This is a genomic window from Pseudomonas sp. B34(2017) (genome assembly GCF_002112915.1).
Lineage (GTDB): Bacteria > Pseudomonadota > Gammaproteobacteria > Pseudomonadales > Pseudomonadaceae > Aquipseudomonas > Aquipseudomonas pharyngis.
Genome location: NZ_NEJA01000004.1, coordinates 1 through 227,625 on the forward strand (window position 1 = coordinate 1; position 227,625 = coordinate 227,625).

210 protein-coding genes and 4 pseudogenes (1 of these 214 only partly in view) are annotated in these 227,625 nt (G+C 60.2%); 108 read left to right on the forward strand and 106 right to left on the reverse strand.

Annotated elements, in window-relative coordinates; genetic code table 11:
• The coding region (locus CAF80_RS13315) for a type II secretion system protein N (RefSeq protein WP_085695704.1) at positions 1-366 on the reverse strand (366 nt) is incomplete at its 3' end.
• 133 nt (positions 367-499) lie between these two features.
• On the opposite strand from CAF80_RS13315, the gene gspH reads away from it, so the two are divergent.
• Both gspH and CAF80_RS13325 read left to right on the forward strand, forming a co-directional pair.
• Positions 500-952: a type II secretion system minor pseudopilin GspH gene (gene gspH, locus CAF80_RS13320; RefSeq protein WP_007959352.1), complete on the forward strand. Its 453-nt coding sequence runs from the start codon at positions 500-502 to the stop codon at positions 950-952.
• Positions 949-1,557 (forward strand): prepilin-type N-terminal cleavage/methylation domain-containing protein, encoded by a 609-nt coding sequence (locus tag CAF80_RS13325; RefSeq protein ID WP_085667613.1) that lies wholly within the window; start codon positions 949-951, stop codon positions 1,555-1,557. Before gspH ends, CAF80_RS13325 begins: the two co-directional genes overlap by 4 nt.
• Here CAF80_RS13325 and CAF80_RS13330 read toward each other — a convergent pair whose 3' ends face one another.
• From CAF80_RS13330 to CAF80_RS13340, 3 genes are read right to left on the reverse strand one after another with little or no spacing between them, the layout of a single operon-like run.
• Complete coding sequence (locus CAF80_RS13330) at positions 1,558-2,496, reverse strand: FecR family protein (RefSeq protein WP_074690230.1); 939 nt, start codon at positions 2,494-2,496, stop codon at positions 1,558-1,560.
• Positions 2,497-2,529: 33 nt separating this feature from the next.
• Positions 2,530-3,081, reverse strand: coding sequence for an RNA polymerase sigma factor (locus CAF80_RS13335; RefSeq protein ID WP_064597192.1), 552 nt, complete (start codon positions 3,079-3,081; stop codon positions 2,530-2,532).
• A complete protein-coding gene (locus CAF80_RS13340) occupies positions 3,078-3,752 on the reverse strand; it encodes an STN domain-containing protein (RefSeq protein WP_085667612.1) in 675 nt (224 codons plus the stop codon). The genes CAF80_RS13335 and CAF80_RS13340 overlap by 4 nt, the downstream gene beginning before the upstream one ends.
• A gap of 195 nt (positions 3,753-3,947) precedes the next feature.
• On the opposite strand from CAF80_RS13340, the gene CAF80_RS13345 reads away from it, so the two are divergent.
• Complete coding sequence (locus CAF80_RS13345) at positions 3,948-4,262, forward strand: hypothetical protein (RefSeq protein WP_039773268.1); 315 nt, start codon at positions 3,948-3,950, stop codon at positions 4,260-4,262.
• A 1,150-nt stretch (positions 4,263-5,412) separates the two neighbouring features.
• Here the strand turns inward: CAF80_RS13345 and CAF80_RS13350 are convergent.
• Positions 5,413-5,853, reverse strand: a complete 441-nt coding sequence (locus CAF80_RS13350; RefSeq protein WP_039773270.1) for a carboxymuconolactone decarboxylase family protein — start codon at positions 5,851-5,853, stop codon at positions 5,413-5,415.
• A gap of 310 nt (positions 5,854-6,163) precedes the next feature.
• On the opposite strand from CAF80_RS13350, the gene CAF80_RS13355 reads away from it, so the two are divergent.
• The 5 genes from CAF80_RS13355 to CAF80_RS13375 all read left to right on the forward strand — a co-directional run bounded on the left by CAF80_RS13355 (position 6,164) and on the right by CAF80_RS13375 (position 11,070).
• Entirely contained in the window at positions 6,164-7,600 is a 1,437-nt protein-coding gene (locus CAF80_RS13355; protein WP_074688545.1) for a PLP-dependent aminotransferase family protein, read from the forward strand.
• 120 nt (positions 7,601-7,720) lie between these two features.
• Positions 7,721-8,014, forward strand: coding sequence for a putative quinol monooxygenase (locus CAF80_RS13360; protein ID WP_039773274.1), 294 nt, complete (start codon positions 7,721-7,723; stop codon positions 8,012-8,014).
• Positions 8,015-8,217: 203 nt separating this feature from the next.
• On the forward strand, positions 8,218-8,640 hold the full coding sequence (locus tag CAF80_RS13365) for a cupin domain-containing protein (protein WP_039773276.1): 423 nt from the start codon (positions 8,218-8,220) through the stop codon (positions 8,638-8,640).
• Positions 8,641-8,850: 210 nt separating this feature from the next.
• Positions 8,851-10,083, forward strand: coding sequence for a hypothetical protein (locus CAF80_RS13370; protein WP_134333943.1), 1,233 nt, complete (start codon positions 8,851-8,853; stop codon positions 10,081-10,083).
• Between the two features lie 273 nt (positions 10,084-10,356).
• Positions 10,357-11,070 carry a hypothetical protein gene (locus CAF80_RS13375; protein ID WP_039773280.1) on the forward strand — a complete coding sequence of 238 codons (714 nt, stop codon included), beginning with the start codon at positions 10,357-10,359 and terminating at the stop codon, positions 11,068-11,070.
• Positions 11,071-11,248: 178 nt separating this feature from the next.
• On the opposite strand, the gene CAF80_RS13380 is transcribed toward CAF80_RS13375, so the two are convergent.
• Positions 11,249-16,135 (reverse strand): NAD-glutamate dehydrogenase, encoded by a 4,887-nt coding sequence (locus CAF80_RS13380; RefSeq protein WP_085667611.1) that lies wholly within the window; start codon positions 16,133-16,135, stop codon positions 11,249-11,251.
• A 516-nt stretch (positions 16,136-16,651) separates the two neighbouring features.
• Between CAF80_RS13380 and CAF80_RS13385 the strand changes: the two genes are divergently transcribed.
• The 7 genes from CAF80_RS13385 (at position 16,652) to CAF80_RS13415 (ending at position 24,062) form a co-directional block, all read left to right on the forward strand.
• Complete coding sequence (locus CAF80_RS13385; protein ID WP_085667610.1) at positions 16,652-17,005, forward strand: hypothetical protein; 354 nt, start codon at positions 16,652-16,654, stop codon at positions 17,003-17,005.
• A gap of 211 nt (positions 17,006-17,216) precedes the next feature.
• Complete coding sequence (locus CAF80_RS13390; RefSeq protein WP_011334589.1) at positions 17,217-18,176, forward strand: MoxR family ATPase; 960 nt, start codon at positions 17,217-17,219, stop codon at positions 18,174-18,176.
• A 5-nt stretch (positions 18,177-18,181) separates the two neighbouring features.
• A complete protein-coding gene (locus CAF80_RS13395) occupies positions 18,182-19,126 on the forward strand; it encodes a DUF58 domain-containing protein (RefSeq protein WP_007959332.1) in 945 nt (314 codons plus the stop codon).
• Positions 19,123-19,620 carry a DUF4381 domain-containing protein gene (locus tag CAF80_RS13400; RefSeq protein WP_085667609.1) on the forward strand — a complete coding sequence of 166 codons (498 nt, stop codon included), beginning with the start codon at positions 19,123-19,125 and terminating at the stop codon, positions 19,618-19,620. Before CAF80_RS13395 ends, CAF80_RS13400 begins: the two co-directional genes overlap by 4 nt.
• A complete protein-coding gene (locus CAF80_RS13405) occupies positions 19,613-20,692 on the forward strand; it encodes a VWA domain-containing protein (RefSeq protein WP_085667608.1) in 1,080 nt (359 codons plus the stop codon). Before CAF80_RS13400 ends, CAF80_RS13405 begins: the two co-directional genes overlap by 8 nt.
• Positions 20,689-22,425 carry a tetratricopeptide repeat protein gene (locus CAF80_RS13410; RefSeq protein ID WP_085667607.1) on the forward strand — a complete coding sequence of 579 codons (1,737 nt, stop codon included), beginning with the start codon at positions 20,689-20,691 and terminating at the stop codon, positions 22,423-22,425. Before CAF80_RS13405 ends, CAF80_RS13410 begins: the two co-directional genes overlap by 4 nt.
• Positions 22,422-24,062 (forward strand): BatD family protein, encoded by a 1,641-nt coding sequence (locus tag CAF80_RS13415; RefSeq protein WP_085667606.1) that lies wholly within the window; start codon positions 22,422-22,424, stop codon positions 24,060-24,062. Before CAF80_RS13410 ends, CAF80_RS13415 begins: the two co-directional genes overlap by 4 nt.
• A 114-nt stretch (positions 24,063-24,176) precedes the next feature.
• On the opposite strand, the gene CAF80_RS13420 is transcribed toward CAF80_RS13415, so the two are convergent.
• From CAF80_RS13420 to CAF80_RS13460, 6 genes are all read right to left on the reverse strand, one after another.
• Entirely contained in the window at positions 24,177-24,725 is a 549-nt protein-coding gene (locus tag CAF80_RS13420) for a DUF2625 family protein (RefSeq protein WP_219737006.1), read from the reverse strand.
• Positions 24,726-24,856: 131 nt separating this feature from the next.
• Positions 24,857-25,219 (reverse strand): ribonuclease toxin immunity protein CdiI, encoded by a 363-nt coding sequence (gene cdiI / locus CAF80_RS13425; RefSeq protein ID WP_074688559.1) that lies wholly within the window; start codon positions 25,217-25,219, stop codon positions 24,857-24,859.
• 527 nt (positions 25,220-25,746) lie between these two features.
• Positions 25,747-26,211 carry a hypothetical protein gene (locus CAF80_RS13435; protein ID WP_254778405.1) on the reverse strand — a complete coding sequence of 155 codons (465 nt, stop codon included), beginning with the start codon at positions 26,209-26,211 and terminating at the stop codon, positions 25,747-25,749.
• A 436-nt stretch (positions 26,212-26,647) separates the two neighbouring features.
• Positions 26,648-26,830, reverse strand: coding sequence for a hypothetical protein (locus CAF80_RS13445; protein ID WP_074688563.1), 183 nt, complete (start codon positions 26,828-26,830; stop codon positions 26,648-26,650).
• A 69-nt stretch (positions 26,831-26,899) separates the two neighbouring features.
• A complete protein-coding gene (locus tag CAF80_RS13450) occupies positions 26,900-27,430 on the reverse strand; it encodes a hypothetical protein (RefSeq protein WP_246883804.1) in 531 nt (176 codons plus the stop codon).
• Positions 27,431-27,869: 439 nt separating this feature from the next.
• Entirely contained in the window at positions 27,870-40,796 is a 12,927-nt protein-coding gene (locus tag CAF80_RS13460) for a hemagglutinin repeat-containing protein (protein ID WP_256578152.1), read from the reverse strand.
• Positions 40,797-41,210: 414 nt separating this feature from the next.
• Between CAF80_RS13460 and CAF80_RS13465 the strand changes: the two genes are divergently transcribed.
• Genes CAF80_RS13465 through CAF80_RS13475 form a run of 3 tightly spaced genes read left to right on the forward strand, consistent with a single transcriptional unit; the run spans position 41,211 to position 46,674 of the window.
• The gene (locus CAF80_RS13465; RefSeq protein ID WP_085667605.1) at positions 41,211-42,455 is read left to right on the forward strand and encodes an exonuclease SbcCD subunit D C-terminal domain-containing protein; all 1,245 of its coding nucleotides are present in this window, start codon (positions 41,211-41,213) and stop codon (positions 42,453-42,455) included.
• A complete protein-coding gene (locus tag CAF80_RS13470; protein WP_085667604.1) occupies positions 42,452-46,093 on the forward strand; it encodes an AAA family ATPase in 3,642 nt (1,213 codons plus the stop codon). The genes CAF80_RS13465 and CAF80_RS13470 overlap by 4 nt, the downstream gene beginning before the upstream one ends.
• Positions 46,090-46,674 carry a glutathione S-transferase gene (locus CAF80_RS13475; protein ID WP_074688573.1) on the forward strand — a complete coding sequence of 195 codons (585 nt, stop codon included), beginning with the start codon at positions 46,090-46,092 and terminating at the stop codon, positions 46,672-46,674. Before CAF80_RS13470 ends, CAF80_RS13475 begins: the two co-directional genes overlap by 4 nt.
• 5 nt (positions 46,675-46,679) lie before the next feature.
• Here the strand turns inward: CAF80_RS13475 and CAF80_RS13480 are convergent, their stop codons facing one another.
• From CAF80_RS13480 to CAF80_RS13520, 8 genes are all read right to left on the reverse strand, one after another.
• On the reverse strand, positions 46,680-46,937 hold the full coding sequence (locus CAF80_RS13480) for a hypothetical protein (protein ID WP_074688575.1): 258 nt from the start codon (positions 46,935-46,937) through the stop codon (positions 46,680-46,682).
• A complete protein-coding gene (locus CAF80_RS13485) occupies positions 46,934-47,146 on the reverse strand; it encodes a hypothetical protein (protein WP_039766857.1) in 213 nt (70 codons plus the stop codon). Before CAF80_RS13485 ends, CAF80_RS13480 begins: the two co-directional genes overlap by 4 nt.
• 256 nt (positions 47,147-47,402) lie before the next feature.
• Positions 47,403-47,582, reverse strand: a complete 180-nt coding sequence (locus tag CAF80_RS13490) for a hypothetical protein (protein WP_007941320.1) — start codon at positions 47,580-47,582, stop codon at positions 47,403-47,405.
• Between the two features lie 156 nt (positions 47,583-47,738).
• Positions 47,739-48,914, reverse strand: coding sequence for a lactonase family protein (locus tag CAF80_RS13495; RefSeq protein WP_074688577.1), 1,176 nt, complete (start codon positions 48,912-48,914; stop codon positions 47,739-47,741).
• Positions 48,911-49,219, reverse strand: a complete 309-nt coding sequence (locus CAF80_RS13500) for a DUF5629 family protein (protein ID WP_074688579.1) — start codon at positions 49,217-49,219, stop codon at positions 48,911-48,913. The genes CAF80_RS13495 and CAF80_RS13500 overlap by 4 nt, the downstream gene beginning before the upstream one ends.
• A gap of 196 nt (positions 49,220-49,415) precedes the next feature.
• Positions 49,416-50,996, reverse strand: coding sequence for an aldehyde dehydrogenase (NADP(+)) (locus CAF80_RS13510; protein WP_074688583.1), 1,581 nt, complete (start codon positions 50,994-50,996; stop codon positions 49,416-49,418).
• Positions 50,997-51,005: 9 nt separating this feature from the next.
• A complete protein-coding gene (gene araD1, locus CAF80_RS13515; RefSeq protein WP_039766864.1) occupies positions 51,006-51,998 on the reverse strand; it encodes an AraD1 family protein in 993 nt (330 codons plus the stop codon).
• A gap of 35 nt (positions 51,999-52,033) precedes the next feature.
• Positions 52,034-53,356, reverse strand: a complete 1,323-nt coding sequence (locus CAF80_RS13520; RefSeq protein ID WP_074688585.1) for an MFS transporter — start codon at positions 53,354-53,356, stop codon at positions 52,034-52,036.
• A 193-nt stretch (positions 53,357-53,549) separates the two neighbouring features.
• On the opposite strand from CAF80_RS13520, the gene CAF80_RS13525 reads away from it, so the two are divergent.
• Positions 53,550-55,286, forward strand: coding sequence for an IlvD/Edd family dehydratase (locus CAF80_RS13525; RefSeq protein WP_039766867.1), 1,737 nt, complete (start codon positions 53,550-53,552; stop codon positions 55,284-55,286).
• A 214-nt stretch (positions 55,287-55,500) separates the two neighbouring features.
• Positions 55,501-56,220, forward strand: coding sequence for a FadR/GntR family transcriptional regulator (locus CAF80_RS13530; protein ID WP_011334609.1), 720 nt, complete (start codon positions 55,501-55,503; stop codon positions 56,218-56,220).
• 264 nt (positions 56,221-56,484) lie between these two features.
• Here CAF80_RS13530 and CAF80_RS13535 read toward each other — a convergent pair whose 3' ends face one another.
• Entirely contained in the window at positions 56,485-58,869 is a 2,385-nt protein-coding gene (locus CAF80_RS13535; RefSeq protein ID WP_007957414.1) for an RND family transporter, read from the reverse strand.
• A gap of 28 nt (positions 58,870-58,897) precedes the next feature.
• Positions 58,898-59,926 carry a YCF48-related protein gene (locus tag CAF80_RS13540; RefSeq protein ID WP_039766872.1) on the reverse strand — a complete coding sequence of 343 codons (1,029 nt, stop codon included), beginning with the start codon at positions 59,924-59,926 and terminating at the stop codon, positions 58,898-58,900.
• Positions 59,927-60,250: 324 nt separating this feature from the next.
• On the opposite strand from CAF80_RS13540, the gene CAF80_RS13545 reads away from it, so the two are divergent.
• From CAF80_RS13545 to CAF80_RS13575, 7 genes are read left to right on the forward strand one after another with little or no spacing between them, the layout of a single operon-like run.
• Positions 60,251-60,841 carry an amino acid synthesis family protein gene (locus CAF80_RS13545; protein WP_007957412.1) on the forward strand — a complete coding sequence of 197 codons (591 nt, stop codon included), beginning with the start codon at positions 60,251-60,253 and terminating at the stop codon, positions 60,839-60,841.
• Between the two features lie 32 nt (positions 60,842-60,873).
• Positions 60,874-61,707 carry an alpha/beta fold hydrolase gene (locus CAF80_RS13550; RefSeq protein ID WP_039766874.1) on the forward strand — a complete coding sequence of 278 codons (834 nt, stop codon included), beginning with the start codon at positions 60,874-60,876 and terminating at the stop codon, positions 61,705-61,707.
• Positions 61,704-63,185, forward strand: coding sequence for an aldehyde dehydrogenase (locus CAF80_RS13555; protein ID WP_085603065.1), 1,482 nt, complete (start codon positions 61,704-61,706; stop codon positions 63,183-63,185). The genes CAF80_RS13550 and CAF80_RS13555 overlap by 4 nt, the downstream gene beginning before the upstream one ends.
• Positions 63,186-63,197: 12 nt before the next feature.
• Complete coding sequence (locus tag CAF80_RS13560; protein ID WP_007957406.1) at positions 63,198-63,683, forward strand: flavin reductase family protein; 486 nt, start codon at positions 63,198-63,200, stop codon at positions 63,681-63,683.
• Positions 63,684-63,695: 12 nt separating this feature from the next.
• On the forward strand, positions 63,696-64,085 hold the full coding sequence (locus tag CAF80_RS13565) for a carboxymuconolactone decarboxylase family protein (protein WP_007957404.1): 390 nt from the start codon (positions 63,696-63,698) through the stop codon (positions 64,083-64,085).
• Positions 64,086-64,143: 58 nt separating this feature from the next.
• On the forward strand, positions 64,144-64,896 hold the full coding sequence (locus CAF80_RS13570) for a GntR family transcriptional regulator (RefSeq protein WP_039766879.1): 753 nt from the start codon (positions 64,144-64,146) through the stop codon (positions 64,894-64,896).
• 1 nt (position 64,897) lies between these two features.
• The gene (locus tag CAF80_RS13575; RefSeq protein ID WP_007957402.1) at positions 64,898-65,461 is read left to right on the forward strand and encodes an NUDIX hydrolase; all 564 of its coding nucleotides are present in this window, start codon (positions 64,898-64,900) and stop codon (positions 65,459-65,461) included.
• Positions 65,462-65,518: 57 nt separating this feature from the next.
• On the opposite strand, the gene CAF80_RS13580 is transcribed toward CAF80_RS13575, so the two are convergent.
• The 3 genes from CAF80_RS13580 to CAF80_RS13590 all read right to left on the reverse strand — a co-directional run bounded on the left by CAF80_RS13580 (position 65,519) and on the right by CAF80_RS13590 (position 67,174).
• Positions 65,519-65,878 carry a hypothetical protein gene (locus CAF80_RS13580; RefSeq protein WP_236676608.1) on the reverse strand — a complete coding sequence of 120 codons (360 nt, stop codon included), beginning with the start codon at positions 65,876-65,878 and terminating at the stop codon, positions 65,519-65,521.
• A 91-nt stretch (positions 65,879-65,969) separates the two neighbouring features.
• Positions 65,970-66,668 carry a hypothetical protein gene (locus CAF80_RS13585; protein ID WP_052912742.1) on the reverse strand — a complete coding sequence of 233 codons (699 nt, stop codon included), beginning with the start codon at positions 66,666-66,668 and terminating at the stop codon, positions 65,970-65,972.
• Positions 66,668-67,174 (reverse strand): PAAR domain-containing protein, encoded by a 507-nt coding sequence (locus tag CAF80_RS13590; protein WP_074688595.1) that lies wholly within the window; start codon positions 67,172-67,174, stop codon positions 66,668-66,670. Before CAF80_RS13590 ends, CAF80_RS13585 begins: the two co-directional genes overlap by 1 nt.
• 523 nt (positions 67,175-67,697) lie before the next feature.
• Between CAF80_RS13590 and CAF80_RS13595 the strand changes: the two genes are divergently transcribed.
• Positions 67,698-67,964, forward strand: coding sequence for a short-chain dehydrogenase (locus CAF80_RS13595; protein ID WP_074688597.1), 267 nt, complete (start codon positions 67,698-67,700; stop codon positions 67,962-67,964).
• Positions 67,965-68,081: 117 nt separating this feature from the next.
• On the opposite strand, the gene CAF80_RS13600 is transcribed toward CAF80_RS13595, so the two are convergent.
• Entirely contained in the window at positions 68,082-68,375 is a 294-nt protein-coding gene (locus tag CAF80_RS13600; protein ID WP_074688599.1) for a DUF1330 domain-containing protein, read from the reverse strand.
• 65 nt (positions 68,376-68,440) lie between these two features.
• Between CAF80_RS13600 and ribBA the strand changes: the two genes are divergently transcribed.
• The 5 genes from ribBA (at position 68,441) to CAF80_RS13625 (ending at position 73,899) form a co-directional block, all read left to right on the forward strand.
• Positions 68,441-69,550, forward strand: a complete 1,110-nt coding sequence (gene ribBA, locus CAF80_RS13605) for a bifunctional 3,4-dihydroxy-2-butanone-4-phosphate synthase/GTP cyclohydrolase II (protein WP_074688601.1) — start codon at positions 68,441-68,443, stop codon at positions 69,548-69,550.
• A gap of 394 nt (positions 69,551-69,944) precedes the next feature.
• On the forward strand, positions 69,945-70,970 hold the full coding sequence (locus tag CAF80_RS13610; RefSeq protein ID WP_074688603.1) for an ABC transporter substrate-binding protein: 1,026 nt from the start codon (positions 69,945-69,947) through the stop codon (positions 70,968-70,970).
• Positions 70,967-71,911 (forward strand): ABC transporter permease, encoded by a 945-nt coding sequence (locus CAF80_RS13615; protein ID WP_074688605.1) that lies wholly within the window; start codon positions 70,967-70,969, stop codon positions 71,909-71,911. Before CAF80_RS13610 ends, CAF80_RS13615 begins: the two co-directional genes overlap by 4 nt.
• A gap of 6 nt (positions 71,912-71,917) precedes the next feature.
• A complete protein-coding gene (locus CAF80_RS13620) occupies positions 71,918-72,727 on the forward strand; it encodes an ABC transporter permease (RefSeq protein ID WP_007957396.1) in 810 nt (269 codons plus the stop codon).
• A gap of 17 nt (positions 72,728-72,744) precedes the next feature.
• Positions 72,745-73,899: an ABC transporter ATP-binding protein gene (locus CAF80_RS13625; RefSeq protein ID WP_074688607.1), complete on the forward strand. Its 1,155-nt coding sequence runs from the start codon at positions 72,745-72,747 to the stop codon at positions 73,897-73,899.
• A 247-nt stretch (positions 73,900-74,146) separates the two neighbouring features.
• On the opposite strand, the gene map is transcribed toward CAF80_RS13625, so the two are convergent.
• Together map and CAF80_RS13635 are read right to left on the reverse strand one after the other, a co-directional pair.
• A complete protein-coding gene (gene map, locus CAF80_RS13630; protein WP_039766894.1) occupies positions 74,147-74,938 on the reverse strand; it encodes a type I methionyl aminopeptidase in 792 nt (263 codons plus the stop codon).
• On the reverse strand, positions 74,935-75,195 hold the full coding sequence (locus CAF80_RS13635; protein WP_039766896.1) for a ParD-like family protein: 261 nt from the start codon (positions 75,193-75,195) through the stop codon (positions 74,935-74,937). Before CAF80_RS13635 ends, map begins: the two co-directional genes overlap by 4 nt.
• Before the next feature lie 396 nt (positions 75,196-75,591).
• Between CAF80_RS13635 and CAF80_RS13640 the strand changes: the two genes are divergently transcribed.
• The 5 genes from CAF80_RS13640 to yecR all read left to right on the forward strand — a co-directional run bounded on the left by CAF80_RS13640 (position 75,592) and on the right by yecR (position 80,294).
• Positions 75,592-76,968 (forward strand): pyridoxal-phosphate dependent enzyme, encoded by a 1,377-nt coding sequence (locus CAF80_RS13640; protein WP_074688611.1) that lies wholly within the window; start codon positions 75,592-75,594, stop codon positions 76,966-76,968.
• Complete coding sequence (locus CAF80_RS13645; protein ID WP_085667603.1) at positions 76,965-78,143, forward strand: cystathionine gamma-synthase; 1,179 nt, start codon at positions 76,965-76,967, stop codon at positions 78,141-78,143. The genes CAF80_RS13640 and CAF80_RS13645 overlap by 4 nt, the downstream gene beginning before the upstream one ends.
• 710 nt (positions 78,144-78,853) lie before the next feature.
• Positions 78,854-79,393 (forward strand): hypothetical protein, encoded by a 540-nt coding sequence (locus CAF80_RS28875; protein ID WP_166742326.1) that lies wholly within the window; start codon positions 78,854-78,856, stop codon positions 79,391-79,393.
• A 218-nt stretch (positions 79,394-79,611) separates the two neighbouring features.
• A complete protein-coding gene (locus CAF80_RS13655; protein ID WP_039766904.1) occupies positions 79,612-79,926 on the forward strand; it encodes a hypothetical protein in 315 nt (104 codons plus the stop codon).
• 59 nt (positions 79,927-79,985) lie between these two features.
• A complete protein-coding gene (yecR, locus tag CAF80_RS13660; RefSeq protein ID WP_007950440.1) occupies positions 79,986-80,294 on the forward strand; it encodes a YecR family lipoprotein in 309 nt (102 codons plus the stop codon).
• On the opposite strand, the gene CAF80_RS13665 is transcribed toward yecR, so the two are convergent.
• The gene (locus CAF80_RS13665; protein ID WP_085667602.1) at positions 80,266-81,903 is read right to left on the reverse strand and encodes a hybrid sensor histidine kinase/response regulator; all 1,638 of its coding nucleotides are present in this window, start codon (positions 81,901-81,903) and stop codon (positions 80,266-80,268) included. The genes yecR and CAF80_RS13665 overlap by 29 nt on opposite strands.
• Positions 81,904-82,016: 113 nt before the next feature.
• On the opposite strand from CAF80_RS13665, the gene CAF80_RS13670 reads away from it, so the two are divergent.
• Positions 82,017-82,622 (forward strand): response regulator transcription factor, encoded by a 606-nt coding sequence (locus tag CAF80_RS13670; protein ID WP_085667601.1) that lies wholly within the window; start codon positions 82,017-82,019, stop codon positions 82,620-82,622.
• Positions 82,623-82,634: 12 nt separating this feature from the next.
• Here CAF80_RS13670 and CAF80_RS13675 read toward each other — a convergent pair whose 3' ends face one another.
• A complete protein-coding gene (locus CAF80_RS13675; RefSeq protein WP_039766910.1) occupies positions 82,635-82,910 on the reverse strand; it encodes a DUF2798 domain-containing protein in 276 nt (91 codons plus the stop codon).
• A 130-nt stretch (positions 82,911-83,040) separates the two neighbouring features.
• On the opposite strand from CAF80_RS13675, the gene CAF80_RS13680 reads away from it, so the two are divergent.
• On the forward strand, positions 83,041-83,964 hold the full coding sequence (locus CAF80_RS13680; RefSeq protein ID WP_039766912.1) for a LysR family transcriptional regulator: 924 nt from the start codon (positions 83,041-83,043) through the stop codon (positions 83,962-83,964).
• 3 nt (positions 83,965-83,967) lie between these two features.
• Here the strand turns inward: CAF80_RS13680 and CAF80_RS13685 are convergent, their stop codons facing one another.
• A complete protein-coding gene (locus tag CAF80_RS13685; RefSeq protein ID WP_085667600.1) occupies positions 83,968-84,966 on the reverse strand; it encodes a bile acid:sodium symporter family protein in 999 nt (332 codons plus the stop codon).
• A gap of 85 nt (positions 84,967-85,051) precedes the next feature.
• Here CAF80_RS13685 and CAF80_RS13690 point away from each other — a divergent pair, with 85 nt between their 5' ends.
• Positions 85,052-85,840: a helix-turn-helix domain-containing protein gene (locus CAF80_RS13690; RefSeq protein ID WP_085667599.1), complete on the forward strand. Its 789-nt coding sequence runs from the start codon at positions 85,052-85,054 to the stop codon at positions 85,838-85,840.
• A gap of 138 nt (positions 85,841-85,978) precedes the next feature.
• A complete protein-coding gene (locus tag CAF80_RS13695; RefSeq protein ID WP_085667598.1) occupies positions 85,979-87,691 on the forward strand; it encodes an amidase in 1,713 nt (570 codons plus the stop codon).
• A gap of 37 nt (positions 87,692-87,728) precedes the next feature.
• Here the strand turns inward: CAF80_RS13695 and CAF80_RS13700 are convergent, their stop codons facing one another.
• Entirely contained in the window at positions 87,729-88,679 is a 951-nt protein-coding gene (locus CAF80_RS13700; RefSeq protein ID WP_039766920.1) for a Dyp-type peroxidase, read from the reverse strand.
• 193 nt (positions 88,680-88,872) lie between these two features.
• Here CAF80_RS13700 and CAF80_RS13705 point away from each other — a divergent pair, with 193 nt between their 5' ends.
• Positions 88,873-89,850, forward strand: coding sequence for a TerC family protein (locus CAF80_RS13705; protein WP_085667597.1), 978 nt, complete (start codon positions 88,873-88,875; stop codon positions 89,848-89,850).
• A 42-nt stretch (positions 89,851-89,892) separates the two neighbouring features.
• Here CAF80_RS13705 and CAF80_RS13710 read toward each other — a convergent pair whose 3' ends face one another.
• Both CAF80_RS13710 and CAF80_RS13715 read right to left on the reverse strand, forming a co-directional pair.
• Complete coding sequence (locus tag CAF80_RS13710; protein ID WP_074688632.1) at positions 89,893-90,993, reverse strand: polyamine ABC transporter substrate-binding protein; 1,101 nt, start codon at positions 90,991-90,993, stop codon at positions 89,893-89,895.
• A 252-nt stretch (positions 90,994-91,245) separates the two neighbouring features.
• On the reverse strand, positions 91,246-92,652 hold the full coding sequence (locus CAF80_RS13715; RefSeq protein ID WP_074688634.1) for a cytosine permease: 1,407 nt from the start codon (positions 92,650-92,652) through the stop codon (positions 91,246-91,248).
• A gap of 325 nt (positions 92,653-92,977) precedes the next feature.
• Here CAF80_RS13715 and CAF80_RS13720 point away from each other — a divergent pair, with 325 nt between their 5' ends.
• On the forward strand, positions 92,978-93,463 hold the full coding sequence (locus tag CAF80_RS13720; RefSeq protein ID WP_039766925.1) for a flavin reductase family protein: 486 nt from the start codon (positions 92,978-92,980) through the stop codon (positions 93,461-93,463).
• A 67-nt stretch (positions 93,464-93,530) separates the two neighbouring features.
• The gene (locus CAF80_RS13725; protein WP_074688636.1) at positions 93,531-94,574 is read left to right on the forward strand and encodes an LLM class flavin-dependent oxidoreductase; all 1,044 of its coding nucleotides are present in this window, start codon (positions 93,531-93,533) and stop codon (positions 94,572-94,574) included.
• A 59-nt stretch (positions 94,575-94,633) separates the two neighbouring features.
• Here CAF80_RS13725 and CAF80_RS13730 read toward each other — a convergent pair whose 3' ends face one another.
• From CAF80_RS13730 to CAF80_RS13770, 12 genes and pseudogenes are all read right to left on the reverse strand, one after another.
• The gene (locus CAF80_RS13730) at positions 94,634-95,110 is read right to left on the reverse strand and encodes a hypothetical protein (protein ID WP_239065517.1); all 477 of its coding nucleotides are present in this window, start codon (positions 95,108-95,110) and stop codon (positions 94,634-94,636) included.
• An 84-nt stretch (positions 95,111-95,194) separates the two neighbouring features.
• Positions 95,195-95,473, reverse strand: a complete 279-nt coding sequence (locus CAF80_RS13735; RefSeq protein WP_074688638.1) for a hypothetical protein — start codon at positions 95,471-95,473, stop codon at positions 95,195-95,197.
• Positions 95,474-96,343, reverse strand: a complete 870-nt coding sequence (locus CAF80_RS13740) for a hypothetical protein (protein WP_074688640.1) — start codon at positions 96,341-96,343, stop codon at positions 95,474-95,476.
• Between the two features lie 61 nt (positions 96,344-96,404).
• Entirely contained in the window at positions 96,405-96,866 is a 462-nt protein-coding gene (locus CAF80_RS13745) for an SMI1/KNR4 family protein (protein WP_081353100.1), read from the reverse strand.
• Positions 96,867-96,983: 117 nt separating this feature from the next.
• Complete coding sequence (locus CAF80_RS28610) at positions 96,984-97,517, reverse strand: hypothetical protein (RefSeq protein ID WP_134333932.1); 534 nt, start codon at positions 97,515-97,517, stop codon at positions 96,984-96,986.
• A 372-nt stretch (positions 97,518-97,889) separates the two neighbouring features.
• Complete coding sequence (locus tag CAF80_RS28615; protein WP_134333931.1) at positions 97,890-98,156, reverse strand: hypothetical protein; 267 nt, start codon at positions 98,154-98,156, stop codon at positions 97,890-97,892.
• A 221-nt stretch (positions 98,157-98,377) separates the two neighbouring features.
• Positions 98,378-98,617: a hypothetical protein gene (locus tag CAF80_RS13750; RefSeq protein ID WP_207273881.1), complete on the reverse strand. Its 240-nt coding sequence runs from the start codon at positions 98,615-98,617 to the stop codon at positions 98,378-98,380.
• A 208-nt stretch (positions 98,618-98,825) separates the two neighbouring features.
• Entirely contained in the window at positions 98,826-99,176 is a 351-nt protein-coding gene (locus tag CAF80_RS28620; RefSeq protein WP_134333930.1) for a hypothetical protein, read from the reverse strand.
• Positions 99,177-99,358: 182 nt separating this feature from the next.
• On the reverse strand, positions 99,359-100,504 hold the full coding sequence (locus CAF80_RS28965; protein WP_074688644.1) for a hypothetical protein: 1,146 nt from the start codon (positions 100,502-100,504) through the stop codon (positions 99,359-99,361).
• 16 nt (positions 100,505-100,520) lie between these two features.
• Positions 100,521-107,833: pseudogene (locus CAF80_RS13760) on the reverse strand (DUF637 domain-containing protein).
• A 25-nt stretch (positions 107,834-107,858) separates the two neighbouring features.
• Complete coding sequence (locus CAF80_RS13765) at positions 107,859-109,565, reverse strand: ShlB/FhaC/HecB family hemolysin secretion/activation protein (protein WP_074688646.1); 1,707 nt, start codon at positions 109,563-109,565, stop codon at positions 107,859-107,861.
• 237 nt (positions 109,566-109,802) lie between these two features.
• Positions 109,803-110,252: a helix-turn-helix domain-containing protein gene (locus tag CAF80_RS13770; RefSeq protein ID WP_039766933.1), complete on the reverse strand. Its 450-nt coding sequence runs from the start codon at positions 110,250-110,252 to the stop codon at positions 109,803-109,805.
• 184 nt (positions 110,253-110,436) lie between these two features.
• Here CAF80_RS13770 and CAF80_RS13775 point away from each other — a divergent pair, with 184 nt between their 5' ends.
• The 6 genes from CAF80_RS13775 (at position 110,437) to CAF80_RS13800 (ending at position 116,852) form a co-directional block, all read left to right on the forward strand.
• Entirely contained in the window at positions 110,437-111,255 is an 819-nt protein-coding gene (locus CAF80_RS13775) for an alpha/beta fold hydrolase (protein WP_064597308.1), read from the forward strand.
• A gap of 260 nt (positions 111,256-111,515) precedes the next feature.
• Positions 111,516-112,823 (forward strand): NAD(P)/FAD-dependent oxidoreductase, encoded by a 1,308-nt coding sequence (locus CAF80_RS13780; RefSeq protein ID WP_085667596.1) that lies wholly within the window; start codon positions 111,516-111,518, stop codon positions 112,821-112,823.
• Between the two features lie 58 nt (positions 112,824-112,881).
• A complete protein-coding gene (locus CAF80_RS13785) occupies positions 112,882-113,298 on the forward strand; it encodes a RidA family protein (RefSeq protein ID WP_007950460.1) in 417 nt (138 codons plus the stop codon).
• 27 nt (positions 113,299-113,325) lie between these two features.
• Positions 113,326-114,003 (forward strand): DUF1028 domain-containing protein, encoded by a 678-nt coding sequence (locus CAF80_RS13790; RefSeq protein ID WP_074688650.1) that lies wholly within the window; start codon positions 113,326-113,328, stop codon positions 114,001-114,003.
• Complete coding sequence (gene argE / locus CAF80_RS13795) at positions 114,000-115,148, forward strand: acetylornithine deacetylase (protein WP_074688652.1); 1,149 nt, start codon at positions 114,000-114,002, stop codon at positions 115,146-115,148. The genes CAF80_RS13790 and argE overlap by 4 nt, the downstream gene beginning before the upstream one ends.
• A gap of 288 nt (positions 115,149-115,436) precedes the next feature.
• Positions 115,437-116,852, forward strand: coding sequence for a cytosine permease (locus CAF80_RS13800; RefSeq protein ID WP_074688654.1), 1,416 nt, complete (start codon positions 115,437-115,439; stop codon positions 116,850-116,852).
• 70 nt (positions 116,853-116,922) lie between these two features.
• Here the strand turns inward: CAF80_RS13800 and CAF80_RS13805 are convergent, their stop codons facing one another.
• Positions 116,923-117,420, reverse strand: a complete 498-nt coding sequence (locus CAF80_RS13805) for a helix-turn-helix domain-containing protein (protein WP_039766945.1) — start codon at positions 117,418-117,420, stop codon at positions 116,923-116,925.
• Between the two features lie 99 nt (positions 117,421-117,519).
• On the opposite strand from CAF80_RS13805, the gene CAF80_RS13810 reads away from it, so the two are divergent.
• Both CAF80_RS13810 and CAF80_RS13815 read left to right on the forward strand, forming a co-directional pair.
• On the forward strand, positions 117,520-118,158 hold the full coding sequence (locus CAF80_RS13810) for an isochorismatase family cysteine hydrolase (RefSeq protein WP_074688656.1): 639 nt from the start codon (positions 117,520-117,522) through the stop codon (positions 118,156-118,158).
• Positions 118,155-119,720 carry an aldehyde dehydrogenase (NADP(+)) gene (locus tag CAF80_RS13815; protein ID WP_074688658.1) on the forward strand — a complete coding sequence of 522 codons (1,566 nt, stop codon included), beginning with the start codon at positions 118,155-118,157 and terminating at the stop codon, positions 119,718-119,720. The genes CAF80_RS13810 and CAF80_RS13815 overlap by 4 nt, the downstream gene beginning before the upstream one ends.
• Before the next feature lie 88 nt (positions 119,721-119,808).
• Here the strand turns inward: CAF80_RS13815 and CAF80_RS13820 are convergent, their stop codons facing one another.
• Entirely contained in the window at positions 119,809-120,690 is an 882-nt protein-coding gene (locus CAF80_RS13820) for a LysR family transcriptional regulator (RefSeq protein WP_074689290.1), read from the reverse strand.
• 103 nt (positions 120,691-120,793) lie between these two features.
• On the opposite strand from CAF80_RS13820, the gene CAF80_RS13825 reads away from it, so the two are divergent.
• Complete coding sequence (locus tag CAF80_RS13825) at positions 120,794-122,185, forward strand: aldehyde dehydrogenase family protein (RefSeq protein WP_074688660.1); 1,392 nt, start codon at positions 120,794-120,796, stop codon at positions 122,183-122,185.
• Between the two features lie 48 nt (positions 122,186-122,233).
• Here the strand turns inward: CAF80_RS13825 and CAF80_RS13830 are convergent, their stop codons facing one another.
• Positions 122,234-123,766, reverse strand: coding sequence for an MFS transporter (locus CAF80_RS13830; protein WP_085667595.1), 1,533 nt, complete (start codon positions 123,764-123,766; stop codon positions 122,234-122,236).
• Between the two features lie 76 nt (positions 123,767-123,842).
• Positions 123,843-124,673 (reverse strand): oxidoreductase, encoded by an 831-nt coding sequence (locus tag CAF80_RS13835; protein WP_085667594.1) that lies wholly within the window; start codon positions 124,671-124,673, stop codon positions 123,843-123,845.
• Between the two features lie 130 nt (positions 124,674-124,803).
• On the opposite strand from CAF80_RS13835, the gene CAF80_RS13840 reads away from it, so the two are divergent.
• Positions 124,804-125,709 carry a LysR family transcriptional regulator gene (locus CAF80_RS13840; RefSeq protein WP_085667593.1) on the forward strand — a complete coding sequence of 302 codons (906 nt, stop codon included), beginning with the start codon at positions 124,804-124,806 and terminating at the stop codon, positions 125,707-125,709.
• 6 nt (positions 125,710-125,715) lie between these two features.
• On the opposite strand, the gene CAF80_RS13845 is transcribed toward CAF80_RS13840, so the two are convergent.
• Positions 125,716-126,885, reverse strand: a complete 1,170-nt coding sequence (locus tag CAF80_RS13845; protein WP_085667592.1) for a DUF1624 domain-containing protein — start codon at positions 126,883-126,885, stop codon at positions 125,716-125,718.
• 115 nt (positions 126,886-127,000) lie between these two features.
• Entirely contained in the window at positions 127,001-130,030 is a 3,030-nt protein-coding gene (locus CAF80_RS13850; RefSeq protein ID WP_085667591.1) for an FAD-binding and (Fe-S)-binding domain-containing protein, read from the reverse strand.
• Between the two features lie 159 nt (positions 130,031-130,189).
• Here CAF80_RS13850 and CAF80_RS13855 point away from each other — a divergent pair, with 159 nt between their 5' ends.
• A complete protein-coding gene (locus tag CAF80_RS13855) occupies positions 130,190-131,074 on the forward strand; it encodes a LysR substrate-binding domain-containing protein (protein WP_011334658.1) in 885 nt (294 codons plus the stop codon).
• A 42-nt stretch (positions 131,075-131,116) separates the two neighbouring features.
• Here CAF80_RS13855 and CAF80_RS13860 read toward each other — a convergent pair whose 3' ends face one another.
• Both CAF80_RS13860 and CAF80_RS13865 read right to left on the reverse strand, forming a co-directional pair.
• Positions 131,117-132,391 (reverse strand): glucarate dehydratase family protein, encoded by a 1,275-nt coding sequence (locus CAF80_RS13860; protein WP_085667590.1) that lies wholly within the window; start codon positions 132,389-132,391, stop codon positions 131,117-131,119.
• Between the two features lie 24 nt (positions 132,392-132,415).
• Positions 132,416-133,783 carry an MFS transporter gene (locus CAF80_RS13865; RefSeq protein WP_085667589.1) on the reverse strand — a complete coding sequence of 456 codons (1,368 nt, stop codon included), beginning with the start codon at positions 133,781-133,783 and terminating at the stop codon, positions 132,416-132,418.
• Positions 133,784-133,904: 121 nt separating this feature from the next.
• On the opposite strand from CAF80_RS13865, the gene CAF80_RS13870 reads away from it, so the two are divergent.
• On the forward strand, positions 133,905-134,804 hold the full coding sequence (locus tag CAF80_RS13870; protein ID WP_007950480.1) for a LysR substrate-binding domain-containing protein: 900 nt from the start codon (positions 133,905-133,907) through the stop codon (positions 134,802-134,804).
• A gap of 142 nt (positions 134,805-134,946) precedes the next feature.
• Here CAF80_RS13870 and CAF80_RS13875 read toward each other — a convergent pair whose 3' ends face one another.
• Positions 134,947-135,552, reverse strand: a complete 606-nt coding sequence (locus CAF80_RS13875) for a DUF6338 family protein (RefSeq protein ID WP_039766964.1) — start codon at positions 135,550-135,552, stop codon at positions 134,947-134,949.
• Between the two features lie 241 nt (positions 135,553-135,793).
• Between CAF80_RS13875 and CAF80_RS13880 the strand changes: the two genes are divergently transcribed.
• A complete protein-coding gene (locus CAF80_RS13880; protein ID WP_039766966.1) occupies positions 135,794-136,072 on the forward strand; it encodes a Rho-binding antiterminator in 279 nt (92 codons plus the stop codon).
• A gap of 51 nt (positions 136,073-136,123) precedes the next feature.
• Here CAF80_RS13880 and CAF80_RS13885 read toward each other — a convergent pair whose 3' ends face one another.
• The gene (locus CAF80_RS13885; protein ID WP_085667588.1) at positions 136,124-137,329 is read right to left on the reverse strand and encodes an NAD(P)/FAD-dependent oxidoreductase; all 1,206 of its coding nucleotides are present in this window, start codon (positions 137,327-137,329) and stop codon (positions 136,124-136,126) included.
• 336 nt (positions 137,330-137,665) lie between these two features.
• Here CAF80_RS13885 and CAF80_RS13890 point away from each other — a divergent pair, with 336 nt between their 5' ends.
• The gene (locus tag CAF80_RS13890; protein ID WP_074688679.1) at positions 137,666-138,214 is read left to right on the forward strand and encodes an Rrf2 family transcriptional regulator; all 549 of its coding nucleotides are present in this window, start codon (positions 137,666-137,668) and stop codon (positions 138,212-138,214) included.
• Positions 138,215-138,278: 64 nt separating this feature from the next.
• On the opposite strand, the gene CAF80_RS13895 is transcribed toward CAF80_RS13890, so the two are convergent.
• Positions 138,279-138,614: a hypothetical protein gene (locus CAF80_RS13895; protein WP_064597355.1), complete on the reverse strand. Its 336-nt coding sequence runs from the start codon at positions 138,612-138,614 to the stop codon at positions 138,279-138,281.
• A 177-nt stretch (positions 138,615-138,791) separates the two neighbouring features.
• Here CAF80_RS13895 and CAF80_RS13900 point away from each other — a divergent pair, with 177 nt between their 5' ends.
• Positions 138,792-139,031: a hypothetical protein gene (locus CAF80_RS13900; protein ID WP_007950501.1), complete on the forward strand. Its 240-nt coding sequence runs from the start codon at positions 138,792-138,794 to the stop codon at positions 139,029-139,031.
• Between the two features lie 59 nt (positions 139,032-139,090).
• On the opposite strand, the gene CAF80_RS13905 is transcribed toward CAF80_RS13900, so the two are convergent.
• Positions 139,091-139,279: a hypothetical protein gene (locus CAF80_RS13905; RefSeq protein WP_039766970.1), complete on the reverse strand. Its 189-nt coding sequence runs from the start codon at positions 139,277-139,279 to the stop codon at positions 139,091-139,093.
• Positions 139,280-139,476: 197 nt separating this feature from the next.
• On the opposite strand from CAF80_RS13905, the gene CAF80_RS13910 reads away from it, so the two are divergent.
• Positions 139,477-139,839, forward strand: coding sequence for an NUDIX hydrolase (locus CAF80_RS13910; protein ID WP_039766972.1), 363 nt, complete (start codon positions 139,477-139,479; stop codon positions 139,837-139,839).
• A gap of 3 nt (positions 139,840-139,842) precedes the next feature.
• Here CAF80_RS13910 and CAF80_RS13915 read toward each other — a convergent pair whose 3' ends face one another.
• The 3 genes from CAF80_RS13915 to CAF80_RS13925 form a co-directional block, all read right to left on the reverse strand.
• The gene (locus CAF80_RS13915; RefSeq protein WP_011334667.1) at positions 139,843-140,085 is read right to left on the reverse strand and encodes a DUF1652 domain-containing protein; all 243 of its coding nucleotides are present in this window, start codon (positions 140,083-140,085) and stop codon (positions 139,843-139,845) included.
• Between the two features lie 122 nt (positions 140,086-140,207).
• The gene (locus CAF80_RS13920; RefSeq protein ID WP_085667587.1) at positions 140,208-141,107 is read right to left on the reverse strand and encodes a polysaccharide deacetylase family protein; all 900 of its coding nucleotides are present in this window, start codon (positions 141,105-141,107) and stop codon (positions 140,208-140,210) included.
• A gap of 134 nt (positions 141,108-141,241) precedes the next feature.
• Complete coding sequence (locus tag CAF80_RS13925; protein WP_039766976.1) at positions 141,242-142,189, reverse strand: ABC transporter substrate-binding protein; 948 nt, start codon at positions 142,187-142,189, stop codon at positions 141,242-141,244.
• Positions 142,190-142,482: 293 nt separating this feature from the next.
• On the opposite strand from CAF80_RS13925, the gene CAF80_RS13930 reads away from it, so the two are divergent.
• From CAF80_RS13930 to CAF80_RS13945, 4 genes are all read left to right on the forward strand, one after another.
• Entirely contained in the window at positions 142,483-143,469 is a 987-nt protein-coding gene (locus CAF80_RS13930; RefSeq protein WP_039766977.1) for an aliphatic sulfonate ABC transporter substrate-binding protein, read from the forward strand.
• Positions 143,470-143,530: 61 nt separating this feature from the next.
• The gene (locus CAF80_RS13935; protein ID WP_074688683.1) at positions 143,531-144,370 is read left to right on the forward strand and encodes an ABC transporter permease; all 840 of its coding nucleotides are present in this window, start codon (positions 143,531-143,533) and stop codon (positions 144,368-144,370) included.
• Between the two features lie 53 nt (positions 144,371-144,423).
• Positions 144,424-145,104, forward strand: coding sequence for an SOS response-associated peptidase (locus CAF80_RS13940; protein ID WP_074688684.1), 681 nt, complete (start codon positions 144,424-144,426; stop codon positions 145,102-145,104).
• A 267-nt stretch (positions 145,105-145,371) separates the two neighbouring features.
• Positions 145,372-145,644 (forward strand): hypothetical protein, encoded by a 273-nt coding sequence (locus CAF80_RS13945; RefSeq protein ID WP_074689294.1) that lies wholly within the window; start codon positions 145,372-145,374, stop codon positions 145,642-145,644.
• A 45-nt stretch (positions 145,645-145,689) separates the two neighbouring features.
• On the opposite strand, the gene CAF80_RS28880 is transcribed toward CAF80_RS13945, so the two are convergent.
• The 3 genes from CAF80_RS28880 to CAF80_RS13955 are packed head-to-tail and all read right to left on the reverse strand — an operon-like array spanning position 145,690 to position 146,886.
• The gene (locus CAF80_RS28880) at positions 145,690-145,836 is read right to left on the reverse strand and encodes a hypothetical protein (protein ID WP_166742325.1); all 147 of its coding nucleotides are present in this window, start codon (positions 145,834-145,836) and stop codon (positions 145,690-145,692) included.
• Between the two features lie 40 nt (positions 145,837-145,876).
• A complete protein-coding gene (locus CAF80_RS13950; protein ID WP_074688686.1) occupies positions 145,877-146,191 on the reverse strand; it encodes an AzlD domain-containing protein in 315 nt (104 codons plus the stop codon).
• Entirely contained in the window at positions 146,188-146,886 is a 699-nt protein-coding gene (locus tag CAF80_RS13955) for an AzlC family ABC transporter permease (protein WP_074688688.1), read from the reverse strand. The genes CAF80_RS13950 and CAF80_RS13955 overlap by 4 nt, the downstream gene beginning before the upstream one ends.
• Positions 146,887-147,041: 155 nt before the next feature.
• Between CAF80_RS13955 and CAF80_RS13960 the strand changes: the two genes are divergently transcribed.
• Positions 147,042-147,428 carry a DUF2784 domain-containing protein gene (locus CAF80_RS13960; RefSeq protein ID WP_039766992.1) on the forward strand — a complete coding sequence of 129 codons (387 nt, stop codon included), beginning with the start codon at positions 147,042-147,044 and terminating at the stop codon, positions 147,426-147,428.
• Here the strand turns inward: CAF80_RS13960 and CAF80_RS13965 are convergent.
• On the reverse strand, positions 147,425-147,946 hold the full coding sequence (locus CAF80_RS13965; RefSeq protein ID WP_074688690.1) for a DUF3087 domain-containing protein: 522 nt from the start codon (positions 147,944-147,946) through the stop codon (positions 147,425-147,427). The genes CAF80_RS13960 and CAF80_RS13965 overlap by 4 nt on opposite strands.
• A gap of 211 nt (positions 147,947-148,157) precedes the next feature.
• Here CAF80_RS13965 and ppnN point away from each other — a divergent pair, with 211 nt between their 5' ends.
• The 5 genes from ppnN to CAF80_RS13990 all read left to right on the forward strand — a co-directional run bounded on the left by ppnN (position 148,158) and on the right by CAF80_RS13990 (position 152,069).
• A complete protein-coding gene (ppnN, locus tag CAF80_RS13970; protein ID WP_039766997.1) occupies positions 148,158-149,531 on the forward strand; it encodes a nucleotide 5'-monophosphate nucleosidase PpnN in 1,374 nt (457 codons plus the stop codon).
• A 61-nt stretch (positions 149,532-149,592) separates the two neighbouring features.
• Entirely contained in the window at positions 149,593-150,330 is a 738-nt protein-coding gene (locus CAF80_RS13975) for a response regulator (RefSeq protein WP_085667586.1), read from the forward strand.
• Positions 150,331-150,482: 152 nt separating this feature from the next.
• Positions 150,483-150,815, forward strand: coding sequence for a hypothetical protein (locus CAF80_RS13980; protein WP_074688692.1), 333 nt, complete (start codon positions 150,483-150,485; stop codon positions 150,813-150,815).
• A gap of 162 nt (positions 150,816-150,977) precedes the next feature.
• Positions 150,978-151,712: an ABC transporter substrate-binding protein gene (locus CAF80_RS13985; RefSeq protein WP_074688694.1), complete on the forward strand. Its 735-nt coding sequence runs from the start codon at positions 150,978-150,980 to the stop codon at positions 151,710-151,712.
• A 108-nt stretch (positions 151,713-151,820) separates the two neighbouring features.
• Positions 151,821-152,069, forward strand: a complete 249-nt coding sequence (locus CAF80_RS13990) for a hypothetical protein (RefSeq protein ID WP_039767006.1) — start codon at positions 151,821-151,823, stop codon at positions 152,067-152,069.
• Between the two features lie 64 nt (positions 152,070-152,133).
• Here the strand turns inward: CAF80_RS13990 and CAF80_RS13995 are convergent, their stop codons facing one another.
• From CAF80_RS13995 to CAF80_RS14005, 3 genes are all read right to left on the reverse strand, one after another.
• The gene (locus CAF80_RS13995; RefSeq protein WP_085667585.1) at positions 152,134-153,549 is read right to left on the reverse strand and encodes an FAD/NAD(P)-binding protein; all 1,416 of its coding nucleotides are present in this window, start codon (positions 153,547-153,549) and stop codon (positions 152,134-152,136) included.
• A gap of 59 nt (positions 153,550-153,608) precedes the next feature.
• Positions 153,609-155,012: an LLM class flavin-dependent oxidoreductase gene (locus tag CAF80_RS14000; RefSeq protein WP_085667584.1), complete on the reverse strand. Its 1,404-nt coding sequence runs from the start codon at positions 155,010-155,012 to the stop codon at positions 153,609-153,611.
• A gap of 216 nt (positions 155,013-155,228) precedes the next feature.
• Positions 155,229-155,792, reverse strand: a complete 564-nt coding sequence (locus tag CAF80_RS14005) for a helix-turn-helix domain-containing protein (RefSeq protein ID WP_039767012.1) — start codon at positions 155,790-155,792, stop codon at positions 155,229-155,231.
• An 85-nt stretch (positions 155,793-155,877) separates the two neighbouring features.
• Here CAF80_RS14005 and CAF80_RS14010 point away from each other — a divergent pair, with 85 nt between their 5' ends.
• The 7 genes from CAF80_RS14010 to CAF80_RS14040 all read left to right on the forward strand — a co-directional run bounded on the left by CAF80_RS14010 (position 155,878) and on the right by CAF80_RS14040 (position 162,962).
• Positions 155,878-156,816, forward strand: a complete 939-nt coding sequence (locus CAF80_RS14010) for a DMT family transporter (RefSeq protein WP_085667583.1) — start codon at positions 155,878-155,880, stop codon at positions 156,814-156,816.
• A gap of 106 nt (positions 156,817-156,922) precedes the next feature.
• Positions 156,923-159,823: a monovalent cation/H+ antiporter subunit A gene (locus tag CAF80_RS14015; protein ID WP_085667582.1), complete on the forward strand. Its 2,901-nt coding sequence runs from the start codon at positions 156,923-156,925 to the stop codon at positions 159,821-159,823.
• The gene (locus CAF80_RS14020; RefSeq protein ID WP_003192163.1) at positions 159,823-160,167 is read left to right on the forward strand and encodes a Na+/H+ antiporter subunit C; all 345 of its coding nucleotides are present in this window, start codon (positions 159,823-159,825) and stop codon (positions 160,165-160,167) included. Before CAF80_RS14015 ends, CAF80_RS14020 begins: the two co-directional genes overlap by 1 nt.
• Positions 160,164-161,843, forward strand: a complete 1,680-nt coding sequence (locus CAF80_RS14025) for a monovalent cation/H+ antiporter subunit D (RefSeq protein WP_039767023.1) — start codon at positions 160,164-160,166, stop codon at positions 161,841-161,843. The genes CAF80_RS14020 and CAF80_RS14025 overlap by 4 nt, the downstream gene beginning before the upstream one ends.
• Positions 161,840-162,328 (forward strand): Na+/H+ antiporter subunit E, encoded by a 489-nt coding sequence (locus CAF80_RS14030; protein WP_039767025.1) that lies wholly within the window; start codon positions 161,840-161,842, stop codon positions 162,326-162,328. Before CAF80_RS14025 ends, CAF80_RS14030 begins: the two co-directional genes overlap by 4 nt.
• Entirely contained in the window at positions 162,325-162,603 is a 279-nt protein-coding gene (locus CAF80_RS14035; protein ID WP_011334688.1) for a K+/H+ antiporter subunit F, read from the forward strand. The genes CAF80_RS14030 and CAF80_RS14035 overlap by 4 nt, the downstream gene beginning before the upstream one ends.
• Positions 162,600-162,962, forward strand: a complete 363-nt coding sequence (locus CAF80_RS14040) for a Na+/H+ antiporter subunit G (RefSeq protein WP_064379433.1) — start codon at positions 162,600-162,602, stop codon at positions 162,960-162,962. The genes CAF80_RS14035 and CAF80_RS14040 overlap by 4 nt, the downstream gene beginning before the upstream one ends.
• Here the strand turns inward: CAF80_RS14040 and CAF80_RS14045 are convergent.
• Positions 162,959-163,399: a DUF3995 domain-containing protein gene (locus CAF80_RS14045; RefSeq protein WP_074688700.1), complete on the reverse strand. Its 441-nt coding sequence runs from the start codon at positions 163,397-163,399 to the stop codon at positions 162,959-162,961. The genes CAF80_RS14040 and CAF80_RS14045 overlap by 4 nt on opposite strands.
• Positions 163,400-163,493: 94 nt before the next feature.
• Here CAF80_RS14045 and CAF80_RS14050 point away from each other — a divergent pair, with 94 nt between their 5' ends.
• A complete protein-coding gene (locus tag CAF80_RS14050) occupies positions 163,494-163,880 on the forward strand; it encodes a DUF2946 domain-containing protein (protein WP_011334690.1) in 387 nt (128 codons plus the stop codon).
• A gap of 106 nt (positions 163,881-163,986) precedes the next feature.
• Here CAF80_RS14050 and CAF80_RS14055 read toward each other — a convergent pair.
• Positions 163,987-164,286: pseudogene (locus CAF80_RS14055) on the reverse strand (TonB-dependent receptor plug domain-containing protein); the annotation flags it as partial.
• On the opposite strand from CAF80_RS14055, the pseudogene CAF80_RS14060 reads away from it, so the two are divergent.
• Positions 164,251-166,107, forward strand: a pseudogene (locus tag CAF80_RS14060) (TonB-dependent receptor); the annotation flags it as partial. The pseudogenes CAF80_RS14055 and CAF80_RS14060 overlap by 36 nt on opposite strands.
• Before the next feature lie 114 nt (positions 166,108-166,221).
• Here CAF80_RS14060 and CAF80_RS14065 read toward each other — a convergent pair.
• The 3 genes from CAF80_RS14065 to CAF80_RS14075 form a co-directional block, all read right to left on the reverse strand.
• Positions 166,222-167,238 carry an ABC transporter substrate-binding protein gene (locus tag CAF80_RS14065; protein WP_039767033.1) on the reverse strand — a complete coding sequence of 339 codons (1,017 nt, stop codon included), beginning with the start codon at positions 167,236-167,238 and terminating at the stop codon, positions 166,222-166,224.
• Positions 167,239-167,366: 128 nt separating this feature from the next.
• On the reverse strand, positions 167,367-167,564 hold the full coding sequence (locus CAF80_RS14070) for a hypothetical protein (protein WP_039767035.1): 198 nt from the start codon (positions 167,562-167,564) through the stop codon (positions 167,367-167,369).
• A complete protein-coding gene (locus tag CAF80_RS14075; protein ID WP_007950541.1) occupies positions 167,561-168,031 on the reverse strand; it encodes a hypothetical protein in 471 nt (156 codons plus the stop codon). Before CAF80_RS14075 ends, CAF80_RS14070 begins: the two co-directional genes overlap by 4 nt.
• A 408-nt stretch (positions 168,032-168,439) precedes the next feature.
• On the opposite strand from CAF80_RS14075, the gene CAF80_RS29075 reads away from it, so the two are divergent.
• A complete protein-coding gene (locus CAF80_RS29075; RefSeq protein WP_074688706.1) occupies positions 168,440-168,703 on the forward strand; it encodes a hypothetical protein in 264 nt (87 codons plus the stop codon).
• Positions 168,704-168,740: 37 nt separating this feature from the next.
• Positions 168,741-168,977, forward strand: a complete 237-nt coding sequence (locus CAF80_RS14085) for a DUF2789 family protein (RefSeq protein WP_039767041.1) — start codon at positions 168,741-168,743, stop codon at positions 168,975-168,977.
• A gap of 6 nt (positions 168,978-168,983) precedes the next feature.
• Here CAF80_RS14085 and CAF80_RS14090 read toward each other — a convergent pair whose 3' ends face one another.
• The 3 genes from CAF80_RS14090 to CAF80_RS14100 all read right to left on the reverse strand — a co-directional run bounded on the left by CAF80_RS14090 (position 168,984) and on the right by CAF80_RS14100 (position 171,538).
• On the reverse strand, positions 168,984-169,187 hold the full coding sequence (locus tag CAF80_RS14090; RefSeq protein ID WP_074688708.1) for a hypothetical protein: 204 nt from the start codon (positions 169,185-169,187) through the stop codon (positions 168,984-168,986).
• Positions 169,188-169,300: 113 nt separating this feature from the next.
• The gene (locus tag CAF80_RS14095; RefSeq protein ID WP_085667581.1) at positions 169,301-170,905 is read right to left on the reverse strand and encodes a methyl-accepting chemotaxis protein; all 1,605 of its coding nucleotides are present in this window, start codon (positions 170,903-170,905) and stop codon (positions 169,301-169,303) included.
• 228 nt (positions 170,906-171,133) lie between these two features.
• Complete coding sequence (locus CAF80_RS14100; protein WP_039767046.1) at positions 171,134-171,538, reverse strand: TraR/DksA C4-type zinc finger protein; 405 nt, start codon at positions 171,536-171,538, stop codon at positions 171,134-171,136.
• A gap of 409 nt (positions 171,539-171,947) precedes the next feature.
• Between CAF80_RS14100 and CAF80_RS14105 the strand changes: the two genes are divergently transcribed.
• From CAF80_RS14105 to CAF80_RS14115, 3 genes are all read left to right on the forward strand, one after another.
• Positions 171,948-172,553, forward strand: coding sequence for a glutathione S-transferase (locus CAF80_RS14105; protein WP_039767049.1), 606 nt, complete (start codon positions 171,948-171,950; stop codon positions 172,551-172,553).
• Between the two features lie 2 nt (positions 172,554-172,555).
• A complete protein-coding gene (locus CAF80_RS14110) occupies positions 172,556-173,662 on the forward strand; it encodes a DNA alkylation repair protein (protein WP_085667580.1) in 1,107 nt (368 codons plus the stop codon).
• Positions 173,663-173,831: 169 nt separating this feature from the next.
• Positions 173,832-174,110 carry a hypothetical protein gene (locus CAF80_RS14115; RefSeq protein WP_074688714.1) on the forward strand — a complete coding sequence of 93 codons (279 nt, stop codon included), beginning with the start codon at positions 173,832-173,834 and terminating at the stop codon, positions 174,108-174,110.
• A 98-nt stretch (positions 174,111-174,208) separates the two neighbouring features.
• Here CAF80_RS14115 and CAF80_RS14120 read toward each other — a convergent pair whose 3' ends face one another.
• The 3 genes and pseudogenes from CAF80_RS14120 to CAF80_RS14130 all read right to left on the reverse strand — a co-directional run bounded on the left by CAF80_RS14120 (position 174,209) and on the right by CAF80_RS14130 (position 176,795).
• Positions 174,209-174,499 (reverse strand): hypothetical protein, encoded by a 291-nt coding sequence (locus CAF80_RS14120; protein WP_254778412.1) that lies wholly within the window; start codon positions 174,497-174,499, stop codon positions 174,209-174,211.
• 98 nt (positions 174,500-174,597) lie between these two features.
• Positions 174,598-175,254, reverse strand: a complete 657-nt coding sequence (locus CAF80_RS14125) for a DUF2931 family protein (RefSeq protein WP_074688718.1) — start codon at positions 175,252-175,254, stop codon at positions 174,598-174,600.
• Positions 175,254-176,795: pseudogene (locus tag CAF80_RS14130) on the reverse strand (phospholipase effector Tle1 domain-containing protein). Before CAF80_RS14130 ends, CAF80_RS14125 begins: the two are co-directional and overlap by 1 nt.
• A 172-nt stretch (positions 176,796-176,967) precedes the next feature.
• Here CAF80_RS14130 and CAF80_RS14135 point away from each other — a divergent pair.
• Positions 176,968-177,324, forward strand: coding sequence for a hypothetical protein (locus CAF80_RS14135; RefSeq protein WP_039767675.1), 357 nt, complete (start codon positions 176,968-176,970; stop codon positions 177,322-177,324).
• A 67-nt stretch (positions 177,325-177,391) separates the two neighbouring features.
• On the opposite strand, the gene CAF80_RS14140 is transcribed toward CAF80_RS14135, so the two are convergent.
• The 7 genes from CAF80_RS14140 to CAF80_RS14170 all read right to left on the reverse strand — a co-directional run bounded on the left by CAF80_RS14140 (position 177,392) and on the right by CAF80_RS14170 (position 182,507).
• Complete coding sequence (locus tag CAF80_RS14140) at positions 177,392-177,754, reverse strand: DUF6124 family protein (RefSeq protein WP_039767057.1); 363 nt, start codon at positions 177,752-177,754, stop codon at positions 177,392-177,394.
• 419 nt (positions 177,755-178,173) lie between these two features.
• Positions 178,174-178,503 (reverse strand): antibiotic biosynthesis monooxygenase, encoded by a 330-nt coding sequence (locus CAF80_RS14145; RefSeq protein ID WP_085667579.1) that lies wholly within the window; start codon positions 178,501-178,503, stop codon positions 178,174-178,176.
• Positions 178,500-179,495: a zinc-dependent alcohol dehydrogenase family protein gene (locus CAF80_RS14150; protein WP_085667578.1), complete on the reverse strand. Its 996-nt coding sequence runs from the start codon at positions 179,493-179,495 to the stop codon at positions 178,500-178,502. Before CAF80_RS14150 ends, CAF80_RS14145 begins: the two co-directional genes overlap by 4 nt.
• A 63-nt stretch (positions 179,496-179,558) precedes the next feature.
• Positions 179,559-179,861: a helix-turn-helix transcriptional regulator gene (locus CAF80_RS14155; RefSeq protein ID WP_007950555.1), complete on the reverse strand. Its 303-nt coding sequence runs from the start codon at positions 179,859-179,861 to the stop codon at positions 179,559-179,561.
• Positions 179,862-179,951: 90 nt separating this feature from the next.
• A complete protein-coding gene (locus tag CAF80_RS14160) occupies positions 179,952-180,167 on the reverse strand; it encodes a DUF4287 domain-containing protein (RefSeq protein ID WP_074688726.1) in 216 nt (71 codons plus the stop codon).
• Between the two features lie 91 nt (positions 180,168-180,258).
• The gene (locus CAF80_RS14165) at positions 180,259-181,521 is read right to left on the reverse strand and encodes an MFS transporter (RefSeq protein ID WP_085667577.1); all 1,263 of its coding nucleotides are present in this window, start codon (positions 181,519-181,521) and stop codon (positions 180,259-180,261) included.
• A 98-nt stretch (positions 181,522-181,619) separates the two neighbouring features.
• Positions 181,620-182,507 (reverse strand): LysR family transcriptional regulator, encoded by an 888-nt coding sequence (locus CAF80_RS14170; protein WP_039767081.1) that lies wholly within the window; start codon positions 182,505-182,507, stop codon positions 181,620-181,622.
• Positions 182,508-182,640: 133 nt separating this feature from the next.
• Here CAF80_RS14170 and CAF80_RS14175 point away from each other — a divergent pair, with 133 nt between their 5' ends.
• Positions 182,641-184,290 (forward strand): GMC family oxidoreductase, encoded by a 1,650-nt coding sequence (locus tag CAF80_RS14175; RefSeq protein WP_085667576.1) that lies wholly within the window; start codon positions 182,641-182,643, stop codon positions 184,288-184,290.
• A gap of 81 nt (positions 184,291-184,371) precedes the next feature.
• Positions 184,372-185,994: an MFS transporter gene (locus tag CAF80_RS14180; RefSeq protein ID WP_085667575.1), complete on the forward strand. Its 1,623-nt coding sequence runs from the start codon at positions 184,372-184,374 to the stop codon at positions 185,992-185,994.
• Positions 185,995-186,043: 49 nt separating this feature from the next.
• Here the strand turns inward: CAF80_RS14180 and CAF80_RS14185 are convergent, their stop codons facing one another.
• Positions 186,044-186,412 carry a DUF427 domain-containing protein gene (locus tag CAF80_RS14185; protein ID WP_074688734.1) on the reverse strand — a complete coding sequence of 123 codons (369 nt, stop codon included), beginning with the start codon at positions 186,410-186,412 and terminating at the stop codon, positions 186,044-186,046.
• A gap of 171 nt (positions 186,413-186,583) precedes the next feature.
• Here CAF80_RS14185 and CAF80_RS14190 point away from each other — a divergent pair, with 171 nt between their 5' ends.
• The 3 genes from CAF80_RS14190 to CAF80_RS14200 all read left to right on the forward strand — a co-directional run bounded on the left by CAF80_RS14190 (position 186,584) and on the right by CAF80_RS14200 (position 190,410).
• Complete coding sequence (locus tag CAF80_RS14190) at positions 186,584-187,798, forward strand: MFS transporter (RefSeq protein ID WP_085667574.1); 1,215 nt, start codon at positions 186,584-186,586, stop codon at positions 187,796-187,798.
• A gap of 117 nt (positions 187,799-187,915) precedes the next feature.
• On the forward strand, positions 187,916-189,859 hold the full coding sequence (locus tag CAF80_RS14195; RefSeq protein WP_074688738.1) for a DNA topoisomerase III: 1,944 nt from the start codon (positions 187,916-187,918) through the stop codon (positions 189,857-189,859).
• Positions 189,860-189,906: 47 nt separating this feature from the next.
• Positions 189,907-190,410, forward strand: a complete 504-nt coding sequence (locus CAF80_RS14200; protein WP_074688740.1) for a GNAT family N-acetyltransferase — start codon at positions 189,907-189,909, stop codon at positions 190,408-190,410.
• Positions 190,411-190,422: 12 nt separating this feature from the next.
• Here CAF80_RS14200 and CAF80_RS14205 read toward each other — a convergent pair whose 3' ends face one another.
• The gene (locus CAF80_RS14205) at positions 190,423-190,794 is read right to left on the reverse strand and encodes a hypothetical protein (protein WP_134333907.1); all 372 of its coding nucleotides are present in this window, start codon (positions 190,792-190,794) and stop codon (positions 190,423-190,425) included.
• A gap of 127 nt (positions 190,795-190,921) precedes the next feature.
• On the opposite strand from CAF80_RS14205, the gene CAF80_RS14210 reads away from it, so the two are divergent.
• The gene (locus tag CAF80_RS14210; RefSeq protein ID WP_011334739.1) at positions 190,922-191,251 is read left to right on the forward strand and encodes a hypothetical protein; all 330 of its coding nucleotides are present in this window, start codon (positions 190,922-190,924) and stop codon (positions 191,249-191,251) included.
• A 70-nt stretch (positions 191,252-191,321) separates the two neighbouring features.
• Here the strand turns inward: CAF80_RS14210 and cynR are convergent, their stop codons facing one another.
• Positions 191,322-192,200 (reverse strand): transcriptional regulator CynR, encoded by an 879-nt coding sequence (gene cynR, locus CAF80_RS14215; protein ID WP_074688744.1) that lies wholly within the window; start codon positions 192,198-192,200, stop codon positions 191,322-191,324.
• A 119-nt stretch (positions 192,201-192,319) separates the two neighbouring features.
• Between cynR and cynS the strand changes: the two genes are divergently transcribed.
• The 3 genes from cynS (at position 192,320) to CAF80_RS14230 (ending at position 193,775) form a co-directional block, all read left to right on the forward strand.
• Entirely contained in the window at positions 192,320-192,784 is a 465-nt protein-coding gene (gene cynS, locus CAF80_RS14220) for a cyanase (RefSeq protein WP_011334741.1), read from the forward strand.
• Between the two features lie 83 nt (positions 192,785-192,867).
• A complete protein-coding gene (locus tag CAF80_RS14225) occupies positions 192,868-193,104 on the forward strand; it encodes a DUF2790 domain-containing protein (RefSeq protein ID WP_039767100.1) in 237 nt (78 codons plus the stop codon).
• Between the two features lie 11 nt (positions 193,105-193,115).
• Entirely contained in the window at positions 193,116-193,775 is a 660-nt protein-coding gene (locus tag CAF80_RS14230) for a carbonic anhydrase (protein WP_039767103.1), read from the forward strand.
• 48 nt (positions 193,776-193,823) lie between these two features.
• Here CAF80_RS14230 and CAF80_RS14235 read toward each other — a convergent pair whose 3' ends face one another.
• Positions 193,824-195,326: an aldehyde dehydrogenase family protein gene (locus tag CAF80_RS14235; protein ID WP_085667573.1), complete on the reverse strand. Its 1,503-nt coding sequence runs from the start codon at positions 195,324-195,326 to the stop codon at positions 193,824-193,826.
• Between the two features lie 69 nt (positions 195,327-195,395).
• The gene (gene glsB / locus CAF80_RS14240) at positions 195,396-196,304 is read right to left on the reverse strand and encodes a glutaminase B (protein ID WP_011334745.1); all 909 of its coding nucleotides are present in this window, start codon (positions 196,302-196,304) and stop codon (positions 195,396-195,398) included.
• Between the two features lie 241 nt (positions 196,305-196,545).
• On the opposite strand from glsB, the gene CAF80_RS14245 reads away from it, so the two are divergent.
• Complete coding sequence (locus tag CAF80_RS14245) at positions 196,546-196,749, forward strand: hypothetical protein (RefSeq protein WP_039767107.1); 204 nt, start codon at positions 196,546-196,548, stop codon at positions 196,747-196,749.
• 57 nt (positions 196,750-196,806) lie between these two features.
• Positions 196,807-197,322, forward strand: coding sequence for a DoxX family protein (locus tag CAF80_RS14250; RefSeq protein ID WP_074688748.1), 516 nt, complete (start codon positions 196,807-196,809; stop codon positions 197,320-197,322).
• A 3-nt stretch (positions 197,323-197,325) separates the two neighbouring features.
• On the opposite strand, the gene CAF80_RS14255 is transcribed toward CAF80_RS14250, so the two are convergent.
• A complete protein-coding gene (locus tag CAF80_RS14255) occupies positions 197,326-198,939 on the reverse strand; it encodes a murein L,D-transpeptidase (RefSeq protein ID WP_074688750.1) in 1,614 nt (537 codons plus the stop codon).
• A gap of 151 nt (positions 198,940-199,090) precedes the next feature.
• Here CAF80_RS14255 and CAF80_RS14260 point away from each other — a divergent pair, with 151 nt between their 5' ends.
• From CAF80_RS14260 to CAF80_RS14275, 4 genes are all read left to right on the forward strand, one after another.
• Positions 199,091-199,804, forward strand: coding sequence for a murein L,D-transpeptidase catalytic domain family protein (locus CAF80_RS14260; protein ID WP_011334749.1), 714 nt, complete (start codon positions 199,091-199,093; stop codon positions 199,802-199,804).
• Between the two features lie 147 nt (positions 199,805-199,951).
• Positions 199,952-200,209 (forward strand): DUF2790 domain-containing protein, encoded by a 258-nt coding sequence (locus CAF80_RS14265; RefSeq protein ID WP_064597487.1) that lies wholly within the window; start codon positions 199,952-199,954, stop codon positions 200,207-200,209.
• Positions 200,210-200,221: 12 nt separating this feature from the next.
• Positions 200,222-200,893: a heavy metal response regulator transcription factor gene (locus CAF80_RS14270; protein ID WP_007950581.1), complete on the forward strand. Its 672-nt coding sequence runs from the start codon at positions 200,222-200,224 to the stop codon at positions 200,891-200,893.
• Positions 200,890-202,296: a heavy metal sensor histidine kinase gene (locus CAF80_RS14275; RefSeq protein WP_074688752.1), complete on the forward strand. Its 1,407-nt coding sequence runs from the start codon at positions 200,890-200,892 to the stop codon at positions 202,294-202,296. The genes CAF80_RS14270 and CAF80_RS14275 overlap by 4 nt, the downstream gene beginning before the upstream one ends.
• Before the next feature lie 87 nt (positions 202,297-202,383).
• Here CAF80_RS14275 and CAF80_RS14280 read toward each other — a convergent pair whose 3' ends face one another.
• Positions 202,384-203,004, reverse strand: coding sequence for a cell wall hydrolase (locus tag CAF80_RS14280; RefSeq protein ID WP_074688754.1), 621 nt, complete (start codon positions 203,002-203,004; stop codon positions 202,384-202,386).
• 199 nt (positions 203,005-203,203) lie between these two features.
• Here CAF80_RS14280 and CAF80_RS14285 point away from each other — a divergent pair, with 199 nt between their 5' ends.
• Positions 203,204-204,055 carry a CAP domain-containing protein gene (locus CAF80_RS14285; RefSeq protein ID WP_064597492.1) on the forward strand — a complete coding sequence of 284 codons (852 nt, stop codon included), beginning with the start codon at positions 203,204-203,206 and terminating at the stop codon, positions 204,053-204,055.
• 82 nt (positions 204,056-204,137) lie between these two features.
• On the opposite strand, the gene CAF80_RS14290 is transcribed toward CAF80_RS14285, so the two are convergent.
• From CAF80_RS14290 to CAF80_RS14305, 4 genes are all read right to left on the reverse strand, one after another.
• Entirely contained in the window at positions 204,138-204,290 is a 153-nt protein-coding gene (locus tag CAF80_RS14290; protein WP_074688757.1) for a DUF2474 domain-containing protein, read from the reverse strand.
• Positions 204,277-205,293, reverse strand: a complete 1,017-nt coding sequence (cydB, locus tag CAF80_RS14295; protein ID WP_074688759.1) for a cytochrome d ubiquinol oxidase subunit II — start codon at positions 205,291-205,293, stop codon at positions 204,277-204,279. Before cydB ends, CAF80_RS14290 begins: the two co-directional genes overlap by 14 nt.
• A 17-nt stretch (positions 205,294-205,310) precedes the next feature.
• Entirely contained in the window at positions 205,311-206,726 is a 1,416-nt protein-coding gene (locus CAF80_RS14300) for a cytochrome ubiquinol oxidase subunit I (protein ID WP_074689296.1), read from the reverse strand.
• Between the two features lie 109 nt (positions 206,727-206,835).
• Positions 206,836-209,160: an FdhF/YdeP family oxidoreductase gene (locus tag CAF80_RS14305; RefSeq protein WP_039767129.1), complete on the reverse strand. Its 2,325-nt coding sequence runs from the start codon at positions 209,158-209,160 to the stop codon at positions 206,836-206,838.
• A gap of 357 nt (positions 209,161-209,517) precedes the next feature.
• On the opposite strand from CAF80_RS14305, the gene moaA reads away from it, so the two are divergent.
• Both moaA and CAF80_RS14315 read left to right on the forward strand, forming a co-directional pair.
• Positions 209,518-210,516 carry a GTP 3',8-cyclase MoaA gene (gene moaA / locus CAF80_RS14310; protein WP_039767130.1) on the forward strand — a complete coding sequence of 333 codons (999 nt, stop codon included), beginning with the start codon at positions 209,518-209,520 and terminating at the stop codon, positions 210,514-210,516.
• Positions 210,517-210,545: 29 nt separating this feature from the next.
• A complete protein-coding gene (locus CAF80_RS14315; RefSeq protein ID WP_074688761.1) occupies positions 210,546-211,445 on the forward strand; it encodes a bestrophin family protein in 900 nt (299 codons plus the stop codon).
• Positions 211,446-211,478: 33 nt separating this feature from the next.
• Here the strand turns inward: CAF80_RS14315 and CAF80_RS14320 are convergent, their stop codons facing one another.
• From CAF80_RS14320 to CAF80_RS14330, 3 genes are all read right to left on the reverse strand, one after another.
• On the reverse strand, positions 211,479-212,765 hold the full coding sequence (locus tag CAF80_RS14320) for an ATP-binding protein (protein ID WP_074688763.1): 1,287 nt from the start codon (positions 212,763-212,765) through the stop codon (positions 211,479-211,481).
• The gene (locus CAF80_RS14325; protein WP_011334763.1) at positions 212,766-213,473 is read right to left on the reverse strand and encodes a response regulator; all 708 of its coding nucleotides are present in this window, start codon (positions 213,471-213,473) and stop codon (positions 212,766-212,768) included.
• 140 nt (positions 213,474-213,613) lie between these two features.
• Positions 213,614-214,222 (reverse strand): tRNA-(ms[2]io[6]A)-hydroxylase, encoded by a 609-nt coding sequence (locus CAF80_RS14330; RefSeq protein WP_074688765.1) that lies wholly within the window; start codon positions 214,220-214,222, stop codon positions 213,614-213,616.
• Between the two features lie 159 nt (positions 214,223-214,381).
• On the opposite strand from CAF80_RS14330, the gene CAF80_RS14335 reads away from it, so the two are divergent.
• Positions 214,382-215,245, forward strand: coding sequence for a universal stress protein (locus CAF80_RS14335; protein ID WP_007958823.1), 864 nt, complete (start codon positions 214,382-214,384; stop codon positions 215,243-215,245).
• A 42-nt stretch (positions 215,246-215,287) separates the two neighbouring features.
• Here CAF80_RS14335 and CAF80_RS14340 read toward each other — a convergent pair whose 3' ends face one another.
• The gene (locus tag CAF80_RS14340; protein WP_039767141.1) at positions 215,288-215,758 is read right to left on the reverse strand and encodes a DUF1289 domain-containing protein; all 471 of its coding nucleotides are present in this window, start codon (positions 215,756-215,758) and stop codon (positions 215,288-215,290) included.
• A gap of 469 nt (positions 215,759-216,227) precedes the next feature.
• On the opposite strand from CAF80_RS14340, the gene acnB reads away from it, so the two are divergent.
• Positions 216,228-218,837 carry a bifunctional aconitate hydratase 2/2-methylisocitrate dehydratase gene (acnB, locus tag CAF80_RS14345; RefSeq protein ID WP_039767143.1) on the forward strand — a complete coding sequence of 870 codons (2,610 nt, stop codon included), beginning with the start codon at positions 216,228-216,230 and terminating at the stop codon, positions 218,835-218,837.
• 292 nt (positions 218,838-219,129) lie between these two features.
• Here acnB and CAF80_RS14355 read toward each other — a convergent pair whose 3' ends face one another.
• The 3 genes from CAF80_RS14355 to CAF80_RS14365 form a co-directional block, all read right to left on the reverse strand.
• The gene (locus CAF80_RS14355) at positions 219,130-220,410 is read right to left on the reverse strand and encodes an HAAAP family serine/threonine permease (protein ID WP_064597506.1); all 1,281 of its coding nucleotides are present in this window, start codon (positions 220,408-220,410) and stop codon (positions 219,130-219,132) included.
• A 255-nt stretch (positions 220,411-220,665) separates the two neighbouring features.
• Complete coding sequence (locus CAF80_RS28885; protein ID WP_166742324.1) at positions 220,666-220,836, reverse strand: hypothetical protein; 171 nt, start codon at positions 220,834-220,836, stop codon at positions 220,666-220,668.
• Positions 220,837-220,887: 51 nt separating this feature from the next.
• Positions 220,888-221,082 (reverse strand): hypothetical protein, encoded by a 195-nt coding sequence (locus tag CAF80_RS14365; RefSeq protein WP_085667572.1) that lies wholly within the window; start codon positions 221,080-221,082, stop codon positions 220,888-220,890.
• A gap of 274 nt (positions 221,083-221,356) precedes the next feature.
• Here CAF80_RS14365 and CAF80_RS14370 point away from each other — a divergent pair, with 274 nt between their 5' ends.
• The gene (locus CAF80_RS14370; RefSeq protein ID WP_007958838.1) at positions 221,357-221,740 is read left to right on the forward strand and encodes a tautomerase family protein; all 384 of its coding nucleotides are present in this window, start codon (positions 221,357-221,359) and stop codon (positions 221,738-221,740) included.
• A 172-nt stretch (positions 221,741-221,912) separates the two neighbouring features.
• Positions 221,913-222,881 (forward strand): 2-hydroxyacid dehydrogenase, encoded by a 969-nt coding sequence (locus CAF80_RS14375; protein WP_039767151.1) that lies wholly within the window; start codon positions 221,913-221,915, stop codon positions 222,879-222,881.
• Here CAF80_RS14375 and tssA read toward each other — a convergent pair.
• Both tssA and CAF80_RS14385 read right to left on the reverse strand, forming a co-directional pair.
• The gene (gene tssA / locus CAF80_RS14380; RefSeq protein ID WP_039767153.1) at positions 222,878-223,966 is read right to left on the reverse strand and encodes a type VI secretion system protein TssA; all 1,089 of its coding nucleotides are present in this window, start codon (positions 223,964-223,966) and stop codon (positions 222,878-222,880) included. The two genes, CAF80_RS14375 and tssA, sit on opposite strands and share 4 nt — an antisense overlap.
• On the reverse strand, positions 223,963-227,625 hold the 3' portion of the coding sequence (locus CAF80_RS14385) for a type VI secretion protein IcmF/TssM N-terminal domain-containing protein (RefSeq protein ID WP_085667571.1). 159 nt of this gene lie beyond the right edge of the window; only the last 3,663 of its 3,822 coding nucleotides appear in the window; the start codon falls outside the window, past its right edge — the gene reads right to left on this strand; its stop codon occupies positions 223,963-223,965. Before CAF80_RS14385 ends, tssA begins: the two co-directional genes overlap by 4 nt.

Below are 227,625 nucleotides of genomic sequence, written 5' to 3' on the forward strand. Positions count from 1 at the left end.
CTCCCCACCCTGCTCAATCACCACCCCATCCCCCTCCACCGTCACCAACTTCACCCCAGGACTCACCCGCTCCCCCTGCAAAAAACTCCTCGGCGGTCCGTCGTTGAGGCTGAGTATCGCCACCGCCCCCCGACTCCCCGCCATCACGCCACTGACCTTGATCTCCACCGGCGCCGTGCGGTTGGAAAACCACTGCAATGCCGGGTTATCGCTGCGCGCCGCGAGCAGTTGCAGGGTGGCCGCCGGGGTGTGGGATTCGGCGGTGGTCAGGAGCAGGGATGACCAGGTGGCGATGCCGACCAGGGCGGTCAGCAGTGCGGCGGCCTGGATGATTTGGGGGGGTGAAAAGCGTGCGGTGAATCTCATGGGCTGAATCTCCTTTTAGTCCCGGTGACCAGACTACGCGGCAATTCTCACGGTTTTATTTCACACGCCTTACATGTTGGCCGTGCAGGATGGTTTTTTGGGACGGGGCTGGACGCAAGGGAGTGCGCATTCGATGAACCGGAGCAGGCAGCAGGGTTTTACGCTGATCGAGTTGATGGTGGTGCTGGTGATCATCGGTATCGCCAGTGCGGCGATCAGTTTGAGTATCAAGCCCGATCCGTTGCAGTTGCTGCGCAAGGATGCCGAGCGCGTGGCGCAGTTGCTGCAGATTGCCCAGGCTGAGGCCCGCGCCGATGGCCGGCCGATTGCGTGGTTGAGCGATGGCAAGGGGTTTCGGTTCAGTCGGCGCAGTGACAGTGGCAAGGGTTTTGATCATTTCGATCGGGACCCGCAGTTGCGGCCGCGTCCTTGGCAGAGTCCGAAGCTGGAGGTGCGGGTGGAGCCGAAGCAGAAAGTGGTGCTGAACGCGGAGTGGATCAATCCGCCGCTGCAGTTGACGCTGTCTGACGGGCTCAATCGGTTGAGTGTGCTGCGCGATGCTTCGGGCCGGATTAGCGTGCAATGAACAGACAAGAAGGTTTTACGCTGATCGAGGTGATGGTCGCGATTCTGTTGATGGCGGTGGTCAGTCTGATTGCCTGGAAGGGGCTGGACAGTGTCACGCGCGCCGACAGCCATTTGCAGGCCAGTGGTGAGCAGAGCGATAGCCTGTTGCGGGCGTTGAATCAGATGCAACGGGATGTGGAGATGCGCGCCGGGATCGAGCTGACGGAGCCGAAGAAGGTCGGCACCGAGGATGAGCCGGCGACGGCCCCGCCTGCCGTTACGGTGCGCAGCAGTGACAGCAAGGGGTTTCGGCTGGACATCATTCGTAGCGCGGCGGATCAGCCGGGGGCGTTGCAGCGGGTGCGCTGGTGGCTCAAGGGGGACACGTTGTATCGCGCGGTGGCGCCGGCGCGCAGTCGCTATCCGTTGCCGGCGCCTACGACTGGGGTGGCGGTTTTGGGCGGGGTGAGTGATTTGCAGGTGCGGGTTTGGGAGATGGACAAGGGGTGGCGGCAGTTGAGCGGGAATCGGCGGGAGGATCCGTTGGGGTTGGAGGTGCGGTTGACCCGGCAGACACCGCAAGGGCCGGAGAAGTACCGGCAGGTCATGGGGCCCTTGCAGTGATCAGCTGAGAACGACTACACCGCCCGGCAACTCGGTGCATTTGACGCCGTAGGCATCGCGGATCAGTGCGCCTACGCCGGCCAGTTGGTCGAGGGAGAAACGTGCCTGTACGCGGCGCTGGCCGAGTTCGCGGTTGAGCAGCAGCAACATGCCTGGGCGGTAGCGGTTGATCTCGTCGATCATCTGGCTCAGGGTCGCGCCGTTGAACACCAGGACCTGTTGGCGCCAGTTCATCACCGCCGCCGTATCGACACTTTGCACGGTGCCGACCTGTTGTGCGTCATAGGTCAGTTGCTGGCCAGGCTCCAGGCGCAGGTTGCGGCCTTCGACTTCCACGTCCACCGCGCCATCCAGGCACGTCACGCACACCTGTTGATCGAGGTTACGCAGGTTGAACCGCGCCCTGCTCGCCCGCAACCAACCGCCCCCGGCCTGCATCGCCATCGGCAACCGTGCGGTCTGCACTTCGACTTCGCCGCTGACCAGTTCAAAGCCTTGCACGCCCTCATCCACCGAGCGTTGGTTGATGCGGGTCTGGGTGTTCAGTTCCAGGCTCAAACCATCCGCCGGTTCGACCCGGCGTTGCTGGCCGACTTCGGTGATGTAATCGGCGCCAAGCCCGGAGAACCCGCCCGGGATCGTGCCGCGCACCAGCAGGAACGCTGCCGATGCGGCAATGGCGCCGCCGAGAAAGGCCCGTCGTCCAAACCGGCGTGGTGCCTGCGTCGCTTCTGCCGCCGGTTGCAGCAGGTGCCACAACGCCTTGCACTCTTCAAAGGCGCGGGCGTGTTCGGGGCTTTGCGCGCACCACTGGCGCAGCGCTCGGGCATCGGCGACCGTGGCGCGGCCGGAGGTCAGCAGGATCAGCCAGTCGCGGGCTTCGCTTTGCAGACGCTCGGCAGGCGTGGGCTCGGCAGGTGTCAGACGGAAGATGTTCAAACGCACAGGTACTCGACGGGTTGATCGGGAGCTTCATTCACTAGACGGTTTTCCGGCCCCGCGACCGAACCGCTGAAACACTTTTCTTTCCAGTTTGGCCGCGCAGTGTCCGAGGGCAGCCTTGATTTCCTTCTCGACCATGCGCGTGGAGATGCCGAAACGCTGGGAGATTTCCAGGTGCGGCGCTTCTTCCAGCCGTGCGGCGATGAAGATTCGTCGGCGCCTGGCCGGCAGCTCGTAGAGGGCGCTGAGCAGGGACTGGATTTCCTTCTGGCCGCCGACCACGCGCATCGGGTCCAGCGCTTCGTCGCTGACTTGCAACAGTTCTTCGACTTCGCTGCCAGTGAGCAGCCGCGCATCGGCCTGGCGGCGGTCGGCGGCGATGTTCAGGGCCATGCGATAGAGGTAGGCGTTGGGGCGCAGCAGGTTAGGCGGCGTTTCCATGCGGTCGACCCGCAGGTAGGTTTCGTGCAGCACGTCGTTGGCCAGGTCCTCCGAGCCGAGACGGCGTCGCAGGCGCACCCGAAAGTCCTCGTAGGACGTCAGGAACAACTGGACCATCGAACTTTGTCCGGCGTCTTTCATCCCCCGGAAACTCCTTCCCATTGTGTGCATTCCATGCGCTTTCCTGACGATTCGGGTAACAACAGCAACGTGACCGGCTGGCGCAATGCGCCGGGTGTGGGCCGGTCGATTTTGAGCGTGTGAAAACTGTCTACCAGCGCTGCATCGCGCCGAACATCGCCGGTGGTGGTGACCAACCGGTTGTGCTGCACCACGCCGTCGCGGCCGATCCACAGTTGCAACACCGCGCGAAAACTGCCGGGCCGGGTCAGCGGCGAACGGCACAGGTTGCGTTCAATAGCGGCCTGCACCGCTGTGGCATAACTGCGGTTGACGGCGGCGCTGGCGGGGGTCGGTTTCTCCGCCGGCATTGGCACTTCCTCGACTTGCGCAACCTGCAAGGTGAACGCGTCGTCGCGGCTGTACTTGGCCATCAAGCCGCTGCCGCCGAGCATCCGGCGCAACGCTTCGGCGGCGGTGAATTCGCCATCCACCGCCAACGAGCGTCGGCCGCGGCTCAACTGGCTGTCGACCAGCACCGCCATGCCGGTGGCGCGGCTGAACTGTTCGAGGGCGCGGGCCAGTTCCTGGGCCGGGATGTGCAAGGTCATGCGCATTGTCGCCGGCACCGGGTCGGCGCTGGCGCGGCTCAGAAACAAGCCAAGCAGCAGCCCCAGACAGAGCTGGCGCATGAGCGCTGAGCGCACAACATCCTCCCTGGCACGGCCTCGCTGCACGGCTGATGTATCCCTGAAAACCGTCATCCTGAGGGCTGTTTATGAATCTGGTGTGACGGCCACTGCAAAAAAACCATCACGGGATCGACGCCGCCGTTGCACTAGACTTTGGAGCTAGAGCGGCCCCTTCGGGCCGGCCAGGAGGCAGGCATGAAATCAGTCTGGAAAGTCGTCTTCGGCGGGTTGTTGCTGACGGTGTTGGGCGGTGCGCACGCGGAGGAACCGCTGGGCTGTGTCGAGGTGACGGTGGGTGGCTACAAGGCGCCGAATTACGACTGCCTGAGCCAGCAGATGGGCAACAACCCCGACGGCGCGGCGGCTGCGCAGAAGAATCTGGAAGCGATGAATGTGCCGATCGACAAACGCCCGCCGAATCAGGTGGGGCTGGCGACGCCGGCGGCCACGGCTACGCGGATGGGCAACACGTTTGGCACCTCGGTGAAACCACAGCGCCCACCGAACTAACTGATCGTTCCCACGCTCCCGCGTGGGAATGCAGCCCGTGACGCTCTGCGTCACTGGACGCGGAGCGTCCCCAGAGGCATTCCCACGCGGAGCATGGGAACGATCACCGTGTGGGGCGTGGGAATCGATCAGAATCACAGCGGCCGCAGAACTGATCGTTCCCACGCTCCTGCGTGGGAATGCAGTCCGTGACGCTCCGCGTCACTGGACGCGGAGCGTCCCCAGAGGCATTCCCACGCGGAGCATGGGAACGATCACCGTGTGGAGCGTGGGAATGCAGCCCGTGACGCTCTGCGTCACTGGACGCGGAGCGTCCCCAGAGGCATTCCCACGCAGAGCATGGGAACGATCACTGTGTGGGGCGTGGGAATCGATCAGAATCACAGCGGCCGCAGAACTGATCGTTCCCACGCTCCTGCGTGGGAATGCAGCCCGTGACGCTCTGCGTCACTGGACGCGGAGCGTCCCCAGAGGCATTCCCACGCGGAGCATGGGAACGATCACTGTGTGGGGCGTGGGAATCGATCAGAATCACAGCGGCCGCAGAACTGATCGTTCCCACGCTCCTGCGTGGGAATGCAGTCCGTGACGCTCTGCGTCACTGGACGCGGAGCGTCCCCAGAGGCATTCCCACGCGGAGCATGGGAACGATCACCGTGTGGGGCGTGGGGAACGATCAGAATCACAGCGACCGCAGAACTGATCGTTCCCACGCTCCTGCGTGGGAATGCAGCCCGTGACGCTCTGCGTCACTGGACGCGGAGCGTCCCCAGAGGCATTCCCACGCGGAGCATGGGAACGATCACTGTGTGGGGCGTGGGAATCGATCAGAATCACAGCGGCCGCAGAACTGATCGTTCCCACGCTCCTGCGTGGGAATGCAGTCCGTGACGCTCTGCGTCACTGGACGCGGAGCGTCCCCAGAGGCATTCCCACGCGGAGCATGGGAACGATCACCGTGTGGGGCGTGGGGAACGATCAGAATCACAGCGACCGCAGAACTGATCGTTCCCACGCTCCTGCGTGGGAATGCAGCCCGTGACGCTCTGCGTCACTGGACGCGGAGCGTCCCCAGAGGCATTCCCACGCGGAGCATGGGAACGATCACTGTGTGGGGCGTGGGAGCGTGGGAACGATCGAGGTCTGGAGTTCAGTCGCTGGGAATCTGGCGGAAGCTCACCGCCAGGCGATTCCAGCTGTTGATGGTGCTGACGGCCATGGTCAGGTCCACCAGTTCGGTCTCGTTGAACTGTTCCCGCGCCTGCTGGTAAACATCGTCAGGCACCCGGCTGTCCGCCAGCAGCGTCACCGCCTCGGTCCAGGCCAGCGCCGCCCGCTCGCGCAGGCTGAAGAAGCCGCTGTCGCGCCAGACCGCGATGGCGTACAGCCGTCGATCCGTCTCCCCAGCCCGCCGCGCTTCCACCGAATGCATGTCGGTGCAGAATGCGCAGCCGTTGAGTTGCGAGGCGCGGATCTTGATCAGGTGCAGCAGCGGCGGTTCGATGCTCAGGTTGCTGGTCAGCGCTTCCAGGCCAATCATCGCTTTCATCGCTTTGGGCGATGCGCTGTAGTAATCCAGACGCGGGGACATGGGCGGGCCTCGGGCAGCAGAAGAGTGATTTCACGGTAAGCGCTGGTTGGGCAACGTTACAGCCCCAATTCCACGAAAAAATGGCAGACCACTGATTCAAGTAAAACAACATTCCTGTGGGAGCTGGCTTGCCAGCGATGGGGCAATCACATTCAACATAGATGTCAGCAGATACACCGCTATCGCTGGCAAGCCAGCTCCCACAGGGCCCTATGCCAATTTGTGGGATTTGCACTACGCAACTTCTGTCGATACTGCATTCGGGAGTAATCTGGCCGGCACACTCAATCGCCCGGAGCGCCCCGTCGGTATGGAACTGCATGTCGTGATCAATGGCCGCAAGGATCTGGCCGGTCAGTTGTACCAGCAACTGCGCGGCGCCATTGAATCCGGGCGTCTGGCCGCCGGCACGCAACTGCCGCCCAGCCGCTTGCTCGCCGAGCAACTGGGGATCTCGCGCAAGACCATTTCCGACACCTACGCGCAACTGACCTATGAGAACTTCCTCACCGGTGTGATCGGCAAAGGCACTTACGTCAACGCGCGCCCGGCGACCATCGAGCGCAAGCAAAATCACAGTGACCTGGCGAGCGCCGAAGTAATCGAGAGCTGGCGCAATCTGCCGGTGTTCCTGCGCCACCCGACGCTCGAGGGCTCGCTGCGCTACGACTTCATCGGCGGCGCCACCAGCAAGGGCCAGTTTCCCCAGGATGACTGGCGCCGCTGCGTCGCTCACGCGCTGCGGCAGATGGCCAATTCCAAAGGTTTTTACAGCGTGCCGGAAGGCCTGCCGGCGCTGCGCAATGCGATTGCTCGGCACATCGCGTTTTCCCGTGGCGTGAACTGTCAGGACGAAGACATCGTGGTGTGCAACGGCGCGCAGCAGGCGCTGGATCTGATCACCCGCGTGTTGATTCGCCCCGGCAGTCTGGTGGCGATGGAAGATCCCGGCTACCCGCCGGCGCGGCTGCTGTTCGGCACTCACGGGGCGACGGTGGTCGGTGTGCCGGTGGATGCCGAGGGCATTCAGGTCGAGCGGATTCCCGAGGGCACGCGGCTGATTTACGTGACGCCGTCGCACCAATTCCCGTTGGGCATGCCGATGAGTCAGGCGCGGCGCGAAGCCCTGCTCGAACGGGCTTATGAACTCGGCGCGATCATCATCGAGGACGACTATGACAGCGAGTTCCGCTACGAGGGCCGCCCGACGGATTCGCTGCACAAGCTCGATCAGCGCGGCATCGTCGCCTACGTCGGCACCTTCTCGAAAACCCTGCTGCCAGAGCTGCGATTGGGCTACGCGATCCTGCCGCCGGCGATTCTCGAAGCGGTGATCCGCGCCAAGCAGCTCACCGACCTGCACGCCTCCACCCTGCCGCAATGGGCGCTGGCCAAGTTCATCGCCGAAGGCTGTCTGCTCAAGCACATCCGCCGCTGCCACACCATTTATGCCCAGCGCCGCGAGCGGATTCTGGCGCGCATGGCCACCGACCTGTCGCCGTGGCTGGAGGCCGTGCCACCCAGCGCGGGTTTTCACATGGCGGTGTTCTGCAAGGTGCCGATCGATTTGCCGCTGGTGATCGAACTGGCGAAAAAAGTCGAAGTCGGGCTGTATGCCATCGACGGCTTCTATTATCAGCAGCCGGCCAGAAGCGGGATGTACTTCGGTTTCGGTGCCATCGAGACGCTGGACATCGACATCGCGCTGGACCGCCTGCGCGACATTCTGCAACAGGTCGTTGATTAAATTGGCCTAAGCGATTAACCGCCGATTGGTTATTGGTGATCCGGGGGGGCAGGCCTATCCTGCACAAGCGTTATCCCTCAATGAGCAGGATTCGTCCGGCCTGATTCAGGAGTGTGAGCAATGTCCAACGAAGTGATCAACACCGTACAGGTGCAGGCTGCAGCCGGCCGATCGGAGGAGCTGGGCAAGCAGTTGCAGAAGATCGTCGAAACCCTGCGCCAGACGCCGGGCTGCGATTCCTACATGGTCGACCGCTGCCCCGAGGACAGCCACCGCTGGACAGTCAGCGCCCGCTGGCAGTCGGAAGCGGCGATGCAGGCGCATTTCAATCGCCCGGAAGCTCAGGGCTTCATCGACCTGATCGACAGTCGTCTGGCCAATAGCGTGGATTTCAACTCCTTTCCGATCGTTTGACCTTAAAGACCCCATCGCGAGCAGGCTCGCTCCCACATTTGAATACGGTTGAATGTGGGAGCGAGCCTGCTCGCGATGGCGTACTCAAAAGCGCTGATATCCCCCAGATTGGTCACCCAAACTTCCCGAACATTGGCCGTTTGAATACCCCGGCACGCGGACTACTGTGATCACCGACTCCCCCACTTCATCAGGTGATCACCATGAAAATCCTGCGCTTGCTTGCCGCCCCGCTCGCCGCTCTGGCCCTCACCATCAGCGCTTCGGCACTGGCCCACGGCACCGATTCGCCGTCCGAGAAAATTTCGGTGCTGCAGGATCAGATGCTGAAAAACGTCCCCGGCAAAAAAGCCATGATGATCGAAGTCGATTACAAACCCGGCCAGTCCTCGATCGCCCACAAACACGACGGCACGGCCATGGCCTACGTGCTCGAAGGCGAGATCGTTTCCCAGGTCAAAGGTGAACAACCGATCACCTACAAGAAAGGCCAGTACTGGTACGAGCCGGCCGGTTCCGAGCATTTGATCTCGAAAAATGCCAGCAAGAGCAAGCCGGCCAAGTTGCTGGTGTTCATGGTGCTCTCGCCTGATGACAAAGTTCTGATTCCGCTGAAAAACGACTGAGACAGCACGAAAATTCAGAAGGGCCAATTGAACAGGGCCCTTCTTGCTTTCCGCTGCTACTCATTGGAATAAGGTTGATGGCGAATTCGAAGATAGCCATTGCGCCACCTTTAAATTAACGACCTTGTCTACTGTCAAGTCTTACAGTAGACAGCAATAGTGAAAAGCTAAATGATCCTCAGGAAGTTCCAAATCAATGAGGATCTGAAAATGTCCGGCAACCGCTCTCCCGCACATCTGGATGAAACTTTCGGCGAGAGGGGGAAAGTGACCATTCACATACCCGGCCCCAATAGCGGGCTATCGAGAATTCAGGGATTGGTCACTGACTCAAAAGACCGAACACTGTTGGTCAGCAGCACTGCTGATAACTTTGTATTGGGTCGCATTGCAGCCGATGGCACCACCGATGAAAGCTACGCAAATCATGGATTTGTACTGGACAAATTTGCCAACGAAGGAAAATCATCAGGATTAAGTATCAGGCTGCTGGAAGATGAAAGCATATTGCTTCATGGCTCACATCAGAATGACGGCCAGGCGATGGCCGCCCTTGCCTGCTTCAACAACCACGGAAATTACAAAACTGAGTTTGGCAAGAGTGGGAAGATCGTTATCCCGCTCCCCGTCTCTCCTGCGACGTCATCCCTGCCCGCACCATCATCGGAAGGTGGACACTCTTCAAGTGCGCCTATCGTATTTCCTGACGGAAAAATACTGTTCATCCACAACAACTACCTCATTCAAATTTTAAGCTCTGGTCAACCCGACAATGATTTCAACAATGGCAAGCCCTACATTGATATCAGGCACCCGGATTACCCAGCAAACATTTACAAAATTATTAAAGTTTCCGACAACCTGATCGGCGTAGCAGGCAACGCAAACGTCGACAACAGATGGGTGGGGTTAGTGGCCATGTATACGGCAGCCGGAGAACAAGTACGTAACTTTGCAGACAATGGATATCTGCTGCTCAAGCACTTAAACTTCCCAAACAATATTGTTTCCATTGCAAAGTCAAACTCGGGAACACTGCTCATTGCCGGTCAAAAAATGGGTTTCCCCAATAAAGGTTACATTACGAGCGTCACTCACTCGGGAGACATTGCGCAAGACTTCAATGAAGGTAAACCTGTTCTCACTCCTAACGACGAAAGCAGAAGTCTCTCTTGGCACGATAGCTTGATCGACCAACAGGGCAGGATTATCGCTACCGGTAATTCGATGGAATCGGGGACAGCGCCATCCTACCTTCCACTTGCCCGAATCCTGCAGAATGGCAAACCTGATTTGAGCTTTAACAAGGAGGGGTTGTTTACGCTGGATGACGTCCAGCTTTCGGAGGCAATTGCAATCGACAGTCAGGAACGGCTTCTGGTAGGCGCCATCATCAAGGTAAACTCGGAACTGAAACCGGTATTGATGCGAATTCTGGCTTAAGTCATCAAACGATGAACGCCCCTATTACTGAGCATTAACAATTCAATAGAAAAACTCGTTCATTCATAAGTAAAAAGCTCAAATCAGGATTTGAGCTTTTTTTATTTCCCGTCGCAATTAGAAAACCAAGAACACGCCAAACAAGACTATTGCCCTGCCAAACTTCACCTGGATCCCCATTTAATATAATTTTTGTCGGGGTAACATGAATCAGTGGCCGACAGCACGGCTGCCCAGGATTTTCTACTCAAGTTGTCTCACGGGAGAAACACCATGAAACCTGTGTTCGCCAGCATCTTGACCATTTCACTGCTGACACTGACTGCCTGCTCGATCCCCACCGCGCCCAAAGCGGTATCGTCACTCGACACCCTGCTGCCTCACCCGGTTGGCCGCAGCAGCATGACCACTGTGAAGGCCGGCCCGGCCGTGTCACTTGGTGTGATTTACAGCCCAAGCACCCAGACCAACCGCGACTACCTGCGCAACTACCAGGCCAACGCCGGCACCGGTTTCGGCCAGAGCCTGCTGGTGCAGCCGATCCACGACGCCTACGTCGCCACCTCGCAACCGGACATGGCGGTGGATTGGGTGAAAGCCTCGCTGCAACGCCAGTTCGGTTCGGTCACGGTGTATCCGGACATGCAAAGCCTGCGCGCGGCCAACCCGGATGTGGTGGCGATCGTCGACACTCACAGCCAGTTGATTACTTCACGCAGTTCGGACGTCAAGGCGGATGTGAGTGCTGATTTTTATGACGGGAAGTTCAACTATATCGGCACGGCCAAAGGGACGGATGCCAGAGCGCTGAGTCCGTTATGGGCGGATTACAAGCGTTCGGAAGATATCGTGGCGGATATTAATGAACAGCAGAACGTGCAAGTTCGGGCGCTGCAGAAGTTTGACCAGTCGCTCGGTAATTTATTGACCAGATCGGCAGGTAATGTGTCGATGCTTGAGCGTAAACAAGTACTTAAATTGCAGTGACTCTAATACCGCTATCGCGAGCAGGCTCGCTCCCACAGGGAAATGCGTTCCAAGTGTGGGAGCGAGCTAGCTCCGGGCGGCGTTCCGACGAAAGGGCCGGAACAAACAACACGAATCCAACAGACATAAAAAAGCCCCGGCATCTCACAATGCAGGGGCTTTTTCATTCAACGGTTACTCAAGCAAGCTCAAGCTCCGCCGTCGCCGCAGCAGGCACGACCGCCTGACCGCTCAGCGCCACGTCGTTCAGCTCACGGTTGGCCACCGCGTACATGGCGTAGTCGGTGCCGCTGGCGGCACGGATTTCCACCAGCATGGCGCGCCAGCGCTGGATCATCGCGTCGTGTTGCGCCATCCACAGCGCCAGACGCTCTTCCACGTCCAGGTTACCGCCGCCCGCTTGCAGAACGGCGATGGTGATCGCGCGTTGCTGCCAGTCGACGTCGTCGCGGAACGCTTCACGGGCCAGGGCCTGCCAGTTGTTTTCAACCGGCAAGGCGCTGATCTGCGAAATGTACCAGGTGATGTCCAGCGCGCTGCCCACGGCGAAGTACGCCTTGGCCACTTCGGCTGGATCCTGACCGGTGACGTCGGCGGCTTCGATGATCGGCAGCAGCGTGTAGAGGTGGGTAGTCCCCGCCACCATACGCGCCAGCAGTTCCGGTACACCGGCGGCGACGTACGCCTGATAGCGCGCCTGCCAGTTTTCGCGGATTTCGCCGCTCAACAGTTCGTCCAGCTTCAGGCCCAGCTCTTTGAGGTGCGGACCGAAATGCGCGACGTCACGGGCAGCGTTCTGCTCGTTGCGGCGGGCACGCAGGAACCAGCGCGTGGCGCGACGGCCCAGACGCATCAGCTCGTCCATCAGCTCCAGTTGCACGTCAGCGCTGACCTGGTAGTCCAGCGCTTCGATCTGACGGAACCAGTGCGGGAGGTGGAAGATATCCCGAACAATCACATACGCACCGGCAACATTCGCCGGGGTCATGCCGGTCGACTCTTTGAGTCGCTGAACGAAGGTGATGCCCATGTGGTTGACCAGATCGTTGGCGATCTGGGTGCTGACGATCTCGCGCTTCAGGCGGTGACGACGCATGGCTTCGGAGAACTTGCTGACCAGGGTCGGCGGGAACGCCGTTTCCATGTCGCGGGTCAGGTAATCGTCGTCCGGCACCAGGGAGCCCAGCAGCTGCTCCTTGAGGTCGATCTTGCTGTACGAGATCAGCACCGACAGCTCAGGACGGGTCAGACCATGGCCTTCAGCAACGCGTTCGGCCAGTTGCTCTTCGGTCGGCAGGAACTCGATGGCGCGATCCAGCTTGCCACGGCCTTCCAGGTCGCTCATCAGACGCTTGTACTCAGCGATGCGCGCGTAAGCACGGCGGGCCGCCAGGGACAGAGCCTGAGTCTGCTTGTAGTTGTTGCCCAGCACCAGACCACCGACTTCGTCGGTCATGCTCGCCAGCAACTGGTTACGTTGCTTGTCGGTCATGTCGCCGGCCTGAACCACTTCGTTCAGCAGGATCTTGATGTTCACTTCGTGGTCGGAGCAGTCCACGCCACCGGCGTTGTCGATGAAGTCGGTGTTGGAACCGCCGCCATTGAGACCGAACTCCACACGACCCAGTTGGGTCATGCCGAGGTTACCGCCCTCGCCCACGACTTTGCAGCGCAGCTCGTTGCCGTTCACACGCAGCGCATCGTTGGCCTTGTCGCCCACATCGGCGTGGTTCTCGGTGCTGGCTTTCACGTAAGTACCGATACCACCGTTCCACAGCAGATCCACCGGCGCCTTGAGCAAGGCGTTCAGCAGTTCGGTCGGGGTCAGCTTGTCGGCCTGGATGTCGAAGCGCTCTTTCATCTGTGGCGAGATGGCGATGCTCTTCGCGCTGCGCGAGAAGATGCCGCCGCCTTCGGACATGATGCTGGTGTCGTAGTCGGACCAGGCCGAACGCGGCAGATCGAACATGCGCTGACGCTCGGCGAAGCTGGTGGCCGGATCCGGATTCGGATCGATAAAGATGTGCATGTGGTTGAACGCGGCAACCAGTTGCAGCTTGTCGGACATCAACAGGCCGTTACCGAACACGTCACCGGCCATGTCACCCACGCCGACCACCGTGATGCTGTCTTCCTGGACATTGATGCCGCGCTCGCGGAAGTGGCGCTGTACGCCAACCCACGCGCCCTTGGCGGTGATGCCCATTTTCTTGTGGTCGTAACCGGCCGAACCACCGGACGCGAACGCGTCACCCAGCCAGAAGCCGTAGTCGATGGCGATGCCGTTGGCGATGTCGGAGAAAGTTGCAGTGCCCTTGTCCGCCGCGACCACCAGGTACGGGTCATCGTCGTCATGACGCACGACGTTGGCCGGCGGTACCAGTTTGCCGTCCTTCAGGTTGTCGGTGATGTCCAACAGACCCGAGATGAAGATGCGGTAGCAGGCGATGCCCTCGGCCGCGATCTCGTCACGGCTGCCGCCCAGTGGCAGGCGACGCGGCAGGAAGCCGCCCTTCGCACCCACCGGCACGATGACCGAGTTCTTCACTTGCTGGGCTTTTACCAGACCGAGGACTTCGGTACGGAAGTCTTCTTCACGGTCGGACCAGCGCAGACCACCGCGAGCAACGTTGCCGAAGCGCAGGTGCACGCCTTCGACGCGTGGCGAGTAAACGAAGATTTCGAACTTCGGAACCGGTTTCGGCAGCTCAGGGATCAAGTGCGGGTTGAACTTGAAGCTGAAGTACGACTTGTTCTGGCCGTTGGCGTCAGTCTGGTAGAAGTTGGTGCGCAGGGTCGCCTTGATCAGGTCCAGGTAACGACGCAGGATGCGGTCTTCGTTGAGGACTTGAACGTCGTCCAGCGCGGTCAGGATCGCCTGTTCCAGACGTTGTTGCTTGTCGTCCAGATCCTCGCTGCCCAGCTTGCGGGCCAGGTAGAAACGGGTCTTGAACAACCGGGTCAGTTCGCGAGCGATGTCGGTGTGGTTGTTCAGGGTGCTGGCGATGTAGCCGAGATCGAAGCCCAGACGAATCTGCTTCAAGTAGCGAGCGTAAGCACGCAGCAGCGCCACGTCGCGCCATGGCAGGCCGGCGGTCAGCACCAGACGGTTGAACGCATCGTTCTCGGCATCGCCACGGACGATGTGGACGAACGCGTCCTGCAGGGTGTCGTTGAGTTGCTGGATGTCCAGGTCCAGGCCTTCGGCGGCGGTGAACGCGAAGTCGTGAATCCAGAACTCGCGGCCGTTGGTGTGACGCAGACGGTACGGGAATTCACCGAGCACGCGCAGGCCGAGGTTTTCCAGGATCGGCAGTACGTCGGACAGGGCCAGCGGGGTATCGGCGTGATACAGCTTGCAGTGCAGCTCGCGCGGGCCGGAGGCCAGCGGCTGGTAGAAGCTCATGGCCAGCGGCTTCTTCTCGCTCAGATTGAGCAAGTGCTGCATGTCGACCACGGCCGAATGCGCAGCGAAACGCTCGCGGTAGCCGGCCGGGAAGCCTTTCGGGAAGTCGGCCAGCACGTTGGTGCCGTTGGCTTCGCCGAAGGTTTCGACGGTCAGGGCGGCGTAGTCGTCCTGCCAGCTGCGGCAGGCCTGGATCACTTCGTTTTCCAGTTGCAGCGGGTCGATGTCGATGCGGTTTTTCGGGTCGACGCGCAGGATCAGTTGCACGCGGGCCAGCACGGACTCGGAGAAGAACGTCCAGAACTCGCAGTCGGAAGCTTTCAGGCGCTCCATCAGCACTTGCTGGATCTTCTGGCGAACTTCGGTGGAGTAGATGTCGCGCGGCACGTAGGCCAGGCAGTAGCAGAAACGACCGTACGGGTCTTTGCGCAGGAACACGCGGATCTTGTTGCGTTCCTGGATCTGCACGATCGACATCACGGTGCTGAACAGTTCGTCGACCGGAGTCTGGAACAGGTCGTCACGCGGCAGCACTTCCAGCACCTGTGCCAGTTCCTTGCCCAGGTGAGCCTTGGACTGGAAGCCGGAACGGCGCTCGATTTCCTCGACCTTGCGGCGGATGAAAGGAATCACACGTACGCTCTCGCCATACACCGACGAGGTGTACAGGCCCATGAAGCGGTGTTCCTTGATCACTTTGCCGTCGGCATCGATTTCGCGAATCGACACGTAGTCCGGGTAGGCCGGACGGTGCACGCGGCTCGGATGCGCCGCCTTGGCGAACGACAGCAGTGTCGCTTCGCGCAGGTAGTTCACGGCATAGTCTTCGATGTGGCGGTCTTCATTGGTCAGACCGGTACGCAGCATCTTGGTCAGGCCGAGGAAGGAGTTCTGGTCGTATTCGATATGGCCGCCATCGGCCTGATCGACAACGGTGAACTCTTCGTAGCCAAGGAAGGTGAAGTGGTTGCCCACCAGCCATTCGAGGAAGCTCTTGATTTCGGTCTTCTCGTCGGCATCGACGGGGAATGCGCTGTTATCGAGCTTGGTGAGGATTTCCTGCACCTTGGCCTTCATCGGCTCGAAATCGGCGACCGCGACGCGGACTTCACCCAGGACCTGTTCCAGTTCCTTGGACAGCACATTCAATTCGGCCGCGTTGGCGCAGCGGTCGATTTCCAGGTACATCAGCGACTCGTGCAGTACGCCTTCGCCGGTGGTGCCTTTTGGCAGGATTTCCAGCAACTCGCCCTTGCTGCCACGACGCACGCTGAGCACGGTGGTCTGCAGGGTGTGGATGCTGTAGCCGCGACGGTTCAGCTCGGTACGCACCGAGTCCACCAGGAACGGCAAGTCATGGTGCAGCACTTCGACCGCGGTGTGGGTCGACTGCCAGCCGTGACGTTCGTAATCGGGGTTGTAGACGCGCACTTGCGGTTGCGCGTGATCGAAGCGCTCAAGCAGGCGCCACGCAGAGAGAGTACAGCCAGCGAGGTCGGAGAGGCGACGTTGGGTCAGCTCGTCCAGGGAAATGATGCCGAAGAATTGTTCAGCGAACAGCGCCACTTGTGGCAGTGCCTGTTCACTGATGTGCTGCGCCAGTGCCGCTTGCAGTTGGTGCTGGAAGTCGGCTTTGCTGGCTGCGGTGAAGAACGCCATCTGTGGTACTCCGCTTGGGCTTGTTATTGATGGAAAGCGTCGCGTGCAAAACCCCTTTCGGGGCGTTCCGTCGCCCTGTTCCTGATTCTCGGGCAGAGGAAACAGGGTGACAGGTGGGTGAAGCTGGACGAGACACTCAGGTCACATTCACCTTCCATGAATGGGCATCTGCAAAAACGACTGACCGGCGCCGCTCGCGGGGCCCTGGCAATGCCTTTACGGGTGCTCATCCGTTGCGCAGCTTAATGGGTGCGACAATGTGTCTGCTTGCGGTGCTGCGACATATTCGGTCATTGGCACGTAAACCAAGGCGTGCGCATCGGTAAACACTAGCATTCATGGGGCGAAACGCCGGTCTGAATCCCCGCTTTTACGGTACAGGCGTGCCAGGAATGACCATTGACCTGTGTCGCGTTCACGACACATGCTCTGACACTCTCACATGCAGAAATTCCTGCGGGCTGGCAGAATCGCGCCCAATTGCGACCAACACGCCCGCCGAGGCAGGAATTCCCCATGCAAATGACCACCGCCCTTTTGATCGTCAACCCGTGCGACGACGAAGAAGACAACATGGCCATGCTCTGCTGCCACAGCGACAAGGGCGAAATGTTTCTGATGAGCCGCTATCCGGACGAGGATGAGCTGGAGATCACCCTGGATGGCGAGCCGTCGACCCTTGATGGCGTGAAAGTCACCCTGACCAGGACACTGCTGAAGATCGAAATCGCCGCGGCGGATGCCGATGCGCTGAACGGGGATGATGTGCTGGAAATCACCTTCAATCCGGACATGGTGGATCTGGCCGAGGTCGAGGAAACCCTGAAGAACATTCTTGATGGCACTGGCACCTATATCAGCCAGATTTGATGGCATCTGGGCCGGCCCTTTCGCGAGCGAAAGGGCCCGAAAGAACACCGCACCTACCCCACCCTACAAAATTCCAACAAATCCCCCGGTCATTTCCCGCACTTTGCGCAAAATGCCGTTAGTCGCCACCCCCTGCGATGGATTAAAGTAACGCCCCCAGCCCCGGCGTTATCCGAACGCCTGTGGCCACCCTTTCCAGGAACAGTCATCGATGGAACATCGTGAAGCGCTGCTGGCGCTGCGAACCTTTCTTTCAACGCAGATTCTCGGCCAGGAAAAACTCATCGAGCGCTTGCTCATCGCCCTGCTCGCCGACGGCCACATGCTGGTCGAGGGCGCTCCGGGTCTGGCCAAGACCAAAGCGATCAAAGAGCTCGCCGAGGGCATCGAAGCCCAGTTCCATCGCATCCAGTTCACCCCGGACCTGCTGCCGGCCGACATCACCGGCACCGAGATCTATCGCCCGGAAACCGGCAGTTTCGTGTTTCAGCAAGGGCCGATCTTCCACAACCTGGTGCTGGCCGACGAAATCAACCGTGCCCCGGCCAAGGTGCAATCAGCTTTGCTCGAAGCCATGGCCGAGCGTCAGGTCAGTGTCGGGCGCAGCACTTATGAGCTATCGCCGCTGTTTCTGGTGATGGCCACGCAGAACCCGATCGAGCAGGAAGGCACCTACCCGCTGCCCGAAGCGCAGCTCGACCGCTTCCTGATGCACGTGAAAATGGGTTTCCCGGACGCGGCCGTCGAACGCCGGATCCTGCAACAGGCCCGGGGCGAAGCCCTCAACGGCGAAACCAAGCCCGAACGCCGGGTCAGCCAGCAGGCGATCTTCGCCGCGCGCAAGGAAATCCTCGGGCTGTACATGGCGGACGCCGTGGAGGAATACCTGGTGCAACTGGTCATGGCCACGCGCAACCCGGCCAAGTTCGACCCGGAAATGGCCGAGTGGATCGCCTACGGCGCCAGCCCGCGCGGCTCGATCGCCCTCGACCGCTGCGCCCGCGCCCACGCCTGGCTGGCCGGTCGCGACTTCGTCAGCCCGGAAGACATCCAAGCGGTGCTGTTCGACGTGTTGCGTCACCGCATCATTCTGTCGTTCGAGGCCGAAGCCGCCGGCATCGACCAGGATCGGGTGGTGCAACGGATTCTCGACGTCGTAGCCGTCGCTTGACCCCGATGAACGCCTCCCTGCCGTCCGAACCGGGCATCCGCATCAGCCTCGCCGAGCTGATCGAGATGCGTCACCGCGTGCGCGAAGTGCAGCTGTTTTCCACGCCGAGCCAGCGCAGCCCGCTGATCGGCCTGCACCACTCGAAATTTCGTGGTCGTGGTGTGGACTTCGATCAGGTGCGGGTCTATCAGGCCGGCGACGACGTGCGCACCATCGACTGGCGCGTCACCGCGCGGACGCAGGAACCGCACACCAAACTGTTCCATGAAGAACGCGAACGGCCGATTTTCATCATGGTCGAGCAAAGCACGCGGCTGTTTTTCGGCTCCGGACTGATGTTCAAATCGGTGCTCGCGGCGCAGGCTGCGGCGCTAATCGGCTGGGCCGCGCTGGGTCACAACGACCGGGTTGGCGGACTGGTGTTCGGCGACAACGAGCACTACGAAATCAAACCGCGCCGCAGCAAGCAGAGCCTGTTGCAACTGCTCAACCGGCTGGTGAAGGTCAATCAGTCGCTGCACAGCGAGCGGGAGCCGGATCGCGATGCGTTTGGCGTGGCGTTGCGCCGGGCCCGCGAGGTGCTGCGACCAGGCAGTCTGGTGATCGTGATCTGTGACGAGCGCGCACTGTCCGACAGCGCCGAGCAACAGTTGAGCCTGCTGTCGCGCCATTGCGACCTTTTGATGCTGCCGCTTTCCGATCCGCTGGACCACGCCCTGCCCGCCGCCGGGCTGCTGAGATTCGCCGAACGCGGTGCGCAACTGGAACTCGACACGCTGAATTTCGACCTGCGCCAGACCTACCGCGCCCAGGCCGAAGCGCGGATCGCTCGCTGGGAACTGCTCGCGCAGAAGCTGCGCGTGCTGCTGATGCCGCTGAGCACCCAGAGCGAAATGGTCGAGCAAATGCGCGAGTTTCTTAACCCGCAACGCCCGGGGAAAGGTCGATGAACGGCCTCGAACAACTGCAACCGCTGATCTCCCCGCCACCGATCGCCTTCTGGCCACCGGCGCCGGGCTGGTGGCTGCTGCTTTTGCTGCTGCCGGTGATTGGCGTTGCGGTCTGGCGTCTGCGGCGTTTCATTCCGATCAAGAAGAAACCGGTCGTGCGCGCCGAACTGCCGCTCGATCCGGTGCGTATCGCCGCACTCGCCGAACTGGCGCAGATGCCCAAACCTTACGACGGTGCCCCGGCCGGGGCCTGGCTGCAGCAGCTCAACGGCCTGCTCAAGCGCCTGTGCCGCAACCATTACCCCTACAGCCAGAGCCATACCCTCAACGGCCGCAAATGGCTGGCGTTTCTCGACAACCGTTGCCCCGCCGCCGGCCTGACCCGCTGGATGGTGCTCGTCGAAGGCGCCTACAAACCCGAGTGCAAACTCGACGACAAAGCCATCGCCGGCCTGACCCAGGCAGTCGACACCTGGATCCGCAAACATGTTTGAGTTCGCTTGGCCGTGGATCTTTCTGCTGTTGCCGCTGCCGTGGCTGATGCGCCTCGTGCTGCCGGTGGCCGACAGCGGCGAGCCGGCGCTGAAAGTGAGTTTCCTGGGCGACCTCGAAGGTCTCGCCCGCCGTCGCGCCCGCGCCAACCTGCCGGCCTGGCGCCAACAGGCGCCGTTTCTGTTGTTGTGGCTGATGTTGCTGACCGCCGCCGCACGCCCGCAATGGCTCGGCGAACCGCTGCCGATTGCCGCCAGCGGCCGTGATCTGCTGGTGGCCGTGGACGTGTCCGGCTCGATGGATTTCCCGGACATGCAATGGAACGACGAAGACGTCAGTCGTCTGTCGCTGGTTCAGCATTTGCTCGGTGATTTTCTCGAAAGCCGCGATGGCGACCGCGTCGGTCTGATCCTGTTTGGCAGCCAGGCTTATCTGCAAGCACCCCTGACGTTTGACCGGCGCACCGTTCGGGTCTGGCTCGATGAAGCGCGGATCGGCATCGCCGGCAAGAACACCGCGATTGGCGACGCCATCGGCCTGGCCCTGAAGCGCCTGCGCATGCGCCCGGCCCAGAGTCGGGTGCTGATTCTGGTTACCGACGGTGCAAACAATGGCGGCGAAATCGACCCGCTGACCGCCGCCAAACTGGCCGCCAATGAAGGCGTGAAAATCTACCCGATCGGCATCGGCGCCGATCCTGAAGAAAGCGGCGCCACGGCGTTGCTCGGCGGCAACCCGACCCTCGATCTCGACGAACCGGCGCTCAAGGCCATCGCCGAGGTCACCGGCGGGCGCTATTTCCGTGCCCGCGATGGCAGGGAGCTGCAAGCGATCAAGGACACCCTCGACCAGCTCGAACCGGTGACTCAGCAACCGACCCAGGCCCGCCCGGCACAGGCGTTGTATCAGTGGCCGCTGGCATTCGCGCTGCTGCTGAGCATTCTGCTGGTGGCCCGCGTGTTGTGGCCGGACAACCCGCTGCAACGGCTGTTTACCAAGGAGCTGTATCTGCAAAGCCCTCTGCCTGACTGGCGCGAGCGCCTCAAGCGCCTGCGTTTGCGGAGGCGTCGATGATCGCCCTCTGGCCGCACTGGTTCCGCCCCTGGTGGCTGTTGCTGCTGCCGGTGCTCGGCTGGCTGATCTGGCAGCTCTGGCACCGCCAGAAACGCGCCGGTCGCTGGCAGATGATTCTGCCGCCGGCCTTCCACGCCACGTTGCTCAGTGGCGGCAGCGGTCGCGACAGCAAGTTGCCTTGGGTCGCCCTGAGCGTGGCCTGGCTGCTGACGATCCTGGCGTTGCTCGGACCGAGCTGGGAACGGGTCGAACAGACCAGCCAGAAACCCGCCGACCCGTTGGTAGTGGTGCTGGAACTGACCCCGGAAATGCTTGCCACCGATTCGCCGCCAACGCGACTGGAACAGGCCCGGCGCAAGCTGTTCGACCTGCTGAAAGTGCGCAGCGATGCGCAGACCGCTATCGTCGTTTACGCCGGCAGCGCCCATACGCTGGTGCCGTTGTCGGATGACCTGGCGACCAGCCGCAATCTGCTCGACGCGCTCAAGCCTTCGCTGATGCCGGAAAGCGGCCATCGCGCCGATCTGGCAGTGAGCAAGGCGCTGGCGCTGCTCAAGCAGGGCGCGTTGGGTCAGGGGCGGATTCTGCTGATTGGCTCTTCGCTGTCGGAAGAGGAGCGCCAAGGCATTCGTCATGCGCTGAGCGGCCAATCGGCGCAATTGTTGATGCTTGGTGTCGGCACCGCCGAGGGCGCGCCGATTGCTCAGGAGGACGGCAGTTTCCTCAAGGATGAACAAGGCGCGATCCGGGTGCCGCAACTCGACAGCCCGGGCCTCGGTGCCTTCCTCAACGCAGTCGGCGGCGAGTACCGCAGCGCACGGCTGGATGAATCCGATCTGGGCGACCTCGGCCTGCTCGATGGCCCGCGCAGCCTGCGCGACGATGGCCAGACCGTGCGCCTCGACACCTGGGCCGATCAGGGTTACTGGCTGCTGTTGCCGCTGTTGTTGCTCGCCGCGTGCGCAGGGCGGCGTGGCTGGCTGTTCTGCCTGCCGTTGCTGCTCGCGTTGCCGCAACCGAGCTATGCCTTCGACTTCGAAGACCTGTGGCTGCGTCCCGATCAGCAAGGCCTGCACCTGCTCAAACAGAAGCGCCCGGCCGAAGCGGCGAAGCATTTCGAAGATCCGCAATGGCAAGGGGTGGCGTTGTACGAGGCCGGCGACTACAGTGGCGCCGCTCAGCGTTTCGCCGAGGGCAATGACGCCCACGCCCACTACAATCGTGGCAATGCCCTGGCCAGAAGCGGCGAGTTGGAAGCGGCGCTGGACGCCTATGAACAGGCCCTGGAACGCCAGCCGGATCTGCGTCCGGCGCTGACCAACAAGGCGCTGGTGGAAAACCTGCTGAAACAGAAAAACGCCCCGCCGCCGGCCGAACCGCAAGACAAACCGGCGCAGCCAAACCTACCGGGCGATGAACCACAGCCAACGACCGCTCCGCCGCCAGCGGTCAAAAGCGAAACCCAGAGCGAGCCGCAAACCGGTGAGTCCGCCAGCGAACCGCCGCCGACCACCCCGCCGCTGCCGGGTGCCAACGAGCTGCCGGACAGCGAACCGGACAAGGAACAGAACACCCCGCCGCTGCTGCGCCCCAATGAGGACACCCTCGAAGGCGAGCAACAGCAGGCGCTGGAACAATGGCTCGGCAAGATCCCGGATGATCCGGGCGAACTGCTGCGACGCAAATTCTGGTACGAACAGCAACAACATCAGGATCAGGAAAACATTCGATGACCCGTTTCACCGCTCTCTTGCTGCCCCTGCTGATCTGCACGGCCACCGCCCAGGCGGCCGAGCTGACCGCCAGTGTGGATCGCAGTCGCCTGAACTCCGGCGAGACGGTCGAACTCACCCTCGAATCCAACGATGTCACGCAGTTCGGCAAACCGGACCTGAGCCCGCTGGAGCCGCTGTTCGAAGTGCGCGGCACACGTCAGGTCAACCAGTTGAACACCCTCAACGATGACAACCGCGCCACCACTCGCTGGATCATTACCCTGCTGCCCAAGCAGAACGGCAGCGTTGAAATCCCATCGCTGAAACTGGGTGAAGCCGAGAGCCAGCCGATCACCGTGCAGGTGATTGAAAGCGACACCCGCGAAGACAGCAGCGCCCGCGAACCGGTGTTCATCGAAGCCAGCCTCGACCAAACCAGTGTCTACGTGCAGGCCCAGGCCATCCTGACGTTGCGCATCTACCATTCGGTGTCGCTGTACGACGACAGCAGCCTGACGCCGTTGCAGATCGCCGATGCGCGCATCGAGCAACTGGGCGACATGCGCACCTACGAAAAAGACATCAACGGTGTGCGCCATGGCGTGATCGAGATGCGCTACGCGATCTATCCGCAGCACAGCGGGTTGCTGAGCATCGCTCCGCAGACCTTCAGCGCCACTCTGGTCGATACCCAACCCTCACAGGACGCCACGGCGCAGGGGCCGAAGCCGGGCAAGCTGATGCACATCAGCTCCGCCGCGACTTCGCTGACGGTCAAACCGAAACCGATGACCTACCCCAGCGATGCGCCGTGGCTGCCGGCCCGCAGCCTGAGCCTGAGCGAAAGCTGGAACCCGGAGCCGGAACACACCCAGGTCGGCGACTCCCTGACCCGCAGCCTGACCCTCAAGGTCGAAGGCCTGGCCAGTTCGCAACTGCCCGCCCTGCCCGCCACCGAAGCCAACGGCCTGCGCCGCTACCCGGACCAACCGGTGCTGAACAACCAGAGCAGCGACCGCGGCCTGATCGGCAGCCGTGAAGAACGTGAAGCGCTGGTGCCGAGCCGCAGTGGCTCGATCGAGTTGCCAACGGTGGACGTCGTCTGGTGGAACACCTTCGAAGATCACCTGGAACACACCAGCCTGCCGGCGCGCACCCTGCAAGTGGCGAACAACCCAAGCCTGCAAGTCGACACCCCGGCGGGCAACGCGCAACCGCTCAGCGCCGCCGACAGCGAAGCCTTGTGGTGGTGGAAACTCAGCACCTTCGTTCTCGCCTGCACCACCCTGCTCGGCTTCGGCCTCTGGTGGCGTGCCCGCTGGCAACCGGCGATCCTGCGCGCCGCACAAACCGGCCCGAGCCCCCGCACCCTGCTCGACGACATCAAACGCGCCAGCCAGGCCAACGACCCCCACGCCACCCGCCAGGCCCTCGACGCCTGGGCCCGCCAGCAACCGGAAACCCTGGCGGACATGGCGGCGCGGTTTGTGCCGCTGTCGGATGCGCTCGATGGTTTGAACGGCGCGCTGTACAGCGAGACGGGGCAGCATTGGCAGGGTGAGGATCTGTGGCGGGCGATCCGCACGATTCCTACGGCGGAGCGGGTGCAGGATCCGGTTGGGGACAGTGGGTTGCCGCCGCTTTATCCGAAGTAGGGTCTTCCCCGGGCGTCGATCAGTCGGTACCTGTCTTTGAAATACCCAACGCCCGATGCGATGCATCGGGCGTTGGGTGAAACAGGTGTAAACCTATTTCAGGACTAGAAACTATCAGTCAAGACTATATTTAACCTGAGTGCCGTTCGGCAAACTTTTAATCTTATCGGCTATATCGGCTCTGAGCCGCATTCCCTCTATAGCATTAACAACGTACAAATTATCCAAGGAAAACTCACCACCCATTACAAACGGAATCTTGGGCAACAAGCGCATCCCCGCAGCAATTGGACCGTTGCGCTTTTGCCATTGATGCGCTAACGGATATCCCGTCAACACCTCATAGTCGTTAAGAACCATTTGCGCCCAGCTTTCAATATCCGCAGCCAAGTACTCTAAAGACCCAGTTTCTGGATCAAATATATAGATCTTGTCGTCCTTGATACAAAACTGCCCACCAAAGATATCCTCAGCAAAAAAGACACCGCTATCGGCCAAGCCCTTATAACCACTGCGCCACAGATCGGTATGATTCCAATCAGAAAGCCCCGTTTCATTTTGACTCGACTCGCTTGGAAAGACATGCAATGCGCCTTCAAAAGCATAGAAGCCATTGCGCCGACGCAGCACGACCAGAATTTCCTCCGCCAAAATACCAGCCATGTTTCGCACTGGCTCAGTTATCTCTGGCTCGCGCTCACTCAAGGATGAACTTGCAATCGACAACAACTATCCACGGTACAAAGGGGACAGATTTATTTAATAAAATTAATCTGTCCCTTTTTTTCTTAAATTCAAAAAGAGACAACCCGTAAGAATTCTTCTATTTTCGCCTTATCTTCAGGATGACGCTGAAGGTACTTCTCACAAGCTAGCCGAAGATACTCAGTACAAACCGATTCGCTGACGACGATGGAGTCCTCATCACTCGGGGGATAGCCATAGGAAAATTCCACCCCTTCGAAGTGTTCTTCGTCGAACGGGCTGCTTTCATCAGGATAGTTACAGTATGCCCCATCCACACTGAACCCCCATCTTTTCACAAGATAGCCAACCGCCTCGATAAAACGGCCGTCAGTGTACATCCTGTCAAAATACCCTTTAACAATCCAAATAGGGTCTGACTGGCTATATGGCTGACCGAACAACTCTCTCATATGCACCTCAAATTTCTAATTCGTAAAAAAGGAGGACAGATTTATTTAATCAAATAATTCCGCCCCCCCTTTTCTTACCTCTTCTTAATTAACGTCCATCCGTAGCTCTTTTTATATAATCGAGATTTTTGCCCGCCCACCAAATAGACAAGAGCAACGTCAACGGCATACCAATCCACAGAAAGAGCACATTAAAATCAGGCTCGCAAAAAAAATATAGAAAAAACATCAGCAACGAAACCATCACCAAGGAAATTATAAAACATACTGACAACACCATCCCAAGCAGGCCGCAAAAAATCATCACACGAGAGACGATATTATTTCTCACTGTTTGCTTCCTTATAAAACCCAAACGACTTATTAGCCACGCCACCCAAATAAAAAGCCAAATAGATTCTAAAAAGGACTAAAAAATGGGACAGATTTATTAATCAAATAAATCTGTCCCATTTTTTCCGGGTGATACCTGCGCGGATGAGCCCAAGGTCTCCTGGGCCGAGCAAGTGAAAATCATTAGTCATTCATTAAAGCCTCTTGATCCGGGCAAGAAATCCCATGTCGCCCGAGTTAACAGTAAGCACTGCTTGCTCATACCCCTCAAGGTCATCGCCCAACCAGGGCTCATCTGGGCGGAGCACATGAACCTTGACCGTTGCACCGAATTCGTCGCTTGAAACGCTCCCCTGAAGAACACCCGGCAGACCGGATTTATTCCATTGATCAAGTACCAAGGACAACCAGGAAATGGCGGTGGCTAATAAATCATCGCTGACATAATCATCAATATGAACCGAGTTCACGAAACACTCATAACCGGTTCTGTCAGGGAAGCTATCGAGGCCCATATGACTTTGAGGATTCAGAGCTGCGATAAAAATACAACCATCACGCTCGACAAAATCAGAACGTGCAATACGCTCAAGCTCACCCTCCATAACAACGTGCGGCAGGTCAGCCAGCAGCGATTCCATTGCCTTGTTTGCTTTCACAGCAATCCTCAAACATCAGCTCACATTCTCAGCGCTATGGCTAAAGCCAAGGCGTTCCTTGACAGCTCAGAATTCACATTTTAAACCGCCAGTGCAGACACGGCTCTACGGGCAAATACCCGCCACCCTTTACTCCGCCTTAACTACTGTGGCACCTATATTTTCTCCGAAATGATTTCCAACTCATCCCACAGATGGGACAGACCAATACTGCTCATATAAGTCATGTAATCCACAAATCCGGGAAACTTTATTTCGTCGATTGAGAACCACGCCGCTTCGCACTCAGGGCAAATAAAAATAATTGACTCATTCGCTTTTATCATCGCTTTGATAACGTCGCCCTACTGACATCTTGGGCAAATCATATACACCTCCCCAAATATACAAAGGCATACAAAGGGACATACAAAGGGGACAGATTTATTCAATCAAATTAATCTGTCCCCTTTTCTTTCACAAGCATCAGACGCGCCAACACCTCCAGGAAAACACCCGCTTTTTCTTCATCGCTTATCTTGAAGCTCGTAAGTTCTACGCTCAAATGCTGCCAGATCGCGCCCATTGAGAGACCAAATGAACTGCTTGAAATGGCAGAGTACAAAGCTCCGATATTCATCTAAATTTCATCTCACAAAAAAGGGGCAGTTTTATCGAATCAAATAAACCCGCCCTGTTCTCAGTAGCTCTATCTCGGAATAACGATAGGGATAATCATCGGCGCTGGCGGCGCAGGCGGATTGATCATCCCCTTGCTTTCCACCACGAGAACCCCCTTTTTCTTGATGGTATCGAACAACCGTTCAGTTGCTTCCGCATCAACGTAGCCACCCTCGTCAATCGACGCACTCAGAGCCAGTTGTCGCCGTTCCTCCGTTAACTGAAGCTGCTTGGTACGGAAGAATGTATGAAGCGACATCGCTTTGATGTTCGACAATTCGACGTGCACGACCTCGACATACTTCAACGCTTTCGCATCCCACCCCTGGACATAAAGCCCCTTGGCAGTCAGCGCAAAAGTACAAAATTGGTAGGTCCCCGTATTTGACCCCGGCGTGGAGATAATCAATGAGCAGCGGCCGTGCTGGAGAATCGGATCACTCATAGAAGGATCGTCTTTTACGATCTGCGAAGAAAATTGCGCCCGATCATAGTAAACAGTTGCTTTGTCTACTGGCGTGGTGTTGCAGCCTGACACCAGTAAGGTTACGCCCAGCAACAATGAGATTCCGAAACAGCGCATAGTCATCCTTCAAAGAGAAAGCCATTAATAAAAAACGTAAAAGACGGGGATAAAAATGCGACGAACCCGCTTAAACACCCCACCGGCCAATACCCCCGCCCCATTCCGTAGCCTTGACTAAAAGTAAAGGATGCAGATTTACTTAATTAAATAAATCTGCACTCTTTTGCTCTGACTTTACTACTCCGACACCTATATTTTCTCCGAAATAATTTCCAACTCATCCCACAGATGGGACAGACCAATACTCTTCATATAAGTCATGTAGTCCACAAATCCGGGAAACTTTATTTCGTCGATCGAGAACCACGTCGCTTCGCACTCAGGGCAAATAAAAATAATCGACTTATTCGCTTTTATCATCGCTTTGATAACGTCGTCCTGCTCACATCTTGGGCAAATCATATACACCTCTCTATGGAACTGGATAGGCAGTAAGTACTGTGTTGGTTCCTGGTATGACAACGACTTTTACATTAGTCTCTCCCGCGGTCCCCACCACTCGCCCCATCGGCACAATATAGGCCCCAGGATCGTTCGCCACTGGATTCCCTCTCTTCGTCCAGGCCTCGTCAACCACACCCAGTATCTCCTTTCTATCCATACTGAAAACAGTGTGGTTTTGCTTGTTCGGATTCGGCTTGGCGTGTTCCAGGACGTGATTGATTCTAGTGCCCTGCCTGGTTCCTCGACCATATTCCAAGCCTGCCGGCGTCGTCCAGATTCTGGTAGCTTTATCAAATGTTAACTGAAACCCGCTTGTGGAGGTTTTCGGCGGTGCTCCACTACCAGCATTAACTGACAGCACCCGGCTAACTTGCCGGATTCCAAGATTCTTGATTTCTCCCAACGCAGAGTCAATAAGAAACTCGGCAGCCTTCACATAAGGATCGCCTTTCAGAACACTATTGACGTCTTTTTTATCCGCGTCGTTAAATTCTTTCAGTGTCTTTGGATCACGATCAGTCAAGAAGGCAGCTAAATTGATCGCCGACTCTTCCTTTACCCTTTCATACTCAGGGCCAAACGCCTCCTTCAGGGCAGCCTGGGCAGCGAGGCTTACAACCAGTTTAAACGGCCCCATGATGGCCTGAATGGAAAGCCCGATAGCCTGAATCTGTTCCTTCGGAAGGTTATCCGCAAGTTTCAATGCTGAAACGAGCGGACTCAGCATCGCTTCACCTGCATTTCGCGGAAGGTTACTGGTCACCGTCACGCCGATTTCATACGGCATTCCCGGCTTCCAGCCATCAGGCCCCTTGACCGTACAAGTTTTATTTTCGATACAAGAGTTCAGATTGCCATCGAACACTGCCGCTTTATCGGCAAAGTCCACCAACGCTTTCAGGATATTAGGATCGAGAGATTCCAGCGCCTCAAGATCGCCACCAGCGCGAACGATATTTTTTGCAATCGCTAGAGCGCGTTCTTCTCCAAACTCTTTACTAATACTTTTCGGAACATCATTAATATCTACATGTTGCGACTGGATTTTATTCCAGTTGTTTTTTATAGCATCGTAAACCTGGGTCGCTTGTACCTTCTGATTTTCCGTAAAGTCGGTAACGCTGTTTTCCCATTTATCGAGCGTCTTTCCAGGATGGCTGATCGCGTCTATGGAACTGCTGCTGACATACAGATCCGTACGATGCTCTTCGTCCTTGGTAATCTCATACGCCCTGTTCACATCGCGATTGAGACCGCTCGTGGAGTCCTGCCCCGTGGTCTTGTCGTGCCGTACAACAATCTGCCCCGCCCCCACGGTGGCATTGAGCGTCTGCTGACGATCCTTGTCGTACTTGTAACCCTCAACTGCCCAACTGCTCTTGCTCTCTCCTTCCATCCCTTTGTTGGGTTTGTCGGCCTGAGCGCCACCACTGCCACCGTTGGCACTGGCTCCCGTGTAGCTACCACTTACGTTCAAGTAGTAGCCGTGCTCATTATCCTTGCCGGTAATGTTGCGGTAGCCGAGGGTGTCGGTGTCGAGCTTGAGGTTGCCGTTGTCGGCAGTGACCACCGAACCATCAAGTTGAGTATGTTTTTCGGTACGGATATCGACTTTGCTTTTGCCGCTGATAACCGTCTGGTTGTCGACCCAATTGGTTTTGCCGTTGGTTTCGCCGTAACCCAGCGAACCACTGACCGTTGCACCGATGCTGAACGCGACAGTCAGGCTGGCGTCGAACTCTTTGCCCTCGACCTTGCCGGTGTTCGGAACAGAGGACACGGTTAAGTTGCGTCCTACATCTCCAAGGACTTCATCACCGCGCAGAGTGGCGCCAGCAATCGTGGTGTCACGCTTGCTTTCGAAGTTCAGCTTGTTACCTGCATACAGGTACGCTTCCTGCTGCTTCACGCCCTCGCGGTTCAGATCGCCGATACCGACATTTGCCGAGCCATAAACGCCGAATCCATCCTGGCCGGCGATGATGCCGCCTTCGGCACCCCAGCTACGGCGATCGTGTGAACTCTCATAGGCGTTTTGCGCCGACAGAATGTTCAGATCGTTAGCGGCCTTGAGGGAAATGTCCCGCTCGGCAATCGCACGGGTGCCTATCAGGGTCAGATCGTTTTTGGCATCCAGGTTAATACTGCCGCCGGCATTCAGTTGAGTCGCCGTCGAAGTCCCTTGAGTCGATTTGTCCTCGGTACCCGCATTGCTGACACCCACACCCAGCTTGAAGCCACCGTTGGTACCGCCCTTCACACCGCCCTTGCTCTGAGTCGAATGTCCGGAGCTGTCTTGCGAGCCATGCGCGACATCGAAGGTGATGTCTTTGCCTTTGACGTTGATATCACGCCCGGCATTGAACCGGCTGCCGATGACATTGACGTTGTTTCCGGCGTCCAGCGAGATGTCATTGTCTGCCGAAAGTGTCGAAGGCCGTTGTGTCACGGAGGTCTGAGTGTTACTGGAACTGACACTGGATGCGCCAATGTGTCCGTCATACTTCGGCCCGCTGAAGAACTGATCAAGGGTATCAACCGCTTTCAGTACGCTTGAACCTTTGCTGACTCCGTCTTCGCCTTTGCCCGTCCCTTTGAGCCCATCGATCGTATTGCCGATGTTATAGGCGGTGCTCACCGTTATGCCGTTGCGTTTGATGCTGTCACGGATGGTGACTTCGCTAGCCTCTTCCTTGGCATCGATATTGATATTGCGTTCGGCCTTGAAGCGGATATTGTTCTCCGCCACCACGTCGGACCCTTGCAGGTTGATATCGCGACCGGCGTTTACATTGATGTTCATCCCGGCATCGATGGCGCTGCTCGCAGCGGTGTATCCCTTGCTATTGACGCCATGCTGTACGGTTTCACCGCCGACGAACGTCGTGAACGCGTTGCTGTCGATGGTCTGTTTGATACCAACGCTCTTGTCCGTCTCCCAGCTGTTGCTGCGCTGACTGTCAATCGAAGCAACCACATTGACATCGCGACCTGCATCGAGCGAAGCGTTGTTGACGGCACTGATCCCGCTGCCAATGACGTTAATATCGTGAGCCGCATTGAGAAACGCATCGTTGCCGGCACTGACCTGACTTCCGACACTCACAGCACTGACAACTTCACGTCCCCTATTGTGAGAAGTTGCGAATGTCATGTCGGCACCGAACCCAGGCGTTCCGGCAGCCCACCCAATAGCGTCCTTCAACGAAAGACCGACTTTTTTCTTGTATTCCTCTGCACGGCTGTAGGCCTGATCATCTGCGGACGACAGGGTGATATCGCCCTCCTTGTCTACCAGACCGGCATGCAATTCGGCGTCGTTTTTGGCGCTGATTTCACTGGCGTTCAGACGAACATCTCGCCCCCCCAGAATCACCGCATCATGTCCGGCATCCAATTGACTACCGACCTGTGTCACAGCGGTCTGCAACTGGCTGCTGCCACTTTTCGACATACCGAACAGCCCGGTCTTGGTCTTCTTGCTGTAGGAGCCAGATTCTTCGGTGGCGGAAAGTACCGCCACATCCTGAGTTGCCCCCACCACCAGGTCATTACCGGCCTTCAACTGGCTGCCGATGATGGTGACGTTGCGTCCACCATCGAGACTGACCGAGCCATCCTCATCCTTGGAGGTGTTAACGGTGAGGTCGCGGCCCGCCTCGATCACCGAGGCGACATTCTCGCTTTCATAGCTTTGGCGCTCGGTCGTCTTGCTGCGCCCGAACGAGCCGTTTTTCTTCTTGTAGTAGTAGGACGAACTCTCGTCCTTGGCGGAAGCAACCGTGATGTCCTGATCCGCATCCAGGCTGACGTTTTCCTCTGCCTTGATACGACTGGCAATGATGCCCAGGTCGTTGCCCGCCTTCAGTGCAACGTCCCGCCCGGCGTTCAGTACGGATGCTTGTTGAGTGATGCTGTGGGTTTCGTTGGCGAACTTCTTCCCGCGCGAGACGTAATCGCTTTCGTCAGCAGCAGAGGTAATGACGATGTCCTTGCCAGCATCGACCTTGAGATCCCGCTTGGCATCCAGCCGACTGGCAACAACCGCCACATCACGATCGGCACTGATCGTCAGATCCCGCCCGGACTTTACCTCAGCCCCATGCTGGATGATGGTCTGATTGAGGAAGTTGCTGCCACGCGAATCAGTGCGGCGATCCTGCACCGAGGTGATGTTGACATCACGGCTGGCATCGAGCGTCATGTCCCGACTGCTTTGCAATACACCGCCGATATTGCTGATATCACGCCCTGCGTCGACTTTCAGGTCATTGGCCGCTTCGATCCGTGCGGCGTTGTTCAGTACGTCGCGATGTTGCAGCGTGCCGCCGTAGTTGGTGTCATATCCGTAGACATCACGCTGGTTGATCACATCACCGTTGGTGGCCGTCAGGCTGACGTCACGACCGGAGATGACACCGCCGCCCTTGTTGACGATGTTGTTACCGGCCTTGAGGGTCAGACGGTCATCGGCCTCGATCAAACCACTGTTGGTGAGGTTGTTGCCCGCTTCCGCCAACAAATTATTCGAAGCCCGAAGTGTGCCGGCGTTGTTCAGGTCCGCACCGGCAATCAGGGTCACATCACCGCCCTGGATCAGCGCGCCATTTGGCGCCAGGCGATTGTTGGCCTGGGCCAGATATAACACCGGCACCAGGACTTTTTCGCCGTTAACTTCGTGCTCTTCGAGCCAGACGATGTCGTGGGTCAGCGCCGCCACTTGCTGGGCAGTCAGGGTGACGCCCAGCGACAGGTTGAGTTCATTCTTGCTGGTGACGGCGTTGTTCATGAGGTACTTGAACATTGCTTCGTCTGAGGTCTGGCCGTCGATGAATCGCTGCCCCGTGCGGGCAACTACAGCCTGCTGCACGAGGCGCTGTTCGAACAACCCATCACCGAGGCGCTTGGCGCTGGTGTCGGGGTCGTAGCCAAGCTTGCCCAGCAGGTAGTCCGAACTCATGAACTGCTTGAGGTTGGTCAGCGCCGGATTGGTCTCGATCAGATATTTGTGCGGGTTGGAACGCACGCTGGTGTCGGGCAGGCCTTGCACACGTGGTACGTCGAACGAAACCTGTCCACGGTTCGGCGCCATCACGCCAACCGGGCCGTCACCGGCGACCGCGTTGACATTGATCAGCGCGGTTTTGTCGTTAAGGTTCAGCGACGGACGCGAGGCCAGCGTCAGGTCACGTTTCTTCATCGAGACCGGATCGTTCTGGTCGAACTGCAGCTGGGTGGCCGACCTTACGGGCATGCCGTCCGAGCGCTGGGTGGAACTGGCAGCAATGGTGCCGATGGTCCAGTCGCGACCTGCTACGAGTTCCTGATCGCTGCCGTCCTTGCGGCTGAGACGGAACAGACCGTTGTCACCGGTTGGCAAGGTGAATCCTGGGAGGGCCAGCGGGTTGACCTGTTGCTGGGCCAGGTCCGGTGGCAACTGCTGATTCAAGAAAACCACGGTCGGCTTGGCCGAGCTTTTAACCCCGGTATCGGCCCCAGCCTTGGCCGTTCCGTCAAAGTTTGTGTATGGATTGAGGTTACCGTTATTGATCGTGCTTTTAGCGTTGACGGTTACCGCTTGTCCCGCCTGAATAATAGAAGGAACGCTGCCCCCACCGTTGGTGAAAATACGGTCGTCACGCTGCTTCACGCCCGCCAGAATAGGCGCAGGTACTGCGACCTCGGGCCCTATACCGAACTTTGTGTTGATTTTGCTGAGCAACTGCTTGTTCAGCGCCTGGTAATCCCAGTGTGTTCCGCCTTTGTCGGGTTCGTGCCAAGAATCAATATAGTCATACTGATACTTGGAATTCCGATCGGCATAATTCTGCAGATCATCGGTTATCCAACTCGGTCGTTTGTTGGGAAGGCCACCAATCTGGTAAACACGCATCCGCGTGAAGTTGCCCGATTGCAATCCAAAGTTATCGAAGGTATCGACATCCAGCTTGATGCTCTTGCCCGCCGAAATCAGCGATGCCGTATTGGTAAAAGAACCGACGTTAGCGGTCAGGTTTCCCGCTACCGAAAGCGTTGCCTGGGGCCCCGTGATCTTGGAGGTCGATTCAAAACTTTCATTAACGTAGAAAGTGGTGCCGGAAAAAGTAATGTCACCAGAGACAAACTTCTCCTCCCCGATCACACCTTCTGTCTTGTTATTGAAGCTGTTGGCCGACAGCGAAAAATCACCGTCGACATTGATCGACGCCGCCAGGTTGTTGATGGTATTGGCACGTCCGCCATCACTTCCGGCAATGGTCAGATTACCAATGCTGTAAACATCGGCGGTCTGGTTGGTGAAATCATTGGTCAGCAAATTCATTTTGCCGCCGCTGAAGATCAGACTGCGATTGTTCACCAGACTGGCGGTCTTGATCGTCAGGTTTTGCCCGGCGCCCAACGTACCGGTGTTGCTCACGCCACCGGCGGCGATCGTCAGGTCACCATTGGATGTCAGTCGACCACCGGCATTGTTTAGTAGCCCGCCAATATTGAACGTGCCTTGCCCGCCGCTGCCGATTGTTGCGGCACTGCTCAAATTCATTTGTGCCGTATTGAAGGTCAAATCGCCCAGGCTGCTCACTCGGCCATTCCCGCCGTAGCTACCACCCAGTTGGATATCCATCCCGCCATCACTGGCAATCAACCCGTCGTTGTACCAGTTCACCCCGCGCCCGGTGAGCTGGTTCGAGGCCAGCACCTGGCCGCTGGCCGTTTGCGTGAAGTTGTTGACGTTGAGCGTCAGGCGCCCGGCCTGGATGACGCTGCTGTTGGTCCAGCTGTCGGCGTTGAGGGTCAGGCCGCCACGAGTCACCAGCGAGCCGCCGGCGTTCATCACGTTGGCGGTGGAGATGTCGAACTCGCCCACGCCCACGTGGGTCACCGACCCACCGGCGTTAAGGAAGCTCGGCGCTGCCAGAGTGAAATGAGTGTTGGCGGTTTCCACCAGGCCGTTGCGGTTGTCGAACAGGCTGCCTATCTGGAAGTCAGTCTTGCCGCTGGAGCCCAGGGCACGCAGCTTGCCGCTCTGGTTGTCGAGGTTGGTGGCACGCACAGCCAGGGTGCCGGCGCTTTCGATCAGACCACCACGGTTGGTCAAACTCGTGCCCGCACCGAGGTCGATAACGCTGCCGCTGACCTGGCCGGCATTGTTGTTCATCGAGCCGGCGCTAACTTTTACCTGGCCTTTGGCGTAGATGCCGCCACCGCTGTTGTCGAGCGCATTGGCGCCGGCATCCAGCAGGATGTCGCCGGTGTTGGCGGCGATACGGCCGCCGTCGCTATAGATGCCGCCGAGGGCGCGCAAGTCGAGACGGTTGCCTTCGATCTTGCCGCCCTGGCCGTTGCGCAATACACCGGTCAGACGGGTTTGCAGCAAGCCCTTGAGGCTGGACAGCACCCCGCCCCGGCTGTCGAGGCTGGCGGCGGTGATGTTCAGGTCACCGGTCTGGGCGATGAGTTTACCGACCTGGTTGTCGATGGCCCCGGTGCCGGTGTTTACGGTCATCGCGGTGAAACTCTGCACCGCACCTTTGCCGTTGTTCAGTGCTGCGGCGGTCAGGTTGACGGCGGCATCGCGGCTGGAGATCAGGCCGTCGGCGTTGTTGTGCAGGGTGCCATCGGCCTTGAGGTCGAGTTGGCCGTTGGCCGAAATCGTGCCGCCCGCGCTGTTGTTCAGATCACCGTGGGTCAACAGGTCGAGCAGGCTCTGGCTGATCAACTGGCCGCCGCGGTTGTCGAGGCTGGCCGAGCGCTTGATCACCAGCGGCCCGGTGCTGCCGAGCGCGCCGTTGACGTTGGTCAGGGCGCCAAGCAGGTCGAGGGTGACGCTGTCCTTGCCGACCAGACTGCCGCCGCTGTTGTCCAGTTGCGTACCGGTGAAGGTCAGCGCTTTGCTGGCCGTGATCCGGCCACCGGCGTTGTTCAGGGTGGCCGCGCGGACATCCAGGGTGTCACCGCTTTCAATGAAACCGCCGGCGCCGTTGCTGATCGTGCCGCCGGTGATGGTCAGGGTCTGTTTGCCACCACTGGTGACGGTGCCACTGGTGTTGTCCAGGCGGGTGGCCTTGATGGTCACCTCACCGATGCCGCCCAGCCCGCCGTTGCTGTGGTTGATCAACGCACCGCTGAGGTCGATGTTCAGGTTGCCGAGCAGGCTGGAGATGCTGCCTTCCTGGCTGTTGTCGAGGGTGCCACCATTGACGGTCACGCCCTTCCAGCCAGAGATCAGACCGCCCTGGTTTTTCAGCTCGGGCGCGGTGAGGGTCAGTTGATCGTTGCTGATCAGGTTGCCACCACGGTTGTCCAGGCTGTTACCGGTGAGGCTGAAACTGTTGACGCTGGAGATTTCACCTTTCTGGTTATTCAGGGCACGCAGCGTGGCGATGCTCAGCACGCCCTTGCTGTTGATCACACCGCTCTGATTATTGAGGTCGCGTAGGTGGGCAATGCTCAGCGGACCTGTGCTGCTGATCATGCCGTCCTGGTTGTTCAGGTCTTGAGCGGTAGTGCCCAGATCAATGGCCAGACCGGCAATGCCCACCAGCGTGCCACCCTGGTTGTCCAGACCGGTACTGTTAAGGGTCAACTGCTGCGCCGCCTTGATGCTACCTTTGTTGCGGTTGCTCAAGAGGCCGTCGACGGTCACCTCGAGATCGCTGTCGCTCAGCAACACGCCGCCATCGCTGTTATCCAGGCTCGCCGCCCGGATCTGCAACGCGGCGGCGGCGATCTTGCCCTTGATCGAGGTCAGGGCCTTGTCGATGGTCAAGGTGAGTTTCTGGTTGCTCAGCACCTGGCCGCCGCTGTTGTCCAGCGACGCGGCGATCAGGTCAAAGGCCTGCTCGCTGGAAATATCGCCGCCCCGGTTGTTCACGTCACCGAGGTTTTTCAGCAGCAATTGACCTGGCGCCGTGACGAAGCCGTCCTGGTTGTTCAGCGCACCGCCTTTCAGATCAAGAATCAGATTGCCGGTACTGAACAGCTTGCCGCCCTGCTGATCGAGCCCCTTGAGGTTAGCCACCAGAGCATTGGCTGCGCCGATGCTGCCGGAGGTGTTGGTCACCTGATCTGCGTTCAACTCCAGTTGATCAGCGGAATAAATGCTGCCCTGACTGTTGTTGAGATCCCCGGTGTTGATGTTCAGGCCGGTCTTGCTGCTGATGACGCCTTTTTGTTGGTTATCCAGGGCACTGCTGTTGAGTGTAAGCGCGGTGTCGGTGAGCAGTTTGCCGCCCTGGTTGCTGACGGCGCCTCGGGTGTCGACCGTGAGGTTTTTGGCACTGGAGAGCGTGCCGCCGTTGTTGCTAAGGCTTTGGGCATTGATCGCCAGCGCGCCTTCGCTGATCAGGCTGCCCTGATTGTTGTTCAAGTCCGATGACAGGGTGATCGCCAGGTCTTTGCCGCTGCTCAGGCGACCGCTGTTTTCCAGCGTCTGCCCGGTCAGCGTGAGGCCGGTGTCACCACTCATCAGGCCCTTGTTGTGGTTGATGACCTGACCCACCGTCAGCGCCAGATTGCCGCCGGCGGCGATGTAGCCGCTGTCGCTGTTGTCGAGCCAGGCGCCGATCAGGCTCACACCGGCCTTGCTCGACAGCTCACCGCTGCGGTTGTCGACGCGGTCAACGGTGAGTGTCAGCGCTTTTGTGGACCCCACCAGACCTTCCTGACGGTTGTCCAGGCGGGCCGCCGTGACGCGCAGGCCATCATCAGCGATGACCACGCCGGCCTGGTTGTCGAACAGGTCGGTCACGGTCAGGTCGACCTCGCCGCGCCCACGGATTTCGCCACCGGTGTTGTCCAGGCTGGCACTGCGGCTGTCGAGGCCGGCAGAGGCAATCAGGCCCTTGATGTTGCTCAAGGCCTGATCGACAACCAGGGTCAGCTTTTGGTTGCTCAGCAACTTGCCGCCGTCGTTGTTCAGGCTTTGCGCATTCAGGCTCCAGGCGTTCGCACCAGAGATTTCACCTGCGCTGTTGTTCACCTCGGCAAGGTTTTTCAGCAGCAGCTGACCCGGCGTATGCAGGTTGCCGCGCTGGTTGTTCAACAGGCCGTGGTTCATGTCCAGCGTCAGGTCGGCGTTGCTGAACAGCTCGCCGCCATCCTGCTCCAGCGAAGTGACCGAGACGTCGAGTTGCTGCTGGCTGCCGATGCGCCCGCCGGAGTTGTCCAGGTGGGCGGCTTTCAGCTGCAGGGTGCCGTCGGTGGCAAGGCTGCCTTCGTGACGGTTCTTGAATTCACCGGTGGTCAGCGTCGAATCGGCCTTGGCGCTGATGATGCCCTGGTCGCTGTTGTCGAGACTGCCGCTGTTGAACACCAGGCCTTTTTGCGAAGCGATCAGACCGCCCTGGTTCAGCACCGCGCCGGTCGAGGTCAGCGCCATTGCCTCAAGGCTGGACAGTTTGCCCAGGCGATTGTCGAGGCTGCCGACCTTGAGGGTCAGCCGCCCTTCGCTGCTGACCAGACCGCCCTGGTTGTCCATGGCCTCATCGAAGGTCATTTGCAGATCCGCCTGGCTGACGATCCGCCCGCCGACGTTGCTCAAACCAATGCCACTCAGGGTGCTCGCGCCCTTGCTGAAAATCAGGCCATTGGTGGCGTTGATGATCTGCGCGACCTTCAGGCCCAGCGTAGTGTCGGACAACACCTTGCCGCCTTCGCTGTTATCCAGACGTGTGCCGTTGACCAACAGCGCTTGCTGGCTGGACAGCGAACCGCCGCGGTTGTCGATCTGCTCGACATTCACGGTCAGATTTTTCAGTGAGCCGACCAGACCGTCCTGGCGGTTGTCGAGGTTTTTGCCGGTCAGCAGCAAATTGCCTTCGGCGACCAGTTCACCGCCCTGCTGGTTCAGGGTGTCGATGTTGGCGTCGATATCAGCCTTGCCGGAAATTCGCCCAGCGGCGTTGTTCACTTCGCCGGCCTTGAGCGTCATCAGCCCGGTCGAGGTCAGCAGGCCGCCATTGCGGTTATCCAGTTTTTGGCCTTCAAAAGTCAGTGCCGCTTTGCTTTCGAGTCGGCCCTTGTCGCGGTTGTCCAGCTCGCCGACCAGCGCCTTCAACGCCTTGTCCGAACGAATCACCCCGCCCCGGTTATCCGTTTTGGCACTGCTGACTATCAGGTTGTCGAGGCCGGAAATCTTGCCGGCGCGGTTGTCCAGGCGAGTGGCCTGCACGTCCATGGCACCGTTCGCCTGAATCAGGCCCTTGTTCTGGTTGTTCAACTGACCGCTGATGCGGGTGGTCAGCGTGCCTTCGCTGATCAACTGGCCTTGCTGGCTGTTGTCGAGATTTTGCGCGCGCACGTTCAGGGCAGTCTTGCCACCGAGTTTGCCGGTGGCGTTGTTAATCGCTCCCGACGCGGTGATGTCCAGCATCCGCCCGGCCATCAACAGGCCGGCGACGTTATCCAGCGACGTGACGGTCAACACGGTATCGCCCTGACTGCTCAGTTCACCGTTGCGATTGATGAGCTGTCCGACCGTGCCGGTCAGGTTGCCCGCGCTGTTGATGACGCCTTGGGTGTTGAGCACCTGACCGGCGTTGAGGTTCAGAGAAGCGCTGCCCAGCACGCGGCCGGCATTGCGGTTGTCCAGCGTGCCGGCGGTAACACTAGTGTTCTGGCCGCTGAGTGTGCCGCTCTGGTTATTCAGAGTCTGCGCGGCGTTGACAGTCAGGTTGCGGCTCGCGACCAGGCCTTTGCCACGGTTGTCGATGGCTTGCGCACTCAGGCTCAGATCCCCATTGGCATTACGACCACCGTCAGCATTGACCCCGGCTTCGATCGCCCCGGCGTTGGTCAACTGACCGCCCGCACTGAGGCTGATGCTGTCCCGCGCCGCAAGCGTCTGTCGGTTGGTCAGATCGCCCTGAGTCTGCACATTCAGCGAGGTGCCGGCGTAGACCGCCGAGCGAGTTTCCAGGCTGGCGGCCTTGACGTTGACCGCGCCGGTGGCCGAGGTTTCGGCCAGGCTCAACTGGCCGTTGGCGTCGAGCTGGATGTCGCCGCCGCTGGCGATCAGTTTGCCGTCGAGCTTCACCCCGACCCCGGCCTCGGTGCCGACCAGTTTGATCGCCCCGGCGTACATGCCGCCCAGCGCCGAAGAGTCGATGGCCAGTTGCGGCTTGGTGCTACCGTCGTCGGCGCGGGCCGTAGCATTGAGGTTGTCGGCGTTGACGTCGTTGCGCCCGGCAACGATGGTCAGGTTTTTCGCCTGAATCTCGGCGTTGATCTTTGCGCTGCGGGTGATGATTTCGAAGCGGTCGACATTGGTTGCGTTAAGCCCGGCGCCTTCGATCGCGACGCTGCCCTGATCGACCTGGAAACGGTCCAGGCGACCGCTGCCATCCAGCACCGGTTTGCCGGTGGTCAGCGTGACCCGTGGCGAATTGATGAAACCGCAGCCATTGCACGTGATGCCGTACGGGTTGGCGACGATCACCCGCGCCGACTGCCCCGCCACTTCGGTGTAGCCGCGCAACTGGCTCGGGCTGCCACCGATGACTTCGTTGAGGATCGCCTGTGCCGAACCACTGTTTTTCAGGTGCGGGTTGTCAACGATGTACCCGCCCAGTTGGGTGGACGAAGCCTGGTTGGAGCCGTTGTTGAGGATGACGCCCTGCGCGCCGACGTTGTAGTCATGAAACTGGTTGTGCGACAGACCTGCCCCGTTGGGTGTGGCGATGTTGATGATCTGCACGCCGTTGCCGGCGCGGTCGAGCGTAGTGCCAGGGTTGGCCACCACAATGCCGTCGGCCTGGGCCCACATCGGTTGCCAGAACATGACGTTGGCCAGCAAAAACGCCAGCCCGCGCTTGGGCATGCCCCAGAACTGATCACGGCTTTTTACGGCAGCAGATGGCAGGCGAGCAAGAAAGGCGTACTGACGAACGTCCATGTAAAAGTCTCAATGCAACAGGCAGGATGGGCGATTTGAAGGCAGGCGCGACAACCCCGACGGGCGCACGGTCAGCGCCAGTCAGAGCGAAGTGGGTTAGGGAGAAAGTTGCGCAAGGCAATCCAGCGTCGCCCAGTCGATCACGGCAAATGCCATGAAAACCTGTTCGTTCCCTCGTAGCGGCACACTGATATCAAATTAATGGCGCGATATTAGATGGCCACTATTTTGACGTCAATTATTGAATGCAACAGCGGTGCGCTGCCGATGAACGGTCATGGCCAAGTTGAGCGTCAATAAGACCGTCCTCCCGGCCTCGGTCAGCCCTCCTGACACAATAATCTGTAAACTCTCCCCTCTTTCGCCGCCCTCTCATCCCGGCGGCCATCACCTCTTTATATTGCGGAGTCAGCCTTGCGTCTGTTTCACACCTCCGACTGGCACCTTGGGCAGAACCTGCACGGCCAGGAGCGCGATTTCGAGCACGCCTGTTTTCTCGAGTGGCTGCTGCGCCAATTGAAGTTGGCGCAGCCGGACGTGCTGCTGATCGCCGGCGACATCTTCGACACGGTCAATCCGCCGGTCAAAGCCCAGGAACGCCTCTACGATTTCATCGTCAGCGCCCACGAACAGCAACCGTTGCTGACCATCGTGATGATCGCCGGCAACCACGATTCCGGTTCGCGGATCGAGCTGCCCGCGCCGTTGATGCGGCGTTTGCGCACCCATGCGTTGGGTCGGGTACTGTGGCTGGATGACGGACAACTGGATGCAGAACGTCTGCTGTTGCCGTTGCCGAATGCGTCCGGCGAGATCGCCGCGTGGTGCCTGGCGCTGCCGTTCCTTCGGCCTGCCGAGGTCACCGGCGCGCATCTGGGCGACAACTATTTGCGCGGCATTGGCCAGGTGCATGAATGGCTGATCGAAGCGGCCAATGCCAAACGCCAACCGGGCCAGGCGCTGGTCGCCATCAGCCATGCGCACATGGCCGGCGGCTCGGTGTCGGAAGACTCCGAACGCAGCCTGATCATCGGCAACGCCGAAGCGCTGCCCGCCAGCCTGTTCGGGCCGAGCATCAGTTATGTCGCGCTCGGCCACTTGCACAAGCCGCAGAAGGTCAACGGCGAAGAGCGGATTCGCTACAGCGGCTCGCCGATCCCGTTGTCGTTTTCGGAAATCAGTTATCAGCACCAGGTGCTCGACGTCGTTCTGGACGGCGAAACCCTGGTCAGCGTCGAGCCAATGCTGATCCCTCGCTCTGTCAATCTGCAGCGCCTCGGCCCTGCGCCGCTGGCGGAAATCCTGCTGCAACTGGCGGATCTGCCGAACATCGACCTGCTGGCCGAAACCCAGCGCCAACCGTGGCTGGAAGTGCGGGTGCGCCTCGACGAGCCACAGCCGGACCTGCGCCATCAGGTCGAAAGCGCCCTGCAAGGCAAGGCTGTGCGACTGGTGCGGATCGCCGCCGAATACGCCGGCAACCGTGGCGCTGATGGTGCCGAGGACGGCAGCGCGCTGATTGAACTGGACCAGCTCACGCCGCAGGAATTGTTCAGCCGCGCCTGGCTCGACAACTACGGCAATGAGGTCGACGAGCAAACCCTCAAGGACTTCGCCGAACTGCTGCAAGACGTACAAATGGAGGGCGAGCAGCCATGAAGATTCTCGCCATTCGCCTGAAGAACCTCGCTTCGCTGGCCGGCCCGTTCGAGATCGACTTCACCGCCGAACCGCTGGCCAGTGCTGGCCTGTTCGCCATCACCGGCCCGACCGGCGCCGGTAAAAGTACCCTGCTCGACGCCTTGTGCCTGGCGCTGTTCGGTGCCGTGCCGCGACTGAACAACACCGGGCGTGACGCCAAGGTGCCGGACGCCGACGGCGAAATCGCCACCGGTGACCCGCGCACCCTGCTGCGTCGCGGCACCGGTGAAGGCTTTGCCGAAGTGGATTTTGTCGGCGTCGATGGCCGTCGCTATCGCGCGCGCTGGGAAGCCAATCGCGCCCGGGAAAAGGCCGGCGGCAAGTTGCAGGCCAGCCGTCAGAGCCTGCGCGACATTGATCAGGATCAACTGCTCGCCAGTCAGAAAGGCGAGTACAAGACTCAGCTCGAAGCCGCGCTGGGCCTGAACTTCGAACAGTTCACCCGCGCCGTGCTGCTGGCCCAGAGCGAGTTCAGTGCCTTCCTCAAAGCCGACGACAACGACCGCAGCGAACTGCTGGAAAAACTCACCGACACCGCGCTCTACACCCGCCTCGGCCGCCGCGCATTCGACAAGACCAAAGAGGCCCGCGAAGCCCACAAGCAGTTGCAGGATCAGGCCACCGGCGTGACCCCGCTGGCCCCCGAAGCCCGCGCCGAACTCGATGAGCGCTTCAATGCCGCCCAGCAAAAACTGAAGTTGCAGCAGGCGCAGCTCAAGCAGATCGAGCAACAGCACGACTGGCTCAGGGAGCTGTTGCGGCTGCAAGACTCGCAACAAGCCGCCGCCGAGCAACTGCGCAGCGCCGAGCACGAGCGAGAGTCGCTGGCCGGCGAGCGCCTGAAGCTCACCCGCCTGGAACAACTTGCCCCGCAACGGCACCAGTTCGCCCGCAAGACCGAACTCGATGCACAGCTGACGCCGCTGGCCGCACAGATCCACGCGTACACCCGGCAACATGGCGAGCTGACCGAGCGCCAGACACGACTGGAACAGGATCTCGCCGCAGCGCAGATCGCCCTGACCCAGGCGCAAACGCAACTGAGCGAAAGCGCGCCGCTGTTGCGTCAGGCCTTCGAGGAGCAGAGCACCCTCGCCCGCCTCGCCAAGGACGTTGCGTCCGGCACCGAAGCGAAGCAAGCCGCTGAGCAAGCCTGTGCCCAGGGCCAGAGCGCGATCCAGTCCCTGCTCGATCAGCAAAAACAGGTCGCCGAACGCTTGCAGCGCATTGCCGCCGATCTTGAGCAAAGCGCTCACTTGGCACCGTTGAGCGAAGCGTGGAATGCCTACCGCGACCGCTTGCAGCAACTGATGCTGATCGGCAACCGGTTGAACAAGGGCCAAAGCGAACTCGCCTCCCTCGAAGAAAACGCCGCCCGCGCCACCGAAGCGCTCGCCACGCAGAAGCAACAGCTTGAAGTGCTGTTCAAAGAGGCCGGCGCCGAACCGGACGCGGTCGCCGAGCAGATCGGCATCCTCGGCACTCTGTTGCAGGACAACCGCAAGCAATTGCGCGCCGTCGAGGACCTGACGCGCCTGTGGGCCAGTCAGCAGGAGCTGGACAAACGCAGTGCCGAGCTGCAACAGCGTCAGCTCGATGCGCAACAGGAACGCGAGCGCCTGACCCAGGACGGGGTGAAGACCAAGTCCGAGCTGACCGTCGCCGAACAGACCCTCAACGTCACCCGTGAACTGCTCGAGCGTCAGCGTCTGGCCCGCAGTGCCAGTGTCGAAGAGCTGCGCGCGCAGTTGCAGGACGACCAGCCGTGCCCGGTCTGCGGCAGCAACGAGCATCCGTACCACCAGCCGGAAGCCTTGCTGCAAAGCCTCGGCCGTCACGATGAAAACGAGCAGGCCAGCGCGCAGCAAGCAGTCGATCAACTGAAGGAAAAACTCACCGAGCTGCGTGCCGATGTCGGTGGGGTGATTGCTCGGCAAAAGGAACTGCTGCAACAGCAGGAACAACTGGCCGCCCAGCAGCAGGCGCTGACGCCGAGCATCGAGGCACATCCGCTGGCGGCATCGTTGCAGAATCAGGACAGTGACAAGCGCGCCGCGTGGCTGACCCGCCAGAACGAACAACTGAATCAGAGCATCACCCAGGACGAACAGCGCCAGACCGCCCTGCTCACGCTGCAACAGGACGCGGCGCGCCTGACCCAGCAATTGCGTCAGGCCGAGACGGCGCACCAGCAAGCGGCCCAACACCTGAGCAATCAGCAACGCGAGCTGGGCGCTGACCGCCAGCGCCTGGACGAAGAACTGGCGGCCTTCGCCACACTGCTGCCGAGCGACACCCTCGAAGCCCTGCGCGCCGAACCGGCGGCGACCTTCATGCAGCTTGACCGGCAGATCGCCGAACGTCTGGCGCAAGTCGATCAGCAGAAGGAAGAACTGGCCGAACAGCAACAGCGCCAGCAGACGCTCGATAAAGAACAGGACCGCCAACTGGGCCGAGTGCAGCAGCTGCAAAACGCTGAACAGCAACTTAACACGCTGACCGAACAGCAACTCGCCAGCCAGGAAAAACTGGCGCAATTGCTCGGCGAGCACACCTGCGCCGAGCATTGGCAGCAGCAACTGGAACAGGCCGTGGAACAGGCGCGCAGCGCCGAATCCACGACGACTCAGGCGCTACAGGAAGCACGTACGCAGTGGGTGCAAATCGCCGCCGAACTCAAGGCGCAGCAAGAGCGTCTGCAAGCGCTGGAAACCGAAGATCGTGATCTGGCCGGCAAGATTGCCGACTGGCGCGCCCGTCATCCGGAGCTGGATGACGGTGGCCTCGAAGACCTGCTGCGGATTGATGACGCGCAAGTTGATGAGCTGCGCCAGCGCTTGCAGCGCAACGAAAAAGCCGTTGAACAGGCCACGGTGTTGGTGCAGGAACGCGATCAGCGTCTGCTCGAACATCAGGGCCAACACAACGGCAACCTGGACGCCGAACAACTCGCCAGCGCCCTCGCCGACCTGCAAAACCAGTGCACGGCCAGCGAACAGCAATGCGCCGAACTGCGCGCCGAGCAGGCCGAAGACCAGCGCCGCCAGAACGCCAATCAGGCGCTGGCGCAGCAGATCGCCGATGCCTATGCCGAATATCAGCGCTGGGCGCGGCTCAATGCGCTGATCGGCTCGGCCACCGGCGACACGTTCCGCAAGATCGCCCAGGCCTACAACCTCGACCTGCTGGTGCATCACGCCAACGTGCAGCTGCGGCAACTGGTCAAGCGCTACCGCCTCAAGCGCGGCGGCAGCATGCTCGGCCTGCTGGTGATGGACACCGAAATGGGCGACGAACTGCGCTCGGTGCATTCGTTGTCCGGCGGCGAAACCTTCCTGGTGTCGCTGGCGCTCGCCCTGGGCCTGGCCTCGATGGCGTCGAGCACGTTGAAGATCGAATCGCTGTTCATCGACGAAGGCTTCGGCAGTCTCGATCCGGAATCCCTGCAACTGGCCATGGACGCCCTCGACGGCTTGCAGGCTCAAGGGCGCAAGGTTGCGGTGATTTCCCACGTACAGGAAATGCACGAACGGATTCCGGTACAGATTCAGGTGCAGCGACAAGGCAACGGTTTGAGCACGCTGGAGGTGAAATGAACACGCTGTATTCCTTCCGCCGCTGCCCGTACGCGATGCGGGCACGGATGGCCCTGCGTTATTCGGGCGTGCCGGTGGAGATCGTCGAAGTCAGCCTCAAGGCCAAACCGGCCCAGATGCTGGCGATCTCGCCCAAGGGCACGGTGCCGGTGCTGGATGCGGACGGTCAGGTGATCGACGAGAGCCTGGAGATCATGCACTGGGCGCTGGCGCAGCATGATCCGGATGACTGGTTGCTGGGTGGCGATTCAAGGATCGCCGAGTTGATTGAAGCCAACGATCAAGTGTTCAAGATTCACTTGAATCGCTACAAGTACGCCGAGCGTTATCCGGAACAGCCGATGGAGGTTTATCGCGCCGAAGGTGCTCTGTTCTTGCAGAAACTGGATGAGTTGCTCGAGGGTCGCGATTACTTGTTGACCGCGCATCCGAGCCTGGCCGATATCGCGCTGTTGCCGTTCGTTCGCCAGTTTGCTCACGTTGATCGTGACTGGTTTGCACAGACGCCTTACGTGCGGTTGCAGGCCTGGTTGCAGCGGTTTCTGGAGTCGGAACTGTTCACCGGCATCATGAAAAAGTAGGCGCGTTACGCCAACACTTCACACATGCCGATGACCGAGCAATCCACTTCGAACGGGCCGAGAAAACCGCTGGCGGTTTTCGCCGGCGGATTGCCGGCCAGCAGCCCCAGCGCATTGGCCCGTTCGATGTTGTGCGCGATGTTGTGGTTGGCCTCTATGGCCCGGGCCAGCCCGCCGACCGAGCCTTGGCCGAATCCCAACAGGGAAGCGCCGTTGGTCATGAACGCCAGTCCGGCAATGACCCAGAGTCTGTAGCCTTTCATGCTCCGCCGACTCCCGCGAGCTCAGCTGAACCGACCGCTGCGTTTTGTGAGCGAAGTTCGAACTGGATGCCGGGATGTGCAACGTCGATCGGTGCTTCGAAGCTGTGTTGCGACTGCGACGCCAGACTGACAAACAGCACCATGACCAGGTACAGACCGATGGCCACGTAGGCGCCGCGTTTGGCGGAAGTGATGATTGAAGTGGCCATGATGTGTGCTCCGTGGACAATGTTTCGAGGTCCACAGAATCGATCAAAAAAGCCGGGGTATCCACTCAGGGTTTTCCATAGTAACCATCAGCTTCGTTGATTATTTAGCCGATCTATCTCGTCGTTTGAAAATAGCTATCGTCGGTCGTTGCGCAGGCAAAAAACTGCCCAAGGCTGCGATCTTTTGATTTTGCTTTTTCAGGAAACAAGATCAAAGGATCGCAGCCTTGGGCAGTTCCAGGGCGTAACGGAAATTTCAGTGTTGAGCTTTGTGATCCAGCGCGGCGTAGAAGTTGGCGCTTTGTTGCAGGTATTTCTGGGTGTAGCTCTGGGTGTGGGATTTTTTGTCGCTGATTTCAACGTTGGCACTGGCTGGCAGAGCCACGGTGGCGGAGATGGCGGAAGCGGCAATTACGGAGAAGAGATTGAAGTTCATGGCGGTAACCCTCGTGTTCAGTTGGCTTGCTTGCCCGGTTGGGCCGTGGAGCAAACTTAACGCTCGAGGGTCGATCGCTTGAAATGCTTTGCAACATTACCTGTTATCAGCAGGATTAATACATAGCTTCAGGCCCCGTAGAACGGGGCCTGCGGCTTATTGACGCATGAGGAACTTGATATCGCTCGGGGCGTCCATCGGCAGTTTTTGTACGGTTTTGCCCAGCAGACCGGTCTTGCTGTCGCGCTCGACCACGACAATCTGGTTGCTCTTCTGGTTGGCGATCAGCAGGAATTTGCCGCTTGGGTCGAGGCTGAACTCACGGGGGTGATCGCCTTCCACCGAACGTCGTTGCAGTTCCTTGAGCTGGCCGCTGGCCGGATCAATAGCGAATACCAGCAGCTGATTGGCGGTGCCACGGTTGCTGACATAGAGAAATTTGCCGTCGGCGGACGCGTGCAACGCGGCGGCAGCCTTGTCCGAGGTGGGTTGGCCGGCCGCCAGATCGACCAGTTGCGTCTGGGTCAGCACGCCGTCGTGGTAATCGAACACCGCAACCTGGGCGCTCATTTCCATGGTCAGCCAGGCGTGTTTGCCTTCGGCGCTGAACAACAGATGACGCGGGCCGCTGCCGGCGGGCAAAGGCACAGAAGCGGTCATCGCCGGCGTCAATGGCAAGTCCGGGTTGGCCTTGGGATCGAACAGGTAGACAAAGACCTTGTCCGCGCCCAGATCGTTGGAGAACACATAACGACCGTCCGGCGAGGAAACTGTCGAGTGCACGTGGTTCGAGGCCTGACGCTCGAGATTGATCCGGCTCGCCGGGTGCGCGCTCATCTGCACCACCGGTTTGAGCTTGCCGTCGCTGCCCACCGGCAATACCGCAAGGGTGCCGCCCGGATCTTCCATCACCGAATAGTTGCTGACGAACAGATGGCTGGCGTCGCCGCTGAGGCTGGAATGGGTCGGCTCGTTGCCCAGGCTCTGGACCTGATTGATCAGGGTCAGTGCGTGGGTCTTCGGATCGATGGAATAACTGCTGACGCGACCGACCGGGTCTTTCTGCCCAGGGCCGTTTTCGTTGACCACAAACAGCCGACGCTGATCCTTCGACAGGGTCAGCCATGACGGGTTTTCACTCTTGATCACTTGCAGCGGCTTGGCGTCGATCTGGCCGGTAGCGCTGTTGAAGTTCATCCGGTAAATGCCTTCGCTGGTATCGGCGGTGTAGGAGCCCACCAAAAACTGGAAGCTCTCGGCCGAGGCACTGGAAAGGCCCATCGCGCCGACGCTGCCGGCTATCAGCAATGGCCAGAATTTACGCATGTTCATTCAGTTTCGTCCTCGTCGTCGGCACTGCTCAGTACATCACCGAGGCACACCAGACGGTGCTCGCCGACGGTTTTGGTGTCGCTGGCAAAACCGACGATCAGCCAACTCTGCAAATCTTGATCAAACGTCGCCGCTGCCACCTGCGCCGGGGTGAACTCCCAATGCTTGGCTGCCCGGCCATCGATGCATTCGATGTGCAGGTTGTCGTCTTCGTCGAGGGCGAATTCGAAAGCGTGCAGGCCGTCGATTTCGACCATACCGCAGTGTTCGAGGGCGTTGAGAAGGGTTTCGGTTACGGCAGTCATGGCAATCATGTCTTTCAGGGGGAAAGGGGCAATGATAGCTCAAAGCCCCTGCTCTTGATCGTTCCCACGCTCTGCGTGGGAATGCCTCAAGGGACGCTCCGCGTTCCAGCTCTCGAATGGGACGCGGAGCGTCCCGGGCTGCATTCCCACGCGGACGGTTCGACGCCTCGACGTGGGAACGATCATGGTGTGTGAGTTAAAGGGCTTCGCGCGATGGCTTGCCATCGACCAGCCGCTGTATGCGCAACGGGTTGGCGTTTTTCAGCGGTTCCGGCAGCAGACTGTCGGGGTAGTTCTGGAAGCACACCGGACGCAGGAATCGATCGATCGCCAGCGTGCCCACCGAAGTGCCGCGGGCATCGGACGTCGCCGGATAAGGCCCGCCGTGCACCATCGAATCGCACACTTCGACACCGGTCGGATAACCATTGAGCAGGATCCGTCCGACCTTCTGCTCCAGCAACGGCGTCAGCTCCGGGAAGCGCTCGAAATCCGTCTGCTCGCCGATGATGGTCGCCGTCAGTTGCCCGTGCAGGCCCTGCAACGCCGCGCTCAACTGCGCCTTGTCGGCCACTTCGACAATCACCGTGGTCGGGCCGAACACTTCTTCCTGCAGCACTTCATCGCCATCGATCAGCAGGCTGACATCGGCCTTGAACAACTGCGGCTGCGCCTGATTGCCCTGCTGCGGATTGCCCGCCAGATGCTCGATGCCGGCGTGCGCCAGGAGTTTTTCCAGGCCTTTGCCGTAGCTGCCGAGGGTGCCGGCATTGAGCATGGTTTGCGCCGGTTGATCACCGATCAGCGCCGCGACTTGCTCAACGAATGCGGTGAACTGTGGCGAACGGATGCCGATCACCAGGCCCGGATTGGTACAGAACTGACCACAGCCCTGTACCACCGACGCGGTCAGATCGCGGGCGACGGTTTCCGATCGCACGGCCAGCGCCTGGGGCAACACAATCACCGGGTTGATGCTCGACATCTCGGCGAACACCGGGATCGGCTGAGGCCGCGCGGCGGCCATGTCGCACAGCGCCCGTCCGCCCCGCAGCGAACCGGTGAAACCAACCGCCTGAATGGCCGGATGTTTGACCAGCCATTCACCGACGCCACCACCGTAGATCATGTTGAACACACCGGCCGGCATCGCGGTTTTTTCTGCTGCACGAATCAGCGCATCGGCGACCAGCTCAGCGGTGGCCATGTGGCCGCTGTGGGCCTTGAAAACCACCGGGCAACCGGCCGCCAGCGCCGATGCGGTATCGCCGCCAGCAGTAGAGAACGCCAGCGGAAAATTGCTAGCGCCGAACACCGCCACCGGCCCCAGGCCGATACGGTACTGGCGCAGATCCGGACGCGGCAACGGCTGACGATCCGGCAACGGCAGGTCGATCCGCGCACCGTAGAAATCACCGCGCCGCAGGACTTTGGCGAACAAGCGCATCTGGCCGCTGGTGCGCCCTCTTTCGCCTTGAATCCGCCCGGCCGGCAGCGCGGTTTCGCGACAGACCACGGCGACGAAATCATCACCCAGTGCGTCCAGCTCATCGGCAATCGCATCGAGAAACTGCGCGCGGCGTTCGGCGCTGAGGCTGCGATACGCCGGATACGCCGCCGCAGCGGCCTTGGCGGCAGCGTCGACTTCCGCTTCCGTGGCCTGAATGAAATCGTGGGGCAGTGCCTCGCCCGTGGTGGCGTCGACGCTCTGCAGCTTGACGCTGCCCGCCGCGCTGCGACGACCGCCGATGTAGTTGTGACCGAGAATCTGAGTCATGGGATCTCCTTAAAGGGTGCCAATGCTGTCCGGTTCGAATGCCGCTGCGACCGGGGCGATGCCGTTGACCAGCGGTGCGCCGAATTCGGCCTGGCTGATCTCGAACACGTCGCCCGGCTGAGTGCGGATGCCATCGGCGAACGACAGGGTCGCGGTGCCGAAAAAGTGAATGTGCACGTCGCCAGGACGCAGGAACTGGCGGTACTTGAAGTGGTGGTATTCGAGGTTCGCCAGGCTGTGGCACATATTGGCCTCGCCGCTGAGGAACTCGTTCTGCCACAGCACTTCGCCGTCGCGCAGGATGCGGCTGGTGCCCGCCAGGTGTTGAGGCAATTCACCCGTGCGAAGTTCCGGGCCGTAGCTGCAACTGCGCAGCTTGGAGTGGGCCAGGTACAGGTAATTCTTGCGTTCCATGACGTGATCGGAAAACTCGTTGCCCACCGCAAACCCGAGGCGATACGGCTTGCCGTCGTGGCCGATGATGTAGAGGCCGGCCATCTCCGGTTCCTCGCCAGCGTCTTCGGCAAACGGCGGCAGCGGGAACGGCTGACCGGGACGCACGACAATGCTGCCGTCGCCCTTGTAGAACCACTCCGGCTGCACCCCGGCCTGCCCCGCAGCCGGTTTGCCGCCCTCCACGCCCCATTTGAAGATGCGCATGGTGTCGGTCATCGCCGCTTCGTCGCCGGCCTGCTGGTGCATCTTGTCCCGGGCCGACGCGCTGCCGAGGTGCGTGAGGCCCGTGCCGCTGACAAGCAAGTGCGCCGGGTCCGGGTGATCAAGTGGCGGCAGGATCCGCAGTTGGGCCAGCAACTCGGCGTAATCATGGCTGATGCCCAGGCCGAGGGTCTGCACTTGCTGCGCGAGCGTGTTGCCGGCCTCGATTGCCGCCAAGGCAAGATCACGAACCGTGCGCGCATCCTGCACTTCACGCACCAGACCGCCCTCGACCACCCCGACACGGCGCTCGCCGTTACTCAATTCGAATTGAACCAGATGCATGATGTTCTCCTGTTAAAACAAATCCTGGATCGAAATCAGGTGCGTGTCGCACCGCGTGCGCTCGCTGCAAATTGCTCGACTGGCAGCACATGCTTGCGCTCCAGCAAGCGATAGACGACACCCGTCAGAATCAGCCCGAACACCATCACCCCGGACAGGAAGTACAGGCCCGAAGCGAGGTTGCCGGTGTATTCCTTCAGCGCGCCGATCACGAACGGGCCGATGTAACCGCCGAGGTTGCCCACCGAGTTGATCAAGGCGATCCCGGCCGCCGCGCTGGCACCGGCAAAGAATCGGCCCGGCAGCGTCCAGAACACTGCCGTGCAGGAAAACAGCGCAAACGCCACCAGACACAACGCCGCCAGTTGCGCCACCGGCAAGGACAGCCAGGCGCTGAGGAACAGGCCCATGGCACCCAGCACATAGAGCACCGCCAGATGGCCGTAGCGGTCGTTCAAGCGGTCGGAACTGCGCGGAATGATCAGCAGGCCGATGATCCCGAAGATGTACGGCACCGAGGACACGAAACCGGTGACCAGATCACTGCCGCCAAACTGTTTGATCAGGGTCGGCAACCACAGGCCCAGGCCATAGATGCTCAGGGTCACCGGCAGGTAGAACAGCGCCAGCAGCAATACGCGTTTGTCTTTCAGCGCATGCAGCGGATTGCCGTGACGGGTCTGGCCGTATTCCTGCAGGTCCTTTTTCAGCTCGCCGGTCAGCCAGTCCTTCTCGGCCTGGTCCATCCATTTCACTTGCTGCGGGCCGTCCGGCAGCCAGCGCAATACCGGCCAGGTCAGCAGGATCGCCGGGGTGCCGATAACGATGAACAACCACTGCCAGCCGTGCAGGCCGAGGATGCCGTCCATGCCCAGCAGGCCGCCGGACACAGGGCCGGTGATCATCATCGCGATGGGTTGGGAAAGGATGAACAGCCCGAGGATCTTGCCGCGATGGCGCACCGGGAACCATTGGGTGATGTAGTAAAGAACGCCGGGAAAGAACCCCGCCTCCGCCGCGCCGAGCAGAAAGCGCATCACGTAGAAACTGTGCGGGCCCTGGACGAAGGCCATGCCGATGGTGATCGCGCCCCAGGTGATCATGATCCGCGCAAACCAGCGCCGCGCGCCGAAGCGTTCGAGCATCAGGTTGCTGGGGATTTCAAACAGAAAGTAGCCGATGAAAAACAGCCCGGCGCCGAGGCCGTAGGCGGCATCGCCGATACCGATGTCGGCGCCCATGTGCAGCTTGGCGAAGCCGACGGCGGAGCGATCCACATAGGCGATCAGGTACAGCAGGATCAGGAAGGGAATCAGTTTCAGCGTGATGCGCCGGACAAGCCGCAGTTCCTGGCTCATGAGATCGGTCTCCGATTGTTGTTTTTATGGAACCTCGGGGGACGCCTCTCGCGGAAAACCGCCAGGGCCATCCCTCCGTCGAAAACGACTATATAGTAATACTAATTACGCAACAACACTTCCAAACCGGCGATTTTGCGCTTATGTTTAGCCAAAGCTCGCAAACAATAGTCTTACAATAAGAGAATCGATCATGTCTGATAAGAAACCCACCCTGCGCTCCGCCCAATGGTTTGGCACGGCCGACAAGAACGGCTTCATGTACCGCAGCTGGATGAAGAATCAGGGCATCGCCGACCATCAGTTTCACGGCAAGCCGATCATCGGCATCTGCAACACCTGGTCGGAACTGACTCCGTGCAACGCGCACTTCCGCCAGATCGCGGAACACGTCAAACGCGGGGTGATCGAGGCTGGCGGCTTCCCGGTGGAATTCCCGGTGTTCTCCAATGGCGAATCGAACCTGCGCCCGACCGCCATGCTCACCCGCAACCTGGCGAGCATGGACGTCGAGGAAGCGATTCGCGGCAACCCGATTGACGGCGTGGTGCTGCTGACCGGTTGCGACAAGACCACCCCGGCCCTGCTGATGGGCGCGGCCAGTTGCGACGTACCGGCGATTGTCGTCACCGGCGGGCCGATGCTCAACGGCAAGCACAAGGGCAAGGACATCGGCTCCGGCACCGTGGTCTGGCAGCTCAGCGAACAGGTCAAGGCCGGCACCATCACGATTGACGATTTCCTCGCGGCCGAGGGCGGCATGTCTCGCTCGGCCGGCACCTGCAACACCATGGGCACCGCGTCGACCATGGCTTGCATGGCCGAAGCACTGGGCACGTCCCTGCCGCACAACGCGGCGATTCCGGCAGTGGATGCGCGGCGTTATGTGTTGGCGCACATGTCCGGCATGCGCGCGGTAGAGATGGTTCGTGAGGATCTCAAACTGTCGAAGATCCTGACCAAGGAAGCCTTCGAAAACGCGATCCGGGTCAACGCAGCGATTGGTGGTTCGACCAACGCGGTGATCCACCTCAAAGCCATCGCCGGGCGCATCGGCGTCGAGCTGGATCTGGACGACTGGACGCGCATCGGTCGCGGCATGCCGACCATCGTCGACCTGCAACCGTCCGGGCGTTTCCTGATGGAGGAGTTCTACTACGCGGGCGGTTTGCCGGCCGTGCTGCGGCGTCTTGGCGAGGCCAATCTGATTCCCAACCCGAACGCTTTGACCGTCAACGGCAAATCCATCGGCGAGAACACCAAGGACGCGCCGATTTACGGTGAAGACGAAGTGATCCGCCCCCTCGACAATCCGATCCGCGCCGACGGCGGCATCTGCGTGTTGCGCGGCAACCTGGCACCGCTGGGTGCGGTGCTCAAGCCGTCAGCCGCCACGCCGGAACTGATGCAGCACCGTGGCCGCGCCGTCGTGTTCGAGAACTTCGACATGTACAAGGCGCGGATCAACGACCCGGAACTGGACGTCGATGCGAACTCGATTCTGGTGATGAAGAACTGCGGGCCGAAGGGTTATCCGGGCATGGCCGAAGTCGGCAACATGGGTTTGCCGGCCAAGCTGCTGGCGCAGGGCGTGACCGATATGGTGCGCATCTCCGATGCACGGATGAGCGGCACCGCTTACGGCACCGTTGTTTTGCACGTCGCCCCGGAAGCAGCGGCCGGCGGGCCTTTGGCAGCGGTGAAGGAAGGTGACTGGATCGAGCTGGATTGTGCCAGCGGGCGCTTGCACCTGGACATTCCGGACGCCGAACTGGCAGCGCGCATGGCGGATCTGCAACCGCCGCAGCAACTCTTGGTGGGTGGGTATCGTCAGTTGTACATCGACCATGTGCTACAGGCGGATCAGGGTTGCGATTTCGACTTCCTCGTTGGTTGCCGAGGGGCTGAAGTCCCGCGCCATTCCCACTAAAACCGCCGACTGATCGTTCCCACGCTCCGCGTGGGAATGCAGCCCGGGACGCTCTGCGTCCCATTCGAGAGCTGGAACGCAGAGCGTCCCTTCAGGCATTCCCACGCAGACGGTTCGACGCCTCGACGTGGGAACGATCATTGCCTCGCTCCAGATTACGCCGTGCCTGCTATGATGCGCGGCATCTCCATCGCTCAGGATCGCGTCACTCCCCATGGATTACCGCAAACCTTCCGACCGTAAAAGCATGCACTCGCGCATCGTCCAGGAACTGGGCATGCAGATTGTTTCCGGACGCTTTCTGCCCTGCGACAAACTGCCCGCCGAAGCCCTGCTCTGCGAGGAGTACGCGGTCAGCCGGCCGGTGTTGCGCGAAGCCACCCGAGTGCTGGTCGCCAAGGGCCTGGTGTATTCGAAACCGCGCGTCGGCACCGTGGTCAAGCCGCGCCGCGAATGGCACATGCTCGACCCGGACGTATTGCACTGGTTGATGCAAAGCAGCCCGCAGAACGAGTTCTTCAATGTTCTGACCAGCGTGCGCAGCATCATCGAACCGGCCGCCGCCGCCCTCGCCGCCCAGCACGCCACCGATGCCGACATTGCGTCGATTGCCGAGGCTTACCAGCGCATGGAAGCAGCGCCAACGCCTGAGGCCTTGCTGCAACCGGATCTGGACTTTCACAGCCGGATTGCCGACGCGACCCACAACGATTTGCTGGCCAACCTGTGCAACATGCTTGCGGTGGCGATTGCCGAGGCGTTGAAGCATTCGAACCAGCGGCCGAATCTGCATGAACTGGCGTTGCCTCGGCACAAGGCGATTTTGACGGCTATCGAGAATCGGGATGCGTTGGGGGCACGGCATGCGACGTTGGTGCAGTTGGATGATGCGCGCAGTGCCTTGAGTGTTGTGCTGGGGGCGGATCTTTCGTAAGCCTTGAGACCGCCTGCCCTCACCCTAGCCCTCTCCCGGAGGGAGAGGGAACCGATCCGGGGATATTAGCGATCTACACCGACTTGAACGACCTGCTTTGAATCCATAATCGACTCGGTTTTCCAGGTCGATGTATCACGCGAGACATTGCGGTCGGTCCCCTCTCCCTTGGGAGAGGGCAAGGGTGAGGGGGCTTTTGATCTCACACCATAAAAAAAGCCGCAACCCTTCAAGGTTGCGGCTTTTTCATTTCAGCCAAACGGATCAGTGAGCAAACAGAGAATTGCCCTTCTGCCCCGCCAGTTTCTCCGGCTTGATCAGGAACTTCGCCAGTGCCGGCAGCAGCCACAGCGCACCGAACATGTTCCACAGCAACATGAAGGTCAGCATCAGGCCCATGTCGGCCTGGAACTTGATCGCCGAGAAGATCCAGGTGCACACGCCGATGGCCAGGCACAGACCGGTGAACAGCACTGCCTTACCGGTGGATTTCAGGGTCTGGTAATAGGCTTCCTGCAACGGCAAACCGGCACGCAGGAAACTTTCCAGACGGCTGTAGATGTAGATGCCGTAGTCCACGCCGATCCCCACGCCCAGCGCCACCACCGGCAACGTCGCCACCTTCACGCCGATACCCATGAACGCCATCAGCGCGTTGCCCAGCACCGAGGTCAGCACCAGCGGCAGCACGATGCACAGGGTCGCCGCCCACGAGCGGAAGGTGATCATGCACATGACCGCCACGCAGATGTACACCAGGATCAGGATGGTCAGCTCGGACTTCTTGATCACCTCGTTGGTGGCCGCCTCGATCCCGGCGTTACCGGCCGCGAGGATGAATTCCAGGCCTTCCTTGTTGTTTTCCTTGGCGAAGTCCTGCACCGCATGCACCGCGCGATCCAGGGTTTCAGCCTTGTGGTCGTTCAGAAACACCAGCACCGGCGCCAGCGAGCAGCTGTTGTTGTACAGGCCGTCAGCACGGGCGATGGAGTTGTTCAGCACGTCAGGGTTGCGTGACAGGGTTTCCCATTTCAGGTTGCCCTCGTTCATGCCCTTGATCATCTGCTTGGACACGGTCACCAGCGAGATCGCCGACTGCACGCCCTCGGTGTTCTGCATCTTCCACATCAGTTCGTCAATCGGCGCCATGGCTTCATAGCGCGAGCAGCCTTCGGACTTGGTCTTGACCATCACCACCAGCACGTCGGAGCTGGTCGAATAGTTGCTGATGATGAAGTTGTTGTCCTTGTTGTAGCGCGAGTCCGGACGCAGTTCCGGCGCGCCCTGGTCAAGGTCGCCGATCTTCAGGTTCTGGCTGTACCAGAGGCCGCCACCGAAAGCGACCAGCGCCAAAGCGATGGAAATCGGGGCGACTTTCGGGTTGGCGAAGTTCGACAGCAGGCGCCAGAACGGATGTTCGCGGTGCGCGTCCTTCTTGCTCTTGGCGATCGCACGCTTGCTGATGCCGACATAGGAAATCGCCACCGGCAACAGGATCAGGTTGGTGAACACGATCACCGCCACGCCGATGGAAGCGCCGATGGCCAGCTCGCGAATCACGCCGATGTCGATGATCAGCAGCGTGATGAAGCCGACGGCGTCCGCCAGAATCGCGATCATGCCCGGCAGGAACAACTGACGGAAGGTCCGCCGTGCGGCCGTCAACGCGTTGTCCGCCTCACCGGATTGCAGGGCGATACCGTTGATTTTCTGCACGCCGTGGGAAATGCCGATGGCGAAAATCAGGAACGGCACCAGCATCGAATAAGGGTCGAGGCCGAAGCCGAAGAAGTGCATCAACCCGAGTTGCCAGACCACCGCCACCAGCGTGGTGCTCAACACCGCCACGGTGCTGCGCAGGCAGTTGGTGAACCACAACAGCAGGATCAGGGTGATGACGAAGGCGATGCCGAAGAACATCACCACCATCACCAGGCCGTCGATCAGGTCACCGACCTTCTTGGCGAAACCGACGATGTGGATCTTGACGTTGGGGTTCTGCGCTTCGAACTTGTTGCGGATCTTGTCTTCGAGCTCATGGGAAAACTGGCGATAGTCCAGCGCCAGCAGCTTGCCCTGGTCCTGCGGGTCCGGGTAGGACTCCAGCAGCGGGATGTCGACAATGCTCGACTTGAAGTCGTTGGCCACCAGACGCCCGACCTGACCGGACTTGAGCACGTTGTTACGCAGCAGATCGAGGCTGTCCTGGGAGCCGTTGTAGCTCTGCGGGATCACTTCGCCGCCGGCAAAACCTTCCTCGGTCACTTCGGTCCAGCGCACGCTCGGGCTCCACAGCGACTTGAGGCCGGAACGGTCGACGCCGGAGATGTAGAACACCTCGTCGTTGATCTGACGCAGGGTCTCCATGTACTCCTTGGAGAAAATGTCGCCGTCCTTCGCTTCCACCGAAATGCGCACGGTGTTGCCCAGGTTCGCCAGATCGTTGCGGTGCTCCATCATTTTTTCAATGAACGGATGCTTGAGCGGGATCATCTTTTCGAAACTGGTGGACGGACGGATCAGCGTGGCCTGCCAGAACAGGAAAATGCTGACCAGCAGGCAGATCACGATCACTGCCGGGCGGTTGTTGAAGATCAGGCGCTCGAGAAACGTCGCCTTGTCCTGATGATGAGTGCTCAAGGAAGTCATAGCCCCGCCTTCTTATTATTGATTCGGCTCATTTGCCCAGCTCGGCGCCGTTCGCAGTCGTGACCCGAACGCCACCCTGCCCGCTCAGGATCAGATTGCCGTTGCCGGCGGCGGTGACCGACGACAGCGAGATGCGATCCGGACGGTTGAACACGCTGAAGGTTTCGCCGTTGTCACTGCTGCTGACCACCGAGCCGCCGTTGCCGACGATGACGATGGAGCCGTCCGCAAGCAGTGTGGCACCGGACAGGCCGAACTCCAGCGAACCGCGCGCGGCTTTCAGTTCGACCTGCTCCCAGGTGCTGCCGAAATCGGTGGAGCGGTAAAGGTTGCCCCGCAGACCGTAGGCCAGCAGGGTTTGCGGCTGCGCCGTGCCGATCACGCCGAACAGCGAGCCTTCGTACGGGCCTTCGAGTTTTTCCCAGGTCTGGCCCCAGTCGGCGGAGCGGAACATGCTGCCCGACTCGCCAACGATGAACAGACCGGCGTCTTTTACCGCGCCGATGGCGTTTAGGTGGAACTGGTCTTCGTTGTCGAGGCGATCGCTGACGTCTTCCCAGTTTTTGCCGCCGTCGGTGGTTTCCAGCAGCGCGCCGTAGGCACCCACGGCGAGGCCACTGTTGACATCCTTGAACCAGACGTCGAGCAGCGGCGATTCGCGCTTGAGGTCTTCGAACTGTTTGGTCCAGGTCAGGCCGCCGTCTTCGCTGGCGAGGATCTGTGCGTCGTGGCCGACGGCCCAGCCGTGCTTGTCATCGACGAAATAAACGGCGGTCAGCAACTGGCGGCTCGGCACTTTGGCCTGGGTCCAGGTCTTGCCCTGATCGTCGGAATAGAGAATGTGCCCGCGATCCCCGACCGCCACCAGCCGGGTTCCGGCGTGAACGACATCGAGCATCAGGCTTTTCGAGGCCTTGGCCGATTCGGTGGCATAGACCACGTCGGCGGGCGCTTCGGCGGCGAGAACCGGCGCCGACAATGTGGCAAAGCCCAGCAGAGAGAGTGCTGTGGCCAGCAACGCGGTGTTGCGTAACGCCGGCGGGCGGCAACGACTCATAGACCTTCCCCTGTTTATTATTGTTGGTCATGGACCTTAAGGGCGCCGCAAGGGTGCTCACGGTGACTGCCTGGTCACAAGCATAGTCCTGAAACCCGCTGTCCAGAGCCCCTTCGGAAGCTGGCTCATCCTATCGGGCATTCGAAACGTCTGACAATCGGCGCAACGTTATCTTTTGTTAACCGAAAGGGACTACAGCGGCAGCTGAATGCGCGGGCATTCGTCCGACTGATGGCAGGGATTCTTGCGAGGGGGACTTGCGCGATCGGTATTATGGTATACCATCAGACGCACAGACACTCTTTACCCCCTACGGAGCAGCTCATGAGTTTCGAAATTCGCAAGATCGTCAGCTATGTCGAAGAGACCTTCATTGAAGGCGGCAAGGCGTCCGACACCCCGGTGACCATGGTCGGCCTGGCTGTCGTGATGAAGAACCCGTGGGTCGGCAATGGCTTTGTCGAAGACCTCAAGCCGCAGATCCGCGCCAATTGCTCGGACCTCGGCGCGATGATGGTCGAGCGTCTGGTGGGGATCATCGGCGGCGCCGAGAAGATCGAGGCTTACGGCAAAGCCGCGGTGGTCGGTGCCGATGGCGAAATCGAACACGCGTCGGCGGTGATCCACACCCTGCGCTTCGGCAACCACTACCGCGAAGCGGTCAAGGCCAAGAGCTACCTGAGCTTCACCAACAAGCGCGGTGGTCCGGGCACTTCGATTCAGATCCCGATGATGCACAAGGACGACGAAGGCCTGCGCTCGCACTACATCACCCTGGAAATGCAGATCGAAGACGCCCCGCGCGCCGACGAAATCGTCGTGGTGCTCGGTTGCGCCGACGGTGGTCGCCTGCACCCGCGCATCGGCAACCGCTACATCGATCTGGAAGAACTGGCCGCCGAAAAAGCCCAGTAACCACAATAAAAAAGGCATTGCAGGAGCGCTCCATGATTCGGCTCACCGCTGAACTCACCCCGGCCGGCACCAGTTATCTGGCGACAGGCGTTGGCCAACCCGTGGTGTTGATCCACGGCGTGGGCCTGAACAAAGAAATGTGGGGCGGCCAGATTGTTGGCCTGGCCACGCAATACCGGGTGATCGCCTACGACATGCTCGGTCATGGCGCCAGCCCGCGCCCGGCCAGCGGCACCGCCCTGCTCGGTTACGCTGATCAGTTGCTGGAGCTGCTTGACCACCTGCAATTGCCCGAGGCATCAGTGATCGGCTTTTCCATGGGCGGTCTGGTGGCGCGGGCGTTTGCCCTGCATTACCCGGAGCGCCTGAAAAGCCTGGTAGTGCTCAACAGCGTGTTCAACCGCAGCGAAGAGCAGCGCGCCGGGGTTATCGCCCGCACTGCGCAAGCGGCCGAACACGGACCGGACGCGAATGCCGAAGCGGCGCTGTCGCGCTGGTTCAGCCGTGAATATCAGGCGGCCAACCCGGCGCAGATCGCTGCGATCCGCCAGACCCTGGCCGGCAATGATCCGCAAGGCTACCTGACCACCTACGAACTGTTCGCCACCCAGGACATGTACCGCGCCGACGACCTGGGCAGCATCCAGGCGCCGACGCTGATCGCCACCGGCGAGCTGGACCCCGGATCGACCCCGGAAATGGCCGAGCAACTGGCCGCGCGCATTCCCGGCGCGAAGGTTGCCGTGCTGCCCGAGCAACGGCATATGATGCCGGTAGAGTCGCCACGGCTGGTAAACCAGACGCTGCTGGAATTTCTCGACACCGCACACGCCCGACAAAACCATATAAAGGGGATCGTTGCATGACGCTCGCACGCTTCCAGATGTGCATCGGCGGAGAATGGGTCGACGCCCTCTCCGGCAAGACGTTCGAAAGCCTCAACCCGGCGCTGGCCGAACCCTGGGCCGAACTGCCCGACGCTGACGAGGCCGACGTCGAACGCGCCGTGCAAGCCGCGCAGACCGCCTTCGACAGCCCGGCATGGCGTGGTCTGACCGCCACCGCGCGCGGCAAACTGCTGCGTCGTCTCGGTGACCTGATCGCTGAAAACAAGGAACAACTGGCGCAGCTGGAAAGCCGCGACAACGGCAAACTGATCCGCGAAACCCGGGGTCAGGTCGGTTATCTGCCGGAGTTCTTCCACTACACCGCCGGCCTCGCCGACAAGCTCGAAGGCGGCACCCTGCCGCTGGATAAACCCGATCTGTTCGCCTACACCGTGCACGAAGCCATGGGCGTGGTCGCCGCGATCATTCCCTGGAACAGCCCGCTTTACCTGACCGCGATCAAACTGGCGCCGGCGCTGGCTGCCGGCAATACCATCGTGATCAAACCGTCCGAGCATGCCTCGGCGACCATTCTGGAGCTGGCGCGTCTGGCCCTCGAAGCCGGGATTCCGCCGGGGGTGGTCAACGTCGTGACCGGCTACGGCCCGAGCACTGGCGCCGCCCTCACCCGTCATCCGCTGATCCGCAAGATCGCCTTCACCGGCGGCGCGGCCACGGCCCGGCACGTGGTGCGCAGCAGCGCCGAGAACTTCGCCAAGCTGTCGCTGGAACTGGGCGGCAAATCGCCGAACATCATCTTTGCCGACGCTGATCTCGACAGTGCGATCAACGGCGCCATCGCCGGGATCTACGCCGCATCCGGTCAGAGCTGCGTATCCGGTTCGCGACTGCTGGTGCAGGATGAAATCTACGACGAATTCGTCAGCCGATTGGTGGAACGCGCCCAGCGCATCCGCATCGGCAACCCGCAGGACGACAGCAGCGAAATGGGTCCGATGGCCACCGCGCAGCAACTGGCAGTGGTTGAAGGTCTGGTGGCCGATGCCATCGCCGAAGGCGCGCGCCTGCGTCTGGGTGGCAAGCGTCCGAGTGGCGTCGGTGATGGCTGGTTCTACGAACCGACGCTGTTCGAATGCGATCGCAACTCAATGAAGATCATGCAGGAAGAAGTCTTTGGTCCGGTGGCCTCGGTGATCCGCTTCAAGGATGAAGCCGAAGCGCTGGCGATCGCCAACGACTCGCAGTTCGGCCTCGCCGCCGGCATCTGGACCCGCGATCTGGGCCGGGCCCATCGCCTGGCCCGGGACGTGCGCTCGGGGATTATCTGGGTCAACACCTACCGCGCGGTGTCGGCGATGGCACCGATCGGCGGCTTCAAGAACAGTGGCTATGGACGCGAAAGCGGCATCGATTCGGTGCTGGCCTACACCGAACTGAAAACGGTGTGGATCAACCTCTCCCAGGCGCCGATGCCTGATCCGTTTGTGATGCGTTAGGAGTACTGCGACATGATCGAACCCGGCATTTACAAAGACGTCATGAGCTCGTTTCCGTCCGGGGTCACGGTGGTCACCACCCTCGACCCGGACGGTGGCATCGTCGGCATCACCGCCAGCGCCTTCAGTGCGCTGTCGATTGATCCGGCGCTGGTGCTGTTCTGCCCCAACTACGCCTCCGACACCTACCCGGTACTGCGCGACAGCAAGAAGTTCGCGATTCATTTGCTGTCCGCCGACCAGACCGCCGAGGCCTATGCTTTCGCCGGCAAAGGCAAGGACAAGGCCAACGGCATCGAGTGGCACTTGAGCGAGCTCGGTAACCCGATCCTCGCCAAGGCCACGGCGATCATCGAGTGCGAGTTGTGGCGTGAATACGACGGCGGTGACCACGCGATCATCGTTGGCGCAGTGAAGAACCTGATCCTGCCGGAGCAACCGGTGACGCCGATGATTTATCACAAGGGCAAGCTCGGCGCGTTGCCGACACTGGGTTGAGCGGAGAAACACATGAGCAACGAAAAGTACGAGCAAGGCCTGAAGATCCGCACCCAGGTACTGGGCGAAGCCTACGTGCAGCGCTCGATCGAGAATGCCGACGACTTCACCCGCCCGCTGCAGGAAATGGTCACCGAATACTGCTGGGGCCACGTCTGGGGACGTGAAGGCCTGTCGCTCAAGGAGCGCAGCATGATCAACCTGGCGATGATCTCGGCGCTCAACCGCCCGCATGAACTGAAACTGCATGTGCGCGGCGCCTTGCGTAACGGCCTGAGTCGTGAGCAAATACGCGAAATTCTGCTTCAGGTCGGTATTTATTGCGGCGTCCCGGCAGCCGTGGACAGTTTCCGGCTCGCCCGTGAAGCCTTCGCCGAAGCCGACGCCGAGGCCTCCAGTTAACCCCTCGGCTGTTTTGATGCCCGTCTGGCATGGACAGCCACCTTAAAGAGCGGACCCCATGAAACGCCTGCCACTCGACGACAGCTTCAAGGTCAATCGCAACCCCGTCACCCTGCGCGAAATCGTGCTGGATAAACTGCGAAGCGCCATCATGAACTTCCAGCTGCTGCCCGGCGATCGCCTGGTGGAGCGCGATCTGTGCGATCGCCTGGGCGTGAGCCGTACGTCGGTGCGTGAAGCCTTGCGTCACCTGGAATCCGAAGGCCTGGTGGAATTCGCCGACGCCAAGGGTCCGCGCGTGGCGATCATCACCCTCGCCGATGCCGTCGACATCTATGAACTTCGTTGCGTACTCGAAGGCCTGATCGTCCAGCTGTTCACCCTGCGCGCCAAGGCCAAGGACATCAAGGCCCTGGAAAAAGCCCTCGACGAGAACCGCAAGGCACTCAAGGACGGCGAGCTGCAACAGGTGATCGATTCGGTGCAGGGTTTCTACGACGTGTTGCTGGAAGGCTCAGGCAACCATGTCGCGGCCACCCAGTTGCGTCAGTTGCAGGCGCGGATCAGCTATCTGCGCGCAACGTCGGTGTCCCAGGAAAACCGTCGCGGCGCCAGTAATCACGAGATGGAAAAAATGGTCGAGGCGATCAAGAGCGGCGATCCGCTGGCGGCGCATCAGGCGTGCGTCGATCACGTGCGCGCTGCGGCTGCCGTCGCTCTCGATTACCTCAAGCGCAAACAGGAAGAGACCGGCGACACACCGCCAATCACCCTGCCCATCGCGCTGAAAGAACCGCGCATAGGTCACTGACATGTTCAGCCCGAGCTTTTGCCCGAAATGCGGTGGCGCTGACCTCGGTCAGCAAGTGCCGCCGGGCGATACGCACGAGCGCCTGATGTGCCGCGGCTGCGGCTACATCCACTATGTAAACCCGAAGATCATCGCCGGCTGCATCATCGAGCAGGACGGCAAATACCTCTTATGCCAACGGGCGATCCCCCCGCGCCCCGGCACCTGGACCCTGCCCGCCGGTTTCATGGAAAGCGGCGAAACCACCGAACAGGCCGCCCTGCGCGAAGTCTGGGAAGAAAGCGGCGTACGCGCGGAAATCGTCTCGCCGTATTCGATCTTCAGCGTGCCGAAGATCAGCGAGGTCTACATCATCTTCCGCGCCCTCGCGCTGGAGATCACCGGCCAGTACGGCCCGGAAACCCTCGCCTGCAAATTCTTCGCCCCGGAAGACATCCCGTGGGAGCAGATCTACTACCCGGCGATCCGGCAGATCCTCGAACGCTACATCGAGGAACGCCAGGCCGGGGTGTATGGCATGTACATGGGCAACGACGACAGCGGCAAGATTCATTTCATGCGTTGATCAGCCGTCACTTGCAAGAGATACAGAGCCCGGCCCGATTCCTCGGTAGATAGGTGCTCAGTCCGGCATCGCACGAATGATATCCGCCAGATCATCTTTGGTGATTTCATTGGCTTTGAGAGCAGCGGAGATGTCTTTCTTGGAGAGCGGGAAACGCTTGAAAATGTCTTTCAAGGTATCGGCATCAATATTGGCCAGCCAAAGAGGATCGATAAAAGAACCGCCATATTCAGGTTTCATTGGGACTTCTTCGTGGGCAATGGCACCTTTGTGATTCAGATACACAACATAACGATCGTGCCCTTCAGGAAAGCTTTTATCGTGATATAGCGTTGTTCCCATCGGCAGGACATAGTAATTGTCATCGCCACCTTGCCCTTCGATCAGCAGTGGCTCTTTAGTTTTAATCATCTTCATAGTGTGTTCCTTTGCAGTATCGCCAAAAATCAGAAAAGCCATAAAGACTGCATTTACAAATAAGGCCGCCGTCAGCCAAAAGCCAATCTGCCTATTTGTAAACATTCTTTTTATCATAGTGCGCCTCAGTATTCCCTTCGAGCATGGCTTGTAAATCCGCAGGCATGAAAATCCCGTCCTGAGGTTTGGTCTGCGTGCGCGCAGCCTGCCTTTCCAGGAATGACAATCCACGCATTTCGCTATATTTGGACGGATTCTGCACGATTGGCTTACCCGAAATTTTGGCTCCCGCTATCGTTACAGTTGTGCAGTTATTGGTGGTTGGATGATAGTTGGACGGCAATACATAGCGCGCAGACGTTGCTGTCTTTCTTCTCAGCTCCTTTTTCTGGGCGACAATACCGTCGAAGTGAGCGATAACGGCCTCAGCGGTTGCACTATCCAAAAAATAAACAAATCCAGTTGTTGTGCGCCCCAAGCTGTTCTCACCCGAGATGTACGCTTTGAAGGATGTCCAAACGTTCAGCACTCCCTCCCCTTCGCTATCAAACGTCCCCCAGGTTTTTCCATAGCGCCCAAAGTCATAGGTGATGTCTTTAGAACCAACCACTACGTGTAAAGCAGCATGTCCGAAAGGATGCTCTTCCTTGTCACGGGTGTAAGGGCCACCCACAAGTATCTCCATATATGCACCCGACACGACTACTTGGTTGGTTTTTGTAGTTTTCCCCGATGCGCCTGTACTTTTTGCTGCCTGTGTCGTGCTGGTAGTTTTAGTAGGCTGAACCATTAAAGATGTTCCGTATCTTCAAGTTTCGGGAATTTAATACTGCAACTTCCCCTAGGGATGTTTGCAACATGCACGAAGCCGTTTTCGTCAAGGACACCTGTCATCAACGTTCCATCGGGGAGTGTCAGTTCGTACGCCTCGTTGGCAACAGGCTCATCTCTATCGTTCAGCAACTGAAACTCGACAAACGTCTTTTCTTTCAGGAACTGCGAGAAAAAGCTAGTGGGCGCCCCCCCACCGGATTCACCCACGAAGGTATCGGGAGACCCGGCAGTGATCGTCGCTCCGCAGGCTGTCTGCGAGCCTACGTGTGCTACATCTTTTCCCAGACCGAACACGTGAGGAGCACCCGTCGTTATGGGATTACTGCCGTGAACCGGGCAGGAATATGTGTCTCCTACCAAAGCAACAGGCATTGAGTTAACGAAAATAGGGCTCGATCCAGTGGTGATATTTCCGCCGTGACTTCCTGGGTCTCCAAGTCGTGCGACTGGCTTTCCTGCCATCGTTTCTCTCCTTTGAACGTCACAATGGCTGGATAGTAACCGATCCTTGATCACTCCTGAACGAGCAAAATACGAAACGGAACCGGCTTACAGGACTGGTTGCGTTTTCCGGCGTGCCGCTGGTTGACGGCCCTAGCCCCACTCCCTATCCTCACGCCTGTCACGACTCATTCGTGATCGGGTTTGACGGCCCGTAATCTTCTCACGACGTGCATAGCCTTCTCTGCTCGAGCACTCCTGTGTCCGATGCATTCTTTATGGCGACTGTGCGCGGGGCATCTTCGGGTGCGCCGGTGTCCGTGAGAGCCGGTCCGTCAACCCACGCACAGTTGCCACCCAATTTCGTTTGACGGCGTTTTTGTGGCAGCTCTACTGGATCTTACGGAGCTACACCCATGACGGAATCGACCATAGAACTCATCCCCTACACTCGCCGCGATCGACTCAGACAATTCCTGGTCGACAATATGTCGATAGCGCTGAGAAGAACCTTCACAGGCAATCTTCAGGCAGGTGCTGGCGTATGAATACCCACATTTCAATGACCCACAACGAAGACAGCATTCCAGTGCTCCTGGTCTCAACACAGGCGCCGCTGGACGTTTTGCACAGCAGCGCGGCGAGCAGGTTTTTGGCAGCTACACAGATGATGGAAAGCCTCGCCAGCCTGGATATTTCAGCTGCCAAGGGTGTCGATGTGCAGCAACTCGCCCACGCAGCAGCGATTTTGCTTCGTGATGGCTGTGATGTAATGGACGTATTAGGGCGGAAGATTCAAGCACAAGGCTGAGCAACGAATCACAGTCCTTAACCGCTGATAGCTGCGATCTTCTGATCACGAAAAAGAGCATCAAAAGATCGCAGCCACCATCGATTCGCCAGTTCCTCTGGAATCGTAAACAAGCGCTTACGGCGCCATCCCTTCAACGATGACAATCTCTGCCCGCGCCCACTCCTCACGGTAGCTCTTCGCTTTCTGATACGCCGCCGAGCGATAGCACGCCACCGCCTGCTCGTAGCTGTCGAACTCGATCACCACGCTGCGCTGCGGCGTCGCCCTGCCTTCCATCGCTTCGCTGCGCCCGCCTCTGGCTAAAAACTTCGCGCCGAATTCGGCGAACGCTTTCGGCGCGCGCTGGGTGTATTGGCTGTAGTGATCGGGATCGGTGATGTCCACGTGAGCAATCCAGTACGCCTTCATAGTGACCTCTTGGTTGATTTTGTATTATGGTATACCACGAATTTCATCCACATCGAGAGTCCAGCATGGCCTTCAACAGCATCGAAGAAATCATCGAAGATTATCGCCTCGGCAAAATGGTGTTGCTGGTCGATGACGAAGACCGGGAAAACGAAGGTGACCTGCTGCTGGCCGCCGACCGTTGCACGTCCGAGGCGATCAGTTTCATGGCCCGTGAGGCTCGGGGGCTGATCTGCCTGACGTTGACTGACGATCATTGCCAGCGTCTCGGGCTGGAGCAGATGGTGCCGAGCAATGGCAGCGTGTTCAGCACCGCGTTCACGGTCTCCATCGAAGCGGCGGTCGGCGTGACTACCGGGATTTCCGCCGCTGACCGCGCTTGTACGGTGGCCGCTGCGGTGGCGCCGAACGCACGCGCAGAAGACCTGGTGCAGCCCGGTCATATCTTTCCGTTGCGCGCTAAGGAAGGTGGCGTGTTGACCCGTGCCGGTCACACCGAGGCTGGTTGTGATCTGGCGCGGCTGGCGGGTTTCACGCCGGCCTCGGTGATCGTCGAAGTGATGAACGACGACGGCACCATGGCCCGTCGCCCGGATCTGGAAATCTTCGCGCGCAAGCACGGGATCAAGATCGGCACCATCGCCGACCTGATCCACTATCGCCTGAGCACCGAACACACCATCGAGCGCATCGGCGAGCGGGAACTGCCGACGGTGCATGGCACCTTCCGTTTGATCACTTTCGAAGATCGCATCGAGGGCGGCGTGCACATGGCGATGGTCATGGGTGAGCTGCGCCGTGAAGAGCCGACGCTGGTGCGCGTGCACGTGATCGATCCGCTGCGGGATCTGGTGGGTGCCGAGTACAGCGGGCCGACGAACTGGACGTTGTGGGCGGCGCTGCAACGGGTCGCTGCCGAAGGGCATGGCGTTGTGGTGGTGCTGGCCAATCATGAGTCTTCGCAGGCGTTGCTGGAGCGCATTCCGCAACTGACTCAGCCGCCTCGGCAGTTCAGTCGCTCGCAATCGCGGATCTATTCGGAAGTCGGCACCGGGGCGCAGATTCTGCAGAATCTGGGCGTCGGCAAGCTTCGCCACTTGGGGCCGCCGCTGAAATATGCCGGGTTGACTGGCTACGATCTTGAGGTGGTTGAGAGCATTCCGTTCACCGAGTGATTCGATGTTGCATTTCAAGCGGCTAATGCTGCCCTCACCCCAGCCCTCTCCCAGAGGGAGAGGGAGCCGACCGAGTTGTTTTACCGCTATACATCGACCTGAAACTCAGAGTCGAACTCGAGTTTTGAACAGCATAGAGATCTGCTCCCTCTCCCTCCGGGAGAGGGCTGGGGTGAGGGGTTGGATCTAAAATTCAGCCAAAATCCCCACATCGAACACCTCAAAAACCATAAGCCGCCAGATAGCCGGTACGGCAAAGTGCTTGCACAAAGTTTGGAATACCATAATATGATATTCCATAGACCGGACGACCTGAAAAACCGTCCAGCTACTGCTCCCGACAGGCGGGCAACAACGCAAGCCCGCTCAAAAACACAACAATGAGGGCGTAAAAATGGTGTTGAACAAAGCTGCAACCGCGATCTTTTTCGCGGGACTGCTGAGCGTGACCGGTCAGGCCGCGATGGCCGCCGAGAGTGTGAACTTTGTCAGCTGGGGCGGTAGCACCCAGGATGCGCAGAAACAGGCCTGGGCCGATCCGTTCAGCAAGGCCAGCGGCATCACCGTCGTGCAGGACGGCCCGACCGACTACGGCAAACTCAAGGCCATGGTCGAGAGCGGCAACGTGCAATGGGACGTGGTCGATGTCGAAGCTGACTTCGCCCTGCGCGCCGCCGCCGAAGGCCTGCTCGAACCCCTCGATTTCAAACAGATCCAGCGCGACAAGATCGACCCGCGTTTTGTCAGCGACCACGGCGTCGGCTCGTTCTTCTTCTCCTTCGTCCTCGGCTACAACGAGGGCAAGCTCGGCGCCAACAAGCCGCAGGACTGGAGCGCGCTGTTCGACACCAAGACTTTCCCCGGCAAACGCGCCCTCTATAAATGGCCAAGCCCCGGCGTACTTGAACTGGCCCTGCTCGCCGACGGCGTAGCAGCCGACAAGCTCTACCCGCTGGACCTCGATCGCGCCTTCAAGAAACTCGACACCATCAAGAAAGACATCGTCTGGTGGGGCGGCGGCGCGCAGTCGCAGCAACTGCTGGCCTCCGGTGAAGCGAGCATGGGGCAGTTCTGGAACGGCCGGATTCACGCCCTGCAGGAAGACGGCGCACCGGTCGGCGTGAGCTGGAAACAGAACCTGGTCATGGCCGACATTCTGGTGGTGCCAAAGGGCGCGAAAAACAAGGACGCGGCGATGAAGTTCCTGGCCAGCGCCAGTAGCGCGAAGGGCCAGGCCGACTTCTCCAACCTGACCGCCTACGCCCCGGTCAACGTCGACAGTGTGCAGCGTCTGGATTCGACGCTGGCCCCGAACCTGCCGACTGCCTACGCTAAGGATCAGATCACTCTTGATTTCGCGTACTGGGCCAAGAACGGTCCGGCCATCGCGACACGGTGGAACGAATGGCTGGTCAAATGAAAATGGCGGCCACCGCGTCCCGTCCCTCCACTGCCACCGGGAGCGCCGCGAGCGCTACCGGCCTGGCATCCGGCAAGGCGAGTGCAATGGCGCAAGCCCCGTCCCTCAAGCAACGCTGGCGCGGCGCCGGCAATCTCGCGCCGGCGCTGTTGTTCCTCGGTCTGTTCTTTCTCGCACCGCTGATTGGCTTGTTGCTGCGCGGCGTGCTGGAGCCGGTGCCGGGCCTTGGCAACTATGAACAACTGTTCGCCAACTCGGCGTATGCCCGTGTGCTGTTCAACACCTTTTCGGTGGCGGGATTGGTGACGGTGTTCAGCCTGCTGCTGGGCTTTCCGCTGGCCTGGGCAATCACCCTGGTGCCACGGGGCTGGGGCCGCTGGATCCTCAACATCGTGCTGCTGTCGATGTGGACCAGCCTCCTCGCCCGCACCTATTCGTGGCTGGTGCTGTTGCAGGCTTCGGGCGTCATCAATAAGGCGCTGATGGCGCTGGGCATCATCGATCAGCCGTTGGAAATGGTGCACAACCTGACCGGGGTGGTGATCGGCATGAGCTACATCATGATCCCGTTCATCGTGCTGCCGTTGCAGGCGACCATGCAGGCCATCGACCCGATGATCCTGCAGGCCGGTTCGATCTGTGGCGCGAGTCCCTGGACCAACTTCTTCCGGGTGTTCCTGCCGCTGTGCCGGCCGGGTCTGGCGTCCGGTGGGTTGATGGTGTTCGTGATGTCGCTCGGTTACTACGTCACTCCGGCGCTGCTGGGCGGGGCGCAGAACATGATGCTGCCGGAATTCATCATTCAGCAGGTGCAGTCGTTCCTCAACTGGGGCCTGGCCAGCGCCGGCGCCGCGTTGCTGATCGTCATCACGCTGGTGCTGTTCTACGTCTACCTGAAGCTGCAACCGGAATCCCCGGTTGGCGCCAGTAACGCGAGGTAAGCCGAGATGCTCCTGACGCCCAATGCCATGAGTCGCCGGATGCGCTTCGGCCTGTATTTCACCACCGGGCTGATCGGCCTGTTCCTGTTGTTGCCGATCGTGTTCATCGTCCTGCTGTCGTTCGGTTCGTCCCAGTGGCTGGTGTTCCCGCCACCGGGCTGGACGCTGAAATGGTACGTGCAGTTCTTCTCCAACGCCGACTGGATGAGCGCAGCACTGGCCAGCCTCAAGGTCGCGGTGCTGACCACAATCTGCGCCGTCGCCCTCGGTTTGCCGACGGCCTTTGCGCTGGTACGCGGACGCTTCCCCGGCCGGGAAATGCTCTACGGTCTGTTCACCCTGCCGATGATCGTGCCGCTGGTGATCATCGCCGTGGCGGTGTACGCGCTGTTCCTCAAGCTCGGCTACACCGGGACGATGTTTGCCTTCGTCGTCAGCCATGTGATCGTCGCGCTGCCGTTCACCATCATCTCGATCATCAATTCGCTGAAGCTGTTCGATCAGTCGATTGAAGACGCGGCGGTGATCTGCGGTGCGTCACGCCTGCAAGCGGTGTTCAAGGTGACCTTCCCGGCGATTCGCCCGGGGATGGTGGCCGGCGCCCTCTTCGCCTTCCTGGTTTCGTGGGACGAAGTGGTGCTCAGCGTGATGATGGCCAGCCCGACCCTGCAAACCCTTCCCGTGAAAATGTGGACCACCCTGCGCCAGGACCTGACGCCCGTGATCGCCGTCGCCTCGACGCTGCTGATCGGCCTGTCGGTATTGGTCATGGTGATCGCCGCCGCCCTGCGCCGGCGCAACGAAATCAGCGCCTGAGCGCCCAGGAGTACGACATGAGTGCCGTGATCAAAGACGCATCCCAGCAGAACGACAAACCCCTGGTCAGCCTGCGCAACCTGAACAAGCACTACGGCGATTTCGCGGCCGTGGACAACATTTCGCTGGACATCAAGGACGGCGAATTCCTCACCTTCCTCGGCTCCAGCGGCTCGGGCAAAAGCACCACGCTGTCGATGCTCGCCGGCTTCGAAACCCCGAGCAGCGGCGAGATCCTGGTCAACGGCCAGTCGCTGGTCAACGTGCCGCCGCACAAGCGCGACATCGGCATGGTGTTCCAGCGTTATTCGCTGTTCCCGCATCTGTCGGTGCGCGACAACATTGCGTTCCCGCTGGCGATCCGCAAACTCGCCGCCGCTGAACGTGACAAGCGCGTCGATGCGATGCTGAAACTGGTGCAGCTCGAACAATTCGCCCATCGCCGCCCTTCGCAATTGTCCGGCGGCCAGCAGCAACGGGTCGCCATTGCACGGGCGCTGGTTTATGAGCCACGCATTCTGCTCATGGACGAACCGCTCGGTGCGCTGGACAAGAAACTGCGTGAAGACCTGCAGGATGAATTGCGCCAGCTGCACCGTCGCCTCGGCATCACCATCGTCTACGTGACCCACGACCAGGAAGAAGCCATGCGCCTGTCCCAGCGCATCGCGATTTTCAGTCACGGCAAGATTGTCGGGCTCGGCAGCGGTTATGACCTTTATCAGAATCCGCCGAATGCATTTGTGGCGTCGTTTCTGGGTAACTCGAACTTTCTCAAGCTCAAGGCGCAGGGCAATGCGGCGGCGAGTTTTGAGGGGCAGTCGCTGTCGATTCGCCTGACTGCCGGATTGCAGACCGGGCAGGATGTTTTGCTGATGGTGCGTCCGGAAAAGGCTTTGGCGTTGAGTGTGCAGCAGGCGATCGATGAACCGCTGGCGGCGGGTTGGAACGAGGTTTCGGCGAAGGTGGTCGAGGTGTTGTTTCTGGGTGAGAGTCAGACGTGCAGTGTGGTGACGTCAGGCGGGACTTCGATGACGGTGAAGGCGTTGTCGGCGGCGGGGATGCCGCTGAGGGCTGGAGATCCGGTTCGGGTGCGTTGGGCGACGGCGGATGCTTGCGTCTATACCGAGTGGGCTGAGAGCGATTTGAACAAAGCGGCGGGGGCTCATTAACACCGAGTCGCCTGCCCGCCCTCACCCCAGCCCTCTCCCGGAGGGAGAGGGAGCCGACCGAGGTGTCTTGCGCTGTACATCGACCTGAAAAACCGAGTTGATTATGGATTCGGCACAGCATTCTGGTCGGCGGCGATTATGGATTCACTGCGGAGCTTTCAGGTCGGCGTACTTCTCGAATATTCCCCAATCGGCTCCCTCTCCCCCCGGGAGAGGGCTGGGGTGAGGGCCAGCGGCCGACTCGGTCTCACTTGATAGCCGCAAACCCCTCAATCTGATCAGGCCAAGCCGTCAACACTTCAAACCCGTCCTCCGTCACCGCCACCATATGCTCCCACTGCGCCGACAACGACTGGTCCTTGGTCACCACCGTCCAGCCATCCGCCAGACTCTTCACATGCCGCTTGCCAGCATTGAGCATCGGCTCGATGGTGAAGATCATCCCCGCCTTCAGCTTCAAGCCCTGCTCCGGATAACCGTAATGCAGCACCTGCGGTTCATCGTGATAAACCTTGCCGATCCCGTGCCCGCAATACTCGCGCACCACACTGAACCCTTCTTTTTCCGCCAACGTCTGGATCGCATGACCGATGTCACCCAACGTAGCGCCCGGACGCACCACGCGGATGCCGGCGCACATGGCGTCGTAAGTGGTCTTGATCAGATGCCGCGCCTCGGGCGTCGGCTCGCCGACCACGTACATGCGGCTGGTGTCGCCGAACCAGCCGTCCTTGATCACCGCGATATCGAGGTTGACGATGTCGCCGTCCTTCAGCACTCGCTTCGAAGGAATTCCATGGCAGACCACTTCGTTGACTGACGCGCAGACGGTTTTCGGGAAGCCGTGGTAACCGACGTTGGCCGGAATGGCTTTCTGCACATTGACGATGTAGTCGTTGCACAACTGGTCGAGTTGATCGGTGGTGACGCCAGCCTTGACGTGCGGCACCAGCATCGCCAGCACCTCGGCGGCCAGTCTGCCGGCCTCGCGGGATTGAGCGATTTCGGCCTGGGTGTTGATCTTGATCGGGTTTCTCATGCCTTTACCGCCTCTTTGACCGAGGCGTTCTGCGCGGCATCCGCCAGTGCGCAAACCTGCTGCAGATCCAGACCGCCCGACTGCTCGGCGCGAATCAGCAACCGGCAAATGGCGTGGTGATCAAGATCGGGATACAGCTCGGCGAGCATGCCGATGCGCATCCAGTGTTCGGCCTGCGCGTTGATCGAGCGGCTGAGTGCGTTGCTGGAAATGCGCAGATTCTCGTGCATGTCCTCTGAAATCTTTACGATGCCCATGGCAATATCCGATACGAAGTGTATATGGATCGTATATTAATCGTGTGTCGCTCGGGATTGCAAACGCTGCATACCCGGTAAGTCGCTGAGAAAAAATCTTCCCGGCACCGGAGACTGGTTCTGACGAGCATCAATCAGCATTTTTCGCTGCAAGATTTTTACTACCGGATCAAGCGCTTCGTGACGCTGAAGACGCCCTTTCAATACTCGATGACGCCTGCGTATAAACCCCTGCAAATCACTTCCTTCACCTCTCCGATTTCGTTCTATCGTTAGATCGAAATGGCTGTATTTCCGGCCGTTTAAAGGTTGCGACAGCTCAGGTCTGAGCCTATGTTGCACGCGAGCTTTTTCCCCGCGAATGGAACGCGATCAACACCACAAAGAGGTGAAGAGATGTCAAAGGATTCACGCCCTGCCGTACTTGGGCTGATCGGCAATACGCCGCTGGTACAAGTCACCCGCTTCGATACCGGTCCCTGCACCCTGTTTCTCAAACTCGAATCACAGAACCCCGGCGGCTCGATCAAGGACCGCATCGGTCTGGCCATGATCGACGCCGCTGAGCGCGACGGTCGCCTGCAACCCGGTGGCACAATCGTCGAGGCCACCGCCGGCAACACCGGTCTGGGCCTGGCCCTGGTCGGCCGCGCCAAGGGCTACCGCGTCGTGCTGGTGGTGCCGGACAAAATGTCCACCGAGAAAGTCCTGCACCTCAAGGCCATGGGCGCCGAAGTGCACATCACCCGCTCCGATGTCGGCAAGGGTCATCCCGAGTATTACCAGGATGTCGCCGCGCGTCTGGCCAAGGACATTCCCGGCGCGTTCTTCGCCGACCAGTTCAACAACCCCGCCAACCCGCTGGCCCACGAGTGCAGCACCGGGCCGGAAATCTGGGCCCAGACCGAGCATGACCTGGACGCGATCGTGGTTGGCGTTGGCTCGGCCGGCACGCTGACCGGCCTGACCCGCTTCTTCAAGCGCGTACAACCGGATCTGGAAATGATCCTGGCCGACCCGGTCGGTTCGGTGATGGCTGAATACAGCCGCAGCAAGCACTTGGGCACCGCCGGATCCTGGGCAGTGGAAGGCATCGGTGAGGACTTCATTCCGTCGATCACCGACCTGTCGAGCGTGCGCAGCGCCTACTCGATCAGCGACGAGGAAAGCTTCGATCACGCGCGCCAGCTGCTGAAAGCCGAAGGCATTCTCGGTGGTTCGTCCACCGGCACCCTGCTCGCTGCCGCGCTGCGCTACTGCCGCGAACAGACCGAGCCGAAACGCGTGGTCAGCTTCGTCTGCGACACCGGCACCCGATATCTGTCGAAGGTCTACAACGACCAGTGGATGACCGATCAGGGCCTGCTGCAGCGCAAACGCTACGGCGACCTGCGCGATCTGATCGCCCGACGCTTCGAAGACGGCAAAGTCGTCAGCGTCGGCCCGGACGATACGCTGATGACCGCGTTCCAGCGCATGCGCCTGGCCGATGTTTCGCAACTGCCGGTGCTGGTGGATGGCAAGCAACTGGTCGGCGTGATCGACGAGTCGGACATTCTGGTGCGCGTACACGAAGACGCCTCCCTCTTCAGCAAACCCGTCGCCAGCGCGATGACCGACAAGTTGCAAACCCTCGCCCCCGGCGCCACGCTGGCTGAACTGGAAGCCGTGCTCAGCAGCGGCCTGGTGGCCATCATCGCCGACGCCTCAGGCTTCCACGGCCTGATCACCCGCGTCGACATGCTCAATCAATTACGGAGATCCCTGGCATGAGCCAGCATGACAAGAACGCCCGTCAACAAGGCTTCGCCACCCGCGTGATCCACGCCGGGCAAACGCCGGACCCGACCACCGGCGCGCTGATGCCGCCGATCTACGCCAACTCCACGTACCTGCAAGACAGCCCCGGCGTGCACAAGGGTTTTGACTACGGCCGCTCGCACAACCCGACGCGTTTTGCCCTGGAGCGCTGCGTGGCGGATCTGGAGGGCGGCACCCGGGCGTTCGCCTTCGCGTCCGGGCTGGCGACGATTTCCACCGTGCTCGAACTGCTCGACGCCGGCTCGCACATCGTGTCCGGCAATGACCTGTACGGCGGCACGTTCCGTCTCTTCGACAAGGTGCGTCAGCGCAGTGCCGGGCATCGTTTCAGCTACGTCGATCTGGCGGATCTGTCGGCGTTCGAAGCGTCGTTGCAGGACGACACGCGCATGGTGATCGTGGAGAGCCCGACCAACCCGCTGCTGGGTCTGTCCGACCTCGCCGCCATCGCGCGCATCTGCAAGGCGCGCGGGATCCTCTGCGTGGCCGACAACACCTTTGCCAGCCCGTGGATCCAGCGTCCGCTGGAACTGGGTTTCGACATCGTGCTGCACTCGACCACCAAATACCTGAACGGTCACTCCGACGTGATCGGGGGGATCGCGGTGGTTGGCGACAATCCTGCGCTGGCCGAGCGCCTGGGCTTTCTGCAGAACGCCGTCGGTGCCATCTCCGGCCCGTTCGACGCGTTCCTCACCCTGCGCGGCGTGAAGACCCTCGCGCTGCGTATGGAGCGTCATTGCAGCAACGCGCTGGAACTGGCGCGCTGGCTCGAACAGCAGCCGCAGGTCAAACGTGTCTATTACCCGGGTCTGGAATCCCATCCGCAGCACGAACTGGCCAAGCGGCAGATGCGTGGTTTCGGCGGGATGATTTCCCTGGATCTGAACAGTGATCTGGCGGGCGCCCGGCGCTTCCTGGAGAACGTGCAGATCTTCGCCCTGGCCGAAAGCCTTGGCGGGGTGGAAAGCCTGATCGAGCACCCGGCGATCATGACTCACGCGACCATCCCGGCCGAAACCCGCGCCAAGCTCGGCATCGGTGACAGCCTGGTGCGTCTGTCGGTGGGCGTCGAGGACATCGAAGACCTGCGTGCCGATCTGGCGCAGGCGCTGGCCAGCATTTAACGCCCGAAAACGTCAAAGCCCGCACAAGGCGGGCTTTGGTGTTCGAGTAGGCGGCCAGTGCTGGTCTCTGGCTTACAAGGTTTATCAGGCTTCTCACAGTACCGGACCAAATTGAAAGGGGTACGGTCTCGGCTGCTTCACACGGCATAAGGGCTGGATCTCAGCGCGGAGATCTTTCTAACCGTGTACCCTTCGGAACGCGCCCCACGTCCCCTTGCTATCCGCTTGCGCATCAGTCTGCGTCTTCGCCTACATTCTTGAGCCTAGCAAACACGCTGCATTGCGCTACGCGGTTTTTAGACTGATTGTTTTCAAGCGCCGGCCTGCAAGGAAGCTAACCGACTATCGCCTTCACGACCCTTCAGCCTGCCTCCCGCCAAGGGCGAACTATACTTTTCAGTTCGCTGTCCAGATTTCCTGTAACCGTCGACACCCGTGCACCCTCCGGTGCCCCCGTGCCATTCACCAATCTGGTTGACCCCGGGCCAACGAGCCTTCCGTCGATGAACAAATGACGGGTAATGCTCGGCTGCTGTGTGGCTGATGGGGCGTGGAGAACATCATGAAGCACACGCTTTGGCCGGGCTTCGTCCTGGCAGTTGCGGCAACAGTGGCAATGCCCAATGTCTGGGCTGCGCAGGCGCAGGCATTGGCGTCGGATGGGGCGGATCATGTGGGGGCGGGGGCCGTAGCCTCTGACGGCGCAGATCATGTCGGCGCTGGGGCCGTCGCCTCTGACGGCGCGGATCATGTCGGCGCCGGGACCGTCGCCTCTGACGGTGCAGATCATGTCGGCGCAGGCGCCGTTGCTTCTGACGGCGCGGATCATGTCGGCGCCGGGGCCGTCGCTTCTGACGGTGCAGATCATGTCGGCGCTGGGGCCGTCGCCTCTGACGGCGCAGATCATGTCGGCGCTCGGGCCGTCGCCTCTGACGGCGCAGATCATGTCGGCGCTGGGGCTGTCGCCTCTGACGGTGCAGATCATGTCGGCGCCGGGGCTGTCGCCTCTAACGGCGCGGATCATGTCGGCGCCGGGGCCGTCGCCTCTGACGGCGCAGATCATGTCGGCGCTCGGGCCGTCGCCTCTGACGGCGCAGATCATGTCGGCGCTCGGGCCGTTGCCTCTGACGGCTCCGACCACGTCGGCGCAGGCGCTCTCGCCGCCGATGGCGCAGACAAGGTCGGTGCCAACCGACTCGCCTACTCCCGCGCAGGCGTCGGTTCGGACCAGGTGGCTTCCGCCCTCATGAGCGGCAGCTATTCCGACCAGTTCAACAGCCCTCAATAACCGCTATCGGCGCAATCAGCCCACCGCTGGTTGCGCCGCACTAGCACATTTGTGCTAATCGACCACCCCGTTCCCTGGCGTTATATTCCCTCGCAACCCCCGACGCTCCCCAACATTGCCGCTGTGCAGTGCGCGGGATCGTTGTGCCTGGAAAAACAACAACACCAAGGAAGAAACACCATGAAACTTCAGCTCAGCCTCGCCAAGATTACAGTTCTCGGTGCCCTGCTCCTCGGCGCCAGCGGTTGCCAGACCGCCAAACCCACCGAAGACAGCATGCGCGAACGCGCCCAGACCGTCATCGGCCAACCGGTCACCAAGATCGGCAACATCCGCAACGACAGCACGCTGACCTACTACACCGCCTACACCGCCGCCGGCGAATACAACTGCGAGTTGCCCAGCGGCGCGATCATCGCGGTGGCCAGCATGGGCATCATGACGCCTCCGCTGTCCTGCCTGCCCAAAGGCGCGTCGCCGATTCCGTACCAGTAATCCGGCGCAGGAAAACCGTTCAACGCCTCTTCTCATCCGGTAAAGGATTCCGTTCTACCATGAAAACACTCATCGCCACCCTCAGCCTCGCGGCCGTCGTTCTCACCGGCTGCGCCACCCCCAAGCAATGGGAAGCCACCGGCGGCAGCAAGACCGACGGCGTTGTCCAGGTCTCCTATGAACTGGGGCAGTTCGAAAGCGGGCAAACCTCCGCCGCTCAAGGGTTGGCCACGGCTGAAGGCCGTTGCAAGGTCTGGGGCTACAAGAGCGCCGAAGTATCGGGCTCGGAGAAAAACATCTGCCGCACCATGGGTCAGTACAACTGCCTGCAAACCACCATCACGCAAGACTATCTGTGTAAGCGCTGACCGCTTCGGTCTGCCGGTCGCGCAGCGCACGCAGGGTCGCGCGCAGCTCGGCCGGGCGTACCGGCTTGGACAGAATGGCGATCTGCCGATCATGCAGGGCCGCCTGGATTTTTTCGATGTCATGCCCGGTGATGATCATGGCCGGGACCGCATAACCGCGCTGACGGCGAACCTCGTCTATGCATTCGATGCCGGTACTGTGGGATCCGAGATCATAGTCGGCAACGATGATGTCGCAGTCCGTGACCAGGCCCTGCCCGCTCAGCTCGGCCTGCACAACGCAGCCCCAACGCTCGAGTAACGCCGAAGTCGCCAGCAAAACGTTGCGATCATCCTCCACCAGACACACCTTCAACCCTGTCAGCAACCCGACCTGCCGGGCCTCCTCCCGATTGACCGGCACCTGCGGCGGCGCCAGCGGCAGTCCATGCAAGGTCACGGCCGTGCCATGCCCCAGCCGTGAGCGGATCGCAACGTCGACACCGATCAACTGCCCCAGACGCCGGACAATCGACAGCCCCAGCCCCACACCTTCAACGTCCTTGTCGCGCAACTGGCGCACCCGATAAAACTCCTCGAACACCTTGGGCAAATGCTCTTCAGCGATGCCGTTGCCGCGGTCGTAGATCGCGATGGCCAACCCCGCGCCGCGCTTGCGCACACCGATCAACACCGGTCGGTGCGCACCGTATTTGAAGCAATTGGAGAGCACGTTCTGGACCATGGTCGCGAGCAGCGCCGGATCGGTGCGCACCCAGTGTTCGCAAGGCCGCAAGCGCAGTTCGACACCCGCCCAGCGTGCGGCTTCGGCGTTCTGGCGGATCAGATCCGCCAGCCATTCACCCAGCTCAAGCGTCTGCAACCGGGGCAGAATCCGCCCGTTGTCGAGGGTGTAGAGATCGAGAATCGAGCGAAACAGCTGCGATACGTTGAGCAGCGAGCGGTCGATGCTGTCCACCAGCCGCCGCTCCTCTTCGCCCAGTCGCGACTCGCGCAGGCATGCGGTAAACAGGCCGATGGAGTGGATCGGCTGGCGCAGATCATGACTGGCCTGAGCCAGGAACCGTGATTTTTCAAGGTTGGCGGCGACCGCCTCTTCGGACGCCTTGCGCGTGCGCTCCAGCAGCAGGTGCGCATACACCGGAATCACCGTGCTGGTGATCATCAGCATCAACACCATGAACGGTTGCGCCTGCCAGTACGGCGTCAACCGATAGACCGCCAGCAGCGCCAGCAACGCCAACACCGTGGCGATCGCCAGGTAGCGCGAGCCGTAGCGCATGCCGTTGCCGAGATTGACCCAGACCATGACGGCGTAGATGGGCAGCGCCGCCTCGCCGCCGACCACCAGCCCGAAACTGGTGCCGGTGTAATCGTGGAGCATGCCGAAAATCCGCCGCGCCGGATAATGCCCCGGCCAGCGCACGATGGCCTGGCGCAGCACCACGGAGGCCAGCAGAAAAAGGGAAATGTAGGTGACCACCGGCAGATAGGTGTCGAAGCGCTGGCCCGGCAGGAAACCGAGCACGGCCATGTAAACCAGCGCAATGCTGGCGATGATGATGCGCAGATTGGCCTGGTCGAGCTCGGTGTTCTTTTCGAACTTCATGGGGGAACGTCCTTGTGCAGCAGTCGTCATAAACGCACGAATCAACAGGCAATGCCTTCGCCCGATGCTAAGGTGCATGCCATGAGCAATGCAGACCCAGGGAGGGTTGCGCCATGGCGTGCCGAATCATCATAGCCGACGATCACCCGTTGTTTCGCGAAGCGCTGCTGCGCACCGTCCAGCGTCTGCTGCCCGAAGCCCTGATCGAAGAAGCCGGCGACCTGGACACCGTGCTCGCCCTGCTGCCGGTGGGCGATGAGCCTGACACCTTGATCCTCGACCTGCGCTTTCCCGGCCTGACCTGTGTGACCCAGCTCGCGGAACTGCGCCGGCGTTTGCCGCGAACCACCCTGATCGTTGTGTCGATGGTCGATGACGAGGCGCTGATCGGCGAAGTGATGGCGGCCGGCATCGATGGTTTTATCGGCAAGAACATCGCCCCCGACGAGATCGGTCAGGCGATCCGGGCGATTCGTGAAGGTGAGGTGCTGGTGAAGTTCGCCCCGTCCGGCCTGCTGCCGCTGGACACCGGCACCGCCCTCACCCCGCGTCAGCAGGATGTGCTGCGGCTGATCGCCCAGGGCAAGACCAACAAGGAAATCGCCCGTGAACTGGATATTTCGCCGTTCACGGTGCGGATCCATGTGTCGTCGTTGTTGCGGGTGCTCAACGTGCCGTCGCGCGCCGCAGCAGCGGTGAAATACTCCGGAGCCTTGTAGCCGGCCTCCAGGTCAGCCGTGCGGGTGGACGGTCAGTGCGACCAGTTTCACCACAATCGGCCGGACCACGAGAATGCACAGAAATGCCACGGGCATCGCCAGTTTGTAGGCGTGCAGCGCATTGCTAAGGTAATCGGCATCAATTCCGAAATTGGAGGCGGTGATCACCAGCGACATCAGAAACGCCATGATGGTCGCCATATACAACGCAAATACGTACGGCATGGCACGGGCCGACAGCTTGCGCGGGCTGAATACTGTGGTTCTTGGGGATAGTCTCTGATTCATGTCAGTCCTTGTTGACCGAAGTGGATAGGCGCCGAGCACCCTAACAAGTCTGCCAACCCGTAACTAGACTGATTGCCGTGAGCACTTTATAAACAAAATCTTATTAATTCGTCCTCGCCGGGATCCACGCATGAACCTCTTGGGTGCAATCGATTGTTTTATCAAAGTCGTTGAGGCGGGATCGATTGTCGGCGCCGCCAAAACCCTCGGGGTGAGTGCCGCCGCCGTCAGTCAGACCCTTGGTCGCCTTGAGACTCACCTCGACACACGCCTGCTGCAACGCACCACCCGCAGCATGGCGCTGACGGAGAGCGGTTCGGTGTATTTCGAGAAAGTAAAACGTATCGCGCTCGATCTGGAGTCCGCGCAGAGCGCCATCAGCCACGCGCAGACGCAACTCCAGGGACACTTGAGTATCGCCTCCACCGCCGGGTTCGGGCGCCATGTACTGGCCCCGGTCATTGCCGGTTTTGCCGAACGCTACCCGCAGTTGACGCTTGAGCTCTCGACCACCGACCGCAAAATCAATCACCTCCACGAAGGTATCGACCTGAGTCTGCGCATCGAGCCGCAACTGGAAGACGGCATCATCGCGCGCAAGGTTGCGACGGTGCCGTTCGTGATTTGCGCCAGCCCTGACTACCTGCAAAAGGCCGGTCGTCCTTCTACTCCGGCGGATCTTCAACAGCACGCCTGTCTGGCGTTCCGCTATCCGCTGGACGGACGGTTACTGCGCTGGTGGTTCGTTGAGCAGGGTCAGCGCTTTGAGGCTGCGATCAATGCGACCGCCATCAGCGACGATATCGACGCCCTGGCGCAAATGGCTGCTCATGGTGCCGGAATCACCCGACTGGCGGAATTCGTTGCCGCGCCCTATCTGGAGAGTGGTCAACTGGTCTCTTTATTCGAACCGGGCGACGGCTCGACCTTTGCCAGCGCCGCGCCGCTCGAGATCTATGCCTGTGTGCAGGAGCGCGCCGCCATGACTTCCAAGGTCAAGGCCTTCACCGAATTTTTGCAGGAGTTCCTGCATACCCGCTGGCCCGCTCGATGAGGATCAAGGATCAACCTGCGCCATCAGTTCAGGCACCGATTCCTGCCGCTTCGCATAGCGCTGCGCCAGCACCGCGCAGACCATCAGTTGAATCTGATGGAACAGCATCAGCGGCAGAATCAGCACGCCAATCGCGCTGCCGGCAAACAACACCTGCGCCATCGGCACGCCAGTGGCCAGGCTCTTTTTCGAACCGCAGAACAGAATGGTGATGCGGTCTTCCAGACTGAAACCGAACAGCTTGCCCAGCACTGTGGACGCCAGCAGCACCAGCGCCAACAGAATGCAGCACACCACCACTAGCCCCAGCAGGTCGATCACCGGAATCTGGTGCCAGATGCCCTCGTTCACTGCCTCGCTGAACGCGCCGTAGACCACCAGCAGAATCGAGCCCTGATCGACGAATTTCAGCCAGTTCTTGTTGCGACCGACCCAAGCGCCGATCCAGCGGCGGGCGATCTGGCCGGCAATGAACGGCAACAGCAATTGCACGCTGATTTTCACGATCGCGTCGAGGGTCGAGCCGCCGTCGCCGTGGACGTTGAGCAGCAGCGTCACCAACAGCGGCGTGAGGAAAATACCGAACAGGCTGGACGCCGCCGCACTGCAGATCGCCGCCGGAATGTTGCCCCGCGCCAGAGAGGTGAAGGCAATCGCCGACTGCACCGTGGCCGGCAACGCACACAGATACAGCATGCCCATGTACAGCTGATCGCCGATCAGTGGCGACAACAACGGCTTGAGCGCAAGACCCAGTAGCGGGAACAGGACAAAGGTCAGGCCGAACACCAGCAAATGCAGGCGCCAGTGGCCGGCGCCGGCGATGATCGATTCCCGCGACAGCTTGGCGCCGTGAAGGAAAAACAGCAGCGCAATGGCGATGTTGGTCAGCCAGCCGAAACCGGTCGCGACCTGACCGCTGGCGGGCAGGAAGCTGGCCAGCAGCACCACGCCGATCAGGGTCAAGGTGAAGTTGTCGGGCAAAAATCGTGGGCGCGTCATGGTTTGCTCATCCGGGGGGTTGCCAGTACGTGGAAGCGACTCTAACGTGACTGGAAATTACCGACTAACGCCGAAGAACCCACAGATGCCGCCAAAAGGACACGAAAAGAGCGTCAGACGCAGCATTCCCGGGCTGCCCAGCCTGCCGCGTCCGCTCTATGGGCGCACCGAATCGCTGCCCAATCGCGCGTTGACTCGCCGTCACAGTCATCCGTGGGTGCAGTTGTCCTACGCAATCCAGGGCGTGCTCGAAGTGCAGACCGCCGTCGGTCGTTTCGTTGCGCCGCCGGAGCGGGCGGTGTGGATTCCGGCGGGCGTGCCGCATCGGGTATTCAGTTCGCCGCACACGGAAATGCGCAGCCTGTACATCGATTGCAGTGTTGCCAGCTGGGCGCCGGAACGTTGTCATGTGCTCGGCGTCAGTGATCTTTTGCGTGAGCTGATTCGGGCCTTCAGTCAGATTCCTGTCGAATATGACCAGAGCGGCCCGCACGGGCGTCTGGCCCAGGTGATCCTCGATCAACTGGCCGAGGCGCCGCCCATCGATCTGATGCTGCCACTGCCGCAGGACACTCGCTTGCGCCAGATCTATCAGAGTCTGGAGCAACATCCTGAACAGCAGACCACCCTGGCGCACTGGAGCGAAAAATTCGGCGTAACCGAGAAAACTCTGACTCGGCTGTTCCTGCGCGATACCGGTTTGACCTTCCGCACCTGGCGTCAGCGCCTGCGCCTGCTGGGTGCGCTGACACCGCTGGAACGCGGCGAACGCGTCACCGACGTGGCTTTGGCCTGTGGTTATGACTCGACATCGGCGTTTATCGCGGCGTTTCGCCAACAGTTCGGCGAGACGCCGGGAGAGTTTTTCCGATGAAATTAACCGATATTTATCGACTTTATACATGCCATTGGGCAAATTTCAGGGTAGAGTTTCGCCCATCAAGAACCTTTGACATCTTTCGACGATAACAATGATCAACCACCCTTTAGCGAACCTGTCGGCGGTAACAGCATGATCGAAGTCACTGAAGTTTCCATTGCCCAATTGCGCGCGGCGCTCGAGTCCGGCCAGACCACGGCGGTTGAATTGGTGCAGGCCTATCTGGCGCGCATCGACGCCTATGATGGCCCTGAAACCGCCACTGCGCTGAACGCGGTGATCGTGCGTAACCCCGACGCACTGAAAGAAGCGCAAGCCTCGGACGCCCGTCGTGCCAAGGGCGAAACCCTCGGTCCGCTGGACGGCATCCCGTACACCGCCAAGGACAGCTATCTGGTCAAAGGCCTGACCGCCGCGTCCGGCAGCCCGGCCTTCGCCGATCTGGTGGCACAGCGCGATGCGTTCACCATCGAGCGCCTGCGTGCGGGCGGTGCGATCTGCCTGGGCAAGACCAACATGCCGCCGATGGCCAATGGCGGGATGCAGCGCGGGGTCTATGGCCGCGCCGAAAGCCCGTACAACGCTGATTACCTGACCGCGCCGTTTGCTTCGGGATCATCGAACGGTGCCGGCACTGCCACCGCTGCCAGCTTCTCGGCATTCGGTCTGGCGGAAGAAACCTGGTCGAGCGGTCGTGGCCCTGCCTCGAACAACGGGCTGTGCGCCTACACGCCTTCGCGCGGGGTGATTTCGGTACGCGGCAACTGGCCGCTGACGCCGACCATGGACGTGGTGGTGCCGTACGCCCGCACCATGGCCGACCTGCTGGAAGTCCTCGACGTAGTCGTCGCCGAAGACACCGACACCCGTGGCGACCTGTGGCGCCTGCAACCCTGGGTGCCGATCCCGAGCGTCGCCTCGGTGCGCCCGGCTTCCTATCTCGATCTGGCAGTGAACAGCGATGCACTGGCCGGCAAACGCCTGGGCGTGCCGCGCATGTACATCAACGCCGACCCTGATGCCGGCACCAGCGACGAGCCGGGCATCGGCGGCCCGACCGGGCAACGCATCAACACCCGCGCTTCGGTGATCGATTTGTGGAAACAGGCCCGTCAGGCCCTCGAAGCCGCCGGTGCCGAAGTGATCGAAGTGGATTTCCCGCTGGTCTCCAACTGCGAAGGCGATCGTCCGGGCGCGCCGACCGTGTTCAATCGCGGCATCGTCTCCAAAGAGTTCATGCACCACGAACTGTGGGACCTGTCGGCCTGGGCGTTCGATGATTTCCTGCGCGCCAACGGCGACCCGAAACTCAATCGACTGGCAGACGTCGACGGGCCGAAAATCTTCCCCCACGACCCTGGCACCCTGCCCAACCGTGAAGGCGACCTCGCTGCCGGCATGGACGAATACGTGCGCATGGCCCAGCGCGGTATCACGCCGTGGGATCAGATTCCGACGCTGCCGGACGGCCTGCGCGGCCTGGAGAAAACCCGCAAGCTCGACCTCGAAGACTGGATGGATCGCCTCGGCCTCGACGCCGTGCTGTTCCCCACCAACGCCGACGTGGGCCCGGCCGACGCCGACGTCAACCCAGCCTCGGCGGACATCGCCTGGAGCAACGGTATCTGGGTCGCCAACGGCAACCTCGCGATCCGCCACCTCGGCGTGCCGACCGTCACCGTGCCGATGGGCGTGATGGCCGACATCGGCATGCCGGTGGGGCTGACGTTTGCCGGTCGCGCCTATGACGATTCAACACTGTTGCGCCTGGCGGCGGCGTTCGAAGCGACCGGTTCCAGGCGTCTGGTGCCGCCGCGCACGCCACCACTGGCGACAGGCAAGTAAATGCAAAAACGGCGGGATCAATTGATCCCGCGTCTTTTTATCGTTCTGCCAGTTCTTCCAGTAAATCCGCCGAAGGCACAAAGAAAAGGCTGCCAGTGACCGCCGTGCTGAAGTCCAGCAACCGGTCGTAGTTGCCCGGCGGCTTGCCGACAAACATGTTCTCCAGCATCTGTTCCAGCGGCTCCGGCGAACGCGCGTAGCCAATGAAATAAGTGCCGAACTCGCCTGCGCCAGGTCGGCCGAACGGCATGTTGTCGCGCAGGATCTTCACCTCTTCGCCGTCCTTGGTGATGGTCGTCAACGCACTGTGGGAATTGCTCGGCTTGACCGTCTCGTCCAGTTCGATATCGGACAGTTTGGTGCGCCCGATCACCCGCTCCTGCGCTTCGACCGACAATTCGTTCCACGCCTTCATGTTGTGCAGGTACTTCTGCACCAGCACGTAACTGCCGCCACTGAACGGCTGATCTTCATCGCCCACGAGGGTGAAATGCTCGGCTTTGCGACCGACCGGATTTTCCGTGCCGTCGACAAAACCGATGATGCTGCGCATGTCGAAATAGCGGAAACCCTGTACTTCGTCGGTCACCGTCACGGCGCCGTCCAGCGCCGACATCAACTGCGTTGCCAGTTCGAAACACAGGTCCATCTGATCGGCGCGAATGTGCAGCAGCAAGTCGCCAGGCGTGGAAACGGCGCGCCGCCCTTCTACACCGAATTCGCGAAAGTCGTGCAAGGACGCCGGGCGCGGACTGCCGAACAGACGATCCCAGGCGTTGGAAGAGAACCCGCAAACACAGGACAGGTTTCCCGAAGGGACACGCTTGCCGACCGAGCGCGTCAGCCCCGCGACATCGGCGCACCAGCCGCGGACTTTTTCGGCGGCCTCGGCCTCGGCGTTGAGGGTCGCCACGATGAAGATGGCAGCGCTGGTGATCGGGCTGCAGACGGCTTGAGGATCTGGCGTTTCGATGATCGTGACTCCCAAGGGATGATGGACTAACTCGAAGGGAGGTTAGCAAAGAAGCACTGACTGAAATACCTTCCGTCACCCCGTTGCCAAGGCAGACACTTCGTTAATAACGAACAATACCCACGAAATAAACGATTTTTCTTTGTCGGAAAGCTCCTACTAGCATGGCCCCGTCTACCCCGAAAAACATAAAGACAGGGAGAACGGCATGCACCCCATCAACATCGGCGAACCCTGGATGTGGGTCGCCTTCATCGTTTTTGTCCTCGCCATGCTGGCCGTCGACCTGTTCGTCTTCGGTGGGCGCAAGGCGCATCGGGTCTCGGTACGGGAAGCCTCATCCTGGGTGTTCGCCTGGTGCATGCTGGCGATGGCCTTCGCCGGATTGCTCTGGTGGTATCTGAACGGCGAATTCGGCCCCGAAATCGCCAAGGTCAAGACCCTGGAATTTCTCACCGGTTACCTGATCGAGCAGTCGCTGTCGATCGATAACATGTTCGTCTTCGTGATGATCTTCAGCTACTTCGCCGTGCCGCCGGAGTTGCAACGCCGGGTGCTGCTGTACGGCGTGCTCGGGGCAATCGTGATGCGCGCAGCGATGATCTTTGCCGGGGTGTGGCTGGTGTCGCAGTTCACTTGGCTGCTGTATGTGTTCGGCATGTTCCTGATCATCACCGGGATCAAGATGCTGGTGTTCGCCGAGCAGCAACCGGACCTCGATAACAACCCGCTGCTGCGCTGGGTGCGCGGGCATCTGCGAATCACCAACGGCTTTCACGGCGAGCGGTTTTTCGTGCTGCAGAACGGTGTGCGCTGGGCCACGCCGATGTTTCTGGTGCTGGTGCTGATCGAGGCCAGCGACCTGATGTTTGCGGTCGACAGCATCCCGGCGATTTTCGCGGTGACCACCGATCCGTTCATCATTTTCACCTCGAACATCTTCGCGATCATGGGCCTGCGGGCGCTGTACTTTTTGCTGGCGGACATGGCCGACCGCTTTCATCTGCTCAAGTACGGACTGGCGCTGGTGCTGGTGTTCATCGGCGGGAAGATGACGGCGATGCCATGGTTTCACATGCCGGTGGAGTGGTCGCTGGCGATTGTTGGCGGGCTGATTCTGGCGTCGGTGGTGCTGAGTCTGATGCTGACGAAGGACAAGTCGCCCGAAGAAAGTCAGGCGAAATAACAGTCGGGGGAGCAAACGTGGTTCGCTCCCCCGGTTTTGGGACTATTTGTCGGACTTGATGCTGGTCCACACTCGGGTCCGCACCCGCTCCAGTTTCTGCGGCAACGGTTGCACCACGTACAGTTTCTTCAGCGCTTCGCTGGTCGGCGTCAGGTTCGGGTTGCCGGTAATTTCCTTGTTGATCAGCGGCAGCGAATCCTTGTTGGCATTCGGGTAGCCGAGGAAGTCGCTGATCGAAGCGATGACTTTCGGATCGAGCAAGGTGTTGAGGAACTCGTGGGCCTCTTCGACGTTCTTCGCGCTCTTCGGAATGGCGAAGGTGTCGAACCAGATCGGCGCGCCTTCCTTCGGGAGGCGCCAGTCAACCACCACGCCGTTGCCCGCCTCTTTGGCGCGGTTGCCGAACTGGTAGAAGCTGCCGGAGTAACCGATGGCCACGCAGATATCGCCGTTGGCGATGTCGGTCATGTACTTGGCCGAGTTGAAGTAGGTGACGTAAGGGCGAACCTTGAGCATCAGGTCCTTGGCTTTCTCATAGTCGGCCGGGTTCTGGCTGTTCGGGTCCAGGCCCAGGTAGTGCAGAGCCAGCGGCAGGATTTCCGACGGCGAATCGAGCATCGCCACGCCGCAGGATTTCAGCTTTTCCATGTTCTCCGGCTTGAACACCAGATCCCAGCTGTCCACCGGCGCATTCTCGCCGAGAGCAGCCTTGACCTTGGCAGGGTTGAAACCGATCAGCACCGTGCCGACCATGTAGGGCACGCCGTACTGATTGCCGGGATCGTTGGCGTCGAGCAACTTGAGCAGCGCCGGGTCCTGGTGGCTCCAGTTCGGTAGCTTGGACTTGTCGAGCTTCTGGAACACGCCAGCCTTGATCTGGGTATCGAGGAACTGGTTCGACGGCACCACCAGGTCATAGCCGGAGTTACCGGTCAGCAGCTTGGCTTCGAGGGATTCGTTGGTGTCGAAGGTGTCCCAGGTCACTTTGATGTTGCTTTTGGCGGCGAAATCCTTGGGCACCGACGGCAGGATGTAATCCGCCCAGTTGTACACCCGCAGTTCGCGCTGTTCGGCCTGTACGGCGCTAGCCAGCAGCGTCAGCCCGCAAACAGTAGCGCCCAGAATGCGTTTCATCGTGACCATGTTGTGTTTCCCCGAATGCAGCGTGAGTCGATGGTTTTTATGTTCTGTACACGGCAGCGGCTTGCAAATCAGCCAAGGGCAAGGAAGGTGCAGCATCTAGTTGTGGCTTCGATTCTTCCTGACAGCGTAGACGCAGCACAGTAGCCGGTTGGCCAAAAGGGGATCGAAATGGCCAATTTGCGTGACCGCCGGGATGCGGAAACAACAATGCCCGGCGAAGTGCCGGGCATTGTTTGAACAGCTTGCGAACGCTCAGTCGGTAAAACCCAACCGCGCCGCCCTGCTCTGCTGAGTCTGGCCACGGGTCGCGAGGCAGTAATACAGCGGGCACGTCACGATCAGGCCGACCAGCCACGACAAGTCAGCACCTTCCACGAGATTGGCGTACGGCCCGACATACAACGATGTGTTGGCGAACGGCAGCTGCACGATGATGCCGATGAAGTAGGCAATGATCGCGTGCAGGTTGAAGCGCCCATAAATGCCCCCGTCGGCGCGGAAGATCGAAGCGATGTCATAGCTGCCGCGCTTGATCAGGTAGAAGTCGATCAGGTTGATCGACGCCCACGGCACCAGCACAAGCAGCAGCGCCAGAATCAAACCGATGAATTCGGAAATGAAATCCGCCGACGCGCCCAGCGCCACCACGCAGCAGCCCGCCAGCACCACGCTCGACAAGATCACTCGCACTTTGATGCTCGGCGTCCATTGGCTGGCAAAGGTCTGGATCGAGGTGATGATCGACAGCACCGCGCCATACAGATTCAGCGCGTTGTGGCTGATGATGTTGAGCAGGAACAGCACCATCAGAATCGGCCCCAGCCAACCGGTGGACTGCTTGACCGCCGCCATCGCTTCGGTGCCATCCGGGGTCGCCAACACCGCGACCGCGCCGAAGGTGAACGACAGAATCGTGCCCAGCGTGGCGCCCAGATAAGTCGCGATAAACGGTTTGCCGATCCCGATGTCCGCCGGCAGGTAACGGGAATAGTCGGAGACGTACGGCGAAAAGCTGATCTGCCAGATGATCCCCAGCGACACCGTCGCCAGCCATCCGGACAGGTTGAAGCTGCCACGGGTAAAGAAGTCCGCCGGCAACTCATGGGCAAAGATGTAGATGAAACCGGCGAGCAGCGCGCTGCCCATCACCCAGGTGCCGATGCGGTTGAGCGTGTGAATGAAGTTGTAGCCCATCACGCCGATGGTCGTGGCGCTGAGGGCGCCGATCAGAATGCTCAACGGCGCCGGCACCGACGGCGCGATGCCGACGATGGACTTGCCGGCCAGCACGATGTTGGAAATGAAGAAGCCAATATAGATGATCGCCGCGAAGAACACGATCAACAGCGCGCCGTAACGCCCGAACTGACCCCGACTCTGGACCATCTGCGGAATGCCCATGCGCGGGCCTTGCGCCGACGCCAGGGCGATCACCACCCCGCCGATCATGTGCCCCAGCGCAATGGCCAGCAGCCCCCAGAACAGGTCGAGATGAAACACCTGAACCACCATGGCGCCGGTGACGATGGGCAGTGGCGCAATGTTGGTGCTGAACCATAGGGTGAAAAGATCGCGGGCCTTCCCGTGGCGTTCCGCGAGTGGGACGTAGTCGACCGTGTGATTCTCGATCAACGGATCTTGCCGGGACATCTGGGACATAAAAATGAACTCGATTGGGTCTGTTCTTATCGTTGTATGAAGCCAAACCGGGGGTGCTTTGTGGTCGCCCCTCAGATGCAGACCATATTATGGTATTCCAACATTTTCACAAGACTGATCCGCTGTTTACGACGGCATCTGATCCGGCATCCTCCCTGATAGCCAGCGTTCACGGCTAGAGCAAAGCCCCGTAAATGCTGAGTTTCCGACGGATGAACCACGTTTATCGTTTCACCAAAAAAGCGCTTGCAATCGATGTATTACGGTATACCATCAGACCCATAAACACATAAAAACACGCTTCACCGCACTCGAGGATTGACCAATGATCGATGCTGCCGTCTACAAACAAGTCATGGGCTCGTTCCCGTCCGGCGTTACCGTCATCACCACCCTGGATGACGACGGCCAGATCGTCGGCCTGACCGCCAGCGCTTTCAGTTCGCTGTCGATGGATCCGGCCCTGGTGCTGTTCTGCCCCAACTACAGTTCCGATTCCTACCCTGTCCTGATCAAGAACAAACGCTTTGCCATTCACGTCCTGTCCGGCGGCCAGCAGAGCGAAGCCTATGCCTTCGCCCGCAAAGGCAAGGACAAGGCGCAGGGCATCCAGTGGACGCTGAGCGAACTGGGCAACCCGATCCTGGCCAATGCGACAGCTATCATCGAATGTGAGCTGTGGCGCGAATACGAAGGCGGCGACCACGCGATCATGGTCGGCGCGGTGAAAAACCTCATCGTCCCTCAGCAGGACGCCGGCCCGCTGGTGTATTGCCACGGCAAGATGGGCGCCCTGCCCGCCTTCGCCTGATCCGCACGATTGCACTTAAACAGGCCGGCAAGCGACCGGCCGACCACAAGAGATTCGAGGTAGCGTCATGAAATTTTCCCTGTTCGTACACATGGAGCGCTGGGACGAAAGCGTCAGCCACCGTCAACTGTTCGAAGACCTGACCGAACTGACGTTGATGGCCGAGGCCGGTGGTTTCAGCACCGTGTGGATCGGCGAACACCACGCGATGGAATACACCATCTCGCCGAGCCCGATGCCGTTGCTGGCCTACCTCGCGGCCAAGACCACCACCATTCACCTGGGCGCCGGCACCATCATCGCGCCGTTCTGGCATCCGCTGCGGGTCGCCGGTGAATGCGCGCTGCTCGATGTGATCAGCAACGGCCGGATGGAAGTCGGCCTGGCGAGAGGCGCCTATCAGGTGGAATTCGACCGCATGGCCGGCGGCATGCCCGCCTCCAGCGGTGGACAGGCACTGCGGGAAATGGTCCCGGTAGTCCGCGCGCTGTGGCAAGGCGACTACGCCCACAACGGCGAGATATGGAAATTCCCTACCTCCACCAGCGTGCCGAAACCGATCCAGAAGCCCAACCCGCCGATGTGGATCGCCGCCCGCGACCCGGACTCGCACAACTTCGCCGTGGCCAACGGCTGCAACGTGATGGTCACGCCGTTGATGAAGGGCGACGAAGAAGTTCTCGATCTGAAGAACAAGTTCCAGACTGCGCTGGACAACAACCCGGATGTGCCGCGTCCGCAATTGATGGTGCTGCGTCATACCCACGTGCATTCAGTGGATGACCCGGAAGGCTGGAAGGTCGGCGCGAAAGCCATCTCACGTTTCTATCGTACGTTTGATGCGTGGTTCGGCAACAAGGAAGTGCCGGTTAATGGTTTCCTCGCCCCGAGCCCGGAAGAGAAATTTGCCGGGCGTCCGGAGTTTGAGTTGGAGAGCCTGCACGAGACGGCCATGATCGGCACGCCGGGAGAGATCATTCCGCGAATCAAGTACTACCAGGAACTGGGCGTGGATGAGTTCAGTTTCTGGTGCGACAACAGCTTGCCGCATGCGGAGAAGAAGAAGTCGCTGGAGTTGTTTATCAAGCATGTGGTGCCGGCGTTCAGATAGGCCTGCTGCCCGGAATACGAAAACGCCCCGAGATGTTCGGGGCGTTTTCATTTGGGGCGTCAAGGCAACGATGGCTCTGTTGGATCAGGCAGAAAGAAGCGCGCTGTCAGCCAGCATGTCGCCATTGCCGTGACGAACAGCACGACCATTGCGAACATCTCATCCGAAAAGGTCGCTCTCTTTACATCCGATACAACGGCCAGAACAAACGGCGTCACCCATAAAGTGGCCAACGCGGCACCCGACAGAGCAATCACTGAACAGGATCGACCCGTCCGTTTGACCTTCATCAGTGCAATCACCATCGCGAACAGCAAAAACGGTACAAGAAATACCACTTCGGCGAGCAAGGGGCCGAGGAACGGCATCAACATCAACTCCCCTCCCACGACCTCTCCCATCAGCCGTGGGTTCATGGCCAGATGGAAGATCGTTGCAAGGGTCTTGATGATGCTTGCGATAAACCCTGGAACCAGTGGGCAGAGAAGAAAGGCCAGGAACACTTTCAGACGCGGGTATTTTTTTACTTCACTCAAATCCTGGATCCTTTGCGCACAAACCGGGACACACCACGTATCGAAATATCTCTGAACGTGGTCTGCCCTATTTACGTTTTGTATTCAGAAGAGAAAAAACACAAGCATGTACAAAAACATCGCTACTCCCGCCAGCACCGCTCGGTGCATTGGATCATCTTCAGGGCCCATTCCTCCCGGCCCAATCGTGACCCATCCATCGCGCAAGTAATTGTAGACCGCTTGACCAAACCATATCTGTCCCAAGACCATCGCAAAGAAACGCTCCCGGTCCCCGTTGAACCGTATAAAGCCAGCGACTAATGCGACCACCAGTAATGTCAGACCAATTACATGTTTGTACCGTTTGAGCTCTCCCAACATTTACTTGTCCTTAAAAAAATCCAGCGTTCTGTCCGCAAGCTTATCCCAGGTATTGGCCATGCCGAGAGTATTCGAAGCCTTGCTGGCTACCTCCTTCGAGAAACCACTGGCGACAACAAATTTTTCGAAACCGGCACTTAGCGCTGTGCTCGTCAACGCCTTGTTAAAATCCTCAGGCCCCTTCAAATAGCCAGATAACAACCCTGCCAGCGTTGATCCGTTGGACAGCAGAGTGGCTGTCAAACCTGCAGCCGGGACTGATGCAGCGCCCATGAACCATCCGGCATTGCTCAATGCTTCGATATTGGCGGCGCGTATCCATTGAAGGGTTGCCGTATCACCAAAGTCGATGTTGGCCCCCGCTGCAAGACAATCCGTGCTTGCACAAGAATGATAGCGCGGGGTGTAGGTGTTGCCATCGATGACAACAGGTACTCTGTACCCGCCTTTGTCATCCATGGGATAACCTGTCAATGGATCTCTTTTACCCGGTCCGTCAGGCGTCTTCGACCAATCATGCTTGTCATTCAGAGAGCCGAATCCGGTTTGGGCCGTTAGCGTCCAACCGTACGCGCCGGTATTTTCTTTGATAAAGGCAATAATGTCCCTGTCAGCAGGTGCAAAGTTCTGCAGAAACATCCCGTTGCCCAAGTCTATCCAATTACCACCGGTATCGTAGATTCCGCCACTCGGCACGACTATGTCTGTTGCGGGTGTGATATTCGTACCATTGACAGAAGACAATCTCAGTTGAGCTTCAATTTGCTCAACCGTGTACTTTCCACCACTCCGCGCGGCCAATTGTGCAGCAAGGTCCTTATCTTCCTTGTGTAGTTGACGGTTGAACTGCGTAGCAAACTTTGCGAACAAAAGGGGACAGATTTATTAAATTAAATGAATCTGTCCCCTTTTCTATCCAATTTTGGCCGAGTCAATTCAAGTCCGGCCATTGTGCAAGATGGCTTTCCATTGATGCCATTAAAAAGTCTGAAAAGCTATTCCAAGCTTTAATGCTCGAACTTTCCCCTTCAAAAAATTGAAATACTGGCGGATCATCAGAGACGGGTAGGAAATAATTAATTTCATATCCTTGATGCATGCAGAACACCTTAGCATCCGCAGGCAAAAAACCAGAGAGATTTAACTCATCAAGCAACTCTTCCGCTTCAAACTCCAGGTCAAGTAATCTTGGATAAAATATATCTACACCAGAAAAAATCTTACCAGCCGAACGTCCCGCAATCGTCAAAAAATCACGATATGCCAACGGAATTTCACAACCAAAATGTTGCTCAACTGATGCAATATCCACTTCGGAGCAACCAACAAGATTATGCTCTGAAATCACTCCTCGCAGCACTAACCCGTGAAAAATATCCCGAACGCTCTTCATCTTGGCCTTCCTGTTTTTCCAAACAAAAGGGGACAGACTTATTAAATATAATAAATCCGTCTCCTTTTCTCTAAATAAATCAGCCCCCCTTTTCTCTTTCTCTTTTTTCTCTCCGACCTAATAACGAATCCACTTTCCTGTAGGTATTAACGCTGGACCAGCGGGATCAACCAAATAAAGCCATTCTGGCTCATGACCAACCGTACCGATCAAAACACCTAACGTTTCAGGATGATCGGGCATCGCACCTGAATGGATTGCACCAACATAACTACCTTCACCGTACGAATTGCGTAACTGATAACGTAATGAACCATCAGCATTATAAATCGCGGCATTGTTTGGGTACCCAAAAAACCATGGAGCCTTGGAGCATTTGAATTTGTTAGGTTTTTGCTCAAACACCACCAACACTCCTGTTCTATCAGGGAGTATGTAGGGAATACCAGCAGCAAGGAATGGGACCTCTTCACCATCCTCAACGACTATAAAAGTCACCATATCTACCACTGGACTAACCTTTACATACTTAAGGTGTTTCATTTCAACTTCAAAATCAGTCTTGCATCCCTGCCAGTCGTAGAACTCTTCAAAAACTGTTCCATCAGCATGGACTATCTCATTCCGAACACAGAAAACAAGATCATTCATTTCAATAACCTCAAGCTATCAACATCAACATCATATAATTCAGGATTTGTCCGAGGAGTTTTATCCATGAAATTAACTTGATGCGCACCACCTGAAAGTCTAACTTTTTGATCTGCGTCCCACATATCACCTGCAGCTCCCTCGCGAACCCCACTCCCGGCTTCACGGTAAATTCAACCTTGTACAAACTTCCCGTTTTAAACTCGGTAAAAAAAGGGGACAGATTTATTAAATCAAATGAATCCGCCCTCCTTTTTTTCCTTTTCTTCTTACTTAGCTATAAATGATAACCAAAAAATCAAAAATAAGAACCAATCAAACCCTCTGAAATATCATCACATAACAACCGTAAAAGGTGAGACAAGGTAGAGCCTAGCTTTCAAAAAAGGGTTCACTTGAAGAAACACTTCCATATGCCGCACAACAAATATCTACCCGACCTCCATCAGCACTAACGGTATCAGCTAGCCCGCATTTCATGCCAGCAACGGATGCGGCTGCATAATTTGCTGGCAAACCAAAATGCGCTACCTCAAAATCATCTATAAGAGAGCCTTCATAGACTGCAGAATTCGGTGAGTGGTTAACAACGTTTACTCTAAATTCTCCAGCTGCCGCTAGGTAATGCAATCCAAGCATCGCGTACAAGGTCCTGGCCCCTCTAGGCTCCATGGACAAAAAAGGGGACAGATTTACAATTAAATAAATCTGTCCCCTTTTTTTACTTTTTTTATTCCTTTTTTTATTGCCTTTTTTTATTTTTGGCTTTTTATTGGAATTGATCCGTTGAAGTCAAGATCGCCTGATGTAGGTATAAAACTGCTTACTTCTGCACCAACGAACCAATTAAAACGCTAATACTATTCGTAAATCTTGGATGCAAACAATATTTTTGCAAATGTCTGCCAACTAGGGGTGAAGGCTTCCTCATCTCCAGAGTTCATTGCATATAAATTCATTGCTCGAATCCAAGCTTCCATTGCATCCAAAAACCTTTCCAGCGTAGGGTTTTCCCACTCGCCTGAATTCAACTCCAAGTCTTCCTTAAGCCCACAAATAAAATCTGCAAACTCCTCTCTTGTTTTAATATTCTCAATCATTTTATCTAAATCCACAAGTCACCTATTTACAAACCCCACGAACACAAATTATAGAGCCGTTGTTTGGTGTAGTCATCTTCCTTCCAATTTCCTTGAAAACAAAAGGGGACAGATTTATTAAATCAAAAGATAAATCAAATAAATCCACCCCCTTTCTTTTGTTCCTTTTTTCTATTTTTATTAATTAGTTATAAATTAATAAAAAAAATTAAAGATAAGAACCAATCAAACCCTCTGAAATATCATCACATGACAACCGTAAAAGGTGAGCCAAGGTAAAGCCTAGCTTTTCAAAAAAAGGTTCACTTGAAGAAACACTTCCATATGCCGCACAACAAATATCTACCCGACCTCCATCAGCACCAACGGTATCAGCTAGCCCGCGTTTCATGCCAGCAACGGATGCGGCTGCATAATTTGCTGGCAAACCAAAATGCGCCACCTCAAAATCATCTATAAGAGAGCCCTCATAGACTGCAGAATTCGGTGAGTGGTTAACAACGTTTACTCTAAACTCTCCAGTTTCCGCTAGGTAATGCAATCCAAGCATCGCGTACAAGGTCCTGGCACCTCTAGGCTCCATTGCTTCAAGCACTATGCTTCGCACTCCAGCCAGTTCAGCCCGGTCATTTACACCAGCGAAATCAGACTTATGAGCTCTGAACCATCTACAATCAGAAACATGAGGCTCATCGCACCAAAACCGAAATTTACCCAGTCGCCCAAAACCACCACTAACAATCATTGCTGCCCCCAAAACTTTAACCAATTAGGATTGAAAGACCCAGGCTCAGCAGCGTTAATAGCATTGATAACATCTGGGTGATAAACACTGTATGGTGAAACCTGGTATTTACCAAGTGCCCCTTGGTGCGCAGAACTATAGTCCAAGCCCTTATTCATCATGGTATATTCAGACAACTCATGAATATAGAAGCTCGCATCTGCACCTTCTATTGGTCGCCCTTCAGCTAGCGCTGCCCGCAGCCTATTAACCATCAATTCATTCTCTGGTACAACCCCAAACTTTTCCAAATGGCTCTCTACTATATATAAGCCTCTATCAGAAACATTTACTTTTCGCTCCGTCAGTTTACCAAGGCCTGTTCCGCCATTAACACCTTCGAGGAATGCACCAGTCCCCTTAGCCCCGCTACCCAGTTGCTCAGCTTCAAGTGGCTCGGCCAGATTATCCCCAGTCTTCGGTTTCAGTCCATTTCCCCCCGAAACCAGTACCGAAGACCCGGTCCTCTCCAGATACTTCGCTGCCCCCTTCAACAACGCCATTTCCAGCGCAGCTTTCGCAGCCTCCGTGCCGTAATCACGAAGCGGATTTACATCACCGGGATATGTATCACTGCTGAAGGACGCACTTACTCTGTCGCCCTGCGTGTATTCGTAAGGTGCAAACAGTCGGCCAGTGGCTTCCCAGCCATCCCTGAAGGAAACGGCCCCCCCCAATGCGGACATTGCTGGCAGCGTGCAACCAACCACACTCACACAGGCCGGGCTTAAGGCTACCGCGCCCCCGTAACCGGTTACAGCACCCACAGCGCCAAAGATCGCTTGTCGCGCAGCAATTGAGCGCTGAGCGCTTTCTTCATTACGCCCGAGTGCATCGTTGGCCTGGTCCCACTTTGAGTACTCGTCAAACGCCCCTGATGCGAGCAGAGCGTCTTGCGCCCCCTTGAAGCCTTTGCCGGCGGTTTCTAGATCCTTGAACTCCTGATAATTCGGATCACCCGTTGGTATTGACTCACTGCAATGAACCAACGCACATGCAGCCGCTTTGAGCTCATATGCTTTATCCGGCGACTCTTTCTGCAACTTCTCCAGCGCTACGGTTTCTTTCAGATGGAGCTGACGGTTGTACTGGTCAGCTATCAACGCGACCCAGGCCCCCTTATTGACATCCCCCCCCCGCCAATCCAGCGGCGGTCAAACCGACAATTTGAGAAAAGGCCTGGCGTAACTCTGGTTTATTTTCGAAAGTGGAGTTCAGAACGCCAGCCATTGCCTGATTGGCACCCGCCGCAACTGCACCGGTTTTGAAATCGCCCCCAGTGGCACTGGATACAGCGCCGCCAAACAACGCATGCATGGCGGTACGAGCAATACCACCCTCTTTCCACATCGCCATGCCGACCGAATCGCCCGCTTCTTTTGCTTCTTGCCAATGACTCTGGGCGTACCCTCCAACAAAGTTGAACGCTGTAGCGGCTACGACATTACCGGCCTGCGCCACCAGACTCTGTTGCAGATTCTGGCCGAGACTGCCTCCTCCAATAGCCGTCTTGATTGCCCCCGCAGCGAGCCCCTGTGCCCCGGCATGAATTGCGAGACCACCAATGCCCCCGACCGTATTAAGGTCGAAGCCTTTGGTCAGGTTATTGAACGGTACTGTTTTGCCTCCCAGATACGGGTCGATTACCCCTTGAGTAAACGCACCGGTTGCTCCCGCAATTGCGGCATTCCTGAGGCTTTCTTTGCTGAAGGTGTCTTTGGCAACTGCACTTAACTTGCCCTTATTGCTGATCGCACTATTGGCCGCGGTCGTCTCCAACGAAACGAAGGCCAGATTTGCAGCGGTCGCATAAATGGTCCCTTCCGCCGCTCCAACCAGCGCAGCCCCTGCCCCTCCCGTCACTGCCGCCAGCAGGATGGCTAATATCAACTGCGCACCAGCGCCAAGCCCCGAGTGCTCGTATTTGAAACTCTTGTGTATTTCCTCCACGCGATGCCAGTCGATATCGCCCCTGGCTTCCGCCTCCTTCAACCAGCCCAGTTCAGGATCCGTAGCGACCATCGCATCAACGGCTTGGCTGACAGTCTGTTCATTCAGCTTGCGAACATCGATTTTCAAACCATCGACGGCATGGATGGTCAGCTTTCCTTTTGCAACCAAAGCACTTTGGCGCAACGTTTCGTCTGTGTTGCCTTCCCCTTTCATCGAAGTCCAGGCAAGGCTGTCGCTGCTTTTTACATGGCTTTCATCATGGAGATCCTTCACCCCTTCGAAGTAAATCTGCCCACCACTGTCCAGCGTGATGCCCTTGCCACTTTCAAGCTTCGCCACCTGATAGCGCTGATCCCCCTCGCTAACCAGCGTGAGACTGCCCCCAGTCTTGATCTCGCTACCCACATGAGTGATCTGGGTAACCTCGTCGCGCTTCATTTTCTTGGCGCCGAAACCACCCTTCTCTTTCATGTCGTACAGGGTGTAGTCCTTGTTCTGCGCGGCCAGCAGACTCAGGTCATTACCCGCATACACATAGGCTTCATTGCCCGCGCTGATCTTGCTCGCCACCAACGTGGTATCGCGACCGGAAGTGGTTTTTACGTCGCCGCCCGCGATGAATTCGGCTGCTTTCTGGACGGTGTGGTTGTCTTCTTCGTGGACGCGTTTCTTGCCACTTTTGCTGTTGGTCTCGACATTGTGTTCGTCGCTCGCCGAAGCCATGTTCAAGTCTTGTTTCGCGTCGGCAAGCAGATCGCCTTTGGCTTGTGCCGTACTGGCGAGGACGTTGATGTCACGACCGGCATCGAGCTTCAGGTTGCCGCCACTCTTCACGCTGGACGCGAGGTTTTCCACGGTTGTGGTGACGGTCGAGCGATGTCCGCCGTTCTCGATTGTGTGGATCTCGTTGACGTTCTGAACCGCCAGTAAGTTGATGTCGCGGGTCGCGCTCAGGTCTGCATCGGCGCCGCTGGTGATCGTGCCGGAGTTGGTCAAGTCACGGCCGGACTTGATGCTCAACGTATCGCGGGCGCTGATGTTGCCGCCGTCATCAAGGGAAGTGCGCAACCCCTGCCCCGGGCTGTAAGTCACGGCGGTCCGGTCGTTGACAATGTCACCCTTGAGGGTGCTCAGACTGACCTGATTACCGCGAATATCACCGGCCAGCGCATTGCGGATGCTGTCGGTGGCCATCAGGCTCAGGCGTTCGTTGGCCTCGACCAGACCACCGTTATAGAGGCTGCCTTTGACGTCTGCCGTGAGGTTGTTGGTGGCCCGCAGAGTGCCGACGTTGACCAGGTCATTGCCGGCGATCATTTCCAGATCACGCCCCTGAATCAGGCTGCCGCCGCGCACGTTGCGCGACTCGGCCTGCGCCAGATACAACACTGGCACCAGTACTTTCTGGCCATCGACGACGCGCTCTTCCATCCAGACGATGTCATGCGTCAGCGCCGCCACCTGCTCGGACGTGAGGGCGACACCCACCGCCAGATTCAGCTCGTTTTTGCTGGCGAGCGCGTTGTCCATCAGGTAACGGAATTGCTCGTAATCGTTGTTCAAGCCACCGGCCAGAAAACGCTGGCCGGTTTGAGCCAAGACGGCATCGCTGATCAAACGCGATTCGTAGCGGCCGTCGCCGAGGCGACGGGCAGCCTCATCTGCGCTGAAATTGAGTTTGCCCAGCAGGTAGTCCGAGCTCATGAATGGCGCGGTCTGAGTCAGCTCCGGATTGGTTTCGATCAGGTAGCGGCTCTGCGGATTCGGGCTCTGCACGAACATGCCGTACGGGCCCTTGGGCAGCCTGAACGTCGACGATGCCGTCGGGTCTACGGCGGTAAACGGAACGCCCTTGAAGTCGATGGGTACGAAACTGATTTGCTTCACGCCATCGGCGTCCAGGCGCTCGATCCGCGTCACATCCCTGGCCACCTGAGCGTCCGCTGGGCCGCTGCGTTTACCCAGGTTGATATTGAGAACCCCGACACCCAAGGTCTGATCGCTGTCCAGTTTGCCGGTCAGCTGATCGTAGGTGTTGTCGTGCAGCGTACCGTTCTGAAGGTTGTTGCTCACGTTCAGGCTGACGCTACCCCCGGCCTGCAGGGTTCCCGCATACACCGTACTGCCAGCGTCCTGCCAATGGATCTCGACCATGTCAGGATGTTTGAACCGGCTGTCCATCGTGGTTTCAACCAGTTCCTCGAAACGGGCTTCATCGAAATGTCCCGCAGCGGTGGCTGCGTTGAACGCGGGGACATCAATGAACTCCATCCTGTCCCACAGACTATTGTCGATGTGGCCAGGAGTTCCGATGATCTCTGTCGAGTAGCCGTCACGAGACTTGGCACCTTGGTTGAGCAGATTGTCTGCGGTCAGGCTGAGGTTGCCGTTGGCAGCCATCAGGCTGTAGCGGTTTTCGACATTGCCGCCATGAATCGTCAGGTTTCTACCGGCGACAAAACGCGCAGCGGTCGAATCCTTGAGTACGACATCCCTGTAGGTTCGGTTGATCGTAATAGTGCCGCGCTTCCAACCATCGTGACCGCCACAATGCTGGCCACACACCCAACTGATGTCGCCGGAGTTCAGCCCATGAGAGATCTCGAAAACCGCTTTGGCGTTTTCCACCGACACCGCATTGATGTCGATATCCCCCTCGCCCTCGACCGTCCCCGACAAGTTGCTGAACAACGCAGCACGACCACCACCCACGGCGTCGACCGTGAGATTGCCCCGGCTGTAGATGTCGCCGTAATAGTTGCTCAGGCTGCTGCCATGCAACTTCATCGTGCCGCCGCTGAACAGCAGCGTATCGGCTACGTTGGAGATGCCGTTGGCGGCGTTGAATTCCAGATTGCCCTGGGCGCCCAAGGTGCCTTTGTTGTTGATCTGTGCAGCCGTCACCGTAAGGTTCTGGTTGGCGATCAGCCGACCGAGGTTGTCCAGCGTGCCGCGCAAGGTCATCACGGTATCGCCACCGCTGACGAGTCGACCGTCCTGTTGAATCACGTCGTTGGCGTTGATGGTGAGTTTTTGTTGAGCCGACACTCGACCACTATTGATCAAGCTGCCGCCAAGGGTCAGCGTCAGGTCGCCATCGCTGAGCAGTTGCCCGGCGTTGTTCAGATTGGCGACATTCAGGTTCAGCGCCGAAGCACTGGCGATGCGATCCCCGACATTGAGGTTCAAATCCTGCGAACTGGTGTAAGTCAGCCCACCATTGAGTTGCCAGGTGCCCACACCATTGACCGCCGCAACATCCCAGACGCCTTTGCCCAGACCGGTGAGGCTGCCCTGCGTGCCCGTCAGGTTATTCAGATCCAGGTTGAACAGCCCTTGCGCGGCGTGACGCACGCTGCCGCTGAGGTTGTTGAGCTGGATGCCGGCGAGTTCCAGATCCTGACTGCCGATCTCGATGACGCCGTTCTGGTTGTTCAGGTTGCCGGTCAGTTTGATCTGGCTGGACGCTCCGCCCAGTGCGCGAATCTGCCCGCCAGCGCTGTTGTTCAGTTGGCCGCTGATCAGTTTCAGGTCCGTGCCCGACTCGATCAGTCCGCCCTGATTGAGAATCTGACTGACCGCCTCGAGGCCCAGTCGATTGCCGCTGATTTCGCCGCCTGCGTTGTCCAGGGTGACCCCATCGAAAACGACCTGGTCTTTGCCGAATAGCTTGCCGGCGCGGTTGGTCAGACGTGTCACCGTCAACTTCAAATCGCCCAGCAGGCTGGAGATCAAACCGGCCTTGCCGTTGACTGCGCTGTTGTCGAGGTCGGCGCTGGTGATGTCGAGGGTGTCGGCCTGCAGCGTGCCCCCCTGGTTCTGCAGGTTGCCGGTGCCCAGCGCGAGTTCTGCGTGGCTGCCATTGGCGAGGATTGCGCCCTGCTGGTTCAGCAGTGTGCTGCCGACGATTTTCAGACCATCGCTGCCTGCAATGATCTGGCCCGCGTCACGGTTGTCGATCGACGTACTGGTGATGTCCAGACGCTGGCCGCGCAATGTGCCGCCGCGATTGTCGAGTTCGACCAATTGGTCGAGCAGCACGCGTTGCTCGCCAGCATCGACCACGCCCGTGACGTTTTTGAAGACCCCGGCAATTTTCAGCGCAATGTTGCCGCCCGTGCCGACGATGCCGCCCTTGTCGCTGTTGTTCAGTCGGGTCGCGGTGACTTCGAGGGTTTTACCGAGCAGGACACCGGCACTGTTGTCGACCGTATCGCTTTCGATGTACAGGTCGGCGTCGCTCTGGATCCGGCCCTTTTGATTGAGCAGTTGCGATTGACCGGCGACGGCTTGCTTGAGAATCAAGCGGGCACCGTCAACACCTGCCGCCAGCAGACCGCTGTCGCTGTTATCGAGGCTGGTCGCTTGCAGGTCGAAGCGATCGCCGATCACCCGTCCACCACGGTTGTCGATGTGGCCATTGCGAGCGACCAACAGCAATTGTTGCGCAGCCACCACGCCTTTGCGGTTGTCGACACTGTCGGCGTGAATATCTACATCACCCTGGCTGGCTTGTAGTCGGCCCAAGGCATTGTTCAGGTGCTTGTTGACGACCAGCGTGAGCTTGCCGGTTTCGGCACTGATCGCACCTTTGTCATTGTTGGTGAGATTGTCCAGCGTCGCATCGACAACACCGCCGAGCAGTTGGCCATTGGCGTTGCCCAGATCGCGTGCGGTCAGGTTCAGGGTCGTTTTGCCCTGAATCAAGCCCTGAGTGTTGTCCAGGTCTTCGCTGGACAGCACGCTGTCGTCGGATGAAATCGTGCCTTGGGTGTTGTCGAGCTTGCCGCGACTGGTCAGCTCAAGGGTTTTACCGGTCAGACTGGCATTGCGGTTGTTGATGCTCTGGGTAGCGACGCTCAAGTGTTTCGATGCCTGCACCTTGCCGTCGTGGTTATCGAAATCCTGATCCAGCGTCAGATCAACATTGCCGTTTTCGGCACTGATGACACCCTTGCTGCTGTTGTCCAGCCGAGTGCCGGTGATCCGGATCGAATCGGCGGCCAGCGTGCCGCCCTGATTGAGCAACTCGGTGCCCGAAACGACGAGGTCGGTCTTTGCCTGGATCTTGCCTTTGTCATTGTCCAGACGTTCGTGGGCAACGACTTTGGTGTCGCTTTGGCTGGCAGCAAGCAGGCCGCCAGCGTTATCGAGTCGCCGGGTATCGATATCCAGACGTCCGGCGATGATCTTGCCGTCGTCGTTGTGCAGCGCCCGCGCATTGAGTTTCAAACTACCGCCGGCGATTTCAATCCGGCCTTTGCGGTTGTCCAGATTGTCGACCGAGAGCGCCGCCGTCTGACCGTCGGCGAAGCGGATCAAGCCACTGAGGTTGACGATAGCCGGGACGTTGAACGCGAGACTGGTTTCGCCGTAGATCCGTGCGTCAGCCCCTTGGTTGACCAGGCGAGTGGCGCTTAGGGCGACGTCTTTGGCCTGGACGATACCGTTCTGGTTATCGAAAACACCTGCGGCACTCGCGCTCAGCGAGCGACTGGCCAATACACTGCCACGGTTGCTCACCGAGCCGCTGTTGATGGAAACATCGCCATTGCTGTTACGGCTGTTATCCGCATTCACTCCGGCTTCGATCACGCCGGCGTTGGTCAATGTGCCGCCGTTGGTCAGGCGAACGCTGTCCCTGGCGGCAAGGCTTTGCTGGTTGACCAGATCCTTAGCGGTTTGCACGGTCAATTGCGTGCCCGCGTAAACGGTTTGCTGCGCCTCAAGACTGTTGGCCTTGATGTCGACCGCATTGCTGGCCGTGACTTTGGCCAGCGTCAGTTGGCCATTGGCGTCAATCTGGATATCACCGGCGCTGGCCGCCAGTTCGCCTGCCAGTTTCACGCCGACACCGGCCTCGGTCCCGACCAGTTTGATTGCCCCGGCGTACATCCCGCCGAGTGCCGAAGAGTCGATCGCCAGTTGCGGCTTGGCGCTGCCGTCATCGGCACGCGCCGTGGCGCTCAGCGTTTCGGCGTTTACATCGTTGCGACCGGTGGTGATGTTCAGGCGTTTGGCGTGGATCTGCGCGTTGATCTGCGCACTGCGGGTAATGATTTCGAAGCTGTCGACGGCGCTGGCATCCAGACCTTTGCCATCGATGGAAACGCTGCCCTGATCGACCTGGAAACGATCCAGCCGACCCGCGCCATCGAGTAACGGTTTACCGGTGGTGAGGGTGACGCGTGGTGTATTGATGAAGCCGCAACCGTTACAGCTGATGCCGTACGGGTTGGCGACGATCACCCGCGCTGACTGCCCTGCCACTTCGGTGTAACCGCGCAACTGGCTCGGACTGCCGCCGTTGACTTCGTTGAGGATGGTTTGCGCAGCTGCTGCGCCCACATCGGTTGCCAGAACATGACGTTGGCCAGCAGGAACGCCAGTCCGCGTTTGGGCATGCCCCAGAAGTGTTCACGGTTTTTTACGGCAGCAGAAGGCTGACTGGCCAGAAAGGCCAGTTGGCGGAACTCCATAGCAGAATCTCGGAAAGGGCAAAAACTAGAGGAAGAAATCCACGCGGAAATAGATCGGCGCTTCGCGCTCGGTCAGCACGTCAGGGCGTTCCAGGGAATGGGCAAAAGTCACACTTGCTGCCACGTGTTCGCCACGCGCAAACAGCTCCAGCGAGTTGCTCGACATGCGCCCGTGTTGCTCGCCGTTGTAACGGTCGCCACGAATCACGCCCTGGTCGTAGCCGAGGCTGGTGCCGTATTCGGCGAACACCGGGCGCAGCCATTCGGCGTTGATCGGGCGCGACCAGCGCAGGTCGTTGCGCCAATAGCCGCCGCTGTCGCCTGACAGCGATTGATCCTTGTAGCCACGGATCGAAGACGACCCGCCGAGGCTGGTGCGCTGCGGGCTGAACAGCACGTCTTCGCTGCGCTGGCCGGTCATCAGGCTGCTGAAGCTGAAGGACTCGCCCCACACTTTGAATGGCTGCAGATAGCTCAGGGTCGCGGTGTACTTGCGATAGCGCGCGTCGGGCTCGCCGGGACCCGGATCGTGGCTGCCCTGAGCGTCGAATGCACCGATACCTTCCTGCATGCCGGCGTCGAAGTTGACGAAGGCGCTGCCGACACGACGTCCGTGGTTGAAGCCGAACTGCGCTTCGCTGATGCGGTTGCTGCTCAGCTTGAGCTTGCTGTCTTCGATGAAGTTGTTGGTGCGCAGATACGACAGGCCGGCGTTGAGGGAGGTCTTGCTGACAGAGTCGCGATGGATCACCCGCTCGGCGCGCAACTGATGGTTCTCGCTGTCGCCGGTCTGCTTGAAGTTGTAGCCGTTGGCAGCGATCTGCGAGCGGTACTCACTCTGGCTGTAGGTGTAGCTGAAGTTCCACCAGCCCCACGGCAGGTTGTAGTTGAGCATGGCGTTGTTGGAGGTGTGCTGGTGATCGGTCATCGCGTCGTGACCACCGCGCAGACTCAACTGGTCAGCCAGACCCAACGGGCTGTCCCAATCGAACGTGGTGCCCCACTGCTGTTCACCGGTGCTGCGCTGGCCGTCGTTGCTACGCGACAGCCCGGCGCGCCATGGTTTCTGCGGGGTGTTGGTGACCAGCACCTCACTGCCGCCAACGTTCTTGCCTGGCGACAGCTCCATTTTGGCCTGGTTGGAAGGGAGGCGATTGAGCTGATCGACCATTTGCTCGATCTCGCGCAGGTTCACCAACTCACCGGCCTTGCCGGGAAACGCCATCGACAACTCACGCTCCGAAAGCTTGCTGTTGTCGGCGCCTTTCAAGCCCTCGAGTTTGCCTTCCACCACCAGTACTTTGAGATGTCCACCGGACAGATCCTGCTGTGGCAGGTAAGCACGGCTGGTCACCCAACCCTTCTCGATGTAGTGATCGGTGATGACCTTCAGCACTTCATTCAGCTGAGGCACACCGAGGCACTGGCCGAGGTAGGGTTTGAGCAAACGGCTCTTGTCGCTCTCCGACAGGCTGTCGGCGCCTTTGAGCTCGATGTCGTTGATCTGAAAGCAACGCGTGTCGGTGGGGGCTTCCGGCTGCGCCGGTTTGGCCTCTTTGCCAGGTAGATCCTTGAGTTCTTCGAGCCGTCGCTGCTGCTCTTCGAGCAGACGGTTCTGGCGTTCGCGGATCAGGTCGGTTTCACCGGGGGTGGGTGCTGCAAGTGCGGTTTGGAGCGGAGACAGGCATAGCAAAGCCAGGCACAACCTCGCCACGAGGGCGGGTGAGGACATGTTCGATCCCTCGAGACGGAAAGCGATATCAGAATAGTGGCACCATGTTAAAGAGCCACTATTCTGACGTCAATTTAAGGATTCACCGAAATAGTGTGGCCGACGAGCGGCATCGGTGAAATCGTCCGACTCCGACAGAGATGCAGGATGTTTCGTAGATCAACCAAGGAAAAACGGTCACCAAATCAGAGAACGTTCCGAAAAACGAAACATCCGACAGACCCCGCTTACTTCACCTCAGTGCTCAACCGCCAGTTTCGTCGCCACATCTTCCGGCGCCAGCACCCGACCATCGGCCGACAGCAACTGAAGCTTCCTGATCGGCTGACGCTTTTGCGCATCTACCATCACCGACCCGGGCTCGCCAGGCTCGAACATGAACTCCCCACCCCACTGCGACAACGCAACGATCACGGTTTGCAACGCCCGGCCTTTTTCCGTCAGCACGTACTCCTTGTAGGCGCTGCCGTCGGACGCCGGCACCAGGCGCAGGATGCCCCGCTCCACCAGCCCTTTGAGCCGCATGCTCAACATGTTCTTGGCGATTTCCAGGCTCTTCTCGAAATCGCTGAAACGACTGATGCCCTCCAGCGCGTCGCGGATGATCAGCAACGACCACCAGTCACCGATCAGGTCGAGTGTCCGGGCAACCGGGCAGATGTTGCCCTCCAGGCTTTTGCGTTTCATTCAGCGTTCTCCAGCAAAACGGTCATCAAATCGTGGTTGCATCTTACAACTCTGACGCCCGCAGGCGTCTACGCTGATCGGCTGGCGAAACTTAGCACCTGCGTACAAGTAGACCAGACGCTTAACCGCGATAGTCAGCGATGCCATCCCGGCAACCACACACGCCCCGACATAAGGAGTTTTCATGAGCACCTTCACGACCCAAGACGGCACCGAGATCTATTTCAAGGACTGGGGCAGCGGCAAGCCCGTGCTGTTCAGCCACGGCTGGCCGCTGGATGCCGACATGTGGGAATACCAGATGGAATATCTGAGCAGCCGTGGCTACCGCACCATCGCCTTCGACCGCCGCGGCTTCGGCCGTTCCGAGCAGCCGTGGACCGGCTACGACTACGACACCTTCGCCGATGACATCGCGCAACTGATCGAGCACCTCGACCTGCGTGACGTGACCCTGGTCGGCTTCTCCATGGGCGGCGGCGATGTCAGCCGCTACATCGCGCGTCACGGCAGCGAGCGTGTCGCCGGGCTGGTGTTGCTGGGCGCGGTAACGCCGCTGTTCGGCAAGAAACCGGACTTCGCCGAGGGCGTCGACAAGTCGGTATTCGACGGGATCAAGGCGGGTCTTTTGAAGGATCGCGCGCAGTTCATCGCAGACTTCAACACGCCGTTCTATGGCCTCGATAAAGGTCAGAAAGTTTCGGACGGCGTGCTGACACAAACCCTGAACATCGCCCTGCTGGCCTCGCTCAAAGGCACCGTGGATTGCGTCACTGCGTTCTCGGAAACCGACTTCCGTCCTGACATGGCGAAAATCGATGTGCCGACGCTGGTGATCCATGGTGACGGCGACGTCATCGTGCCGTTCGAAACCACCGGCAAACGCGCCGCCGAGCAAATCAAGGGTGCCGAGCTGAAGGTTTATGCCGGTGCGCCGCACGGGTTTGCCGTGACCCATGCGCAGGCACTGAACGAAGACCTGCTGGCGTTCCTCAATCGTTGAATTCGATGTAAATCAAGCGCCAACTGAAAAGGGCCGTCGACACACCTGTCGACGGCCCTTTTTTTCGTTGTCCCGGATTCCGGTGCCAGGGCGAAGCCCCTTGTTTACGGGGCTTTCAGACCTCTGCATCACGTTTTTATCTTCACATGCCAGCTTAATAATATTTTACCGATAACCACCCCCTCCCTAGTCTGATCCCAAGCACAGAGAACAGGTCGACAGCGACCTGAATCCAACGGCCTCGTGAGAAGGGATCAGAGATGACCACTGAAATAATAAAAACAGACACGCTTGTTGTCGGCGCCGGTCAAGCGGGTGTGGCCATGAGTGAACACCTGAGCAAACTCGGTGTGCCGCACCTGGTGCTGGAGCGCAGCCGCATTGCCGAACGCTGGCGCACCGGGCGCTGGGATTCGCTGGTGGCCAACGGTCCGGCGTGGCACGACCGCTTTCCGGGGATGGAATTCGATGATGTCGATCCGGACGGTTTCGCCCACAAGGAACGCGTCGCCGACTACTTCGAAGCCTATGCGAAGAAATTCAATGCGCCGATCCGCACCGGCGTCGATGTGAAAAGCGTGGTGCGCAATGTCGGGCGTCCGGGCTTCACCGTCGAGACCTCCGAGGGCGTGATCGAAGCCGCCCGCGTCGTCGCTGCAACAGGTCCGTTCCAGCGTCCGGTGATCCCGGCCATTGCGCCAAAAGATGAGCGTCTGCTGCAAATTCACTCGGCCGACTATCGCAACCCGCAACAACTGCCGGCCGGCGCAGTGCTGGTGGTCGGTGCCGGTTCATCGGGCGTGCAGATCGCCGATGAATTGCAGCGCTCGGGCAAGCAGGTTTACCTCTCGGTCGGCGCCCACGACCGCCCTCCCCGCGCTTACCGCAACCGTGATTTCTGCTGGTGGCTGGGCGTGCTCGGCGAGTGGGATCAGGCCGCGATGAAACCCGGCCGCGAGCACGTGACCATCGCCGTCAGCGGTGCCCACGGTGGCCGCACCATCGACTTCCGTGGTCTGGCCCATCGCGGCATGACCCTGGTTGGCGTCACCGAATCGTTCAGCGACGGCGTGGTGACCTTCAAACAGGACCTGCGCGACAACCTCAAGCGTGGCGACGAGAACTACCTCGCGCTGCTGGATGCTGCCGACGCCTACATCGAACGCAACGGCCTCGATCTGCCGCTGGAACCGGAAGCCCGGGAAACTTATCCGGATCCTGAATGCGTGAAAAACCCGCTGGCCGATCTCGATCTGGCCGCCGCCGGCATCACCTCGATCATCTGGGCCACCGGGTTTGCCGTGGACTATTCCTGGCTGAAAGTCGCCGCGTTCGATGACAACGGCAAGCCGCAGCATCAGCGCGGCGTGTCCAGCGAATCGGGTGTGTATTTCCTCGGTCTGCCGTGGCAGTCGCGGCGCGGGTCGTCGTTCATCTGGGGCGTGTGGCACGACGCCAAGCACGTGGCCGATCACATCGCCACTCAGCGCAAATACCTGGCCTATCGCGATGCCGAACAACGCGAAGCCGCGCCGCACAACCACGCTGTCGACACCGTCGACGCTTGATTTCCCTCTTCAGTACCGGCGCCTGTCGCGCCGGGTTCGATTTCGTCAGGAGCCTCACATGAGTCAGCCAACCCACACCCGCATTCGCATGTTCAACACCAAGGACACCTACCCGAACCAGACCCTGGACAACGACCTGTGCCAGGCCGTGCGCGCCGGTAACACCGTGTACGTCCGTGGTCAGGTCGGCACCAATTTCGATGGCGAACTGGTCGGCCTCGGCGACCCGCGCGCGCAGACCGAACAGGCGATGCGCAACGTCAAGCAACTGCTCGAAGAGGCCGGCAGCGACCTGAGCCATATCGTCAAGACCACCACCTACCTGATCGACCCGCGCTACCGCGAGCCGGTGTATCAGGAAGTCGGCAAATGGCTGAAGGGTGTGTTCCCGATCTCCACCGGACTGGTGGTGTCGGCACTGGGCCAGCCGCAATGGCTGATGGAAATTGATGTGGTTGCGGTGATTCCCGAGTAATTCGACCTTAGCGAAAGGAGGCCACACATGACATTTTCCATCGCCGCCCGCTGCCCCGAAACCGGTCAGTTCGGCATCGCCATCAGCTCCTCCAGCATCGCCGTCGGCGCACGCTGCCCGTGGCTGTTGCCGGGGGTCGGCGCGGTGTCGAGCCAGAACATCACCCTGCCATCGCTCGGCCCGGAAGTGCTTGCCCTGATGGAACAAGGCCTGGCACCCGAGGCTGCACTGGACAAGGTGCTGACCCGCAACGGCTACAGCCAGTACCGGCAGATCACGGCGATCAATCACCTCGGCCAGACCGCACATTTCAGCGGCGCGCAGACCCTCGGCGTGCACAACGCCGTGTCCGGCGAACAATGCGTGGCGGCCGGCAACATGCTCGCCGGACGCTCGGTGATCGAAGCCATGGTCAGCGCGTTCGAAGAAGGCGAAGGTCAATTGGCGGATCGCCTGATCAACGCCCTGCACGCCGCCCAGGCCTTGGGCGGTGAAGCGGGCCCGGTGCATTCGGCGGCCGTGGTCGTGGTCGGTGAACTGACCTGGCCCATCGTCAACCTGCGGGTGGACTGGGCCGATGAAGACCCGATCGGGCAATTGCAGAAACTCTGGGACGCCTATCGTCCGCAGCTTCAGGACTACATCGACCGCGCCCTCGATCCGGCCAAGGCGCCGGGCTACGGGGTTGCCGGAGACGACCGATGAGCGACAGCGTCGCGTTGCTCAAGACGCTGGTGGGGTTCGACACCACCAGCCGCGAGTCCAACCTGCAATTGATCGAGTTCGTGCGCAACTACCTCGAAGGTTTCGATGTGCCGTGCGAGCTGATCTACGACGATGAGCGCAGCAAAGCCAACCTGTTCGCCACGATCGGCCCGGCCGATCAACCGGGCATCGTGCTGTCGGGGCACACCGATGTGGTGCCGGTCGATGGCCAGCCGTGGACGATGCCGCCGTTCGAACTCAGCGAGCGCGACGGCAAGCTTTACGGTCGCGGCACCGCGGACATGAAGGGCTACATCGCCTGCGTGCTCGCGCTGGTGCCGTCGCTGATCGAAGCACCGCTGCGTATGCCGGTGCATATTGCCCTGTCGTACGACGAAGAAGTCGGCTGCCTCGGTGTGCGCTCGCTGCTCAAGGTGCTGGAGCAACGTCCGGTCAAACCGCTGCTGTGCATCATCGGCGAGCCGACCGAACTCAAACCGGTGCTTGGGCACAAGGGCAAACTGGCGATGCGCTGCGATGTCCAGGGTCACGCCTGTCACTCGGCTTACGCGCCACTTGGGGTCAACGCCATCGAATGCGCCGCCGAGCTGATCGGCGAGCTGGGACGCATCGGCCGACAGCTCAAGGATGAACACCTCGATCCGCGTTTCGACCCGCCGTACTCCACGGTGCAAACCGGCGTGATCAGCGGTGGCAAGGCGTTGAACATCGTCCCCGCCGATTGCCGTTTCGACTTCGAAATCCGTGCCCTGCCCTCGCAGGATCCGGCGTTGGTCGCGCAGCAACTCAAGGCCTACGCCGAGCAGCAAATGCTGCCGCGCATGCGAGCCGTCAGCGAGCAGAGCGATATCCGTTTCAGCGAATTGTCGGCCTATCCGGGGCTCGCAACCGATGCCAGAAGCAAGGCTGCGGAACTGATCGCCACGTTCTGTGGCTCGGACGATTTCGGCACCGTGGCCTTTGGCACCGAAGGCGGATTGTTCGACGCGGTGGGGATTCCCACGGTGGTGTGCGGCCCCGGCAGCATGGATCAGGGCCACAAGCCGGACGAGTTCGTCAGCCTCGACCAACTCGAGGCCTGCGATGAGATGCTGCAACGGATGCTGGTTTCGATTCGCCTCTGAAAAAACCGGTCTGGCTGCGGGTTGAAGTTCGCAGCCGAGCCGCAGGCTCACCGACAGACAGCTGCTCCGATGGAGGTCAGCTGCGTTGTCGTTCACCGGGCTGAAATACCCGGGACAGAGCGTTTTCAGCTAACCGGAGAGCCTCGTTTTTTTAACGCCTGAAGCAACAAAACTACTAATTTATCTCTGCCCTTTCCTTGCCCATGATCACCCCAACAAGAAATGCGCCGTCCGTGCCGGCGCTCATTGAAGTACGTCCACGTACTCGTCCTTGCCTTGGAGTTCGTCATGACCACCTCTGCATCAACGTCTGCACCGCTCATTGAAAAACACACGATCGGCTACGTGCCGCCCGAAGATCGCCACGGAAAGGTTCGGGATCTGTTCACCCTCTGGTTCGGCGGCAACATCGCGCCGCTGCCCATCGTCACCGGCGCTCTCGGCGTGCAACTGTTTCACCTGAATCTGGTGTGGGGCATCGTCGCCATTCTGGTCGGCCATCTGGTCGGCGGTGTGTTGATGGCGCTGCACTCGGCGCAAGGCCCGCAGATGGGCATTCCGCAGATGATCCAGAGCCGTGCGCAGTTCGGCTCCCTCGGCGCGCTGCTGGTGGTGTTGATTGCCGGCGTCATGTACATCGGCTTCTTCGCCTCCAACATCGTGCTCGCCGGCAAGTCCCTGCATGGCGTGGTCGACAGCGTTCCAGTGCCCGTCGGCATCGTCATCGGTGCGCTGGGCTCGGGGATCATCGGGATCATCGGTTACCGCTTCATCCACGTGCTCAACCGCATCGGCACCTGGGTGCTGGGGATCGGCATCGTGATCGGTTTCGGCTACATCCTCACCCACATCCAGACCGATGATTTCCTCACGCGCGGCAGCTTCAACCTCTCGGGCTGGCTGGCAACGGTGTCGCTGGCGGCGCTGTGGCAGATCGCGTTCGCGCCTTACGTGTCGGACTACTCGCGTTACCTGCCGGCGAACGTGCCGGTGGCGGCGACCTTCTGGACCACCTATCTGGGATCGGCGCTGGGCTCCAGCCTGTCGTTCGTGTTCGGCGCCGTCGCGGTGCTGGCAACCCCGGTGGGCATGGACACCATGGACGCGGTGAAACTCGCCACCGGCGCCATCGGCCCGCTGATGCTGGTGCTGTTTCTGCTCAGCGTCATCAGCCACAACGCCCTCAACCTTTACGGCGCGGTGCTGTCGCTGATCACCCTGGTGCAGACCTTCGCCTACCGCTGGATTCCAACCGCCAAGAGCCGCGCAGTGATTTCGATCATCGTCCTGCTGGCTTGCTGCTTCGCTGCGGTCGGCGCCTCGGCGGACTTCATCGGCCACTTCGTCGACATGGTGCTGGTGCTGCTGGTCGTGCTGGTGCCGTGGACGGCGATCAACCTGATCGACTTCTACGCCATCCACAAAGGCCAGTACGACATCGGCTCGATCTTCCAGGTCGATGGCGGCATCTACGGCCGTTACAACCCGCAAGCCTTGCTGGCCTATGCGATCGGTATCGCGGTGCAGATTCCGTTCATGAACACGCCGCTGTACGTCGGGCCGGTGTCGGCGCACATCAACGGCGCGGACCTGTCGTGGCTGGTTGGCTTGCTGGTGACCTCGCCGCTGTATTTCTGGCTGGCGACCCGTGACAGTGCTTATCGTCGGCGGCTGACCTCCGGGAAACTGGCGGGCAGTCTGTAAGCCATTCGTTCTGCGCTGACACACGAAGGCCCTCGCAAATGAGGGCCTTTTTTGTTTTGGATGGGGCCGCCTATTTCGCTTTGAACGCCTCACGCCGCGCCTGTCGTTCCGCGGCGTACGCCTCTTGCGGCTGGCTGATCAGATCCTCACGCCGCAACACTTCACCGCAGTGATCGCACAACGGCCCGAGGCCGGCGCTGTGGTTGCAGTTCTTGTGGGTCATGTTCACCGCCAGCCCCTCCTCCGGCGATTTGCACCAGGTCTCGCCCCAGGCGCGCAACGCAATTATCACCGGGTAAAACGCCTCGCCCTTCGCGGTGAGGTGGTACTCGTAGCGTTTCGGCCGCTCGTTGTACAAGCGGCGCTCGACCAGTCCGTCCGCCTCCAGGCTTTTCAGACGGGCGGCGACCATCTGCGGCGTGCCGCCGGTCTGCGCCAGGATCTCGTCATAGCGATGGCTGCCCATGAACAATTCGCGCAAAACCAGCACCGTCCAGCGGTCGCCGACGATCGACTCGGCCCGGGAAATCGGGCACAGCGTGTCGGGAAGACTATCGTTTACAGCCATCAGGGCTTGCCTCTTTCACAGTTACTATGATTATCATATCAACACGATGCGGGAACAAGCCCTGAGCATCGATCACTCTCATTGCCGGAGTCCATCGTCATGTCGAAACCTCTCTATCCGCTCGACAGAACCGCCTACCTGCTGGTCGATCCGTACAACGATTTTCTCTCCGAGGGCGGCAAGATCTTTCCGCTGCTCAAACCGATGGCCGAGCAGAACGGCCTGCTCGACAACCTGCGCAAACTCGATCGCGCCGTGCGGGCCCTGCCGATCCCGGTGGTCATCGTACCGCATCATCGCTGGGTCAAAGGCGACTACGAGAACTGGGATCATCCAACCCCGACCCAACAAAAGATCATGCACATGCACCACTTTGCGCGCGGCGAATGGGGCGGTGAATGGCACCCGGATTTCGCGCCGAAGGACGGCGACATCGTGGTCCAGGAACACTGGGGCTCCAGCGGTTTCGCCAACACCGACCTGGACTTTCGCCTGAAACAGCAAGGCGTCACCCACGTGATCATCGTCGGCCTGCTGGCCAATACCTGCATCGAGGCCACCGCGCGCTATGCATCGGAACTCGGCTATCACGTCACGCTGGTGCGCGATGCGACCGCCGCGTTTAAAGAGGAAATGATGCACGCCGCCCACGAACTCAACGGCCCGACCTTCGCTCATGTCATCACCACTACAGACGAACTGATCGCCAACCTTCAGTCGCAAGGTGACGCAAAATGACTCTGACCGGCCACATGCTGATCGGCGCCGCTGACGTCCCCGCCACCGAGGGCACGATGAAGGCGCTGAATCCGGCAACCAACACGCTGATCGAACCGGAATTCGCCTTCGGCGGTGCAGCGCAGGTCGATCAGGCGGCAACCCTCGCCGACGCGGCCTTCGACAGCTACAGCCACACTTCGCTGGCCGAACGTGCGGCGTTTCTCGAAAGCATCGCCGACAACCTAGACGCCGTACGCGAAGAATTGGCCGCCCGCGCCGCGCTGGAAACCGGCCTGCCTCAGGCGCAGCTCGAAGGCGAAGCCGCCCGGGCCGCGACCCAGTTCCGTCAGTTCGCCGAGGTGGTGCGCAAGGGGCGCTTTCTGCAACTGGCGATAGACCCGGCGCAACCTGATCGCCAGCCGCGACCACGGATGGATCATCGCCTGCAGAAAGTCGCCATCGGCCCGGTGGCGATCTTCGGTGCGAGCAATTTTCCGATCTCCTATTCGGTAGCCGGTGGCGATACTGCGTCGGCACTCGCGGCCGGTGCGACGGTGATTCTCAAGGCGCATAACGCACATCCCGGCGCATCGGAAATCCAGGCTCGCGCTATCCGCAAAGCGGTGCAGTCGCATGGCTTGCATGAAGGGGTTTTCTCCATGGTGCGCGGTGGCGGCAATGCGATCGGTGAGGCGCTGGTCGATCATCCTTTGATTAAAGCGGTGACGTTCACCGGTTCAGAGGTGGGCGGCATGGCGCTTTATCGCCGCGCGCAGTTGCGGCCTGATCCGATTCCGGTTTTCACCGAAATGACCAGCGTCAACCCGACGTTCATTTTGCCCGCAGCGCTGTCCGCGCGTGGCGGAGAAATCGGCGATGGCTTTATCGAGCGGATGCTGGTGAATGTCGGGCAGGCCTGTCTGTGTCCGTCGATTCTGATCGCGATTGAAGGCGAAGGTCTGCAAGCGCTGCGCAATGCGATGATCAAACGGGTCAGCGAAGCGCCAGCGCGTACGATGCTGACGCCGGGGATTCACGGGTCATACGTTAACGGCCTGGTGGCGATGGAAAGCGTGGGGGCGAATCTGGTGGCGGTCGGCGCGCCGTCGGATGGCCAGTTTGAGGGCCGCTCGGCGTTGCTGGAAGTCGGTGGTCAGCACTTTCTCAACGAAACCGCACTGGCCCATGAAGTGTTCGGCCCGGCTGCACTGCTGGTGACGGTCAGCGATGAGGAAGAACTGCTGGCAGTTGCCCGCACGTTCAAGGGCCAACTGAGCGCAGCCATTCACCTTGAAGACCGCGATCTGGATCTGGCCCAGCGTCTGCTGCCGATCCTCGAACGACGCACCGGACGCATCGTGGTCAACGCCTTCGCCCATCCCCAGGAAGTGACCTTCGCCACCGTACACGGCGGCCCATTCCCGGCCACCTCGGACAGCCGCTTCACCTCGGTCGGCATGACCTCGATCGAGCGCTTTTTGCGGCCGGTGGCGTATCAGGGCTTTCCCGATGCATTGCTGCCGGAGGTGTTGCGCGACGCCAATCCACTCGACCTGCCTCGCAGCATCGACGGCCAATGAAAAATGCCCGGTTCGGCGAATCACCGAACCGGGCACGCTTTTCAATCAAATGAGCAGGTCTTCATGGAGAAGACCCGAACCCAGAGCGTCAATTCTCTTCTGCACGCACCACACCGCGCTCCTCCAGCAAACGCACAAACATACTCAGACTGCGCGACACCGTGCCCCGGCGCCACACCAGCCACGTCGTCAGATAACGAAAATCCGACGCCAGCGGCCAGACGCTGACCGTCGCGCAACCGGGCATGCTCTGCAGCATGCTGCGCGGCATCAATGCCAGACCGGCGCCCGCGCTGACGCAGGCGAGCATGCCGTGATAGGACTCCATTTCGAAGATCTTGCCGGGCACCGCAGCGTCGGTGCTGAACCATTTTTCGAAGTGATGGCGATAGGAGCAGTTCGAGCGGAACGCATAGATGTTCTCGCCATTCACGTCCGCCGCGCGCTGGATCGGCCCGTGGTGAAGCGGCGAGATGACGACCATTTCCTCTTCGAACGCCGGGATGCCTTCCAGCGCCGGGTGCAAAACCGGGCCGTCGACGAACGCGGCCGCCAGGCGCCCGGAGAGCACACCGTCGATCATCGTCCCGGAAGGCCCGGTCGACAGGTCCAGATCGACCTTCGGATGTTGCTGGTTGTAGGTCGCCAGCAGACCGGGAATCCGCACAGCCGCCGTACTTTCCAGCGAGCCCAGCGGGAACGCGCCTTGCGGTTCCTCGCCGGCCACCGTGGCTCGCGCTTCCTGCACCAGATCGAGAATACGCCGCGCGTACTCGAGAAAACTCCAGCCCGCCGGCGACAGGCGCAAGCGGCTTTTCTCACGGATGAACAGGTCGACGCCCAGGTCCTCCTCCAATTGCTTGATGCGCGTCGTCAGGTTCGACGGCACGCGATGGATCTGCGCCGCCGCAGCGCTGATGCTGCCGTGCTCGGCAACGGCCTTGAAGATTTCCAGTTGCACCAGATCCACAGTCATTCTCCAATCGTGAAAGAAACGCTCTTTATTATTCAGTTTCCAGAAACCAAACGCCACCCTACTCTGAGCGCATCCACTGACCTCGCAGGACGACGCCATGAGCCCGATTTCCAGCCAGACCCACGCTATCTCGATCAATCCCGCCACCGGCGAGCAGATCGGTCATTACGCCTTCGAATCCGCCGAAGCCCTCGATGCTGCGCTGACCCGCGCGGCGTTCGGCTTCAACAAGTGGAAACGCAAACCGCTGCAGGATCGCTCCCGCGCCCTGACTGCGCTGGCCGGTGCTCTGCGTGACAGCAGCGAAGCCATGGCGACCATGATCACCCGGGAAATGGGCAAGCCGATCGCCCAGGCCCGTGGCGAAATCGAGAAATGCGCCAAGCTCTGCGAGTGGTACGCCGAACACGGCCCGGCCATGCTCAACGCCGAAGCGACGCTGGTCGAAGGCGGCAAGGCGCGCATCGAATACCGTCCGCTCGGCCCGATCCTCGCCGTGATGCCGTGGAACTTCCCGATCTGGCAAGTGCTGCGCGGTGCGGTCCCGGCCCTGATCGCCGGCAACACTTACGTGCTCAAACATGCGCCGAACGTGATGGGCAGCGCCTACCTGCTGCGCGACGCCTTCACCCGCGCCGGTTTTGCCGATGGCGTGTTTGAAGTGATCAACGTCACCCCGGAAGGCGTTTCGACCGCCATTGCCGATTCGCGCATTGCAGCCGTAACCCTGACCGGCAGCGTCCGCGCCGGCATGGCCATCGGTGCACAGGCCGGTGCCGCGCTGAAGAAATGCGTACTGGAACTGGGCGGCTCCGATCCGTTTATCGTGCTCAATGACGCCGATATCGACGAAGCCGTGCAAGCGGCGGTGATCGGTCGTTACCAGAACTCAGGGCAAGTCTGCGCCGCCGCCAAACGCCTGATCATCGAAGAAGGTGTGGTCGAAGAATTCACCCGCAAATTCGTCGAAGCCACCCGCCAGTTGAAGATGGGCGACCCATTGTCCGCCGACAACTACATCGGCCCGATGGCCCGTTTCGATCTGCGTGACGAACTCGATCAACAAGTGCGCGACACCCTGGAAGAAGGCGCCACCCTGCTGCTCGGCGGCGGCAAAGTAGAGGGTTCGGGCAACTACTACGAGCCGACCGTACTGGCCGACGTCACCGACCGCATGACCTCGTTCAAGCAGGAACTGTTCGGCCCGGTGGCCTCGATCATCACCGCTCGCGACTGCGCCCACGCTGTAGCGCTGGCCAATGACAGCGAGTTCGGCCTGACTGCCACGATCTACACCGCCAACGTCGCCCTGGCCCAGCAACTGACCAGCGAACTGGAAACCGGCGGCGTGTTCATCAACGGTTACTCCGCCAGCGACCCGCGCGTGACCTTCGGCGGCGTGAAGAAAAGCGGTTTCGGCCGCGAGCTGTCGCACTTCGGCGTGCGCGAGTTCTGCAATGCGCAGACGGTGTGGCTGGATCGCCGCTGATCCAATGAAAAAAGCCCGGAAGCGTTTTGCGCTTCCGGGCTTTTCCATTTATGCCGCAGCCTGTTGGGGTTCCGACACCGTCCGATCTTTGCTTAATAGCCCCAGCACCACAGCCGCCGACACCAGGGTGATGATCGTCAGGATGTGCAGCAGATACTGGAACGCCGAGGCGTAACCCTGCACCAGCCGTTCGTTAGCCAACCCCGGAACCGTGTTGATCGCATGGGCCATGTCGCCGGTGGTCACCCGGTGCGCCGTCTCCGCAATCAGCGCGGTGTCTGCACCGCTGGCCACGGCTTGCAGATCGGTATGCAGCAGCGAGGCAAGAATCGCCGCGACACTGGCCAGTGCAATCCCCTCACCCGCCACCCGCACCGTGTTGAAAATCCCGGCCGCCATACCGGCACGTTCCTTTGGCACCACGCTGACCGACAGTCCGTCCATCAAACCCCACGGCAGGCCCGCGCCGATTCCGATCAATACCATCGGCACCACCAGCGCAAATTTCGGCTCGCCGACGTCGTACAGGCTCAGCCAGTGCAGCCCCACGGCGGCAATCAGGAAGCCCACGCCTGACAGGATGCCGGCCGAGACAAACCGGGTCATGGACGCCGCGAGCATCGGCACCACCAGCATCGGCGCCGACAGCGCCAGCAACAGCAGGCCGGCATCGATTTCACTCAAGCCTTCGACGCCGATAAAACGCAGCGGTAGCATGACCACGAGCACGATGTAGCAATAGCAGGTGCCGATCGGCAGCATCTGCACGCCGACGAAGCGCGGAAAGCGGAACAGCGTCAGATCGAGCATCGGACGTTTGACGCGCATTTCGATGCAGACGAACAGCGCCAGCAACAGCGCCGAAGCACCCAGCAGACCAACCACCAACGGACTGCCCCAACCGCTCTCGGGTGCCTGAATCACACCGAACGTAAACAGCGCCAGCATCGAACTGAATGTCACGGTGCCCGGCCAGTCGAGACCGCTGGCGTCGGGGTCGCGGGTTTCGCGCATGCGCGGCAGACCGAAGACCATCGCGATCACACCGATCAGCGCGGTGAACACAAAGATCGCGCGCCAGTTGAACGCCTCGATCAACGCTCCGGCCACCAACGGGCCGAACGCGAGACCGATACCAAACGTGGTGCCGAGCATGCTGTACGCACGGGTGCGCGCATGACCTTCGAATTCCTGCGCCAGCGCCGCCGAACCACTGGCCAGAGCCGCCGCACCGGCCACGCCCTGAACCGCTCGCAATACGTCGAGCCAGAACACCGAAGGTGCCAGGCTCTGGGCAATCGACGCGGCGGTGAACAACAGCATTCCGCTGGTGAACAGGCGCTTGCGTCCATAGACATCGGCCAACGCCCCTGCTGCCATCAGCAAACTGCCAAACGACAACATGAACGCATTGGTGATCCAGGTCAGCGCCACCGGGCTGCCGCCCAGGTCACCGCCAATGGCCGGCGTTGCCACCGCGCCACCGGTGAAACTTAACGGAAGGACCAGCGCCGACAGGCAAATGGCTGCGAGGATCAGCAGCTTGTCGCGCGCGCCCGTGTGTTGGGAGACGTTTGTCATGATTTCATCCAATGAAAAGAAAATCAGGCTGCGATCAACAGAGCGCAGCCTGCGATGGCTTCAACGAGGGGCCAGGTCAGTCCTTGAAATCCGTGGACAGCGCCAGCTCATTCCACTCGGCCAATTCCTGCGCCACCAAGCGGTTCTTCGCCTCGATCCGTGCAACCGTGTCGCTGCCCAGCGCCAGCCGTTGCGGCGGGTTCGGCGCGTTGACCAGCGCCAGCATCGCTTCGGCAAACTTCAGCGGATCGCCCGGCTGGGCATGGTTGGCCGCTTCGGCAAATGTGCGCATCTTGCCAACGGTTTCGTCGTAGTCCGGCAGCACCAGTGCGGTCTTGATCAGCGATTGTTCGTCGAGGAAGTCGGTGCGGAAGAAGCCCGGTTCGACCACCGTGGCATGAATGCCCAGCGGCGCCAGTTCCTGATGCAACGCTTCGCTGATGCCTTCCACTGCGAACTTGGTCGAGCCGTAGACACCCCAGCCCACGTAGGCCTGATAACCGCCAATCGACGAGATGTTGATGACCCGTCCGCTGCGCTGGGCACGCATGTGCGGCAGCACCGCGCGGGTGACGTTGAGCAGGCCGAACACGTTGGTGGCGAACAGGCGCTCGGTTTCGCTGGCGCTGGTTTCTTCGACGGCGCCCAACACGCCGAAGCCGGCATTGTTGATCAGCACGTCAATACGGCCGAAGCGCTTGATGCCTGCTGCCACCGCTTGATGTGCTTCCTCTTCACGGGTGACGTCCAGCCGCACCGCCAGCAGGTTCGGGTGATCGCCGAGGCGGTCGGTGATGTCTTGCGGGTTGCGGGCGGTGGCAATCACCGCGTCACCGGCACGCAGGGCCTGTTCAGCGATAAGGATGCCAAAACCACGGGAAGCTCCGGTAATCAGCCAGGTACGCATATCAACTCCTCCTGTCGGTGACCCTGGCGAGATTGCCGGGCCTTCTTGATGAGTTGAGTCGACTTTAAAGCCGTGCTACTGATGTGATAATCCCAACAAATTTGCATGACTTTGTGAAAGGTGTTCACAAATGAAAAACCCGTCCACGGCGGATCTGTCGATCTTTCTTTGCATCGCCCAGCACCTGAATTTCAGCCGTGCAGCGGTGGATCTGGGCCTGACACCGTCGGCGCTGAGCCATTCGTTGCGCGCTCTGGAAAATCGCCTGGGTGTGCGTCTGTTCAATCGCACCACTCGCAGTGTGGCGCTGACCGAAGCGGGCGAGCGGTTATATGTGCGGCTGAAACCGGCGTTTCGCGACATCGACGACGCGCTCGAAGACCTCAATCACTTTCGCGACAAGCCTTCCGGCAACCTGCGTATCACTGCCGGGCGCCAGGCCTGCGAACTGGTCCTGCTACCGATTGCCGGGGCGTTCCTTCAGGCCTATCCGGACATCCGCCTGGAAGTGGTCGAAAGCGATGCGCTGCTGGATATCGTCGCCGCCGGTTTTGATGCCGGGGTGCGGTTCGGCAATCGGCTGGAGGCGGACATGGTGTCGCTGCCGATCGGCCCGACCTTGCGCTCGGTGGTGGTCGCCTCGCCGGCATTTCTCGAGCGGCACGCCGCGCCGCAAAAACCCGAGGATCTGCACGCCCTGCCCTGCATCCGTCACCGCTTTCCCAGCGGCGCGCTGTATCGTTGGGAATTCGAACGCGGTGGCATCGATCAGGAAATCGAAGTCAACGGCCCGCTGACCCTGGGCGATGTCAGCCTGATGGTCGGCCCGGCGTTGCAGGGCTTGGGACTGGCGTATGTGTTCGAGGACATGGCCCGCGAGCACTTGGCAAGCGGGCGGCTGGTGCAGGTACTGGCGGACTGGTGCCCGTACTATCCCGGCCTGCACCTGTATTACCCGAGCCGGCGCCATGTGCCGGCGCCGCTCAAGGCGTTTATCGACTTCGCCCGCCATGCCCGCGATGGCAAAACGGGCTGAGCCGTTCTACAGATACTTCAGCCAGGCAATGTCGCGACGCCGGGCCTTCAATGCCGAAAACCAGCGCACGGCCGGGAACAACGCGACCGCCAGCACCATCGCCGCCAGCCACACCGCCGTCACCGAAGAGAAACCGAAATAGGTGCCCTGATTAAGCCCGAACAGCGCCACGCCGATCAGGTACAGCACCTTCAGCACATACAGGTGCAGCAGGTAGAAAAACATCGGCGCCGAGCCGAACACCGTCAGCCAGCGAATCCAGCGCCGATCCTGTGCGCGTTCGAACACCAGCAACAGCAACAGTCCGACACTCACCGTCAATGTGATGAACAACAGCGACGGCGGGTATTTGGTGATGTTGAAAAAACTCATCAGGGTTTGCACACCGCTGTCACCGAAGGCCCAGGGTTTCTCGCCGTAACCGTTGACCAGCCGCAGCGCCACAAAGCCCAGCAAACCGGTGATGCCACCGATCAACAAACGGCGCTGACGCACCCCGGCATCGGCCGCACGAGCGAACCACGGCCCCAGCGCGTAACCCAACCCGATCACGCCGATCCACGGCAACAACGGGTACGAGGTGCGCAGACGCAAGGTCTCGCTGGCCTCGATCCAGCCCCGGTCATGCAGGATCGCCCACGGTATGTGCAGCGCCGACTCCGCTGCGAAGTGCAGTCCGTCGAGCAGATTGTGCCCGGCGATGATCGACAGGCTCAGCGTCAACAACAGCCAGCGTGGCAGCCAGACCAGCAGCGACAGCGCGATCATGCTCAGGCCGATCGCCCAGATCACTTGCAGGTAGATCACAGTCGGTGGCAGCTGGAACGTCCAGGCAAAATTCACCAAAGTGAATTCCAGCACCACCAGAAACAGTCCGCGCTTGAACAGGAAGGCACTGACGTCAGCCTTGCCGTAGTACTTCTCGCCGAACAGCCACGCCGACAACCCGGTCAGCAGCACGAACACCGGCGCACACAGATGCGCCAGGGTGCGACTGAAGAACAGCGCCGGCTCGGTGCTGGCGATGTCCATCGGGTCGGTGACCTGACGATGCAGCAGAAAGGTTTCGCGCACGTGGTCCAGCAACATGAACAGAATCACCAGGCCACGCAGCGCATCAATGGACAGCAACCGGCCAGTCGCCGAGGGGGCAGAACGGGGAACCGCAATCGTCATGGAAGTATCGCAATCGAAAGGTTGATCGATGCAGCCGCCCGAAAGCGGCCGTAAAATTTGCGTTACCTTATAACATGAAAAACCGATCTAATCGCTAGCGGTTCTCAAACAGCGATCACGCGGTGCGCAGGGTTTCCAGCACGACCTGCAACGGATGGCGCAACTGTCGATCGGCCTGGCGCTTGACCTGACTGCGGCAGGAATAGCCGGTGGCCAGTGCTTCGCCCTTCTCCACCGGCGCCTCGATCTGCTTCGCCCAGGATTGCTCGTAGATCACCGCCGAGGTCTCGCGATTACGCGCTTCGTGCCCGTAAGTGCCGGACATGCCGCAGCAACCGGTGGCCTGGGTCGCGAGCTTCAGGCCGACACGCTCGAACACCTGCTCCCATTGTCGGGTGGCGGCCGGGGCGTTGGTTTTCTCGGTGCAGTGCGCCAGCAGGCGGAAGGTTTCGTCGCGGCGCGTTCCGACTTGCTCCGGCATGATCTTGAGCAGCCACTCCTGCACCAGCGCCACCTCCGGGCATTGCTCCATTCCCGGGACTTTCAGATATTCCTGGCGATAGACCAGGGTCATGGCCGGGTCGAGCCCTACCAACGGCACACCGATCTCGGCCAGCGCGCGCAATTGCCCGGCATTGCGCAACGCCGCGCGATTGAACGCCGAGAGGAAGCCCTGCACATGCAGCGGCTTGCCGTTGGCACTGAACGGTGCCAGGTAGACCTGATAGCCGAGACGCGAAATCAGCTCGATCAGATCCGCCAGCAACGGCGCCTCGAAATACCGGGTGAAGGCGTCCTGCACCAGCACCACGCTGCGTTCGCGCTGGGCTGCAGTCAGCGCCGACAACACCTCGACCGACGCTGGCTGAACCTGCCAGCGACGCATCGCCGCGTGGAAATCGAAACGGCTGAGCAATGGCACATCGACCATGCCGCCAAGACGTTCGATCAAGCGACGGCTGAACGAGGCGCCCATCAAGCCGTTATAGAGAAACGGAATCCGCGCCATGTACGGAATCGTGTACTCCAGCGAAGCAATCAGGTAATCCCGCGCCGGCCGCAGATAATGGGTGTGGTACAGCTCAAGGAACCGCGAACGGAAGTCCGGCACGTTGACCTTCACCGGGCACTGCCCCGCGCAGGACTTGCACGCCAGGCACCCGGCCATGGCGTCGTACACCTCGTGGGAAAAGTCCTGTTCCTGCGCACGGCTGTTGCGCCAGCGCTGCAGCAACGTGCTGAAAAACGGCGGACGGCGGCTGGCATCGGCCAACACGTCGACCCCCGCCTCGCCCTGCAACCGCAGCCATTCGCGAATCAGCGAGGCGCGGCCCTTGGGCGATTGCGCGCGCTGGCGGGTGGCTTTCCACGACGGGCACATGGCATCGTCGGGATCGAAGTTGTAGCAGGCGCCGTTGCCGTTGCAATGCATGGCCGCGCCGTAGTCCTGCCAGACTTTCTCGTTGATCTGCCGGTCGAGTTCGCCGCGCAGGGTCACTTCATCGATCTTCAGCAATGCCGCGCCGGGAATATTCGGCGTGGCGATCTTGCCCGGATTGAACTGGTTGAACGGATCGAACGCCGCCTTCAGGGCTTGCAGCGCCGGGTACAAGTCGCCGAAGAAGGCCGGCGCATATTCCGAGCGCAGGCCCTTGCCGTGTTCGCCCCACAGCAGGCCGCCGTAACGCTGGGTCAGCGCGGCGACACCGTCCGACACCGGACGCACCAGTGCAGCTTGTTGCGGATCCTTCATGTCGAGAATCGGCCGCACGTGCAGCACGCCGGCATCAACGTGGCCGAACATGCCGTACTGCAATTGGTGGCTGTCGAGCAGGTCGCGCAGTTCGGCGATGTACTCGGCCAGGTGCTGCGGCGGCACGGCGGTGTCTTCGACAAATGGCTGCGGCCGCGCTTCACCGGCGACGTTGCCGAGCAGGCCCACCGCGCGTTTGCGCATGCCGTAGACGCGATTCACCGCCGCATGCCCGACGGCCAGCGTATGCCCCAGGCGTTCGACCGTGGCGTCGTTGCCCAAGTGCTGGACGAAGGCTTCGACCCGGCGTTGCAGCTCCTCGGGATCGTCGCCGCAGAATTCCACCAGGTTGATCCCCAGCGTCGGCCGCTCGGCGCTTTCCGGAAAGTACTCGGCGACGCCGTGCCAGACGATGTCCTGCATCGCCAGCAACAGCACTTTGGAGTCCACTGTTTCAATCGACAGCGGCTTGAGCGCCATCAGCGCCCGGGCATCGCGCAAGGCATCCATGAAGCCGGCGTAGCGAATGTTCACCAGCATCGTGTGCTTGGGGATCGGCAATACGTTGAGTTTGGCCTCGACCACAAACCCCAGCGAACCCTCGGCGCCGCACAGCACGCTGTTGAGGTTGAAACGGTTGTCGGCCTCGCGCAGGTGCGCCAGGTCGTAGCCGGTCAGGCAGCGATTGAGATCGGGGAAGGTTTCCCGGATCAGCTCGCCCTGCTCATCGATGATCTGCCGCGCACAGCGATACACCTCGCCGGCCCGGCCCTCGCGGGCGCATTCCGCTGCCAGCTCGCTTTCTTCCAGCGGGCGACCGTGCAAGCGCTCACCACCGCGCAGAACCATGTGCAGTTCCAGCACGTGATCGCGGGTCTTGCCGTAGGTGCAACTGCCCTGGCCGCTGGCGTCGGTGTTGATCATGCCGCCGACCGTAGCGCGGTTCGAGGTCGACAGTTCCGGGGCGAAAAACAGCCCGGCGGATTTCAGCGCGGCGTTCAGTTGATCCTTCACTACGCCGGCCTGCACCCTTACCCAACGCTGTTCAACGTTGATTTCGAGAATGCGGTTCATGTGCCGCGACAGGTCGACGACTATGCCGTCGGTCAACGACTGGCCGTTGGTGCCGGTGCCGCCACCGCGAGGGGTGATCACCACTTTCTGGTACGCCGGTTCGGCGATCAGACGGGCCAGCAGCGCCACGTCGTCGGCGTCACGCGGGAATACCGCCGCTTGCGGCAAGCGCTGATAGATCGAGTTGTCGGTGGCCAGCACCACGCGGCTGGCGTAGTCGGCACTGATTTCGCCACGAAAGCCGCTGGTTTCAAGGGCTTTGAGAAACTGTTGGTAGTCAGTGTTCAACGGGGTGGAAGGCGACAGCTGAGCAATCATCGGAAGTGCAATCTCGGTCAAAAACGGGCCGTGTGGCGGTGAACAGTTGTGCGCAATGAATGATTGCGTCACGCTCCCGCCATCTCATAGGCCTTATGTTCATTGCAGAGCGACGCCGGGACAACCGTAAAATCGACCCGCAATCCATGACTAAAACGAATGAATCCGCGAACCCTCACTCCCTCGATGTCGTTGCTGCTGGCATTTGAAGCCGCCGCACGCCATGAAAGCTACACCCGCGCCGCCCACGAACTGTCGCTGACCCAAAGCGCGGTCAGCCGGCAGGTGCAGATTCTGGAAAAGATGCTCGGCATGCGCCTGTTCAGCCGTGAAGGCCGGCGGGTGATTCTCACCGACGTCGGGCGCATGTATCAGCGCGAACTGTCCGAAGCCCTCGGCCAGATCCGAAGTGCGACCTTGCAGGCCATGGCGTTTGGCTCTGGCATCCACAGTTTGCGCCTGGCGACCCTGCCGACCTTCGGCTCGAAATGGCTGCTGCCGCGCTTGAAGGATTTCTACACCGCGCACCCTGGCATGACCGTTCACCTGCATTCACGCATCGAGACGATTGACTTCGACACCAGCGAAATCGACGCGGCGATTTGCGTCGGTGGCGGTGACTGGCCGGGGCTGACCGCTCACCGCCTGCACACCGAAGAACTGGTGGTGATCGCCAGTGCGCAGCTGTCCGATGCCGAACGCCGTGCGGCCGACAAGGACATCGCCGGGCAACTGCTGCTCAATGTCAGTAGCAACGCTCAGGCCTGGTCCGAGTGGTTCAGCCATCATGCCCTGCCCCATCGCAGCATGCGCATTGGCCCAAGTTTCGAGATGACCTCGCACTTGATCCAGGCCGTGCGCGCCAATATCGGGATCGGGCTGGTGCCGAGGATTCTGGTGGAAGATGAATTGCACAACGGCGAGCTATTGCAACTGGGTGAACCGATCAGCAGCCGGCGCAGCTATTACCTGGTGTACCCGGCGCGCAATGAGTCGCTGGCGTCGCTGAAGGCGTTTCGCGACTGGTTAATGCGCACGCTTTGAAACAATCGAGGGCGCCGTTTGGCGCCCTCTGGTTTTGCTCGATCAGAATCGCGGCTTCAGCGCTTTCCAGTCAGGTTTATAGCGTTGCATCTGCCGCACATCATCGCGCTGGCGAATGCCGCAGGTCAGGTACTGGTCATGCAGCTTGCCCAGTTGATCGTGATCCAGTTCCAACCCCAGGCCCGGCGCACGCGTGATCGTCACGCAGCCATCGACGATCGGCAGTTTGCCGCCCTTGATCACCTCTTCATTCGGCTCCTGCCACGGATAATGGGTGTCGCAGGCGTAGTCCAGATTTGGCACGGCGGCCGCCACGTGCGCCATGGCCATAAGGCTGATGCCCAGGTGTGAATTGGAGTGCATCGACACGCCGAGGCCGAAGGTATCGCACATTTTCGCCAGCGTCTGGGTGTCGCGCAGGCCGCCCCAGTAATGGTGATCGGCGAGGACAATCTGCACGCCGTTCTGCGCCACGCTGCGGCGGAACTCGTCGAAATCGGTGACCACCATGTTGGTCGCCAGCGGCAGCCCGGTGCGTTTGTGCAGTTCGGCCATCCCTTCGAGGCCCGGGGTCGGGTCTTCGTAATACTGCAGGTCATCACCCAGCAACTCGGCCATGCGGATCGAGGTTTCCAGCGACCAGTTGCCGTTGGGATCGATGCGCAGCGGATAACCGGGGAAGGCCTTTTTCAGCGCCTTGATGCACGCCACTTCGTGCTCCGGCGGCAACGTGCCGGCCTTGAGCTTGATGCTCTTGAAACCGTACGCCTCGATCATCCGCGCGGCCTGGGCGACGATCTGCTGCTCGTTCAACGCCTCGCCCCAGTTGTCCGGTTTGTACGGTGAATCGACGTGCTGCGCATACTTGAAAAACAGGTAGGCACTGAACGGCACTTCGTCGCGCACCGCACCGCCCAGCAGATCCACCAGCGGCACATTCAGGTAACGGGCCTGCAAGTCGAGAAACGCCACTTCGAACGCCGAATACGCATTGCTGACGGCCTTGCTGGCGTGGGAACCGGGCGCCAGTTCGGCACCCGCCAGACTTGCCGGTTTGTGGGTGGCAACCGTGGTCTGAACGATCCGACGCAGCTGATTAAGATTAAACGGATCGAGACCGATCAACTGCGACTGCAACTGTTGCTGGATCGCCAACGCCGGGGCATCGCCATAGCTTTCGCCGAGGCCGATGTAGCCGTTGTCACTCTCGATCTCGATGATCGAGCGCAGGGCGAACGGTTCATGGATGCCACTGGCGTTGAGCAGCGGCGGATCACGGAAAGCGATCGGAGTGACGGTTACGCGAGTGATTTTCAAAATGACGCTCCTGTTGAGTCGGAATCAGTGGCTCGCCACCGGGTTGGCCGTCGGCACAACGGCAGTTTCGGGTTCAGGCTTTGCCGGGGTTTTGCCTTTGGCGCCTGGCGCCATGCGGGCGAAGAAGATCACTACTGCCGCTACCAGCGAAGTTGCGGCCAGGCCATACAGGCCGCCTTCTATGGAGCCGGTGGTCTGTTCAAGAAAACCGAACGCGGTCGGCGCAACGAAGCCGCCGAGGTTGCCGATGGAGTTGATCAGCGCGATCACCGCCGCCGCGATGCGCGCATCCAGATAGCTCTGCGGAATCGGCCAGAACAGTGCCGAAGCCGCCTTGAAACCGATGGCCGCAAAACAGATCGCGACGAAGGCGAAAATCGGCCCGCCGGTGGTGGACATGAACATGCCGAACGCGGCGATCACCAGGGTCAGCGCGACCCACGCCTGCTGGAATTTCCACTTGCCGGCCAGCGCCGCAAAGCCGTACATCGCGACAATGGAAATGATCCACGGCACCGAGTTGAGCAGCCCGACCTGGAAGTCGCCGAGGTTGCCCATTTTCTTGATCATGCTCGGCAGCCAGAAGGTGGCGCCGTAGATGGTCAGGGCGATGGAAAAGTAGATGAAGCAGAACAATGCGATCTGCCGATCCGCCAACAGTTTGAACATCGATGGTTTGGCGACGTGGGTCGCTTCGCGGGCACGTTGTTCCTCGGCGATTGCCATCACCAGCGCTTCACGCTCCTCCTCGCTCAGCCACTTGGCCTGGCGCGGATGGGATTGCAGCCAGAACCAGACAAACCCGCAGAGCACCACCGACGCAGCGCCTTCGATCAGGAACATCCACTGCCAGCCGTGCAGGCCCAGACCGCTGATGTGCAACAGCGCGCCGGACACCGGGCCGGAAATCACCGAAGCAATTGCGGAACCGCTGAGAAACACCGCCATGGTCTTGCCGCGCTCAGAGGCCGGCAGCCATTGGGTGAAGTAATAAATGATCCCCGGGAAGAACCCGGCTTCGGCAGCGCCCAGGATGAAGCGCAGCACGTAGAAACTGGTTTCGCCTTTGACGAACGCCATGGCCATCGCCGCTGCGCCCCAGGTGAACATGATCCGCGTCAGCCAGGCGCGGGCGCCATAGCGTTGAAGAAGCATGTTGGACGGCACTTCAAACAAGGCGTAACCGATGAAAAACAGACCGGCGCCAAGGCCATAGGCAGCGACGCCGATACCCAGATCGGTTTCCAGATGACTGCGCACGAAGCCGATGTTGACCCGGTCGATGTAGTTGACGATGAACATCACCACGAACAACGGCAGCACATGGCGCTTGACCTTGGCGGCGGCGCGGGCGAGTACCGTGATGTCCGGCGGACTCTGGAGGGTTTTCAAGGGGCGACTCCCGATCTTTGTTTTTGTAGGGATGGCCTGTTCAGGCGTAGAGCGATCATGGACGGGGTGATTGATCCCGTCTAATCTAACTTGGCATTCGATTGATACCTGGATTAGATCAATGTTCGAGCTGACCCAACTGCGATGCTTCACCACCGTCGCCACCGAACTCAACTTCCGCCGTGCCGCCGAGCGGCTGAACATGACCCAGCCGCCACTGAGCCGGCAGATCCAGTTACTGGAACATCACCTGGGCGTCGAACTGTTTACCCGCAGCACACGCAGCGTGGCGCTCACCGCTGCCGGCCGCGCATTCTTCATCGAGGCGCAGAACCTGCTCGAGCGCGCCCAGCAAGCCGCCGTCACCGCCCGGCGTTTTGCCGAGGGCGATATCGGTTCGGTGAACATCAGTTTTGTCGGCAGCGCGGTTTATGAATTCCTGCCCAAGGTCATCGCCGAGGCGCGCCTCAAGCAGCCGCAGGTGAAGATCGACCTGACCGAAATGAACACCTATCAGCAACACGAGGCCTTGCGCGCCCGACGCATCGACCTGGGGATCGTCCGCGCGCCGTTGCTGGAGCCTGGTTACGCCACCGAATGCCTGGTGCGTGAGCCGTTTGTGCTGGCGGTGCCGAGCGGCCATCGACTGGCCGAGGCCGACGAGGTTTCAGTGAAGGATCTGGATGGGCAGCCGTTCCTGATGTATTCCCACGCGGCCTATCCGCCGTTCAACGAATTGCTCACCGGCATGCTGCGCTCGGCCCGCGTCGCCCCGGATTACGTGCAATGGCTGGGGTCTTCGCTGACGATTCTGGCGCTGGTCAATGCGGGCATGGGCCTGGCGCTGGTGCCGCGTTGCGCGACCAGCGTGGTGTTCAGGAATGTGGTGTTTCGCGAGATCGATCTGGGCGAAGGGGTGCAGAGCGAGCTGCATCTGATCTGGCGGGAGAACAACGACAACCCGGCGTTTGCGATGTTGCTGGAGGGCATTCGCCGGGCGGTGAAGGATGGATGGGGTTAGGAATGGGCTTGCGGATATGGAGGGTATTTCGGCGGTGGAGGTGCCTTTGATGCCTCGATCAATGGTTTCTCCAGCCGCTTTCCGTCCGGCCCTACAAAAAGACGCTTTATATGTGGCGGTATTGGTTGTGATGCTCTGGCGGTCATGATGAACCCTCTGATACAGGGCTGAATTCAACCCATTTAACCCTCGTGGAATCTATCAGCAAAAATTCCGCACTAATAGGCACCTCCGTTCCATCCTCGTTGATCCAGCAGGGATATTGCATCACAAACTGCCCGCTGGTTGACTCGGGTGGCCAGTCCACCGGCCAGCCCAGGACGCGCCTTTCATCATCCAAATGCAGGGTGATAACGCGATCATATTTCGCAAATGCGCTGAACCATTGACTGGGGTAGGAAGATTGTTTCGTGACGTTTCTGCTGCGCAACCAACCATGTAACTTGCCATTCGCTGACAGGCAACAGGCCAACAACCCGAGTACCAGCGACGCAAAAAATGCCCACGACGCTTCAGCCTTCGCATCCCACTTTCCTATGGAAAACCCCTCCTCCCCCACCCACACACAAACCGCCCCAATCCCCAGCACCATCCCGTGAATCACAAACGTGAAAATCAGCGCCTGCACAATCTGGCCGAACGTATCCGGTCGCTTGAAGGCCGTCAGCGTGTAGAAAATCCAGGTCGAAACAAACCCCGGGACCAGGTATTGCAAAAGCGGAATCACTTCCTTCACCAGATCATCCATGATCGGTCGCTCCTTGAATCAAGAAACACTCCTCCCAAAACAGCAATCCCGGCCTGTAATGGTCCGGCATTCAAAGCCTAGTGCTCGCGGGAAAAAAGCCCGCAATCAACTGTCACCGCGCATTACACTTCCCGCAGAATCTGATCCGCACCGTTCCCTGCCGCCATCAGCACCGCCGCATGAAGGTTGATGCACGAGCCGGATCGTTTCATCATCGCGCAAGGTTTCGAGGAGTAACGCCATGACCCGTTATCAGCCGTTGAACTGTGATCTGCACGACTACCTGGAAATAGCCTGCCTGCGCGGCTATCAACTGGACATTGAGTTGGTCGACGGTCAGCGGCTGATGGCCCGGGCCGTGACCACGCGAACCAGCAGTGAAAAAGAAGAATTTCTGGTGATCGAGCAACAAGGCGCGCAACAGGAAATTCGCCTCGACCAGTTGCTCGCCATCACACCTCAGGAGACCAACGCCGAGTTCGGTCGGGTGGTCCTTGCCGGAGGGGTTTGCGGAATCTGAACAAAAAATCCCGCCCGGCATCAACCGGGCGGGATTTTCTAAACACGCCGTTTACGCGACGACGGGGATCATCGGATCCGCAGCCGCCAGCGCGATGGCACGGTCAGCCGCCGGTGGATAGATCCACTGGGTGTTGATCTGGGTCTTGAGCGACTTGCCCTCCTCCTTGACCAGTTTCACCTGACGATCCCAGCCTTCGGTGTACACCGCGCCCCAGGCGCCGAGGTCTAGGCAGGTCACGTATTTCGGCTGGCTGTACGGCGTTGGGTCGACCCCGAGGATCTGCGCTGCGACGTTGTTGCCGGCGTGACGACCAAGGGAAATCGCGTGCTGGCAGGTCATCAGGGCGAAGTTGCCGACATCGTCGGTGGCCGCGTAAGCCACGTCGCCGGTGGCGAAGATGTCGTCCTGGCCGATGACTTTCAGGTTGGCATCAACGTGCAGACGGCCCTGACGATCACGCTCGGCAGGAATCTGCTCGGTCAGGGAGCTGGCACGTACACCGGTGGTCCAGACCACGGTTTTTGCCTCGATACGCTGGCCGTCCGACAAGGTCACGCCGTTTTCATCGACGGACACCACCGACACACCCAGTCGCCATTCCACGCCCAGCTCTTCGCTAGCTTCAGCAATCGACACGCTGATCGCTTCGCCCATGGACGCGCCGACTTTTTGCCCGCGATCAACGATGATCACTTGAATATTGGCATCGTCGCCCAGCACGGCCCGCAGACGCGCCGGCATTTCAGTGGCGGTTTCGATACCGGTGAAACCACCGCCGGCGACGACCACGGTGTTGCGCGCCTGGCTTTCAGGCTGGCAGATCAGGGAATCCAGATGGTTTTCCAGGCGGATCGCAGCTTCGATCTGGTCGACGTCAAACGCATATTGCGCCACACCCGGGGTGTCCGGCAGGGCCAGGCCGCTGCCGGAGGCCAGCACCAGTTTGTCGTAGCTGAACACCTGTTGCGCACCGGCTGCGTCGGTGTAGCCCACGGTTTTCGCCTGTACGTCGATGGTGTTCGCGGCGCCCTTGATGAAATTGACGCCAACCGCGTCGAACAGATCGCCCAGTGGTGCGGCCAGTGTGTGGGCATTCGGCTCGTAGAAACGTGGGCGAACGCGCAGCTCGGCTTGCGGCGCCAACACGGTTACGTCGATGTTGTCCCGATTGTGAATGTCGACCAGACGCGTGGCGCTCAATGCCGTCCACATGCCACCGAAACCTGCGCCGATTACCAGAATGTGCTGTTTCATTGTTCTCTCCAGGCACGAAGCCAAGTCACTGAATGAGGTGGAAGGATTCACATCATCGGGAGCGGACACGTCTGTATTTTTCAAGAACGCGGAAGGCTGCTCACCGGATAACGGCGACTGTATTGGTCGCCGTTATATCCGACAAGTCAGATTTTGTGATGATTAGCATCGAAAACTTCGATAGCTCAGATTGAACGGAGCCACCCTCTTCAACTCGTTGATTCAGCTGAAATCAAGAAATCCGGGATCCTAATAGCCAAACACTCAAGGCGCTCTCGATTTGTTTGCCACGAACAACCCTGATAACATCGGCGACAAATACAGTCGGAGATAGTTATGTCGCTTTACAGTGCGGGGGTCGAGTACGGCATTCACTGCCTGGCCTTTCTGGTGGGCAGCGGCGGTGACAGTCGTGAAGCCAGCGTGCGTGACCTGGCAGAGCTGCAAGGGGTGCCGCTGGATTACCTGGCGAAGATCTTCACCAAACTGGCCAAAGGCAAGCTGGTGGAATCCACCGGTGGCGTGCGCGGCGGCTTCACCCTGGCGCGTCCGGCGGAAGAAATCACCCTGCTCGACATCGTCAATGCCATCGATGGTCCCAAGAACATTTTCGAATGCCGGGACATTCGCGGACGCTGCGCGCTGTTCGATGGCTCGCCGCCGGACTGGGCGCTGGACGGCACCTGCTCGATTCACGCCGCGATGATGACCGCGCAAAAGCGCATGGAAGAAGCCCTCGCCCAGCAGACCATCCTCGACATCGCCAGAAAGGTCGGGCGCAAGGCACCGGCGGGGTTCAACAGTCAGGTGGAAGACTGGATGCAGGATCGCCGGGAAAAGAAGACCGGCGGCGCCGGCATTCCGCTCACCGACATCTCGGACTGAGCTCGATCAGCAGGCAAAAAAAAGCAGAAACCGATCTCCGGTTTCTGCTTTTTTTATTTCGACCTCACAGGCAGTCGCGCACCGCTTTGCGCAACGATCCGGACTTCGCCCACGGCGGCCCCTGGTACAGGGAAACGCGGCTGCCGTCCTTGTACTTGACCACATCGAGAATCTCGTCGGCGGTGACGATGCTCGGCGCGGTGATCCGGTAGCCATTGGAAATCGCTGTCTGGGACGTCTTGGCAACGTCCTGCTGCCACAACGGCAATACACACGCGGCGTAGTCCTTGGGAGTCTTGTCGCTGGTCTTGCTGACATTCGGCTCGCCCGGCACCAGTGACGCAGGCAACGAACAACCGGCCAATGCCACCAACAGCATGCCCCCGATCAACATCCGCATGGTGATTCCTTCATCTGAAAAAAACGCGAATGTACCCTGTAACTGTTCGGACATCCATCGTAGCGCTCTGCCTGTACTCCTCGAAAACCGGACCAATCAGCTCACCGACAGATGACCTTGCCCCACTCCCAAAAAATGCGGCTACTCTGTTTTACCGAGAATGTTCCGGAGGTGATCATGCGGCTCAATGAATACGAACACGAACTTCAACGTGACCTGCAAAGCGTGGCATCGGACTTGAGATGGTCGGCGGTGGACCTCAAGCGCATTGCCGAGCAATTGCGCCAGTCGGGCAACGAGGCGGACGCCCAGGCGGTACTGCGATCCTGCGAGGTGCTGCAAAGCGATGAAGAGCGCCTGCAGCTGTATGCCCGGGAAGTGAAAGCCCGCGCCATCAGCCGAACCAAAGTCCACTGAAACCCACCCGGTCCACAACAAAAAGCCCCGGACATCCGGGGCTTTTTCTCCACAGGCCTTCAGCCTGTCTTGCGACCGCGTACACGGCTTTTGTACCCCGGCAGTGCGGCGGCGTAGGCCAGCGCTTCTTCGCGACTGGCAAACGAAGCGAGCCGGTCACCCTGCGTGCAGACCCGCCACGGGCCGTTGTTCACGCTGAGTACGTCGTAGCCATTCATGTGCATTTTGTTCAGCATCGCCATGCTCATAGGCACCTCCTGTCTTCTAACGAACTTTTGCACCTTACACCCGCAACACGCAGTCGTGCCGACCGGACGTCGCACCGCAGCCGCGTCAAGTCTCCGGCACTTTTGCCGCTGCCGGGCACTCAGAAGCTCTAAACCGGCAGCGGCCCAAATATTGCTAATTCATGACAGATTTATGACAAACGGCAATCAGGTAACACATGAAAGTACGAGCAACCGTCATCTGCGAACAGGATCGACACATTCTCCTGGTGCGCAAACCCAGATGCCGCTGGACGCTTCCGGGGGGCACCGTCGAACCGGGAGAGACCCGCGCGCAAGCCGCCGCCCGAGAACTCAAGGAAGAGACCGGCCTGGACAGCGATGACATGCTTTATCTGATGGAACTGCAAAACGGCAGCACCCGCCACCACGTCTACGAGGCGTCGGTGCTGAACATTGAGCAGGTTCGCCCGCTGAACGAGATCGTCGACTGCCTCTGGCACCCGCTGGATGCGGTGCAGAATCTGAACGTCAGTGACGCCACGCTGAGCATCGTCCGCGCCTTTCAACGACGCCTTTGACTCTCAGCCGGCGAACGCCCGGCGTCCGGCGCTCATTTCCGTGCGCAATTCACCGATGAAATTGGAGATGTCACGAATGGTGACCAGATGCTCAGGAGAAACACCATTGAGCAGCAACTCGACACGCCCGCTGTCGGGTTCGTAAACCTTGATCTGCAAGAGGCCCTGCGCCGTTTCGGTGCAGTCGCAATACAACGGCGAAAAGCCGGATTCGACGATGCGGCAAATGTCGGCAATGGCAATCATGGGGGCACGCCTCACAGGCTTTGGCTCGGGCGACCCGATCAGCATAGATGAGCTTTCACTGCCCCGCCCCTGCCGCCCAGTGTAAAAATTGCCAACCGCTTCACAACTTCAAATCGCGGTTCTCAATGGGCGTCATGGTCCCAGATCCAGTTCCATATTCCCGGCAGATTCACCGGTTTCGACGACTCGCGCACCGTGCGCGCCAGCGCAGCTTTTTCCAGCGCCGCGCGATCGTCATAGAACGGTTTGCCTGCCAGTCGTACGCCGGTGGCGGCGGCACTGTCGAGCAGAATCTGCAGATACTCGCGGGTGTGGCGCGCGGTGTAGCGGTTGAGGTCATGGAAGGTCACCACCACCGGAATCACCCCGTCCACAGTGGGCAGTTCGCCAAGAGCAATCCGTTCGCGGACTTCCGACAGTTGTCGCAGCATGTTCGCCCGCCGCCGGGGGCTGGCGTTGAAGCCCCAGATCTTGCCGTCGTTGGCGCTCAGGTCGGTCAGCAACACCTGCATATGGTGCTGCTGATAAGCGGCGAAGGTGCGTTTGTCGTAGTTCCAGAATGGCGGACGCAATAACGTCGGCGGCGCGCCAGTGATTGCCGCGATGTCCGCCGAACCGTTGGTCAGCGAGGTTTCGAGTTCTTGGGGATCGAGCAATCGATGATTGGTGTGCCAATGGGTGGCGGTGTGAAAGCCCAGAATGTGCCCTTCGTCATACTCGCGGCGCATGACTCGCCGACCGATCTCGCTGTTGCCCGCTCGGGGCGCTCGGGTCTGGACGAAAAACACCGCTTTGATCCCCGGTTGCAGCGGGTTGTCCTTGAGGCTGTCGAGTACGGTGTCGGTGGGGTTGAAAAGACTGGAAGCGCTGGGGCCGTCATCGAAGGTCAACACAAACCGCACAGGCGCCTGCTCTTTGAGCCGGGCCTCGGTCTGCGCGGTCATTTCGATGGGAGCGGCGATGCATCCGGCCAACCCGACGGCTACCGCCATCGCACAGAAAACCTTGAACCACTGTGTCATGTTTTGCCTTGAGCCCGACCGTTGCGGTCATGTTGTCGATTGGCAAAACTCCTTCGCCGCTGCTGCCTCCCTGCGACCCATTGAGATGGGCCGAGGTTGGATAAAGATACACAGGGTTTGGTTCCGGCGCTCGCTCAGCGCGCCAGCGCCTGTTGAAACGAGCTGTCGATGATACCGGCCGTGGCCAGCGGAGCCGGCAGCGCCTTGACCTTGAACAGGAAGTCGGCCGTGCTTTGCAGATCGGCGGCAGCCTGCTGATCCACCGGGCCGACCGTCATGTGCGCCTGGCGCAACCAGTGCCGCGAAACCTGCTGATCAAGGTTGGCCTTCTTCGCCCACAGGTCGGCGTACTCGTCGGTGTGGCTGTCGACCCAGGCCCTGGCCTGCTTCAAACGTCCGAGGAAATCGGCGATCGCTTCGCGCTTGCTGTCGATGGACGGCGCAGACGCGGCGATGGCGCTCAAGCCCGGCATCAGGTTTTTCGCCGTGAGAATCGGCCGGGCGCCGGAGAAAACGATCTGCTGGGAAATGTACGGCTCCCATACCGGGAACGCATCGATGCTGCCTTGCGGTAGCGCGGCCGCCGCATCGATCGGCATCAGTTTGACGAAGTCGACGTAATTCTCCGGCAAACCGCCCTGCTCCAGTGCGCGAAGGGTCAGCTGCTGACTCCAGGCACCCGGCCAGTAGGCGACTTTCTTGCCCTTCAGGTCCTCGATGGTTTTCACCGGAGAATCCTTGGGCACCAACAGGGCGATGGTGTCCGGATTCTGTCGTGACACACCGATCAGCTTCACCGGCGCTTGTTTAGCGGCCAGAAACAGAAAACCCGAATCCCCCAGGAAACCCAGATCCAGCGACCCGGTCTGCAACGCTTCGGCCAACGGAGCAGCGGCCTGGAAGTGTTTCCAGTCAACCGTGTAAGGCGTGTCCTTCAATACGCCGGACGCTTCTATGGACGCGCGGATGTTGTAGTAATTCTGGTCGCCGACGTGCAGGACCAAGGGTTCGGCAGCGTAGGTCAATGGCGTGGCAAACAGTGCGCTGGTCAACGCGGCGCGTAGGAAACGTGAGAGCTTCATGGCGAGTCCTGCAGAAGGGATTTTTATAGACCATAACGCTCTTACAAATGAGATTTGAAATTCTATTAGCGCATAAGCTCAGCACCTTCCAGTTGCACTGTTTGCCGAGCAACAGTGGCTCGGCACAGTGTTTTCCCTGCAACACTTCAAACCTGCAAAACCGGCGTCACCCCCCGTAAATATGGGACAAAACGTACATGGCACAGAGCCTGCAATATTCCATTCATGCAGGAAGCATTCGATAAAAATATCTTTTTGGACATAAGAATCTGTTGCCTTGCCGGAGCGTGCCCATGAAACCCTTCTTACCGTTTTCCCGCGTCAAAACGCTGCTCGCGGCCTGCGCTGTAGCCCTGAGCCTGCAACCTCTGGCCCACGCTGCCGAAGCGCCGCCGGCCGAAGTGCATCTGGATTACGCCTATTACTCGCCGGTCAGCCTGGCGCTGAAACATCTGGGCTACCTGGAAAAAGCCTTGCCCCAGAGCAAAGTCAGCTGGGTGCTGAGCCAGGGCAGCAACCGCTCGCTGGAATACCTCAACAGCGGCGGCGTGGATTTCGCCTCGTCGGCCAGCCTCGCCGCCGTGCTCAGTCGCGCCAATGGCAGCCCGATCAAATCGGTCTACGTCTACAGCCGCGCCGAGTGGACCGCGCTGGTGGTGCGCAAGGACTCGCCGATCCAGTCTGTGGCCGACCTCAAGGGCAAAAAAATCGCCGCCACCAAAGGCACCGATCCGTACCTGTTTACCCTGCGCACCCTGCAACAGGCCGGGCTGAAAAAGGACGACGTGGAACTGGTACACCTGCAGCACCCGGACGGCCGCACCGCGCTAGAGAAAGGCGATGTCGACGCCTGGGCCGGCCTCGATCCGCACATGGCCGCCAGTCAGGTGCAGGCCGGTTCGCGCCTGCTGTACCGCAATCGCGACTTCAACAGCTACGGCGTGGTCAGCGTCACCGAGCAATACGCCAAGCAACACCCGCAAACCATCGACACCGTGATCAAGGCCTATGAGCAGGCCCGCGAGTGGTCGGTGAAGAACCCCGACGAATTGGCCAAATTGCTCGCCAGCGAATCCGGCCTGCCGCTGGACGTGGCCAAACTGCAATTGTCGCGCACCGACCTGAGCAGCCCGCAGCTGACCGCCAGGGACGTGCTGGCCTCGAAAGCCGCCGCGCCGATTCTGGTCTCCGAAGAACTGGTGCGCCGTGGGGTGAATGTCGATCAGGTCATCGATCAGTTGATCGACACCGGTTTCCAGCAAGTCGCCGCCGCCCAGTAACCGATCAGGCTCATGACAAGTCCGCGTCCGTCGCGGATTTGTCGTGAGCGGAGAACCGTCCATGAGCAACGACTTGCCCGCCCGCCTCGCCGTGCCGGCACCACGCCGAAGACTCCCACTGCTGAATCCGCTCTGGCGTCGGCGCCTTAAAGGCCTGGCCCTGCCACTGCTGATCGTGATCGCCCTGGAATTTATCGTACGCATCGGCTGGCTGCCGTCCTACCAGATGCCGGCGCCGAGCGAGATTGCCCTGACCCTCACCGACCTCGCCGAAGGCGCCCTGTGGAATCACATCGGCGCCAGCCTTATTCGCGTGCTGCTGGGGTTTGCCATCGGCGCGAGCCTGGCGCTGGTGTTTGCCGCGTGGGTCGGCCTGAGCCGTGAGGCCGAGGCCTATCTGGAACCGACGTTCGCCGCACTGCGGTCGATTCCCAGCCTGGCCTGGGTGCCGCTGTTACTGCTATGGCTGGGGATCGACGAGACCTCGAAAATCGTTCTGATCGCCATCGGCGCGTTCTTCCCGGTGTACGTCAACGTGGTCGCGGCGATCCGCAACATCGACCGCAAACTGGTGGAGGTCGGGCACATCTACGGCTTCAGCCCGCTGCAACTGGTGCGACGGATACTGTTGCCCGCCGCCCTGCCCGGCCTGTTCACAGGATTGCGCAGCGGCATGAGCCTGTCGTGGATGTTTCTGGTGGCGGCCGAGCTGATCGCCGCGACCAGAGGTCTGGGTTACCTGCTCAGTGACGGTCGCGAAACTTCGCGGCCGGACATCGTGCTGGCTGCGATCATCGTCCTGGCGCTGCTGGGCAAACTCAGCGACGGCCTGCTGGCCGTGCTGGAGCGTCGCTGGCTGGTCTGGCGCGACGCGTTCACCGGTCAGGGCAGCAAGGATTGAACCGTGCAACTAAGCTCAAACCTTCAGGCAGGTGTTCGCCGGAGGGTCGGCCGATGTGCGGAAGACTGTCGCAATACCGGGGTATCCACGATTTCGTCGCAGTGCTGAGTATTCCCGATGCGCTGATCAATCACGTCGGCGACGCCCCGCTGGCGCATTACAACGCCGCGCCCACCACGTCACTGGCGATCCTTCATCAGCACCAACAACGGCTATACGCCGACAATCTGCGCTGGGGCTGGCGCCCGCACTGGGCCAGGGATCGCGCTGCACCGATCAACGCGCGGCTGGAAAAAGTCGCCCACGGACCGTTCTTTCGAGCGATCTGGCGTCATCGACTGATCGTGCCGGTCGACAACTGGTTCGAGTGGGTCGATGCACCCGACAAGAGCCGACAGCCCTGGCTGATTCGTCGGGCCGATCACCAGCCGGTTTTCTGCGCCGCCATCGGCCAGTTTCCGATACCCGGCGAACCTTCACGGGAAGACGACGGCTTCGTCATCATTACCGCCAACAGCGAAGGCGGCTTGCTCGATGTGCATGACCGGCGCCCGATTGTGCTGCGCGCTGATCGGGTGCAGGAATGGCTCGATCCCGCCACGCCCACAGAGCGTGCCGAGCAGATGCTGTTGTTCGAAGCCGAACCCAGCGAAGCGTTCCAATGGCACAAAGTCGGCAAAGCGGTGGGCAACTCCCGCAATCAGGGTGCGGAATTGATTGATGCCGTACCGTAAATAAATGTCGACGTGGTGCGTTATCAAAAGCAGGAATTCACGAATCGAATCCTGCGTGTTACACGCGGTGTTTCAAACGCGAAACATTCAACCTAAACAGTCGTTTGATTGAACTAACCGCCTGTCTGACATTTCAACCGTCATACATACATTTACAAACACTACGGATAGCATGCGCGCCGCATTTCCTTTTGGCATACCAGTTGACCAAAGAGTCAGCAAAACCAGGAATCCCCCACAAACTTACAAGCCTTGCAGAGAACCAAGTTGCGCGACGATTTTGCAATCAAACAGGTCACAGGCCTGAAGTGTATTCATCTGTCCACGACAGAACGCTTTGAACTCGACTGTTTTATCGGCCACTACATAAAGACTCGAAACCTGCGTGACGTACCCGATATCGACCGCATCCTGCGCGCCACCCTCGAAAGCTATCCCTGCCACCCGCCGGTGATGGTCAACGAGCTGAATGCCTGGATCGACAAGACCTTGGGTTATCGGGCCTCCCACCCCGATTTCACACTGCTGGAAGATCTTTGATGAAACGAAAAAGCCCCGCAATCGCGGGGCTTTTCGTTGTGGCGTTCAGGGTTTCAGCGGGCGTTCCTGATCACGGTCGGACAACTCGCGGCTGTCGTCATGCTTCCAGGTCTGCTCCTTGTGTTTCTCCCGCTCGAGCTCTTCTTCACTCGGTTCGTCATCTTCTTCGGGACGTTTCTGCTCGGTTGCCATGTTCACCTCGCTAATGGAATTCATCCATTAAGCGTAGAACTTAAAGCCACCAGCGCAATAGAAAGAAGAACGCCATGCTCAACAGCATGCTGAGCAATGTATTACGCGTGTAGATCACCAGGCCGATTGCCACTAGTGAACTCAGCATATAAGGGTTGTCCCACTGCAGATTCAGTTGTTTGTCTGGCATGAATACAATCGGCCCGCAAATCGCAGTCAACATGCCCGGAACGGCAAAACCGAGAAATTGCCGCGCGTTGCTGCTCAGACGCACCGGCAAACGTGGTTCGAGAAACACGTAACGGTTGAGGAACACCAGAATCCCCATGCCGATAATCACTGCCCAGACCATCATGTGCGCTCCCGATACAGCTTGTTGCAGATAAACCCGGCGGTCATTCCGGCCAGTCCCGACAGCACCAGCGCCGAACCCCATTGCCAGTAACTGAACAGCACAGAGCAAAACAGCGACACCGCCACGCAGAGCACCGTCGGCACATTGCGCACCACCGGGGTGATCAGAGCAATGAAGGTGGCGGCAATCGAGAAGTCCAGCCCAAGGTGTTCAAGCCCCGGAATGCTGCTGCCGAGCACAATGCCGGCCAGGGTAAAAAGGTTCCAGGCGATGTAGAACGTCAGGCCGACGCCCAGGGCGTACCAGCGGTTGAACTGCTGACGATCGTGCTGACTGGTCAGGGCGAACAGCTCGTCGGTGAGCAAAAAGCCCAAGCCGATGCGCCAACGTCCCGGCAACGGCGAAATCACCTGACGCATGCTCATGCCGTAAAGCAAGTGCTGCGAGGTCAGCAGCAGCGTGGTCAGCAGAATCGAGAAAATCCCCGCGCCGCCCTTGAGCATGCCGATCGCCACCAATTGCGCAGCGCCGGCGAACACGATGCTCGACAGGCCCTGCCCTTGCAGCGGTGTGAGATTGGCTTCAATCGCCATTGAGCCGGCCAGCAGCCCCCACGGCGCGGTCGCCAGGGATAACGGCATGATCGCCGCGGCGCCGCGAAGGAAGGCACTGCGCGGCATTAATGAGTCAGACATAACACGTTTCAACCGTGAGACAAGGCCCCGGACTCTGCCAGCAAACGCCCTTTCATGGCTTGAACAATCTTGCGCAGTTGGCGCAAATCCTTCCTTCCGTCAGTCGTTTACGGGCGTAACATGGCAACCATTCACACACGCGTCAGGGAGACGACATGCTGTATCGAATAGCCGCCGACGGGCTGGTGCTGTTTCATTTGCTGTTCATTCTGTTCGTGCTGTTCGGCGGGCTGCTGGTGCTCAAGTGGCCGCGGCTGATGTGGCTGCATTTGCCAGCAGCGGCCTGGGGCGTGGCGGTCGAGGTGTTGCACCTGACCTGTCCGCTGACCTATTGGGAAAACTTGATGCGCCACGCCGCCGGGCAAACAGAGTATGCCGGCGGTTTCATCGAACATTACGTCTGGCCGATCATCTACCCGGCCGGGCTGACCCCGCAGATTCAGTTGGTACTGGGCAGCGTGGTGCTGGTGGTCAACCTGCTGGTCTACGGGCGCCTGATTCGCCGCTGGAAACTCAGACGCGCCGCGCGCATTCCGTTTTAGCGCGCTTTCAAGGTTTCCAGCCAGGCCGGATCGAGGCGCGTCTGATCGGTGTCCAGACCGAGCGCCTCCATCCGCGCCTTGTGTGCTTCGACTTCCCGGTGCAATTGCGCGTGATCGCTGGAGTTGCCATCCAGTTCATGCATCTGGGTCAGGCCCAGGTGATAGAAACGCAGCACTTTCATTGCCACCGGATCACCCTTCTCCACTGCCGCCGTCACTTGATGCATGACGTTGGTGACGCTCATCAGGCTGCGCTTGAGCCGCCAGCCGTATACTGCCGGAGCCATCCAGGTCTGGTTCCAGAAACGCCCGCGCAGCAACGCCGCCGTCAGCAGAAATGCGCCAAATACCCCGCCGATATTGAACCGCAGATTATCCCCGCCCGGCTCGCCGAACAGCGCCACCGCCGCCGTCGAAAACGCCATCGCCAGCACCAGAAACAGCACCGCGATGATCAGCGTGCTGCGCCGGGTCTGCTGGCGATAAGTGATGGCATCGATCGGTTGAATCTCGAACATCGCGACAGGCTTCCATGGCTTGAAATAAAAAGAGGCCGGCGCATTATCGCCTCTGAGGCGGATTTAGCTATGCTGGAGCTCCTTTTCATCTTTCCAAAGTCCAACGGGGACATGGCGATACCACGCAGATCGTGCCATCTTCATTCATGGATACACACTATTCGGATGCCATTGGCCATGCCGGCAATGACATCGTTTTAAGGATCACTGCATGACCCAACGACACGTAATCAATGCCTCGGTCAGCCCGAAAGGCAGCCTCGAAACCCTTTCTCAACGTGAAGTTCAGCAACTGAGCCAGGCCGGAACCGGCAGCACCTACACCCTCTTTCGCCAGTGCGCCCTGGCCATCCTCAATACCGGCGCCCATGTCGACAACGCAAAGACCATCCTTGAAGCCTACAAAGACTTCGAAATCCGTATCCACCAGCAGGATCGCGGCGTGCGTCTGGAACTGTTGAACGCCCCGGCCGACGCCTTCGTCGACGGCGAAATGATCGCCAGCACCCGGGAAATGCTGTTCAGCGCCCTGCGCGACATCGTCTACACCGAAAACGAACTCGACGCTTTGAGCATCGACCTAAGCACCTCCCAGGGCATCAGCGACTACGTCTTCCACCTGCTGCGCAACGCGCGCACCCTGCGTCCGGGCGTCGAGCCGAAAATCGTCGTGTGCTGGGGCGGCCACTCGATCAACACCGAAGAATACAAATACACCAAGAAAGTCGGCCACGAACTGGGCCTGCGCAGCCTCGATATCTGCACCGGCTGCGGCCCGGGCGTGATGAAAGGCCCGATGAAAGGCGCGACCATCGCCCACGCCAAACAGCGGATTCACGGTGGCCGTTACCTCGGTCTGACCGAGCCGGGCATCATCGCCGCCGAAGCGCCGAACCCGATCGTCAACGAGCTGGTGATCCTGCCTGACATCGAAAAACGTCTGGAAGCTTTCGTCCGCGTCGGCCACGGCATCATCATCTTCCCGGGCGGCGCCGGCACTGCCGAAGAGTTCCTGTACCTGCTGGGCATCCTAATGCACCCGGACAACGCCGGGCTGCCGTTCCCGGTGATTTTGACCGGGCCGAAACACGCCGCGCCGTACCTAGAACAACTGGACGCCTTCGTCACCGCCACCCTCGGCGAAGCGGCGAAAAAGCACTACGAAATCATCATCGACAACCCGGCGGAAGTGGCGCGGCAGATGACCGCGGGCCTGAAGGCCGTGAAGCAGTTCCGCCGCGAACGCGCCGATGCATTCCACTTCAACTGGCTGCTGAAGATCGACGAAGGCTTCCAGCGCCCGTTCGATCCGACCCACGAGAACATGGCCAACCTCAAGCTGCACCGCGATCAGCCGCCCCACGAACTGGCGGCCAACCTGCGCCGCGCGTTCTCCGGGATCGTCGCCGGCAACGTCAAGGACAAGGGCATCCGCCTGATCGAGGAACACGGGCCGTACCAGATCCGTGGTGACGCCGCGATCATGCAGCCGCTCGATCTGCTGCTCAAAGCCTTCGTCGCCCAGCACCGGATGAAACTGCCGGGTGGCGCGGCGTATGTGCCGTGCTATCGCGTGGTGTCCTGACCCGAAGAGACAGGTGCCCGAAGCGCAACGCTTCGGGCACTCCTTATAAAAAGAGCGAACCATGGATCACATCAACCACATCCTGATCGTCGACGATGACCGCGAGATCCGCGAGCTGGTCGGCAATTACCTGACCAAGAACGGCCTGCGCAGCACCGTGGTCGCCGATGGCCGGCAGATGCGCAGTTTTCTGGAAGCCAACACGGTCGACCTGATCGTGCTCGACATCATGCTCCCCGGCGATGACGGGCTGGTACTGTGTCGCGAGTTGCGTGCCGGCAAGCACAAGGCGATCTCGATCCTGATGCTCACCGCCCGCGACGACCAGACAGACCGAATCCTCGGCCTGGAAATGGGCGCTGATGATTACCTGACCAAACCCTTCGCCGCCCGCGAGCTGCTGGCGCGGATCAATGCCGTGCTGCGCCGCACGCGAATGCTGCCGCCCAATCTGCTGATCACCGAAACCGGACGCCTGCTCGCGTTCGGCCGCTGGCGCCTGGACACCACCGCCCGCCACCTGCTCGATGAAGACGACACCATGGTCGCCCTCAGTGGCGCCGAGTATCGCCTGCTCCGGGTGTTTCTCGATCATCCGCAACGGGTGCTCAGCCGCGATCAATTGCTGAACTTGACCCAGGGGCGCGACGCCGACCTGTTCGACCGCTCCATCGATTTGCTGGTCAGCCGCCTGCGTCAGCGTCTGCTGGACGACTCCCGCGAGCCGACCTACATCAAGACCGTGCGCAACGAGGGTTATGTGTTCTCCTTCGCCGTGGAGATGCTCGCCGAATCCTGATGGATTTGTATCACTCTGTATAAATTCGCCGCGCAGATACGTAACCGGTGTTTTTGGGCCGTAACACCACATATCAGCGATACACCTTCGCGTTTGAATGAACCCACCAGAAAGCACTGGTTCACTCATCATCAAACGCAAGGAGAAGCACCATGTTCAAGTCCTCGAAATCCCTGGTACTCGCAATCAGCCTGCTCGGTGGCCTGGCCCTGACCGACCTGGCGTCCGCCAGCTCCCAGCCGCTGGTTGCAGAATACGGCTCGGAAAACCTGCAGAAGGATCGCGTAGCCGAAGGTGGCGCGGATCGCTTGCAGGAACTGCGTGAACGCGTGGCTGAAGGCGGCGCGGATCGCTTGCAGGAACTGCGTGAACGCGTCGCTGAAGGTGGCGCCGACCGCTTGCAGGAACTGCGCGAACGTTCGGCCCGCAGCGTACTGGTCGCCGAGAACCGTCCCGAGTTCGGTTCCAAATACCAGCGCTACTGATCGTTTGTACCCGCCGTTGTCGATTCCTGCCGGGGGCGCTCTGCCCCCGCAGCGATCACTACCGATAAGCCTTGTTCTCTGACACAAAAGCCCCGCTGTTTCCCCACGACAGTCATCACTGCTCGTACTAAGCTGCGCGATTGATTTGTTCAGGGACGATCCATGAAACGATTTGCCGCTTGTCTGCTGTCCATGCTGGCCCTGACGGCCACTGCGGCGGACCTGCAACTGCTCACCGACAACCACCCGCCCCTGCATTTCATGCAAGGCAATCAGCTCGCGGGATTCGGTGTGGACGTGGTGCAGGCCCTGGCAACCCAGACCGGCGATCGTATCCATCTGCAACAAGTCCCGCTGCTGCGCGCCCTGCGCATGGCCAGCGACACGCCCGACACCGGCGTATTCACCGTGCTGCGTACCGATGAGCGCGACGATCGCTATCAATGGGTCGGGCCGCTGATCGAAGTCGAAACCGCGCTATACGCCCGCGACAATCTCCAGCCTCCCGTGCACAGCCTGCGTGAAGCCGATCACCTGGGCCGGATCACCGTGCCGCGCAAATGGCTGGTCTACAGCTACCTGCAAGGGCAAGACCTGAACAACCTCTACGGCGTGGAAACCCCGGAGCAGATGATGCGACTGTTCAGCCTGGGGCGTACCGATTTCGTGGTCTCCGATACCTGGTCCAAAGCCGCCCTCGCCCGCGAACAAGGCCTGGAGCCGGGACGCTTGCAGTACCAGATCCCGCTGATGAAACAGAACACCTACATTGCCTTTTCGCCGCAAACCGATCCGAAACAGGTCGCACGCTGGCAGCAGGCGCTGGATACATTGCGGGCCGATGGCCGTCTGGAGCAGCTGCGCCAGCGCTGGCTGAGCAATACCCTACCGCGCTGATCGCGCATCAACACCTTCGATAACAACTATGCGCAAGGGTGTTTTCACATCAAAACCCTCCAGCACTACAGTGGGCCCCATCTTCTCCCCACTCTCTGGAGCAACATCATGAAAGACATCATCGCACTCGGCTTCATCGTTTCCCTGATCGGCGCCACCTCCGCCATCGCTGCCCCACACGCCAGCACTCCAGTTGTCGCGGCTGCGACCGTTGGCCAGTCCGGCACCCTGAACGTCGACACCGTCAGCAACGACGCCGAACACCAAGGCCTCAAACTGCAACAGAACGCCGAACAGACCAAACTGTACGTCGCGGAAAACCGCCCGGAATTCGGTTCCAAATATCAGCGCTACTGAGTGATCGGTTTGAGCTGCCAGAAACAGGAAACCCCGCCGAAGCGGGGTTTCTTGCATTCGGGCGTCAGCGCACCAGTCGCGCGGCCAGCGCCTTGGCCTGCAACGCCACGTCGGTGACAGCGGTGCTTTCCCACCACATGCCACGCAGCGGCGGGCCCATGGCGAACAGGCGGTTCGAGACCCGACCCTCTTCATCCAGCACCGCACCGTCCACCGCCGCCGCGATGCCCAGCGCCAACGGCCCCGGGCGAACCAGACCGCGCGCCAACAATTGCTGTGGCAAAGGTCGCGCGACCCGGCGCCAGTCGTATTCGATGCCGCTGGAATTGATCAACACCGCGCCCTGCACCACGCGGGTCTCAGCCTTACCGCGAGGGCGAATACGGATACTCACCCCGCCATCCGACGCCAATTCAAGACCCTTGTAGGACGCAGCATGAATGCGCAATCGCCCTTCCCGGTGCAGACGCTCGACCAGTTCCGCGCTCAGCGGCGGTGAACGATGGTGATGACTTTCCCACCACGGCCGCACATGGCGCACGAATTGCCGGCGCTGCGCATCGCTGGCCTGACTCCATAACCGGCCGATGTGCGCACGCACGGTGTCCAGCGGCGCCTGCCAGTCGATGCCTTGTGCGATGGCGTCGCGGCAATGCCGACGCAATTCGCGCAATAGCTGGCGCGGTGTGCGAATGCTGTGATCCTCGGCGAGGAAGTCCACCCACGCGGGCGGTTGCCGACGAACATGAGGCAGCAGCCCATGCCGGGAAAACACCTCGATCGGCCCGCGATGCCCGGCCTGCTCCAGCGACACCACGGCATCGACCATGGTCAAGCCGGAGCCGATGATCAGCACCGTGGATTGTGGATCGAGCTGGCGCATGGCCGCGACATCCCACGGATCCAGTGCCGCCGCGTTGAGGCCGCTGGACTCCTTTTGCGGCGTGCGGGCAGCCGGGAACATCCCGGTCGCCAGCACGGCAAAGGCGCCTCGCAGTTGCTGGCCGTCACTCAAGGTGAGCTGCACGCAATCGCTGGAAGCCTGAACATCGACAACTTCGGCCCGTACATGCTCGACTGTCGAACCCTGTTGCGCACCCACCTGCTGCGCTTCGGCCAGACGCTGTTGCACGTACACGCCGAACAGCCCCCGAGGCGGAAACAGTTCGCTGACCGGCACATGCTGCTGATCCGACTCCGGCCAGCCACCGCCAGCGATGTGATCGGTCAGCCATTGAGTCAGGTCATCGGCATTGTCCGGATCGACGCTCATCCGCGCCGCATTGCCATTGAGCGTGTGGCCCAGTTCCACCGCGCTGTACGCTTCGCCCCGGCCCAGTTCGGCCCGGGGCTCGATCACCAGAATCGTTCTGCGCCCCGGCAAACGCAGCAATTGCACCGCCAGCATCGTACCGCTGAGGCCGCCGCCGACAATCAGAATGTCGGCGTGACGGGTGGCGGTTGTATCGGTTTGAGTCATGCCGTTCTCGCAGCTGAGGATATGCTCGGGCCAGTGTCATTCAGACGCCGCGAAGACGTCTAGACAGACGCGACCTTTTTCTCCTGCAGATGCAACTCGCCGAGGTTTCGATAGCCGCTGCCCGGATGAATCTCCGGCAGTCTCGGCCCTTCGCCAAACAGCTTCTCACGCAAGGTCCCCAGCGCGTACTCGGTCTTGTAGACACCGCGCTTCTGCAACTCCGGCACCAGCAATTCCACGGCGTCGATGAAGGTTTCGTGGGTCAGCGCGTAGGCGAGGTTGAAGCCATCGACGTCGGTTTCGTCGACCCATTCCTGCAACAGGTCCGCCACCGTTTCCGGGCTGCCGACGAACAACGGGCCGAAGCCGCCGATGCCGACCCAGTCGGCGAGTTCGTTGGGGGTCCAGACCTTGTTCGGATCCGCCGTGGAAAACGCCTCGACCGCCGATTGAATGGCGTTGGTGTGCACGTGCTTGAGTGGTTCGTCCGGCTTGAAGCGGCTGAAGTCGATGCCGGTCCAGCCGGAAATCAGCGCCATCGCACCCTCGTAGCTGACCCAGGATTTGTACTCTTCGAACTTGGCTTTGGCCTTGGCGTCGGTCTCGCCGAGGATCACCGTTTGCAGATTGAAGATCAGGATCTTCGACGGATCGCGCCCGGCCTCGGCGGCGCGACGGCGGATGTCGGCCACGGTTTTCTTCAGCAGCACTTTCGACGGTGCCGCGACAAATACACACTCGGCATGCTCGGCAGCAAACTGCTTGCCACGACTGGACGCGCCGGCCTGGTAGAGAACCGGCGTGCGCTGCGGCGACGGTTCGCAAAGGTGAATGCCCGGCACCTGGAAGTGTTTGCCGTGGTGGCGGATCTCGTGGATCTTGCTCGGGTCACTGAAAATCCGCCGCTCGCGATCACGCAGGATAGCGCCCTCTTCCCAACTGCCTTCCCACAGTTTGTAGCAGACCTCCAGGTATTCCTCGGCGAAGTCGTAGCGCGCGTCGTGTTCGGTCTGGGCTTGCTGGCCGATGTTCTTCGCACCGCTCTCCAGATAAGAGGTGACGATGTTCCAGCCGGCCCGGCCCTTGGTCAGGTGATCGAGGGTCGACAGGCGTCGGGCGAATGGATACGGATGTTCGAAGGACAACGAGGCGGTCAGGCCGAAACCCAGGTGCTCGGTGACCAGCGCCATCGGAGGAATCAACTGCAACGGGTCATTGACCGGCACCTGCGCCGCCTGCCGGATGGCCGCTTCGCCGTTGCCGTTGTACACGTCGTAGATGCCCAGCACGTCGGCAATGAACAAACCGTCGAACTTGCCGCGCTCGAGGATTTTCGCCAGATCGGTCCAGTACTCCAGATCCTTGTATTGCCAGGAGCGATCCCGAGGGTGAGCCCACAGGCCCGGCGACTGATGGCCGACGCAGTTCATGTCGAAGGCGTTGAGACGGATTTCGCGGGGCATCAGACGGCACTCCCGATTGTCAGGAGGCGTTTGAAGGTGTGAATTGAGACGATCATGTGAGGCGACTCCGTTGTTTCCGGATGAGGATCCAGAACCCGTAGCAGGAGTCATGCCTTAATATATTTAACTTATTTATCAATAGGTTGAGATAACAACCTAAAGCAGTCTGCACGCAGGATGGAGCAAACTGTTTATCCGCTGTCGGCCCTGCAACAGTCAGATCACCACATTGCGCACGAAGCGCGCGGCCACTTCCCCGTCATTGCGGTAGGTGTGCGGCTGATTGCTGGCGAACATGAAAAACTCGCCGGCCGCGATTTGCTGGGGTTGGTCGCCGAGCATCAGCGTCAGGCAGCCTTCGAACACAAAAATCTGCTCGCTCCAGCCCTCGGCGTCCGGTTGCGAGGGATAGACCTCACCCGGTTGCAGGCACCATTCCCACTGCTCCACCGCGCGGGTGGCATTGGCCTTGGATAGCAAAACGGCTTTGCTGCCGGGGATGCTGCCGGCCCAGGCAAGTTCGTTGATACGGCCCGGATCGCGATTGTCCGGGGCCTGGATGAGATCGCTGAAGGCCACTTCGAGGGCTTCGGCGACACGGTCGAGGGTGGTCAGGCTGACATTCTTCTCGCCGGCCTCGATGGCCACCAGCATCCGTCGGCTGACCCCGGACTTTTCCGCGAGGGCGGTCTGGCTCATGTCGGCGGCGTGGCGCAGGCGTCGGACATTCTGGCTGACGTGTTGCAGGACCGAAGCCCGCTGAACGGAATCTTTGTGCACTATATTGCTCACTGGCTGGGGTTGGGCAGTATACTGCGCAACATTTGGCGCATTGTGCGTCTCCTCCTCAAAAGTGCGCAAGGTCATGACGTCAGCCAACTCCCCTCAAACTCCCCTGCGATTTTCCCGGTTCAGCAAAGCCGAGTGCGTGCTGGTGTTGATCACCATGCTTTGGGGCGGCACCTTCCTGCTGGTGCAGCACGCCATGACCGTCAGCGGCCCGATGTTTTTCGTCGGCCTGCGCTTTGCCGCCGCCGCAGGCATTGTTGCGCTGTTCTCCTGGAAACACTTGCGGGAACTGACCCTGTTCGAATTCAAGGCTGGCGCCTTTATCGGCGTGGCGATCCTGCTCGGTTATGGCTTGCAGACCGTTGGGTTGCAGAGTATCCCAAGCAGCCAGTCGGCGTTCATCACGGCGTTGTACGTGCCGTTCGTGCCGCTGTTGCAATGGCTGGTGCTGGGCCGGCGCCCGGGTTTGATGCCGAGCATCGGCATCATGCTGGCGTTTACCGGGCTGATGCTGCTTTCCGGGCCGTCCGGGGCTTCGCTGAATTTCAGCCCCGGTGAAATCGCCACGCTGATCAGCGCCATCGCGATTGCGGCCGAAATCATCCTCATCAGTAACTACGCCGGGCAGGTGGATGTGCGCCGAGTGACGGTGGTGCAACTGGCGGTAACCTCGGCCCTGTCTTTCTTGATGGTGGTGCCGACCGGCGAGGCGATTCCGGATTTCTCGTGGCTGTTGCTGAGCACCGCCCTGGGCCTGGGCGCGATGAGTGCGGCGATTCAGGTGGCGATGAACTGGGCGCAGAAAAGTGTTTCGCCGACCCGCGCGACCTTGATCTACGCCGGTGAGCCGGTGTGGGCCGGAATCGTCGGGCGCATCGCAGGAGAGCGTCTGCCAGCGATCGCATTGATAGGTGCGGGGCTGATCGTGGCGGCGGTGATCGTCAGTGAATTGAAGACCAAAGGCAAAGAGACACAAACGGTCACGGAAGAATTGGAACACGAGACCGAAGGCTAAACGGGGTTTTTACGGCTACTTTGTAGGATTCAGAGACATCCTCGCGTTTGGCGATCCGGGAGCTGGCACGTATGATGCTTCACAAACTTCCGCAGATTAGAAGCCTATGTCCCTGATAGTTCTACTGCTTCTGCCTTTTCTGGGCAGCTGTCTGGCAGCCGTGCTGCCGCACAACGCACGTAACGCCGAATCCCTGCTGGCAGGTCTGGTCGCACTGATCGGCACTGTCTCGGTCGCGATGCTGTACCCGCAGATCGCCCACGGCGGCGTGATCCGCGAAGAATTCACCTGGCTGCCCAGCCTGGGCCTGTACTTCGTCCTGCGCATGGACGGCTTCGCCTGGCTGTTCTCGATGCTGGTGCTGGGCATCGGCACCCTCGTTTCCTTATATGCCCGTTATTACATGTCGCCGGACGATCCGGTGCCGCGCTTCTTCGCGTTCTTTCTGGCGTTCATGGGTGCCATGCTCGGGCTGGTGATCTCCGGCAACCTGATCCAGATCGTATTCTTCTGGGAGCTGACCAGCCTTTTCTCGTTCCTGTTGATCGGCTACTGGCACCACCGTCACGACGCCCGCCGTGGTGCTTACATGGCGTTGATGGTGACTGGCGCGGGAGGATTGTGCTTGCTGGCGGGGGTCATGATCCTCGGCCATGTGGTCGGCAGCTATGACCTGGACAAGGTCCTGGCCGCCGGCGATCTGATTCGCGCACATGCCCTCTACCCCATCCTGCTTCCGCTCATTCTTATCGGCGCCCTCAGCAAAAGCGCCCAGTTCCCCTTCCACTTCTGGCTGCCCCACGCGATGGCGGCACCCACACCGGTTTCGGCGTACCTGCACTCGGCGACCATGGTCAAGGCCGGGGTTTTCCTGCTGGCCCGCCTGTGGCCGTCGCTGTCCGGCAGCGAAGAATGGTTCTACATCGTCAGCGGCGCCGGCGCTGCTACGCTGTTGCTCGGCGCGTACTGCGCGATGTTTCAGAACGATCTCAAAGGGCTGCTGGCCTATTCGACCATCAGCCATCTCGGCCTGATCACCCTGCTGCTGGGCCTGAACAGCCCGCTGGCTGCTGTGGCAGCGGTGTTCCACATTCTCAACCACGCGACCTTCAAGGCTTCACTGTTCATGGCCGCCGGGATCATCGACCACGAAAGTGGCACCCGCGACATCCGCAAGCTCAACGGCCTGTTCAAACTGATTCCATTCACCGCCACCCTGGCGATGGTCGCCAGTGCGTCCATGGCCGGCGTGCCGCTGCTCAACGGTTTCCTGTCCAAGGAGATGTTCTTCGCCGAAACCGTGTTCATCAATGCCACCGCCTGGGTTGAAACCAGCCTGCCGATCGTCGCGACCATTGCCGGGATGTTCAGCGTTGCCTACTCGCTGAGATTTACCGTCGACGTATTCTTCGGCCCGACCGCCACCGACCTGCCGCACACCCCGCACGAACCGCCTCGTTGGATGCGTGCACCGGTTGAGTTGCTGGTGTTCACCTGCCTGCTGGTGGGGATTTTCCCGGCCCAGGTGGTCGGCCCGTTGCTCGCCGCTGCCGCCTTGCCGGTGGTGGGCGGCGTGCTGCCGGAATACAGCCTGGCGATCTGGCACGGCCTCAATGCACCGATGATCATGAGTTTGATCGCCATGTCCGGCGGCATCGTGCTGTATCTGCTACTGCGCAACCAACTCAAGCGTGGCCGCTTCAAGTATCCGCCGCTGGCGGGCCGCCTCAACGGCAAGCGAATGTTCGAGCGCAGTCTGGTGGCGATGATGCGCCTGGCTCGACGCCTGGAGCGACGAATCGGCACAAAGCGCCTGCAAGCGCAATTGTTCCTGATGGTCCTGGCGGCGGTGCTGGCCGGGCTGATCCCGATGCTGCACAGCAGCCTGAGCTGGGGCGACCGGCCGAAGATTCCGGGCTCGATCGTGTTCGTGACCCTGTGGCTGCTGGCAATCGCCTGCGCCCTGGGTGCTGCGTGGCAGGCCAAGTATCACCGTCTCGCCGCACTGACCATGGTCAGTGTCTGCGGCCTGATGACCTGCGTGACCTTCGTCTGGTTCTCGGCACCGGATCTGGCCCTGACGCAACTGGTAGTCGAAGTGGTGACCACCGTGCTGATCCTGCTTGGCCTGCGCTGGCTGCCACGGCGGATCGAAGAGGTTTCGCCGCTGCCAAGCAGCCTGCGCAAGGCGCGGGTTCGACGTCTGCGCGACTTGCTGCTGTCGATTGCCGTTGGTGGCGGCATGGCGCTGCTGTCCTACGCGATGCTGACCCGGCAGACGCCGAACGACATTTCCTCGTTCTATCTGAGTCGCGCCCTGCCCGAGGGCGGCGGCAGCAACGTGGTCAACGTGATGCTGGTGGATTTCCGTGGTTTCGACACCCTTGGTGAGATCACAGTGCTCGCCGCCGTGGCACTGACCGTGTTCGCCCTGCTGCGTCGCTTCCGCCCGCCGAAAGAAAGCCTGCAACTGCCGGCCCAACAGCGCCTGCTCGCCCCCGACGTGGTCACCGATCTGGTCAACCCGCGCTCGGCCAGCGACACCGCGCTCGGTTTCATGATGGTGCCGGCGGTGCTGGTGCGCCTGCTGCTGCCGATTGCGCTGGTGGTGTCGTTCTATCTGTTCATGCGCGGGCACAACCAGCCGGGTGGCGGTTTCGTCGCCGGTCTGGTGATGTCGGTGGCGTTCATCCTGCAATACATGGTCGCCGGCACTCAGTGGGTCGAGGCACAAATGAGCCTGCGGCCGCTGCGCTGGATGGGCACCGGCCTGCTGTTCGCCACCGTCACCGGCCTCGGGGCGATGGCGGTCGGTTATCCGTTCCTGACCACCCACACCTGGCACTTCAGCCTGCCGCTGCTGGGTGACATCCATATCGCCAGCGCGCTGTTCTTCGATATCGGCGTCTACGCCGTGGTGGTCGGCTCGACCTTGCTGATCCTCACCGCCCTCGCCCACCAATCAGTCCGGGGCCATAAAACCGCTGCCGCCAAAGGAGCCGTCTGATGGAAGAAGTCATTGCAATCGCCATCGGCGTGCTCGCCGCGTCCGGGGTCTGGCTGATCCTGCGACCACGGACGTTCCAGGTGGTGATGGGCCTGTGCCTGCTGTCCTACGGCGTCAATCTGTTCATCTTCAGCATGGGCAGCCTGTTCATCGGCAAGGAGCCGATCATCAAGGACGGCGTGCCGCAGGACCTGCTCAATTACACCGACCCGCTGCCCCAAGCGCTGGTGCTGACGGCCATCGTCATCAGCTTCGCCATGACCGCATTGTTCCTGGTGGTGTTGCTGGCCTCACGGGGCCTGACCGGCACCGACCACGTTGACGGAAGGGAGCCCAAGGAATGACGGCGATGACTCACCTGATCGCCGCACCGATTCTGCTGCCGCTGCTGACTGCCGCCATCATGCTGATGCTCGGCGAAAAGCACCGTCCGCTGAAGGCGAAAATCAACCTGTTCTCCAGCCTCCTCGGCCTCGGCATTTCGGTGATGCTGCTGCAATGGACCCAGACCACCGGCGTGCCCGGTTCGATTGGGGTTTATCTGCCGGGCAACTGGCAGGTGCCGTTCGGCATCGTGCTGGTGGTCGATCGTCTGTCGGCATTGATGCTGGTGCTGACCGGAATCATTGGCGTCAGCGCCCTGCTGTTCGCCATGGCCCGCTGGGACGGCGCCGGGTCGAGCTTCCACGCGCTGTTCCAGATTCAGTTGATGGGGCTGTACGGCGCGTTCCTGACCGCAGACCTGTTCAACCTGTTCGTGTTCTTCGAGGTATTGCTGGCCGCGTCCTACGGTTTGCTGCTCCACGGCTCGGGCCGGGCACGCGTGTCGTCGGGGCTGCATTACATCTCGATCAACCTGCTGGCGTCGTCGCTGTTCCTGATCGGCGCGGCGCTGATCTACGGTGTGACCGGCACGCTGAACATGGCGGATCTGGCCCTGAAGATCCCGCTGGTGCCGGAGGCCGACCGTGGCCTGCTGCACGCCGGCGCGGGAATTCTGGCCGTGGCGTTCCTGGCCAAGGCCGGCATGTGGCCGCTGAACTTCTGGCTGGTGCCGGCCTACTCGTCGGCCAGCGCGCCAGTCGCGGCGATGTTCGCGATCATGACCAAGGTCGGTGTCTACACCTTGCTGCGCCTGTGGACGCTGCTGTTCTCCGGCCAGGCCGGCGCTTCGGCGTATTTTGGCGGCGATTGGTTGATCTACGGCGGCATGGCGACCATGGCCGGCGCGGGCGTGGCGATCATTGCCGCGCAACGCCTGGAACGCATGGCCAGCCTGAGCATTCTGGTATCGGCAGGGATTCTGCTGTCGGCCGTGGGTTTCGCCCAGCCAAACCTGATCGGCGCCGCGCTGTTCTATCTGGTCAGCTCGACCCTGGCGCTGAGTGCGCTGTTCCTGCTGGCCGAATTGATCGAACGTTCGCGTACCGCCATCGAAGTGCCGCTGGAAGATGAAAACGAACTGCTGCCACGTCCGCAGGAATGGCAGCGTCCGGTCAAGGGCATCAACCTCGACGACGATCAGAAAGCGGTGGTCGGTCAGGTGATCCCATGGACCATGGCGTTCCTCGGTCTGAGCTTCATTGCCTGCGCGCTGCTGATTATCGGCATGCCGCCGCTGTCCGGCTTCATCGGCAAGCTGAACCTGATCGGCGCCCTGCTCAATCCACTGGGCCTCGGCGCAGGCGAACCGATCTCGAATGCCGCCTGGGGCTTACTGGCCTTGCTGATTCTTACAGGCCTCGGCTCGCTGATGGCGTTCTCGCGCCTGGGGATCCAGCGCTTCTGGTCGCCCGAGGAGCGACCGTCGCCGCTGCTGCGCAAACTGGAATGCACACCGATTTTCCTGCTGCTCGGCCTGAGCATCGCGCTGACCTTCAAGGCTGAACCACTGCTGCGTTACACCCAGGCAGCGGCCGATGCCCTGAACAATCCGCAGCAATACGTAATGGCGGTACTCGGCACCCGCGCCGTGCCGAGCCCGGAAGCCAAGGCTGCGCTGCTGGAGGTGCAACCATGAAGCGTCTGTTTCCGGCTCCGTGGTTGTCGCTTGCGCTGTGGTTGCTGTGGCTGGTGCTGAACCTGTCGGTCAGCCCGGGCAACCTGCTGCTGGGTGCCGTACTCGGTTTCTGCGCCCCGCTGATGATGCGCAAATTGCGCCCTCAGCGGATCCACATCCGCCGCCCGGGCACGATCCTGCGATTGTTTCTGCTGGTCGGGCGTGACGTGATCGTCTCGAACCTGCAGGTGGCCTGGGGCGTGCTCAACGCCGGTCGCCGCCCGCCTCGCTCGCGCTTCATCAAGGTGCCGCTGGACCTGCGCGACGCCAACGGCCTGGCAGCATTGTCGATGATCACCACGGTTATTCCCGGCACAGTCTGGTCGGAACTGGCGCTGGATCGCAGCATTCTGTTGCTGCACGTCTGGGATCTGGATGACGAGGCGCAGTTCATCCAGCACTTCAAGGTCACTTACGAGCGGCCGTTGATGGAGATTTTCGAATGAGCCCGCTGCTGTCGAACGCGATTCTGCTGACGTTGTTCCTGTTTTCCCTGGCCATGGTCCTCACGCTGGTGCGCCTGTTCAAAGGCCCGTCGGCGCAGGACCGGGTACTGGCGCTGGATTACCTGTACATCGTCGCCATGCTGATGATGCTGACCCTGGGGATTCGTTATGCCAGTGACACCTACTTCGAAGCGGCGCTGCTGATCGCGCTGTTCGGCTTCGTCGGCTCGTTTGCCCTGGCGAAATTCCTCCTGCGTGGCGAGGTGATCGAATGAACGCTGAACTGTCTTTGTGGGTGGAAATCCCGGTGGCAATTCTGCTGGTGCTCAGCGGTATTTTCGCCCTGATCGGTGCGACCGGCCTGCTGCGGATGAAGGATTACTTCCAGCGCATGCACCCGCCGGCGCTGGCCTCGACACTCGGCGCGTGGTGCGTGGCGCTGGCCTCGATCATCTGTTTTTCCGCACTCAAGTCCGGGCCGGTGCTGCACGCATGGCTGATCCCGATTCTGCTGTCGATCACCGTGCCAGTGACCACCCTGCTGCTGGCGCGGGCGGCATTGTTCCGCAAGCGCATGGCCGGGGATGACGTGCCGGCCGAGGTCAGCAGCCGGCGTACTGAAACCGGCAGCTAGATCCAGGCGACAGCCAACAGCCCGGCTCCCAATATCAGACACAGCGGCGAGTAAACCCAAGTGTCGAGCCGGGCAAACCTCGATCCCTTCACTTCCTTGAAAAAACCCACCAGCTCCGAATCGCCGATCGCCCGCGCAAACATCAACAGCGCAATCGCGCTGATCACCCATTGCAGCGCCCAGTGATGCACGGCGGGCAGCCACCACCCCACTCGCATGCACACCAGTGCGGCAATCAGTAGCAGAGCTGCCGCCACCACCAGCGTGATCCAGCCTGACGGCTTGAACGCAGGCCTGAGGGTCAGCCCGCCGTTATCCACCGGAACCTGCGGCACCACCGCAACGGCCGCCCACTGCCCACCCATCGCCCAATACACATGCATCAGGCTGATCACCGCGAATGTCGTCACCAGCCATTGAGCCAACACAAAGGTCATGGTCGAGAATCCTTGAAAGGGATTTGAACAAAACATCCTAGTCGGCATTTTTCCATGTGCACGACCGATCGGCGGTGCGGTAAAGTGCCGCCCCATGAAATTCACCCGTACCGATCGCTCACTGCTGGCCTGGATGCTCTATTGCTGCGTCCTGTTCAACGTGTTCGCCTGCAGCATCGGTCACGGACAAATGGTCGGCATGCAGCTCAACGGTATCGGCGGACAGTTCTGTGCCGTCGACCCGAGCACCCAGGCGCCGCTCGCCTCAAATCCCGCCGAAGAAAAACTGCCAACCCTGGCCAAAGCCTTCGGCTGTCCGCTCTGCTCCACCGGAGGCATGGGCCCGGCGTTCAACTCCAGCCTGACCCTGGCGATTCTGCCGGAACAACACAGCCCGCCGCTGCCGGCCATCGTCAGTGCCGACCTTCCTGCCCGCTTTATCTGGCCTTCGGCCAATCCCCGCGCCCCGCCGCTCGCCTGAGTGCCCTTGCCTTTTTGATCTGTCAGCCCACTGCGCCAACGCGCGGCGTTCGCCTGTGCGCTGACTCCGAGAACAAGCATTCAGGATTCAATCAATGAAACAACTTACCTTGCTGTGCACTGGCGTTCACACCCGGCAAGGTGTTGGCCGCGTCCTGAAAGTTTTGCGAACCGCGACGTTCGATGTCACTGCGGTTGGCAATGGCCACCGAGGCCGGGGTGTCACGCACGCTGAGGCCGAGGCGCGAGGCCATGCCGCTGGACTGGTCGAGGCTCAGGCCGGGTTCGGCGCCGGACTCGCCGTCAATAGTGATCGGCGCCAGATCCACGGTGGATTGCGCCCAGACGTTGACGGACAGGCAGCCGCACAGGCTGCACCGCCGGGCTTTGGCGGATTCGTCTCCTATCGCGGTTTCACCAGCAGCCAGATCACCCAGATGTTCAACGGCGTCAACGTTTCCGGCGGGCTGGCGCGCCCCGTGGATTCATGGATTTATGATCGGGTGGAACTGGTCGGCGGCCCGTCATCGTTGATCAACGGCGCCGGCTCGGTCGGTGGTTCGCTGAACTACGTGACCAAACTGGCCACCCGCGACGAGCAAGCCATTGAAGGCCGGGTCAGCTATGGCACCTACGACACCACCGAAACCGCGTTCGGCCTCAATCACGCGCTGACCGACCCCGGCGCCGACGTGCAGCACTACGCGCGTCTCGACGTCAGCCACAACACCAGCAACGGCTACATCGACCGCCAGGAACGCGATGCCTGGAGCGCGGCGTTCTCGTTGCTCAGTGACCTGACGCCGAACCTGTCGCACACCCTGGCCCTGGAATATCAGGACGAACACGAGGACAGCCCGTACTGGGGCACGCCGGTGCTCAGTCCCAAGGCCGGCGAGTTGAAGATCGACAAGCACAACCGCTTCAACAACTACAACGTCGAGGACGGCCGCTACGAGCAGCGGACGATCTGGGTGCGCTCGATCATCGATTACCGGATCAACGACAGCACCACCCTGCGCAACACCCTCTATCACCTCGACAGTCAGCGTGATTACCGCAACCTGGAAACCTATCAATACAACGCCGACAACAGCGCGGTGAACCGCTCCACTGCGTATCAGGTGCGACATCAGGGCGAGCAGAACGGCAACCAGTTCGAACTGCGCCACGACAACACCCTGTTCGGCCTCGACACCACCTGGTCCGGCGGATTCGAGTACAAGGTCAACCAGACCACCAACTCGCCGCTGAACGTCAAAGGCGCCAGCGCGGTGGACCCGAACAACTACCGACCGGGGCATTTCTATGACATCCCCGGAACGATGCCGGGTTTCGTCAGCGACAAGACCAACGAAGTCACGACCAAAGCGCTGTTCGGCGAAAACCGCCTGGCACTGACCGACAAGCTCTCGCTGCTGACCGGTCTTCGCTATGACGACATCGACCTCGACGTGACCAACCATCGCACTGTGACCGCGAGCAACCCGCGTCATTTGAAGCGCAGTTGGGAACCGGTCACCGGGCGTGTCGGCCTGACGTATCAGTTCATTCCGTCAGCCAATGTGTACGTGCAATACAGCACCGCCGCCGAGCAACCCAGTGGCACCCAGGACTTCGACGTCTCGACCGGCAAACAATGGGAAATCGGCAGCAAGTTCGACTACCTGAACGGGCGCGGTTCGGCGACGGTGGCCGCCTACACCATCGAGCGCAAGGACTTCGCAGTGACGGATCCACTGGACCCGACCAGCAGCATTCCGGTCGGCCAGCAGACTTCGAAGGGCATCGAGATTGCCAGCTCGCTGCGGATCACCGACAAGTTGCTGGCCGAAGGCAACTTCGCCTGGGTCGATGCGCAATACGATGAGTTCAACGAGAAGAACGCCGCCGGTGTGGTGGTTTCGCGCAAGGGCAATACACCGACCAACGTGCCGGACCGGGTCGGCAATCTGTGGCTGACCTACGATTTCTCGCCGCAATGGCAAGGCGGGGTCGATGCACGGTACGTGGCGTCGGTGTTCGCCGACACGGCCAACACCATGACCGTGCCGTCGTACACGTTGTTTGGCAGCTTTCTCAGCTACAAGGTGGACTCGCACACAACTGTGACCGGACGGGTGCGCAACCTGACGAATGAGGTGTATGCCGAGTTCGCCCATGTGTCGCCGGCGTATTACCTCGGCACACCGCGCACCTTTGAGCTGGCTGTGCAAACCCGCTTCTAAAAGCTTCGCGGGCAAGCCCGCTCCCACAGGAATCGATGTGTTTTCAACGCTCAGAGCACACCGAAAAACCTGTGAGAGCGGGCTTGCCCGCGATGAGGCCCATCGGTACGACCTCTATTTCAAATCAGCTGAAACCTTATCTGCCACATCCTTCGGCAGCCACGCCTGCCACACATCCGGATGCGCTTTCATGAACGCTGTCGCCGCATCCCGAGGTGGCGTGTGTTTTTCACTCATCTCGGCCAGCGCCTTGTTCAGATCATCAATCGGAAAGTCGACCTTGCTGAAGAACTCGGCGATCTGCGGATACTGCTTCTGGAACGGCGTGGACACCCCGATCGACAGCTTCGAGGCCAGTGACCGGGTCGGTTTCGGATTGGGGTTGTCGGCGTCGGTCAGGGTCTTCCAGGCCTCGGCATCGAACGGCGGCTCTTCCAGTTGGATCAGCTTGAACTTGCCGAGCAACGGTGTCGGCGACCAGTAATAGAACAGCACCGGCTTGCCGCGGCGGATCGATGAACTGATCTCGGCATCCAGCGCAGCACCGGAGCCACTACGGAAATTGGTGAAGTCATTCTGCAAGCCATAAGCCGTGAGCTTCTGCTTGTTCACCACCTCCGACGTCCAACCGATCGGGCTGTTGAGGAACCGGCCCTTGCTCGGGGTTTCCGGATCCTTGAACACGTCCTTGTACTTCTTCAGATCGCTGACACTGCGCAGATCCGGCGCCAAGGGTTTGATGCCCTTGGCCGGGTCGCCCTTGATCACGTACTCCGGCACCCACCAGCCTTCAGTGGCACCCTTGACCGTATCGCCCAGGCTGGCGACCTTGCCTTCGGCCTCGGCCTTGACCCATACCGGACTGCGCCCGGCCCACTCTTCGCCGATGACCTGAATGTCATTGTTGGCCAGCGCAGTCTCAAGGGTGATGGTGGTGCCCGGCAAGGTATCGGTCGGCAGGCCATAGCCCTTCTCGACAATGATCCGCAGGACGTCGGTGATCAGGCTGCCGCTTTCCCAGTTCAGATCGGCAAAGTGAATCGGCGCCTGTGCCGCGCTCACCGAAGGCACCACCGTCATCAGGCCGAATGTGGTCAACCCAGCAGCCAGCAACCGTCGAAATCCGTTCATGCTTTTGCACCTCGTGCCGTTCACAGCAATAGCAGGATGGCCTGACAGAAGACCGCAAGCCTCTGAATACTCAGTCAACTGACTGTAGACGAGGTTCCTGCTTTTTCAGGGGCATGACACGCACGAGGCTACTTTTCAGACATTTCCTGCAGGCTCTTCAGCTCGCGTCTGACCATGCTGGCGTATTCCGCAGGCTGCAAGGCGTAGATTTGCGAGGCGACCCAACCCAGCCAGGCACCCTTCAATTCAGCCTTTGCCGTGAACAACCGACGTGCTTCCTCGCGGGCGCTGTCGAGGTTCTGCAAATGGAAATCGGCGCGGCTCACTCGCTGGCCTTGAACGTCACCAGTTCGCCCTTGCGCCACTTGGCGGCTTTGGCGGTGACGGCTTTCAAGGTTTTGGTCAGGCCTTCCTGCAGTTGTTCATTGGCGGCGAACACGGTAACCGCGCTGTGGCCTTCCTTGAACACGATGGCGTGGCCATCGGCCGTGGTGACGAACGCGTAGTCGCCCAGACCGTACACGGTCATTTTGATTTCGCGAAAGCGGATGTCCATCTTGCCGCCTTCACGGCTGGGCAGTACCGACGCGCTGAAATGATCGCCGACCTTGAGCTTGAGGCCAGGTTTGTCATCGACCACCAATGCGCTTTCGGTGTCGATCTCGGCAACGTAAATGCCTTCGGCGTTTTGCTCGGTGATGTAAACAAAACGCGATTGAAACTGCTTGACCAGCTTTGCCCGCAAATCACCCAGCACGAACAAAGCATGCATATCGAGGTTACTGACTGCCAAAGAAACATCCCCACACTTGAAAAGAGTGCCATACGCGAAAGCGCGCACAGCAAAAAAAGTCGGCCGGGCCGAAGGTGTTGCGCGATGACTCGAATATACGCCTGAGGGAGCGAAGTGCTCATTCAACGCGAGTTGCACAAGACTACTGGAATGCCACTCGCGAAACCTGCAAAGACGTTCTCCAAATGTTGAAGGAAAACGCGTCACGGCCGGCCAGGAAAAAACTGACTACGAACTTTAGGGAAAAAACTCACCAACAAAAGCACTTTTCCGACATATCGCACGCAAAAAATTGCTTTAGATAGGGCCATGCCGTCAACAGGTGTTGGCGATTCTAGAGCAGCGATGCTGTTCGCGACTACCCGCAACACCCTGTAAATGCGGGCCAAACCATGAAAAGGACTTCATATGTGCACTATGACGCATTTTGCCGTGACTCACGAACCCGCCTTTGCCTTGAACACTCCAGCCTTCGAGACTGTTCCGGCAATCGAGTCTTGCGGTCAGGCGCCGTTGTTTCAGGTCATCCCGGCGGGCAACGGCTTTTTCCATATCAGGGAAAAGTCGACAGGGCTTGTCAGAGGTTTCCGTGAGAATCACAACGCCGCTTGCGCCCTCGCCCGTTCACTTGAATCCCGGATCGAACTCCTGGCCAGCGAGCACCTCAGATAAAGAGAGATCGACCCCGCCATCTTTCAAGGAGCACACCATGGAACTGCCTGCCTACAACCTGACAACCCTGTTCGATCAATTAGGGCTGCCTTCGGAGGAAACGGCGATCGACGACTTCATCGAAGCCCATCCGCTGGATGCCGATACCAAGCTGATCGACGCCGACTTCTGGAGCCCACAACAGGCGCAAATGCTCAAGGAGTGGCTGCGGGCCGATGGCGAGGAAGCCATCATGGTCGATGAGCTGAATGTGCGCCTGCACCGGGGCAAGTAATCTTGATCAGTGCAGGCTGTCACCGGTTTCAGCGCTCAATTGCGCAAGCCATGCAGCCCTGCACTCTTCCGCCTCGTTACGACTTGCAAACGCAGTGCCCCGGCGTTCGCCATTGAGCAGCACCACCCAGCAGACACTTTGCCCCATCGCGCGCAGACCGGCGGGTACACCGGTGCCGATCATCACCGCGACATCGACTCTGCATTGCATGTTGACCTCCCAATTTCATTAGCAACCTAACTATGTGGGCATGTTAATGATTTGGATCAAGAGGAAACAGCAACTCCGCTGCACAGCTTAATTGCAGTTCCGGCAACAATGGCTCAGCGCGGCTTCTCCGGTTTATAGCCCAGACGCAACCCGCCCCAATGCCGGCCCTTGACCATGATCGGCACCGACAGGTCGTGCATCAGCTCGCCGGTATCGCGGGTGTAGGTCTGCAACAGCACCGGTTGCTGATGGCTGCCGCAGCGGATGCCGGTGCGGTCGGCGAATTTGCGTTTGGTGCGATTGTTCACGGTATCGACCTGCACATCCCCGGTCAGTGGCTGGCTGAACACCTGATTGTGGGTCGGCACGTAACCCTGCTGCGTGCAAGCGATGGCGAACACCAGGCCTTCGTGGCGCGGCAGTAACGGTTCCTGGATGGCCGGCAGCACCTGATCGGTGTAGCGATCAAAACGAGTCTGGAACTTGGCGGGCTGGGTGTCTGGAATCGGCTGATACTGACGGTCGAACAGGTCCTCAAGACTGATGCGTCCCTGCTCGACATCGGCCTCGAACCGCGCGGCAATCTGACTGGCCCCTTCACGGGCAAGATCGTAGATACGCTGGTGATAGTCATCCAGCCCGACTTCTGCCAGACGTTCGCTGATGGTTTCTGCCTGTCCTTCCATCTGCACTGCGGCCTCGGCCAGACGCCGGGTCTGTTGGTCGCTGATCGCAAGATCGCTGCGCATCTGTTCGATGGCGGTGAACAGACTGTCGAGCTGTTCACGATTGGTTTCCGCGCCTCGGGCGATTTCGCCAACCTGGGTTTCCACCCCGGCCGCCAGTCGCGCAATGTTTGCCAGGTGCTGACCGGTGTGTTCGACTTGCTCGACACCCATGTGCAAATCGTCGGAGAGCTGCCGAATCTGTTCCACCACCTGCGCCGTGCGTTGCTGGATGTCGGCGACCATCTCGCCCACTTCGCCAGTGGCCGTCGCGGTACGCGCCGCCAAGCCGCGTACCTCGTCCGCGACCACTGCAAATCCACGACCGTGCTCGCCGGCCCGGGCCGCTTCGATGGCGGCGTTCAATGCCAGAAGGTTGGTCTGACTGGCGATGGACTGAATCACCAGTGTCACGCGCTGAATGTCGTCACTGCGCTGGCTCAAGGCTTCGATCAGTTCGCGGCTGGCATTGGCACGCTGGCTGAGCTGATGCATGCGCGAAATGGAATCCACCAGCTCGGTGCGCCCCGCCGCGCTGCTGTGGTGGGCCTCGCTGGCAGCGCCCAAGGCTTCACGGCTGAGCTGCGAAGTGGCTTGCTCAGTGGCGATCATCACTTCAGCGTTGTTGACGATCTGCGCGGCGGCGTCGAGTTGCGATTGCAGCTTGCCGGCCAATTCCTTGACGGAAAATGCCACGCCGGCGGCTGACAGCGCGTTATGGCTGGTGGTGTAGGAAAGATCGCGAGTCAGCTCGGACATCGCGTTGCTGCTGTCGACCGGTTGCGCATCGGGGACCGCCCGGGAACGCAGGCGCGGCAGCCAGACGATCAGCACCGCCAGCGGCATGCCAATGTACAAGGGCCATTCGCCCAGGCTCATTCCGGCCAGCAACAGCATCAAAGCGATGCTTTGCAGGGTCGGCGTCAGCCAGCGATTCTTCGGCAAAACAACTGGTGCAGGCAGAGCCGCAACCAGAGATCCATCTCTCGTCATTTCGTTACCCCACGCTTGTTCTCATTGTTGTGACTGCATTAAACGCCACTACAACGCCATTATCCATGGTCCGTTAGTCGTGGGTCTGTGGCAGGTCAATGGAATGGCGGGGAGACTTTCCGGCAGACGAAAAAAAGCAAAGATCGCAGCCTTTTGCAGTTCCCGGAGGAGCTGCAAAAGGCTGCGATCTTTTCGCGACGACCCGCATTGAAGGGGTCGCCTCAGGAATCAGGCCTGACGCTGGTGCTTGTCGATCTGCTCGTGACGCTCTTGAGCTTCGATGCAGTACTTGGTGGTCGGGCTGATCAGCAGGCGTTTCAGGCCGATCGGCTCGCCGCTGTCGTCGCACCAGCCGAAGCTGTCTTCCTTGATACGCTCAAGGGCCTGCTCGAGTTGCGGCAGCATGCGCTGGTCGCGATCGATCGCGTTTACCAGCCAGGTGCGCTCTTCTTCCACCGATGCGGCGTCCGCCGGGTCAGCCGGGGTGTCCAGGCTTTCGATGGCAATACGGTTCTGCTCAATGCGCTCATGGGTTTCGACTTTCATGTTCTGCAACAGCTCTTGAAAGAAAGCGTGTTGCTCGGCATTCATGTAGTCATCTGCCGGCATGGCCAGCAACTTGTCCTTTGTCATTGATATCTCTATAAAAAACGTGCATTAAGGCGAATTAGGGAGCGTTCCGGCGAACCGCCTGCGGTCATCGGAAAGGCATCGTTTATTGCAAACGCCACCCGGCACTCAATTTACGAAGGGGCGGCAGTCTAAGGCCCGTTTGAGGCCTCAGCAACTGTAAATACCGGGAATTTGTCCGACAAGGCCCGGAAACTGCTCTGACACAGGCTTCACAGCGCTCATCGGAGTGCGTTTATAGCAAGAAATTCAGTCGAGCGGCTGTATATAGAAGACAAACGTCAGACGAGCGGCGCTTTGTCGCAATTCGTTACAGTCGTTGACCGCGACACCAGCCCTTCCCAAAGACTGACAAATCCCCCCAACCTCGGCTACGTTATGCCCTCCCCGGTTCGACTAGAAGGAACGCGTCATGAAACTGATCGGCATGCTGGACTCCCCTTACGTGCGCCGCGTGGCGATCTCTGCCAAATGCCTGGGGGTCGAACTGGAACACGACCCGGTCTCGGTGTTCCGCCACTTCGAACGTTTCCAGCAGATCAACCCGGTGGTCAAGGCGCCGACCCTGGTCCTTGATGACGGCGAAGTGCTGATCGACTCGACCCTGATCCTCGACTACCTCGAAGCCCTGTCCGGCAAAACCCTGCTGCCCACCGACCTGACCCAACGGGTCAAAGCCCTGCGCCTGATCGGCCTCGGTCTTGCCGCCTGCGAAAAAGCCGTGCAGCTCTACTACGAACGCAACCTGCGCCCGGCCGACATTCAATACCAGCCGTGGGTCGAACGCGTCGAAGGCCAACTCGCCGCCGCCTTCACCGCCCTCGAACACGAACTCGAAAAACACCCGCTGCCCACCGACGGCCCTCTCCAACAGGACGGCATCACCCTCGCCGTCGCCTGGAGCTTCACCGGCCTCGTCGTCCCCGACCAGATCGACGCTCAATGTTTCCCGCGCATCGCCCAATACACCGCGTACGCCGAAAGCACCCAGGCGTTCATCGACACCCCGATGACCTGACCATGAGCGCCACCGAAACCGCCGCCCCGGCCCTCAAAGAAATCTTCAACGCCGAACGCCTGCAACACATCGCCACAGAAATGAGCGCCGTGTACCCGGCGTTCAAGGCCAAGGCATTTCTCAAGCACGCCAACGACGGCCTCGCCGACCTCTCCGTCATGCAACGCATGGCCCGCGTCAGCGAAAGCCTGCACGCGGTGCTGCCGCTGGATTACGCAGATTCCCTCGCTGTGCTGCGCGAACTTGCCCCACGCCTGAACAGCGGCTTCGTCAGCATGTGCCTGCCGCACTACGTCGCGTGCTACGGCGCGCACGCGTTCGACACATCAATGGAAGCCCTGAAGTACTTCACCACCTTCGGCTCCTCCGAATTCGCCATCCGCCACTTCCTGCGCAGCGACCTGGAACGCTCGCTGGAACTGATGCACGACTGGACCCGAGACGAAAACCACCACGTCCGAAGACTAGCCAGCGAAGGCAGCCGCCCTCGCCTGCCGTGGTCGTTTCGGCTGGAACCGGTGCAGGCGGATCCGCTGTTGGCTGCCGGGATTCTCGACCGGTTGAAGGCGGATGAAAGTTTGTACGTGCGCAAGTCCGTGGCGAATCATTTGAATGATGTAACCAAGGAGCATCCGGAATGGGTGCTGGATACGGTTGAGGGGTGGTCACTGGAGAACAGGCACACGGCGTGGATTGCCAGACATGCGTTGCGGAGTTTGATCAAACAGGGGAATTCGCGGGCGCTCACGGTTATAGGCGCAGGGGCGAAGGCTGAGGTTGAATTGCTGGATGTGAAAGTGGAGCCGGCGGTTGTGCGGCTTGGGGATACGATTACATTGTCGTTTACCGTGCGGTCGTTGGTGCCGGTGGAACAGCGGTTGGTGATTGATTATGCGATTGACTATGTGAAGGCGAATGGCGGGACTTCGGCCAAGGTTTTCAAGTTGAAGACGTTGGAGCTGGCGGGGTATGGGAGTGAGGTTGTGGCGCGGCGACAGGTGATTAAGGATTTCACTACGAGGAAGCATTATGCGGGGGTGCATGCGGTACATGTGGTGATTAATGGGGAGCGGCTGGGGAGTACGGCCGTCAATATCATCACTCGATAAACTTTAAAAGCACTTTATTTATCAAGTAAGAAATCGCAAGTGGAGGGGAAATCTGGCATGCCGGCTTTCTCGGAAAATAGCAAAAAGTCCCGGACAGTGGTCCCGAAGCCTATAGCTTGACAAAAAATATCCATAAACAATACCAAGCACTACTAAAGAGGAACGAATCATGCTCGAACATGTAAGCATTGAGGATCTGAATAAATTTGAAGGTTCCCTTCCAAACCACTCAAAGATTGAAGGCGCACTATCCTCGCTAGGCGGCCCTGGATGGGAGGGCTTTGGCTTTAAGGTCAAAGTACTGAAAGAGCTAGGTTATGACGTCGATGCGAAAGATAACACTGACGCAATGAAAATCAGGGCTTACAACACAGTAGCTGACGCGTTCAACAAGCTTGGTCCAAAAATCACCGCGAAAAAGCTTCTAGCAGAGTTAGGCATTAACTAACATTCCACTAAACAAAATACTACAAGGGACAAAATACTACAGGGGACAGATTTATTTTCGAGAGATAGGTCTGTCCTCTCCCTACTAAAAGGCCGGCTTCAGATGGGATTGAAGGTCAAACTATCAAGATCAATCTCGGCGTAACACCCAACATCTCCCTTGTAAAGCGAGACTCTGGAAACTTCCAGCTCGGACTGTAAAAATTCGACAAGTGCTCTAAGGTTCTCGTTTTTAGACATTGACGTAGGACGCACTACCGTCGCCTGACCGGGTTCGTCATCGTAAACCCTAATCAGAAACACATTCTCTTCGTTCTGTACATCGTATTTGTAACCACGGTATTCATACCCAAGATCATGGTCAACATCATCAAAGCGAGTAGATTTCACGATTTTCAAAACAGCATCCAGTATCCAGGTTCCATAAAGGAAAAATGGGAAGGGAATTATTTTTTAAAACTTGCCCTCTCATCCCCAATATCCAAGAATTACCAACTGCCATACGGAATGCCGTACTTCTCGATGTAGCGCTTGGACTTCTCACTGACTGGATACGCGTAACGTCCTTCGTTCTTCCCCTGCTCCGGGCCCAGTGGTTCGATCTCACCTTGCATTCGGGCCACTTTGATCGGGCGTCGACACGAATCTCTCACCCAAACCTGTACCACTCCACCTGGTGCCAGCCCTAAATAAACCGAGGCCATGAACCGCGCAGTTTTCTCCGGTGTTTCAGGGCAGCGCTGGCTTGTGGACTTCACCATTATTTGTCTGGCCTCTTCCGGTATATCCACCCATGCCTGCCAGGTTTTCTGTTCCACAATTGATTGCCAGCGAACGTAGATACGAACTGGTAAGTCAGCACCTACAACGCGTTTTCCGCTACCGCCCACGCCTGTCCAACCACGGGCAGACTCGGTTCCATCGTCAGGCTCTCCGCCTGCTGCTGTTCCTCCACCTGTTCTGAAGAAGACTTTGCCCGTAATGTCTTGCACAGAGCTGTCTTCCACCCAAACCTTCATGTAATTCGGTTCAGTGAAAGCTAATTCCCACCATTCAGACTTGGGGTCATTTTTTGCTGACAGTGGGTCAGCAGACTGACAACCGGTCATGAACAACGCGCAGAGCAGGGTGACAAGGAATTTCATTACCAGAGTGTCCAGTCAGGTACGTGAGGATGTTGCACGCGAATCGAGTCTGCCGTTGGAGCGTTAATGTAGACGGCTCTGATACCACTTCCATCTCTTCGCCCAAGGGGATGATTCCAGTTTGCGGACGTGTGAATGTACTTCAGTTTCAGTAATTGTTCTTCTTGCGGGGTGGTGCTGTAGTCACCGCTCAGAAACCGATCGCACAGCGCTTACAGCTCTGAGGGAACAGCCAAGGCAGCGGTCCCGGGAACATCGTTGAAGCGAACACCTTTTTCTTTTGCCAAGTGATGCATCACTCGCAGGTAAACCCTGGACAGCATGCCGCTGACAGGTCGCTTGAGCTGGACGGCCGCATAAATACGTTTCGCACGTGGACTGAGTCTATCTCGCAGGTTACTCGGTATAGGAGCCGCATCAGGCGTGACGATTTCGAGCATTTCTGCTGGCCATCCTTTGCCAATCCACTGTTCTCTGGCCGCTACCGCATCACGGTAAATAGAGGTCGTGGTGACATCAGTACTCTGAGACACATCGAGGGTTTGCATAGGACTTACGAGCACATTTTCCTGTGCATCTTCGAGATAACCACCGCCAAGATCGGAATGAACACCCGGCAGAGTGATTTCCGTATGGTCTGGCTTGACGCGGCTGAGGGCGAAATTGGCGCGGCACTCGTCGCGAGCGGTTAGCTGGACGACATCACTGAAGAAACGACGATCAAGGTACAACTTGATACCCGTTGCGACGGGGCTTTTGATATTGCCCAGATTGGACCATCCGGCGATTGACGGCACTGTGTCAAACAGGCCAATGAAGCCCATGTTGATACTGCTTTTGTACTGAGCATTGAAAGTTGAACTGAGGTCATTGGCATTGCTGCGCAAAACTTCACCGAGAGGCCCTTGTTCGCCACGCACGACTTCATTTGCAAAATGTCGAGCAGCAGCGGCGCCACGACTAAAGCCGAATGCATCGAACGTCAGAGAGGTGATTTCACAATTCGGATGTTCATCCAGCACATCTTCAATGCGCGATTTAATCTCTGCGAACGAAAGCTGAACACGACCTGCAACCCCCGTCTCACCTCGACCAGTGCCCGCCCCAAGCGTGCTGTCCTCCATGCCTGAGCGAGTACCGATCCCCTCGACATACACCATGCGAAAGGCTTGCTTCTGCGAGCCCTCTCCTTCGGCTTTCTGAGGTGCGCAGTACAAGTCACTCAGTTTCTGCACATTGCTGGTGTCATTACCGTAGCTGCTGTCCGGATCTTTCATGAACGGCTTGCAACTGGCATCAATATCTTGAGCAGCAATGGGATGATGGGCACCGCAAAGTAAACCCGCAGCAGCGTTATTGGCATTATTCCCCGTCCCATCGAAGAACACTCCGATCCGCAGGGCTATGCCAATTTTTTCACGTGCCGATGCCGGTTCCTTCCCGTGTTTCTCATATTCAGCCCAACGCTGGGCATGAATATCGACGGGGTCGGTTCCTTTGTTGCGATAGTTTTTAGGCGGGTTGGGAATGTAGCCACTCAATCCTTGATTCCTTCTTCTGATCCTTGAAGAACGGGCCGAAGGGTGACAGCGGAAATCGGGGGGCGCAAGGCGTGGCCGCGTGCCAGCACTTGGCGCTCTTTCTCCCTGCCTGCAATGGTGGCGCCGAGCCACGAATGATAAGGTTCAGCCTCAAAACCAGGGACGACACCTCGTGCACAAACAATGTCTGGCAGCAGCAGTAACCTTCGCCATCAGTTTTTCCGCTCTTGCCTCTCCCGTACCGCAGGAAGAGCTCGAAGAGTGCCAACGAATAGAAAACTCGGCCAAACAGGTCATGAAAACCAGGCAGCAAGGCGTGCCCATGGCTTCGGTGTTGGAACTGGCCGAAGCGGCAGGTAAGCAGAACGAGTATGTGGGTGAGGTGTTCAAGTCGTTGATTCGCGAGGCGTACGAGATTCCTCAATACTCAAGCGAGAGTTTGCAACAGAAAGCGATCAGCGATTTCCATTCCAATTTCTACAAGGCTTGCATCGTGACAGCGGAAAAGAGAGCAAACGCCAACGGCTGAGCTCAAACAAACAAAAAAGGGAGCAGATTCAGGTAATGAATCTGCTCCCTTTTTCTGAAGGACAGCCTTAAGTCTTCAGTTCGACGTTATCCAACGCCTGATTCACTGCCAATTCCCCGAGCATCACAATCTGCGCAATCCCTATCGCAGTCTTACGGTGAGCGGGCTCCAGCGTAGCGGCAAAATTGTTGAGCATTTCGCTGGCCGAACCGAGGGATTCGCTGGCGTTGGCGAGCAGTGATTCGGTGTCATACGCCGGATTGGCCAGGTACATCGGATCGTGTTTGTGGTGACTACCCATGACCCGTTGCTGTGGAGTGAGGTAATGATCGAGTGCGCGTTCGGCGGCTTCGTTCAGGGTTCGGGAGTCGGGGAATCTGTAGGGTGAAACCGGATCGGTTTCCGGGGGATTCGGTGTGGGTTTGATCATGGTGAAACTCCTGATTTTCAATAGGAGCTACCAGCATCACTTGCAGATGATGGGTGGCAGCCATGTGCGGGTCTGCAAGACCGGGAAACCAGGCACCCGGCAGACCCGAGGGTCTCCCGCACAAAGCCGCCATTGAGCGGACGCAAACAAGCGTCCTTTTGGCAGGCTGTGCGACTGGTTTTTCCGGCGGGCTTGCAGACCCGATCACTGATGGGCAGTGACGGGAATCAAGTTACGGTCGGAAGTCCAGACGCACAAGCCGGCGGATTCTGTCTTAGGTGTAGGGGACGGCGCAAGGCGCTGTGGGCATCCGGGTGTGGCTGCAGGACTGATTTAAACAACCAATGCGCAGGGCGTTTAACTCCGGATAAAAGCCGGACTGTCACCCAGTCCGGCTCGCTCGTCACAAAATCATGTTTTCAGTTTCCGGGCCAAAGCGCCCCATCACCTTCGCCAGCCGTAAAAGCCGCCCCCTCAATGTGATAAACCTGCGGCTCCTCTGAAAAATACCTCTCAAGTCCCAGCATAAAGACCCTGTGATCCTCCCCCGCCTCAAACTCCGTATGAGCCTCAAGCGATTCCCACCGCACGATCAAATTGAACCGCTCCGGCGTTTCAATCCCCTGCGCAAGCATGTGCCCGCCGTACCCGTTCGAGCGGCGGAGCAAAGGCGCAACCTCGGCAAATCCACGTCGGAACTCATCAACACGTTCGGCGTGAACAGGCAGCAAAGCGATCTCATAAATCATGACGCATCCTCCACAGAACCCGAACGAAGGGACGGCTCCACCACAATCGCAATCTTCCCTTGAAGACCATTGTTGGGACTCTCCAGCCGAGCATGGGCCAGCGGAATCTCCGCAAGCGAATACACCGCGCCAACATGTGGCCGCAGTTGACCGCGTTCCACCAGGGCACTCAATTCATCGAGCTTGCCGCGGTTCTGGCGGGTGAACACGAAGTGATAACTCGCGTTCTTGCCCCAGGCTTGGACGAGATTTTGTGGTTTGGCGATGTCGACGATCGAGACCACGCGGCCAAGTTGTGCGAGGGCGTCGGGACTGCGCGACAGGGTGTCGCCGCCGATGGTGTCGAACACCACGTCCACTCCGAGGCCATTGGTTTCTCGCAGGATGGCGTCGACGTAGTCGTCCTTTTCGTAGTCGATGATCACATCGGCGCCCATGCGACGGACGAACTCGGCGTTTGCTTCGCGCGCGGTGGTGAACACTTTGGCGCCCATCGCTTTGGCGAGCTGGATGGCGACATGTCCGACGCCTCCCGCGCCACCGTGGATCAAGATGCTCTCCCCCACTCTGAGCGCCGCCCGCACGATCAGGGCTTCCCACGCCGTCCCGCCCACCAGGCTCAAGCTGGCCGCTTCGAGATGGCTCAGCGAGGAAGGTTTTTTGCCGATGATGCTGGCGGACGCCACGTGGTACTCGGCATAGCTGCCGGGGCCGTCGAAGATTTGTGGCGTGTACCAGACTTCGTCGCCCGGCGCGAAAGCCGTCACGCCCGGGCCGATCGCTTCGACGACGCCGGAGACATCATGACCGGTGATGGCCGGCAGTTGCACCAGATCGGGATAGTCGCCGCGTCGGACTTGATAATCCAATGGATTGATCGAGGTGGCGTGTACCCGGACCAGCACTTGCCCCGCTTCCGGCACGGGTTTGGGTACGTCGCAGAGTTCGAACGATTCAGGGTTGCCAAATGATTCAAGCAGCATCGCTTTCATGGTGAATCCTCGTATCGACAATAAGGGATATCGAGATATCTCGATATCATGCGGTAAATTTTTTTACAGCTCTTTCCCTATGACCTCGGCTAAAGCGCTGATGTTGGCTTCATTGCGCTTGTAGTAGGTCCACTGACCGATGCGCCTGACTTCAACCAGGCCCACGCGCTGCAGCGTTGCAAGATAACCGGACACCGTTGACTGCGAGAGTCCGATGCCCTCTTGAATACTGCTCACACACACGCCCACCGTGTGAACGTCGCCCTCGTCCTGCGGGGGGAAGTTCTTTACGGGGTCCTTCAAGCCTTTCAGGATTTCAAGCCGTACCGGGTTTGAGAGTGCTTTGAATACTTCGATCAGGTCCATGCCGCGAGAATATCGAGATTATTCGATATGTCAATACGCTGTTTGACCAGCGGAAAACGAACCGCTGGCCGGATCATCGTGAAGATGTCCTCACTTCGTGCCGCTAGCCAGATGATGAGCAACCAATGCGTTCGCATGCCCGTGACCCATGCCGTGTTCGGTCTTGAGCCATGTGACCAGTTCCATGTGTTTTTTGTCGGTGATGCTGGCGAGCAGATTCAGCCAGTGGTCGATGGGTTGGCCGTACTTCTTTTCGATTGAAGGAAAGTAGGATGCCGGGCCTTTTACTTTTGCGTCTTCGCTCATGCTGCAAGCTCCCTGTTTGCGATGGAATGTCATGACCTCAAAGATTGAAGGCCATGACGTTTACGCAGTCCAGTACAAGCAGGCTGATACGTCAGGGAACAACCATCGGCGGCACACTTTTTTGCAACCCGGTTGATTCAACACCAGAGCGCGACACCGTCTCCGGCACCGCCACCCAAAGCAGCACCAGCGCCGCCATCGCCACCCCCGCCAAGGTCAGGAACGCAGCGCTGTACCCCGCCTCCTGAACCACAATCCCAGCCAGGCTGTTGCTCAACGCCGCACCCAGACCGAACACCGTTGAAATCGCCCCGAGGCTGACATTGAAATGCCCGGTGCCCAGCGTCAGGTCTTTCACCACCACCGGAAACAGCGCGCCGAAAATCCCCGCGCCGATGCCATCGAGCAACTGCACCGAAACCAGCCACCACGGATCGTTCGACAGCACATACAACACGCCACGCAACGGCAAAATCAGAAACCCCGCCAACAGCAACGGCTTGCGTCCCCAAAGATCGGCTTTCGCCCCCACCAGCAGCGCGACCGGCACCATCACCAGTTGTGCCGCGACGATGCAGGCAGACGTGAGCGGTGTGGCCATCTGCAGATTGGCCTGCGCCAGCTTCTGGCTCACCAGCGGCAACATCGCCGCGTTCGCCAGATGAAACAGCGCGCAGCAAATCGCAAACATCAGCAGCGGGCGGTTGGTGAGCAACACGGAAAAGCCCGAAGGCTGCTTGCCCTGCCCCGTTGCGCTAGGCTCCAGTCCTCGGGCGAGATCGTGGTCAATGGCGTCGGCCGATACGAACGAGACGGCAATCACACTGGCCAGCGCCATGACTGCCATCAAATAAAACACCGCCACCGGGCCGAACAGGTACGCGGACAAACCGGCCAACAACGCAGCGCAAGCATTGCCCGCGTGGTTGAAGGTTTCATTGCGCCCGGTTCTTCGCGTAAACGCGCGAGGCCCGGTAATGCCAAGGGTGATCGCGCAAATGGCCGGCGCGAAAATCGAAGCGGCAGCAGCGCTGATGGCCTGCGTCAGCGCCACCAAGCTGAACGATGTCACGAACGGCAGCAACAGGCAGCTTCCGGTGACCACCAGCGCGGCAATCGCTATCAGCGCCCGTTTGAAGCGTGTGCTGTCGACCAGCGCGCCTGCCGGGGTCTGGGTGATGAGCGCGGCGATCCCGGCAATAGACATCACCAGACCAATGCTCGCCGGCTCCCAGTGGTGAACCGCCAGCAGGTAAATCGCGAGATAAGGACCGAGCCCGTCACGCACGTCGGCGAGAAAGAAATTCAGACTGTCGAGGGACAGGTTATTGCGGCGATCGAGGTGAGTGGCCACGGGAAACGTCTTCGTTGTCGAGGTTCTGCGAAATGACTCAACCTCCGCAAATCGAATGACCTTTCGCCGGGCGTTTTAGTTGCATGAAACAGCCGTCTTTACTGGCCCATCAACAACTCGCGCTCGCCTTCGCAAAGCCCCACCACGTAATCCCAAACCACCCGCAACCGTACCGACTTGTGCAACTCGCGCCGCGTGCTGATCCAGTAACTGCGCTCGATGCTCTCATCCGGTAAAAGCGCCACCAGATCCGGATCCGACGCCGCCATGTAACAAGGAAGAACGGCAATGCCGAGACCTGAGCGCGCCGCCTGCTGCTGGGCGATCACGCTGGTGCTGTGAAATACCACCCGTGGGTTGCGGCAGAAGCTGTTGAGAAACATCAGCTCCTGACTGAACAGCAGATCATCGACATAGCCGATCCACGCATGCCGGCCAAGATCCTCGCGGCTGCGCAATGGCGGCGCGTTGTCCAGGTAGGCGCGGCTGGCATAGAGCGCAAGCCGGTAATCGGTGAGTTTACGGGTGACCAGCATGTCTGCCGCCGGCCGCTCCAGGTGAATGCTGATTTCCGCCTCTCGGTTGAGGATGCTGACGAAGCGCGGCACCGCCACCAGTTCCACTTCCAGCCCAGGATAGCGTTCGAACAACCCGATCATGCGGCTGGCCAAAAACATGATGCCCAGCCCCTCCGTCACGCCAACGCGAATCTTGCCCAACGGTGCGGTGGATTGAGTGATTTCCTCCTGAGCCAGCAGAGCGACGTTCTCCATGGCTTCGGCATGCTTGAGCAGCGCCTCCCCCGCCGGAGTCATCTCGTACCCCTGGGCGTGCTGGACGAACAACGCGGTGCCAAGGCTTTTTTCGATGGCCTCGATATGCCGGGCGACGGTGGCGTGCGTGGTGTTCAGGCGGCGGGCGGCAGTGAGCAAGCGCCCGCTGCGTTGCAACTCGAGAAAGAACCGCAGATCGTTCCAGTCAAACATGGCTTGTCCTTGTCGGCTATCGTCAGGGAGCGCTGTTTGAAAACGCACAGCGGCTGCGCAAAAACTAACATTCTTTTGACGAAAGCTAACAACTAGGATGACCGACAACAAAAACAATAAGCGAGGTCAGGGAATGCAGACTTCCCTTGATGAATTCGATTACATCGTGGTCGGCGCCGGGCCGGCCGGGTGTTTGCTGGCCAATCGGCTGTCGGCCGATCCACAGCAGCGCGTGCTGTTGCTGGAGGCTGGCGGGCGCGACAACTATCCGTGGATTCACATCCCCGTGGGTTACCTGTTCTGCATCGGCAACCCGCGCACCGACTGGTGCTTCAAGACCGAAGAACAACCGGGCCTCAACGGCCGCGCGCTGAGTTATCCGCGCGGCAAGGTGCTGGGCGGCTGTTCGTCGATCAACGGCATGATCTACATGCGCGGCCAGGCCAACGACTACGACGGCTGGGCTGCCGAGGGCAATCCGGGCTGGGCCTGGAATGACGTGCTGCCGCTGTTCAAACAGAGCGAAAACCACTTTGCCGGCGCGGCGGACTTTCATGGCGACAAGGGTGAATGGCGCGTTGAACGCCAGCGCCTGTCGTGGCCGATTCTCGATGCATTCCGCAGCGCTGCCGAACAGAGCGGCATCGCCAGCATCGATGACTTCAACCAGGGCGACAACGAGGGTTGCGGCTACTTTCAGGTCAATCAGAAGGCCGGGGTGCGCTGGAATGCGGCGAAGGCGTTTCTGAAGCCGATTCGCGATCGGGCCAATCTCACGGTATTGACCGAAGTCGAAGTGGATCGAGTGTTGTTCGAGGACGGTCGCGCCTCGAAAGTCAGTGCCCGTTGGCAGGGTCAACAAAAGAGCTTCAAGGCGCGCAAGGAGATCGTGTTGTGCGCCGGCTCCGTGGGCTCGCCGAGCATTCTGCAACGCTCCGGAATCGGGCCGCGCCCGCTGCTGGAAAAGCTCGGCATCGGTGTGGTGCATGAACTGCCGGGCGTCGGCGGCAACCTGCAGGATCACCTGCAACTGCGGCTTATCTACCAACTGGAAAACGCCCGCACCCTCAACCAGATCGCCGGCAGCGTGTGGGGCAAGATGGGCATGGGCCTGCGTTACCTGTACGACCGCAGCGGGCCGTTGTCGATGGCGCCGAGTCAGCTGGGCGCATTTGCCCGCTCCGGGCCGGAACAGACTTCGGCCAACCTCGAATATCACGTGCAGCCGCTGTCGCTGGAGCGTTTTGGCGAGCCGCTGCACAGCTTCCCCGCATTCACCGCGTCGGTGTGTGATTTGCGGCCGCAGAGCCGGGGCCGAATCGAAATCCGCGCCGCCGATCCGCAAACCGCGCCGCTGATCCAGCCCAACTACCTCAGCCATCCCGAAGACCTGCGCGTGGCCGCCGACGCGATTCGCCTGACCCGGCGCATCGTCAGCGCCCCCGCCCTGCAAGCCTTCAATCCGGTGGAATACCTGCCCGGCGCCAGCCTGCAAACCGAAGAACAACTGCACGAAGCGGCGGCGAAGATCGGCACGACGATTTTCCACCCGGTCGGCACTTGTCGCATGGGTAACGATGCGGAAGCGGTGGTCGATGCGCAGTTGCGCGTGCATGGCGTACCGGGGCTGCGGATTGCCGATGCGTCGATCATGCCGCGCATTACCTCGGGCAACACCTGTTCGCCTACGCTGATGATTGCTGAAAAAGCGGCACAGCTGATTCTCAACCCAACCGCCCGGAGTTTTCCCGCCGAAGAAAAAGCACTGACCGCACTCTCTTGACCAAAGGAACAGCGGCGCCCACCCACAAGGCCGGTGCCGACAGTGGAAACAACAAAAACAATCACTGTGAGGGATACCGATATGTCAGAACACGTTCAGCCTCTGGACGCCGTGCGCAGCACGGACTCCAGCCCCGATACCCGAAAGGTCATCTTCGCCTCGTCCCTGGGGACGGTGTTCGAGTGGTATGACTTCTTCCTCTACGGCGCCCTGGCGGCGGTCATCAGCAAGCAGTTTTTCGCCGGGGTCAACGACACCACGGCGTTCATCTTCGCGCTCATGGCGTTTGCCGCAGGCTTCATCGTACGGCCGTTCGGGGCGCTGGTGTTTGGTCGGTTGGGGGACATGATCGGGCGCAAATACACCTTCCTCGCAACCATCATCCTGATGGGTGTGGCGACCTTCGCCGTAGGTCTGCTGCCGACCTACGCCAGCATCGGCATCGCCGCACCGATCATTCTGGTGATACTGCGCATGCTTCAGGGCCTTGCCCTCGGCGGCGAATACGGCGGCGCCGCGACTTACGTGGCCGAACACGCGCCGATCGGCAAGCGCGGGTTCCACACCAGCTGGATTCAATCCACCGCGACCCTTGGTCTCCTGCTGTCGCTGCTGGTGGTGCTCGGTTGCCGCTACTTCACCGGCGATCAATTCGAAGTCTGGGGCTGGCGTATTCCGTTCCTGCTGTCGATCGTGCTGCTGGGCATTTCCACCTGGATTCGCCTGAGCCTGCACGAATCGCCGGCCTATCTGAAAATGAAAGAGGAAGGCAAGGCCAGCAAGGCGCCGATCCGCGAATCCTTCGGCAAATGGGAAAACCTCAAGGTCGTGCTGATCGCCCTGTTCAGTATCAACGCCGGGCAAGCGGTGACCTTCTACGCCGCGCAGTTCTACGTGCTGTTCTTCCTCACCCAGTTCCTGAAAATGGACCCCGCGGTGGCCAACAGTCTGCTGATCATCAGCGTGGTGATCGGCGCGCCGTTCTTCATCATTTTCGGCTGGCTGTCGGACAAGGTCGGGCGCAAACCGGTGCTGATGCTTGGCTTGCTGCTGGCCACCGCGCTGTACTTCCCGATCTTCAAATCCCTGGCCCACTACGCCAACCCGGCCATCGACCACGCCAGCCGACAGGCACCAATCACCGTGGTGGCGGATCCGGCGACCTGCACCTTCCAGTTCGATCCGGTGGGCAAGGCCAAATTCGACAGCCCGTGCGACAAGGTCAAAACCTTCCTGGTCAAACAAGGCCTACCCTACTCCAGCGTCGCCGCGCCGGCGGGCAGCACGGTGCAAGTGAGCGTCGGCGATGTGAAGCTCGACGGCTTCGACGAAGCCGCCCTGCGCGGCGCCATCACTCTGGCCGGCTACCCGCAACAGGCCGACATGCAGCAAATCAACAAACCGATGATCGTGGCCCTGATCGTCGGCCTGATCATCATCTCGGCCATGTGCTACGGTCCGCTCGCCGCGCTGATGGTCGAACTGTTCCCGACCCGCATCCGCTACACCTCGATGTCCCTGCCGTATCACATCGGCAACGGCTGGTTCGGCGGATTCCTGCCAACCGTGTCGTTTGCGCTGGTGGTGTACACCGGGGATATTTTCTATGGGCTGTGGTACCCGGTGCTGATTACCGGAGTGAGCCTGGTGGTGGGGATGATCTGTCTGCGTGAGACGAAGAATATCGATCTGGACAAGAACTGATTGATATTCGTGTGGCGGGGGCGCAATGCCCTCGCCACCCAGCTGGATCTCAGACCTCCGCGTCCAGCAACTCAAACTTCACCTGATCGGGATAAAACGCCACGTAATCCTTGATCTGGCTGACCGAAATCTTCGGATTTTCGTACGTCCACACCGCATTCGCCCCTTCATGCCCCGGCACTTGCAGACTGAAATAGTTGGCATCGCCCTTGTACGGGCAGTAGGTGGTGTGGTCGGTGCGGGCGAAGTATTTTTCGTCGATATCTTCGCGCGGGATGTAGTAGACGGGCGGGTAATTGGCTTCGAGCAGCACCAGCGCTCGGGCCGAGGCGGCGACCTGTATGCCGTGGAATTTTACCAGCAGGCAGCCAGGCTGCTCAGCGACGGTGATGACGGGACTGGGACCGGACGTTTTCATCGGTTTCTCCTGACGGCGGCGAAGGCACCGGTTCAGGTATAACCCATGCGGGGGAATCTCGTCGGGTTCGCAGCCGAACGGTTTTTCTCCGATCAAATATGACCGCCGCTTGCGGAGGCGGCGGATTCTGGTTTCATATCACGCCCAAAACGCCCACCGACAGGAGTCATCATGCGTAAGGATTACCTGGCTTTCTTCATCTCGCTGTTCCTGTCGCGGCTGGCGGATCAGATCCTGTTGTTCATCGTGCCGCTGGTGGTGTTCCAGACCACCAACAGCGCGTCCTGGGCGGGGCTCGCATTTTTCGTCGAGTCGCTGCCGCGTTTTCTCGCGTTTCCACTGTGTGGGGCCCTGTGCGACAAGTTCTCGCCCATCAGGATTCTGCACATCAGTCAGGTCTACCGGGCGCTGCTCTGCGTGTTGGCGGTTGGGCTTTATGCCGTCTTCGGCGGTATCGCGTGGCTTGTGGTGCTGTCTGCGCTGTGCGGCGTGCTGACTACTCAGGGCATCATGGCCCGCGAAGTGCTGATGCCGCATATTTTCCAGCACTACAGCTACACCAAAACCCTTTCCTACTCGCAGATAGCCGACCAGACCGGACTGGTTCTGGGACCCTTGGTGGCGGCATTGCTGCTGGAGGTTTCGGCCTGGCACTGGGTGGTGCTGTGGGTGGCCGGGCTGTTCCTGCTGGCCGACCTGAGCATGCTGGTGTGGCAACGTTTCAGTCGTATCACCCTCGAGGTGTTTGAGCAGCATCAGGACATCTGGCTGCAGCCTCTGCGCATCGCGTTCAGGCATATCCGCGAACTGGCGGAGCTGAAAAAGATCATCACCCTGGCGATCGGGGTCAACCTGATTGTCGGGGTCACCCTGGCCACTTCGGCGGCCATGGTGCTCGGTCAATACAGCGCCGGCAAGGACGACTACGCCGTGCTGCAAGCGGCTGGCGCGGTGACCACCATCGTGATTCTGTTTTTCCTCGCCCGGGTGGTATTGCCGTTGCGCGTATTGGGTGGCGTTGCCTATTCGATGCTCGCCGCCGGCGCCTTCATCAGCGCCCTGAGCCCGAACCTGGCGGGTTATGTGCTGGGTTTTCTGTTGATCGTCGGCTTCGACAAGATGTTCAACGTTTACATGCGCAGCATTCGCCAGCGAGTCATTCCCCCTCAGGACTTCGGCAAGACCGTGGGCGTGATCACCCTGCTCAACAACTTGTCACAACCGCTCGCGGGACTGCTTGTTGCGCTGCTCGCCGCGCCTTTGGGGGCACAACGTGTGATCCTGATCCTGGCTGTGCTGGCGACGCTGCTGGGCGTTGCGGCTCTCTGGTGGTTTGCCAGAGTACGGCGTTCCTCCATGGCGTCGATTTTCGAAACCGACCGATAAAAGCTGTACACGCTCGGCAATCTTTTTATCTGTATATCCATACAGATAAAAGTTGCCCGTTCGCCCGAGTCAGGCCATTCTGTGCGCCTATTCGGGCAATGATCGACGACGGTGGTTATGCGGCTGTACCTGTGTGAAAAACCTTCCCAGGCCAAGGACATTGCGGCCGTGCTCGGCGCAAAGCGTCGGGGCGACGGCTGCTGGCTGGGAACGGACGTCACGGTGACCTGGTGCATCGGCCACTTGCTGGAAACCGCGCCGCCGGACGCCTACGACGCCAAATACAAGCGCTGGGTGCTGGCGGACCTGCCGATCATCCCGGACAAATGGAAAATGACCGTAAAGCCGCGTACCGCCAGCCAGTACAAGGCGGTCAAGCGCCTGCTCGGCGAGGCCAGCGAACTGATCATCGCCACCGACGCCGACCGCGAGGGCGAAATGATCGCCCGGGAGCTGGTGGAGCATTGCCGCTATCGCGGGCCGATCCGCCGCTTGTGGCTGTCGGCGCTGGACGAAGCCTCGATTCGCAAGGCGCTGGCGGCGCTCAAACCGGGCGCTGAAACCTTCAGCCTGTATCACTCGGCACTGGGGCGCTCGCGGGCGGACTGGCTGATCGGGATGAACATGAGTCGGCTGTTCACCCTGCTCGGCCGGCAATCAGGCTATCAAGGTGTACTGCCGGTGGGCCGGGTGCAGACGCCGACGTTGCGGCTGGTGGTGGATCGCGACCGCAGCATTGCCGATTTCGTGCCGGTCGCGTACTGGGCCATCGACGTGCAACTGCTGCACAACGGCACGCCGTTCACGGCGCAGTGGCGTGCGCCGGGCGATGCCTGTGACGATCAGGACCGTTGTCTCAATCAGGCCCTCGCCCAGCAAGCGGCCGCCGCCATCGGCAGCGCCGCCAGCGCCCGGGTGGTCAAGCTGCGCACCGAACGCATGCGCGAAGTGGCACCCCTGCCCTTCGACCTCGGCACCTTGCAGGAAGTCTGCTCGAAGAAGCTCGGCCTCGGTGCCCAGGAAACCCTCGATATCGCCCAGGCGCTTTACGAAACCTACAAAGTCATCACCTACCCGCGCAGCGATTGCGGCTACCTGCCCCTGAGCCAGCACAGCGAGGCGCCAGGGATTCTTGCGGCGCTGCGTCAGGCCGACCCGAGCCTCGAAGCGCTGCGCGAGCATCTGGAGCCACAGCGCCGCTCCCGCGCCTGGAACGACGCCAAGGTCAGCGCCCACCACGGCATCATTCCGACCGCTGCCGCGAAAAACCTGGAGCGTCTGACCGGCAAGCACCGCGCGGTCTACACGCTGGTTCGCGCGCGGTATCTGGCGCAGTTCCTGCCCAATCACGAATACGACCGCACCCAGGCCGATTTCGATTGCGCCGGGGAAACCTTGCGCGCGGTCGGCAAGCAGATCATCGAGCCGGGCTGGAAACGCGCGTTGCCCGAAGCGCTGGCCCCGGCCAGGGGGCGTGAAGCCCCCGCGCCACAGACGCTACCGACACTGACCCAAGGCGCCGAGTGCGCCGTGGCGGACGTGAAGCTCAAGGACCTGTGGACGCAACCGCCCAAGCCCTACACCGAAGGCGACCTGATCAAGGCCATGAAGAACGTCGCCAAACTGGTGGAAGATCCGCTGCTCAAGCAGAAACTCAAGGACACCACCGGCATCGGCACCGAGGCCACCCGCGCCTCGATCATTCAAGGGTTGCTGGATCGCGGTTATCTGGTGAAGAACGGCAAGGCGCTGTCCGCCACGCCCGCCGCCTTCAGCCTGATCGACGCCGTACCGCGGGCGATTGCCGACCCCGGCACCACAGGGATCTGGGAGCAGGCGCTGGACATGGTGCAGAGCGGCGAAATGAGTCTGGAGGTATTCGTCACCAAACAGGCCGCGTGGATGAGCAAGCAAGTGACCCGCTGCGCCGGGCTGAGCCTGACCATCAGCGGCCCGCCACCTGCCGGCAAGGCCGCTGCGCCATGGAAGAACAAACGCAAGACCACTCGGCGCAAAACCACCGGAACCGGCAAACGCTCGGCGAAACCGGCGGCCAAATAGCCCGCTGCGCGCTACTGTTTCAACAGTGATGGTCAGGAGGCAGCGGCATGTCTGTCATCGAACTGCGCGTCGCCCGACGCGACGAACTGGACACCCTCGAAAACCTGATGCAGTTCTACACCTATGACTTCAGCGAGTGGCTGCCGCTGAAGCTCGGCGGGCATGGTTTCTTCCCGATCCAGTTGAAAGACAATTACTGGCGCCAGCCGGCGACGCGGCCATTCCTGATCCACGTCGACGGCGAACTGGCGGGGTTCGTGACCGTGGATGACCACCTTCTCATCGAAGGCGCCGACTACAACATCGGCTATTTATTCGTCAGCCGGCGCTGGCGTGGCCAAGGCGTCGCGCAGTTTGTCGCCTCTGCCCTCTTGAGCCACCTGCCCGGTCGATGGCAGATTTTCCATGTCGACGCAAACCTGCCTGCACAGCGGTTCTGGGCCCGGTTCATCCCCGAGCTGAGCGGCGGCGACTTTACCCGCCAGACCAAAACCGTGGACGGCTATCCCTGTACGTTCTACTGCCTGCGCAGCCTTTCTCCCGCTGTCTGAAGACCTCTTTTTTCATTCCAGAATGACTTTGTCCGACAATATGTAGTGACCAAAAATAATCACTACAAAACCGTTGACGGCATCGTTTTGCTTTTGCATGATGCAGACGTCTCCCCGATCGGGAGCATTGGCAACACGCTTGAGCAAGCTCGTCTGACCGCCGAGCTGTTTTTTCCGGATACACGCTGCCCACAAGGCAGATTGAAGAAGCTGACCTGGCCTGAACGTCCAGTACAAGGACGAGAAGCGCTGGCGAAAATTCTCAAGACGCTTGTGGTCGACCCTGAAAACGTCGTCAAGGAGCCTCCCGGTTTTCGCTGCTTCTCCTCGTTGTGACGCTTTTGCGTAGCAGTTATTCAACACGACTACATGCAACAGACGCATGACCCCGTACTTCATACGGGCGACCGCTGACGTCCTGGTTTCGGTGCCAGGGATCAACTAACCGATGGGCTACCTGTATTAGCGAATCAACTTTGAAAGATCACCAGACTGGTCAAGGGGCAATATCATGAATCTGAACAATCAACCTACTATCGAAGAACTGGCTCGTATGTTCGCGGCGCAAAAAGACAGCCACGACAGCCATATTCTGTGGATCAGCAAGTCGGGTCAGGTCCATATCGACTGCCTGTCGCCCCATGCTGGTGAAGAAGAGTTCGACCGGAACAACCAGAACCTGCTGGCCCGCCTGAAGATGTACCGCCGCGGCCACGGCTATGTCGGCAAGAAAGCCGCGGCCGACAAGGACTTCATCGGTAATGTTCTGCAGACGCTGAAACAGGCGTGGGACTCGATGCAGAACAACAACGAAGTTCGGGTGATTGATCGGTTCTGCTAAGTTAAAACTTCAATAAAAAAGGGCCTGCTTCGAAAACGAAGCAGGCCCTTTTTATTGCTCGCAAAAAAGCTCATGAACGAGTTTCCAGCACCAGCTTCATGAACGCCTCTGCCGCCGCACTGTGATAGTTGTTCTTGCGCCGCAATAACGCCGCTCCCCGCTGCGGCGCCTCGCTCTCGACACGCAAGCGGCGCAGTGCCCGGTCCTCGGTCGCAATCGCTTCCGGCAACATGGTCGCAATCGGCGCATGCCGGATCACTTCCAGCAACGTGCTCACCGAATTCACCTCGATCTGCACCTTGGGCGTGATGCCGTGCTGGCGGAAGTATTCATCGATCGACAGGCGCGTGAAAAAATCCGGCGCCAGCAAGGCGAAATCCAGCTGCGCGATGTCCTCCGGCGTCAGCACAGAAGCACTGGCATACAACGGATGTTCACGCCCGACCATCACCCCCAACGTCTCGACAAACGCCGGAATGCAATCAATGTCCGGATTACGCACCGGCGTGAAGGCAATCGCGATATCCAGCGAGTCATCCGCCAGCCCGGCCTCGATGTCATCCATCGACAACTCGAAAATCTCCAGGTGAATCCCCGGATACCGCGCCACGTAGTCGCGCACCAACGGCCCGACCAGGTACGCCATGAACGTCGGCGTCATGGCCAGGCGCAGCGAGCCTCGGGACAGATCCTTCACGTCATGCAACGCGCGCTTGCCCGCCTCCAGCTCCACCAGTACCCGTCGCGCGCATTCGATATAGGCCTGGCCGGCGTCAGTCGGTTTGACCGAGCGCGAGGTGCGGTCGAACAGATCCACACCGAGGCTTTCTTCCAGTTGGCGGATCTGTTGCGACAGGGTCGGCTGCGACACGTGCAGCGCCTCGGCCGCCCGGGTGAAACCACCGTGATCGGCCACGGCCAGCAGGTATCGCAAATGTCGCAGCAGCATGGAACGCTCCACCTATAGGCAGTACTTATGCCTAGCATTGTATATCGGTCTTGGACGCTATGGATCAATCGGCAGAAGATGAATCCACACAGCAAGCCAACCCCGAAAGGAGAAGCACCATGCAATCCCAAGCCTACAACGACAGCCGCATCGCCCTGACCACCCGCGCCCTGGATGCCAAGGCTCAGAAAAACCTGTCGTGGCAGGATCTGGCCGACGGCACCGGCCTGAGCCTGGCCTACGTCACCGCCGCCCTCCTCGGCCAGCATCCACTGCCAAAAGCCGCGGCCGAAGTGGTCGGCGACAAGCTTGAGCTGAGCGCCGAAGACGTCGCCGCCCTGCAAATCATCCCGCTGCGCGGCAGCCTCGACGGTGTGCCGACCGACCCGACCATCTACCGCTTCCACGAGATGATTCAGATCTACGGCACCACCCTGAAGGCACTGGTTCACGAGCAGTTCGGCGACGGCATCATCAGCGCGATCAACTTCAAGCTCGACATCAAGAAAGTCGAAGACCCTGAAGGCGGTTCCCGCGCCGTGGTCACCCTCGACGGCAAGTTCCTCCCGCTGCGTCCGTTCTGATCCCTCCGGGCCCGCCCCCCGCGTGCGGGCCCATCCAAACCTGATTTGCCAAGACATCACCACATCTGCCTGGAGGCTGCCCCATGCAAAAAATTCTGTTGACCCTGGCCCTGCTCACCGGCCTCGCCGCCCAGGCCCAGGCTGATGAAGAGGCCGTCGCCTACCGCTACGGCATGTCGCTGGACATCGCGCAAGTCGTGAGCATCACCCCGGTCGCCGACGTCTGCGGCGTAGTGCCAGTCGAGATGACTTACCTCGACAGCCACGGCGCAAAACACATTCTTCAATACAGCGAATTCGGCACCGGCTGTTCGAACTGAGAGGACACACCATGAAAAACCTGATCGAAGGCTTCCTGAAATTCCAGAACGAAGCGTTTCCGCAACGCACCGAGCTGTTCAAACACCTGGCGACTACCCAAACCCCGGGCACGCTGTTCATCACTTGCTCCGACAGCCGCGTCGTTCCGGAACTGCTGACCCAGCAGGAACCCGGCGAGCTGTTCGTGATCCGCAACGCCGGCAATATCGTGCCGTCCTACAGTCCGCATCCGGGCGGGGTTTCGGCGACGGTGGAATACGCGGTGGCCGTGCTCGGCGTAACCGACATCGTGATCTGCGGCCACTCCGATTGCGGCGCCATGACCGCCATCGCCCAGTGCAAATGCATGGATCACCTGCCCGCCGTCAGCGGCTGGCTGCAACACGCCGAGTCGGCGAAAGTGGTCAACGAATCGCGGCCACACGCCAATGACGCCGCCAGGCTGAGTTCGATGGTGCGGGAAAACGTGATCGCGCAACTGGCGAATATCCAGACTCACCCGAGCGTGCGCCTGGCTCAGGAGAAAGGCCTGCTGAATCTGCATGGCTGGGTGTACGACATCGAGACCGGTTCGATCGACGCGCTGAGTGCCGACCGTCGCACCTTCGTCTCGCTGGCCGAGCAACCGTCGACGTGCGCGGTGTACGGTCAGGCAGTCGATGCGGCTTGAAAACACAACGCCGCGCCCGTCATTGCGACGGGCGCGGCGTTGTTCTGTTCAGCGTTTTACGCCCAGATCGATCTGCGTCATGCGGCTGCGTACGGTGAACACGCCGTCACCGGAGAGAATCGCGCTGCGGGCAAACAACCGGCCACTTTCCCAGTTCGAAAGCCCCAGTTCCGGCTTGTTCAGCGCGTACTGGCCATCGACCCAACGGGTGATCCCGTTGCCCACGAACGGCGCGTTGACCGCGCTGTAGAAACGTTCCTGAACCGCCGCGTCTTCGCTGATCAGCGACACGGTGAACTGCGGGCTGTAGCGATTGAACAGCGCGATGGCCTGATCCAGATCGTCGACGATCATCAGGCTGGTTTCCGGGGTTTCTTCCCACTCCCATTCGCGACCCAGTTGAGCTTCCGGCAGCGGTTCGGCCAGGACTTCAGTCTGGTAACCCTCGGCGCGATAGACCTCGACCGTTGCGTTCTGCCAGTCGCTCGGCAGATAGCTTTCGCTGCCTTCGACGATGTGCAATTTGCAGCCCTGACCGCGCGCGGTACCGGCCTGTTTCAAGGCATCGAGGAACAGTGGCACCAGTTCGGCGGCACGGTCGCGCTGGATCAGGCAGACGTTCAAAGTGTTGCAGACTTTGCGGTCCAGCGAGTTGCGTACCACCGCGGCGAAGCGTTTGGCGTCGGCATCGCGATCAGCAATCAGCCACGCGCCACCGGTGCCGTGCAGGCTGACGGCGGTGCCGGCCTGCTGGGCGATGCTGCCCAACTGGCTGACCGCACGGCCCGAACCACGGGCCACCGCCAGCGACAGACGCCGGTCGGCGAACATCGCCCAACCGGCGGCGTGGTTGACGCTCTCCACCAGCGACACCGCACCCGCCGGCAGACCGGCATCGGCCAACGCCGGGTTCAGGGCGTGGGTGACGATGGCTTGCGCGGTGCCCAGCGCATCGCTGCCAATCCGCAGCACGGCAGTGTTGCCGGTGCGCAGTACACCAGCGGCGTCAGCGAAGACGTTTGGCCGGCCTTCAAATACGAATGCGACGATGCCCAGGGGCGACACCACTTGCTCGACCTTCCAGCCGTCATGTTCGACGCTGCTGATCACCTTGCCACGGGTGGCCGGCGCATCACGCCAGGCGCGCAGGCCGGCGATCATGTCGCGGCGCATGCGCTCGTCAGCGAGCAACCGGGTAGTGGAACGACTGCGAGCCTTGGCCCGCTCGATGTCGGCGAGGTTGGCGGTTTCGATCAGCGCCCAGGCGTCCGGGTTTTCCAGACGTTGGGCAAACAGATCGAAGAAGCGGCTGATGGCCTCGTCCGACACCGCGGACAACGCGGTAAACGCCGCCGCTGCACGCTCGATCGCCACCGATGCAGCCTGCTGATCCACCACCGGAATCAGCAACAGCTCGCCGCTCACCTGCTCCACCAGCAGATGGTCGCCGGGTCGGAAACGCTCGGCCAGTTCGGGGCTGACCACGGTGACGCGGTTACCGGCGAAAGGGATAGGCGTGCCAGCGACGAGACGTTCGAGCGCGAGAGACATGGAGCGGATTCACCATATTGAGGGCGGCCGGAAAATGTATAGGTTGGCCTCCCTCAACGCAACACGGGCTCAGAACACCGACCAGCCAATCCGCGAACTGAGCATTTCCAGCGCCGCCATCCCCGCCAGCGAATTGCCCGCCGTGTTCAACTCAGGCGACCACACGCACACCGTGAACTGCCCCGGCACCACCGCGACGATGCCGCCACCGACGCCGCTCTTGCCCGGCAGACCAACGCGGTAGGCGAAGTTGCCCGCCTCGTCGTACAGGCCGCTGGTGGCCATGATCGAGTTGACTTGCTGGGTCTGGCGGCGAGTAAGAATCTGCTCACCGCTGTGCTTGCAGAAACCGTCGTTGGCCAGGAAGCAGAACGCCCGGGCCAGATCGATGCAGTTCATGCGCAACGCGCAGTGGCTGAAGTAGCTGCGCAGCACCGCTTCAACGTCGTTGTGGAAATTGCCGAAGGATTGCATCAGGTACGCCATCGCCGCGTTGCGCGCGCGGTGCTGGTATTCGGAGTCAGCGACCTTGCCGTCAACCATCACCTGCGGGTTGCCCGACAGCCGCCGCACGAAATCGCGCATCGACAACGCCGGCGCCGCAAAGCGTGACTGGTTGATGTCGCAGATCACCAGCGCCCCGGCGTTGATGAACGGATTGCGTGGGCGGCCGCGTTCGAACTCCAGCTGCACCAGCGAGTTGAACGGCTGGCCGGACGGCTCATGGCCCAGACGCTCCCAGATGGCCTCGCCAGAATGTTCGATGGCCTGCACCAGGCTGAATACCTTGGAAATACTTTGCACCGAGAACGGCGTCTCGGCGTCGCCGGCGCAATACATCTCGCCGTCGTTGCCATACACGGCGATGCCCAGCTGATTGGCCGGCACGGTGCCGAGGGCGGGAATGTAGTCAGCCACCTTGCCCTGCCCGATCAGGGGCCGGACAGCGTCAAGGATCTCGTTCAACAGCGCTTGCATGCCGGGTCTCGAAGTCTCGCCCCATGGGATTGCGGGGACACGGTGGCTAGACGCTGCGCCCGGCAATCGAATCACACCGGCGCGGTGTATCGAAGTGTGTACGGCCCGACGCCCGACACATCCCGCGAACAAATCCGGCCCTTCGCGACACATCACCGATACAGCCCGGCGTTCAAATGAACCTGTCGATCGGCAACCCCGATCAAACCTTTGAACTCACACATCGCATCGGAGATTCACCATGACCAAGCGCTCGAAAACCTCCCTGACCCTCGGCCTGCTGCTTGCCGGTGGCCTGGCCCTGTCCAACGCCGCTTCGGCTTCCGAAGCGTTCAGCGTCAAGCAACTGGATCACGGCTACAGCCAGACCCAGGCCAAGGCCGACTCGGCGGAAAAAACCTCGGAAGGCAAATGCGGCGAAGGCAAGTGTGGCGCCGGCGAGTAACCCTTTTCACGGGGCACGTTGGTGCCCCGTTTTCTTTCGAATGAATGGAGCCTTCCCATGACCACAGCTCTCTCGTCGGCCGTCAAAGGCCTGCACTGGAACCTCGACCGCGCCGGCCAGTGGCTCGCGCCGCTGACCTTGCGCCTGTTCATCGCCTGGGAATTTTTCGAATCGGGGCTGGAGAAATTCAACGGCCAGAACTGGTTCGAAGACATTCAGGAGCGGTTTCCGTTTCCCTTCGACCACTTGCCGGCCACGCTGAACTGGGAACTGTCGATGTGGGCCGAGCTGATCTGCGCGCTGGCGATCCTGATCGGATTCGGCACGCGGATTTCGGCGATTTCTCTGATCGTCGTGACCGTGGTCGCCACCGCTGCCGTGCACTGGCCGGCGGACTGGTCATCGTTGAGTGAGCTGGCCCAGGGTTACGCGATCACCAACAAAGGCTTCGGCAACTTCAAGCTGCCGGCCATTTATTTGGCTGCGCTGGTACCGCTGGTGTTTGCCGGGGCCGGCAAGTTGAGCGTGGATGCGTGGCTGGCGCGGTTTTTCTGGAAACACGCCAGCCACTGAGGATCAATGCGCCCGGTCCAGCCCCGCCAGCAACGCGCTGTCACGGCTGTAGATGTCCGGCGCGTAGAGCACACGACCCTGGCCGTCGACCTGTGCCGTCCAGTAAGTCATGAGGATCGGCACCGGATTGCTCAGGCGGAATTCATGGGTGGTGCCGGTGGCCAACAAGGTGTCGGTGCGCGCCTTCTCCGCCGGGCTGAGCAGCAAATCGCGCAGCTTCATCGGATGCTCGACCCGCACGCAGCCGGAACTGAACGCCCGTGGCCCCTTGTCGAACAGCGCCTTGCTCGGCGTGTCGTGCAGGTACACCGAAAACGGGTTGGGGAAACGAATGACCATTTGCCCCAGCGGGTTGCGCGGCCCGGCGTCCTGACGCAGGAGGATGTTGCCGGGGTTGTCCCAGTCGATGTCGGCGGCAGCCAGCGGCTGGCCGTTGGCGTCGAGCACTTGCAGGTTCTGGCGGCTGAGGAAGGTCTGATCCTTGCGGATTTCCGGCAGTTTGTCTTCCTTCCAGATGGTCGGCGGCACGGTCCAGGTCGGGTTCAGCGTCAGGCGCGTGACCCGGGATTTGAGCAGCGGGGTCTGGCGTTCGGCGCGCCCGACCTGGGTGCGGGTCTGCCACACCGGCAGGCCACCTTGATAAAGCGTCAGCTCGGCAGCGGCGACGTTGACCAGCAGACCGTCCGGCTCCATGTCTTGGGCCATCCAGCGGAAACGTTCAAGGTTGACCCGCAACTGTTCGCGGCGAGTCAACGGACTGATGTTGAGTTCGGCAATCGTCCCCGGCCCGACCACCCCGTCGGCCTGCAACGAATGGTTGGCCTGAAAGCTCTTCACTGCCTCCACCAATACGCCGTGATAAGCGTTGTCCGGCGTGCCGACCACACTGCTCAGGTAGCCTTCGCTGTACAGCCGCCGGGCCAGTTCCGGCACGCGTTTGTCTTCCATGTCCGGACGCAGCAACGGCCCATTGCCCACCGACGTCCACTGCGGCAAGGCTTTCAGGCGTTGAGCTGCGTAGAGATGGCGCAAATTCTGATACTGCGCCAACTGCGGCCGGGCCAGATCGAAGGCGGCGGGAACGTTGTGCACGCCCGGCACGGCGATCGCCAGCAATTCGGCCTGCCGGTCGCGTGGCGTTTCGTCGGAATGCCACAGCGGTTCGAAGTGCGATTGCAACAGGCGGCCGTAATGCAGATCCTGCAGGGCTTGCAGGTAATAGCGGCTGATCTCGATATCGGCGCACAGTTCGCCGTCCTGCGGGGCAGTGAGCGCTACCGGATAGCGTTTCGGGTTTAGGCCATCGTCGGCCAACAGCTGCAATTGCGCATGCAAGGCCGGCAATTGCCCGCCATCGGCCCACACTGGCAGCCAGTCCTGCTGCTGGTAGAACGCGCGCAACTGATCCAGCGCCGGGCCGTTGAGGCTGGTGCCGATCGTCGGGCACGCCTGGGGCAGGCTGATCAGCGCAGCCTGCAACGGGCTCTGCGGTTCGATGGGCATTTCCGTCGGCACGGGCGGCAGCGTCGGAAGTCCCGGCAACGGCTCTTCGGCGCAAGCGACAAACGGCGCAGCGAGCAAACAAATGCTCAAGTAGCATGCGTACTTTTTGAACAACTGCTTTACTCCAATCCATGGCCGTCTTGATTGACGGTCAACCTTACCTCAGGTGCGGTGCACAGTCAGGCCCGATTCGCGGGCTTGCCGGGAACGACTGGACGTCAGGAGCCTAAGTGCCAAACAAGTAGCAAGTGGAGACTCACTTTAAATGTTGACGTTTTTGCGCCGACTTCTGCTGACTGCCACCGCCCTTGGCGTGCTGACCAGCCCAGCCTTTGCCGCCGGCACCTCTTCGCCGGTTCTGTACACCAGCCTCGCGCACGCCGCTCCGGAACTCAATCCCCAGGCGCTGAAAGGTGCCTTGAACGCCATGCAATGTGCGATCAACAACGGCGCGAAGCAGTCCCGTCACCTGGCGATCATCGACTATTCGCAGCCGTCCACCGAGCGCCGGCTGTGGATCTTCGACCTGACCCGGAAAAAACTGGTGCTGCGTGATCTGGTCGCCCATGGTTCAAATTCCGGGGAAAACTTCGCCACCCGGTTTTCCAACCGTGAAGGCAGTTTTCAATCCAGCCTCGGCCTGTTCCGCACCCAGGAAAGTTACCAGGGCACCCACGGTTACTCGCTGCGCATGGACGGTCTGGAACCAGGCATCAACGACATGGCCCGTGACCGCGCCATCGTGATCCACGCCGCCGACTACGTGAACCCGTTCTGGAGCAAACGTACCGGCCGCCTGGGCCGCAGCCAGGGTTGCCCGGCGGTGCGACCGCAGGTTGCCAAACGGGTGATCGACAGCCTGAAGAATGGCCAATTCATGTTCTCCTGGTACCCGGATCAGCAGTGGCTGAAATCCTCGCCGTACCTCAACTGCCAGCCACAACAGATCGCGAGCATTCTCAGCACTCACGCCAGCTGAATACTCTGTGGGAGTGCGCTGGCTCCCACAGGTTCGGTTTATTACAGATTTGTCATCGAGTTGTCGGTTTGCCGAGCGGATCGCCCGGTAGCTTGAAGTTGTCCCGGCCAGAACGCCGATCAACTTCAACGACTCGAGTGCCCCATCATGAAAACCCTGATCCTCGCCTTCACCGCCCTCCTCGCCACCGGTTCCGTGTTCGCCGCGCCTGCGCCGGACGCTGCCGTCATTCATGACAAAACCGGCTTCTTCGTGCACCTGGATGTCGACAAAGTCCTCTCCAGCACCGATATTTCCCAGGCCTGCGGCGTGATCCCCGCGCAGCTCGACTACCTCGACCACCAGGGCCGTGAACATGTGCTGGACTATCAAGTACAAGGCAGCGGCTGCACCAACGACCATTGAGGCGCAGTAGCCATGAATATCCTTGTTGTCGAAGACGAACCCAAGGCCGGCAATTATTTGCTCAACGGCCTGCAGGAACTGGGCTACAGCGTGAGCCTGGCCCGGGACGGCGCCGATGGTCTGCACCTGGCGCTGGAATTCGACTTCGATGTGATCGTGCTGGACGTGATGATGCCGAAAATGGATGGCTGGGAAGTCCTGCGCCGGCTGCGCAAGGAAACCGACACGCCGGTGCTGTTCCTCACCGCCCGCGATGACATCGCCGACCGGGTCAAAGGCCTGGAATTGGGCGCTGACGATTACCTGATCAAGCCGTTTTCCTTCGCCGAACTGGTGGCGCGCCTGCGCACCCTGACCCGGCGCGGGCCGATCCATGAAGAAGAGCAATTGCAGGTGGCCGATCTGCAGATCGACGTGCTCAAACGTCGAGTCACCCGCGCCGGCAACCGGATCACCCTGACCAACAAGGAATTCGCCCTGCTGCAACTGTTCGCCACCCACACCGGGCAAGTGCTGTCGCGCTCGCTGATCGCCTCGCGGGTGTGGGACATGAATTTCGACAGCGACACCAACGTGGTCGATGTCGCCGTGCGCCGCCTGCGGGCGAAAATCGACGATCCGTTCCCGCTCAAGCTGATCCACAGCGTGCGCGGCATCGGCTACCGCTTCGATACCCAGCCATGAAAATCGCCGGCACTTACTCTCTGACCTTGCGTCTGGCGCTGGTCTTCGCCGTGCTCGCCTTCGCCGCGCTGGGAGGCCTGGGCGCGGCGCTGTACAACCAACTGGAAGCAGCTCTGATTCGCCGCGACGACATCCAGTTGGTCAGTCGCGTCGATCAGTTGCGCACCTTCCTCAACGACAGCAACACCCTGGAACTGATCAAGAACAAGCCGGCGCTGTTTCAGAACATGCTCGGCAACCGCGAAGCCTTGCTGACCATCGGCGCACCCGGCCAGCCGCCGTTGCTGGTGGTCAACCCCGGCAACCTCGCCACCCCGAACTTGCCCGCCGTACCGATCGATCACCCGATGGCCCTGAGCGATGTACAGCACTTGCCGAGCGTCGACGGTGTGCCATTTTCGGCGGTGGCGGCGACCATCGACTCGGGCGATCTGGGCAACCTGCAGGTGCTCACCGGACGCCTGATGACCGAGCGCACGGCAATGCTCGCCAATTACCGGCTCAGCGTGTACGGCCTCGCTTCATTGGCCGCGATTGTGCTGGCGCTGGTCGGCTGCCTGCTGGTGTATCGCGGTTTGCTGCCATTGCGGCGGATTGCCCGGCATGCCCACGGGATCGGCATCGCCAACCTCGGCGAACGCCTCGACCGCCACGGCACGCCCCGGGAATTGCAGCCGATGATCGAAGCTTTCAATGCGATGCTTGACCGGCTCGACCGAGGGGTTGCGCAACTGAGCCAGGTCTCCACCGACATGGCCCACGAACTGCGCACGCCGATCAACAACCTGCTTGGCGAAACCCAGGTCGCGTTGCAACAGAGCCGCAGCGTGGACGCCTATCAGCAGTTGCTCGCCTCCAACGTCGAAGAACTCGAGCGGCTGGCGCGGATGCTCGACAACATGCTGTTTCTTGCCCGCACCGACCCGGCCAGCGCGCTGAGCCAGCGTCAGGAGCTGGACGCCGGCGATGAGATGCAACGCATTGCCGATTACTTCGAGGGATTGGCGGCGGACGTCGGTATCACCATCGAGGCCAGTGGCAGCGGTGTGATCTGGGCCGAACCGATGCTGCTGCGCCGGGCCCTGGCCAATCTGTGCGCCAACGCGATCAAGTACGGCGCGGCAGATTCGACGCTGCAGGTCGAGGCCGTGGCCGAAGCGGACGGCAGTTATCTGCGGGTACGCAATCAGGGCGCGACCATTCCTGCCGAACACCTGTCGCGGCTGTTCGAACGCTTCTACCGCGTCGATCCGTCTCGCGAGCGCTCTGCCCAATCCAACGGACTGGGCCTGTCGATTGTCGCGACCATCATGCAATTGCATCAGGGCCGCTACAGCGTCAGCAGCGCCGACGGGATCACCTGCTTTGAACTGTTCTTTCCGGCCCGACAACCCCGCGACTGATTTCGCCAAGTTCTCCCTGTGGGAGCGAACCTGGTCCCACAAGGAAAATGCAGTGCGACGGCGCCATTGTGTGCGCGAAGTCTGCGCCTAACGCGCATCCCCGCCAGCGGGCTTATAGAACAGGAATTTCCTGGTCTCGGCGGTTTTCCTGTACTCCTTCGCCCAGCTCGGATGAACGTTGCGATCGTGGAAATAAAGCGCGCCGTGGGTGCGGTCGGTGAGCTGGCGGTTCAGCGCCTTGCCAGCGATTTCCTTGGCCAGCGCGTATTCGGCATCTTCCTTGACCTGATCCGGACGCCCGTCGCACCACCAGGAAAACTGGCAGCTCCTGCTTTCCGAGCCCTGCTTGACCACCGCGCAGACCGTGCCTGGAAAGCCGTCATGCCCCAAGCGATTCATCACCACACTGGCCACGCCTTCCATGTCGGCATTGTCCTTGCCCTTGGCTTCCCAATAGATGCTGCGCGCCAGACAGGTGATCGGATCGTCCAGTGGCGCAGCGCCGGCGGGGTCGACCGCCTGGGCTTCGGTCGGGGTGATGGCTTCGGATTTGGGTGCCGGGGGCGCGTCGGGCTTGTCGGCCGCCTTCTCTTCCAAAACCTCGGCTTTCGCCTCGGCCTTTTCCTTGATCGGTGCCTGATCGGTGGCCAGTGCCGCGCCGCTCAGCAGGGTCAACGCAAGACAGCAAAGCAACCCGTTCAATCCCATGATCATTCTTCCGGCAGGGCCCGCTGCGGGCAAAGTGTTACGTGGTTGAGACGCCCGGATCCCGGGCTCTTCGCGAAGTGTAGACGGCAATTTTCACAGCATCGTTCCGCAGAAAAATCCGTGCCATGAAGAAAAAGACATTGCACCAACCGGGGCCCTTTCGCGCATGATGTGCGCACTCAGCCCAAGGGAGATTTCCATGCGCTTCATGCCATCCGTTCTGCGACTCGCCGCGTTGTCCGTGGGCCTGGCGCTGGCCACTTCGGCCATGGCCACCGACGAGTCGCAATTGATCGAATCGATCAACAGCTACCGCAGCCAGCCGCAGCGTTGTGGCAGCCAGGCGTCCAGCGAATTGCCGCCGCTGTCGGCCGATCCGCGCCTGATTCTGCCGGCCACCGGCGTGGTGGATTTGCAGCAGGCGATGTCCAGCGCTCGCTACCCGATGGTCAACGTGCAGGCGATCACCCTGAACGGACCACGGGACGCGGCGTCGGCGATGAAGGCGATTCAGGAAAGCTTCTGTCAGGTGGTGCTGGATCCGCAGTTCGTCGATATCGGCGTCAGTCGCGCCGACCGTGACTGGCGCATCACTCTGGCCCGACCGCTGCTGTCCGCCCGCCTCGGCGACGGTCAGGCGGAAGGCCAGAAACTCCTCGAACAACTCAATGCCGCCCGCGCCCAACCGCGCCAGTGCGGCAGTCAGGCATTCGCGGCGACCACGCCGCTGGCATGGAACGCCGTGCTTGGCGGCGTTGCCCAGGAACACAGCCGCGAGATGGCCAACAACAATTATTTCGACCACAAGGACCGCAACGGCGGCACTCCCGGCGACCGCGCCGAACTGGCCGGTTACAGCGGCCAGCAGGTCGGCGAGAACATCGCCGCCGGGCAGGACACGGTGCAGAAGGTCGTCGCCGGCTGGCTCGCCAGCCCCGGTCATTGCGCCAACCTGATGAACCCGCAATACCGCGAGCTGGGCGCTGCCTACGCGGTCGATCCGAAGAGCAGCGCCGGGATCTACTGGACCGCGATGTTTGGCGGGGAGTAAACCTCAAGGCATCCTCCCCTTTAGGGGAGGATGAAAAATGCAGGCAATAAAAAACCGGAGCCAGGCTCCGGTTTTTTTATGCTCAGTGAGTTCTCATCCCCGCCGCGTACATCGCCAGTTTCAGCAGGCTCGCCACCACCGCCAGCGAAACCACGCTGCCGGACCAGATCAACAGCAACCAGCCCAGGCGTTTGTACCAGCGGCTTTTCACTTCACGCATCTCAATGGTAGCCATCGCCAATCCTCACTTTGCCGCGGAACACGTAGTAGCTCCAGAAGGTGTACATCAGGATCACCGGCAGGATGAACAGCGCGCCGATCAAGGCGAACAACTGACTGGTGGCCGGTGAAGCCGCCGCCCACAGGCTGACCGACGGCGGGATGATGTTCGGCCAGATGCTCAGCGCCAGACCGATGTAACCGAGGAACATCAGCACCAGGGTGAACACGAACGGCCAGTGGGTGTGGCGCTGACGCAGCGAACGCAACAGCCCGAACAACGCCAGCACCGCCAACAGCACCAGCCCGGCGAACACGGTCAGGTGCGCATGGTTGAACCAGCGGCTGGCCAGTTCCGGGTGCAGTTGCAACGTCCACACGCCGATCACCACCACCATCGCCAGCAGCAGCCACGCCAGTGGACGGCTGTAGTGACGCATCCGCGATTCGAGCATGCCTTCGGTCTTGACCAGCAACCAGGTGCTGCCGAGCAAGGCGTAGGCGATCACCAGACCGACGCCGCAGACCAGCGGGAACGGCGCCAGCCAGTCGAGACCGCCACCGGCGAACTGCCGATCCACCACCGGAATCCCCGCCACATACGCGCCGATCACCACGCCCTGGGAGAACGTCGCCAGCAGCGAACCGCCAATGAACGCCCAGTCCCACAGATGGCGTTTTTCAGCCGGCGCCTTGAAGCGAAACTCGAACGCCACCCCACGGAAAATCAGCCCCGCCAGCATGAAGATCAGCGGCAGATACAGCGCCTCGAGAATCACCCCGTAAGCCAGCGGAAACGCGCCGTACAACGCCGCCCCGCCGAGCACCAGCCAGGTTTCGTTGCCGTCCCACACCGGTGCGACGGTGTTCATCATCACGTCGCGTTCCTGCTCGTCGCTGATCATCGGGAACAGGATCCCGAGGCCCAGATCGAAGCCGTCCATGATCACGTACATCATCACCCCGAAGGCAATGATCACGCCCCAGATCAACGAGAGATCGATACCTTGAATACCCATGACTCAATGCTCCTTTTTCAGTGGACCCGGGTCGCGGATTCGAGGTTGTCGATGACCGCCGAAAGTGGCCGGCGCGGGGTCTGCACCTGAGTGCCTTCGGGCGGATGTTCGTGGTGCGGCTGCGGGCCCTTGCTCACCAGTTTCATCATGTAGCCGATGCCCACGGTGAACACCGTGCAGTAGATGACGACGAACAGCGCCAGCGAGGTGCTCATCTGCGCCACCGAGTGATGGGACGCGGCGTCATGAGTGCGCATCAGACCGTAAACAACCCACGGCTGACGCCCGACTTCGGTGGTGATCCAACCGGCCAGCAGCGCGATCAGACCGCTCGGCCCCATCAGCAGCACCAGCCGCTGGAAGCCGCGATGCCGGTAGACCTTGCCGTTGCGCCGCAGCGCCAGGCCCAGCACACCGACCAGAATCATCAACATGCCCAGCCCGGCCATCACGCGGAAGCTCCAGAAGATCACGGTCGAGTTCGGCCGGTCTTCTTTCGGGAAGCTCTTGAGCGCCGGAATCTGCTTGTCGAGGCTGTGGGTGAGGATCAGGCTGCCGAGGTACGGAATCTCGATCGCGTATTTGGTCTTCTCCGCCTGCATGTCCGGGATGCCGAACAACACCAGCGGGGTTGGACCGTTGTCGGCGTTTTCCCAGTGACCTTCGATGGCGGCGATTTTTGCCGGTTGGTGTTCCAGGGTGTTCAAGCCATGGGCGTCACCGACCACCGCTTGAATCGGCGCGACGATAAGCGCCATCCACAGCGCCATGGAAAACATCTTGCGCACCGGTTTGCTGTCGTTGCCGCGCAGCAAATGCCAGGCCGCCGAAGCGCCGACAAAGAACGCCGTGGCAACGAACGCGGCAATCGCCATGTGCGCCAGCCGGAACGGGAACGACGGGTTGAACACGATCGCCAGCCAGTCGACCGGCATCACCCGGCCGTCAACGATCTCGAAGCCCTGCGGGGTCTGCATCCAGCTGTTGGAGGCGAGAATCCAGAAGGTCGAGATCAGCGTGCCGATGGCGACCATCACCGTGGCGAAGAAGTGCAAGCCACGGCCGACACGGTTCCAGCCGAACAGCATCACCCCGAGGAACCCGGCCTCGAGGAAGAACGCGGTCAGCACTTCATAGGTCAGCAACGGCCCGGTGACGCTGCCGGCAAAGTCGGAAAACCCGCTCCAGTTGGTGCCAAACTGATACGCCATGACCAGCCCCGACACCACGCCCATGCCGAAGTTGACGGCGAAGATCTTCGACCAGAAGTGGTAAAGATCGCGGTAAGTGTCGTTACCGGTTTTCAGCCACAGGCCTTCGAGCACCGCCAGGAAACTCGCAAGACCAATGGTGATCGCCGGGAAGATGATGTGGAACGAAACCGTGAACGCGAATTGAATTCGCGCCAGGTCCAGTGCCTCCAGGTTGAACATGATGATGTCCTCATCCAGGCTGAAAAGCGGCAGCACACGGCCGGGCCACCGCCAGGCGCGAACGCCTGCAGCCAGTCAAATTGCAAAAGGGTTGGATCGCGTGGGTCGGTCAGGCCACCGACGACGGAATCAGGTTGCTCGCCTCGGCCGCTTCGAGGCGGATCGCCACGAATTTGGAGGTCGGCGTGTAGGTGCGGTCACCGTAACTTTCCAGCGGCACCAGCGGATTGGTTTCCGGGTAGTACGCGGCAGCCTGCCCGGCGGGAATGTCGTAGGCGATCAGGGTGAAACCGCTGACCCGACGCTCACGCTCGTCGCCCCACAGCGCCACCAGATCGACCTTTTGCCCCGGTTCGAAACCGAGCCGGCGGATGTCCTGTTCGTTGGCGAACACCACGTCGCGCATCCCGTATACACCGCGATAACGGTCGTCGAGGCCGTACAGCGTGGTGTTGTACTGATCGTGGGAACGCATGGTTTGCAGGATCAGGTGCGGTTTGACCGGTAGGTTGCGCACGCCTTCACTGATCAGATGTTCCGGCAGCACGCACGGGGTGAACTGGGCCTTGCCGGATTCGGTGTTCCAGACCCGGTCGGAGGCGTTGTTGCCGAGGTGGAAACCACCGGGGATCAGCAGTTTCTCGTTGAAGTTCTCGAAGCCCGGAATCACGTCGGCGATCAGGTTGCGGATGCGCCCGTAGTCGCCCACCGCCCATTCCCAGTCGATCGGGTGTTTGCCCAATGTGGCGGCGGCGATCCCGGCAATGATCGCCGGCTCGGATTTCAGGTGCGCCGACTTCGGCTTCAGTTGGCCGAACGACAAATGCACCATGCTGAAGGTGTCTTCCACCGTCACGCCTTGCGGACCTTCGGCCTGGACATCGATGTCGGTACGGCCCAGGCACGGCAGGATCAACGCATCACGCCCGGTCACCAGATGGCTGCGGTTGAGCTTGGTCGAAATGTGCACGGTGAGGTCGAGTTTGCGCATCGCGGCGTGGGTGCGCGGGGTGTCCGGCGTGGCTTGAGCGAAGTTGCCGCCGAGCCCGATAAACACCTTGGCTTCGCCACGTTCCATGGCGCCAATCGCCATCACCGTGTTGTGGCCGTGCATGCGCGGCACCTTGAAGTTGAAGCGTTTTTCCAGGGCGTCCATCAGCTCGGTCGGGGCCAGTTCGTTGATGCCCATGGTGCGGTCGCCCTGCACATTACTGTGGCCGCGCACCGGCGACAGCCCGGCGCCCGGACGGCCAACGTTGCCGCGCAACAGTTGCAGGTTGATGACTTCCTGCAGAGTCGGCACCGAGTGTACGTGCTGGGTCAGGCCCATGGCCCAGCACATGATCACGCTCTTGGCGCGGGCGTACATGCGGGCGGCCAGTTCGATGTCATGCAGCGGCACGCCGGACTGCTCGACGATGTGCTCCCAGCTCGTGGCATCGACTTCGGCCAGGTAGCTGTCGAGACCCGACGTGTGCTCGGCAATGAAGGCGTGATCGAACACCGGTTCGCCGCCAGTGGCCTGGGCTTCGCGCTCCCACTCCAGCAGGAATTTGGCCATGCCGCGAATCATCGCCATGTCGCCGCCCAGTGCCGGGCGGAAGTACGCGGTGTTGGTCGCTTCCCAGCCGTTGCTGAGCATCTCGATCGGGTTCTGCGGATTCTGGAAGCGCTCCAGCCCACGCTCCTTGAGCGGGTTGATGCACACCACCTGCGCGCCGCGTTTCACCGCTTCGCGCAGCGGTTCGAGCATGCGCGGGTGGTTGGTGCCGGGGTTCTGGCCGATCACGAAAATCGCGTCGGCGTGGTGCAGGTCTTCATAGACCACCGTGCCTTTGCCGACGCCCAGGCTCTCGCCCATGCTGACGGCGCTGGCTTCGTGGCACATGTTCGAGCAGTCCGGGAAATTGTTGGTGCCGTAGGCGCGGACGAACAACTGATAGAGAAACGCCGCTTCGTTGCTGGCGCGACCCGAGGTGTAGAACTCGGCCTCGTGGGGCGATTTCAGGCCTTTGAGGTGCTTGGCGATCAGCGCAAAGGCGTCGTCCCAGGTGGTTTCGACATAGCGGTCGACCCGCGCGTCGTAACGCATCGGATGGGTGATCCGGCCCTGATACTCAAGCCAGTAATCGCTTTGCTCGGCCAGGCTCGAGACTGTGTACTTGTTGAAGAACGCCGGATCGACCAGGCGGCCGGTGGCTTCCCAGTTCACCGCTTTGGCGCCGTTCTCGCAGAACTTGAGCATGCTCGCGCCGGGTGCTTCACCCCAGGCGCAACCGGGGCAGTCGAAGCCGCCGTTCTGGTTGGTCTTGAGCATGGCGCGGATGTTTTTCAGGGCATTTTCACTGCCCAGCCAGTTCTTGGTGAGGCTGATCACAGCGCCCCAACCCGCAGCGGCGCCCTTGTAGGGTTTGTAACGGTCGACTTGTGACATGGGACTTCTCCACGACGATGCACACAGGCAAAAACCTGATCGGGTTTAAACAGCGACGACTGACTTTCAGGTTAAAAAAGCGGTCGTTTCGTTTGACGGGGCCAAGGATAGAAACCGCTGCAAAACCTTGTCTAATCGCTATTAATGACTGCGTTATCGAAAGCATCTATCACCAACTTAATCCCTTTAAATCCGGGCACTTGCAAAACCAGGAAGGGAAAAATGACGAATAAATTTTTCATCATCGACAGCATCAATCGGCCGGTAATCAAGAGTGATTGGACGCTGTTCGAAGTTGCTCATAACCTGCGCCGACCCAATCCCTTCAATAGCGGATTTCACCCAAGCGAGGCTGTCATGTCAGAGCGCGTCTTGATCGATGGTTACAACCGCCGCGTCGACTACCTGCGCATGTCGGTCACCGACCGCTGCGACTTCCGCTGCGTGTATTGCATGGCTGAAGACATGCAGTTTTTGCCGCGCCAACGGGTGCTGACGCTGGAGGAGATCTATCAACTGGCGCAGAGCTTCGTTGCACTGGGCACCCGCAAGATCCGCCTGACCGGCGGCGAGCCGCTGATTCGCCCCGGCGTCGTCGGCTTGTGCAAGCAGATCGCCGCCCTGCCCGGCCTGCGCGAACTGTGCCTGACCACCAACGGCTCGCAACTCGGCAAACTCGCCAGCCCGCTGTTCGACGCCGGGGTCAAACGCCTCAACGTCAGCCTCGACAGCCTCGATGCCGAGCGCTTCAAACAGATGACCCGCACCGGCGACCTGGGCCAGGTGATCGACGGCATCGACGCCGCACGCGCCGCCGGATTTACCCGCACTAAACTCAATTGCGTGGTGATGCAGGGCCGCAACGATCACGAGATCAATGATCTGGTGCAGTTCGCCATCGAGCGGGATCTGGACATTTCCTTCATCGAGGAAATGCCGCTGGGGATCATCAGCGAACACAGCCGCGCCGAGTCGTTCTTTTCCAGCACTCAGGTGCGCGAAAAGATCGCCGAGCGCTACACCCTGATCGACTCCGCCGAATCGACCCAGGGCCCGTCGCGTTACTGGCGGCTGGCCGAAGCCCCGCACATCCGGCTGGGGTTTATTTCGCCCCACAGCCACAACTTCTGCGGCACCTGCAACCGGGTGCGGCTGACGGTCGAGGGGCGTTTGCTACTGTGTCTGGGGAACGAGCATTCGGTGGATCTGAAAGCGGTGCTGCGGGCTCATCCGGGCCAACCGGAACGGCTCGAGAAAGCCATCATTGAAGCGATGAAACTCAAGCCTTACCGGCACAACTTTGAAGTGAACGACGACGTGCAAGTGGTGCGTTTCATGAACATGACCGGCGGCTGATCCGCCACGTTTGCAAGGCAGAGAGCCGCATGATTATCCGACCCAAGGTCAATCAATTCGCCATTCTCTTCACCCTCAAGGGCTCGATTGCCAAGCGCATCGCCCTGCGCGCCCTGATGGTGACGCTGCTGGCGTCGGCCATCGTGCTGGTGGAAATGCTCCACCCGAGCAACTTCACCAAGGTCAACGCCACACCGTTCACCCTGCTCGGCCTGTCGCTGTCGATCTTCATGAATTTTCGCAACAACGCCTGTTACGACCGCTGGTACGAAGCGCGCAAGGCCTGGGGCGAAGTGATCGTGCATGTGCGCTCGGTGATCCGCGAGACCCATGTGATTCGCGAATCGGCCCAGCGCCGTCTGTTGCTGCTCAACCTCGCAGGTTTTGCCCACGCGCTGAATGCGCGGTTGCGCCGGGAAGACGAAGCCGCCGCCAGCGCCGAGTGGATCACCCCGCAACACGATGCGCAGGTACCGGACTACAGCGGGCGAATCCTGCAAACCGTCGGCCAGCAATGTTCCGATCTGCACGAATCAGGTGATCTCAGCGAATGGCGCTACATGCTGCTGGCCAATCACCTGACCAGCCTGACCCAGGCGCAGGCGGTGTGCGAGCGGATCAAGAACACGCCGCTGCCCTTCCCTTACACCTTGCTGCTGCACCGCACGATTTATCTGTTTTGCATCCTGCTGCCGTTCGCCATGGCCGAACCGCTGGGCTGGCTGACGCCGCTGTTCACGGCGATTGTCAGCTACACCTTCTTCGGGCTGGATGCGATTGCCGATGAGCTGGAAGACCCGTTCGGCCGGGATGAAAACGATTTGCCGACCGATGCGCTGGTGCGCAGCATCGAGCGGGATATTCTCTCGGAGCTGGGAACGGAACCGTTGCCGCCAGCGCTGAAACCGGTGGACTACGTCCTCAGTTAATCGACTGCCTCCATTTCCGGGAAGGGAGAGTCATTAATCCAGATGCGCCCAGGTCATGCGGAACGACGCCCCGCCCCATGATGAATCGCCGACCTCGACCTGCCCGCCATGGGATTGCGACACCCGCCGCACCAGCGCCAGGCCGAGGCCGAAGCCGCCCGTGCGGCGGTCGCGGCTGGCGTCCAGACGCGAGAACGGTTCGAAGATTTTCTCCCGTCCATCCAGCGGCACGCCCGGGCCGTCGTCGTTGACCTGCACTTCGTATTGATCACCGATGCGCACCAGCGACACCTCGACACGCTGCTCGGCATACCGGATGGCATTGCGCAGCAGATTGATCACCGCCCGCGCCATGAACCGCGGTTCGATCCGCACTTCATCGACCCGGCAATCAACGATCAATAGCTGCACCCCGGCCGCCTCGGCCTCCAGCGCCACGCTGCCGACCACGCTGTCGAGCCAGTTGGCAGCTTGAATATTCTCGCGGGTGATCACGGTCGCGCCGCGTTCGAGGCTGGCGTAGGTCAGCAGTTCGGAGACCATTTCTTCCAGCTCGCCGAGGTCGGCATACATGTCGGCGATCAGTTCGCGGTTCTGGCTGGCGTCCGGTTGCTGCTTGAGCTGATCGAGCTCGAACGACAACCGGGCAATCGGCGTGCGCAGTTCGTGGGAGACCGCGTTGGTCAGTTCGCGCTGATTGGCGATCAGGCCTTCGATGCGCGCCGCCATCAGGTTGAAGTGGCCGGCCAAGTCGCGGATGTTCGAGCGTTTGGACAGCTGGATCCGCACCGAAAGATCGTTGTCGCCGAAACGCTCGGCGGCCAGCCGCAGTTTTTCCAGATCGCGCCAGTGCGGACGAACCCAGAAGTACAAAACGATGCCGAGCAGCACCGCCAACATCATATAGGCCCCGGCAATGTAGAACGGCATCAGGCTCGGCTCGGGCGGCAGCTTGATACTGAGCAACTGCGAACCACCGTCGATGTTGCTGATGAACTGGGTGTAGTCATCGCGGATCACCAACACATCCTGGGCCAGTTCGGCTTTTTCCTGATCGCTGAGGTTCAATTGGTCAGCCTCGACCAGGCTCAACGTCAGCCCGTAGTGCGGCCGTAACGCCTCCAGTTGCGCCTCGCGCGCCGCGCCCTGCTGGTCGCGCATGTGTTCGACCAGCGACCAGGCCTGACCGCGCACCGCTTCACGGTTGTAGGCCTGCATCTGGTTGTCGAGCAACGCGTTGAAGGTGTGCTCGACGGTTTGCAGCGCCGCCACCAGCCCGACGGTCATCACCAGAAACAGCCCGAGAAATAACCGCAGCATCTACAACTCCCACGCGAACGGATTGAACAGGTAACCCTTGCCCCACACGGTCTTGATGCACACCGGCTCGCGAGGGTTGTCCTTGAGTTTGTTGCGCAACTTGCTGATGTACACGTCGACGCTGCGGTTGAGGCCATCGAAGGCGATGCCGCGCATGCGGTTGAGAATGTCATCGCGCGACAGGATCTTGCCGGCGGCGCTGGCCAGCAGCCACAGCAGCTCGAATTCCATGGTGGTCAGCTCGATCAGCTCGCCCGCCAGACGCACTTCGCGGCAACTGCGGTCGATGATCAGGTTGCCGAACTCCAGTGAACTGACCACGCCGCTGTCCGGCACCTGCCGGCGTTGCAGGGCACGCAGGCGTGCGAGCAGAACCGGCGGCTTGATCGGTTTGATCACGTAGTCATCGGCGCCGGACTCCAGGCCCAGAATATGGTCGAGATCGTCTTCCTTGGCGGTCAGGATGACAATCGGTGTGTCCGACACGCTGCGGATTTCCCGGCACACGTGCAGGCCGCTCTGCCCCGGCAGCATCAAGTCGAGCACCACCACTTTGGGCTTGAATTCGAGAAACGCGGCCACGGCCAGGTCGCCGCGATGCACCGTGCGCACCTCGTAGCCGTGTTGTTCGAGAAAGTGGGCGATCAGCGCGGCCAGCCGCTCATCGTCTTCCACCAGCAGGACTCTGCCAAAACCCAGGTTATCCATAACAACCGCCGCCAACCGCTTTGTGAAGTGGGCGCCATTATGGCGGCATTCGCGGGCGAGTCGTTTATCGCAGGCAGCAAAAACCGGGCTCCGGGGCCGGTTTTCGTTGATGTTTCATACTCTTAAGAGTTTTTAACAATTCATGCCGCGACAGGTACGCCGCTGTGGAAACGGAATTCCTCGTCCGGCGATTCGATCAGGTCCCGCTCGGCGGCGCGGACTCTCTCGATCACTTGGGCGATGTCCTTGGCGTCGCCGTACTGATAGGCCAGTTTCAGGTAACCCTGAAAATGCCGGGCCTCGCTTTTCAGCAGGCCGAAGTAGAACTTGCCGAGTTCTTCGTCCAGGTGCGGCACCAGCGCTTCGAACCGCTCGCAACTGCGCGCTTCGATAAAGGCGCCGACCACCAGGGTGTCGACCAGTTTCACCGGTTCATGGCTGCGCACCACTTTGCGCAGGCTCGAGGCATAACGGCCTGCATGCAGCTGGCGCAGTTCGATCTTGCGTCGCTTCATGATGCGCATCACCTGCTCGTGGTGCACCAGTTCTTCCCGGGCCAGACGCGACATCATGTTGATCAGATCGACATGGGAATGGTACTTGGCGATCAGGCTCAAGGCGGTGCTGGCGGCCTTGAACTCGCAGTTCTTGTGGTCGATCAGCAGGGTTTCCTGATCGGCCAGCGCGGCCTGGACCCAGGCGTCAGGCGTGCGGCAACCAAGGAAGTCGTGGATTTCGGGAAGGATCATGGGGCTCACGGTCAAAAGGTGTTCGAGCGAAGGGCGCCGATTATACCGGCCTGCCCGCAGACCACCAGCGGCCGGCGTTGATATGCATCAAGTCGCAGGCACGGCAGCAGCAACTATAGTTGTGCAACGCCGTGCCTTTTCATTGCTGGAGACTCCGCTATGCAAGCCATTCGCAGCATTCTGGTGGTTATCGAACCCGAACACGCGGAAAGCCTGGCGCTCAAGCGCGCCAAGCTGATCGCCGGGGTGACCCAGGCCCATCTGCACCTGCTGGTCTGCGACAAGAAGCACGATCACGCCGGCATGCTCAGCGTGCTCAAGGCCGCGCTGCTGGCGGACGGCTACAGCGTCACCACCGAACAGGCGTGGAACGAGAGCCTGCACGAAACCATCATCGACGTGCAGCAGGCCGAAGGTTGCGGGCTGGTGATCAAACAGCATTTCCCCGACAGCTCGCTGAAGAAGGCCCTGCTGACCCCGGCGGACTGGAAACTGCTGCGCCATTGCCCTACTCCCGTGCTGCTGGTGAAAACCGCCGGTTCGTGGAAGGACAAGGTGATTCTTGCGGCGGTCGACGTGGGCAATGCCGACGGCGAACACCGTCATCTGCACACCACGATCATCGACCACGGCTTCGACATCGCCAGCCTGGCCAAGGGGCATCTGCACGTGATCACCGCCCATCCGTCGCCGATGCTGTCGGCGGCCGACCCGACGTTCCAGCTCAAGGAAACCATCGAGGCGCGCTATCGCGAGCAATGCCGGGCGTTTCAGGCTGAATTCGACATCGATGACGCTCACCTGCACGTCGAGGAAGGCCCGGCCGATGTGCTGATTCCGTTCATGGCGCACAAGCTGCAGGCGGCGGTGACGGTGATCGGCACCGTGGCGCGCAGCGGGGTATCCGGTGCGTTAATTGGCAATACCGCCGAACAGGTGCTGGATCAGCTGGAAAGCGACGTGCTGGTGCTCAAGCCTCAGGAGGTTGAAGACCATCTGGTGGAGTTGGCGGTCAAGCATTGACCTTTGCGGCCAGGGAGCAATCTCCCTGGCCGTAAGCCAACCTCAGTCGCCGAGCGCATCCTTAAGAAAACCGGGCGCGATGTAGCGCTGATAGTGCGCTTCCGACAGCAGGAAAAATTCCCGATCAATGGCATCGCGCAGTTCCGGCAGGTTCCAGTCGCGAAACTCCGGCAGCAGCACCATGCCGTAGGCTTCCAGATTAATGATCACCCGCGCGCCCCGGGCGATCAGCTGATACGCCCAGCAATATTCCGACTGATGCGGCACGAAGCGGATCTTGCGCTGTTCCAGCTGCAGACGCAGGCGCGCCGGATCGAAGACCTCGACCTTGCTCGCCATCACTTGTGACAGCAATTGCTCAAGACGCAGCCAGACCGCGCGCTTTTCCTCCTCGTTGTAACCGTTCCAATGGATCACTTCGTGGTGGAAACGCTTGCAGCCACGGCACACCAGATCACCGTAAACGGTGGAGCAGAGGCCGACGCAGGGGGTCTTGATGGTCTGATTGGGCATAGAGTGGGCAAAACACTTGAAACGCGGAACAGGTCGGCATGTTAGCCCTTTGTCCGCCATTCATCACCCCTCAAACGTCAGGGGCAAGCGCCGGATCAGGGTTTGCCCCACCTGCGCACAACGCAACCAAAGTCCAATAGAGCGCGACTTACCTTTAAATTTTTTTTGCCGTAGAATCAGCCAGCCTTTTTAGGCGCCAATGTCCGTTAGAAGCTGTTTTCAAAGCGTCACGAGCACAGTCGTTCCTTCAGAGCGGTGTTGGCGTAAGGTTTTTCCAGCGGGGAAAAGCCATACGCCAACCCTCATCAGCTCCCCGTTCTGCAGGCGTAAAACTTTGAAAGCAGCTTCTGTAAGGAATTGCCGGTAATTCTGGCCGAACGACCCACAACGTCGTGAGGAGCATGAGTACGGCAATTTCGGGATGAGCGTCCCGGACACCCATTTGGGACCACTGATGAGGGTAATAACTGTGCTTGAAGCCTACCGCAAACATATCGAAGAGCGTGCAGCCCTGGGTATCGTTCCCCAGCCGCTTAACGCCGAACAAACTGCAGGCCTGGTCGAGCTGCTGAAGAATCCTCCGGCTGGCGAAGAAGCTTTCCTCGTTGACCTGATCACCAATCGCGTACCACCAGGAGTGGACGAAGCCGCCTACGTCAAGGCCGGTTTCCTCTCCGCACTGGCCAAGGGCGAAGTCTCCTCCCCTCTGCTGGACAAGAAGCGCGCTGTAGAACTGCTCGGCACCATGCAGGGCGGCTACAACATCGTGACCCTGGTTGAACTGCTGGACAACGCCGAGCTGGCGCCAGTGGCCGCCGAGGAACTCAAGCACACCCTGCTGATGTTCGATGCTTTCCACGACGTGGCTGAAAAGGCCAAGAACGGCAACGTTCACGCCAAGGCCGTGCTGCAATCCTGGGCTGACGGCGAGTGGTTCAAGAAGCGCCCGGTGCTGGCCGACAAGATCAGCCTGCGCGTCTTCAAGGTGACTGGCGAAACCAACACCGACGACCTGTCCCCTGCTCCTGACGCCTGGTCGCGTCCAGACATCCCGCTGCACGCCCTGGCCATGCTGAAAATGGCCCGTGACGGCATCGTTCCGGACGAGCAAGGCAAGACCGGCCCGATGAAGCAGATCGAAGAAATGCGCGGCCAGGGCTTCCCTATCGCCTACGTCGGTGACGTGGTCGGTACCGGTTCCTCGCGTAAATCGGCGACCAACTCGGTTCTGTGGTTCTTCGGCGACGACATCCCTTACGTGCCGAACAAGCGCGCTGGCGGTTTCTGCTTCGGCAGCAAAATTGCCCCGATCTTCTACAACACCATGGAAGATGCCGGCGCACTGCCAATCGAGTTCGACGTATCGAACATGAACATGGGCGACGTGATCGACCTGTACCCGCACGCAGGCAAAGTCTGCAAGCACGGTACCGACGAAGTCATCACCACCTTCGAAATGAAAACCCCGGTCCTGCTGGACGAAGTCCGCGCCGGCGGCCGTATCCCGCTGATCATCGGCCGTGGCCTGACCGAGAAGGCTCGCGCCGAACTGGGTCTGCCAGCGTTCGACCTGTTCAAGAAGCCGGAAGCACCGGCTGAAAGCACCAAGGGCTTCACCCTGGCGCAGAAAATGGTCGGCAAGGCTTGCGGTCTGGCAGAAGGCAAAGGCGTTCGTCCTGGCACCTACTGCGAACCGAAGATGACCACCGTAGGTTCTCAGGACACCACCGGTCCAATGACCCGTGACGAACTGAAAGACCTGGCGTGCCTGGGCTTCTCCGCTGATCTGGTGATGCAGTCCTTCTGCCACACCGCGGCCTATCCAAAGCCGATCGACGTGACCACCCACCACACCCTGCCTGACTTCATCATGACCCGCGGCGGTGTTTCCCTGCGTCCGGGCGACGGCATCATCCACTCGTGGCTGAACCGCATGCTGCTGCCGGACACCGTCGGTACCGGTGGTGACTCGCACACCCGTTTCCCGATGGGCATCTCGTTCCCGGCCGGTTCCGGCCTGGTCGCGTTCGCCGCTGCCACCGGCGTCATGCCGCTGGACATGCCGGAATCGATCCTGGTGCGCTTCAAAGGCAAAATGAAACCTGGCATCACCCTGCGTGACCTGGTTCATGCCATTCCTTACTTCGCCATCCAGAACGGTCTGCTGACCGTCGAGAAGAAAGGCAAGAAAAACGCCTTCTCCGGCCGCATCCTGGAAATCGAAGGCCTGGAAGGTCTGACCCTGGAACAGGCGTTCGAACTGTCCGACGCCTCGGCCGAACGTTCGGCTGCCGGTTGCACCATCAAGCTGTCGAAAGAGTCGATCACCGAGTACCTGCAGTCCAACATCACCCTGCTGCGCTGGATGATCGGCGAAGGCTACGGCGATGCGCGTACCCTGGAGCGTCGTGCTCAAGCGATGGAAGCCTGGATCGCCAACCCGCAGTTGATGGAAGCCGATGCCGACGCCGAGTACGCCGAAGTCATCGAAATCGATCTGGCCGATATCAGCGAGCCTGTACTGTGCGCGCCGAACGACCCGGACGACGCCCGTCTGCTGTCCAGCGTTGCTGGCGAGAAAATCGACGAAGTGTTCATCGGTTCGTGCATGACCAACATCGGTCACTTCCGCGCTGCCGGTAAACTGCTGGATCAGGTCAAGGGTCAGCTGCCAACCCGTCTGTGGCTGTCGCCGCCGACCAAGATGGACGCTCACCAACTGACCGAAGAAGGCTACTACGGCATCTACGGCAAGGCCGGCGCCCGCATGGAAATGCCAGGCTGCTCGCTGTGCATGGGTAACCAGGCACGCGTTGAGCCGAACAGCACCGTGGTGTCGACCTCGACCCGTAACTTCCCGAACCGTCTGGGCGACGGCGCGAACGTCTACCTGGCTTCGGCTGAGCTTGCGTCCGTTGCTTCGATCCTGGGTCGCCTGCCGACCGTCGAGGAGTACATGGAATACGCTGGCAAGATCGACAGCATGGCGGCCGACGTTTACCGCTACCTGTCCTTCGACCAGATTGCCGAGTTCCGTGAAGCTGCTGCGAACGCCAAGATCCCGGTCGTTCAAGCCTAACGCTGCAACGCAATGAAAAACGCCGCCCATCGCGAGATGAGCGGCGTTTTTTTATGCCTGCTGAACGGCTGGCGCTGATCGTTCCCACGCTCTGCGTGGGAATGCCTCTTGTGACGCTCTGCGTCACGGTTCAGGACGCAGAGCGTCCTTGGCTGCGTTCCCACGCAGAGCGTGGGAACGATCATCTTGGAAGCGAACCTGCCCGCGAAGATCGCAGGCACAAAAAAGGCCGACCCGCGAGGCAGATCGGCCTTTGTGTTTCACAAGATCAATCGGGATCTGGTGTTGAACCTCAAGCCGTCAGCGAATAGATCAACGCCGAAATCGCCACCAGACCCACTGCGGTGACAAACACGTTCGACATCTGCCCACGATAACGGGCCATCGCCGGCACTTTGCGGATCGCGTACATCGGCATCAGGAACAGGATCGCCGCGATGACCGGGCCACCGATGGTTTCAATCATGCCGAGGATGCTCGGGTTCAGGGTCGCCACGATCCAGCACACCACCAACATGAACGCCGCCACGATGCGGTCCAGCGCCTTGGCGCCCGGACGCTTGCCGCTCTTGACGATCAAGCCCTTCAGGCCTTCGCTGGCACCGATGTAGTGGCCGAGGAACGACTTGGAAATCGCCACAAACGCAATCAGCGGTGCCGCGAACGCGATGGTCGGGTTGCTGAAATGGTTGGCCAGGTACGACAGGATCGACAGGTTCTGCGCCTTGGCTTCGGCCAGTTGCTCCGGCGACAGGGTCAGCACGCAGCTGAACACGAAGAACAGCACCATCACCACCATCAGCAGGTGCGCGCGAGACAGGATCTGCGAGCTGCGCTCATCCGCGTGAATGCCGTAACGACGCTTCTGATCCACAGCAAACGCCGAGATGATCGGCGAATGGTTGAACGAGAACACCATCACCGGAATCGCCAGCCACAACGTGTGCAGCAGCGCGGACGGTGCCGGCACTTGCGAAGCGGTGGTCAGGATGCCGCCGTTCCAGTGCGGAATCAGGTACACCGCCAGGAACAGCAGCGCGACGATGAACGGATACACCATCAGGCTCATGGCCTTGACGATCACTTGCTCGCCGCAGCGCACCACGGCCAGCAGGCCGAGGATCAGCACGAACGACAGCAGCGCGCGCGGTGGCGGCGTGATGTGCAGTTGGTGCTCGAGGAAACTGGCGACCGTGTTGGTCAGGCCAACGCTGTAGATCAGCAGGATCGGGAAGATAGCGAAGAAGTACAGCAGGGTGATCAGCGCGCCGGCCTTGATGCCGAAATGCTGTTCCACCACGTCGGTGATGTCGGCGCCTTCGCGACCGGAGAGCACGAAGCGGGTCAGACCGCGGTGTGCGTAGAACGTCATCGGGAACGCCAGCAGCGCGAGGATCACCAGCGGCCAGAAGCCACCCAGACCTGCGTTGATCGGCAAAAACAGGGTACCGGCGCCGATGGCCGTCCCAAACAGTCCCAACATCCAGGTAGTGTCATGGCGATTCCAGCTCGACAGTTCGGCTGGTGCTGCCGCCTCAAAGCGTTGTTCGACGCTATTGGCCTGATCATTCATCCGGTCGGATCTCCGCATTCCGGTCACTTGCCACTCGGTCAGGACGCGTCGGAAAAAACCGACAGACATGCTCCGGCCGAAACAGGGGCGCGATTCTCCGCGATAAATGAGCAGAAGCAAAGACTTAGCTGAGGAATGGTTGTGCGGAGCAGATCGGAGGCTTGTCGCTTTTGGGAAAAAGACTGTCGGCACCAGATACGCCAAATGTCGTTTTATGGCATGCGCAGGCGCCGAATGAGCCATGGGAAAGCCCGATCAGATCAATCGGGCCAATATGAAGCCAAGGGACATGCAGAAGATGCCGAAGCCAAATAACCCCAACATCGGAAGCATTTCACCTTTGTGTTTGATGCGCATTCTTTCGACCCACTCATCGTGCTCTCGCTCTGAGCGTTCCATTCTGGCCTTGCGGTCATATGTACTCATGCTGATCTTCCTCTGGGTTCCCTGGGCCTGACTGTTTTGAAAGGCGAACACTCAAAATTTGAAAAAAAATCCTGCTACTGCAGTGAATGCAGTCAACACCCCACCAAATACCGCGACTGGATACAAGTTTGCCTCCCACCTCAGCTTCTTTTCCTCCGCCAGCAGCTTTTGTCTTTCAGCCACGAGCTTTCGTGACTCATGTTCCAACCTGTCGAGTTCCAGACTTTCACGATCGTTATGAAACATTGGCCTTCCTTGGCTGATGGCAATTTCCGTCCGGGTTGCCGCTCCGTCCTGAAGAACGCATCCCGTCCTGCTCTCTATGGTTCCGCGCTTCTCACCCCGCCGTATAGCGGATGAATCCGGCAGCACTCGTAGGCAACATCCGTAAATCCCGCAGGACGGTGCGTCCATTTCCTAACGTTTTTAAACAACCTCACTGACCGGCATTTTTCGGCTATACCCAATGGCGAATTGACTGACATTCCCGTCCAGTCCCCCTCGCCTGTGGAGCCATCCCATGCCCCTCGTCCGCGTCGACATCAAGAAGAACCCGGACCCGACGTTCGCCAAACGCATTGGCGAAGTGATCTACGCCGCCCTGCGCAGCGAGATCAATGTGCCGGAACACGACAACTTTCAGGTGCTGGCCGAGCACGACGACCAGCACTTCGTCTATGACCCGCAATACCTGGGGATCCAGCGCAGCGACGGCATCGTGTTCATCCAGCTGACCATCAGCGAAGGCCGCACCGTCGAGATGAAACAACGGCTGTTCCAGACCATCGCGCGCAACCTGAACCAGCAACTGGCCGTGCGTCAGGAGGATGTGTTCATCAATCTGGTGGAGGTGAAAAAAGAGAATTGGTCGTTCGGCAACGGCATCGCCCAGTATGTGACCTGATCCTGTGACCACGGGCGCCGGCCTCACCTTCTGACGAAGCACCCGCGCGCTCCCCGCATCAGCTCCTACACTGCCTGATGCGGGGCCGCGCCAGCCATTGCCAAACCGCTCTGGAGTCAGCACTCTGAACCGACTTTTGCGCCCGAAGACCGACGATCACAGGAGCCGAGCAATGCCCGCCACCGTTCTGGTACTGGTTGAAACCATCAATGACTATTTGCCGATTCTCGAACATCAGGGTTTTCACCTGATTCTTGCACCGACCCCTGCCGAACGCGCGCAAGCCATCGCCACCCACGGGGCGCGGATTGACGCGGTGCTGACCCGCGGCCCGCTGGGTTTATATGCTGAAGAGATCGCCGCATTGCCCGCGCTGAAAATCATCTGCGTGATCGGCGCCGGTTACGAGCAGGTCGACCTGCAGGCCGCCAGCGACCGGGGTCTGATCGTGACCAACGGCGCCGGCGTCAACGCTTCGTCGGTGGCCGACCACGCCATGGCCATGCTGCTGGCGCTGGTGCGGGACATTCCGCGCTGCGATGCGGCGGTGCGTCGGGGCGAGTGGCCGAAAATCATGCGCCCGTCGCTGGCCGGCAAGCGCCTGGGGATTCTCGGGCTGGGTGCGGTGGGGATGGCGATTGCCAAACGCGCGGGCCTGGGCTTCGACATGGAGATCAGCTACCACAACCGTCAGGTGCGCAGCGACGTGCCTTACGCGTTCTGCTCGACCCCGACCGAACTGGCCCGGGCCTCGGACTTTCTGGTGGTTGCCACGCCCGGCGGCATCGGCAGCCAGCATCTGGTGACCCGCCCGGTGCTTGATGCCCTGGGGCCCAATGGTTTCATCGTCAACATTGCCCGTGCCAGCGTGATCGCCACTGCCGACTTGATCACCGCACTGGAACAACGTCGAATCGCCGGCGCAGCGCTGGATGTGTTCGATCACGAGCCACAAGTGCCCGATGCGCTGAAAAACCTCAGCAACGTGCTTCTTACCCCTCACGTCGCCGGGTTGTCACCGGAAGCCACCCAAGGCACCGTTGAGCTGGTGGGCAAGAATCTGATGGCGTTCTTCTCCGGGCAACCGGTACTGACGCCGCTCCAGCTACCGCCGAAACTCAACAACCAGCGCGTGCACTAAAGCACGCCGAGCAAGGTCCACAGACGCCGGGATTCGGCGTCTGCCGAAATCAACTCGCCGAGCAGCTCGCTCAACGGTTTGTTGCCCCACTCGACCCCGCGCCGGATCAGATACGGCACCGGGCTATGGGGTTCGGTGCGGGCCAGGTACTCGGCGATCAACAGCAATTGCCGATAAGCCTCTTCGCGACTGGCGGGTTCGCGCGGCACTGGCGCGGTTTCGACTGAGGCCGTGACCGACGCTTCAACAGGCGAAACCGCGACCGGCGCAGGCGGTGGTGCCGACAGCGGTTGTTGTGGGTGCATGGCGATAAACTCCTGAACCAGTGTCAGCAACGCTTGAAGGGTGTCCTGCAACGGCCCGAGCCCCGGTCCCTGATCTCCCAGATACGCATCGCACCAGGCATCGAGACGCTGCAGGTGTTGCAGGCTCAGCAGCAGATTGCCTTGATGGCGCAGCCAGAAGGCCATGGGCGTGGTCCGCACCTGTTCGATGAGTTTCTTGTGTTCGCTGCGCGCAGTTTCGGCTGACGCCTTGGCGCCTTTGGAGTCGTTGGCCTGCACCTGCTGCATCTGAATCCGTCGCCAGGTTTCGAGGGTATAACCCTCAAAGTCGCTGTTGTGCGTGCCAAATAAAGGCACCCGGGTCAGCAGCACTTCACTGTAGCGACGCACCAGCCACTCCAGCGGAATCGCCCGCCACGACTGGTCACCGTCATCGGCCTGCGGGTGCAACTGTTCGGGATAGCGCTCACACAGACCGGCGATCAGCGCCAGACTGCCCGGCAGTCCATCGAGTGCCTGCAGGTGCAGCCAGGCCTCGCCCAACCAGGCGCTGAGCATCAGGTCCTTGCTGCGCTCGAGCAATAGCAGGGTGGTCAGCCGCTCGACTTCCGGCCAGTTGGCCCGTTTCAGGGTCGACTGCCAGACGCCGGTGGGCAAACTCGCGTCGTCCTCACGGCGCAGATCGCGCAACTGGTCGTACTCGCGCTCATAGCGCAGGTCCGCACCACAGGGCGCGTCGTCGCTGATGGGCGCAAGCAACTGATCGATCAGGTCAGGCAATGGGATCGAGGGCAGGCTCACAAATCCTCCTTCTGCGATTCAAGGGCGGCGGTGGTACCGGTCACCTGGAACGGCGAACGCGGCGCACGGGTCGGCAACGGCGGAATCGACAACGGCAGTTTCGAGCCCTGGCTCATCAGCGACACGCGCACGAACATCCGGGTGAATTCGCTGGTGACGCTGTCATTCTGCGCGGTCACCGGCAGACGCAGGCTCAACGGAAAATCGGTGTAATCCATGCTCGGCTGACGTTGCACCGAGAAGTGCGCGCGCATCAGGCGCAGCAGCGACCACGGCCCGCCATACTCCCAACCGGCCTCCAGATCGCGCACCACCAGGTTCGGTTGCAGCGGGTCGTTGACCGGACGCTCCTTGCCGTTGCGCGCCCAGCGCAGGGTCAGGCGGATCGGCTGACCGGGCATCCAGCGCAGGTTCGGCTGGTCGGCAGCGGGATAGCTGATCTGCTGATTACCGGCCAGCAAGCCCCAGGCAATCACCTGATCGGCGCCCCTCTCTTCTTCGCGATCCGTGCGCCAGCGCACGTCGAGTTCGACGCCGAGAATCCCGCTCTTGTCCCGCACGAACAGCGGCGTCAGCCAGACGCTGGCCTGTTTCACCCGGTTGAGAAAATCTTCCGCCGCCAGCCGCTCCGGGGTCTGGCTCAGAACCAGTCCGGCCTGAGCCACCGGCAAGCGCTTGTCGATGATTTCCAGAAAGTGCTGAACCCGCGCCGGGTCAGCATCCTGAGCCTGAACACCGTTGGCAAAAGGAAAGCGATCGGCCAGGTACTGATTGAAATAGCCGGCCAACTCGTTCCACGCGGCGGCTGCCTGTTGCTGTTGCAGGAGCTGGCAGCGTTGCAGGGCCGACTGCTGCAGCTCCACCGCACGCATCGCCAGAGTGCCACGCCCACCGGTCAGATTGGCGGTCTGCAACACCTGCACGCAGGAGCCGGTGTCCATTTCAATGAAGTCGCGGCTGACCAGTTGCTCGATCTGCGCCGGTGAACTGGCGGGGTTGGAATCCTTGTACTTGAGCAATTCGTCGTTGAGCGCGCTGAACTGGGTCACGCGCTCGTAATCCAGCGCCGACAGATTGCCCTGCTGGGTCTTCAGCCACTCCAGCGCCGGAGCGCGACGCTCGGTGATGCCGAGCATGGTGTTGAATTGCTGCTTGAGGCTCAGTTTCAGATCCTGCACATCGCTGGCGCCATAGAGTTGCAGGCCGAGGTTTTTCGAGCCGTCCCACTGGCTGATTTCCGTACGGCCGCCGAACAGCGGCTGCGCGGTAATTTCATCCAGCCCGCCGACAATCTGCGCCATCGCCCGGCGGTTCAACGCCCCTTGCAGACGCGCCGCCAGATCACTGCGATGCACCTCGACAAAGGCCTTTTGCAGGTTCATTGCCTGCACCGCCTGCACGTTGAACACCGCGTAGGCATGAGTCTGGTCATCGTGATCCTTGAGGCTCAACCACATCGCCTGCGCCGCGGCGGTTTCAGCCGCTTGCAGCAATGCTTCGCGATAGGCCGGCGGAATGCGCGGCAGCTCTTCGGCAACGTAAGTTTTATAGCTGGCGAAATAATTCAGAGACACGTTGAGGTCATCGCCATCCACGGTCTGGCCTTGCCGATTGACGCTGTTCTGACTGGCGCGCAGGGCAATCGAGACGAAGTCACGCTTGAATAGCGCCTGCACCGCGTTGTTGAGCTTGACCACCTGATCCTGCAACGCCAGTTGCCCGCTGCCCTGCTGCACCAGCAGATTGCCCCGCGACCCCACCTGGGCGATCCATTGATCGCGAAAACTCTGCTGCAACTTGCCGGCCTGCGCATCAAGCTGCTGCTCTACGGGCGGGCCCAGCAATGAACTCTTGCGCACCTTGTCGAGAAATTCGCGATAACCCGGCACCAGCTCCTGACCCTTGCCGCGACTCCAGGTCGAGTTGGTCAGGGCGATCGCCGCTTGCAGGTCGTCGATCAGGGCGCGCAGGTCTTCCAGTTCGGTGAGGCTGTTGCCACTCCCGGCTTCAAGCTGTTCCAGATGCAACTTGAGGTAGCCGGCCTTGCTGACGAAGTTGTCGGCCAGAAAATACTGATCGAGCCAGCGCTCCATCAGCCCGGTGAAATTACTCACGATCAACGGCCGTTCAACGCTCAGATCCAGAGCCTGGAAGTCGCCGCCATCACTGGCTGCGAGCAGCCGGTTGTAGTAGGCGGCATGGGGCAAGGTGCCGGCGTTGAGGTTGAGTGACAGCGCGCTGTTGCTCAGCTGCGCCAAATCCTCCAGCGGCGTCCGCTGATTGTTCTGTACCTGGGCGAACAACTGATTCTGTTGTTCCAGACGCAAGGCCCGCTCGACCAGATCCGTGGCCTTCTGATAATTCTGCCACTGCGCCGGGTCTTCGCTTTCGACGCTGGCGCGCCGGTCGGTGGCGCGGATCGCCTTGATTTTCGCGAGCTCCGCGACCAGCAGATCGTGCAGCGGTTGCAGCATGTGGCGCTGGGTCGACCTGAACACTTCCTGTTCGAGTCGCCCGTCCAGCGAGGAAAACCATGACGTCGGAAAGGCCAGCGAAACGTAGTGCCAGTGCGGCGCCCGTTCCAGCACCCGCCAGAAGTTCTGCACGTTGCGCCGGGTCGGCTCGACCCGATGCTCGTCGTCGGTGACCGCCACGTAATTTTTCTGCGCGCCCTGCAGCAGCCGCGCCAATTCATGGGCGTCCTTGACCGACGCCTGCCAGACCCAGAGCATCGCCACCGCCCACACCACCCCGACCACCAGCGCCACCCCGGCGGTGACTCGCTGCCAGCGCTGGCGCAGGCGCAACAGGCGCGGTACGCCCTGGGCCAGCCCGCGTTCGCCGACTATTCGCTGACGCCACAACTGACGGACAAATGCACTTTGCTGCAGACCGCTGTCACCGGCAGAAAAGCCGTCCAGCGCATCGTCGGCCGGCTGATTGGCCGTCAGGTAAACGCCACGAAAACACGGTGCCTCACCCTGAGCATTGCCTTGAAACACTGGCTCCAACACGCTCTGCAAACCTCGGCGCAAGGTTTCAAGGCGTTCCGGCAAGGCGTACAGATCCGCACTCAAATGCCCGGACAAGGTGCCGATTTCGATCACCGCTTCCGCCACCGAACGGTGCAGCCGATCCAGCGCCTGATCGCTCCATTGCCCCTGCCACACCGCATCGCGGGCATAGGGCGACGACCAGCCCAGGGTGCGATCGCGAGCCTCGTCCGGCAAGGCGCTGATCAGTTCCTGAAATCCCGGGAGTTCTTCCAGCCCGGTGATGACCACGTACACCGGCAGGCTCAGACCAAAGCGCTGCAACAGATCGATGAAACGCCGACGCGCCGCCAGCCCCAGTTGCGTAGCCTGTTCCAGATTGCTCAACCGACTGACCGGCACCGTCCAGATCACCCCGTCCAGCGGGCGCTTGCTGCGCAGGCGCAGGATCAACCCGAGCAGACGCCACCAGCCGCCGCGTTGCAGGTGCATGCCGTCTTCCGGCAAAAACAGTGCTTGCGGCACCACCAATACCGCGCCTTCGGAGTCCGACCACCAGCGACCGAACCACGCCGGTTTATCGGTCGGCTGCAAACGCCACTGGGTGGCAAGTTGCGCGCCCTGGGTTTCATCGCCGAGCATCAGCAGCCACGGCATCTGATACCG

Coding starts and splice junctions, on each gene's coding strand:
- CAF80_RS13790 (WP_074688650.1), top strand. CDS start 113,326: ATGACATTTTCCATCGCCGCCCGCTGCCCCGAAACCGGTCAGTTCGGC.
- CAF80_RS13915 (WP_011334667.1), bottom strand. CDS start 140,085: ATGATTGCCATTGCCGACATTTGCCGCATCGTCGAATCCGGCTTTTCG.
- CAF80_RS13560 (WP_007957406.1), top strand. CDS start 63,198: ATGATCGAACCCGGCATTTACAAAGACGTCATGAGCTCGTTTCCGTCC.
- CAF80_RS14370 (WP_007958838.1), top strand. CDS start 221,357: ATGCCCCTCGTCCGCGTCGACATCAAGAAGAACCCGGACCCGACGTTC.
- CAF80_RS13540 (WP_039766872.1), bottom strand. CDS start 59,926: ATGAGTCGTTGCCGCCCGCCGGCGTTACGCAACACCGCGTTGCTGGCC.
- CAF80_RS13415 (WP_085667606.1), top strand. CDS start 22,422: ATGACCCGTTTCACCGCTCTCTTGCTGCCCCTGCTGATCTGCACGGCC.
- CAF80_RS13705 (WP_085667597.1), top strand. CDS start 88,873: ATGCACCCCATCAACATCGGCGAACCCTGGATGTGGGTCGCCTTCATC.
- CAF80_RS13775 (WP_064597308.1), top strand. CDS start 110,437: ATGAGCACCTTCACGACCCAAGACGGCACCGAGATCTATTTCAAGGAC.
- CAF80_RS14155 (WP_007950555.1), bottom strand. CDS start 179,861: ATGGACCTGATCGAAGTATTCAAAGCACTCTCAAACCCGGTACGGCTT.
- CAF80_RS14045 (WP_074688700.1), bottom strand. CDS start 163,399: ATGACCTTTGTGTTGGCTCAATGGCTGGTGACGACATTCGCGGTGATC.
- CAF80_RS14260 (WP_011334749.1), top strand. CDS start 199,091: ATGTTGACGTTTTTGCGCCGACTTCTGCTGACTGCCACCGCCCTTGGC.
- CAF80_RS14100 (WP_039767046.1), bottom strand. CDS start 171,538: ATGACAAAGGACAAGTTGCTGGCCATGCCGGCAGATGACTACATGAAT.
- CAF80_RS14085 (WP_039767041.1), top strand. CDS start 168,741: ATGGAACTGCCTGCCTACAACCTGACAACCCTGTTCGATCAATTAGGG.
- CAF80_RS13590 (WP_074688595.1), bottom strand. CDS start 67,174: ATGGCAGGAAAGCCAGTCGCACGACTTGGAGACCCAGGAAGTCACGGC.
- CAF80_RS14040 (WP_064379433.1), top strand. CDS start 162,600: ATGAACGCTGAACTGTCTTTGTGGGTGGAAATCCCGGTGGCAATTCTG.
- CAF80_RS14090 (WP_074688708.1), bottom strand. CDS start 169,187: ATGCAATGCAGAGTCGATGTCGCGGTGATGATCGGCACCGGTGTACCC.
- CAF80_RS13400 (WP_085667609.1), top strand. CDS start 19,123: ATGAACGGCCTCGAACAACTGCAACCGCTGATCTCCCCGCCACCGATC.
- CAF80_RS13890 (WP_074688679.1), top strand. CDS start 137,666: ATGTCGCTTTACAGTGCGGGGGTCGAGTACGGCATTCACTGCCTGGCC.
- CAF80_RS13480 (WP_074688575.1), bottom strand. CDS start 46,937: ATGAAAGGCTACAGACTCTGGGTCATTGCCGGACTGGCGTTCATGACC.
- CAF80_RS13340 (WP_085667612.1), bottom strand. CDS start 3,752: ATGCGCCAGCTCTGTCTGGGGCTGCTGCTTGGCTTGTTTCTGAGCCGC.
- CAF80_RS14175 (WP_085667576.1), top strand. CDS start 182,641: ATGCAGACTTCCCTTGATGAATTCGATTACATCGTGGTCGGCGCCGGG.
- CAF80_RS13545 (WP_007957412.1), top strand. CDS start 60,251: ATGAGTTTCGAAATTCGCAAGATCGTCAGCTATGTCGAAGAGACCTTC.
- CAF80_RS14290 (WP_074688757.1), bottom strand. CDS start 204,290: ATGGCTACCATTGAGATGCGTGAAGTGAAAAGCCGCTGGTACAAACGC.
- CAF80_RS13750 (WP_207273881.1), bottom strand. CDS start 98,617: ATGATTGAGAATATTAAAACAAGAGAGGAGTTTGCAGATTTTATTTGT.
- CAF80_RS13350 (WP_039773270.1), bottom strand. CDS start 5,853: ATGTCCCCGCGTCTGGATTACTACAGCGCATCGCCCAAAGCGATGAAA.
- CAF80_RS13470 (WP_085667604.1), top strand. CDS start 42,452: ATGAAGATTCTCGCCATTCGCCTGAAGAACCTCGCTTCGCTGGCCGGC.
- CAF80_RS14235 (WP_085667573.1), bottom strand. CDS start 195,326: ATGTCTCTCGCGCTCGAACGTCTCGTCGCTGGCACGCCTATCCCTTTC.
- CAF80_RS13900 (WP_007950501.1), top strand. CDS start 138,792: ATGCGGCTCAATGAATACGAACACGAACTTCAACGTGACCTGCAAAGC.
- CAF80_RS14365 (WP_085667572.1), bottom strand. CDS start 221,082: ATGTTTCATAACGATCGTGAAAGTCTGGAACTCGACAGGTTGGAACAT.
- CAF80_RS13380 (WP_085667611.1), bottom strand. CDS start 16,135: ATGGCGTTCTTCACCGCAGCCAGCAAAGCCGACTTCCAGCACCAACTG.
- CAF80_RS14195 (WP_074688738.1), top strand. CDS start 187,916: ATGCGGCTGTACCTGTGTGAAAAACCTTCCCAGGCCAAGGACATTGCG.
- CAF80_RS13805 (WP_039766945.1), bottom strand. CDS start 117,420: ATGGCTGTAAACGATAGTCTTCCCGACACGCTGTGCCCGATTTCCCGG.
- CAF80_RS13835 (WP_085667594.1), bottom strand. CDS start 124,673: ATGCGTACCTGGCTGATTACCGGAGCTTCCCGTGGTTTTGGCATCCTT.
- CAF80_RS14030 (WP_039767025.1), top strand. CDS start 161,840: ATGAAGCGTCTGTTTCCGGCTCCGTGGTTGTCGCTTGCGCTGTGGTTG.
- CAF80_RS14050 (WP_011334690.1), top strand. CDS start 163,494: ATGAAATTCACCCGTACCGATCGCTCACTGCTGGCCTGGATGCTCTAT.
- cynR (WP_074688744.1), bottom strand. CDS start 192,200: ATGCTGCTGCGACATTTGCGATACCTGCTGGCCGTGGCCGATCACGGT.
- CAF80_RS14025 (WP_039767023.1), top strand. CDS start 160,164: ATGACGGCGATGACTCACCTGATCGCCGCACCGATTCTGCTGCCGCTG.
- CAF80_RS13580 (WP_236676608.1), bottom strand. CDS start 65,878: ATGAAGATGATTAAAACTAAAGAGCCACTGCTGATCGAAGGGCAAGGT.
- CAF80_RS13600 (WP_074688599.1), bottom strand. CDS start 68,375: ATGAAGGCGTACTGGATTGCTCACGTGGACATCACCGATCCCGATCAC.
- CAF80_RS14105 (WP_039767049.1), top strand. CDS start 171,948: ATGAAACTGATCGGCATGCTGGACTCCCCTTACGTGCGCCGCGTGGCG.
- CAF80_RS13500 (WP_074688579.1), bottom strand. CDS start 49,219: ATGACTGCCGTAACCGAAACCCTTCTCAACGCCCTCGAACACTGCGGT.
- CAF80_RS13870 (WP_007950480.1), top strand. CDS start 133,905: ATGTTCGAGCTGACCCAACTGCGATGCTTCACCACCGTCGCCACCGAA.
- CAF80_RS14140 (WP_039767057.1), bottom strand. CDS start 177,754: ATGATCAAACCCACACCGAATCCCCCGGAAACCGATCCGGTTTCACCC.
- CAF80_RS13800 (WP_074688654.1), top strand. CDS start 115,437: ATGACCACCTCTGCATCAACGTCTGCACCGCTCATTGAAAAACACACG.
- CAF80_RS14110 (WP_085667580.1), top strand. CDS start 172,556: ATGAGCGCCACCGAAACCGCCGCCCCGGCCCTCAAAGAAATCTTCAAC.
- CAF80_RS14210 (WP_011334739.1), top strand. CDS start 190,922: ATGAATCTGAACAATCAACCTACTATCGAAGAACTGGCTCGTATGTTC.
- CAF80_RS14285 (WP_064597492.1), top strand. CDS start 203,204: ATGCGCTTCATGCCATCCGTTCTGCGACTCGCCGCGTTGTCCGTGGGC.
- CAF80_RS29075 (WP_074688706.1), top strand. CDS start 168,440: ATGTGCACTATGACGCATTTTGCCGTGACTCACGAACCCGCCTTTGCC.
- CAF80_RS13685 (WP_085667600.1), bottom strand. CDS start 84,966: ATGACGCGCCCACGATTTTTGCCCGACAACTTCACCTTGACCCTGATC.
- CAF80_RS13780 (WP_085667596.1), top strand. CDS start 111,516: ATGACCACTGAAATAATAAAAACAGACACGCTTGTTGTCGGCGCCGGT.
- CAF80_RS14020 (WP_003192163.1), top strand. CDS start 159,823: ATGGAAGAAGTCATTGCAATCGCCATCGGCGTGCTCGCCGCGTCCGGG.
- cdiI (WP_074688559.1), bottom strand. CDS start 25,219: ATGAGAGAGTTGTTCGGTCAGCCATATAGCCAGTCAGACCCTATTTGG.
- CAF80_RS13460 (WP_256578152.1), bottom strand. CDS start 40,796: ATGGACGTTCGTCAGTACGCCTTTCTTGCTCGCCTGCCATCTGCTGCC.
- CAF80_RS14170 (WP_039767081.1), bottom strand. CDS start 182,507: ATGTTTGACTGGAACGATCTGCGGTTCTTTCTCGAGTTGCAACGCAGC.
- CAF80_RS13930 (WP_039766977.1), top strand. CDS start 142,483: ATGAAACCCTTCTTACCGTTTTCCCGCGTCAAAACGCTGCTCGCGGCC.
- CAF80_RS13585 (WP_052912742.1), bottom strand. CDS start 66,668: ATGGTTCAGCCTACTAAAACTACCAGCACGACACAGGCAGCAAAAAGT.
- CAF80_RS13965 (WP_074688690.1), bottom strand. CDS start 147,946: ATGTTCGAGATTCAACCGATCGATGCCATCACTTATCGCCAGCAGACC.
- CAF80_RS13885 (WP_085667588.1), bottom strand. CDS start 137,329: ATGAAACAGCACATTCTGGTAATCGGCGCAGGTTTCGGTGGCATGTGG.
- CAF80_RS13395 (WP_007959332.1), top strand. CDS start 18,182: ATGAACGCCTCCCTGCCGTCCGAACCGGGCATCCGCATCAGCCTCGCC.
- CAF80_RS13840 (WP_085667593.1), top strand. CDS start 124,804: ATGAAAAACCCGTCCACGGCGGATCTGTCGATCTTTCTTTGCATCGCC.
- CAF80_RS14035 (WP_011334688.1), top strand. CDS start 162,325: ATGAGCCCGCTGCTGTCGAACGCGATTCTGCTGACGTTGTTCCTGTTT.
- CAF80_RS13715 (WP_074688634.1), bottom strand. CDS start 92,652: ATGTCCCAGATGTCCCGGCAAGATCCGTTGATCGAGAATCACACGGTC.
- CAF80_RS13855 (WP_011334658.1), top strand. CDS start 130,190: ATGAATCCGCGAACCCTCACTCCCTCGATGTCGTTGCTGCTGGCATTT.
- CAF80_RS13905 (WP_039766970.1), bottom strand. CDS start 139,279: ATGAGCATGGCGATGCTGAACAAAATGCACATGAATGGCTACGACGTA.
- CAF80_RS13345 (WP_039773268.1), top strand. CDS start 3,948: ATGAAATCAGTCTGGAAAGTCGTCTTCGGCGGGTTGTTGCTGACGGTG.
- CAF80_RS13360 (WP_039773274.1), top strand. CDS start 7,721: ATGTCCAACGAAGTGATCAACACCGTACAGGTGCAGGCTGCAGCCGGC.
- CAF80_RS13910 (WP_039766972.1), top strand. CDS start 139,477: ATGAAAGTACGAGCAACCGTCATCTGCGAACAGGATCGACACATTCTC.
- CAF80_RS13735 (WP_074688638.1), bottom strand. CDS start 95,473: ATGTTGGGAGAGCTCAAACGGTACAAACATGTAATTGGTCTGACATTA.
- CAF80_RS13810 (WP_074688656.1), top strand. CDS start 117,520: ATGTCGAAACCTCTCTATCCGCTCGACAGAACCGCCTACCTGCTGGTC.
- CAF80_RS13555 (WP_085603065.1), top strand. CDS start 61,704: ATGACGCTCGCACGCTTCCAGATGTGCATCGGCGGAGAATGGGTCGAC.
- cydB (WP_074688759.1), bottom strand. CDS start 205,293: ATGGGTATTCAAGGTATCGATCTCTCGTTGATCTGGGGCGTGATCATT.
- CAF80_RS14000 (WP_085667584.1), bottom strand. CDS start 155,012: ATGCCCCGCGAAATCCGTCTCAACGCCTTCGACATGAACTGCGTCGGC.
- CAF80_RS13940 (WP_074688684.1), top strand. CDS start 144,424: ATGTGCGGAAGACTGTCGCAATACCGGGGTATCCACGATTTCGTCGCA.
- CAF80_RS13475 (WP_074688573.1), top strand. CDS start 46,090: ATGAACACGCTGTATTCCTTCCGCCGCTGCCCGTACGCGATGCGGGCA.
- CAF80_RS14205 (WP_134333907.1), bottom strand. CDS start 190,794: ATGCGTCTGTTGCATGTAGTCGTGTTGAATAACTGCTACGCAAAAGCG.
- CAF80_RS13895 (WP_064597355.1), bottom strand. CDS start 138,614: ATGCGGATGTTGATCGGGGGCATGCTGTTGGTGGCATTGGCCGGTTGT.
- CAF80_RS13665 (WP_085667602.1), bottom strand. CDS start 81,903: ATGAAGTTCGAAAAGAACACCGAGCTCGACCAGGCCAATCTGCGCATC.
- CAF80_RS14010 (WP_085667583.1), top strand. CDS start 155,878: ATGACGTCAGCCAACTCCCCTCAAACTCCCCTGCGATTTTCCCGGTTC.
- CAF80_RS13925 (WP_039766976.1), bottom strand. CDS start 142,189: ATGAAGCTCTCACGTTTCCTACGCGCCGCGTTGACCAGCGCACTGTTT.
- CAF80_RS13335 (WP_064597192.1), bottom strand. CDS start 3,081: ATGAAAGACGCCGGACAAAGTTCGATGGTCCAGTTGTTCCTGACGTCC.
- CAF80_RS13720 (WP_039766925.1), top strand. CDS start 92,978: ATGATCGATGCTGCCGTCTACAAACAAGTCATGGGCTCGTTCCCGTCC.
- CAF80_RS14225 (WP_039767100.1), top strand. CDS start 192,868: ATGCAAAAAATTCTGTTGACCCTGGCCCTGCTCACCGGCCTCGCCGCC.
- CAF80_RS28875 (WP_166742326.1), top strand. CDS start 78,854: ATGTCGGCGCTGGGGCCGTCGCCTCTGACGGCGCGGATCATGTCGGCG.
- CAF80_RS13570 (WP_039766879.1), top strand. CDS start 64,144: ATGAAACGCCTGCCACTCGACGACAGCTTCAAGGTCAATCGCAACCCC.
- CAF80_RS13655 (WP_039766904.1), top strand. CDS start 79,612: ATGAAACTTCAGCTCAGCCTCGCCAAGATTACAGTTCTCGGTGCCCTG.
- CAF80_RS14325 (WP_011334763.1), bottom strand. CDS start 213,473: ATGGATAACCTGGGTTTTGGCAGAGTCCTGCTGGTGGAAGACGATGAG.
- CAF80_RS14180 (WP_085667575.1), top strand. CDS start 184,372: ATGTCAGAACACGTTCAGCCTCTGGACGCCGTGCGCAGCACGGACTCC.
- CAF80_RS13645 (WP_085667603.1), top strand. CDS start 76,965: ATGAGCCAGCATGACAAGAACGCCCGTCAACAAGGCTTCGCCACCCGC.
- CAF80_RS14015 (WP_085667582.1), top strand. CDS start 156,923: ATGTCCCTGATAGTTCTACTGCTTCTGCCTTTTCTGGGCAGCTGTCTG.
- CAF80_RS13510 (WP_074688583.1), bottom strand. CDS start 50,996: ATGACTCAGATTCTCGGTCACAACTACATCGGCGGTCGTCGCAGCGCG.
- CAF80_RS13355 (WP_074688545.1), top strand. CDS start 6,164: ATGGAACTGCATGTCGTGATCAATGGCCGCAAGGATCTGGCCGGTCAG.
- CAF80_RS13850 (WP_085667591.1), bottom strand. CDS start 130,030: ATGATTGCTCAGCTGTCGCCTTCCACCCCGTTGAACACTGACTACCAA.
- CAF80_RS14355 (WP_064597506.1), bottom strand. CDS start 220,410: ATGAATGATCAGGCCAATAGCGTCGAACAACGCTTTGAGGCGGCAGCA.
- CAF80_RS14160 (WP_074688726.1), bottom strand. CDS start 180,167: ATGAGCGAAGACGCAAAAGTAAAAGGCCCGGCATCCTACTTTCCTTCA.
- CAF80_RS13815 (WP_074688658.1), top strand. CDS start 118,155: ATGACTCTGACCGGCCACATGCTGATCGGCGCCGCTGACGTCCCCGCC.
- CAF80_RS14230 (WP_039767103.1), top strand. CDS start 193,116: ATGAAAAACCTGATCGAAGGCTTCCTGAAATTCCAGAACGAAGCGTTT.
- CAF80_RS14280 (WP_074688754.1), bottom strand. CDS start 203,004: ATGGGATTGAACGGGTTGCTTTGCTGTCTTGCGTTGACCCTGCTGAGC.
- CAF80_RS13845 (WP_085667592.1), bottom strand. CDS start 126,885: ATGACGATTGCGGTTCCCCGTTCTGCCCCCTCGGCGACTGGCCGGTTG.
- CAF80_RS13550 (WP_039766874.1), top strand. CDS start 60,874: ATGATTCGGCTCACCGCTGAACTCACCCCGGCCGGCACCAGTTATCTG.
- CAF80_RS13765 (WP_074688646.1), bottom strand. CDS start 109,565: ATGTCCTCACCCGCCCTCGTGGCGAGGTTGTGCCTGGCTTTGCTATGC.
- CAF80_RS13405 (WP_085667608.1), top strand. CDS start 19,613: ATGTTTGAGTTCGCTTGGCCGTGGATCTTTCTGCTGTTGCCGCTGCCG.
- CAF80_RS13520 (WP_074688585.1), bottom strand. CDS start 53,356: ATGAGCCAGGAACTGCGGCTTGTCCGGCGCATCACGCTGAAACTGATT.
- argE (WP_074688652.1), top strand. CDS start 114,000: ATGAGCGACAGCGTCGCGTTGCTCAAGACGCTGGTGGGGTTCGACACC.
- CAF80_RS14265 (WP_064597487.1), top strand. CDS start 199,952: ATGAAAACCCTGATCCTCGCCTTCACCGCCCTCCTCGCCACCGGTTCC.
- moaA (WP_039767130.1), top strand. CDS start 209,518: ATGTCAGAGCGCGTCTTGATCGATGGTTACAACCGCCGCGTCGACTAC.
- CAF80_RS13375 (WP_039773280.1), top strand. CDS start 10,357: ATGAAACCTGTGTTCGCCAGCATCTTGACCATTTCACTGCTGACACTG.
- CAF80_RS14340 (WP_039767141.1), bottom strand. CDS start 215,758: ATGCCCAATCAGACCATCAAGACCCCCTGCGTCGGCCTCTGCTCCACC.
- CAF80_RS14145 (WP_085667579.1), bottom strand. CDS start 178,503: ATGATTTATGAGATCGCTTTGCTGCCTGTTCACGCCGAACGTGTTGAT.
- CAF80_RS13615 (WP_074688605.1), top strand. CDS start 70,967: ATGAAAATGGCGGCCACCGCGTCCCGTCCCTCCACTGCCACCGGGAGC.
- CAF80_RS13365 (WP_039773276.1), top strand. CDS start 8,218: ATGAAAATCCTGCGCTTGCTTGCCGCCCCGCTCGCCGCTCTGGCCCTC.
- CAF80_RS14095 (WP_085667581.1), bottom strand. CDS start 170,905: ATGACGAGAGATGGATCTCTGGTTGCGGCTCTGCCTGCACCAGTTGTT.
- CAF80_RS14250 (WP_074688748.1), top strand. CDS start 196,807: ATGACCACAGCTCTCTCGTCGGCCGTCAAAGGCCTGCACTGGAACCTC.
- cynS (WP_011334741.1), top strand. CDS start 192,320: ATGCAATCCCAAGCCTACAACGACAGCCGCATCGCCCTGACCACCCGC.
- CAF80_RS13445 (WP_074688563.1), bottom strand. CDS start 26,830: ATGAATATCGGAGCTTTGTACTCTGCCATTTCAAGCAGTTCATTTGGT.
- CAF80_RS14115 (WP_074688714.1), top strand. CDS start 173,832: ATGCTCGAACATGTAAGCATTGAGGATCTGAATAAATTTGAAGGTTCC.
- CAF80_RS13535 (WP_007957414.1), bottom strand. CDS start 58,869: ATGACTTCCTTGAGCACTCATCATCAGGACAAGGCGACGTTTCTCGAG.
- CAF80_RS13575 (WP_007957402.1), top strand. CDS start 64,898: ATGTTCAGCCCGAGCTTTTGCCCGAAATGCGGTGGCGCTGACCTCGGT.
- CAF80_RS13985 (WP_074688694.1), top strand. CDS start 150,978: ATGAAACGATTTGCCGCTTGTCTGCTGTCCATGCTGGCCCTGACGGCC.
- CAF80_RS13875 (WP_039766964.1), bottom strand. CDS start 135,552: ATGGATGATCTGGTGAAGGAAGTGATTCCGCTTTTGCAATACCTGGTC.
- CAF80_RS14150 (WP_085667578.1), bottom strand. CDS start 179,495: ATGAAAGCGATGCTGCTTGAATCATTTGGCAACCCTGAATCGTTCGAA.
- CAF80_RS13640 (WP_074688611.1), top strand. CDS start 75,592: ATGTCAAAGGATTCACGCCCTGCCGTACTTGGGCTGATCGGCAATACG.
- CAF80_RS13620 (WP_007957396.1), top strand. CDS start 71,918: ATGCTCCTGACGCCCAATGCCATGAGTCGCCGGATGCGCTTCGGCCTG.
- ppnN (WP_039766997.1), top strand. CDS start 148,158: ATGACCCAACGACACGTAATCAATGCCTCGGTCAGCCCGAAAGGCAGC.
- CAF80_RS14185 (WP_074688734.1), bottom strand. CDS start 186,412: ATGAAAACGTCCGGTCCCAGTCCCGTCATCACCGTCGCTGAGCAGCCT.
- CAF80_RS13695 (WP_085667598.1), top strand. CDS start 85,979: ATGATCGAAGTCACTGAAGTTTCCATTGCCCAATTGCGCGCGGCGCTC.
- CAF80_RS13770 (WP_039766933.1), bottom strand. CDS start 110,252: ATGAAACGCAAAAGCCTGGAGGGCAACATCTGCCCGGTTGCCCGGACA.
- CAF80_RS14190 (WP_085667574.1), top strand. CDS start 186,584: ATGCGTAAGGATTACCTGGCTTTCTTCATCTCGCTGTTCCTGTCGCGG.
- CAF80_RS13980 (WP_074688692.1), top strand. CDS start 150,483: ATGTTCAAGTCCTCGAAATCCCTGGTACTCGCAATCAGCCTGCTCGGT.
- CAF80_RS14125 (WP_074688718.1), bottom strand. CDS start 175,254: ATGAAATTCCTTGTCACCCTGCTCTGCGCGTTGTTCATGACCGGTTGT.
- CAF80_RS13420 (WP_219737006.1), bottom strand. CDS start 24,725: ATGGCTGGTATTTTGGCGGAGGAAATTCTGGTCGTGCTGCGTCGGCGC.
- CAF80_RS13880 (WP_039766966.1), top strand. CDS start 135,794: ATGACCCGTTATCAGCCGTTGAACTGTGATCTGCACGACTACCTGGAA.
- CAF80_RS14330 (WP_074688765.1), bottom strand. CDS start 214,222: ATGATCCTTCCCGAAATCCACGACTTCCTTGGTTGCCGCACGCCTGAC.
- CAF80_RS13680 (WP_039766912.1), top strand. CDS start 83,041: ATGAACCTCTTGGGTGCAATCGATTGTTTTATCAAAGTCGTTGAGGCG.
- map (WP_039766894.1), bottom strand. CDS start 74,938: ATGAGAAACCCGATCAAGATCAACACCCAGGCCGAAATCGCTCAATCC.
- araD1 (WP_039766864.1), bottom strand. CDS start 51,998: ATGCATCTGGTTCAATTCGAATTGAGTAACGGCGAGCGCCGTGTCGGG.
- CAF80_RS13960 (WP_039766992.1), top strand. CDS start 147,042: ATGCTGTATCGAATAGCCGCCGACGGGCTGGTGCTGTTTCATTTGCTG.
- CAF80_RS28880 (WP_166742325.1), bottom strand. CDS start 145,836: ATGGCAACCGAGCAGAAACGTCCCGAAGAAGATGACGAACCGAGTGAA.
- CAF80_RS13920 (WP_085667587.1), bottom strand. CDS start 141,107: ATGACACAGTGGTTCAAGGTTTTCTGTGCGATGGCGGTAGCCGTCGGG.
- CAF80_RS13675 (WP_039766910.1), bottom strand. CDS start 82,910: ATGAATCAGAGACTATCCCCAAGAACCACAGTATTCAGCCCGCGCAAG.
- CAF80_RS13975 (WP_085667586.1), top strand. CDS start 149,593: ATGGATCACATCAACCACATCCTGATCGTCGACGATGACCGCGAGATC.
- gspH (WP_007959352.1), top strand. CDS start 500: ATGAACCGGAGCAGGCAGCAGGGTTTTACGCTGATCGAGTTGATGGTG.
- CAF80_RS13525 (WP_039766867.1), top strand. CDS start 53,550: ATGTCTGATAAGAAACCCACCCTGCGCTCCGCCCAATGGTTTGGCACG.
- CAF80_RS14315 (WP_074688761.1), top strand. CDS start 210,546: ATGATTATCCGACCCAAGGTCAATCAATTCGCCATTCTCTTCACCCTC.
- CAF80_RS14375 (WP_039767151.1), top strand. CDS start 221,913: ATGCCCGCCACCGTTCTGGTACTGGTTGAAACCATCAATGACTATTTG.
- CAF80_RS13490 (WP_007941320.1), bottom strand. CDS start 47,582: ATGAACTTCAATCTCTTCTCCGTAATTGCCGCTTCCGCCATCTCCGCC.
- CAF80_RS13390 (WP_011334589.1), top strand. CDS start 17,217: ATGGAACATCGTGAAGCGCTGCTGGCGCTGCGAACCTTTCTTTCAACG.
- CAF80_RS14065 (WP_039767033.1), bottom strand. CDS start 167,238: ATGAACGGATTTCGACGGTTGCTGGCTGCTGGGTTGACCACATTCGGC.
- CAF80_RS28615 (WP_134333931.1), bottom strand. CDS start 98,156: ATGCTTGGATTGCATTACCTAGCGGCAGCTGGAGAATTTAGAGTAAAC.
- CAF80_RS13785 (WP_007950460.1), top strand. CDS start 112,882: ATGAGTCAGCCAACCCACACCCGCATTCGCATGTTCAACACCAAGGAC.
- CAF80_RS13325 (WP_085667613.1), top strand. CDS start 949: ATGAACAGACAAGAAGGTTTTACGCTGATCGAGGTGATGGTCGCGATT.
- CAF80_RS13625 (WP_074688607.1), top strand. CDS start 72,745: ATGAGTGCCGTGATCAAAGACGCATCCCAGCAGAACGACAAACCCCTG.
- CAF80_RS13990 (WP_039767006.1), top strand. CDS start 151,821: ATGAAAGACATCATCGCACTCGGCTTCATCGTTTCCCTGATCGGCGCC.
- CAF80_RS13385 (WP_085667610.1), top strand. CDS start 16,652: ATGCAAATGACCACCGCCCTTTTGATCGTCAACCCGTGCGACGACGAA.
- CAF80_RS13935 (WP_074688683.1), top strand. CDS start 143,531: ATGAGCAACGACTTGCCCGCCCGCCTCGCCGTGCCGGCACCACGCCGA.
- CAF80_RS13690 (WP_085667599.1), top strand. CDS start 85,052: ATGCCGCCAAAAGGACACGAAAAGAGCGTCAGACGCAGCATTCCCGGG.
- CAF80_RS13830 (WP_085667595.1), bottom strand. CDS start 123,766: ATGACAAACGTCTCCCAACACACGGGCGCGCGCGACAAGCTGCTGATC.
- CAF80_RS13955 (WP_074688688.1), bottom strand. CDS start 146,886: ATGTCTGACTCATTAATGCCGCGCAGTGCCTTCCTTCGCGGCGCCGCG.
- CAF80_RS14305 (WP_039767129.1), bottom strand. CDS start 209,160: ATGTCACAAGTCGACCGTTACAAACCCTACAAGGGCGCCGCTGCGGGT.
- CAF80_RS14275 (WP_074688752.1), top strand. CDS start 200,890: ATGAAAATCGCCGGCACTTACTCTCTGACCTTGCGTCTGGCGCTGGTC.
- CAF80_RS14320 (WP_074688763.1), bottom strand. CDS start 212,765: ATGCTGCGGTTATTTCTCGGGCTGTTTCTGGTGATGACCGTCGGGCTG.
- CAF80_RS13610 (WP_074688603.1), top strand. CDS start 69,945: ATGGTGTTGAACAAAGCTGCAACCGCGATCTTTTTCGCGGGACTGCTG.
- CAF80_RS14245 (WP_039767107.1), top strand. CDS start 196,546: ATGACCAAGCGCTCGAAAACCTCCCTGACCCTCGGCCTGCTGCTTGCC.
- CAF80_RS14200 (WP_074688740.1), top strand. CDS start 189,907: ATGTCTGTCATCGAACTGCGCGTCGCCCGACGCGACGAACTGGACACC.
- CAF80_RS13495 (WP_074688577.1), bottom strand. CDS start 48,914: ATGAACATGCGTAAATTCTGGCCATTGCTGATAGCCGGCAGCGTCGGC.
- CAF80_RS14300 (WP_074689296.1), bottom strand. CDS start 206,726: ATGTTCAACCTGGAGGCACTGGACCTGGCGCGAATTCAATTCGCGTTC.
- CAF80_RS13725 (WP_074688636.1), top strand. CDS start 93,531: ATGAAATTTTCCCTGTTCGTACACATGGAGCGCTGGGACGAAAGCGTC.
- ribBA (WP_074688601.1), top strand. CDS start 68,441: ATGGCCTTCAACAGCATCGAAGAAATCATCGAAGATTATCGCCTCGGC.
- yecR (WP_007950440.1), top strand. CDS start 79,986: ATGAAAACACTCATCGCCACCCTCAGCCTCGCGGCCGTCGTTCTCACC.
- CAF80_RS13565 (WP_007957404.1), top strand. CDS start 63,696: ATGAGCAACGAAAAGTACGAGCAAGGCCTGAAGATCCGCACCCAGGTA.
- CAF80_RS13995 (WP_085667585.1), bottom strand. CDS start 153,549: ATGACTCAAACCGATACAACCGCCACCCGTCACGCCGACATTCTGATT.
- CAF80_RS13670 (WP_085667601.1), top strand. CDS start 82,017: ATGGCGTGCCGAATCATCATAGCCGACGATCACCCGTTGTTTCGCGAA.
- CAF80_RS13370 (WP_134333943.1), top strand. CDS start 8,851: ATGTCCGGCAACCGCTCTCCCGCACATCTGGATGAAACTTTCGGCGAG.
- CAF80_RS13410 (WP_085667607.1), top strand. CDS start 20,689: ATGATCGCCCTCTGGCCGCACTGGTTCCGCCCCTGGTGGCTGTTGCTG.
- CAF80_RS13710 (WP_074688632.1), bottom strand. CDS start 90,993: ATGGTCACGATGAAACGCATTCTGGGCGCTACTGTTTGCGGGCTGACG.
- CAF80_RS13745 (WP_081353100.1), bottom strand. CDS start 96,866: ATGAAGAGCGTTCGGGATATTTTTCACGGGTTAGTGCTGCGAGGAGTG.
- CAF80_RS13635 (WP_039766896.1), bottom strand. CDS start 75,195: ATGGGCATCGTAAAGATTTCAGAGGACATGCACGAGAATCTGCGCATT.
- CAF80_RS14335 (WP_007958823.1), top strand. CDS start 214,382: ATGCAAGCCATTCGCAGCATTCTGGTGGTTATCGAACCCGAACACGCG.
- CAF80_RS28610 (WP_134333932.1), bottom strand. CDS start 97,517: ATGAATGATCTTGTTTTCTGTGTTCGGAATGAGATAGTCCATGCTGAT.
- CAF80_RS28885 (WP_166742324.1), bottom strand. CDS start 220,836: ATGAGTACATATGACCGCAAGGCCAGAATGGAACGCTCAGAGCGAGAG.
- CAF80_RS13485 (WP_039766857.1), bottom strand. CDS start 47,146: ATGGCCACTTCAATCATCACTTCCGCCAAACGCGGCGCCTACGTGGCC.
- glsB (WP_011334745.1), bottom strand. CDS start 196,304: ATGCAAGCGCTGTTGAACGAGATCCTTGACGCTGTCCGGCCCCTGATC.
- CAF80_RS13530 (WP_011334609.1), top strand. CDS start 55,501: ATGGATTACCGCAAACCTTCCGACCGTAAAAGCATGCACTCGCGCATC.
- CAF80_RS14270 (WP_007950581.1), top strand. CDS start 200,222: ATGAATATCCTTGTTGTCGAAGACGAACCCAAGGCCGGCAATTATTTG.
- CAF80_RS13595 (WP_074688597.1), top strand. CDS start 67,698: ATGAATACCCACATTTCAATGACCCACAACGAAGACAGCATTCCAGTG.
- CAF80_RS13825 (WP_074688660.1), top strand. CDS start 120,794: ATGAGCCCGATTTCCAGCCAGACCCACGCTATCTCGATCAATCCCGCC.
- CAF80_RS13950 (WP_074688686.1), bottom strand. CDS start 146,191: ATGATGGTCTGGGCAGTGATTATCGGCATGGGGATTCTGGTGTTCCTC.